The following is a 230,686-nucleotide window of genomic DNA, read 5'->3' on the forward strand; positions in this document are numbered from 1 at the left end:
CGTTCTGCCCGGTCTTGCCCTGGCTTGCGACCAGCGCGCTGCTGGCCGCATCGAGTTCGGCCAGTACGGCGTCGAGCGTTTCGGCCACCACGGCCGGATTGCTGCGGTAGGCCAGCAGCGATTGCTTCTGGCGCTCGAGTTCCTGCAGCAGATCGGATTTCAGATCGGCGCGGCCGGCCACTTCCAGCATGTCGAAGATTGTCGCGAGCGCGACATGGTGCTGCATCGGGTGTTCCTGATGCACGAAGAACTTGAATTTCTCGTACAGGTCTTCCAGCCGCAACAACGTGCGAATCCGCTCGTTGAAAGGGTATTCGTAGACGATCAAAATGACATTCCTCTGAATGTAGGCTGGAAGGCAACTGCGTGATTCTGAACCATGCGGCCCGAAATTACAAACCCTGCATCACTATTGTTACAGACTTAACGCGAGATACCGTTCATGCAATGCCTGCACCTGCGCCCGCAGGGCCTCCAGACCGGCGTCGTTGTCGACGACGTCGTCGGCTTCGGCCAGGCGCCGGGCGCGCGTGACCTGGGTTGCCATGATCGCGCGTACCTCGTCAGCGGAGAGATGGCTGCGCTGCATGACGCGCGCCACCTGCGTGTCTTCGCTGCAGTCGATGGCCAGCACGCGCGTAACGCGGTCGCGCCAGCTGCCCGATTCGATCAGAAGTGGCACGACATAGATCACATAGGCACCCGTGGCCGCCTGGCCGGCTGCCTCGGTTGCGGCGCGGATGCGCGGATGCAGGATGGCTTCCAGTCGCGCGCGCGCGGTGGCATCCGAAAACACGAGGGTGCGCATGCGGGCGCGGTCGAGCGCGCCGTCCGGCTGCGCGAAGTCGGGCCCGAACTCGGCCACGATGGCCGGCATCGCTGCGCCCTGCGGTGCTGTCAGCGCATGCGCGATGACGTCGGTGTCGACGATCGTCGCGCCCAGCGCGGCAAACAGGTCGGCGACCGTGCTCTTGCCGCAGCCGATGCCCCCGGTCAGTCCTACTGAAAACGCCGGCGTCATCCGAACAGGCCCGCCGTGAAGCCGCCCAGCTGCGCGCCGTACAGCATCGTCAGCAGGCCCGCTGCCGCCAGATAGGGGCCGAACGGGATCGCCTTGTCGCGCGCGCGCTTGGCGAACACGATCAGGCTGATGCCGACGATCGCGCCGACGACCGACGACAGCAGGATGATCGTCGGCAGCGCGGTCCAGCCCAGCCACGCGCCCAGGCCGGCGAGCAGCTTGAAGTCGCCGTAGCCCATGCCTTCCTTGCCGGTGGCAAGCTTGAACAGCCAGTACACGGACCACAGCACGAGGTAACCGGCGGCGGCGCCGATGACGGCGTCCTGCAGCGGCACGAAGGTGCCGTTCAGGTTGATGAGCAGGCCCGCCCACAGCAGCGGGTAGGTCAGGTCGTCCGGCAGCAACTGCGTGTCGTAGTCGATGAAGGTCATCGCGATCAGCAGCCACGCAAACAGCAGACTGGCCATGCCCATCGCGCCGCTGCCGAAAGTCCAGACCAGCAAGCCCGAGACGATGGCGGTGAACAGTTCGACAGCCGGATAGCGCGGCGAGATCGGCGTCTTGCACTTGCGGCACTTGCCACCAAGGACCAGGTAGCTGATGACCGGGATGTTTTCCATCGCCGTGATCCGGTGCCCGCAGCACGGGCAGGCGGAGCGGGGCACGGTCAGGTTGAAGCGGTCCGTGTGCGGTGGCGGCTGGCCGCTTTCTTGCGCAACATAGTTGTCGGACTCGCGCTGCATCATCTTCGGGATACGGTAGATGACGACGTTCAGGAAGCTGCCGACCAACAGGCCCAGCAGGGCCGCCACCAGCGTGGGTGCGAGCTGCGCAGGGAGCGCAAACAGAAGGGATTCCAGGGGCATGTCGGTCGTTTCGGGTCGAGTGGCGTGCAGTACGGGCAGGCTGCACGGTAGATTCTGTAGAACAACCTTATTGTAGGGCGTTTCCCCTGTTTGGCGAAGTGCTTTGCCGGTTCCCGCGCACGATTGCGACGCCTCACGCGTCGTGCGTGGCCACGCACCAGACTCGATCGTATTGACGTCCAGTGCCATCGCCGCCGTGCCATCACCCCTATGCCAAGCCCGACATTCAGATTCCTGAACCACGCCAGCTGGTTGCTGCGCACCGACCATGCGCTGTTGCTGGTCGACCCGTGGCTCGAAGGCACCGTGCACAACAATGCCTGTTGCCTGATTGACGACACTACCCGCGACGCGCACGTGATCGACGCACTCAACGCAAGCAGTTTGCCGGTGTTTGTCTGGTGCTCGAGTAGCCGCTCCGAGCACCTGTCGCACTCCTTCGTGCAGCGATTTCGCGCCGAATTTCGCGGCATCGCCACCTTTCTGTGCCGCGAGGGCGACTCGCGCCTGGCCGACACATTGCGGCGTCATCGCCTGGCCATTGCGACATGCCCCGTCGGCGTGCCGCGCGCGCTGGCCCCCGGCCTGCGCCTGACGGCCCGTGCCACCGACGAGGACGAGTCCTATTGCCTGATCGCGTGCGGGCACCGCACGCTGCTGCACCTGGGCGAACGGGTGCTGACCACCGCGTCTGCGTGCCGCCGCGCGGCCGCGCAACTGCGCGCGGGTCAGGTGCGTGTCGATCTGCTGCTGACCAGCTTTGCCGCCCATGCGACGCACGACGAAACAGCGGCCGAGCGCGGCATCGGGCGCATGGCGTGCCAGATCGACGCCTTCCGGCCACGGCTGGTCGTGCCGGTCGCCTCGTTTGCGCACTTCAGCCGCATCGACAATGCGTGGCGCAATCACGGCCGTCCCACGCCACTGGACGTGCTCGAGGCGCCAGCGCTGGCCCCGCTGCGTGGCGTCATCCGGTTCATGCAGCCCGGCGCGCAGTTCGATCTGCTATCTGCAACACCGGCCGCCTTGTGCGCGCAGCACGACGACGCCCTGACGTACTGGATGGCGCGCTGGCGCGGGCGGCCTGCGCCGTTGCCCCGTCCGCCCCAGGCCACGCTGGCCGAGCTGAAAGAGGCGTTCGCTGCTTATCGCGACCGCGTCGGTGTGCAGTTGCACGGCCTGCCCGGGCTGCTGGAATGGCTCGGCATACTGCGCCCGCTGCATCTCGAATTGCCCGACCTGCACCGGACGATCGTGCTGTCGTACCGGCATGGGCTGAGCTCACTGGCGCGCGATGCCCGGGCCGATATCGCAATGTGTTCGGGGACGGCGCTGTACCTGCTGCGCGCCGGGGATGGGTTCGACACGACGGTCGCCGGCGGTTGCTTCCAGAGCATGCGTGCGCAAGGCGTGTCGATGTTCAGGCGTTTCTTCTTGCCCCAGCGTGTATGCCAGCGTGTGCTGGAACAGCAACGGCTATGGATAATCGGCGGCGCGTTGCTGCATGAAACATTAATCTGGGCATGGCGTGCAATACGTGCACAATTGTCGTAAATGCACGGCCTGAATTTGCTGCCCCAGCCAATGACTATCCAAATCCAATGTCGGCGTGATGCCATATCGGTGATTTATTTTCCTCTCATCATATTCAGTGATGGGAGCATTAAAAATGTGCATGGGCTTGTCATTACATCCTGGCCATATGCCACTGGGCAGAAACATGAAAACATTATTGGCTTGATATTATTATTAATTCTTTTCGTCGGATGTGATCAGGCAGAGCGGCATGAGAGAGTGTTTGCCTGTATTAAAAACGACTGTTACAGTGTTTCATTTATGCAACGTGTGAAGTTTTTTGCTGTCACACCCTGAACCCATGTCGGCGTGCCGGCAGGCGTTGCCACAGAAGCGGTCGCCCTCCTCAAGCGCCGATCGATACGCCTTGTACGCCCACACATTACCGCTGGTCATCCCCAACGCCATCCACTGAGACACATTCGTATTGACGACGATTTCGGCGTATCCGTGCGGCAATTACTTCATGCACCACTGTATCTGCACAGGCGCGTAATCCATCCATTGAATTAAAACTCTTGAAATTTCTGAATATTAGAATGTTTCATTTGTAAATATATTAGTGATGCTGGCGCTGATTTCCCTATACGGAAATTAACGCGAAAGGAACACAGCGAATCGGCGTCAATTAACGACGCCAAATGGATAATGCCAATTCCCGCGCCGGGATTTCCAATAGCGTATCAAGGTCAGCATTGTTATCATGCGAGATGCCTGATGCATATATATCCAACGTCAATATGGAGCAAAGACATTATGTCCGATGACCAGCAATCTCCTTCCCGGCGCCGCACGCTCATCAAGACCCTGGTCTTCGTGCCGATGGGTGCGGGCGCTGCAGCGGCGATCCAGCAGAACTTGCCCAACGCAACGGCCGCAGCGCCGGCCGAAGGCAAGCCTGACGCCTACACCCCCAAATTCTTTACCGCGACCGAATGGAAATTCGTCATCGCCGCCGTCGATCGCCTGATCCCGCATGACCAGCACGGCCCTGGCGCCGTCGAACTGGGCGTGCCGGAATTCCTCGACCGCCATATGCAGACGCCATACGCCGCTGGCGCGATCTGGTACATGCAGGGGCCATTCCTCGAAGCCACGTCCGAATTCGGCTACCAGGGCAAGCTGGCGCTCAAGGACATCATCCGCGTGGGCATCAAGGCCGTCGACACGCATTGCGCCAGCAGTTTCTCGGGCAAGGCATTTGCCGACCTCGACCTGCGCATGCAGGAGGCGGTTTTGAAGGGTCTCGAAGAAGGCAAGATCAAGCTGGCCGACATTTCGTCGAAGCTGTTCTTCGCTGACTTCCTCGCCGAAGTGCGCGCCGGCTACTTTGCCGATCCGAGCCACGGCGGCAACAAGAACATGGGCGCATGGAAGATGATCGGCTACCCCGGCATGCGGGGCGATTATCTCGAATGGGTCAAGATTCGCGACAAACCGTATCCGCTCGGACCGGTCGATCTGGCGGGACGGAGAGGATAAGCATGGCAATCGTAAAACCAAAAACAGATGCAGTGATCGTTGGCATGGGCTGGGTTGGCGCCATCATTGCCAAGGAATTGACGGACGCCGGCATGAACGTCGTCGTGCTCGAGCGCGGTCCTGACCGCGACACGCAGCCCGACTTCGCCTACCCGCGCGTGATCGACGAGCTCGAAGGCTCGGTGCACCGCAAGTACCTGCAGTCGCTGGCGCAGGAAACCATCGCCATCCGCCACAACGGCACGACAGCGGCGGTGCCGATGCGCCGCATGGGCTCGTTCAAGCCGGGTACGGGCGTCGGTGGCGCCGGTTCGCACTGGTCGGGCTGCCACTTCCGCGCGCTGCCAGAGGATTTCAAGATCCGCAGCATCATGGAACAGAAGTACGGCAAGAAGATCCTGCCGGCCGGCATGTCGATCCAGGATTTCCCGATCACGTATGAAGATCTGGAACCGCACTTCGATCACTTCGAATACGTGTGCGGCACTTCGGGCAAGGGCGGCATCATCAACGGCGCGCAAGTTGCCGGCGGTAACCCGTACGAAGGTTCGCGCTCGCGCGAATTCCCGCTCGGACCGAACCCTGATTATCTGGGCGCCGAATACTTCTACAAGGCCGCCAACGCGATGGGTTACCACCCATACCCGATCCCGGCCTCGAACGCCTCGGGCACCTATGTCAACCCGTACGGTTGCCAGATGGGACCATGTAACTTCTGCGGTTTCTGCTCCGACTACGGCTGCCTGAACTACTCGAAGGCGAGCCCGAACGCGAACATCCTGCCGGTGCTGCGTGGCCGCAAGGGGTTCGATCTGCGCACGATGGCGCAGGTCATGAAGGTCAACCTGACGCCGGATGGCAAGATGGCCACCGGCGTGAACTACCTCGACGCCCAGGGCCGCGAGACCGAGCAGCCGGCGGACATCGTCATCCTGGCCGCATTCGCGCTCTACAACGTGCACCTGATGCTGCTCTCGGGCATTGGCCCGGCTTACGATCCTGTCACCAAGACCGGTACTGTCGGCAAGAATTACTCGTACCAGAACCTGAACCGCGTCTCGCTGTTCTTCGACGAGACCGTGCATGCCAACCAGTTCATGGGCATTGGCGGCGGCGGCGCCACGTTCGATGACCTGAACGGCAACCGCAACGATCCGACCAAGACCGGCTTCATCGGCGGCGGCATCATCTGGGCGCGCCAGCCGGGCGGCGGTCCCGTGCGCGGCATCGCGACTGCACCGGGCGTACCGGGCTGGGGCAGCGACTGGAAGAAGGGCGCCAAGGACGCGATGCGCCATTCGTTCTACTTCGAAGTGCAGGGCTCCTGCATGTCGTACGACGATGCCTATCTCGACCTCGATCCGAACTACAAGGACGGCTTCGGCCGGCCATTGCTGCGCATGACGTTCGACTGGCACGAGAACGAAATCATCGCGTCGCAATACCTGGTCGGCAAGGCGCAGGACATGTGCCAGGTGCTCAATCCATTGGCCATCAAGGGCGATGCGAAGAAGCCGGGCAGCCACTACAACATCAACCAGTACCAGAGCACGCACACGGTTGGCGGCGCGATCATGGGCGACAACCCGAAGACGTCGGCCCTGAACAAGTACCTGCAGTCGTGGGATGTGCCGAACGTGTTCGCGCCGGGGGCCAACGCGTTCCCGCAGAACAATGGCTACAACCCGACCGGCATGGTCGGCGCGCTGGCGTACTGGTGTGCCAAGGCGATCCGTGAGCAGTACATCAAGAACCCAGGCCCACTGGTCCAGGCATAAGAGGACGAACAGATGACGACAAAAAAACCTGTGAAAAAAGTCCTCCTGACCCTTGGCATCGTTGGCGCTCTGGTGGTTGCCGGCATGTACGGTTACGCCGTCGCGCCGACCGAGACGCGCAAGATCGAACCCGGTCCGCAGCTTGCCGCGGGCGCCAGGCCTGATGCCGGCCTGATCGAGAAGGGGCGCTACGTCGCCACCGCCTCGGACTGTATCGCCTGCCACACGGCACCAAGCGGTAAAGCCTTTGCGGGCGGCCGCGTAATCCAGTCGCCGATCGGCAATATGTACTCGACGAACATCACGCCGGACAAGACGACCGGTATCGGCAACTACACGCTGGACGATTTCGACCGCGCGATCCGCCACGGCATCACGCCAACCGGTGGCACGCTGTATCCGGCGATGCCGTTCCCGTCGTATGCCCGCATGAGCGACGACGACCTGCGCGCGCTGTACGCCTACTTCATGCACGGCGTGGCGCCGGCAAGCGCCGCGAACCGTGAGGCCGACATCCGCTGGCCGCTGTCGATCCGCTGGCCGCTGGGCATCTGGCGCAAGACCTTCGTGCCGGTGCAGGGCCCGATGGACCTGTCGAAGTACGCCGACCAGCGCATTGCGCGTGGCGCCTACCTGGTGCAGAGCCTGGGTCACTGTGGCACCTGCCACACCCCGCGCGCTGCCACGCTCAACGAACTGGCGCTGGACGAGTCCGGTCCCGAGTACCTGGCAGGCGGTCCGCTGATCGACGGCTGGCTCGCGGTGAACCTGCGTGGTGACAAGGTCGACGGCATGGGCAACTGGAGCGAGAAGGATATCGTCGATACCCTCAAGACCGGCCGCAACAGCCATTCCGGCGTGCTCGGCGAGCCGATGCAGGACGTCGTCCTGCACAGCACGCAGAACATGACGGATGACGACCTGAGCGCCATGGCAGGCTACCTCAAGACGCTGCCGGCCACGGGCAACAAGAAAGCCAGCTTCACGGCCAGCACGGCGACGGTCGACGCCATCATGAGCGGCGACGACAGCCAGCGCGGTGTCCAGCTGTACCTGGACAATTGCTCGGCCTGCCACCGTGTCGACGGCAAGGCCTCGGGCAATGTGTTCCCGGCGCTGCCGGGCAACCCGACCGTGCTGCAACAAGACCCGAGCTCGCTGATTCGCGTGATCCTGGCCGGCGCACGCCTGCCTTCGACCAGGACGGCGCCATCGGAACTGGGCATGCCAGGCTTCGCATGGCGTCTGTCGGACGAAGAGACGGCGCACCTGACCACCTTCGTGCGCAATGCCTGGGGTAACAAGGCCGCGCCAGTCGGTGCAGCGGATGTGGCCAAGGTGCGCAAGGCACTGAAGGACCACGAGATCCACGAGATGGACAAGGGCGATACCAAGCACTAAACCTGTGAGGGTAGCGTGACGGCGGCGCCGTCGGTACAGGGTCATTCACGTGATCCGGTGCTGGCGGCGCCGCTTTTTTTGGGGGTGTGCCGGCGGTAAACGATGCTTTCCGATCGGCATGCTGACGTCAGTCGTGTGTCCATCACCCTCGACCTTCCTGTACAGTTTCTGCTGTCAGACAAAAGAGCCCCGCGACGACGGCAGGTTCCACATCGGCACGCGTCGTGTTTCGCTTGAAGGTGTGCACGTGAACAATCACTACGCCAGCGGCCCCATGCGCTGGCAACCGAGGTGCAGCCTGACGGGGCTGCCGGACTATCCATGACGATCGAACTTATTCTGGTGGCAGCCAGGAGCTTCCTGTTTGTATTGGTGACGATGTTGCCAATCCTTAATCCTGCCGCGACTGCGCCGATTTTCCTGAGCCTGACCGAGGGCGCATCGCCGCCGATCCGCACGCTGCTGGCACGTCGCATCGCCCGCAACATGTTCTGGCTGATGGCCGGTTCGATGCTGATCGGTTCGTACGTCCTCGATTTCTTCGGCATCTCGCTACCGATCGTCCGCATTGGCGGTGGCCTGATCCTGGCATCCGTCGCCTGGCGCCTGCTCGGGGCGACGCCTGCCACGCCCGACAGCCGGGCCTCCCTGGCCGAAACCTTCACGCCGGAACACGCCCAGCGGCAAGCCTTTTATCCGCTGACCTTTCCGATCAGCTGTGGGCCGGCCTCGATCGCCGTCGCCATCACGGTCGGTGTGGCCCTGCATGATGTCAAGGTGGTGTTTTCACTGGCGCGCATGGGCGGCGCCTTGCTCGCCCTGGGCCTCATTGGCGTGTTGCTGTACCTGGCGTTCCGCTACGGCGAACATTTCCTGCGCCTGATCGGCGAAGCCGGCACTGCCGTCTTCCTGCGCCTGACTGCGTTCATCCTGCTGTGTCTGGGCGTGCAGATCGTCTGGGACGGGGTGCGCGAACTGGTGCTCGGGCTGATGCCGGTGGCCACCCATCTTGCCGCTTTAATTTGACCTTATGGTCCTGACCTTTGGAGACCATCGATGACCTTCCTTACCACCACACCTGCCCGCATGGCGTTTGCATTATCGGGCTCTCTCTGCTGCAGCGCCGCGTTCGCGCAGGACACGCCGGAGCTCGACTTCTACGGCTCGCTGCGCACCCAGGTCGAATCGGTCCATCCCGACCGTGCCGATTCCTATACCGGCCTGCGCGACGCGTATTCGCGCGTAGGCGTCAGCGGCACCTACCCGATCAATACGGGCCTGGCGCTCGTCGGCCAGGTCGAGCTGCCGGTCGACGTCGCCAATGCCAGACTGCGCGATCCCTACGACCAGGATGAAAACATCCGCATCGCCAGCGTCGGGGTGAAGGGCACGCTCGGCGCGCTCACCTACGGCCAGCAGTGGATGCCTTACTACAACGCCGTGGCGGCGCCGGTGGACATGTTCAGCACTTACTACAGCGGCTATGCGACCTACACCGTGTTCCGGGTGGCCAAAGCGCTGGCGTATGCGACCCCGGCCTACAACGGCCTGTCGTTTGGCGCAGGCTATGCACCCAGCAGCGGCAACCGCCGCTCGACATCGCGCATCGACGACCGGCGCTGGCAGGCGGTGGCGACGTATGTCCGCGGCGACACCCGCCTGGCGGCAGGCGTCGATGACCGGGGCGATGCGGGCTATGGCAAGAACCGCATCTACGGCGTCACGCTGAGCCACCAGGCCGATGCCCTGTACCTCGCGGTGAAGTACGAGGCATTCGAGACGGGCAACCGCCAGCCAGGCGGCTTCTCGACCGATGGCAACCGCGCTATCAATCTGTATGGCCACTATGCGCTGGGCAAGAGCACGATCAAGCTGATGCTTGCGAAGGTGGATAACTACGGCGACGAGATCATCCACCTCGGCATTGATTACGCACTGTCGCGCGACGCCAGGCTGTTTGCCGAGCTGTATCACGAAGCCGAGACGGCGGCGCTGACGACGCGCCGTGGCGGCCTGGCGGACGTGGATGCGGGTGTGCGTGGTGGTCGTGCGCTGGCGGTTGGGCTGCGGTACGACTTCTGAGTGACGGGAGAGGGCGGACGTTGTTCTAAGCGGCCAATGGCCATGGGGATGCGTGTTTGCGGTGTAGCCCTGGTCTGTCTACAGACGAAACAGCGCAAATTGGGCGATAGGTTGTTCTCGTTACTCGGGGCCAAAATAATAGTGTGGTGCAGAAACGACCGGGAAGCCGACCAGCCTTACGGCATGGTAGAGGTTGCTGGTATCCTCGCGGATCACGACCCCTCCTGATTTGCCACTGTGACATCGCTTGATCCTGCAACCATCGTTCTTACGTCGACCATGATGGCGGCGGCGATGACCATCGTGTTGTTTTCCGCGTACCGTAGCTTCCCTGTCGAAGTGCGAGGGTTGGGCCATCAATCGCTAGGCATGTTGTCGCTGACGGTGAGCGGCTTGCTATTCTGCGCGGGGCCATTGATTCCGGAAGGGCTGTTGCTGTTCGTGGCCAATAGCACCATGCTGGGCGCTGCCGGTCTGATGCTGATCGGCACCCAGTTATTCTATGGCCGTAAGCCGAGCTGGTGGTGGTTGGCGCTGGCGTGGGTGGCCGGCATGGGCTGTCTGGTCGGCTGGTATGTGATCACCCAGGACTACGCGTTGCGGGTAGCGGTGTTTTCATTGTTGACGCTATCGTTCTACGTGGCGCAACTGGTGCTGCTGGTGCGCCATGGTGAACGCCACTTCTCCAGCTGGTTCTTCGGCTCGCTGTTGCTGGTGCAGTCCATGGTACTGCTGTTACGGTTCGTCGCGGCGCTCAATGGCGCGGTTGGCACCAGCAATGCCAGCAACAGCACGGTACAGGGCATTTTCCTGTTATCCGCCAACTTCATGACGCTGATGATGGCGGTGGGTTTTATGACCGTCGCCACCCGGCGCCTGCAGGTTGTGATGGAGCACCGCTCCTGCACGGACCCGCTGACCGGGGTGCTGAACCGACGCGGTTTTGCCGCCGCTTACCGCCGCGAGGTGGCGCTCATGAAACGCCACGGCGCGCCCATCTCCCTGCTCAGCATCGACCTCGATTACTTCAAGGCCATCAACGACCAGCACGGTCACGCAGTCGGCGATCAGGTACTGGTGCATGCGGCGCGCACCACCATCTCGGCCCTGCGCGAGATCGATCACGTGGCGCGCTTTGGCGGTGAGGAGTTCATCGTGCTGCTATCGAGAACCACGGCTGAGCGGGCAAAAGCGATGGCGCAACGCATCCATGCGTCGCTGTTCGCAGCGCGCGGCGGCGACGTGCCAGACTACACGGTCAGCATCGGCATTGCCAGCCAGCAGGCACCAGACGAGAGCCTGGAAGCCCTGATGGCGCGCGCTGACGCCGCTCTCTACCGCGCCAAGGCGGCCGGCCGCGACCGCAGCGAGGCGGGCTGAGCATGCTTAAGCCGTCCATATGTTCCCAAACTAAAAAACGAACTTGACGTGCTGGCACGTCTAGCGTGCGCACCGACCGGTTGAATCCAAGGTCGATAGTGGACATACACGAACATGGTCTTGGCACTCATCGCTTGCCACTCTCTGTATGAGTGGCCTGATCTACGTCAGTTGAGGTAGCGCATGAAGAGGGTCACGCATGAACAGGGTCACACGAGCAGGGTCACACGAGCAGGGTCAGGTCTGGCATTCGGACACGAGTTCAACGTACGAAGAGGATCAGGTCTGGCATTCACACGCGAGCTTAACAAAAGTCTATTTACGAAAGCCCTGTCACCGGACTAAGGAAGAGTCCGTGTCCAAATGTCAGACCTGACCCTGGCTACAGACCCTGGCTACACTGGCTACATGAACGGCCTAAGGAAGAGTCCGTGTCCAAATGTCAGACCTGACCCTGACTACCGCAAGTATCATCAAAAGGTGCAAAACAGCCGCGATTCCACTAAGCAGAGCGCCGATAACGAGGTATTTATTAACTTGTTTGTGCATTGCTTCCCTTGTTCTGAGGCTAATTAAAGACCGTTTCTGGACGAATCCGGTCGGTCATAGCTTGGCAGGTTGCCGGGACGGAAAGTCACTGACTGTTTCGACAGGCAGCTGTCGACCCAAACCGGATGGCCAAAGGCTTTGTTGGATAGCTGTTAATTGTGTCCGGTGGGACGACAACCTACGGAGTTTGCCGCTACCCATTCAGCAGCCTTGGCAATCCGATCGGCTGAGTTCTCTTTCGGATTAATTTGGCGCATCGGTTCAATGCCTCCACGAACAACCGGCCCGTTTCCAATCGCATACCGGGACTGCGTTAACACCAGGGTCGAGCCATCCGGCAAAGGATAGGTCGCGTTCGCAGTCGTCATCCCTGACGAGGTGCTGCCAAACGTCTGCACTCTGGCCTCGCCAAGCAGAGCAATCAACAACATTTCCCCTGCACTCGACGTGCGTTTGTCGGTGACGACCGCCAGCGGTCCCTCGTCGAAGCGGCTTAACGGATTTGCCCGGCCTTCACCCGTTCTCTGGCTCATTTCTTGCAGGCCAGCACGATTCATCAGCGCCGTGCGCTTGCCATCGCGGTCGACCCACATCGCGTTGTTGGCATCGCTGAACAATGGATGCATCGCCACGAGGGGCGGCCAGGCATTGCCACCAGTCTGCTCGCTCAGGTCGACCACCAGGGCGCAGGTGTCAATGATATCGGGCGTTGTCTCGGCCTCATCATGGAAGCGTGTCAGGTACGGGCCAATTGCCGTCATGCTGTTGTTGACGGAAGGCGGCGGTGTCCAGCGCAATACTTTGCCTTTGCTTGTTTGCAGCACCAGGAAAGTAGCCGGAGGAAGATCGCTCGATGCTGTTTGAGTGCGCTGTACGGTCAATTCATGGCGTGCAGGGATCAGGAAACTATGCCCGTTCGTGTCGAGGGTCGCTAGGAGACCAGTGATGCGTGTGTACAGCTCTGTTCGGTCGACTTCCAGGGGTTGACCATCCAGGATGGCCAACAGTGCCATCCTGGCCCGGTCAAATTCGGCCTGCTGGCGTGGGTACAGGCCACGGCTTTCGACAAGCGCGACCGTCTTGCTGGCGACTTCACGTGCCAATGAAACAGACATGGTCTCGGCAGGCGCTTCAGCACCGACGGCAGGCGTGAAAAACATCGCGGCCAGTACCGCGATGCCAAATGCGATACGCATGTTGAGATCCGCTTCCAGATGAGGGGAGGATCAAAAGTTTGGCACACTCAACGCGGGAAAGATGCGCACATTTTCACGGGCCTGAAAAGGCTGCTCCTACCTGAGCTCCACGGCGCGTTCACCGTAACGTTTTCCGAAAACCTGCAGACCGCGCCTACACCACCGACCCCAGCTTGAAGATCGGCAAATACATCGCAACCACCAGCCCGCCGATCAGCACGCCGAGAATCACCATGATCAACGGCTCCATCAGCGACGACAGCGCCGCGACAGCCTCGTCGACTTCTTCCTCGAAGAAGTCCGCGACCTTGCCCAGCATGGCGTCGAGCGAGCCGGATTCTTCGCCGATCTGCACCATCTGGATCACCAGGTTCGGGAACACGTCGACATTCTGCATCGACGCCGTCAGGCTCGTGCCGGTGCTGACCTCGTTCTGGATCTTGCGCGTCGCTTCCAGGTAGACGGCATTGCCGGATGCGCCACCGACCGAATCGAGCGCCTCCACCAGCGGCACGCCGGCGGCGAACATGGTGGCCAGCGTGCGCGTCCAGCGCGCGATGGTGGCCTTGCGGATCACGGGGCCGAAGATCGGCAGGCGCAGCAGCAGGCGGTCCATGGCCTGCTGCATCTTCAGCGAGCGGCGCCAGGCCTGGAAGAAGAAGTAGCCGGTGGCGAACATCGAGCCGAAGATCAGGTACCACCAGGTGACGAAGAAGTCCGAGATCGCCATCACCACCAGCGTGGGCGTGGGCAGGTCGGCGCCGAAGCTTTCGAACACCTGCTTGAAAGCCGGCACCACCCAGATCATGATCACGGCGGTGACGATGAACGCAATGGCCAGGATGGCGATCGGGTAGGTCAGCGCCGACTTGATCTTGCCCTTGAGCGCGAGCGTTTTCTCTTTGTAGATCGCCAGGCGCGTGAGCAGGTCTTCCAGGATACCGGCCTGTTCGCCGGCCCCGACCAGGTTGCAGAACAGTGGATCGAAGTACAGCGGGAACTTGCGGAATGCGCGGTTCAGGCTCGTGCCGGTTTCGACGTCGTTGCGCAGGTCCTGGATCAGCTTGGCCATCGACGGGTTGCCGTGGCCCTTGCCGACGATGTCGAACGATTGCAGCAGCGGCACGCCGGCCTTCATCATGGTCGCGAGCTGGCGCGTGAACATGGTCAGGTCCTTGTCGGTGATCTTCTTGCCGCTGCGGTAGACCTTCTTCTTGACCTTGGTGACCATGATGCCCTGGCGGCGCAGCGTCACGTTGACGATCGCTTCGCCGCCGGCGCGCACTTCGCCGCGCACGGTGCGTCCGGTCTTGTCCTTGCCTTCCCACGCGTACACGTTCTCCTTGACCTGTGCGCCGCGGCTCTTGGGGGATAGGGAAGTTGCCATGGGGGTTCCTGTTCAGGGTCTTATTCGTTGGTGCAGCCGAGGACTTCTTCGACGCTGGTCAGGCCTTGCTTGACTTTCATGAGGCCCGAGCGGCGCAGCGAGTTCACGCCTTCCTTCTCGGCCTGGGCCGCGATTTCCATCGCATTGCCGTTGGCGAGGATCAGTGCTTCGATCGCCGGCGAGATCGGCATGATCTGGTAGATGCCGACCCGGCCCTTGTAGCCCGAGCCCAGGCAGCGGTCGCAGCCGACCGGGCCGTACGGCTTCCACGAGTCGTCGATGTCGGTCTCGCGGTAGCCGGCGGCGAGCATCGCTTCGTGGCTCGTCTCGAGCGGCTGCTTGCAGGAGCACAGGCGGCGCGCGAGGCGCTGGGCCGTGATCAGGATGACCGACGAGGCGATGTTGAACGGCGCCACGCCCATGTTCATCAGGCGCGTCAGCGTCGACGGCGCATCGTTCGTGTGCAGCGTCGAGAACACCATGTGGCCGGTCTGCGCGGCCTTGATTGCGATGTCGGCCGTTTCCAGGTCGCGGATCTCGCCGACCATGATGATGTCGGGATCCTGGCGCAAGAAGGACTTCAAGGCAACAGGGAAAGTCAGGCCGGCTTTTTCGTTGACGTTGACCTGGTTCACGCCGGGCAGGTTGATCTCGGCCGGGTCTTCTGCGGTCGAGATATTGATGCCCGGCTTGTTGAGCAGGTTCAGGCAGCTGTACAGCGAGACGGTCTTGCCGGAGCCGGTCGGCCCGGTCACCAGCACCATGCCGTAGGGGCGGGCGATGGCGTCGAGCAGCAGCGCTTTCTGGTCGGGATCGTAGCCGAGCGCGTCGATGCCCATCTGGGCCTGGGTCGCGTCCAGGATACGCATGACGGTCTTTTCGCCGAACAGCGTGGGCAGCGTGCTGACGCGAAAATCGATCGTGCGCGTGGCCGACATGATCAGTCGCATGCGGCCATCCTGCGGCACGCGCTTTTCGGCGATGTCCAGGCGCGCCAGCACCTTGATGCGCGAGACCAGCTTTTCGCGGATTGCCAGCGGCGGCGAGGCGTGGTCGCGCAGCACGCCGTCCACGCGCAGGCGGATGCGGTAGAACTTTTCGAAGGGCTCGAAGTGGATGTCCGATGCGCCCATCGTCACCGCGTCGATCAGGATCTTGTTCAGGAAACGCACGATCGGCGCGTCCTCGACGTCGTTGGCCGCTTCGGGCGGCGCGGCTTCCTTGTCGTCGTCGGCGAACTCGATCGCCGCTTCTTCGCCGGCCAGGTCGCTCAGGTCCTGCTCGGCGCCCTTGGCGATGACCGCCAGCAGGGCCAGCAGGGCGTCGTGCGGCACGATCACCGGTTCGACCGTGGCCTCGCTCTGGAACTTGATCTGGTCCAGCGCCTGGCTGTTGGTGGGGTCGGACAGCGCGACGGACAGCTTGTTGCCGCGCTTGGCCAGCGCGATCACGCGCTGGGCCTGCATCAGCTTGGCGTCGATGGCGCTTGCGGGCAGCACGCCCACCGAAAAGGCCGACAGGTCGAGCAGCGGATAGCCGAAGGTCTCGGCACAAAAGGCGGCCAGCGTGCGCGCCTCGATCGCGCCACTGGCCAGCAGCGCATCAATGAACGCGATCTTTTCCTGCGCGGCCTTCTTGTGCAGCATGTCCGCCTGCACGGCGCTCAGGCGGTTGGCCTGGACGAGCGCGCGCGCAAGGCCCGACAACGGTGTGCCGGTGGTCGGATGAGGGAGGACTGCTGCCATATGAGCCGGGTGTGGGTACCTCAGGAAAGTGACCAGGACGCCAGAGTCACCGGCGGATCAAGGGATGATGCCTATGGGCACTAATTTTGTAAAGGATTTGGTGTGACGTGCAGCAAGACGGGCATGTGGACAATCTGGCATGGATGCCGGATCGTCCACATGGCGCTGCGCGCATCGGCCGCGCTACAGAGTGAGCCGCCTTGGCGGCGATGAAACACTCTTGGTAAAGCCATTACGGTTGTGGTCGCCTTGCAAAGCTGGGTTTTCGCAACACTTCAGCTCGCTAATATTGCATGCGTGTTAGTGCGTGAGCGCCAGGCGCGTGCGGGCGGCTGAGTCCGTCACGCCAGGCGCATGTGCGAGCTTGAACACGGCCAGCGCATCGGTCAGGTGGCCGGTCTGGCCCGTCAGCGATTCGGCCGCAGCTGCCGCTTCCTCGACCAGCGCCGCATTTTGCTGCGTCATCGCGTCGATGCTGCCGATGGCCAGGCCAATATCTTCGATGCCCGCGTTCTGACGCGTACCGGCATCGCGGATCTCGAGCATGATGGTTTGCACCTTGCCCACGGCCTCGACGATCTGCGCCATCGTCACGCCGGCCTGGTCCACCAGCGCGCTGCCGGCGCCGACCTTGGCGACCGAGTCGCCGATCAATTCCTTGATTTCCTTGGCGGCCGCTGCCGAGCGATGCGCCAGCGTGCGCACTTCGCTGGCCACCACGGCAAAGCCGCGGCCCTGCTCACCGGCGCGGGCCGCTTCAACGGCCGCATTCAGGGCCAGGATATTGGTCTGGAACGCGATGCCGTCAATGGTCGCGATGATGTCAACGATCTTTTTCGACGAGGCGCTGATGTCGCCCATCGTCGTGACCACGCCACCGACGACGTCGCCGCCGCGTGAGGCGATCTCGTTGGCCGTGACCACCAGCGCACTGGCTTCGCTTGCGTTGGCAGCGTTCTGGCGCACTTCGCCCGTCAGCTCGGCCATCGCGCGCGTGGTGCGGTCGACGTTCGATGCCTGCGATTCGGTGCGGCTGGCCAGGTCGGCGTTGCCGCTGGCGATCTCGCTGCTGGCGCTCGCGATGGCATCGGCCGAGGCCTTGATGTCGCCCACCAGCGTCGACAGGCGGTTGCGCATTTCCTTCAGCGCGGCCAGCAGGCTGCTACTGTCGCCCGCGTCGGTGTGGATCTCCATCGACAGGTCGCCGGCGGCCACGGCCTGCGCGATCGTGCGCGCATAGGCCGGCTCGCCGCCGAGCTGCTGCCAGATCGTGCGGACCATGAACCACGAGATCGCCACCAGCACCGCGATCACGATCAGGGCCGACAGCACCATCGCGATGACGGTCTGGCGCACGCTGTTCTGGCTGGCTTCGATGCCGGCCGCGAACTGGCGCTGTGCCAGATCGGCCGTCTTGGCCAGGTCGGCATTGAGCGTGGCCAGTGCCTTCTGCATGGCGCCGACGGTGGCCTGCGGGTCACCTTGCTCCATCTCGAGCATGATGCGGGCCGTGGACAGCGCAGGCGTGTAGTAAGCGGTGAATTCGGTGTTCAGGCGTGCGCTCGTGTCTTGTTGGCCGGGGATTTTCCCCAACTGCTCAAGCGCCGTGCGCACCTTGGCGGCCTGGTTGTTGGCCTGGTCGACGAGCGCCTTGTCATTCTCGGTGACGGCATCGGTCAGCATGACGGTGACGGCCCCGATGTCGAGCGACAGGACCTTGACCGCGTCCATCAGCGGATAGTCCACCGACTCGGTGGTGGTGATCGACTTCAGGGCGCCGTTCGCGATGGTCGCGCTGATGCCGGCCCCCAGGCCGAAGATGATGGCGGAAATGATGGGCAATGCCCAGATCCTGCGCTTGATGCTCATGCTTGTCTCCAGATACAACGCCCGCCACGCGGCGCAGAGCCGGTGGCGGGCGTGGTTAGTGCTTGCTTATGGGATGAGGACGACCTTGACGCTCGCATCGACGGCGCTCTTGTCGATGTAGCCGATGGCCTTCGGGTTGGCGGCGACGGCAGCCTTGACGGCGGCGTGGTCGGCGACTTCCTTCGGCATCGTGGCCTTGCCGGTGAATACCAGCTTGGACCACAGGGCCTTGGCCTGGGCCGCGTCCTTGTCCGCGACCTTCTTGTAGAACTCGGCGCGCACCGGGGCGCTGTCGGGCTGGTCGATCGGCGTCATCGACGTCGATTTACCGAGGAAGAACTGGGCGACCTGGTCCTTGGTCAGCGCGCTCTCGGCGGCCTTCGGATTGACGACGACGACGACTTCGGCGAGGGCCGGCAGTGCAGTGAAAGCGGTGCTCAGGCAGGCAGCGATGAGGAATTTTTTCATGGGCGCTCCTTAGAACACGAAGTCGAGCGCGACGGCGCCGACGGTCACAGGACCGGAGAAGCCCGGCTTGACATTGATGAACAGGCCGCTGCCGGTTGGCTTGATGCGGTCGATCTGCACCTTCAGTGCGGCCGACTTGTAGAAGTCCCAGCGCACGCCGATGGTGTCGGTGGTCTGCTCGCCCTGGCCAACGCCCGAGACGGCAATGCGGCTGACGCCAGCGCGCAGCGCCTGCAGGGTCGGGGTGCAGGCGGCCGGGAAGCCGGCCGGGCAGGCGGTCGGCACGGTGTTGTTGATGGTGCTGTCGATCTTCAGTTCCGAGCGCGTGTAGTACGGCAGGAACTTGCCGATGCGGTAGCCACCCATCACGTACCACGACGTCGTGTCGTTGATGTAGGTCTCGGTCTTGCGCTTGGCAAATTCGCTTTGCAGCACGAAGTTGTTCCAGTCGGCGGTCAGGCCGATCGAATTGAACGTGCCCTTGTCGCCCTTGGCTTCCACTTCGCTTGCCAGCGCGGTCAGCTGTGGCAGGCGGTAGCCGGCGCCAGCGGCGCGCAGCGAGCCGACCAGCGTATTGAGCGATGGCAGGTCGTCCAGCGTGACCTTGGTGCGGGCGTGGCCCACGCGCAGCGTGAACGGGCCATTCTCGGCCACCAGGTTCAGCGCCAGGATGTCCTTGCCGCGCACGTGGAAGCTCGTCACCGGCGCCTTGGTGCTGCCGGCTGCGAACTGCGTCGTCAGGCTGGTGTTGCCGAACTCGTGGCGCCAGGTGATGTCGGCGCCGTCGACGCTGTTGAATGGTACTTGCGAATACACTTCCGACGGTGGGCGCAGCATGGTGTTGGCATAGCCGACGTTGCGGTAGTCCGAGATCATGAAGATCGGCAGGCCGACGCGGCCCACGCGCACGCTCAGTTCATCCGAGATGCGGAACTTGGCGAAGGCCCAGCTCAGTTCAGCGCCATAGCCTTCTTCGGCATCCTTGCGCACGAGGCCCTGGGCGGTCAGCGACAGCCAGTCGTTGACGGTGTAGTCGGCTTGCAGGCCGAGGTTCGAGTCGATGCCGGTGCGGAAATCACCCGCGCTGCCACTGGCCTGATTCGGGCGGGCAAATTCGGCGCGGTCGTCATCCGCGTAGGTGGCGGCAGCGGTGCCGAAACCGCTGATTTTGACGGCGTTCTCCTGTGCTTGTGCGACCGACGCGCACAGAGGCAGCGCCAGCAGACTGGCGATCATTGTTTTTTTCATAATAGGGGTGTGCTGAAACGTAGGCTGCTGGAAACGACGGCGCTGACAAGGGCAGCAAGCAGGAGCGCCGGTACATACTGGAATTTATTCTATCCAGACGGCAATATTTACGGCAACAGTTTTATGACATACCGAGAGTATTGGAGATATTTCCGGTTGGAATGTGGCCTGACTGACACACAAGGTAGTCAAAGCACATTCCTTTATTGCAAGTTAATCGACAGGCTTGACGGATGGCGCACTGCAATCCAGATGACCGGGATCGTTTTGCAGGGGGATGCGGCGGCCATCGATCTCCAGATCGGCCAGCACCGGCGGCGCGGCGCGCAAGCGGCCAGCGCGCATGGCGTTGAACACCGGCGTGCAGTCGCCAAGCATGACGGGCAGGCCGGCAGCCAGTTTCCACGCGCCGCGTGCGTCCTGCTGCAAGACGGCGCCGCCATCTGCATCGCCATTACCATCAGCGCCGACCACCACGACCTCGGGCCGGGCGTCGCCGCCCAGGTCGAGCACGAATGCGTCGCACACCGCGTTCTGGCTGCGCATGCATTGCGGCAGGCGCGCCCATTGGGGCGTGCGGCGCCAGTCGGTCTGCGCGAAGCCGGCCGGCAGCGTGGCGCCCGCCGGCCATACCCGCAGTTGCTCGGCCGGGTTCATGACGCCGGTGTCCTGGGCAGGCTGGCGCAGGCGCGCCAGTTCGGTCCGCAGCCAGGCGGCATCCGGGCCGGTCGTGCTGCTCTGCAGCCGGGCCAGTGCAGCGCGGCCGTAACGCGCGCCGTGCTGCCACAGATAGGCCACGTCCAGTTGCCGTAACGTGATCTGGCCGGCATCCAGGCGCGCCAGTTGGCTCGCCACGGCGATGCGGCCCGGATCGCCGAACGGCGAGAGCAGCAGCGCCAGCACGCCGAGCACCGCGAAGGCGGCGGCGATGTTCACGCCGGCCAGCGTGGGCAGCCAGCCGCGCCGCAGGGCCGCTGCCGCATAGCCGCCGGCATAGCAGGCCGCCACCAGCAGGCAGGCGGCGGCGATCACGCGGTCAAGCGACCAGCCATGATCGAGCACGCGCAGCGCGAGGGCATAGGCGGCGAGCAGCGTCAGCGGCACCAGCAGCAGGCTCGCCACGCGCGCCGAGACGGCGATGACACGCGCCGGGCGCTCGCTGCCATCCTGCCAGGCCGCATTGATCAGCACCACGAAACTGGCCGCCGCCGACAGCAGCATCCCGGCGGCGCTGCGCGTGGCCCACAGCGGCTCGAGCCCGGTAAACGGCAGGCTGGCCAGGAAGCCGCCCACCAGCAGCGTGAGCACCGGCAGCGTCCACGACAGCAGCACGTGCACCAGATTGCGGATGCCGCGCACGATGGCCGGCTTGACGTCGGTCAGGTGCAGTGCGCAGGCGAAGGCGAACGCCGTGACGGGAATGGAGAACCAGGCCTTGCGCATGGCCTGGCTCAGGAAGTCGAGCCGGATCAGGTCGAACAGCGATGCGCCCAGTTGCAGCACGAGCCAGGTCGCGCCGACGAACAGGGCGCTGAAGGCGAGCTGCAGGCCGAGGGTCCAGGCCACGTCGAAATACGTGGCATACGCTGCGATGCGCCGGCGCTCGCGCGCGCCGGCAAGCACCAGCGCGTGGGCGATGAAGCAGCCGGTCGCCAGGCACACCGTCAAGGGGCCGGACGGGGTCGGGCGCAGCACATCGACGCCGCCCAGCCGGCGCCAGATGTCATGCACTGCCAGCAGCGCGATCGCGATGGCCGCGCTGGCGACCCAGCCTGCCAGCGTCCGGCGCGGCAGATGCCCAAGGCCGGTGATCAGGATCACCGGCAGCAGCACGCCGAGCATCACCAGCGGCGCGAACAGCAGGGGAGCCGTCGCGGGCCAAAGCGTATCCTGCAGCGCCGTGTAGAGCAGGTACAGCAGCACGCCCTGGGCCAGGCCGATGCCGATGCGTGCGGGGCCGCGCCGGTGCGGTGCCAAGCTAGCTGCCCCGGTAGGTCGAGTACGACCAGGGCGTCATCACCAGCGGCACGTGGTAATTCTGGTCCGTGGCCGCGATGCCGAAGCCCAGCGTGATGCGGTCGAGAAAGCGCGGGGTGGATAAGGCCACGCCGCGCGCCGCGTAATAGTCCCCGGCATGAAACACCAGTTCGTACTGGCCCGGGCGCAGCGCCGCTGCATCGAGTAGTGGCGTGGCGCAGCGGCCGTCGTCGTTCGTCACGTCGGCCTTGAGTAGCGTGCGGCCGGCCGCGTCGATCGCGTACAGCTCGACGGTGATGCCGGCGCCGGGGCAACCGTGCGCGGTGTCGAGTACGTGGGTGGTGAGTTTGCCCATGGGTGTCCTCCCTTTCTAGTGATAGCTCATCATAACGCGCACGAAGTCGGTGACGAAACATGTAGTTCCGCCGAGGCGCGCCGGCCGCATGCATAGAGCAGCAATGCCGCGTGTCGGTATGAGCGCTGAGTTGAATCATGGTAAGCGGGTGTATCATGAGGGATGACAGGCAAATGGCACGTATTGATCGTAGACGACGAGCTGGATTTGCTCGAGAGCGTCGCATGGCTGCTCGAAACTGAAGGCTTTCGGGTGTCAACGCACGACGACCCGCGGCAAGCCGTGGCCGCCATCTGTGACGGGTTGAGCCCGGATCTGGTCATGCTCGACTATCGCATGCCGTGGTTGAACGGCTCGCAGACGCTCAGGCAGATGCGGGAATGCGGGTTGGCGGCGCCTGCAGTACTGGTGTCGGCCATGGCGAGCCTGGCCGCTGAATCGGCCGCCGCCGGCTTCAATGAGGCGTTGTCCAAGCCATTCGAGTTCGACCAGATGGTCCGCCTGATGCGAAGCCTGCTGCCAGGCGGGCGCGCGCCGAGTGCAGGAATGGCCTGATGCATTTTCTGTCCAACGTCAGGCATCCCGATGTCGAGCAGGTGCGCGCCGTGTGGGAACGCTACGTGCAGCACCAGGAGCTGGCGCCGGACACGCTGCGGCCGTACGTGCTCAGAGCGTGGGACCGCGCACGCGCCAGTGGGTGTAATCCTCGCCTCGGCCGCGCCGATCTGCTGGGGGAACACGACACACAGCAGCTGCTCGCAGAGCGTCATGAGCTCATCACGGCAACAGCGCCGTTTCTCGGGGCCTTGTCCAGAGCGGCAGGTGAGAGCCGACACGCGGCGATGCTGGCGGACACTGACGGCCGGCTGCTGTGCCTTGCTGGCGACCCTGAAACCATGGCCGATGAAAACTTCCCGCGGCCGGGCTCCCTGCTCGATGAGGCGCATGCCGGCGCCAACGGCGTTGGCACCGCCATCGCCGAGAACGGCTATGTAGAACTGGTCGGCCCCGAACATTTCATCGAGGGCTTTCATGCCTTCACGTGCCAGGGTGTACCGATCACCGGGCCGCAAGGTCCCATGGGCGTACTGAGCATGTCGGTGCGGACGCTGGCCACGGCCGATCGCGTGCGTGACATCCTGTTCTGCGCCACCGAAGCGGTGGAATGCGATTTGCTGGCCAAGTGGCTCTCCGGCATCAGCGGCCAGGAGTTGGAGCACACGCTGGAACGCCTGCGGCAGGACATGCTGCAACGCCTGACGAGCGCCCGCCTGCGCATGGAGGTCGCGGCGCGCCGGATTGCCGCCGGCGCCGACGTCAGCACCATGGTGCAGACATCCAAGGCGATGAGCGCGCAGTTTGCCCGTCAGGCGCGCACCTGGCGTGTGCTGGCGCTCGAGCACACTGGCCCGGCCCAGCCCGAGCCCTTGGCGCTTGCGGACATCGTGCAGGACCTGCTGGATCTGCTGGCCACCGAAGCGCGGGTGGTCGGGGTGCAGTTCGAGTGGGGCGCCGCCGACCGTGTGACGGTGCTGGACGATCACCAGGCGCTGACGCGCCGCCTGCTCGGTGGCTTCCTGTCGGCCCTGCAGAAGGCAGCGCCTGGCTCGACGCTGATCGTCGACGTCGGGGCGGTTGCGGGGGTCGGGCGCACTGCGCTCAAGGAACGCTTCATCGACGGCCGGGTGCGCCCGGGACCGGTGGTTGAATCGTTGCGAATGACGTAAACAACGACGCACCGGGCATCCATACTGGACTGCTGCACGCATGGCATGGCACGATGTGAGTGGACCAACTCCATCTGGAATGCTGATGCCGACTTCCTACCCACGCGACCTGGCCGGCTACGGCCGCACGCCGCCTCATCCGCAGTGGCCGGGCAGGGCGCGCATTGCGCTGCAGTTCGTGCTCAACTACGAAGAAGGCGCCGAGAACAACGTGCTGCATGGCGATGCGGCGTCCGAAACGTTCCTGTCCGAGATCGTCGGCGCCAGCGCCTTCCCCGCGCGCCACATGAGCATGGAGTCGCTCTACGAATACGGCTCGCGCGCCGGCCTGTGGCGCCTGCTGCGCCTGTTCGAGGACCGCAAGTTGCCGCTGACCGTGTTCGGCGTGGCGCAGGCGCTGGCGCGCCATCCCGAGGCGGTGGCCGCGTTCCAGGAGTTGGGCCATGAGATCGCCTGCCACGGACTGCGCTGGATTTCGTACCAGAACGTCGACGAAGCCACCGAGCGCGCGCACCTGCACGAAGCCGTGGCGATTTTCCGCGACCTGACGGGCGCGCCGCCGCAGGGCTGGTACACGGGGCGCGATTCGCCCAACACGCGCCGCCTCGTGGTCGAGCATGGCGGGTTTGCCTACGACGCCGACCATTACGGCGACGACCTGCCGTTCTGGCAGCAGGTTGACGCGGCCGGCCCGGATGGGGCGGTGCGCTGCACGCCGCACCTGGTGGTGCCGTACACGCTCGACACCAACGACATGCGCTTCGCCTCGGCCGGCGGCTTCAATTCGGGCACGCAGTTCTTCGATTACCTGAAGGACGCGTTCGATGTGCTGTACGCCGAGGGCGATCCGGATGGCCTGAACCAGCCGAAGATGCTGTCGGTCGGCCTGCATTGCCGCCTGGCGGGCCGCCCGGGCCGCACGGCGGCGCTGGCACGCTTTCTCGATTACGTGGGCCGGCACGACAAGGTCTGGGTCACGCGGCGCATCGATATCGCCAATCATTGGAAAATGGTGCATCCTTGCCCCATGTGATGGCGTTGCATTATATGTTTCATGATATGAGCTATATCATTCATTGATTATGGGTTGGTGGGCCGTGAATGGTAGCCTTCCGCCTTTGGCGTTCAGCAATCCACTCACCAAAGACAGGCATGTCAGAACCGATCCGATTCCTCTACCAGGGCCAGGTGCGCGAACTGCGCGACGTGAAGCCCACGCAAACCATCCTGCAGCATCTGCGGGAGGACTTGCGCTGCACCGGCACCAAGGAAGGTTGCGCCGAAGGCGACTGCGGCGCCTGCACCGTCGTGATCGGTTCGCTGGAAGAGGGCGAACTGGCGCTGCGCGCGGTGAACGCCTGCATCCAGTTCACGCCGACGCTCGACGGCAAGGCGCTGTTCACAGTGGAAGACCTGGCGCAGCCCGATGGCGCGCCCCATCCCGTGCAGCAGGCGCTGGTCGAATGCCACGGTTCGCAATGCGGCTTTTGCACGCCGGGATTCGCGATGTCGCTGTTTGGCATGTACCTGAAGCAGGAAGGGCGCACGCCATCGCGCTGCCAGATCAACGATGCGCTGTCCGGCAACCTGTGCCGCTGCACCGGCTACCGCCCGATCATCGATGCTGCGCGCCGCATGGTCGAACTGCCGCCCATCGCCTTCGACCGCGCTGCGCTGGCCGAGCGCCTGCGCACGCTGCAGCGCAGCCACGGCTTCACATACGCCGCGCATGGCCAGCACTTCCATGTGCCGCGCACCGTGGCCGAACTGGCGGCACTGCGCGCTGACCATCCGGCCGCCGTGCTGCTGGCCGGTTCGACCGACGTCGGGCTGTGGGTCACCAAGCACCTGCGCGAACTGGGCGACGTGATCTATCTTGGCCAGGTCGCCGAGCTCAAGACGATGCGCGAGCTTGACGGCATGCTGGAGATCGGCGCCGGAGTCTCGCTGCAGGACGCCTATCAGGCACTGGCCGCGCGCTATCCCGATGAACTCACGGAACTCTGGCAGCGCTTCGCGTCGCTGCCGATCCGCCATGCCGGCACGCTGGGCGGCAACGTGGCCAACGGCTCGCCGATCGGCGACTCGATGCCGTGGATGATTGCGCTGGGCAGCCAGGTGGTCCTGACCAGCAGCGCCGGTACGCGCGTGCTGGCGCTGGACGACTTTTACCTGGGCTACCAGAAGAAGGATCTGCGGCCCGGTGAATTCGTCCAGGCCGTACGCGTGCCGCTGCCGCAATCGCGTCCAGGCCTGCGCTTTCGCACCTATAAACTGGCCAAGCGCTTCGACCAGGACATTTCGGCCGTGTGCGCCGCGTTTGCCATCGTGCTCGACGGCCAGACGATCGTCGACGCCCGCATCGCGTTCGGCGGCATGGCCGCAACACCACAGCGCGCCGCGCAGGCTGAGGCCGCGTTGCTGGGCCAGCCGTGGACCGAAGCCGTGTTGAGCACGGCGATGGCGGCGCTGGGCCGCGACTATGCGCCGCTCACTGACGCGAGGGCTTCGAGCAGCTACCGGATGCGCACCGCGCAGAACCTGCTGCGCCGCTTCTGGCTCGAGACGCGCCTGCACGACCCTCTGCCCGCGCAGGCAGTCAATGCCTTTGCCGGCGCCTGAGGAGACGACCATGAACGACGGCGGCATCAAGAACCTGGACGCCTGGGCCGAAGTCGGGCGCGCGCGCAAGCACGAGTCGAGCGAACTGCACGTGCGCGGCGGCGCCACCTTCACCGACGATATCGCCGAGCTGGCCGGCACGCTGCATGCGGCGTTGGGTTTGTCGACCCGCGCGCATGCGCACATCACTGCCATCGACCTGGCGCCGGTTCGTGCCAGCGCCGGTGTGGTTGCCGTGCTGACCGTGGCCGACATCCCGGGCCTGAACGATTGCGGCCCGATCATCCATGACGATCCGATCCTGGCCGATGGCCTGGTGCAGTATGTCGGCCAGCCGATCTTCATCGTCGTCGCTGACAGCCACGACAATGCACGCCGTGCGGCGCGCCTGGCGCAGGTGACCTACGAGGACCTGCCGGCGATCCTGACCCCGCAGGCGGCGCGCGCTGCGCAATCGTACGTGCTCCCGCCCATGCGCCTGACACGCGGCGATGCCGAAGCCGCATTCGCGCGCGCGCCGCACACGGTCAAGGGCCAGCTGTACGTGGGCGGGCAGGAGCAGTTTTACCTCGAAGGCCAGATCGCGTATGCGATTCCCGGCGAAGACCGCGGCATGCACGTGTACTCGTCGACCCAGCACCCGAGCGAGATGCAGCATGTGATCGCCCATGCACTCGGCCTGCACTCGCACCACGTGACGGTCGAGTGCCGCCGCATGGGCGGGGGCTTCGGCGGCAAGGAATCGCAGTCGGCGCTGTGGGCCGCGGCGGCGGCCATCGCCGCAGTGCGTACGGGCCGCCCCGTCAAGCTGCGCGCCGACCGCGACGACGACATGCTCGTCACCGGCAAGCGCCACTGCTTCCATTACGAGTACGAGGTCGGCTACGACGCCGAAGGTCGTATCCTGGCCGCGCGGGTCGACATGGTCACGCGCGCCGGCTACTCGGCCGATTTGTCCGGCCCCGTGGCCACACGCGCCGTTTGCCACTTCGACAATGCGTATTACCTGTCCGACGTCGACATCCGCGCCGCCTGCGGCAAGACCAACACCCAATCGAACACCGCGTTTCGCGGCTTCGGCGGTCCGCAGGGCGCCATCGCCATCGAATACGTACTCGATGAGATCGCGCGTAACCTGGGCCGCGACGCGCTCGATATCCGGCGCCTGAATTTCTACGGCGCGCAGGATCGCAACGTCACGCCCTACGGCCAGACCATTGTCGACAACGTCATCCCCGAACTGGTGGCCGAACTGGAAGCGGGCAGCGACTACCGCGCGCGCCGCGCGGCCGTGGATGACTACAACCGCACCAGCCCCGTGCTCAAGAAGGGGCTGGCGCTCACGCCGCTCAAGTTCGGCATCGCGTTCAATGTCACGCACCTGAACCAGGCCGGCGCGCTGGTGCATGTTTATGTGGACGGCTCCATCCTCGTCAACCACGGCGGCACCGAGATGGGGCAGGGCATCAACACCAAGGTGATGCAGATCGTGGCGCACGAGCTGGGCGTCGAACTCGGTCGCGTGCGCGCCACCGCGACCAACACCAGCAAGGTCTCGAACACGTCGGCCACCGCCGCTTCGACCGGCGCGGACCTGAACGGCAAGGCTGCGCAGGATGCGGCCGGCAAGATCCGCGCGCGCCTCGCGCAATTCGCCGCGCAGCAGTACGGCGGCGCGGCCAGCGACGTGCGCTTCGCGGCTGGCACCGTGTTCGTCGCCGGTCTGGCGCTGCCGTTCGAGGAACTCGTCGCCAAGGCTTACCTGGCGCGCGTGCAGCTGTGGTCCGATGGTTTCTATGCGACGCCCGGCCTGCACTGGGACCCGAAGACGATGACGGGCCGCCCGTTCTCCTACTTCGCGTACGGCGCGGCGGTGTCCGAAGTGGTGGTCGACACGCTCACGGGCGAATGGAAGCTGCTGCGCGTGGACGCGCTGTACGACGCCGGCCGCTCGCTCAATCCGGCCATCGATATCGGCCAGGTCGAAGGTGCGTTCATTCAGGGCATGGGGTGGCTGACGACCGAGGAATTGTGGTGGAACCCGGCCGGCAAGCTGATGACGCATGCGCCGTCGACCTACAAGATTCCTGCGGTGTCGGACTGCCCGGAGGATTTCCGCATCGCGTTGTTCGACAATGCCAACGTCGAAGACAGCATCCACCGCTCCAAGGCCGTGGGCGAGCCGCCATTGCTGCTGCCGTTCTCGGTCTTCTTCGCGCTGCGCGACGCCATTTCGAGCGTGGGCGGGCACCGGGTCAATCCACCGCTCAATGCCCCCGCAACGAGCGAAGCCATTCTGGATGCGATCGCGTTTGTCGAGGGCGCCGCCGGCGCGCGCGCTTGACGATGGACTGGTTGCGCGCCCAGGGCGATGTGCCGTCCGTGCTGGTCACGGTGGCGGCCGTGAAGGGCTCGGCGCCGCGCGAGCCGGGCGCGAAGATGCTGGTGCGCGCGCACGATTTTGATGACACCATCGGCGGCGGCCATCTCGAACACCGCGCGCTGGAAATTGCGCGCACGATGCTGCAGCTTGGCGAAGCGCGTCGCTTCGAGCGCTTTGCGCTGGGCCCGAGCCTGGGCCAGTGCTGCGGCGGCGTTGCCTGGCTGGCGTTTGAACGTGTCGATGCCGCGCAGGTTGACCTGCTGCGGGCACGCCGCAACGTCGACACCTGGCGCCTCGTTGCGCTGGACGGCGCGTTCGAATGGGCCTTGTTCGACGACGCGGCGCTGCTCGCGGGCACGCCGGACGCGCCAGCGTTCGAACGCGTACCCGAGGCCCAGGTGCTGGAAGGCGAGGGTGGTCGCCGCTGGCTAATCGACCCGGTCCTGGCGCCGCGCGCGCACCTGATGCTGTTTGGCGCCGGCCATGTGGGCGCCGCCATCGTCCGTGCGCTGGCCGAGTTGCCATGCCGCGTGACATGGGTCGACGAACGCGACGCCATGTTCCCGGCATCCATCCCCCCCAACGTGACGATCGAGGCGACCGATACGCCCGAGGCGCTGGTAGACCACGCCGCGCCCGGCACGAGCTTTCTCGTCATGACCCACAGCCACGCGCTCGACCTGCGGCTGTGCCATGCGATCCTGGCCCGCCCCGCGCATCCGGCCACGCCCGACTGGTTCGGCCTGATTGGATCAGGCACCAAACGCAGCCAGTTCGAAGCGCGCCTGCGCGAGCGCGGCATCGACGATGCGCGCCTGGCCAATATGGTCTGCCCGATCGGCCTGCCCGAGATTGCCGGCAAGGCCCCGGCCGTGATTGCGGCGTCGAGTGTGGCGCAATTGCTGGCCGTGTGGGAAGCTGCACATCACCCCGAACCTCAACCGGAATTCCTGTAATGCCCACTGCATCACCCAATGTGCAGGCCTATCGCGCCAGCCTGCTGCACTTTCGCGCCGATCCGGCGTTCGACGACGGCGCCGCGCTGTTGTACGAAGACGGCCTGCTGATCGTCGAAGACGGCCGCATCCAGGCCGCTGGCGACTACGCCGCGCTCGCGCCCACGCTGCCTGCGGGTCTCGAACCCGTCGACTACCGCGGCAAGCTGATCGTCCCCGGCTTCATCGACACGCACCTGCATTACCCGCAGACCGACATGATTGCCTCGCCAGCCCCGGGCCTGCTGCCGTGGCTCGAGACCTATACGTTCCCGACCGAGCGTCGCTACGAAGATCACGAGGATGGCCGCACCACGGCCGACTTCTTCCTCGACGAGCTGCTGCGCTGCGGCACCACCACGGCGATGGTCTACTGCACCGTGCACCCGCAATCGGTCGACGCGTTCTTTGCCGCGAGCGAAGCGCGCAACCTGCGCATGGTGGCCGGCAAGGTGCTCATGGACCGCAACTGCCCCGACTTCCTGCGTGACCTCGAAGGCGAATTGGGCGAGAGCGAAGCGCTGATCAAGCGCTGGCACAAGCGCGGCCGCGCGCTGTATGCGATCACGCCGCGCTTTGCGCCGACGTCGACCGAAGCCCAATTGCGCCTGACGGGCGAACTGGCGGCGGCATACCCGGACACCTTCATTCAGACCCACGTGGCCGAGAACCGTGACGAGTGCAGCTGGGTCGGCGAGCTGTTCCCGCAGGCGCGCAGCTATCTCGACGTGTACGACAGCTATGGCCTGATGCGCCCGCGCGCGATGTTCGGCCACTGCATCTGGCTCGACGACGAAGACATGGCGCGCATGGCGGCCACCGGCTCGGCCGCCGCCGTGTGCCCCACATCGAACCTGTTCCTGGGCAGCGGCCTGTTCGACTTCGAGCGCGCCGACAAGGCCAGCATGCTGCTGTCGCTGGGCACGGACGTGGGCGCCGGCACGTCGTTCTCGCTGCTGCAGACGATGAACGAAGCGTACAAGGTCGCGCGCATGAAGGGCAGTTACCTCACCGCGCTGCGCATGTTTTACCTGGCCACGCTGGGCGCCGCGCGCGCGATGGGACTGGACGACACGATCGGCAGCTTTGCGCCCGGCCTCGAAGCGGACTTCGTGGTGCTTGACCGCGAGGCGACGCCGCTGATGGCGCGCCGCACGAGTCACAGCCACTCGCTCGAAGAGCTGCTGTTCGCGCTGGCGCTGCTGGGTGATGACCGCACGGTGGCCGCGACGTATTCGTATGGTCGGCTGGTGCACGAACGTTGATTTGCCGAGGCACGTAGGGTGGAAGGCTCTGCCTTCCACGCGTTGATCGTCAGCGGCGCCGTTGTCGTGCCGGATGATCTGGCTGCCAACCATCACCGCGTGGACGGCGCAGCCGTCCACCCTACGCATAAGAGTCACGGCGGCGGTCCAAGCTGCAATATTGCCAACCTTGGGCGAAGGCGTTAGAGTCTGACGCTTGCCATCCACCCTGAAAGTCTCACCATGCACAAGTATTTGCCCGGCAGTGCGCTGCTGGCGCTGGCCGTCGTCGCTTCGCCCGTCCTGGCCCGTGCGCCATCGGTCACCGCCAACGAAGCAGCCACCGCGCGCCACTACGCCAGCCTGATCGAGGGCAGCACGCCGCGCCTGTCCGAGCTGACGATGTTCTTCACGCAGATGCCCAAGGGCGGCGATTTGCACCACCATTATTCGGGCGCGATCTATGCCGAGACCTATGTCGATTTCGTCGACAAGCAGGGGTTCTGCATCGACAAGAACACCTACCGCATCGAGACCGACAAGGCGACCATCGCCGCGCAGCGCGCCAAACCGGCGGCTGAACGCACCTGCCTGTCGGGCGCACAAGTCAATGCCGACGAAAACACCTGGCGCGAGCTGGTCAAGCGCTGGTCGAACAAGGATTTCAGCAACCACGTCGCAATCCAGCCGGCGCCGGACCGCCTGTTCTTCGGCACCTTCGGCTACTTCGGCCCGGTGGCCAACGACAACTTGCGCGAAGGCCTGCAAGAGATCAAGGCGCGCGCCATCGCCGAAAATGTCGGCTACATCGAAACGATGTTCCTGCTCTCGCCATTCGTGGCCAACGCCGCCTTCGATACCAGCACCCGCGCCAGCGTGAACGACGACGCGGCGCTGGGCGCCCAGTTGCGCGCCGAGCTGGCGGCGCTGGACGCCAACGCCGCCTACAACACGTCGATCGACAGCTTCGTCGCGCAGATCAACGCTGCATCGGAAGGCATCGACGACGAGCGCTTCACGATGCGCTACCAGAACTACACGCTGCGCCTCCTGGCGCCGTCGCAGGTGTTCTCGGCGATGGTGTCGAGCTTCAAGGCGGCCGCCAAGGGCGGGCGCATCGTCGGCGTGAACATCGTCGGCCAGGAAAGCCTGCACGTGTCGATGCGTGACTACCTGCTGCACATGAAGATGTTCCGCTTCCTCAAGACCGTGTATCCGGACGTCAAGGTGGCCATGCACGCGGGCGAACTGGCGCTGGGCGAAGTGCCGCCGGAAGGCCTGAAGTTCCACATCGACAGCGCCCTGGGCATTGCCGGCGCCGACCGCATCGGCCATGGCCTGGACCTGGCGCATGAAGCCAACGCACCGGCCATCATCAAGACCATGCGCGAGAAGGATATTCCGGTCGAGATCAACCTGACCTCGAACGCATTCATCAGCGGCGTGGCCGGCGCGGATCATCCGATCCACCTGTACCGCAAGTATGGCGTGCCGTATGTGATTTCGACCGACGACGCTGGCGTGACCCGCCACACGCTGTCGCACGAGTACGTGCAATTTGCCAGCCAGTTCAAGCCTTCTTACGCGGAAATCAAGAAGGCGTCGTACAACAGCATCCGCTACGCCTTCCTGCCCGTTGCAGAAAAACAACGCTTAGCGAAACAGCTCGATGGGCGCTACGCCCGATTCGAGGCACAAGTCGCTGCCATGACGCCCCAGACCGCACGCGCGAAATAAAGTGTGTCATCCCCGATCCGGCGCTCGCCGGATCGCCTGCCTGTCATAAACGACCTTCGACTTTTCGGCACTTAGTTAATTCAGAAGTAAGGTTTGTCGTCTTCTCGCTACACAATTCTGTGTTGCACCGCTGGTTCTACTGATTTTTTGCCGAAAAAATTTCACCGTGGAATGCCACGCATATAATTCCGCCATGTCATAAAGCGCGCCAAATGACACGATTTCTGTCGCGTAAGGACAACGCCGACGGGGTGATTTATACGAGAAAGCTCTGAATAGCCAAGCCAAATTGAATTTGTCGGGCTGAAAACGCTGATGCATATTGGCGCAATTCTGCTGTAAATCAAACCACACATCGTGTCATTTTGTTGAAACATTGTACCGATACAATCGCAGCCGCTTGCCGGCTGAATCACTGGCGCGGCACGACGAATACAACAAGCAGTAAAGCAGGGGAGGACGTCCGTCGGACGTCCAACAAACAACTTTGAAGTTCTTTTTGGGGTAATCAATGATCACTCAGCAGCAGATCCGGCTCACCAAGTTGGCGCTGGCTTTGTCAGTTGCGTTGGCGGCGTCGCCGTCGTTCGCACAGAACACCACTTCGGCCGTCGGTGGCCGTATCTCGAACGTCTCGGGTCAGCCGGCTGCCGGCGCGCAAGTGCAGATCCTGCACACCGAGTCGGGTTCTGTCAGCAATGTCGTAACCGACGCTGAAGGCCGCTACGTTGCACGTGGCCTGCGCGTGGGTGGTCCTTACACCATCACTATCACCAAAGACGGCATCACCCAAACCCGCAACAACGTCTTCCTCGACCTGGCGCAGACCGCCGAAGTCGACGCCACCCTGGGCGTGCAGACCGTGACCATCGCCGGTACCGCATCGCGTTCGGAAGTCTTCACGAGCAACAACATGGGTGCGGGCACCGCCATCAGCAACACCCAGCTCCAGACCCAGGCATCGATCCAGCGTAACCTGCAAGACTATGCGCGTGCCGACCCGCGCGTGTCGCAGACCGACAAGGACCGCGGCGAAATCTCGGTCGCCGGCCAGAACTCGCGCTACAACTCGACCACCATCGACGGCGTCGCGATCAATGACACGTTCGGCCTGGAAGCCAATGGCAGCCCGACCGCGCGTCAGCCGATCTCGATCGAAGCGATCCAGTCGGTGCAGGTCAACGTCGCCAACTACGACGTCACCCAGAAGGGCTACACCGGCGCGAACATCAATGCCGTGACCAAGTCGGGTACCAACACCTACAAGGGTGGCGTGTACTACGTGTACCGCAACGACAATCTGTCGGGCGACCGTTACAACCCGATCACCGACGTCTACACCGACGCGCCGAAGTCCAAGGAAACCACCAAGGGTGTCTGGGCATCGGGTCCGCTGATCCAGGACAAGCTGTTCATCTACGCACTGGCCGAAAACTTCGAAAGCTCGCGTTCGAGCCCTGAGTTCGGCGCCATCGGCAGCGGCGCCGGCACCACCGTCGGCATCAGCCAGTCGGCCATCTCGGAAGCCCAGCGCATCGCCCAGCAGACCTACGGCGTCGACATCGGCAGCACTGCCGTGCCGACCGGCTCGATGCTGACCTCGAAAGAGCGCCTGGTGAAGTTCGACTGGAACATCACCGACGAACACCGCGCCAACCTGCGTTACGCCAAGACCGAACAGGGCGAGCCGTTCTACCCGGGCTTCTCGGCCACCGGTGTCGGCCTGTCGTCGAGCTTCTACAACCAGGGCAAGTCGATCGAGACCACCGTCGCCCAGTTGTTCTCGGACTGGACCCCGAACTTCTCGACCGAGCTCAAGTTCTCGAACCGCGATTACGATTCGGTCCCGGTCAACGCGACCCGCACGCCATCGATGGCCCTGCAGTTCAGCGGCGCGCTGCCGGCTGACGCACCAAGCGGCCTGTCGACCGCCAACCGTAACATCAACTTCGGTACCGAGTTCAGCCGTCACAACAACGTGCTGCGCAACAAGACCAAGGACCTGTACGCCGGCGCCAACTGGATCGTGGGCGACCATGAAATGAAGTTCGGTGCCGACTACACCAAGAACGATGTCTACAACGCGTTCCTGCAGGGTATCAACGGCTCGTACACCTACGCCTGCCTGGATTCGGCAGACGCGAACTTCTACAGCTTCGGCGCACTGCCAAGCTGCGCACGCGCAACCAATGCACAAGTGCAGCAAGCCGTGCTGGAGAACTTCCAGAAGGGTCGCCCACTGAGCTACAGCCAGCAGCGCGCGCTGCCAGGCGCGTCGCTGAATGATGCGGTTGCCGAGTTCAGCACCAAGAACACCGGCCTGTTCCTGCAAGACACCTGGACCGTCAACGACCAGCTGACCCTGACCTACGGCGTGCGCTACGACCGTAACGATGTCGGCGGCCGTCCATTGGCTAATATTGCTGCTGCCCAGCCACTGGTGGCCGGCAACCCAGCCACCGGCGTGCGCCAGTCCGGCGGCTTCGGTCTGGACAACACCCGCACCATCGACGGTACCGACCTGATCCAGCCACGCTTCGGCTTCAACTACCGCTTCGACAAGTCGCCACGTCCGACCCAGATCCGCGGCGGCTTCGGCCTGTTCCAGGGCGCGGCAGCCACCGTGTGGATGTCGAACCCGTTCTCGGGCACCGGCGTGGCTACCGCCACGATCAGCTGCTCGGGCACCGGCGCAACCCGCTGCCCGACCACCGGCGGCCTGACCAGCTTCAATCCTGACGCCCAGCCTGCCATTGCCGGCGCAATTCCGGCCGCGGACGTCAACTTCCTGGATCCAAGCTTCCGTCAGCCATCGATCTGGAAAACCAACCTGGCGTTCGACACCGAACTGCCATGGTACGGTCTGGTCTTCGGCGCCGAAGCGCTGTACACCAAGAACAAGAACGGCATCTACTACGAACACCTGAACCTGGGCGCAGCAACGCGCAACGGTTCGGATGGCCGTCCGCTGTTCTGGAACGCAGCCGGCCTGAGCACGGCGTGCTACGGCGTGTCGAACAACACGGCGAACATCATCACCAGCTGCGGCGCGGTCAACCGTTCGCTGAACAACCGCAGCTTCAACAACGTGCTGGTGGCGCGTGATACCGACAAGGGCGACGCGAAAGTGCTGACCATGTCGCTGTCGCAGCCGATGACCAAGGGCTTTGGCTGGTCGGTGGCGTACACCTACACCGATGCGACCGAAGTCTCGCCGCTGACGTCGTCGGTGGCCAACTCGAACTTCAACGGCCGTTCGTCGTTCAACCCGAACGAAGAAGTCGCCGCGACCTCGAGCTACGCCATCAAGAACCGCGTCAATGCGCTGATGAACTTCCAGAAGAAATTCTTCGAAGGCTACAACACGCGTCTGGGCGTCTTCTACGAAGGTCGTGAAGGCCGTCCGTACAGCTGGACGTTCAACAACGACATGAACGGTGACAATCTGGCCGGTAACGACCTGATGTACATCCCGACCGCGTTCGGTTCGAACGAAGTCGCGTTCGCAGGCGACACCGCAACGAACCGTGCCAACGAGCAGCGCTTCTGGGACGTCGTCAATGCGAACAAGGGCCTGAGCAAGGCTGCCGGTGGTGTCGTGAGCCGTAACAACTCGACCGCTGAATGGGTCAACACCTTCGACGTGCGCATCAGCCAGGAAATCCCGGGCATCTTCGCACGCAACAAGGCGACCTTCTCGCTCGACTTCATGAACTTCGGCAACCTGCTGAACAAGAAATGGGGCCGTACCGAAGAGATCAGCTTCCAGGGCTCGGGTGGACAGGCACGCAGCTTCGTTGACGTCGCCGGTATCGATGCACAAGGTCGTTATGTCTACGTCGTGCGTAACGACGTCGAGCGTCAGGACCTGAAGCAAGCCAAGGGCGAGTCGCAGTGGGCAATCCAGGCAACCCTGCGTTACGAATTCTAAGCAGCGCCAATTCGTAGCATGAGGTAGTCAAAGCGGCCGGTGGAAACACCGGCCGTTTTTTCATCAAAAAAGTCATTAGCCCTGCTGCTGTAAGGATTTCCTGCGCACAGGTGGCATGGGATAATGCCTGCTGTTGCGCTTATCCAAGCCCCGTTTTTCGGATGCCGGCGACCCCGGCCCGATTCCATAAAAGGTGTTTTTCATGATCGTCTCGCGTCGCGCAAGCGCTCGTCTTTCCACACTCACCGTTGCGCTGCTGCTGGCCGGCTGCGTGACCGCCCCACAGGGCCCGGTCACCATCAATCTGGTATCGCTCAATGACTTCCACGGCAATCTGGAACCAAGCCGCTACGTGCTCAAGGGCGCCGACGGCAAGGACCAGGTCATGCGCGCCGGCGGCGCCGAAGCCGTGGCTGCGGCCCTGCAGGCCTGGCGCAAGGAAGACAAGGAGTTGCTGCTCGTGTCGACCGGCGATATCGTCGGCGCCAGCCCGGCGCTGTCGTCGCTGTGGGCCGACGAGCCGACGATCGAAGTGATGAACATGCTGAACCTGCGCGCGAGCGCAGTGGGCAACCACGAATTCGACGGTGGCCGCAAGGAACTGCTGCGCCAGCAGAACGGCGGCTGCGATTCGCCGCACCCGACCAAGGCCTGCAAGCTGACCCCGAATTTCGGCGGCGCCAAATTCACGTATCTGGGCGCGAACGTGATCGACAAGGTCACCGGCAAGCCGATCATCCCGGGCTTCACCATCGAAACCGTCAAGGGTATCAAGGTGGGCCTGGTGGGTGTGGTGCTGCGCGATACGCCGAACATGGTCGTCGCGTCGGGCATCGCGGGCTTGCGCTTCGGTGACGAAGCCGAGGCGGTCAACAACGCGCTGCCAGCGATGCGCGCGGCCGGCGCCCAGGTCATCGTGGCCCTCGTGCACCAGGGCGGCCGCACGGTCGAGTCGCCGTTGCAAACCGGTTGCAGCAAGCTGACGGGCGATATCGTCCCGGTCGTCCAGAAGATCGACCCGTCGGTCAAGCTGGTGCTGACCGGGCATTCGCATCAAGGTTATCTGTGCGATGTCGATGGCCGCGTCGTGACCCAGGCCGATACGGCCGGCCACCTGCTCACGCGTGTGTCGATGCAGGTCGAACCAACCACCGGCGCGGTCTCGAACCTGACCGTCGCCAACGTGGTCATGAAGCCGGGCGAGTATCCGGCCGATCCAAAGATCGTCGCGTATGTCGCGCAAGTGAAAGAGCGCAGCGAAGCCGCCTTGACGCGCCCGATCGCGAAGATCGCCGTCGCGCCGCTGCTGCGCAAGAATAACGACGCGGGGGAATCGCCCCTCGGCAACCTGGTTGCCGATGCGGCGCTGGACTCTGCGCGCAGCCTGGGCGCGCAGTTCGCGCTCATGAACAACGGCGGCATCCGGCGCGATCTCGAAGCAGGCGCCGACAAGACCGTCAACTTCGGCCAGGCGCAGGCCGTGCTCCCGTTCGGGAACACGACCGTCGTGATGAATCTGACCGGCGCGCAGATCCGCAACCTGCTCGAGCGCCAGTGGCCCGACGGCCCGAACGTGACGTCCAGCGTCCTGCAAGTCTCGCAAGGCTTCACCTACACGTGGGACGCGAAGCGGCCGGCCGGCAACCGGCTGGTGCCGGGCAGCGTCAAGCTCGATGGCAAGCCGCTCGATGACGGGGCGACGTATCGCCTGGCGCTGAACAACTTCCTGGCCGAAGGCAGCGACGGCTATCCGGAATTCGCACTGGGCACGCAGCGCATCGATACCGGCCTGCGCGACCTGGACGGCTTCATCGCCTACCTGAAAAAACTCGAAGGGCAGGGCGCCGCGCTGACCCCGGCTACCCCGCGCATCGTGCGCCTCAATTAAGTACATCAGGACCATCATGAAAAAACTCGCATGTGTGCTGGCGCTGACCGGCGCTTTTGGATTACTGGGCGCATCGGACGCCGCCGCCTGGGGCCGCGACGGCCACCGCGCTGTCGGCTCGATCGCCGACAAGCTGCTCAAGGGGACCAACGCGCAAAAGCAGATCGCGCTGCTGTTGCAGCCGGGCGAATCGCTGGCGTCGGTCGCGAACTGGGCCGACTGCGTCAAGGGCACGTACTGCGGCCCGCAGACGCCCGAGATGGTGGAATACGTCGAAGGCAACCCGCGCCACAGCGAATACCACTACACCAACGTGCCGTTCCAGCTCGATCACTATCACGAGCATGGCGTGGGCACGAGCGATGTCGACATCGTGCAGACGCTGGAGCAGTGCATCGCCGTCTTGCAGGGCAAGACCGATCCGGCGCTGAACCCGCACAAGTTCACCAAGCGCCAGGCCCTGATCCTGTTGGCGCACTTCGCCGGCGACATCCACCAGCCGCTGCACGTGGGCTCGGCGTTCGTCAGCAAGGACGGCAAGTTCATCGTGCCGAAATCGCGCGACGAGATCGATGATGCGCTCGTGTTCGATTCGCGCGGCGGCAACAACCTGCTGCTCGATGACGAGAAACTGGCAGCCCTGTCGAAAGGGGTGATTCCTGCTGCAGAATCGGGCGATGCGCCAGTCGTCATCAAGGAAGGCGTGCCAAAGGCGCTGACCAAGCCGTTCCACTCGTACTGGGACAGCACGACGGTCGACTACGCATTCCGCCGCATCAAGACGCGCACGCCGGAGCAGTTCGCGGACGTGGCGATCGCCAGCGCGCCGCTGGTCGCAAAAGCCAAAGGCGACGTGGCCACCTGGCCCGTGCAGTGGGTGGAAGACGGCCTGAAGTCGGCCAAGCTGGCATATGCCGACGTGGTGCCGGGCAAGCTGACGCCGCAGACAGGCAAGAAGGGCGAGACCTACTACACCTTCGCGCTCGAAGTGCCGGCCAACTATCCGGTACCGAGCTCCGAAATCGCCAAAACCCAGCTGATCAAGGGCGGGTACAACCTGGCCGCGATGCTGCAGGCGATCTGGCCGTAAGCCCACGGCCTGCAGCGCGCGGATTGTTCGCGCGCGCGGTGCACTTTTGGCACGGCCTCGGATAGAATCCGGTCATCCCCCGACCAGACTCCCGAGGCCCCATGCATGTTCCATTGAAGGCTGCCATCGCAGCAGCCTGCCTGCTCCCCGCATTCCACGCTCACGCACAATCGCCAGCCGGCGCCAGCCTGCCGCTATGGGAATTCGGCCTTGGCGCCGCTGCCCTGAGCACGCCGGCGTATCCCGGCGCCGACGACCGCACCAACCGTATCCTGCCAATCCCGTTCCTGCTCTACCGCGGCGAAGTGCTGCGCGCGGACCAGTCAGGTATCGGTGCGCGTCTGTTCCGCTCGGATCGCCTTGAGTTCGATGTTGGCCTGTCCGGGGCGTTGCCGTCTGATTCCGATGACGTCGAGGCGCGTGCCGGCATGCCGGATCTTGGCGCGCTGTTCGAATTCGGACCACGCCTGAAAATCCGCGTGGCTGACATTGACGCGACGAGCCGCCTGCGCGCTGAGCTGCCGCTGCGCGCCGTGATCGAAGCACGCGGTGGCCTGCGGCGCCAGGGCTGGACGTTCGAGCCGAAGCTGGCCTACGAAACGCGCGGCGAGCGCGGTCTGTGGTCGTTCGAAGCCAATACGTCGGTGGTGTTCGGTGACAAGCGCATCAACCGCTATTTTTATGAAGTCGCGCCGCAGTATGCAACCGCCAGCCGCGACGCCTACAGCGCCGACGCCGGCCTGGTATTGGCGCGCGTGGGCCTGTTCGCCACGCGCCAGCTCAATCCCGACGTGCGCCTGTTCGGCTACGTGCGCTACGAATCGTACGCCGGCAGCGCCAACCGCGACAGCCCGCTGCACCTGAAGAACTCGGGCACATCGGCCGGCATCGGCTTCGCCTGGACGCTGGCACGCTCAAGCCGCCGCGCGGCGGGCTTCGAGCCGGTCGATCCGGTGACGCCGTGACATGACGCCGGCAAGGCCGGCGGCATGGTAAGTGTGTCGGGCACGTCTTACGCTGCAATGCGCTGGACGTTGGCCCGTTTGATTTTCCCGGCCTGGTATAAATCGTATTGCATTTGCAGGCCTGCCCAAAGCCCGGGGCTCGTAGCAAGCGCGGCGGCAAGGCGGTAAGCCATATCCGGCGATACGCCTGCTCCGCCGTTGACAACACGCTGGAGGGTGACACGGCTGACGCCCAGCCGCGCGGCGGCCTCCGTAATCGTCATCTCTCCCAGGTATTCCCGAAGCACCTCTCCCGGATGCGGCGGATTATGCATGCGAGTCATTTTTTCCTGAAAATTAGTGGTAGTCAAGGTAGTCAACGAGAATGGCATCGGTGCCATCGAATGCAAAATCATCCGCCAGTTACCGTTGACCGTCACGGCCCAATGCCCCGTTAAGATCACCTTTCAATGGGTGACGTGCCCACGCCGGCGCGGACAAGTCTTCTGGACGGGTTGCCTGATCAAGGGCGGCCAGTTGAAGGCGCAGTCTCGCTGCATGCAAAGGCTGGATCCCGGCATTGCTTCCGGTCTCAAAGTAGCGTTGCAACCCTTTGTGCCTGAACGTCCTGATCATGCGATTTATTGCATACCGTATCGCTACTAGATACAAACAGACTCAGGTCACACAAGCAGCACAAGCAGGGTCAGGTCTGACATTTGGACACGAACTCAACCACGAGCAGGGTCAGGTCTGGCATTCAGACACGAGCTCGACAAAAGTATATTTATGAAAGCACTTTTCAACGGATTAAGGCAGAGTTCGTGTCCAAATGTCAGACCTGACCCTGGCTGCAAATGTCAGACCTGACCCTGGCTGCTCGCTGCACTGGCTGCACGGTTTGTGAATGACACCATCAGAAATCGTCAAGAAAAAAAGCGGCATGTAAAAAGAGCGGGATACACACCGCTCTTTTACATGCCGCTCTTTTTTCGTCAGGCCGTCACGACGCAGTGTCAGCGTCGCGTGGCGCTGTTTCACCGATTACTTCTGCTTGTAAGAAACACGACCCGATAACCCGATCGTACCGGCGCCGTTCGACAAGTCTTCAGTGCCGCTCAGCGAGCCGCCGCCGGTTGCGTGAAAATAGGTACCGGAGCCGCCGGTGATGGTGAAGGTGCCACCGTTCATGACGTAGGCAGTGCCTGCGCCGGTAGGAACGAACTGGCCACTGTAGTCGGCAAAAATCTGGTCGCCGTTTGGATACAGCAGGATGAACTTGCCGTTGCTGAAGGTGAACGTCGTGCCAGACTGGGCGAAGCAATCACCGCCCACGAACGCGACCGGCGTTCCTTCAGCCGTCTCACCGTGGCCGGCGAGCTTGCCGGCAAGGGTAGACGCACATTGCGGCGCAGGACCCACTTTTTCATTGAATACGCCTTTGACTTCAAGCGCCTTGACCACGTTCGGACCGGCCGAGGCCGAGAACGAAGCGGCCATCAGGACCAGGCTGGACAGGAGGCGTACGGAGACAGTCTTCATTACAATATTTCCTTGGCTGTTAAAAAAATGATATTGCACATACTAAGATAAGAGAAGACATCTTGTTGCGCGCACGATTCCATTTTTTTACATTGTTGCAGCTCTCCCACATGCTGGTTACGAACAGGCCCAGCACGAACAGACGCAAGGACACGGCAGGGTCAGGTCTGACATTCAGACACAGGCTCAACAAAAGTCTATTGATGAACGCCCTTATGAACGGACTAAGCCAGAGTCCGTGTCCAAATGTCTGACCTGACCCCGGCTGTTCTTTGTCAAGGCACCGGCCGGCAACGGCCGGCAGACGATCAACGCGACTTGATGAACGGCTTGCCCAGCGCCTTGGGCGCGACCGACTTGGCCATCAGGCCCGCCAGCACGACCACGGTAACGATGTACGGGATCATCTGGATCAGCGAACCCGGGATGCGGCCCACGACCGGCAGGTCGACGCCTTCGATCTGGATCTGCACTGCGGCAAAGAAGCCGAACATCATGCAACCCAACACCGTGTGCACGGGCCGCCAGTTGCCGAATACCAGCGCCGTCAGTGCCAGGTAACCGGCGCCGGCCGACATGTCGCGCAGGAAGAAGCCGCTCTGGACAATCGACAGGTAGGCGCCCGAGAACGAGCACAGCACGCCGGCGATGATCATTGCCGTGTAGCGCGTGCGCTGGACCGAGATGCCGGCCGCGTCGGCCGCATGCGGGTTTTCGCCACAGGCGCGCAGACGCAGGCCGAAGCGGCTGTAAAACAGCACCCAGTGCACGATCGGGAGGAGGGCAAAGGCCAGGTAAACCAGTACCGAATGCCCGCCAATCAGGCTGCCGTAGACCCAGCCCAGCACCGGCACGTCGGCTACCAGTTCGGTCCCGGGCAGGATGACGCTGGTCAGGCGCGCTTCACCGAGGTCCGGTGTGCGTCCGCCCTGCTGGAAGAAGTACTGGGCGACGACGAACGTCAGTCCGCTCATCGCGATATTGATCGCGATGCCGGCCACGAGCTGGTTGCCCTTTTGCGTGATCGAGACGAAGGCCTGGATCAGCGCCAGCACGACGGAGGCGACGATGCCGGCCGCGATGCCGAGCCACGGGTCCTGGTAGGTGTAGGCAACGCCGGCCGACACGAAGGCCGACGCGAGGATCTTGCCCTCGAGGCCGATGTCGACCACGCCGCTGCGCTCGGCGAACAGGCCGGCCATGGCCGCGAACATCAGCACCGGCGCGTTGCGGATGGTGGAGACGACGATACTGGCGAACTGGAAGTCTTCCATAGCTTATCCCTTGCTTGCGCCGTTGTTGGAGCGTGTTGCGTTGATCAGTTTGAGTAGCGCCGGCGCGTACATGTTTTCCATGGCGCCGCAGAACAGGATGATCAGGCCCTGGATGAAAATGAAGGTCTCTTGCGGGATGTTCGGTTTTTCCAGCGACAAGTCAAAACCGCCCTGGATCAGTGCGCCGAACAGGATCGACGAGAGCAGGATGCCCACCGGATGCTGGCGACCCATCAGCGCAATCGCGATGCCGATGAAGCCCGCACCGGCCGGGAAGTTCAGGCTCAGGTAGTGGGTCGAGCCGAGGATCGAGTTCACTGCCGCCAGGCCCGCCAGGGCGCCCGAGATCAGCATCGCAATGATGATCGTGCGGCTGATGCGCACGCCCGCATAGTGCGCGGCGTGGGCGTTCAGGCCCGTCGCCTGCAGGCGGTAGCCCCAGCTCGAACGCGACACGGCCACCCAGTAGACGACCAGTGCGACCAGGGCCAGAAGGAAGGCCAGGTTCAGCGGCGTGCTCTCGCCGAAGAACGGCAGCCAGTTCGACAGCAGCGGGATCGCGGCAGCGTCGGTAAAGGTTCGGCTGGCCGGGTTCTGGTCACCCTCGGGGATCATGTACTTGACGATGATAAAGTTCATCAGGCCAGCGGCGATGAAGTTGAACATGATGGTCGTGACCACCACGTGGCTGCCGCGCTTGGCCTGCAGGTAGCCGGGCAGGAAGGCCCAGGCCGCGCCGAAGACGGCGCTGGCGACGATCGCCAGCGGAATCAGCAGCCACGGCGAGAGCGTCGCGTCGAACGCCAGCATCGCCAGCGTCAGGCCCAGACCGCCCAGATACATCTGGCCTTCGGCACCGATGTTGAACAGGCCCGCCTTCATCGCGATCGACACGGCCAGGCCGGTAAACACGAAGGTCGACGCATAGAACAGCGTGTACGACAGGCCTTCCGGATTGATGACGGCACTGTTGACGAGGATCTGCAGCGACTCGACCGGGCTTTCGCCCAGCAGGTGGATCACGAGCGCCGCGACCAGCAGGGCAGAGAGCAGATTCAGGACCGGCAGGACGAAGCCCGAGGCCCAGCGTGGGAGTTCAGTGGTTTTCATGATTTGTGCATCCCGCCCATCAACAGGCCAATGCGGGTCGTGTCGAATTCGTCGATCGGCAATTCGCCGGTAATGCGCCCGCCCGACATCACGATGATGCGGTCAGCCAGCGCGCGCACTTCTTCCAGCTCGGTCGAGACCAGCAGGATCGCGACGCCCTCGTCTCGCAGGCGCAGCAGTTGCGTGTGGATGCTCTCGATGGTGCCGATGTCCACGCCGCGCGTGGGCTGGCCCACCAGCAGCAGTTTCGGCGAGCCCGACACTTCGCGCGCGATGACGACCTTCTGCTGGTTGCCGCCCGAGAGCAGGCCGATGCGCACGTTGGGGTCTTTCGGGCGCACGTCGAATGCCTCGAGCAAATGGGCGCAGCGCTTGGCGATCGCGTCGAAATCGAACAGGCCCATGCCCTTGGTAACGCGCTCCTGGTAGCCGAACACGGTGTTCTGCATGACCGAGAAATCCTTGATCACGCCGTCGCGCAGGCGGTCTTCCGGCACGTGGCCGATACCCATGTCACGCAGTTCGGCGGGCAGGCCGTCGGCGTTCGAGCGGCCGGCGAAGGGCAGGGGTTTGCCCTCGAGCGAGACCGTGCCGGAGGTTGGCAGGCGCATGCCCGACAGGATGTGCATCAACTCGCTCTGGCCATTGCCCGATACACCGGCAATGGCGACGATTTCGCCAGCGCGCACCGACAGGGCGATGTCGCCCAGCAGCTGCACGCCGTTTGCGTCCTTCAGTTGCAGGTTCTCGACCTGCAGCACCGGGGCGCCCGGCGCATACGGTTTGCGCGGCAGGTTGCCTTCGATCGGACGGCCGACCATCATGTTGGCCAGCTGCTCCTTGCTGGTGTCGACCGTGGCGACGGCGCCGGCCAGGCGGCCCGCGCGCATCACGGTCACCTGGTCGGTGATGTCCATGATCTCGCCCAGCTTGTGGGTGATCAGGATGATGGTCTTGCCCTGTTCCTTGAACAGCCGCAGGATGTCGAACAGCGATGCGATTTCCTGCGTAGTGAGCACGGCGGTCGGCTCGTCCAGGATCAGGATCTCGGCGCTGCGGTAGATCTGCTTGAGGATTTCAACGCGCTGCTGCGCGCCCACCGACAGGTCAGAAATCACAGCCAGCGGATCGACGTCGAGGTGGTAGCGCGCGCAGATTTCGCGCAGCTTCACCTCAAGCTCGCGGCGTTTCTTCGACAATTTGAAGGCGCCTTCGGCCCCGAGCATCACGTTGTCGAGCACTGTCATGTTCTCGACCAGCATGAAGTGCTGGTGCACCATGCCGATGCCAAGGGCGATGGCTTCCTGGCTCGAGCGGATCTGCTGCTCCTTGCCGTTGATGACGAGCTGCCCGCTGTCGGCATGGTAGTAGCCGTACAGGATGCTCATCAGGGTGGATTTGCCCGCGCCATTTTCGCCGATCACACCATGGATCGAACCCTTGGCGATCGAGAAGCTGACGTCGGCGTTCGCCTGCACCGGCCCGAAGGCCTTGCTCACGTTGCGAAATTCTACGGCTGGCTGCATTGCGATCTGTCGTAAAAAGGAAGTGTGCTTATCATTCAAAAGCGCGCCGGACCGGTAATCAACCGGCGCGGCGCGCTTCGAATGGAATGAAGGTGATCAGACCGGGCAGGAACTGCCGGCGCGGTAATCGATGACCTTGATCTTGCCGTTGATGATGTCCTGGCGTACGGCATTGACGCGCTTTTCGATTTCCGGCGTGACGACCGCGCGGTTATCCTTGTCCAGCACCCAGTCGACGCCGCCTTCTTTCAGGCCCTTGTAGGTGACGCCTGCTTTCCAGGTGCCTTTCTTGACCGCCATGAACGAGTCGTACACGGCCACGTCGACGCGCTTGACCATCGAGGTCAGCATCGTGCCCGGGTGCAGGTAGTTCTGGTTCGAGTCGACGCCCACGGCCAGCTTGCCCTTGGTCTTGGCCATCTGCAGCGCGCCCATGCCGCTGCCGCCGGCCACGGCGAAGACCACGTCCACGCCGCGGTCGAACTGCGCGCGTGCCAGCTCACCACCCTTGGCCGGGTCGTTCCAGGCTGCTGCCGTGGTGCCGACCATGTTCTGGATGATTTCCGCTTTCGGCGTCTGCGCCTTGGCGCCCTGGCCGTAGCCGCAGGCGAACGCGCGGATCAGCGGAATGTCCATGCCGCCGACAAAGCCGAGCTTCTTGGTCTTGGACGCCATGGCCGACGCCACGCCGACCAGGTACGCGCCTTCCTGTTCCTTGAACATCACCGATTCGATGTTCGGGCCTTGCGCCACGCTGTCGATCAGGATGAAGCGCACGTTCGGGAATTCGCGGGCGACTTTTTGCACGGCCTGGGTTTGCGAGAAACCGATGGCGGCGATCAGGTCGACCTTCTTGCGCGCCAGGCCGCGCATGACTTGCTCGGCCTGGGTATCGCTATTGGCCTGCACCTCGAACACCTTCACGCCGGTCTCTTTCGTGAAGCGCTGCAGGCCCTCGAAGGCCGACTGGTTGAACGACTTGTCGAACTTGCCGCCCGCATCGTAGACCATGCCGAATTTCGGCGCGGCGATCGGTGCGGTCGATGGCGCTGCCAACGCGCTGCCGGCAAGGCACATGGCCGCCACGGTGATGCTGAGTTGCTTGAATTTCATGGTTGAGCTCCTGGAATAGCGATATTGTACCCGCCGCATGCCTTGCGATGGGATCGGCTGCGCGATTGTCGCAGCACGGCGCCGTGCAAGTGGTTACGGTTTGTATCTGGGGAGGGTCGTTGGGGCCAGGCCCGCGCCCATCGGGCACAAGCTGTCAAATATGCATCAAGCTGCAAGTTGATGACAAATACGATTTTACTTCCCAATTTATTCACTGGAAATATAAATGCTGACAACTTTCATCAATTATTTTGTGGCGAGGACCAGATCGGGCGCTGCTGCGGTCGTTTCGACGGGTGGCGTGGCATTGGCCACCGCATCGGCCACGGCGGCCGCAGCGGCCGGCGTCACCGGTTGATTGAACTGGCGCGTGAGGAACCCGGCAACCATGGCGTGTGTCGCTTCCAGGTACGGGATGGTCATGTGGTCGGAATCCGGCACCACCTCGTCGGCCACCAGCGCGCCCAGCTTGGCCACCAGCAGGTCGGTGTGGAAGTGGGGCACGACGTCGTCGCTGGCGGCGCGCAGCACGTAGGTGGGGGCCTTGAGCATCGGTGCGTACTTGATCGACTCGAAGCGGTGGCGCAGCATGTATTCAATCGGCATCACGCGAAAGCGCCGCTTGGCAATCGCCAGGATCGAGTCGTACGGCGTAATCAGCACGACCGAATGCGCGGGGCGTTCGCGGGCCACCTGCACCGCGACGCCCGAGCCCAGGCTGCGGCCAACGACGGCAATGCGCTGCGGGTCAACCTGGCCGCGCGTGGCGAGCCAGTCGTAGAGCAGGGCGCCGTCCTCGATCATGTGGATCTCGGCCGGGATGCCTTGCGAGTCGCCATAACCGCGGTAATTCATCGCCAGCACGGTCATGTTGGGGAACAGCTTGCCAGCATCGCGCGCGACCCACGACACTTCTTCGGAGCGCCCGCCGAAATACAGCACGGCCGGGCGCGGGCCGGGAATGACGGGCGTCATCAGCCAGCCGGCCAGGCGCGTGCCGTCTTTGGCGCGCAACACGACAGGGCGGGTGCGGTGGCCGCTCGAACGGGGGCTTTTGACTTCGCGCACGAGCGTCGGATTGAACACCAGACGGCGCTGGTTGGCCGCAACGGCAGCGGTCAGGCCCAGCCATAGCATGCTGGCCAGTCCAGTGAGTCCCGCCGCCATTTTTTTCGAGGTGTCCATGCTTGCAAGTCTACGCCTGCCGTCGAGTTTTGTTCTTAGAGGCATCCTTCTATGCACGTTCCATGACGGTTTGTCAGCCTAAAAAGTTGTTTTATTCCAACATGACTGAGCATGTCTGATTGTAGCGATGCCGGACGGCACGCTTGCGCTGCCAGTTCGGCTTTCCGGTAGGATTGATACATCCGGCCTCGCGCCATCTCCTGGAGTCTTCGTGCATTTTCTTCTGACCTATGATCTGGCCCCCGACTATCTCGAACGCCGCGGCGAATTTCGCGACGCCCACCTGGCGCTGGCGTGGGAAGCCCAGGAGCGTGGCGAGCTGATTCTTGCCGGCGCCATGGCCGAGCCGGCCGACAAGGCTGTTCTGGTGTTCGACTGTGAGACCGCGGAGCTGGTGCAGCTGTTCGCGGCGCGCGACCCCTACGTGCTCAATGGCCTCGTGCGCGCCTTCCACGTGCGCCAGTGGAACACGGTCGTCGGCGACCTGGCGACCAATCCCGTCCGGCCCGGCTGATCCTGTCTGAGATTCGCCTCGGCGCCCAATGAACATCGGGTAAGATTGCCCGCGTTTATCACCGCCGGGGAATGCAATGCAATCTGCTGTGAATCTGTGGCCACTGCTCGGCGTGGTCGTCATCGTGGTCGGGTTTGTGCTGCGCGCCAATCCGGTGCTGGTCGCGGTGGCCGCCTGCGGCGTGACCGGGGTTGCCGCTGCGATGTCCGTCATGACGCTGCTCGAAACGCTCGGCGCTGCCTTCCTCAAGACCCGCAACCTGCCACTCATCCTGCTGCTGCCGCTGGCCGCCATCGGCCTGCTCGAGCGCTTCGGTCTGCGTGACCGTGCCCAGGCAGCCATTGGCAAGGTGCGCTCGGCTACCGCCGGGCGCCTGTTGATCGTCTACCTGTTTGCCCGCGAAAGCACGGCGGCGCTGGGCCTGACCAGCCTGGGCGGCCATCCGACGATGGTGCGCCCGCTGGTCGCGCCGATGGCCGAAGCCGCGGCTGAAGCGCAACACGGTCCGCTGCCGCAGCGCATCCGCTACCGCATCCGGGCGATGTCGGCCGCCACCGACAATATCGGCCTGTTCTTCGGCGAAGACATTTTTGTCGCGTTCGGCGCCATCGTCCTGATGCACACGATCCTGCAGGCCGAAGGCATCGAGGTCAATCCGCTGCATATCGCGCTATGGGGCATCCCGACGGCGATCACGGCGTTCATCATCCACGCCTGGAACCTGCGCCGCCTGGATGCCGAGATTGCCCGCGCCGTGCTGGACGAGAAGGGCGCCGCATGACGCTCTCGATCGATCACATCTACATCCTCGTCGGCCTGCTGCTGGCGGCCGTGGCCATCATGAACCTGGTGGACCGCAGCAATCCGCGCCGGGTTACGACGGCCCTGTTCTGGGGCCTGTACGCGCTGCTGTACCTGGCGGGAGATGCGCTGCCGCTGGCCGCGGTGGGCGCCCTGATGATCGGCATGGCGCTGCTGGCCGGCTTTGGCGGTGTGAAAGCCGGCCAGCCCAGGGCGCTGGCCCCGGAAGCACGCCAGGCCAGCGCTGCGCGGCTGGGCAACCGCCTGTTCATCCCGGCGCTGCTGCTGCCGCTGGTGACCGTCATCGGCGCGACCCTGTTGAAGGATGTGCAGCTGGGCGGCCTGCCGCTGCTTGATCCAGCCCACATCACGATCGTGAGCATGGGTTGCGGCGCGGTCGTGGCATTGATTGCCGCGTGCTGGCTCACGCGCGCCACGCCGCTGCAGGGCGTGCGTGAAGCGCGCCGCCTGGTCGATGCGATGAGCTGGGCGGTCGTGCTGCCGCACATCCTGGCCGTGCTTGGCCTGCTGTTTTCCGAGGCCGGCGTGGGCAAGGCGGTCGCGCACCTGACGACGACCTATATCGGGCTGGACTCGGCATTCATCGCGGTGGCCGTGTACTGCCTCGGCATGGCGCTGTTTACGATCGTGATGGGCAACGGCTTTGCCGCGTTTCCCGTCATGGCCGGCGGCGTCGGGATTCCGGTGCTGGTGGGCGTGTACGGCGCCAACCCGGCCGTGATGGCGGCAATCGGCATGTTCAGCGCGTATTGCGGTACCCTGATGACGCCGATGGCGGCCAACTTCAATATCGTGCCGGCGGCGCTGCTGGAACTGCCCGACAAGAACGCCGTGATCCGGGCCCAGATCCCGAGTGCACTGCCGATCCTGGTGGCGAATATTTTCCTGCTCTACTTTTTGATGAACCTGTGATGATCAAGACTGTTCTTCTGACGGGCTTCGAGCCGTTCAATGGCGCCACCATCAATCCGGCCTGGGAGGCCGTGCGCGCGCTGGAAGGCTGGCAGGGCGAGGGCTTCCAGGTCGAGGTGCGCCAGTTGCCGTGCGTGTTCGGCGACGCCATCGAGGATCTGACGGCGCTGATCGACGAGCTGCATCCGGATGTCGTCATCGCGGTGGGCCAGGCAGGCGGGCGGCCCGATATTTCGGTCGAGCGGGTGGCGATCAATGTCGACGATGCGTCGATTCTCGACAACGGAGGGCAGCAGCCGGTCGATACGGCGATTGCCGCCGACGGCCCGGCCGCGTATTTCTCGACGCTCCCGATCAAGGCGATCGTGCACGCGCTGCGTGCACGGGGGCTGGTGGCGGGGGTCTCGCAGACGGCCGGCACGTTCGTCTGCAACCATGTGTTCTATGGCTTGATGCATCACGCTGCGATGCAGCCGCAGCCGATCAAGGCGGGGTTTATTCACGTGCCGTTTTTGCCCGAGCAGGCGGCCGCGCGACCGGATGCGCCACCGTCGATGGCGCTGGAAGATATCATCGCCGGGGTCAAGCTGGCGGTGGAAGTCACGCTCGGCGTCGACACCGACCTGCGCGAAGCGGGCGGTGCGACGCACTGACAGCGATCAGCGCAGCTTGATCGTGGTGACGGCTTTTTCGTCACGCAGCTCGAACGCTGCATCCTCGAAGCTCGGCGGACCGAAACGGCCGCGGGCATCGCGGCTGAATGCGTACGGCTCTTTCGGGATGCCCAGCACGTTGCGATCGAGCTTGCCGTTGTCATTCTCGTCCTGATACGACAGCACGGCCCACGAACCGGTTGGCACGCCGTCGACCGTGACGACCGTCTCGCCTGCCTTGGCCGGGGCCGAGCCGGAATACGCGCAATCCTTCAGGAAGGTCGTCTTGTCGCACACGGCGACGAGCACCTTGCCCTTGGCCGTGACGCCCTGGACGCGCACTTCGATCGATGCGGCCGAGGCGCTGCCTGCGGCGCAGAATGCTGCGGCGAGTGCTAAAGTACGGAAAGTCGATTGCATGTATTCTCCAATGGTTCAATTGTTGGTGTATCGTGTTTGACCGCCTGCCGCCATGGCTGCGCCAGCGTCGCGCTACCGTGCGCGGCGGTCGCATGTTAGGCTGTCGGCATCCGCTTCCATGCCCGCCATCCCATCAAGGCGCTTACTTCATTATGCTGCTCAACGCGCTCATCGTTATCGCCACCATCGCCTTCATGGAAGTGTTTTCCATCGTCGCGCACAAGTACATCATGCACGGCTTCGGCTGGGGCTGGCATCGCTCGCACCACGAGCCGCGTACCGGCTGGTTCGAAAAGAACGACCTGTACGCCGTCGTCTTTGCCGGCATCGCCATTGCCCTGATCTGGTTCGGCACGCGCGGCTACGGGCGCATCGAATGGATCGGCGCCGGCATGACCGGCTACGGCCTGCTGTATTTCATCGCTCACGATGGCCTGGTGCACCAGCGCTGGCCGTTCCGCTACGTGCCGCGCAGCGGCTACTTCAAGCGCCTGTACCAGGCCCACCGCATGCACCATGCGGTCGAGGGCAAAGAGGGCGCCGTGTCGTTCGGCTTCCTGTACGCGCCGCCCGTCACCAAACTCAAGCAGCAGTTGCAGGCCCAGCAGAACCAGCTGCGGGGTCCGCGCGGCCAGGCCGCTGCCACAGACCACGCCGCGCCGGCAACTCGCGACTAGACCCAAAACGCGAGGCCAGCGCCTGCAGCCCGCCCAGCGCGAGCAGGCGCAGCTTGGTCGCCTTCGACGTGCCGACCCGCTTGTCCCACGCGCGCGGTCCGCGCCGTTTTACTTCCACTCCGATCTGCCGATACACATTGCGCGCCGTGGCAATCGCCCACGCCGAACGCAGCGGCAACGCTGCCAGACCAATTGACGCCGACGCGTAGTATGGCTCCGCATGGTCCACCAGGCGCGCAGCCACTGTCGCCAGCGCGGCCCGGTGGCGCGGCAGCGCGACGAGGTCGGGCTGGATGCCGGCTTCGATCAGCCAGGCGTCCGGCACGTAGCAGCGGCCGATGGCGGCGTCGTCGATGATGTCGCGTGCGATATTCGTCAGCTGGAACGCGAGCCCCAGGTCGCAGGCCCGGTCGAGCACCGCTTCGTCGCGCGCGCCCATGATCGACGCCATCATCAGGCCGACGACGCCGGCCACGTGGTAGCAGTAGCGCAGCGTGTCGTCGATCGTGCGGTAGCGCGCCTCGTTGACGTCCATCGCAAAGCCGGCCAGGTGATCGTACGCATAGCGCGGCGCGATCGCGTGGCCGAGCGCCACTTCCTGGAACGCGGCAAAGGCGGGGTCGCGCATCGGCTCGCCCTCGTAGGCGCGGCGCGTGTTGTCGTACAGCCGGTCGAGTTCGAACGGCGCATTGTGCGTGGCCTGCGCCACCGGGGCGCTGGCAAAGCCCAATTCCTGGCCGTCGACGACGTCGTCACAGTGACGGCACCACGCGTACAGCATCAGCACGGCGCGGCGCGTGGCCGGCGGGAACAGTTTGGCCGCCGCTGCAAAGCTCTTCGACCCGACCTCGATGGTCTGGGTCGCGTGCGCCATCAGGTTCTCGCCGGCCTGCGTCGTCATCGCAGCCCTCCGGCATGCGCTCCCGCGTTGACACCTTCGAGCATCAGGCCGGCCGTGGCCTTGGCCGAACCGATCACGCCCGGTACGCCCGCGCCCGGGTGGGTACCGGCGCCGACCAGGTACAGGTTCGGCAGTTCGGCGTCGCGGTTGTGCGGGCGGAACCAGGCGCTTTGCGTCAGGATCGGCTCGAGCGAGAAGGCCGAGCCCACGTGGGCATTGAGCTCGTCGCGGAAGTCGTTCGGCGTGAAGATGCGGCTCGTGACCAGCTGGCTGCGCAGGCCCGGCATGTAGCGCTTTTCCAGATAGTCGAAGATGCGGTCGCGGTAGCGCGGCCCTTCGACATCCCAGTCGATCGGCGCATTGCCCAGGTGCGGCACTGGCGCCAGCACGTAGTGGCTGCCGCAGCCTGGTGGCGCCAGCGACGGGTCGGTCACGCACGGCGCGTGCAGATACAGCGAAAAGTCGTCGGCCAGCTTGTCGCTCTTGAAGATTTCGGTGATCAGGTCCTTGTAGCGCGCGCCGAAGCAGACCGTGTGGTGCTGCAGCTGCTCATGGTGCTTGTTCAGGCCGAAGTAGATCACGAACAGCGAATTGCTCCAGCGCTTCTTGCGCAGCGCTTCGCCCTGGCTGCTGCCGCGGCCGTGGTTGCTCAGCAGGTTGGCGTAGGTGTGCACGACGTCGGCATTCGACGCGACGGCGTCGGCCGGGAACCAGCGGCCATCTTCCAGCCGCACGCCGCTGGCCAGGTTGCCGACGGTTTCGATGCGTGCCACGGGGGCGTTCAGTTCAAGCTTGCCCCCCATGTCCTGGAACAGGCGCACGAGGCCATTGACGAGCGCACCGGTGCCGCCGCGCGGGAACCAGACGCCCCAGCGCCGTTCCAGCGCGTGGATCAGCGTGTAGATCGAGCTGGTGGCAAATGGATTGCCGCCCACCAGCAGCGAATGGAACGAGAAGGCCTGGCGCAGGTGCTCGTTCTTCACGAAGCGCGAGACCATGCTGTAGACGCTCTTCCATGCTTCGAGGCGCGCCAGTTTCGGGCCGGCGTTGATCATGTCGCGGAACGACAGGAACGGCACGGCGCCCAGCTTCAGGTAACCCTCGTCGAATACGGCTTTCGAATAGGCGAGAAAGCGCTGGTAGCCGGCCACGTCAGCCGGATTGAGGGCATGGATCTGGCGGTCGAGCGCTTCCTGGTCGTTCGCGTAGTCGAAGAAGGTCCCGTCTTCCCAGCACAGGCGGTAGAACGGGGTGACCGGCAGCATCTCGACGTAGTCGCCGATCTTCTTGCCGCACAGCGTGAACAGTTCTTCGATCGCGGTCGGATCCGTGATGACGGTCGGACCGGCGTCGAACGTGAAGCCCTGGTCTTCGTAGACGTAGGCGCGGCCGCCCGGCTTGTCGCGTTTTTCGAGCAGGGTGGTCTGCGTGCCGCCGGCCTGCAGCCGGATGGCCAGGGCCAGGCCACCGAAGCCGGCGCCGATCACGACGGCGCGCTTGGGTTCGATTTTCATCTGGTTCATTCGGGATTCCTGATCTGATGGGGTTGTGTCTTGCGGACGGCGACGAATGCTTCCATGACCGGGACCGGCGGCTTGCCGGTCAACAGGCGCAGCTTGTCGGCGAATGTCAGGCGGCCGGCGTAAAAGCGCGCGATCATCGGCGCGCCGAGGCGGTAAAAGCGTTGCATCACGTGCCAGCGGTGGTCGGGGCTGCCGGCCATGAACAGCATGCGGTTGAGCATGCGGAAAAAGCCCTGGCGCTGCCATTCATCGCGCGCTTCTTTTCGAATCGCCGCAAACAGTGATTGTGCCGCAAACGGCGCTGCGAGGTCGGGCAGGGCCGCGATCCGTTCGGCCAGGCGCACGGCCACCGGGAGCGAATAGCCGGTCGTCTGGTGAAACAGGCCGGCGCGCAGGCCGACGGTGGGCTGGCCGTCCAGCGCATCCCAGAAGCGGTCGAAGTCGCCGGCCAGCACGATCGGCAACGAGCCCTGTTCTTCGCGCAGCACGTCGCGGATCTGCCAGCCGCGCCCGGCGGCGTAGGCGGCGATGTTGGCGCGCAGCCGTTCTGGTTCCCAGACGGCGCTGTCGACGTAATGGGTGTCTTCGATCAGCACGCGGTCGGGGCCGAACGGCAGCAGGTAGACGAAGCGGTAGCCGCCTTGCTGGGCCACGCTCGCATCCATGATCACCGGCTGCGTCAGGCCGTGCGGCGCGTGCAGGCGCACTTCCTGGCCCAGAAAGGTCTGGTAGCCCAGCGCCAGGTGCGGGCTGGCGCTGGGGCCGCGCCCGTCGATGACGGCGTGCGCATGCAGCAGCGTGCCATCGGCCAGGCGCACGCTCGTGGGCGTGACGGCATCGATCCGCACGCCGGTGCGCAGCAGCGGGCCGAGGGCGGCTTCGATCGTGCGCGCGAAATCGGGCGAGGCGATGCTGGCATACCTGCCATTCAAAGCGCGCGCATGCTCGGGAAACACGACGTCGTAGCCCGGCCAGCGGTGCGAGATGAGCGGCGCAATCCAGCGCAGTTGGGCCGCAGTCAGGTCACTGTCGTGGAACGACCAGGTATGGTTGCCGCCCAGATGCCGGCCCTGCTCGAGCAGCAGGATGCGCAGTTCCGGGCGCTCGGTCTGCAGGCGCCAGGCGATCAGGCTGTTGGCCAGGCCGCCGCCGACCAGGATCAGGTCGTGGTCGATGCTATCGCGGCTACTGTTGCTGCGTTCATCCATGGCTGGCCACCGCCGTCGGCAGGTGCAGTGCGGTCTCGATGATGTCGGCCGCGCGCGGTGCGCCACCGGCAACGCGGATCGCGTCGGACAGCGGCGCCATGCGTGCCGCGAAATCCGGTTCGGCCAGCAGCCGGCGCAGCTTGCGCGTCAGGTCGGCCACGCTGCTCATGCGCGGTGAAGCGCGCAGGCCCACGCCGCTGTACTCGACACGCGCGGCGCCGCCCGGGTGGTCGAAGGCAATGGGCAGCGCCAGGATGGGCGTGCGCGCCGCCACTGCTTCCATGATCGTGTTCGCGCCCGCATGCGAGACGATGGCGTCGGCACGTTCCAGCACGGCCAGTTGCGGCACGTACGCGTGCACGCGCGTCGTGCCGATGGCTTCGAGCGAGTGCACCTGCGCGTCATTCAGGCCGCCGCAATGGGCGATCAAGAGGTCGGCATCGAGCTGCTTGCAGGCTTTGGCGATGCGCTTGAAGAGGCTGTAGCGGTCGCTCACCAGGGTGCCGAGCGACGCGTAGATGAACGGGCGCGTGCCGGAGGCTGGCGGCAGGAACGGCGCCAGTTCTTCCGGGCTTAAAGCCGGTGCCACATTGGCCGCATGCAGCGGCCCGACATGGTGGAAGTGCGCCGGCAGTTCGCGCCGTGGGAAATCGAAGCCCGGCACGATCTGCGCGATCTGCGCCAGCGGCGACAGGCACTCGTGCAGCATGCTGCGCGGTGGCAGGCCAAGGCGTTCGGCCTGTGCCGCGATCGCGCGGTGGTGCGGGCCCATCATCCAGTCATACACGCGCGTGCTGCCTTCGACGATCTTGAAGGCGCGCCCGCTGTCTTCGTACACGAACGGCATCACCGGCAACGGGATGCCCGGCTCGCGGTTGACGGGCAGGGCGCACGCGATCGAAATGAACGGCATGCCGATGCTTTCGGCGACCATGCCGCCGGCGGCTTCCATCTGGTCGGCCAGCACGCAGTCGACCTGCAGCGCCTTCAGCGCGGCCGGCAGCTCGCGGCATAGCATCTCGGTGCTGGCGGCCATGTCGAGGATCACGCGGCGCAGGCCCAGCGGGCTGCCGGGATTGGCCACACGTGCGAGCATCGCAGGCAGCGAGCCGGCCGGATGGGTAGCCGCGCCGATGGCGTGAAAGCCGACGCGCGCATCCTTGACATAGGCGGCGGCGTCCGGGCGATGGATGAAGGTGACGCGGTGGCCCCGCGTGACGAGTTCGCGCGCCAGCACCATCAGCGTGTTGAAGTGGCTATACAGGGCCGGAGCCACGACCGCGAAGTGCGCCATGCGAGGGGTGATCAGATCAAAGATTCAATTCGGAGAATTCAGTTCAGGCGCAACTCGGCCAGCTGGGGACTTGGGCGCAGTTCGCGCGGCTTGGCAGGTTCGGCGATGAAGCGCGCGCCCTTGGCTTCCTTGGCGAACAACGCGCCCATGAAGTGCCGCGTGCGGCCCTTGCCGCCGATGGCGGCGGCCAGGCAGCGGTCAGCCTCGATCAGGCAGGCCGACAGGCGGCGCTGCGCTTCGTCGAAGCCGAGCGTGTTGATCAGGGTGGCCTTGCCGATGTCCTTGCCGGTGTCCTTGCCCGTGATCGCGCTGTCGTTGCCGGCGCCGTCCAGGAAGTCATCCTTGATCTGGAATGCCTGACCGGCCGCCAGCGCAAAGGCGCGCAGCTGCTGCGACACGCTGTCGTCGGCGTGGCACATGATCGCGGCCATATCGACGGCAACGCCCAGCAGCAGGCCGGTCTTGAGTTCGTTGGTGGTGGCAATCGCCTCGGGCGAGCGGGCGCCGCCGTGCAGGTCTTCGAACTGGCCGCGCACGAGGCCCTGGTCGCCCACCGTCTGCGCCAGCGTCGCGACCAGGCGCGCGCGGGTGGCTGGCTGAATATCCTGGGATTGCGACAGCACGCCAAAGGCGCGGCTGAGGAGGGCCACTGAGGCCAGGATGGCGACGTCTTCGCCGAACTGGATGTGGATGGCCGGTTTGCCGCGGCGCAGGCTGGCGTCGTCCATGCACGGCAGGTCGTCGAGGATCAACGATGCCGCATGCACCAGTTCGACCGAGCAGGCCACGTCGATCAGGGCAGGCGAGGCGCAGCCGAGGTCGCGCGCCACCAGCATGACCAGCAGCGGACGCATGCGCTTGCCAGCGGACAGGGCCGATGTGCGCATGGCCTTGGCCAGGCTGTCGGACTGGCCGTTCGCGCTCAATAGTTGTTCAATGCGGTCGTCGATCGCCGAGCGCAGCGTGTCGATGTCATCGAACACGGCGTCGTCGAATTTTTTCAGGCGGAGCCCGTCGTAGCGCGGCGTTGCTGTAGTCATACGAGCTCCTCTGGAAAATTGATGGTCTTGATAACTATCATACCGGACCCAAAGTTAAAAAATAATTAATTGGCCTCAATCGTGCGTAGTTTCCTGCCTAGAAATTATACACATGCATGCAAAAAGGCAATACATGGCGGGACAATCACGGTTCGATTGTTCGCGCGGCTGGTGGATCGGGGAACAGGATTTTCAGAAACGCCCGCACCACTGGCGCATCGTCCTGCGCCGGGTAACTGATATACAGGTTGGCCGACGGCGCATGCTCGTTAATTGGCAGGAAGCGCACCCCTGGCCAGCCGATGCGGCTCGTCGTTTCAGGCATCAGGGCCACGCCCAGGCCGGCGCCCACCATCGCCAGCAGCGTCTGCGGCTCGGCCGCTTCCTGGAAAATGGTCGGCTCGAAGCCCGCGTTCACGCAGCATTGCATCAAGTAGCGCGGCTCGGCCGACTGGTCCAGGTGCAGCGTCAGCATCGGCTCGCCGGCGATGTCGAGCAGCGAGATCGCATCGCGGCCCGCCAGCGGATGGCGTGCATTGACCGCCACGCAGAACTGCTCCTTGAAGCACAGCTCCTGGCGCAGGTTGGCGGCTTTCAGCACGTCCGCCTCGATGCGCGGCTCGCGCCAGAAGCCCACGTCGATCTGCTTGTTGCGCAGCGCCTCCCACTGGTCGTTCGGCCCCAGCTCGTGGATCGTCCACGTCACGCGCGGGAAATCCGTCTGGAAGCGTTCGAGCAGGCCAGGGATCGGGCCCCACATCGCCGAGCCGACGATGCCCACGCGCAGCCGGCCCACCTGGCCGCGGTCGATCTGGCGGATCGTGTCGATCGTCATGCGCATCCGGCCCAGCAGGTCGGCCGCCTCGACCATCAGCGCGCGCCCGGCCACGGTCAGCTCGAAGCTGCGCGTGGTGCGGGTAAACAGGCGCACCCCCAGTTCGCTTTCAAGCTTCATGATCTGCTGCGACAGCGGCGGCTGCGAAATGTGCAGACGCTCGGCGGCGCGGCTGAAGCTTTTCTCTTCAGCCACGGCCAGGAAGTACTTCAGTTGTTTCAGGTCGATCGACATGGGCGGCTACGCTGACGACTCAGGCCGCGCGGTGGTTCAGTGCCACGGCCAGGCGCGCGCCGATCAGCGCGTTGTGCTTGACCAGCGCGATATTGGTGGCCAGGCTGCGGCCCTCCGTCAGCTCCTTGATGCGGCCCAGCAGGAACGGCGTGACCTTCTTGCCGGTCACGTTCTGGCTGGCCGCTTCGCCCAGCGCCTGCGTGATGATGGCATCGATTTCGGCGGGCGCCATCGCAGCGTCGGCCGGCACCGGATTGCTCACCACGACGCCGCCGGCCAAGCCAAGCTGCCACTTGGTGCGGATGAACGCCGCCTGGTCTTCGGGCGAATCGATCTGGAAGTCGGCCTGGAAGCCGCTCTCGCGCGTGAAGAAGGCCGGGAAGCCTGGCTGGCCGACGCTGATCACCGGCACGCCATGCGTTTCCAGGTATTCGAGCGTCAGGCCGATGTCGAGGATCGATTTGACGCCGGCGCAGACGACCGCCACGCTGGTCTGCGCCAGTTCCTGCAGGTCGGCCGAAATGTCGAAGCTCGTTTCGGCGCCGCGGTGCACGCCGCCAATGCCGCCGGTGACGAACACTTCGATGCCGGCCAGCTGCGCGCAGATCATCGTCGCGGCGACGGTGGTTGCGCCCAGGCGCGCCTGCGCCAGCACGTAGGCCAGGTCGCGCCGGCTCACTTTCATCGCGTCCGGCGAGGAGCCGAGCAGTTCGAGCTGCTCGTCCGACAGGCCGATGCAGATCTTGCCGGCGATGACGGCGATCGTGGCCGGCACGGCGCCGGCGTCGCGGATGATCTGCTCGACTTCGCGCGCGGTGCGCACGTTCTGCGGGTACGGCATGCCGTGCGAGATGATGGTCGACTCGAGGGCGACGATCGGTTTGCCGGCGGTGCGGGCGGCCGCCACTTCGGGCGAGAGCAGGAGGAAGTTGTGCATGAGTAGTCTCTGGTTAGTCTTTAAGAAGGAGCGGGCTGTCGGCAGGTTCGTCGAGCAGTCCAGGCGCAAGTTGTGGGCAGACGGTCTGCGCGCAGCCGATGGTCATGGCGGACAGGGCCAGGCCGCGGCGGCAGGCCAGATCGAGCAATGTGGCGCCGCTGTACAGGCTCCAGCAGACGGCGGCGGCAAATGCGTCGCCGGCACCGGTGACGTCGACCACGTCAACGGCCGGTGCGGCCAGGCTGCGCAGGCCATCGGGCGTTGTAAACATGACGCCCTGGGCGCCGCGCGTGACGATCACGTCCTGCGCGCCGTCGGTTTGCAGATCAAGGCAGGCGCGCGCGATCGCGGCCTCGCTGTCCATCGCGTGGCCGGCGCGTTCCGCCAGTTCGCCCAGGTTCAGGATCAACAGACGCAGGCCGCGCAGGTCGCGTGGCAGGCGGTTGATCTTCGGTTCGGACACGGCGACGACGACCATCGGCACGCCGCCCGCCAGCGCGTCGCCCAGCAACCCGGCCACGGCATCCTGCGGCAGGTTCAGGTCGGCCACGATTAGGGCGGCGCCCGCGCGCTGCGGCGCACGGCTGGCAAAGAACGCGGGCGTGAGCGCGTCGTTGATCGCCATGTCAGCCAGCGCGACGCGCATTTCGCCATCCTCATCGAGCACCGCCGTGTAGGTGCCGCTGGCCGCGCCGTCAACCAGCAGCACGCTGCGCGTGTCGATGCCCGCTTCGTCGGCATGGGCGAGCAGCGCGCGGCCCGAGGCGTCCGGGCCGACTGCCGTGATGAGGCTCGTCGGGGCGCCCAGGCGCGCGAGGTTCTCGGCAATATTGCGCGCCACGCCGCCGAACGACTCCGTCTGGCGCGCCGGATTCGACGTGCCCAGGGCCAGCGGGCCGAGCGAGCGCAGCTTGCGGTCGAGGTTCGACGCGCCGATGCAGACGACGGGGCGGTGATCCGGCAGCACATAGGCGCGGCCGAGGATGCGGCGTTCGCGCACGAGGGTGGCGATGTAATTGGCCACGGCCGAACGCGACAGACCCAGCCGGGCCGCCAGGTCTTGCTGGGAGATGAACGGGTTGGCGCGGATCAGCTCGTACAACTGGTCTTTTTTGGGCATCGCTCGGCAAATGATTTAAACTTATGTCCAGCAATGCTAGACATTTGTCATGGCGCCGTCAACGTCGGCGTGGGCCTGCTAATTTATCGCGAAAACATATAAATCGGGAAGAAAAAGTGTATTTGCCATACATATCGGCATTCATGCATAGTTATAATATTCAGCTGACCAGATGCCGCCGCGCCTGCGAAGGCCGCGCCAGCCTCATCCCATCTCCCCACATCACCAGACCTCACAAGGAATAACATGTCCAGCAATCTCCCGTTCGACGCCGCCGACATCATCCGCGCCCGCAAGCCGGGCTTCGCACCGCGCGTCGCGCTGATCCTCGGTTCCGGACTGGGTGTGCTGGCCGAACAGATGACGGACGCCGTCTCGATCAGCTACGCCGACCTGCCGGGCTTCCCGATCAGCACCGTGCACGGCCACGCCGGTGAGCTGGTGCTGGGCGAGTTGGCCGGCGTGCCAGTCGCCTGCATGAAGGGCCGCGGCCACTTCTACGAAGGCTATGGCCCGGGCGTGATGACCAACGCCGTGCGTACCCTCAAGCAGATCGGCTGCGAACTGCTGTTCGTGACCAATGCCGCCGGCTCGCTGAACATCGAAGCCGATGCCGGCTCGCTGGTCGCGATCACTGACCACATCAACTTCTTGCCGGGCAGCCCGATGTCGGGCCCGAACGACGAGCGCTTCGGCCCGCGTTTCTTCAGCATGTCCAATGCCTACGATGCCGAGACGCGCGAGCAGGTCAAGGCCGTCGCGAAAGAGAAGGGCATCGTGCTGAACGAAGGCGTGTACCTGGCTGCCGCCGGCCCGCACTTCGAGACCGTCGCCGAAATCCGCGCCTTCAAGACGCTGGGCGCCGATGTCGTCGGCATGTCGCTGATCCCCGAAGTCATCGCGGCGCGCCACTGCGGCCTGAAAGTGACGGCGGTGTCGGCAATCACGAACCTGGCCGAAGGCCTGTCGCCGTTCGCGCTGTCGCACGAGCAGACCCTGAAGTACGCGGCGATCGCGGCCAAGGACATGGTCACGCTGATCCACGCGTATATCGAGCGCCTTGGTTCGACCCCACGCGCAGACGCTTAATCACACTTACCGAAAGCGAGCGATCCAATGTCCCGTGCATTCATCCTCCTGCTGGACTCCTTCGGCCTGGGCGCGCTGCCCGACGCCGACAAATATGGCGACCTTGATGCCAACACCTTCGGCCACATCGCCGAATGGGCCGCGAAAGAAGGCAAGCCGATGGCGCTGCCGAATCTGGAGCGCCTCGGCCTGGGCGCGGCCGGCCACAAGGCCAGCGGCAAATGGGCGCCGGGTTTCAGCCAGCGCGACGGTTTCACCGGCGCCTGGGGCATCGCGCGCGAACAGTCGACCGGCAAGGACACGCAAAGCGGCCACTGGGAAATCGCCGGCGTGCCGGTGCTGTTCGACTGGGGCTACTTTCCGAAGACCGTGCCGTCGTTCCCGAAGGAGCTCACCGACAAGCTGCAGGAACTGACCGGCGTGCCGGGCTGGCTGGCCAACTGCCACGCGTCAGGCACCACCGTCATCAACGACTTCGGCGATGAGCACGTCGCTAGCGGCAAGCCAATCCTGTACACGTCCGCCGACTCGGTGCTGCAGATCGCTGCGCACGAAGAGCACTTCGGCCTGGAGCGCCTGTACGCCGTCTGCGAAGCGGCCTATGAACTGGTCAAGCCGTACAACATCGGCCGCGTGATCGCGCGTCCGTTCACGGGCGCCAACGGCGACTACAAGCGCACGTCGAACCGCCACGACTACGCGGTGCCGCCGGTTGCGCCGACGCTGCTGGATCACGTCAAGGATGCGGGCGGCGACGTCTTCGCGCTTGGCAAGATCAGCGACATCTATGCGGGGCAGGGCGTCACACGCCTGATCAAGGGGCCGGACAATATGGCGCTGTTCGACCGCCTGCTGGAAGTGGCCGACGAAGCGGGCGACAAGTCGCTCACGTTCGTCAACTTCGTCGACTTCGACATGCACTTCGGCCACCGCCGCGACGTCGCCGGCTACGCCAATGCGCTGCACGAGCTGGATGCGCGCCTGCCGGAATTCATGGCCAAGCTGAAGGACGGCGACCTGGTCGTACTCACCGCCGACCACGGGTGCGACCCGACCGCGCCGGGTTCGGACCATACCCGCGAATACATCCCGATGATCTTCTTCGGCCCGAACGTCGCGCCGCAAGAGCTGCCGGTCGCAGACACTTTCTCGGACATCGGCGCCACGCTGGCCAAGCACCTCGGCGTCAAACCACTTTCGAACGGAATCGCACAGCTATGAGCCAGCCGCTGGACTTCAAACGCAACGTCGCCATGGACCTGGACCTTGGCCTGATCAACAGCCTCAAGGTCAATCGCAACGCGGCCGACCGCCGCGCCGCGAGCCTCGCGAACCGCCGCACGGTGAAGAAGGAATACCAGGCTGCATGGCTGGTGCGCGCGATCGAGTGCATGGACCTGACCACGCTGTCGGGCGACGACACGCCAGGCCGTGTCGAGCGCCTGTGCATGAAGGCGATGCGCCCGCTGCGCGCCGACCTGATGCAGGCGCTGGGTCTCGAGACCTTGACCACGGGCGCCGTCTGCGTGTATCACGAAATGATCACGCCGGCCGTCAAGGTCCTGCAGGGTCGCTTGCCGATCGCCGCGGTGTCGACGGCATTCCCGGCTGGCCTGTCGAGCATGGAAACCAAGCTGCGCGAGATCGAACTGTCGGTCGCTGCCGGCGCCACCGAAATCGACATCGTCATCACGCGCCAGCACGTCTTGCTGGGCAACTGGCAGGCGCTGTACGACGAGATGGTGGCGTACCGCCAGGCCTGCGGCGACGCGCACGTCAAAGCCATCCTGGCCACCGGTGACCTGGTCACGCTGGAAAACGTGGCGAAAGCCTCGTGGGTCTGCATGATGGCCGGTGCCGACTTCATCAAGACCTCGACCGGCAAGGAAGGCGTGAACGCCACCATCCCGGTCTCGCTGGTGATGGTGCGTGCGATTCGCGACTACCACGAACTGACCGGTTTCCAGGTCGGCTACAAGCCGGCCGGCGGCGTCTCGACGGCGAAGTCGGCGCTGCAATACCTGACCGTGATGAAGGAAGAACTGGGCAACGACTGGCTGCAGCCGCACCTGTTCCGCATCGGTGCTTCAAGTCTGCTGACCGACATCGAACGTCAGCTCGAGCACTACGTGACCGGGAACTACTCGGCCGCCCATCGTCACGCGCAACCTTAAATCCGGATACGTCATGCCAACAATTAAAGAGATTCTTCAGACCATGGACTACGGCCCCGCTCTCGAGACCACCAAGGAAGCGCAAGCATGGCTGGACGGTCACGAGCGCCGCTTTGGCCTCTTCATCGACAACGCCTGGAGCGACGCCGGTGAAACGTTCGCCACGACCAATCCGGCCGATGGCATCGAACTGGCGCAGGTCACGCAGGCAACGAACGACGATGTCGAACGCGCCGTTGCAGCCGCGCGCCGCGCGCAGCCGGGCTGGGTCGCGCTGGGTGGCCATGGCCGCGCCAAGATCATGTACGCGCTTTCGCGCCTGCTGCAAAAGCATGCGCGCCTGTTCGCTGTGCTCGAAACGCTGGATAACGGCAAGACGATCCGCGAAACGCGCGACGCCGACCTGCCGCTCGTGGCCCGTCATTTCTACCATCACGCCGGCTGGGCGCAGCTGCAGGCCGAAGAATTCGCGGACTACCGCGCCGTCGGTGTCGTCGGCCAGATCGTTCCGTGGAACTTCCCACTGTTGATGCTGGCGTGGAAGATCGCGCCAGCGCTGGCTGCCGGTAACACGGTGGTGTTCAAGCCGGCCGAGTACACGCCGTTGACCGCCTTGCTGTTTGCCGAACTCTGCCAGCGCGCTGGTGTGCCGGCTGGTGTGGTCAATATCGTCACGGGCGACGGCCGTGTGGGCGAGGCCATCGTCAACCACCCCGGTATCGACAAGATCGCGTTCACCGGCTCGACCGAAGTCGGTCGCCTGATCCGCAAATCGACCGCCGGCAGCGGCAAGAAGCTGTCGCTCGAGCTGGGTGGCAAGTCGCCGTTCATCGTGTTCGATGACGCCGATCTGGACGCCGCCGTCGAAGGCCTGGTCGACTCGATCTGGTTCAACCAGGGCCAGGTCTGCTGCGCCGGTTCGCGCCTGCTGGTGCAGGAATCGGTGTACGAGCGCTTCATCAAGAAGGTCAAGGCGCGCATGGAAACCCTGCGCGTCGGTTCGCCACTGGACAAGTCGAACGACATCGGCGCACTGGTCGATCCGGTGCAGCAGCAGCGCATCCACGGCCTGGTCGAATCGGCCCGCGCCGAAGGCTGCGACGTCTGGCAACCGACGGGCGAGCTGTCGACGTCCGGTTCGTGGTACCTGCCAACCCTGATCACGGGCGCGTCGACATCGGCCGCCGTGGCGCAGGCCGAAATCTTCGGGCCGGTGCTGGTGGCGATGAGCTTCCGCACCCCGGCCGAAGCCGTGCAACTGGCCAACAACACCGTCTACGGCCTGGCCGCCTGCGTCTGGAGCGAGTCGATCAGCCTGGCGCTGGACGTCGTCCCGCAGATCAAGGCCGGCGTGGTCTGGATCAACACGGCCAACCAGTTCGATGCAGGCTGCGGTTTCGGCGGCTACAAGGAATCGGGTTATGGCCGCGAAGGCGGCAAGGAAGGCATGTACGAGTACCTGACGCCGCTGTCGGAAGATGCACGGCCTGCTGCGCCGGTGTTTGCTGTCAAGGGCGCTGCGAAGGGCGCCGTGAAAGCGGCGGATGCCGACAGCCCGTTCGCGATCGACCGCACCGCCAAGCTGTACATCGGCGGCAAGCAGGCGCGCCCTGACGGCGCCTACAGCCGCGCGATCAATGGTGCCAACGGCGCGTTCCTGGCCGATATTGGCGAAGGCAGCCGCAAGGACATCCGCAACGCCGTCGAAGCAGCGCACAAGGCGGCCGGCTGGGCCAAGGCCACCGCGCACAACCGCGCGCAGGTGCTGTACTACATCGCCGAAAACCTGGCGATCCGCGCCGACGAATTCGCCGCACGCATCGCGCAGCAGACTGGTTCGACCGACGCCGCGCGCGAAGTGGCAGCCTCGGTCGAGCGCCTGTTCTACTGGGCAGCGTGGGCCGACAAGTACGACGGCCAGGTGCACCAGCCGCCGATGCACGGCATCACCGTGGCGCTGAACGAGCCAGTGGGCGTGATCGGCATCGTGTGCCCGAACGAGAACCCGCTGCTGGGCTTCATCTCGCTGGTCGCCCCGGCGCTGGCGCTGGGCAACCGCGTGGTGGCGGTGCCATCGGAGCAACATCCGCTGTCGGCGATCGACCTGTACCAGGTGCTCGATACGTCGGACCTGCCGGGCGGGGCGCTCAATATCGTCACTGGTTCGGCCGATGAACTGGCGCGCACGCTGGCCTCGCATGGCGAGATCGATGCCGTGTGGCGCCATGACGGTTCTGCCGAGGGGTGTGCCGAAGTCGAGCGCCTGTCGAGCGAGACGCTCAAGCGCACCTGGACCGGCGGCGCGAAAGGGCGCGACTGGTTCGATCCGAAGCAGGCCGGCGGGCGCGTCGTGCTGCAGCATGCGAGCCAGGTGAAGAACGTCTGGATCCCGTACGGCGTCTGACGTCCTGACTCTTCTTCAACCCTTAACTTCTTGACGACGTAGGGTGGGCGGCTATGCCGCCCACGCGGTGATCGGTAGCGGCGCCGCTCTCGTGCGCGGGCTGGCACAAGCCAACCATCACCGCGTGGGCGGGGAACCCGCCCACCCTACAACGTGAAAGCACCAATATGTTCCTCCCCCAAGAAATCATCCGCAAAAAACGCGATGGCGGCATCCTGTCGGCCGAAGAGATCCAGTTCTTTGTCCGCGGCATCCCTGACGGCAGCGTCACCGAAGGCCAGATCGCCGCGCTCGCGATGGCGGTCTACTTCAACGACATGACGATGGATGAACGCGTCGCCTTCACGCTGGCGATGCGCGACTCGGGCCAGGTCATGGAGTGGAAATCACTGGACCTGCCAGGCCCGGTCGTCGACAAGCACTCGACCGGCGGCGTCGGCGACGTCGTCTCGCTGATGCTCGGCCCGATGATCGCGGCCTGCGGTGGCTTCGTGCCGATGATCTCCGGCCGGGGCCTGGGCCACACCGGCGGCACGCTCGACAAGTTCGATGCGATCCCCGGCTACAGCACCGTGCCTGACCCGGACACCTTCCGCCGTGTCGTCAAGGACGTCGGCGTGGCCATCATCGGCCAGACCGCCCAGCTGGCGCCGGCCGACAAGCGCTTCTACAGCATCCGCGACACCACGGCGACCGTCGAATCGGTGGCCATGATCACCGGCTCGATCCTCTCGAAAAAGCTGTCGGCGGGTCTCGATGCCCTGGTGATGGACGTGAAAGTGGGCAGCGGCGCTTTTATGCCGACAGCGGAAAAATCGCTGGAACTGGCCGAATCCATTGTCAGCGTCGGCAATGACGCCGGCACCCGCACGTCGGCCATCCTGACGGGCATGAACGAGTCGCTGTGCCACGCGGCCGGCAATGCGGTCGAAGTGCGCGTCGCCATCGATTACCTGACCGGCAAGGCGCGCCCGGCGCGCCTGCACGAAGTGACGATGGCGCTGTGTGCCGAAATGCTGGTGATTTCGGGCCTGGCAGGCACGGACGCCGAAGCGCGCGCCAAACTGCAAACCGCGCTCGACTCGGGTGAAGCAGCCGAGCGCTTCGCGCGCATGGTCACGGCGCTGGGCGGCCCGGCCGACCTGATGGACAAGCCGGACGCACACCTGGAAACGGCGCCTGTCATCGTGCCGGCACCAGCCCTGCAGGCCGGTTACGCCGTCTCGGTCGACACCCGTGGCCTGGGCCTGGCGGTTGTCGCGCTGGGTGGCGGCCGTGTGCGGCCACAGGACAGCATCGACTTCGCCGTGGGTTTGACGAACCTGGTTGAACTGCGTGACGGGATCGCCGTCGGCCAGCCGCTGGCGATGGTGCATGCACGTTCGGCGGAGGCGGCCGAGCGCGCTGTACGTCAGGTGCAGGCGGCTTACCAGATCGGCGACACGCAGCCCGCTGCCGAGCCAATGATTCACCGCATCGTCCGTCCTTGAAAGAAACACCATGACCTACACAAAACTGATCGATGAAGCGCGCGCCGCGCGCGAGCTGGCGTACGCGCCGTATTCCAACTTCCAGGTGGGGGCAGCGCTGGCGTGCAAGGATGGCCGTATCTTCCGCGGCTGCAATGTGGAAAACGCCGCCTACGGCCTGTGCAATTGTGCCGAGCGCACGGCGTTCTTCAGCGCTATTGCCAACGGCTACAAGCCGGGCGACTTCGCAGCGCTGGCCGTGATCGGCCAGACCGAAGGCCCGATCGCGCCGTGCGGCGCCTGCCGGCAAGTGATCCTGGAATTGGGGGGTAATGAACTGCCGGTGATCCTGACCAACCTGACGGGTGCCATCTTCGAGACCACGGCAGCGGCGCAGTTGCCGAATGCATTCGGGGGCCAGGACCTGCAGTCTTGAAGGAAAGCGTTCATGGCGCGCAGAAACGTCTGCGCGCCGTACTGGCAGCTTCGATCAATCAGCTCTTGTAATCGCCGGGTTGATCACAAAGTGATGATATATACATATCGACTTGGAGCTTGCTATGAAAAAATTGATCGTTCTACTCAGCGGCGTCGTGATCGCGGCAAGTGCCGCAGCCCAGATCACCCCGACCTTGCCTCAGCCCGCCAAGACAGGAACGGCTGACCGGCAAGCGCCGATCACGGGCACCCCGGACAAGCGCGCCAATCCGGCGGCAGAGCCGGAAGACAGCGCGAATTCGGTTTCGACGGATTTCCAGGGCAGCAGCAAGCAGGAAACCACATCGGCCGGCATGGGCCAGCCGAAGAAGCAGACCGAGCGTACGTCGACTACGAGCCGGAACGGATCTGCTACTCAGAACATCGAAGACAAGACCAAGAAGTAATCCAGTGCCGGAACGGCGTCGCGACGCCGTTCCAACCGCATTACAACCTACCATCACCACATCAGATCGTCCGGAATCTTGAAGTCCGCGTACGGATCGTCCTCTTCCACTTCCTGTACTTTCTTCTTGATCTGCACGACGATCGACGCATCGCGCTGGGCGATCTTTTCGCCGATAATGCGCGGCACCAGCTCGAAGCTGCCGTTCATGTGCACGATCACCAGGCGGCCAGCCACCAGGTGCTCGACGATCTGCGACGTCACGTGGATGCGCTCGATCTTGGTGCCGAACGTGAAGTTGTAGGGCACATCACCCTTACCCTTGGGCTGCTTGTTTTTCTGCACCATCTGCGCGATCTGCGCCAGGATGGCTTTTTGCGCGGCGGCCGCATCGCGCTGGGTGTTCAGCTCGCGCGCACGCTCCGCGTTCTTGCGCTGCAGCTCGAGCGCCGCTTCGCGCGCTTCGTTGACCGACTCCACGCCCGTGCGCAGCTCGTGCTTGTGCTGTTTGCTTTTTGCCTGGGTGACCTGTTTGACCTTTTTCTTGTCGACCAGGCCGGCCTTGAGTAACTGCTCTTGCAGCGAAACCATAATGTGCTTTCCCTAAATATGACGGGCCGCCCGATCGTGAAGGCGGCGCAAGGGCGCTAGCATAGCAAACAAGCGCCGAGCCGAGCCAGCATCAGGCGGCGCCCCACGGATCGTAGGTCCCGACCTGCCACAGATGGCCCTCCGGATCGCGGCAGGCGAACGCACGCCCGCCCTGCGGCGCATCGTCGATCGGCTGGGTGATCACCGCGCCGCTGCCGAGCACGCGGGCATGCACGGCGTCGGCATCATCCACGTGGAGCCAGATCGTTTGCGTCAGCAAGCCGCCAGCCTGCGCCGGTGTCGCCAGCAACCGGCCATAGTCATCTTCCGAGTGGGTGCCGATCATGACCATGCCATCGCCCAGTGTGAGCTCGGCGTGGGCCACTTCGCCTTGCCGGCCCGGGATGCAACGCCGTATCGTGAAGCCGAAATTCGTGCACAGCCAGGCGAGCATGGCGGGGGTGTCGTGGTAACGCAGGCAGGGGACGACGGTGGAAGGCATGGCATGCTCCCGGTTCGGTTGGTTGGAACAGCGAAGACAATCCAAAGATGCTTGAAATTTCGACAACGGGCCCACAATGTAAGCATATCGTACCTTCCAACCGGAGACCATCATGAACCCGTCAGACGAAAAAACCTTGCAGGACTTTCTGGGCCAGCTGGTCCAGGCCCGTGGCGTGACGAAAGATCCGCAAGCCGATGCGCTGATCCAGCGCGCGGTGGCCGAGCAACCGGACGCCGCCTACCTGCTGGTGCAGCGCGCGCTGCTGGTCGAGCAGGCGCTGGGCAATGCCAAGGCGCGCATCGCCGAGCTGGAACGTCAGACCACGAAGGGCAGCGGCGGGTTCCTCGACGCGAATACGTGGGGCAATTCGGCGCAAAGCAATCCGTCCACACCAGCGCCAGTGCAAAGCGCAGTGCAGGGTGCGGCAGCACCGGCCCGCAGCGGCGGCTTCCTGGGCGGCGCCGGCGGCGGCATGCTGGGCACGATCGCGGCCACGGCGGCCGGTGTGGCGGCCGGTAGTTTCCTGTTCCATGGCATCGGCAATTTGCTCGATCACAATGGTGCGGGAGCCGGCGCGGAAGGTGGCGCCAATCATCTGCTGGCCGACGCCGGGACGGGCGACGCAAACAGCGGTGGCGCACTGGCCGACCAGGCGGGCATCGGCGCCATCGATGAACCGAACGCGGCCGACGATCCGCTGGCCGACAGCAACCATGGCGATGAGCCGAGCGGGTTCTTCGATGGCGATGGGTCAGACGAGGGCGTGTTCGGCTGATCGGGCCGGCACGCGCAAGCTCAGCCCGTCACGAGCGCCGTGATCCTCGCCGCATCGTCCGGCGTCGCCGGGTTATAGACGACCATCGACAGGTCCGGGCGAGCATCGACCGCAAACGACGAATATTCCAGCGCGAGCCAGCCGGCAACCGGATGGCGCAACTGCTTCGTGCCTTCGCCGTAGGTGCCGACATCCCGGCTTTGCCACAGCGCGTCGAAGTCCGGGCTGCGTTGGCGCAGCTCGCGGACCAGCGGGTCCGACTGGACATCGACGCCGGCGCGCGTCATGTCCGCCCGGAAGGCCGCGACGACGAATCGCGCCACGCTGTCCCAGTCACGCTGGGCGGCGCGCGTGGCGGGGTCACAAAAGATACGGCGCAGGATATTGCGTTGCTCGGGTGTGGCGCTGTCGTAGCCGAACACCGCCGCAGCGGCGCGGTTCCAGGCGACCACATCCCAACTGGCGGTCTTGATGAAGGCCGGGCTGGCCGGTAATGCGTCGAGCACGCGCTGGATGCGGGGAGAGATTGCCGCGTGCGGTGCATGGTGCGGCGCCGGCGGACGCCCCAGCGCCAGCAGGAACAGATGCTCGCGCTCGGCCCCGGTGAGCATCAGTGCCCGCGCGATGCGCCCGGCGACCTCGGCCGACGGGGCGCCGCCCCGGCCCTGTTCCAGCCAGGTGTACCAGGTGGTGCTGATACTGGCGCGCTGCGCGACCTCTTCGCGCCGCAGGCCAGGCGTGCGCCGGCGCGTACTGCCCAGCCCGAGCGCTGCCGGATCGAGGCGGGCGCGGCGGTCTTTCAGGTAGCTGCCCAGCGGATTGTCGCGGCTCGTTGCCCCATCCATCCTGTTACCTCTTATACCCGTATAAAGTCACTACTTTACCCGGATACGCAGCTCGTCGATAGTGGACATCAACCCAACAAGGAGGATGTCATGCATGTATTCATTACCGGTGCGACCGGATTCGTCGGCACTGCCGTGGTACAGGATGTACTCGCCGCTGGCCATACCGTCACCGGCCTGACGCGGTCGGAAGACGGCGCGGCGGCGCTGGCCGCACTTGGCGTGCGGGCGTGGCGCGGCACGCTCGATGATGTGGAGGGACTGCGCGATGCGGTCGCGGCGGCCGATGGCGTGATCCATACCGCGTTCGATCACGACTTTTCACGGTACGCCGCCAACTGCCAGCAGGACCGGCGCGCGATTGAGGCGCTGGGCGCGGCGCTCAAGGGCTCGAATCGTCCGTTGATTGTGACGTCAGGCATGGTGCTCGATGTGCAGGGCCGACCGGCGACCGAGGAGGATGTGACTTTCCCGCTCAGCTCGGCCTATCCGCGCGCATCGGAACATGCCGCCAGCGCACTGGTCGCGCGCGGTGTGAATGCGTCGGTCGTGCGCCTGCCGCCATCCGTGCATGGTGAGGGCGACCATGGCCTGGTGCCGATGATGATCGGTTTCGCGCGCGAAAAACGGGTGGCGGCATTTGTCGACGATGGCGCCAACCGCTGGTCGGCGGTGCATCGTCTGGATGCCGCGCGCGTGTTTCGCCTGGCGCTCGAGCGCGCCGTTCCGGGTGCGCGCTATCACGCCGTGGCCGAGGAGGGCGTGCCGTTCAGCGAGATTGCAGGCGCGATCGGACGCCGGCTGGGCGTGCCGGTGACCGGCATCGCGCGCGCTGCAGCAGCGCAGCACTTTGGCGCGCTGGCGCATTTCGCCGGCATGGACGTGCCGGCAGCGTGCAGCTGGACGCGCGAGGTGCTCGATTGGCATCCACGCCAGGGCACGCTGATGGAGGATGTCGACAGCACGCGTTATTTCCCGGCTTGACTGGAGACGCTCGTCAGACCAGCGTCATCAGTACGCCGGTTGCGGCGGCCAGGGTCACGACCAGCCAGGCCGGCGCGCGCCACGTCACCAGCAGCATGAAGCAGCCCAGCGCCACGACGGCATCACGCAGGTCGAGCACGGCGCTCGTCCAGACCGGGGCGTACAGCGCGGCGCCGAGGATGCCCACGACGGCCGCATTGGCGCCCATGACGGCGTGGCGCAGCGCGCGCTGGCGCTGCAGCCGGGCCCAGAAGGGCAGCGCGCCGTAGACGAGCAGCAGCCCCGGCAAGAACAACCCTACCAGTGCCACGCAGGCGCCGCCGACGGCGGTGGCGCTCATCCCGGCCTGCGCGCCAAGGAATGCGGCGAACGCAAACAGCGGCCCGGGCAGCGCCTGGGCCATCCCATACCCCGACAGGAACGTTTCGCTGCCGATCCAGCCGCTGGCAACGGTTTCGGCCTGCAGCAGCGGCAACACCACGTGCCCGCCACCGAACACGAGCGCGCCTGACCGGTAGAAGGCGTCGAACAGGGCGAGCGGCCGGTACTGCGTGGCAGCGGCGGCGACGGGCAACAGCACGAACAGCAAACCACACAGGACCAGCGCGGCGATGCCACCCGCCACGCTGATCGGAAACGCAAGCGGAGCAGCGCCGTGCGGGCCCTCCCCGCGGCACCAGGCCCAGCCGGCCAGGGCACCGGCCGCGATGGCAATCAACTGGCCACCGGGACCGGCAGCAACGACCACAATTGCGATGGCGGCCAGGGCAATCACCTTGCGTTGCCAGTCGGGCGTCAGCGTACCCGCCATCCCCCACACGGCTTGCGCGACGACGGCGACCGCCACCAGTTTCAGCCCGTGCACCGCGCCAGAGGCCAGCGGGCCGGTCGTGACCGTGGCCCCGAGCGCCCAGGCGAGCATCAGCAGCGCCGATGGCAGGGTAAAACCGAGCCACGCGGCGCAGCCACCCAGTACGCCCCCGCCGCGCAGCACGCCGAGCGCGAAGCCGACCTGGCTCGACGCTGGCCCGGGCAGGAACTGGCACAGTGCGACCAGTTCGCCATAGCGCGCGTCGTCCAGCCAGCGGCGGCGCACGACGAATTCGTTGCGAAAGTAGCCCAGGTGGGCGATCGGGCCGCCGAACGAGCGCAGGCCCAGGATCAGGAAGATCCGGAAGATGGCGAACAGCGAACTGGCGCCTGCGCCATCGGCAGCAGCGTCGGTCGTTGGGGCGGTGTGATCGTGCACGGCTACATCTGCTGGAACAGCGTGCTGTGGTTGCGGCTGACTTCGAGCGCCTCGGGATAGCCGTGCAGCGTCAGCATCTGCCGGCCACGCAGGTCACGCCGCACTTCGGCGATCGCATCGACCCGCACCAGTGTCGAGCGGTGGATGCGCCAGAATTCGTCCGGGTCGAGCGCTTCTTCGAGTTCCTTGAGCGTCTTGCGGATCAGGTGCTGGGCGGTGGCCGTCTGCACCCGCGTGTACTTGTCGTCGGACTGGAAGAACAGCACCTCGGACGTCGCGACCATGCGCAGGCTCGTGCCTGACTGGGCCTGGATCCAGCGCAAATAAGCCGGTTTCGCCGAGGGCGCTGCGCGCCCCAGCAGCTGGTCGCCCAGTTGCGCCAGCCGGGCCAGCTGGGCGCCGATGTCCTGCGGCTTGTGCTCGAGCTGGCGGCGCAGGCGCGCCACCGTGGTATCGAGCCGCGCCAGCGTCACGGGCTTGAGCAGGTAATCGATCGCACCGTGCTCGAATGCTTCGACCGCGTACTGGTCGTAAGCGGTCGCAAACACGATGTGGCAGTCGGCGTACAACTGCCTTGCCGCGTCGATGCCGCCCATGCCCGGCATGCGGATGTCGAGGAACGCGATGTCCGGCTTGTGCTGCGCCGCCAGCGCCACCGCCTCGACGCCGTTGGCGGCTTCGGCGACGATGCGCAGCTCGGGCCACGCCTCGTGCAGGCGCGAGCGCAACTGGTCGCGCATCAGGGCTTCGTCATCGGCAATCAGGGCAGTGGGCATGGAGGAGTGCATCGTAATATCAGCCGTCTTCGGTCATCCGGTAAGGCAGGCGAATCGACACGCAGGCGCCGCCTGTTACCGGTGCTTCGATCACAAGCTCGGCCTCTTTGCCGTACAACAGCGCCAGGCGTTCGCGGATATTCGCCAGGCCCACGCCGCTGCCGGCATGCAGGTTGAAGCCGACGCCGTCGTCCAGAACATCCACATGCAATGTGGCGCCTTCGACCCGCGAGCGCACGATAATCGTGCCGCCCGCGACCTTGGGCTCGAGTCCGTGCTTGATCGCGTTCTCGATCAGCGTCTGCAGCATCATCGGCGGGAACGGCGCGCTGCCCAGAAAATCGGGCACCTCGAAGCGGACCTGGAGCCGTTCCTTCATTCTCGCCTGCATGATGGCGAGATAGGCGCGCGAGAGTTCGACCTGCTTGCCCAGCGTGCCACCGGTGCCGCCTTTGCCCATCGACCCGCGCATCTGCGGCAGTGACGCGCGCAGGTATTCGATCAGGTGGCCGTGCACGCGCGCGGCTTCCTTCGGATCGGTTTCGATCAGCTGGCCGATCAGCGCCAGCGTGTTGAACAGGAAGTGTGGCTCGACCTGGGCCTGGAGCGTGGCCATCTGCGCCTCGGTCAGGCGCCGTTCGAGATTGGCCACGTCGGCCTTGCTCGACGCATCGCGCGCCAGCAGTTCGGCGCGGCGCTTGCCGCCGGCGAGCACCTTGACGCCAAACGAAACCAGGATGAACCAGATCGCCGGTTCGACCAGGTTGACGAACAGGCCGGCGACGAAGCCCAGGAACCAGACCAGGTAGAGCTGGCGCCATTCGATCAGCGCGAGCCAGTCGAAGAAGCGCCACCACAGGGCGCGCGCTTCGCGCATGGCGTCGCGCACGAAGTCGAGTGCGCGGTTGATCTGGACAGCCGCCATGATTTATTCCCCGCTCGTGTGGCGCAGGCGGCGCTGTGGACGGCCAAACACGGCCACGGCGACGAACTTGAGTACCAGCAGGCCAACGAACAGGGCCAGCACGATCGGCACGATGGTGACCAGCGCGGCGAGCGCGATCGCGAGTACCAGCAGCACTGGCCACGGCATGCGGGTCAGGTAGCGTGCACCGGATTTGGCCAGGCGCCAGGTGGTGCGGCCGGCCACTTCGGCGTTACGCAGGATCGACTGGAAGCGGCTGGCGGGCGTATGAATGGTTTTCACGTGCAGTCCTTTCAAAGAGTGATGACCCTACTGTAGGGATGCATCTTGTCCAGGCCAAGGGCGATCCGACGAACGGGGCGATTGCCGGGGCGAGCGGTCGTCAGCGTGGATGAGCGGGGCACGGTTTTGCGTGTCAATACGGCGGCGCTGCACGAAGGATGCTACGGCGCGATGAGCTTGAGCGCTTCCTGGCGCAACACGTCGAGCATGCCTGCCTGCGGCGTGCGTGCACAGGCGGCCACCGTGGCGTCGAGGATCGCTACGACAGGTGGAAAGGCCCGGTTTTCGCCTGAGCGATGAAAGCTGTAGATCAGCATGCCCACGCTTTCATAAAACACGGGCATTTCGCGCAGGCTGCGCTCCGGGAATGTCGCGCTTTGGTACGCCGCATCGACATTGAAGTCGGCGCAGGTCTTGGTGGCGATGGTCGCGCTGTGATCCTTGCGGAATTGGTAGGTAATGAGTCCGCTGGCGGCGTCGGCCGCGCCGGTGATGTCCAACTGCTTTGCCATGCCGAGGGCCAGCGCATCGAGGTCGGCCGAGCGCGACGACTCGCGCACCGTCGCTGCGGCCTTGCGGCCGCGCGTGCCGGGCGTGAGTTCGATCGTGACCGCGCCCTGGACGCCACGCCGAACGAGTGCCTGCGGATAGCTGGCGTCGCTGGCGTAGATGGTGATTTCGCGCCAGGCCGGCACCGTGGCCTGCGCCGCGACCGATTGCGGGGCCAGCCCAAGAACCCCAAGCGCCAGGGCCGAACACGCTGCGATGGTTTTCATGGGAGGCCTTTGCATCGTCGTCAGGACGCCTTGCGGTCGTTCCAGTAATCGCGCAGCAGGCCGTAGAACACGGTGTCGGCGTATTCGCCGTGCACGCGCCAGCGCTGCGGCATGAAGCCTTCCTTGCGAAAACCGAGTTTTTCCAGCACGTGGGCGGATGCATCGTTGCGCGGGTCGATGTCGGCCTCGACCCGGTTGATGCCGACCTCGTTGAAGCCGTGATCGAGCACGGCTTCGATCGCTTCGCTGGCGTAGCCATTGCCCCAGTGGCCGCTGGCGATGGCGTAGCCCAGTTCGCAGCGGTTGTACTGGTTGTAGAAGTGGTGCAGGGCGACGGTGCCGATCACTTCGCGGCTGCCCGCCAGCTCGATGGCAAAGCGCAGTTCGGTCTCGTCACGGTAGGCTTCGAGGGCGCGCGCGATGGCGGTGTCGGCCATCGAGATGTCGGTCCACGGCTCGGCGCTCCAGTAGCGCACGACGGTGGGATCGGAAAAAATGGCATACAGGGCCCGTGCATCGGTGGCGGCCAGCGGGCGCAGCATCAGGCGTTGGGTGGTCAGTACAGGGGTGCTATAAGTCGACATGGGTTTGCATTGTCATAGTTGTAAGCGTTAGCATACCATCGACTCGGGGCGTGCAGACAAGCGCCGCGCGCTTTACTGTCACTGTCTATCGTCACCATCTACCGTCGCCATCGAGGCAGGAGATCCGTCATGCACCAGGCCAGGCCCAGCAGCATGTCATCCTTCTGGATGCCATTCACGAACAACCGCGACTTCAAACGCGCCCCGCGCCTGCTGGTCTCGGCCGAAGGCATGTACTACCGCGATGTCGACGGCAATCAGGTGCTCGACGGCGCCGCCGGCCTGTGGTGTGTGCCGTGCGGGCACGGCCAGCCAAGGATCGCGGCGGCGATTGCGCAGATGGCCGGCCAGCTCGACTTCGCGCCCACGTTCCAGATGGGGCATCCGGCCGCGTTCGAGCTGGCCGAACGGCTGATCGATTTCAGCGGGGGCCGTTTCTCCCATGTGTTTTATACCAACTCCGGTTCGGAAGCGGTCGACACCGCACTCAAGATCGCGCTGGCCTACCACCGGCTGCGCGGCGAAGGCGGGCGCACGCGCCTGATCGGCCGCGAGCGCGGCTACCACGGCGTGGGCTTCGGCGGGCTGTCGGTCGGCGGCATCGGCGCCAATCGCAAGGCGTTCGGCCCGCTGCTGCCGGGTGTCGACCATCTGCGCCACACGCACGACCCCGAGCGCAATGCCTTCGCGCGCGGCGAGCCCGACCACGGCGCCGAGCTGGCCGACGACCTCGAACGCATGCTGCTGCTGCACGATCCGTCGACGATCGCCGCCGTGATCGTCGAACCGGTGGCCGGTTCGACCGGCGTGCTGATTCCGCCCAAGGGCTATCTGGCGCGGCTGCGCGCGATCTGCGACCGGCACGGCATCCTGCTCATCTTCGACGAAGTCATCACGGGCTTTGGCCGCCTGACCACGCCGTTTGCGGGCGACTGGTTTGGCGTCGAACCCGACATGATGACGACCGCGAAAGGCATCACCAACGGCGCCGTGCCGATGGGCGCCGTGTTTTCCAAGGGCTTCATCCACGATGCGTTCATGGAGGCGCCGCCCGGCATCGAGCTGTTTCACGGCTATACCTATTCGGGCCACCCGCTGGCGTGCGCCGCGGCGCTGGCCACGCTCGACGTGTTTGCCGAGCAGGGCGTACTGGCCAATGCGGCAGCCATCCAGCCGTATTTCGACGAAGCGCTGCAATCGCTGCGCGGCCTGCCGCACGTGATCGACCTGCGCTCGCTCGGCATCATTGCCGGCATTGAGCTGGCCCCGATCCCGGGCCAGCCGGGCGCGCGCGGCTATGCGGCCCTCAAGGCGGCGTTCGCCGCCGGGCTGTTGATCCGCACGACGGGCGACATCATCGCGCTCTCGCCGCCGCTGGTCATGGAGCGCCAGCATGTGGATGAATTGTTCGGCAAGCTGGCGGACGTGTTGAAAGGGCTTGCGTGATCAACGCGTTCACGCGGGCCGGGTCGCCCCTGTCTGTCATCGTCCTGGGATTGCTGATGCTTGGCGCCTGTGCGCAGGAGCAGCACCCGCTAGATCGCCAGCTGTCGCAACTGCGTCCCGATGCCGTCGTGCTGCTGGCGGGGCTGGACTGGCCCGCCGGGACGTTGCTATGTCCGATGACACCCTACCAAAGCACACTATCTGCCGAGGGGCCGGTTGCGAAGCGCGTGAATGGCTACTTGAAGCGCACGCAATTTACTGGCGATGAAGACCATTGGTCGCTGGTCGTCGTCAAGCCGGCGCAAGCTGGCGACGACGGTATCGAGCATCTGAGATTCAAGCGCGGGACCTATGACGTCGTGACAGAGCCCGCAAGGGTCGCCGAAGCCGTGAAGGCGCAGGCAGCGGCGTTCACGCTGCAGGATTGTGTGCCGGTGGAGCAGGCCCGTGTACTGGTGGCTCGCGACCGGTCGCAACGTACCTTCATCAGCTTTGGCACATCCTGAACACGGCGCTTGTAAAACGCCGTCAACCTGGCGTCTCGCTGAAGTTTTTTAGAAAGTCCAGCAACACCTGCCCCGCGATATCGGCATCGTCCGCCGTCATCGTCTCGAGCGGATTGTGACTGATCCCGCCGTTGCCGCAGCGGACGAACAGCATCGCCACGTCGGTCAATTCTGCCATGCGCATGGCGTCGTGGCCGGCGCCGGATGGCAGGTCGAAATGGGGCAGGCCGGCCCGTTCCACCGCGGCGCCAAGCTGCGCCATCAGGCGCGGCGCGCATGGTACGGCATCGATCTCCAGCAGCTTGACCAGCCGCTCGCCGATGCCGCGCGCGGCGCAGATGGCGCTGATGCCGGCCAGGATATCGGCCACTGCGGCCAGGCGCACCGCATCGTCGGCGGCGCGGATATCGAGCGACAGGCGGCACGCGCCGGGAATCACGTTGACCGAGCCACCCGGTACCTCGAGCTGGCCAACCGTGCCGACCAGCGCCGCGCCATGGCGGCAGCGCGCTTCCACCAGCAGCACGATCTCGGCGGCGGCGGCGGCCGCATCGCGCCGCATGTCCATCGGCGTAGTGCCGGCGTGGCTGGCCACGCCGCGCAGTTCGACGATATAGCGCGAGCTGCCGGCAATCGCGCTCACCACGCCCAGCGGCAGGCCACGTTCGAGCAGCACCGGGCCTTGTTCGATGTGGATTTCGACAAAGCCGAGCAGTAGCGCAGGATCGCGTGCGATGCTGGCGATAGCCGAATGGTCGTGGCCAGCCTGCGCCAGCGCGTCCCCGAGCGTAACGCCCTCGCTGTCGACGGCGCTTAATAAACCCATGTCGAAGCTGCCCGCAATGGCGCTGCTGCCCAGGAACGTGCTGCGGAAACGCACGCCTTCTTCTTCGGCAAACGCGATCACTTCCAGGTCGTACGGCAGGCGCTGGCCGCGCGCGTGCAGGTCGGCGACGACGGCGATCGGCAGCAGGATGCCCAGGCGCCCGTCGTACTTGCCGCCATCGCGCACGGTGTCGTAGTGCGAACCGGTCGCCAGGGTTTTTGCGCCTGGCTGCGCGGCGGCGTAGCGGCCGACGACGTTGCCCACCGCGTCGATGTGGACCGTCATGCCGGCCGCGCGCATCCAGCCGGCGATGCACGCGGCGGTGCGCTGGTGGGCCGGCGTCATGTAGGCGCAGGTCAGGTTCGTCTCAACGTCGCTGATGGCGCCGAGCGCTTCGCACCAGTCCATCACGCGCGCGCCAAGTGACGGCGTCACACCCAGCAGCGCGTTCAGCCGGATCTCGGCGATGCGGTGCACCTGGCGCAGCGCCTCGCGCAGCTCGTCGCCGCGCGCATTGCCGATGCGCCGCTCGAAGGTGGCGATGATGGCCTGGCGCGACAGGCCCTGGCCGGTCGGCCCCTTGACCGCGAGGATGAACGGAAAGCCGAAGCGGCCGTTGTAGTCGGCATTGAGCGCATGCAGCTGCGCGTACTCGTGCGGGGTGCAGCGGTCCAGCCCCGAGCTGGCTTGTTCGCTCGTCGATTCAGCGGTCAGGGCACCGGCAATCGCCGCCTTGCCGGCCAGTTCCGGGTGGGCGCGCAGCAGCGCCAGTTGTTCGTCGATGCTGGCCGTGTCCACCACCGACTGCAAGGCGCGCTTGAGCGCGGCCAGGCTGGCGAACGGGCGCGCGGGTGCCGCGCGCGCCGCGATCCAGGGCGAATGTTCATAGATGCCGCGCAGGGCCTCGACAAAGCCGGCGGCCTCGCATGCGTTCAGCGTTGCGATCGTGGTCATGTGCGCTCCATGGTGGTCAAGCGATCGATCATACGGTCTCGCGGTGGCCCCGCCCATATCGGCCGGCGGATGGCTGCCAGCAGCCTGCGCATATAGACTAGCCCTGTACCAGGGCGCGCGCGGCGCTGCTGACCTGGTCGCGCAGCCATTTGTGCTCGGTCGACTGGTGCACGCGCTGGTGCCACAACTGGTAGAAGCGCATCGGCGGAAACTTCACCGGCACCGTGAAGCTTTTCAAAGGCAGCGTCTTCTCAAAGGCGCGGATGAACTGACGGCCGGTGGTCAGGACCAGGTCACTCTGCGTGAGCATGTACGGGATCACGCCGAAGTAGGGCGACTCCACCGCCACGCGGCGCTGCAGGCCCAGGCGCTCGAGATGCGCGTCGATCACGCCGTGGTACCCGGGCAGCATCTGGGTCGGGGCGACGTGGGGCAGCTCGAGATAATCCTCGAGCGTCATCGCGTCCGGCGCCGTGCGCCGCGCATACGGGCTGTCGGCGCGCATCGTGCAGATGATCGGGTCTTCGAACAGCTTCGAGATGTGCAGGTGCGCCGGCGGCTCGTCCCAGTTCGCGATCACCAGGTCCATGTCGCCGTCCGAGAGCATGCGCAGGTAATCCTGGCCCGGCCCCAGCGCGTGAATCACGACCTTGCTGCCGGGCGAACCACGGCGCAGCAGCGCCACCACGTTGGGCAGGAAGCGCGCATCGAGGTAATCGGGCGCGGCGATGTGGAAAGTGCGCGTAGCGTCTTCAGGCAGGAAGGGCGCCTTGCGCACGAACAGGCTCTCGGCTTCGTCGAGAATGCGCTTGGCCGGCTTGAGCAGACCTTCGCCGTGCTGCGTCGGCACCATGCCGCGCGCGCCGCGCACGAGGATCGGATCGCCCGTCAGTTCGCGCAGCTTGCGCAGCGAGGCCGAAATCGAGGGCTGCGGCTGATTGAGTTTGAGCGCCACACGCGAGACGTTTTTCTCCACCAGCAGCAGGTAGAGGATGCGGATCAGGTGCAGGTCGAGGTTGCGGGGAAGGCTGGACATGGCCGTGAAGTCTTCGTTGTATATCGAGTCGGATATGTCGAATATACGCCGATTTTGTTGTTGCAGAAATGGAAATCGGCGTATCGTCAAGCCGTCGGTCGCCATGGTTGCACTGGCGCGCGCGCGTAGTTCCCCCTGAATCTGCGACCCTGAAGGACGCCCATGTTCGACCCCGGATACCTGGCCCCCTACGTTCTCGAATGGCTCAATCTGCTGGTGCGCTGGCTGCACATCATCACTGGCATTGCCTGGATCGGCGCATCGTTCTACTTCGTCTGGCTCGACAACACGATCAAGCCGCCGGCGCCCGGTTCGGACCTCGAGCGCAAGGGCGTCGCCGGCGAGCTGTGGGCCGTGCACGGCGGCGGCTTCTACAACCCGCAAAAATACCTGGTCGCGCCTGCCGAACTGCCAAAGGAGCTGCACTGGTTCAAGTGGGAAGCCTATTCCACGTGGCTGTCGGGCTTTGCGCTCTTGAGCATCGTGTATTACATGAACGCGAAAGCGATGATGATCGACCGCAGCGTGGCCGATCTGTCGAGCGGGCAGGCGATCGGCATCGGCATCGGCAGCCTGGTCGTGGGCTGGATCGTCTACGACCTGCTGTGCCGCTCACCGCTGGTGCAGCGCCAGCTGGCGTTTGGTGCGACGGTCTTCCTGTTTTTGGTTGGCAGCAGCTGGGCGCTCACGCACCTGCTCAGTGGCCGTGCGGCCTACCTGCATGTGGGTGCGATGATCGGCACGATCATGGTCGCGAACGTCGCGATGCTGATCATTCCCGGCCAGCGCAAGATGGTGAATGCCATGCTGGCGGGGCAGAAGCCTGACCCGGTCCACGGCATCAGGGCCAAGCAGCGCAGCGTCCACAATAATTACTTCACGCTGCCGGTGCTGTTCATCATGATCAGCAACCACTACGCGATGACCTACAACCACCCGCATGCTTGGGCGGTGCTGGGTGTGATCATGCTGGCCGGCGTGTTGATCCGCCACTTCTTCAACCTGCGCCACAAGGGCCGTATCGAATGGCGGTACCCGGTGGCTGGGGCCGCGCTGCTGCTGGGTCTTGGCGTGCTGCTGGCACCAGCCCGGCCGGTGCGCATCGAACCGGCAGCAACCGCTGGCGCCACCGACGCCGCCCGCTTTGCCGAGGTCCGCACGATCATGGGGGCGCGCTGCGTCTCGTGCCATGCAGCGCAACCGACGCAGCCCGGGTTTGCGGCCGCGCCGCTGGGCGTCATGCTCGAAACGCCGGAACAGATCGGCCAGCACGCTGCGCGCATCTACCAGCAGACGGTGCAAACCAGGGCCATGCCACTGGCGAATCTGACCCACATGACCGATGCCGAACGCGCCGTGGTTCAAGCCTGGTTCGAGTCCGGCGCCAAAACAGGAAACACGCCATGAACGCATTGCAGACACGCCTGACCGACTGGATCGACGCCCACTTCGATGACGAAGTAGGCTTTCTGCAGGCCGTCGTGCGGATCCCCACCGATACGCCGCCGGGCAACAACGCGCCGCACGCCGAGGCCGTGGCCGACATGCTGGAGTGCGCCGGCTGGCCGGTCGAGCGGCACGCGGTGCCAGCGCAGCAGGTGATTGACTATGGCCTGCAAAGCATCACGAACCTGATCGTGCGCCGGCCGTACGGCGCAGACGGGCCGACGCTGGCGCTCAATGCGCACGGCGACGTCGTGCCGCCGGGCGAGGGCTGGACCCATCCACCATATGGCGCCGTCATCGAAGACGGTTACCTGTACGGGCGCGCGGCAGCGGTATCGAAAAGCGATTTCGCCACTTATGTGTTCGCGGTGCGCGCGCTCGAAGCCCTGGGCACGTCGCTGCGTGGCGGCGTCGAGCTGCACTTTACTTATGACGAAGAATTCGGCGGGCTGCTGGGGCCCGGCTGGCTGCTGGAACAGGGACTGACGCAGCCCGACTACGTGATCGCCGCCGGTTTTGGCTACAGCATCATCACCGCGCACAACGCCTGCCTGCAGCTGGAAGTGACGGTGCACGGCAAGGCCGGCCACGGCGCGATGCCTGAAACTGCGGTCGATGCGCTGCAGGCAGCCACGCGGGTATTGAATGCGATCTACGGCGACCTGCCACGCCTCAAGACCATCAAGTCGGGCGTGCCCGGCATCGATTCGCCGACGATGCTCGTCGGGCGCATCGACGGCGGCACGAATACCAATGTGGTGCCGGGCAAGGTGGTGCTGAAGCTCGACCGGCGCATGATTCCCGAAGAAGATCCGGTCGCCGTTGAAGCGCAGGTGCGCGCGCTGATTACCGACGCTGTGGTTGGCTTGCCCGGCATCCGGCTCGAGATCCGGCGCCTGCTGCTGTCGCAGGCGCTGCGCCCGCTGCCCGGCGCGCAACCACTGGTCGAGAGCCTGCGCCGCAATGCGCACACCGTGCTGGGCGAGGCGATTCCCGCTGTCGGCACGCCGCTGTATGCGGATGCGCGCCTGTACGGCGAGCGCGGTATTCCGGCCGTCCTGTATGGGGCCGGGCCGCGCACGGTCACGGAAGCGAATGCGAAGAAGGCCGACGAGCGGCTAGCGCTGGAAGACTTGCGCAGCGCCACCAAGGTGGTGGCGCTGACGCTGCTGGACATGCTGGGCGCGCCGTGAACGGTCAAGGCCGCCCGGCTGCCCCGGCCTGGCCCAGCGCTTCCGCCATCCGCACGAGCTTGACGAACTCGGCGCGATAACCGTCCGGATCGGCGCCCCGTGCGTCGTTCGCCAGCGTGGCGATGTCAGCGTAGCTATAGTCACTCACCTGCGGCTCGCCGCGCAGGCGCTGGCCAAACGCGGCCACCGCCACGGCGAAGCGCTGGTCGGCCGGCGCGGCGGCCAGCGTGGCGTCCGCCGTTGCCGGGCGCACCGGCTGCTCGGCCAGGCGGCTCTTGCTCTCGCCCGGCAGCTTGTAGCGCGCCCGCACGAACGCCAGTTCGTCATTCTTGCCCGCAGGTGCGGCTTTCTTGCCGGCGCCATAACGCAGCGGGTCAACCAGTTTGGCAGCGCCCGCTGCCGGCGTGATCTCGTAGATCGCGGTCACCGTGTGGCCGGCGCCCATGTCGCCCGCATCGACCTTGTCGTCCTTGAAGTCCTGGCGCGCCAGCAAGCGCGTTTCGTAGCCGATCAGGCGGTAGGCCGCCACGCGGGCCGGGTTGAACTCGACCTGCATCTTGACGTCGTTCGCGATCGGGAACATGGTCGAGCCAAGTTCGCCCTGCAGCGCCTTGCGCGCTTCCAGCAGCGAGTCGATGTAGGCGGCATTGCCATTGCCCGACTGGGTCAGGCGCTGGATCAGCGCATCGTTCAGGTTACCGTCGCCGACGCCAAAAATCGATAGGTAGACGCCGCTCTTGCGCTTGTCGGCGATGAAGGTTTCGAGCTGGCGCGGGTCCCTCACGCCGATATTGAAGTCGCCGTCAGTGGCAAGGATGATGCGGTTGACGGCTTTCGCATCGAAGTGGCGTTGGGCCATGGCGTAGGCGCGCTCCAGGCCATCGCGGCCGGCCGTACCGCCGGCCGCTTGCAACGCATCGATGGCGTCCAGGATCTTCTGCTTGTCATTGCCCGTCGTCGGCTCGAGCGCCACCGTCGTGCCATTGGCATAGGTGACGATCGCCACCCGGTCCTGTTCGCGCAGGCCATGTGCGAACAGGCGAAAGCCCTGCTTGAGCAGCGGCAGGCGGTCCTGCGGGGCCATCGAGCCGGACACGTCGACCAGCAGCACGACGTTCATCGGCGGCCGTTCGGCGCGCTGCAGATCGTAGCCGCGCACGGCCACGTGCAGCAGCTGGTTGTCCGCATTCCACGGGCTGGGCATGACGCTCGTGGTCAGCGCGAATGGCTGGCTGGCCTTGTTCGGTGCGGCATAGGCGTAGGGGAAGTAGTTCACCATTTCCTCGACGCGCACGGCGGCCGGTGGCGGCAGCCTGCCGGCGCTCAGCTGGCGCCGCACGTACGCATACGATGCGGTATCGACGTCGCTGCTGAAGGTGGAGATGGGTTGTTCTTCGACCAGCACCGCGCGGTTGGCCTGGGCGTCGGGGAAGCGGTCGGCGCCAGGTGCGTACTGTGGCATCGGATAAGGCATCGTGGCGACGCGGCGCTGGAAGGACGTCGGCGGCACGCCGGTGTAGCCTGAATATGAGGAGATCGCGCTGCCGGTCATCTCGACCCGTGTCCCGGGTGCTGGCGGCGGAGGTGGCGCTGCGGCGCTATCCACTTGCAGCTGCTGCGGGGCGCTGCAGGCGGCCAGCAGCATGGTCGCTGCAATGAGGGACAAGGCGGGCAGGGTGGCGGCGCGCGAGCGTGGCATGGCAGGACCTCATGACGTGGTTGTTGTCATAAGGTGCACCAGCCGCGCGCCGCCGGCAATCGTGCTTACATCCTGTAATGCCTATGCAGACAGGGTATGCGCAGCGGTTGCCGGCGTGTGGATTACTTCTGCTTGAGCGAGCGCTCGAACAGCTGATAGATCCGGCGGTACTGGTCGTACCACGCTTCCGGCTGCACGTAGCCGTGGCGCTCGAGCGGGTAGCTCGCCATTTCCCAGTGGTCCTTCTTCATCTCGATCAGGCGCTGCGCCATGCGCACCGAGTCCTGATACAGCACGTTATCGTCGATCATGCCGTGCGAGATCAGCAAGTGGCCCTTGAGGTTCTGCGCGTACTCGATCGGCGACGATTTTTTATACGCTTCCGGGTCGATGTCCGGCGTGTTGAGGATGTTGGCCGTGTACTCGTGGTTGTAGCTGGTCCAGTCGGTGACTGGGCGCAGCGCGGCGCCGGCCTTGAACACGTCCGGTGCGCGCATCAGCGCCATGAAGGTCATGAAGCCGCCGTAGCTGCCGCCATACACGCCGATATTGTTGGCGTCGCCCTGCTGCTGGCCGACCAGGTATTTCACGCCGTCGAGGTAGTCGTCCAGTTCCGGGTGGCCCATCTGGCGGTAGATCGCGGTGCGCCATTTGGCGCCATAGCCTTTCGAGGCGCGGTAATCCATGTCCAGCACGATGTACCCCTGCTGCACCAGCAGGTTATGGAACATCTGCTCGCGGAAGTAGACCGGATAACGCTTGCTGACGTTCTGCAGGTAGCCGGCGCCATGCACGAACATCACGACCGGATAGGTCTTGCCGGCTTCGAGCTGCGCAGGCCGATACAGCTTGGCGTGCACCGGATCGCCGCCGGCGCTCGATGGCACGGCCACGTATTGCGGCTCGATCCACTCGCGCGCCTTGAAGTCGGGCGTGCGGGTGTCGGTCAGTTTGGTGGCGGCGCCGCCCGATACGGGCACGGTCGCGATCTGGATCGGCGTGTAGCTCGACGACCAGTGCACCAGCAGCTTGTTCTGGTCCGGCGACAGGTTGAAGCGTTCGACGCCGTCGAGCTTCGTCACTTCGCGCACCGCGCCGCCCTTGGCGCTCACGGCGCAGACTTCGTAGTCGCCCGGCGCTTCGTGGTTGCACAGCATGTAGGCGGTGCTGCCATCCGCGCTCCAGCGCACGTCGCTGGCTTCCCATTTGCCCGAGGTCAGCGCGCGTGGCGCGGCCGATCCCATGGTGTCCTGCGTGTACAGGTGCGAGTAGCCCGATTCTTCCGACAGGTACCACAGCGTGCGGTTGTCCGGCAGCCAGCCGAATTCGGCGTTGTCGTAATTGACCCAGGCGCCGTCGGTCACGCGGTTCAGGGGTTTGAGCTTGGCGTCACGCAGGTCGACGCTGGCGATCCAGCGGTCCTTGTTGTCGACCGAGCGCAGCATCACGGCCACGTTGGCGCCGTTGCTGCTCCAGTCGATTGCATTGCGGCCACCCGAGACGACCACCGGCCGGTTGCCCTTGAGCGGATCCTTCTTGGCGGCGGCGCGCAGCGCGGCCAGCGGATCGACGGTAATGCCGGGCAGGGTGTCGAAGCCGATGTCCTTGACGGTATTCGTGCGCAGGTCGACCAGTTTCAGCGAATGCGCCGGTGGCATGTTGCGGCCCACGCGCGTGCGCACGTCTTCGGTCTCTTCGTAGCCCGATTCGTTCACGTAGCGCGGCATCTTGCCCACGCGGCCCTTGTCGGCGCTCTTGGCGGCGGTGACGACCAGCAGCCAGCGGCCATCCGGCGACAGCGAACTTGCCTCCAGCGTGACCTTGTCGCCCAGGTAGACAGGCGTTGGCGCCATCGAGGCATCGACCCGGCGCAGTTCGTCGTTGCGGGCGCGCAGCGCGTCGCGGTCATCCTTCTGGCGCTTGAGGTGCTCGATCAGGCGCAGCTCGGTCGCGCGGTAGGCGTCGTCTTCCGGTGCATTCGGATCCTTCGCGGCGCGCGGCAGCGCGGCCGGGCCGGTGACCCGGGTGACGCGGTCCCACACATACCAGTCGGTGCCGATGCGGTACTGCACCGAGCGCTCGTCGGCCGCGTACTGCGCGTTGCCGATGCGGGTCGCACCGCGCGTGACCTGCACCAGCTGGCCCGATTTCAGGTCGCGCTCGAACAGGTCGTTGTTGCGGATGACCAGCATGCGCGTGTTGTTGCGGTTGTAGACCACGTCGGCGCTGTCGATCTTCGTCAGCTCGGCGTCGCTCACCATCTGCGCCTTGCCGGCGTTCGCGCCGGCCTGGAACGTGTCACGCACGGGCGAGCCGGTGCGCTTCTGCTTGTAGTACACCTGCTTGCTGTCCCAGCTGAACCAGGCGTCTTCCACCGGCGTGCCGATCCAGTCGGGATGGCTCATGGCCTGGTCGAGGGTGATGGGTGTCGGTGCTGCTGCTGCCGGCAGTGCGAACGATGCCAGCGAGGCCGCGAACGAGGCCGCAAAGAGGGTGAGTGCAGGTGTGCGCATGGGTATGTGGTAAGTGAAAGAAGGGCTTTCTGGCCAGAAATGCGAATGCATTCTAGCGCAGCCACTTGCCACGGCGCGCGGATTGGGGAAGGTTTTTTTACTATAAATACATACGCCGGCAGTATGTCAATACGGCCGGCACTCGGTAAAACAGGCGGATTATTCTGCCTTGACTGGGCGTGTGCCCTGTTGCTTACATTGCCTTGAACGGGCCTTTTGGCGGACGTGGCAGGTACATCGAGACGCGGGCGGCAACGGTCAGCACGGCCAGGGCGATGGTCAGGTATTCGAGTGGATGCATGATTAACCCCGCACCGATGGCGCGTAACCGCCGTGGGCGATGTACAGGTCTTGCGAGAAACTACGGATGGCGGCGATGGCCGCTGCGAAGAAATTGGTTTGCTGGATAGCTGCAGTCATGTTGCGCTCCTGGTTAAATACTGTCATGTTGCGTTGCAGTATAAGAGTCTTCGAGTCATAAGAAAACTTTTCATTCGTGATTCCCGCGATTCACGAAACGAATAATTGTTTTGTTGCTCATTGGAAAGATATGCGCTTGACGCATATCTCGACAGTGGATACACGCATAAGAAGGGCAAGGATTCGATGCAATGTGGCAACAAGGTACGATTCTTGCATGCAAAAACGGCATGAAACCGCGAGACACAACAACCCCACATTTGCGCATTGTTGTCGTGCTGTCCGCAACGGCACCCGGCACCGACCCCGACGCGGCCCAGGCAGCGCAGACCCGGCGCAGCACCGCGCTGCGCATTGGCCTGCTCGAATCGGGCTACGATCTGGTCGCATCGCTGCCGGCCGACGTGTTCCTGCCCGAGCGCATCGCGCAGTTGCAGCCCGACCTGATCATCCTTGACAGCGAGTCCGACGCGCGCGACGTGCTCGAACACATCGTGATCGCCACCCGCGACGCGCGCCGGCCCATCGTGCTGTTCACCGAAGACGACGCCCCGGCCAGCATGGATGCCGCACTGGAAGCGGGCGTGTCGGCGTACATCGTGGCCGGCCTGCAGGCCGAACGCGTCAAGCCGGTGCTCGACGTCGCGCTGGCGCGCTTCCGGCGCGAGCAACGGCTGCTCGACGAATTAAGCGATACCCGCCAGAAGCTCGCCGAGCGCAAGGTGCTCGACCGCGCCAAGGGCATGTTGATGACGCGCTATCAACTGACCGAAGACCAGGCCTACCAGCGCCTGCGCAGCCTGGCCATGAACAAGAACATGAAGCTGGTCGACGTCGCGCAGCGCCTGATCGACGTGGAAGACCTGCTGGGCTGAGCGCCCTGCACCTAACAAGAACACCAGGATATCTATGACATTGGCAGGCAAGGGCGCATGGATCGCCGGTACCGACCGTCCCGAGATCGAGACCATTCGCATCGGCTTCATGCCGCTGGCCGACTGCGCGCCTTTGGTGATGGCGTCGGTGCTGGGCTTCGATGAACTGCACGGCGTGCGCTTTGCACTGAGCCGCGAACAATCCTGGACCGGCATGCGCGAGCACCTGGTGGGCGGGCAGCTAGATGCGGCGCAGGCGCTGTACGGCATGGTGTATGGCATTCAGAACGGCATCGGCACCGGCCAGTGCGACATGGCCGTCTTGATGAACCTGAACCAGAATGGCCAGAACATCACGCTTTCGCGCACCTGGGCCGACGCAGCAGCAGAACCGGGCGGGCTGGCGCGCCTGATGCAGGCCGGGCAGCGCCTGACGCTGGCACACACCTTCCCGACCGGGAACCACGCGATGTTCCTGTATTACTGGCTGGCCGCGCAGGGCGTCAATCCGATAAAGGACTGCCAGGTGGTGACCGTGCCGCCGGGGCAGATGGCGGCCAGCCTGGCAGCCGGTCATATGGATGGCTTCTGCGCGGGCGAGCCGTGGGGTCAGCGCGCGCTGCGCGACGGCGTGGGCGTCCAGGCCGCGTCGAGTGAACAGGTATGGCCGAACCATCCCGGCAAGGCGCTGGGCACGCGCGCTGCCTTTGCCGCGACCCACCCGAATGCCTGCCGCGCGATGATCGCTGCGCTGCTGCAGGCCGCGCGCTGGCTCGACGCCTCGCGCGCCAACCGCGAAGCGGCGGCCGAGGTGCTGGCCAGTCCTGCGTATGTCAATGCCAGCCGCGAGACGCTGCAGTATTGCCTGGCCGGCGCGGACGAAGGCGCGGCCTGGCATGGCCACAACGGTCTGCGTTTCTACGCGGACGGCGAGGCCAATTTCCCGTGGCTGTCCGACGGCATGTGGTTCATGACACAGCACCGCCGCTGGGGCTTGCTCCGCACCGATCCCGGTTACCTGGCGCTGGCGCAGCAGGTCAACCGCATCGACCTGTATCGCGAAGCGGCCGAGCGCACCGGCACGCCGCTGCCTGCTGCGACGCTGCGCACGTCCACGCTGATGGATGGCCGGGTCTGGGATGGCAGCGATCCGCACGCTTTCGCTCAAGATCTCGCACCGGCTTGACGCCGGTGGTGGTGCACGCCAGTGCATCATCTTGGGGAATGGTGCACCGCAATGCAGCATTCGTGATGCGCCCCTTGCCGGCCCCGCCCTGAACCGCGCGTGGCACGCCTCTTGCTGATACAGAGACAGGATCAATGACGATCTCCTTCATATAACGCCAGCCCAACGACGGGCCGGCACCAGGACAACGGCGTCCGCAGCTTCTGCCCCAGGCAGCAGCGCGGACGCCTTTTTGTTTTCCAAGGACGAAAATCATGACCGGCAAAGCAGACAACATCAACCTCTTCTCGTTCCAGGGCGCGCCGATGCGCGCCTTCCACCTGACCTGGGTGGCCTTCTTCATTTGCTTCTTCGCGTGGTTCGCCTGCGCGCCGCTGATGCCCGTCATCAAAGGCGAGTTCGGCCTCTCGATGGAGCAGATCGCCAACATCAATATCGCGGCGGTGGCGATCACGATTTTTGTCCGCCTGCTGGTTGGCCCCCTGTGCGACCGCTACGGCCCGCGCAAGACCTATACGGGCCTGCTGCTGATCGGCGCCATTCCCGTGCTGGGCGTGGCCATGGCGCAGAGCTACGAAACATTCCTGCTGGCGCGCCTCGGCATCGGGGCGGTCGGCGCCAGCTTCGTCATCACCCAGTACCACACGTCGGTGATGTTTTCGCCGAAGGTGGTCGGCACCGCCAACGCGGCCGCTGCCGGCTGGGGCAATGCCGGCGGCGGCGCAGCGCAGGCGCTGATGCCGCTGCTGCTCACGGCCGTCGTGATGCTGGGCGTGAGCCAGTCGATGAGCTGGCGCGTGGCGCTGGTGGTCCCGGGCGTCATGATGATCATCATGGCCTTTGTGTACTGGCGCTACACGCAGGATTGCCCGGCCGGTAATTACGACGACCTGCGCAAGACCGGCAACCTGCCGGCCAGCGCAGGCAAGGGCGGCTGGGCCAGTTTCACCGAAGGCTGCCGCAACTACCGCGCCTGGCTGCTGTTCGTCACCTACGGCGCCTGCTTCGGCATCGAGATCTTCATCCACAACATCGCCGCCGTCTACTACGTCGATCATTTCGACCTGACCCTGGGCCAGGCCGGCATGGCGGCTGGCAGCTTCGGCCTGCTGGCGCTGTTCGCCCGCGCGCTGGGCGGCTGGCTGTCGGACCGCGCAGCGCGCGGTGGCGACGTCAATCGCCGCGTGACCATCCTGTTCGTCCTGATGATCGGTGAAGCGCTGGGCCTGTTGTGGTTCGCGCAGGCCGACGGCGTCGTGTTCGCCGTGGTGGCCATGCTGGTGTTCGGCCTGTTCACGCACATGGCTTGCGGCGCGACCTATGCGCTGGTGCCGTTCGTGGCGCCCAAGGCGCTGGGCGGCGTGGCTGGCATCGTCGGCGCCGGGGGCAATGTGGGCGCCGTCGCCGCCGGCTTCCTGATGAAGGGTACGGGTGACATCCAGAGCACGCTCACGATCCTGAGCGGCCTGGTGGTGGTGGCCAGCCTGTGCGCGCTTGGCGCGCGCTTCGGCAGCACGTCCCGCATCCCGTCCAGCACCCCGTCCGCAACCGTTGCAGCATAAAGGAGAACGTCATGCATATCGTCGTCATCGGCCACGGAATGGTGGGCCACAAATTCCTCGAAACGCTTGCAGCGGGCAGCATGCAGGACCCGTCCACACCGCTGCGGGTCACGGTGCTGGGCGAAGAGCCGCGCCCTGCCTACGACCGCGTGCACCTGTCGGAATTCTTTGCCGGTAAAAGCGCGGACGATCTGTCGCTGGTCGCGCCGGGCTACTTCGAGCGCGCCGAGTTGGCCGAGCGCGTCGTGCTGCGCCTGAACGCGAAGGTGGTTGCCATCGACCGCACTGCGCAATCGGTGCTGCTGGGCGACGGCAGCACTGTCTCCTACGATCGCCTGGTGCTGGCCACCGGCTCGTACCCGTTCGTGCCGCCCGTGCCGGGGGCCGAGCGCAAGGACTGCTTTGTGTACCGCACGATCGAAGACCTCGAGAAGATGAAGGAATGCGCCGCCCGCGGCGACGGCACGCGCCAGCGCATCGGCGTCGTCATCGGCGGCGGCCTGCTGGGCCTGGAGTGCGCCAAGGCGCTGCGCGACCTGGGCCTGCAGGCGCACGTCGTCGAATTCGCGCCGCGCCTGATGGCGGTGCAGGTCGACGATGCAGGCGCGCGCGTGCTGCGCACCCGCATCGAAGAACTGGGTGTCGGCGTCCACACCGGCAAGAACACGCTGGCCATCGTCGATGGTGACGCCACGACCCACCGCATGCAGTTCGCCGACGGCACGAGTCTGGACACCGACATGATCGTGTTCTCGGCCGGCATCCGCCCGCGCGACGAACTGGCACGCCAGGCCGGCCTTGAGCTGGGCGCGCGTGGCGGCATCGCCATCGATGGCCAGTGCCTGACGTCCGACCCGCACATCTACGCGATCGGCGAATGCGCGCTGTGGAGCGGCCAGCTGTTTGGCCTGGTGGCACCGGGCTACGACATGGCGCGTACGGCCGCGCGCCATGTGCTGGGCGCCGAATGCGGCTTTGCGGGCGCCGACATGAGCACGAAGCTCAAGCTGATGGGCGTGGACGTGGCCAGCCTGGGCGACGCGCATGGCACCACGCCAGGCAGCCGCAGTTATCAGTTCCTCGATGAGCGGCGCCAGACCTACCGCAAGATCGTCGTCTCGAGCTGCGGCAAGTATCTGCTCGGCGGCGTGCTGGTGGGCGACGCCGCATCCTACGGCGCGCTGCTGCAGACAATGCTGAACAAGATCGAGCTGCCCGAAGCGCCGGAATACCTGATCCTGCCCGAAAGCGGCAACACCGTGCGGCCTGCGCTGGGCGTGGACAAGCTGCCAGCGACCGCGCAGGTCTGCTCGTGCAACGACATCTCGAAGGGCGCGCTGTGCGAGGCGGTGGCCGGCGGCGCGACCACGATCGGCGCGCTGAAAAGCTGCACGACGGCCGGTACGGCCTGCGGCGGCTGCGTGCCGCTGGTGACGCAGGTGCTGAACGCGGAACTGAAAAAACTGGGCGTGGCCGTCAACAACCACCTGTGCGAGCACTTTGCGTACTCGCGCCAGGAGCTGTACCACCTGGTGCGCGTGGAAGGCATCAAGGAATTCGGCGAACTGCTGGCGCGCCACGGGAAGGGCCTGGGCTGCGACGTCTGCAAGCCGACCGCCGCGAACATCCTGGCCTCGGTGTGGAACGATTTCGTCCTCAAGCCGAAGCACGCCAGCCTGCAGGATTCAAACGACTACTTCCTCGGCAACATCCAGAAGGATGGCACCTATTCGGTCGTGCCGCGCATGCCGGGCGGCGAAGTGACGGCCGACGGCCTGATCGCGGTGGGCATGGTGGCCAAGAAGTACGGCCTGTACACCAAGATCACGGGCGGCCAGCGGGTCGACCTGTTCGGCGCGCGCGTGGACCAGCTGCCGGCGATCTGGGAAGAGCTGATCGACGCCGGCTTCGAGTCGGGCCATGCCTACGGCAAGTCGCTGCGCACGGTGAAATCGTGCGTCGGCTCGACCTGGTGCCGCTTTGGCGTGGGCGACAGCGTGGGCTTTGCCATCGAACTGGAAAACCGCTACAAGGGCTTGCGCGCACCGCACAAGATCAAGTTCGGGGTCTCGGGCTGCACCCGCGAATGCGCCGAGGCGCAGGGCAAGGATGTGGGCCTGATCGCCACCGACAAGGGCTGGAACCTGTACGTGTGCGGCAACGGCGGCATGAAGCCGCGCCACGCGGAGCTGATCGCATCGAACCTGACCGAAGCCGAAGTGGTGCGCCTGACCGACCGCTTCCTGATGTTCTACGTGCGCACGGCCGAACGCCTGCAGCGCACGTCGACCTGGCGCGAAAACCTCGAAGGGGGCCTCGAGTATCTGCGCCAGGTGGTGGTCGAGGACAGCCTGGGCATCGGCGACGAACTCGAAGCGCAGATGCAGCACGTGGTCGACACCTATGCCTGCGAATGGAAGGAGGCGATCACCAATCCGGCCGTGCGCAGCCGCTTCCGCCACTTCGTCAACAGCGCGGAACCGGACAGCAACGTGGTGTTCGTGCCCGAGCGCGGCCAGGTGCGCCCGGCCACGTTCGATGAACGCCGCCGCACGATTCCCATCGCCGTGGCTTGAGGAGAATGACCATGCATCGTGACCCCCAACTTGCCAACTGGACGGCGGTCTGCCGGCTCGACGAGATCGTCCCCGACACCGGCGTGTGCGCGCTGCTCAACGGGCGCCAGGTGGCCGTGTTCCGCATCGGCGACCTTGAGCCGCGCGTGTTCGCCATCGATAACTACGATCCCAATTCGCAGGCCGCCGTGCTCTCGCGCGGGCTGGTGGGCAGCATCGGCGAGCGCATCGTCGTGGCCTCGCCCATCTACAAGCAGCACTTCGACCTGGCCAGCGGCGAATGCCTGGAAGCGCCGGCGCAGTCGGTGGCAAGCTATCCGGCCCGGATCGATGGCGCCGTCGTCTGGGTCGCCGCATGAATACGACGCACAGGCCCGCGCTGGTGGTGGTCGGCAACGGCATGGCCGGGATGCGCACGGTCGAAGAAGTGCTCGCGCTGGCCCCTGGCATGTACGACATCACCGTGTTCGGCGCCGAGCCGCACGTGAACTACAACCGCATCATGCTTTCGCCCGTGCTGGCGGGCGACAAGACGCAGGACGACATCGTGCTGCATCCGCGCGCGTGGTACGCCGAGCATGGCATCACGCTGCACACGGGCGACCCGGTCGTGGCCATCGACCGCCGCCGCCGTATCGTACGCTCGCAGTCGGGCGTCGAAGTGGCATATGACCGCCTGCTGCTGGCCACCGGTTCGCAGCCATTCATCGTGCCGGTGCCGGGCGCGGACCTGCCGGGCGTGGTGGGCTTTCGCGACCTGATTGACGTCGACACCATGCTGCAGGCGGCGCGCGACGGCCGGCACGCGGTGGTGATCGGCGGTGGCCTGCTCGGACTGGAAGCGGCCAATGGCCTGCTGCGGCGCGGGATGGACGTGACGGTCGTGCACCTGACCGGCAGCCTGCTGAACCAGCAGCTCGATGGCGACGCGTCGCTGCTGCTCAAGGGCGCGCTCGAGCGGCGCGGCTTGCGCATCCTGCTGGGCGTGCAGACCGAGGCCATTCTGGGTGACGGCAAGGTCGCATCGGTGCGCCTCTCGAACGGCGTCACGCTCCCGGCCGACCTGGTGGTGATGGCGGCCGGTGTGCGACCCAACGTGGCGCTGGCGCGCGCGGCCGGCCTGCATGTCGAGCGCGCGATCGTTGTCGACGACACGCTGCAAAGCTACGACCCGCGCGTGTATGCGGTGGGCGAATGTGTCCAGCACCGGCGCGCCACCTTCGGCCTGGTCGCGCCGATCTGGGAACAGGCGCGCGTCTGCGCGGCGCACCTGGCCGGCTTCGGGCACCGGCGCTATGTGCAGCAGGCCGTGGCCACCAAACTCAAGGTGACGGGGATCGATCTGTACTCGGCCGGGGACATCGTCGGCGGTCCGGGCACGCAAGACCTGGTGCTGCGCGACCGCCGCTCCGGCATGTACAAGCGCCTGGTCCTCGACGGCAATCGCCTCACGGGCGCCGTGCTGTATGGCGACGTGGCCGACGGCCCCTGGTATTTCGACCTGATCGGGCGCGGCGTCGACATCTCGGCGCTGCGCGATCGCCTGTTGTTCGGCCCTGCGTTGTGCGACGCGCAGGCCGCCTAGAAAGAGACCCCATGACCATTCCGATCCACGCTGTGCGTACCACCTGTCCCTACTGCGGCGTCGGCTGCGGCGTGAAGGCGACCGCGCTGCCCGGTGGCGGCGCGACGATCGAAGGTGACATCGACCATGCAGCGAACCGCGGCCGCCTGTGCGTGAAAGGCTCGGCGCTGGGCGAGACGCTCGATCTGGATGGGCGCCTGCTGCATCCGGCCGTGCGGAAGAAAGGGGCGCTGGTGCGCGCCAGCTGGGACGAGGCGCTGGATACCGTAGCAGACGGCTTCGCGCGCATCATCGCCGAGCACGGGCCAGACGCGGTGGCGCTGTACGTGTCGGGCCAGATCCTGACCGAGGATTACTACGTCGCCAACAAGTTCATGAAAGGGTATGTCGGCAGCGCCAATATCGACACCAATTCGCGTCTGTGCATGTCGTCCGCCGTGGCTGGTCACAAGCGCGCCTTTGGCGAAGACGTGGTGCCGGGCTGTTACGAGGACTTCGAGCTGGCCGATGTGATCGTGCTGGTCGGCTCGAACGCGGCCTGGTGCCACCCGACGCTGTTCCAGCGCATCGTGCGCGCCAAGGAAGCGCGGCCCGACATGCAGATCGTCGTGCTCGACCCGCGCCGCACGGCCACCTGCGAGCTGGCGGACCTGCACCTGGCGTTGAAGCCTGGCAGCGACGTGGCGCTGTTCAACGGGCTGCTGGCGCACCTGGCGCGCAGCGATGCGTTCGATGCGGACTACGTCGCAGCGCACACGACTGGCCTGGAGACGGCGCTCGATGTCGCCAACGCAGGCGACGACGTGGCGCGCATCTGCGGCCTCGATCCGAATGACTTGCACGCGTTCTACGACCTGTTCGCCCGCACCGATAGGGTCGTCACCGCATTTTCGATGGGCGTGAACCAGTCCAGCAGCGGCACCGACAAGGTCAACGCGATCATCAACTGCCACCTGGCCACCGGCCGCATCGGCCGTCCCGGCATGGGCCCGTTTTCGCTGACCGGCCAGCCCAATGCAATGGGCGGGCGCGAAGTGGGCGGCCTGGCCAATATGCTGGCGGCGCACCTGGACCTCGACAACGCCGGGCACCGCGACGCCGTACGCACGTTCTGGGATGCGCCACGCATCGCCGACAAGCCCGGCCTGAAAGCCGTGGACCTGTTCCGCGCGATCGAAGGGGGCAGTGTGAAAGCGGTGTGGATCATGGCGACCAATCCGGTCGTGAGCATGCCGGACGCCGACCAGGTGCGGCGCGCCCTGGCCGCCTGCGAACTGGTGGTGGTGTCGGACGTCATGGCCAGCACCGACCTGGCGCCGTATGCGCATGTGGCGCTGCCGGCGCTGGCATGGGGCGAGAAGGATGGCACGGTCACCAATTCCGAACGCTGCATCTCGCGCCAGCGCGCCTTTTTGCCGGCGCCGGGCGAGGCAAGGGCCGACTGGCGCGCGCTGTGCGATGTCGCGCAGCGCATGGGGTATGCCGGGTTCGACTTCGACAGCGCGCATGCGATCTTCGACGAACACGCGCGCCTGTCGGCCTGGAAGAATGACGACGATGGCTACCGCCGCGCATTCCGGCTCGATCCGCTGGTGGGCATGCGCCGCGCCGCCTATGACGCGCTGCAACCGGTGCAGTGGCCGGTGAACGCGGCGGGGGAGGGCACAGCGCGCCTGTTTGGCAGCGGCGGCTTTTCGTACCCGGATGGCAAGGCGCGCTTCATCGCGACGGGCGTGCGCGCACCGGCCAATGCGCCTTGCAGTGAATTCCCGCTGGTGCTCAACACGGGACGCCTGCGCGACCAGTGGCACACGATGACGCGTACCGGCAAGTCGCCGCGCCTGGCCGGCCATGCGACCGAGCCGTTCGTCGACCTGCATCCGCACGATGCGCTGCTGGCCGGCGTGCGCGAGGGCGAGCTGGCCCGCATCAGCTCACGCTGGGGCGCGATGGTCGCGCGCGTGGCGCACGGCGGCGGTATCGCGCGCGGCGCTGCGTTCGTACCGATTCACTGGAACGGGCAGACCGCGTCCGATGCGCGGGTGGGGGCGCTGGTCAATCCGGCAGTCGACCCGGTCTCGGGCGAGCCGGAATTCAAGCACACGCCCGTACGGATCGAGCCGTTCGGCGTGGCCTGGTATGGCTTCATCATGAGCCGACATGATCTGAGCCTTGAGGCAGTCGCGCACTGGACGCGGGTGCGCGGCAGCGGCTTCATTCGCTATGAGCTGGCCGGGCGCGCACCGGTCACGCTCGACATGGCGCGTGCGTTGCTGGGTACTGGAGAAGCGGCGGATGCAGACGCCGACTGGATCGAGTACCAGGACCAGTCGGCAGGCATGCTGCGCGCGGCGCTGCTGGTCGACGGGCGCCTCGAAGCCTGCCTGTTCGTGGCGCGCGTGCCCGATCTGCCGGCACGCGCGTGGCTGGGCGGACTGTTCGCCGCACCCGAACTGGGGCCGCGCGAGCGGGCCACGCTGCTGGCCGGCCGCGCCGTGCAAGCCGGCCCCGATCCCGGGCCGACGGTCTGCTCGTGTTTCGGCGTTGGCCGCAACACGATCTGCGCCGCAATCCGGGCCGGGGACTTGCAGACGCCCGGGCAGGTGACGGCCTGCCTGAAGGCGGGCGGCAACTGCGGCTCATGCATCCCCGAGATCAAGTCGCTGCTGCACGAGGTGCGCTTCGCCGCTGCCGCCGCCGCGTGATCAGCCCGGTGGCGTTTTCGGGACGGGTTTGGACGTGAGCAGACTGGCCACCACCGACCCCGCCAGAATCACCCCGACCACCCCCAGCGCGATGCCGGTCGGGATCTTGTAGATATCGAGCAGCAGCATCTTGATGCCGATGAAGATCAGGATCCCCGCCAGGCCATATTTGAGCAGGTGGAACCGGTCCGCCATGTCGGCCAGCAGGAAGTACATCGCGCGCAGGCCGAGAATGGCGAACACGTTCGACGTGAACACGATGAACGGGTCGCTCGTGACGGCGAAGATCGCCGGAATCGAATCGACCGCGAAGATCACGTCCGTGATCTCGACCATGATCAGCACCACGAACATCGGCGTTGCAAAGCGCAGGCCGTCGCGCATGATGAAGAACTTTTCGCCATGGTATTCGTCGGTGATCCGCATGTGGCCGCGCAGCCATTTCAGCACCTTGTTGTCGGCCAGGTCGGGTTCGCTGTCGGCCGAGATCAGCATCTGGATACCGGTGTAGAGCAGGAATAGCCCGAAGATGTAGAGGATCCAGTGGAACTGGGCCAGCAGGAGCGCGCCCAGATAAATCAGGATCGCGCGCAGCACGATGGCGCCCAGCACCCCATACAGCAGCACGCGCTTCTGGTATTGCGGCGGCACGCCGAAAAAGCTGAAGAGGGTGATCCAGACGAACACATTGTCGACCGCCAGCGATTTTTCGATCAGGTAGCCGGTGAGGTATTCAAGCGACTTTGCCTTGGCCACGACCGGGCCGGCAATGCCTTCGAGATACCAGTAGAACCAGCCACCGAAGGCCAGCGCCACCGAGATCCAGATCAGCGACCAGATGGCCGCTTCTTTCGTGCTGACCTTGTGATCGCCCGACGTCTTGAGGCCGAAGAAATCGATGGCCAGCATGACGACGACGAACGCGGTGAAGGAGAGATAGAGGGTAGGTGTGCCGACCGATTCGAGCATGTTGACTCCGTGGAGTGGCAATGGACGCTGGGCGCGCGTGCTGACTGGCACGCGCTGTCATTACAGCATGAATTTTATGGGCATGCCGCACGCATGGGGGCTCTTGACGCGCGCTTGTGGTGACGGTGGCGGAAGGAGGACTTGATCGTAAAATAAGCTCGTTAGTGTTACCTGTAAGGTACTCTACCGCTGCGTCACGATTGGTTGGGGAGAGCAACGTAACGCGCGGATGACGTAAAGTCTACCGGGCTGACCTCATAAAAATCTAACGTCCCAAATTCTACGCGAGCAATATGAGCAAACTATTACGCTTTCTTTTCGGTTCGCGTCCGCCAACGGTAGCAGGGATGCGCAAGGAGTTGAAAACAGCATCGATTGCTCAATTGGTCGATTTATCGCGTGACTATCACGGATTCATTCGGGAGGACGTACTGGTTCGTGCGGCCGAGCTTCGCTCGCCGGAGCTGCTTGAGGCGATTCTGGAGCGATTGAACGACTGGGTTCCACAAGTGCGTCAAGCGGCGCGTACGGCGCTCCTGGCGCTGGTGCCGGTTCTCCCGCCAGCCGCAATCCTGAAAACGCTGCCTGTCATTGATCGGTTGCGACTCGCAAAGCGCGAGAATCATGTCACCTGGATTGAACAGTACTACGCCATCGTTGTCGATGTCGTGGGCGCCGATGCCCTGGTTGTCGAGGCCGTAACGGGGACTGGCGAAGTGGCGCGCTCGTGCTTCAATATTGCCAGCACGAATTCCCTGCTCGACGCAGGCCAGCTGGCGCAGCGCGTGCTCGAGAATGGGGCCGACTTCGTCACGTCGCTTGCGGCTTGGCGTTTGGTAGCCGGGCTAAAAGTAAACGAGCTGAGAACGCTGGCAAACATCGGGCTGGCAAGTCCCTTCGGCGCAGTTCGCACGGCTGCCCTGCGCGAGTCCTTGAATTCTGCTGGCGAACAGGCCGACGCTTTAGCCGAGCAGGCCCTATTGGATCCGCAAAGTTCGGTGCGCGAAGTAGCGATGTGGCACTTGAAAGAAAGAGGCTATCCGGTTGCGCAGTTTTATGCCGACCGCCTTGCTCATGACGTTCTGACGATGCGCAGGACACGTATTTGCCTGGCCTCACTGGCTGCATGCGGCACGCGCGACCATGTCGCGATCATCAAACGGTTCGCCGCCATGCCGCACGCCCGGACGCAGGCTGCTGCTGTCATGTCATGGGCCCGTCTGGCTCCCGATGCACGTGACGACATCTTGCGATTTGCGCTGGCCAGCCAATTTGCCAGGGTTCGGCAACTGGCTCTTGTGTTCATCGAAGACTTCGGCGCATACATCCCTCTGGACGAAGCGGTGGCCCTGGCAGAAGAAAAATCTGACCACACACTTGCTCTTTCACTGGCACGACGGGAGCCCTGGACGTGGCTTACAACCATCCTCAAAATGGCAAATAGCCAGATGGATTCACTGCACAAGGCGCATCTGATCCGCGAACTGCAAAAATGGCTGGCGGCGTCCACAAATATTTATACCAAACCGACGGCTGCACAGGTGAGAGTCTTGACTTCTCCAGATGCCCCGCGCGTGCTCAATGACCTCGTCGGCAAAGATGTCTTTTGTGCGAATGGCGCATTCCGTCAAATATTCGAACTGCATGGTCTCAGGTGGTGAGAAATCATGTCGTTGAACAAACAACTCTGCATCAGGTTGAGAGGCTCGGCTCGTTCAAACGCCGTCGCATGAGAAATGGAGATAGGGCAAAGTGTCGAATCTAAGCCCGGACTGTGGGCGCGACTCGTGCAAGGCTGAGGCCGTGTCCAAATGTCAGACCTGACCCCAGCTTTTCTTCCTCAGTTGGTCGTGCCACGTGTAAAGAAGATTGTGAAGAAAGCCGTTGTCAGCCGCTCCCGGTTCTTCATTGAGCGCCTGATTCGTCAGCCGAGAAAACGTCGTCTGCCGGCATGGCGCCGGCAGACGATATCGGCGCCAGGCGCCGGATCAGCGCAGCGTGCGTGCGAAGAACTCGTCGGTGCGGCTGTTGGCCAGCGTGGCCGCGTCATGGTCGTAGTGACCGCCGCCTGGCCGGGCAAATGCGTGGTCGCAACCCGGGTAGACATGGATCTCGGCGTCGGTGCTGTCGGCGAATGCTGCCTTGATCTTCTCTTGCGCGTCCGGACCAATGTATTCGTCGGCGCCGGCCAGGTGGTAGAGGAACGGCGCGCCGATGTTCTTTGCTTCGGACAGGTAGTTGTCGGTGCCGCCGCCGTAGTAGGCCGCGAACGCATCGCCATCGGTGCGCGCTGCGCTCAGGTAGGTCATCAGGCCGCCCAGGCAGTAGCCGGTAACGCCGACCTTGCCGGTGCTGCCTTCCATCGTGCGCGCTGCGCTGATGGTGGCGGCGATGTCCTGCACGCCGTGGTCGAAATCGTAGCTCTTGTACAGTGCAAACGCGCGCGCGACGTCCGCTTCATTCGCTTCCGACAAATCCACGCCCGGCTCTTCGCGCCAGAACAGGTCGGGAGCGACGGCGATATAGCCCTTGGCGGCGTAGTTGTCGGCGATGCTGCGGATGCCGGCGTTCACGCCAAAGATTTCCTGCAGCACGATGATGACCGGGTAGGTACCGACGACGTCGGGACGGGCCACGTAGCAATCGAAACCGCGTTCGGCGGTGGTGACGGTGAGTGTTTCGGACATGGAATTCCTTTAGGTTGACGGGGAGTGTGCCGGCCGGCTTGCGTGGGCGGCCGTAGCGAGACATATGATAAGACGAATGGGACCGATGCTGCCACCAGCACGATTGCAGCGCAGACTTCAGCCCTGGAGACTGACGCCCATTTGCCGGCAATAGTGAGCGAGGCGTTCGGGCAGATCCGCCGGACACACGCCACACGCCCGGTTGCCCGGCACGGCATAGTCGATGAAGGTCGGGTAGGGCAGGGCAAGCTCGGCCATAATCGAGCGAAACTCATCAAGCGTCTTGCCGGCGCCGAGTCGCAGGTTGCGCTGTTTTTCCTGGGCAATTGAGGAAACATGGCGCTGCTGGTAATCGTGGGCGGGATAGACCAGCGTCTCATCCGGCAGCGCGAACAGTTTTTCAGTCACGCTGCGATACAGCGCATCGGCATCCCCGTTCTGGAAATCGGTGCGACCGCAGCCGTCGATCAGCAGGGCATCGCCGGTAAAGACCCGTTCGCCCAGCAGATAGGAAAAATGTCCATCGGTATGGCCGGGCGTATGCAGCGGCTGCAGGGATATGCCGCCGACCTCGAACGGACGGCCTTCCTCGATTGCGACATCGGCGCAGGGCAGGTTGTCGAACGCGGGCGCGGCGATCTTGCTGCCGGTGGCGTTGCGCAATGCCAGCGCTGCGGTGATGTGGTCGGCATGAATATGGGTGTCGAGCGTGAAGGCCAGTGTCAGCCCCAGATCGTGCAGGACGCCAAGGTCGCGCTCCATACTCACGATCACGGGGTCGATCAGGATGGCCTGGCCGGTCTGCGGATCACCCAGCAGATAGGTATAGGTGCTCGACAGCGGTTCGAAAAGTTGCTTGAAAATCATGGTACCTCCGGTGAGCGGTGGATCAGGACCCGCGCCGTTCGATGAATTCAAAGATGCCCATGCCAGCCAGCATGGCGGCGCAGAAAATGAGCGGCTGTACTGCGCCCGTCGCGAGCGAAGCCAGCGCCGGACCAGGACAGAAACCGGCCAGTCCCCAGCCGGCGCCGAAGGCGAGGCTCCCCAGTACCAGCCGGCGGTCGATCCGGGTGGCGGTCGGCAGCTGCATGGGCTCGCCCAGCAGCGATTGCCGGCGCCTGGCAGCGACCCGGAACGCGGGCAATGCCACCAGGATCGCACCGGCCATGACCAGCGCCAGCGACGGGTCCCAGCGGCCGGCCAGGTCGAGAAAACCCAGGACCTTGGCCGGGTTGGTCATGCCGGATACGATCAGGCCGATGCCAAACACGAGCCCGGTAATCAATGCCATCAGGATGTTCATATGTTCTCCTCAAGCCAGTAGATGGCGCACGATGAACACGGTGGCAAAACCCGCGCCCATGAACGCGAGCGTCGCCGCCAGCGAACGGGCCGAGCCGCGTGCCAGCCCGCACACGCCATGGCCGCTGGTGCAGCCGGCGCCGTAGCGGGTGCCGATGCCGACGAGCAGGCCGGCGGCGATCAGGGTGCCCGTGCCGGCATCGATGCGCATGGCGGGCAACGGGGCGGCCAGCATGTACACGAGCGGCGCGGCGATCAGGCCGAGCAGAAACGCGATGCGCCAGCCAAGCTCGACCGGGGCCGGGCGCAGCAGTCCGCCGAGGATGCCGCTGATGCCGGCGATGCGGCCATTGAACAGCACGAACATGGCGGCCGCGAGGCCGATCAGCACGCCGCCGCCCAGCGCGGTCCAGGGTGTGAAGTCAGTCCAGTTTACGGTCATCGCTGCCTCCCGGTTGTGCACAGAATTGCTGGTACAGGACCTGCAGCACGGCGCTGGCCGCGTTGCTGGCCAGGCTGTAATAGATTTGCTTACCGTCGCGCCGGGTCGTGACCAGGCGCTCTTCCCGCAGCACGCCCAGTTGTTGCGAGAGGGTGGGCTGGGCAATGCCCGACGCCGCTGCCAGCTCGCTGACGCAGTATTCGGCCTGGGTCAGCTGGCACAGCAGCAATAGCCGGTCCGGGTTGGCCAGCGTCTTGAGCAACGCGCAGGCGCGCACGGCGGCGGCTTGCATCTCTAGCAGGTTCAAAGGTTCTGGATGATGGTTCATGGTATCGCTTTCGTCAGACTCTATTGAAACACACTATATCGAAAAACAAAATATATTTTAGTATATTGATGAGTCTGTCACCCTGGTTTGGCCGGTGCCAACGCGTGTGCCCGGCACGCGGTAGAATTTCAGGGCATTGTGGTCGTCATGCCGTCGTTCAACGTCTTCATGGCCCACCACGACCATTGCCATATTCTGAAAGAACCGTACATGAGTCATTTCGAGCACCTCCGCAGTCACGCCATTCCTGCACTCCAGGCCACGATGGAAGAGTATGTCGCGCCAGCATCCGGCGCGCGCCACATCCACCTGACCACCAGCGGCGCCGACATGGCGTTCCTGGTAGGCTTTCCCACCGTGCCCGACGCCAGCGATGGCCGCGCGCACATCCTCGAACACCTGGCGCTGTGCGGCTCGCAGCGCTATCCGGTGCGCGATCCGTTCTTTGCCATGCTGCGCCGCTCCACCGCGACCTTCATGAATGCGTTCACCTATGCCGACCGCACCGTGTATCCGTTCGTCAGCACCGACGAAAACGATTTCTACAACCTGCTCGACGTGTACCTCGACGCCGCCTTCTTCCCGAAGCTCGACTACCTGAACTTCCTGCAAGAGGGCTGGCGCTATACGCTCACCGATGGCGTGCTCGGTTACCAGGGCGTGGTCTTCAATGAAATGAAGGGTGCGTTCGCCGACCCGGGCCACGCGCTGTACAAGGGCCTGACCTCGACGATCCTGACCGGCACCACCTACGAGGTCGATTCGGGTGGCGATCCGCTGGCCATCCCCGAGCTCACGCACCAGATGCTCAAGGACTTCCACGCCAGCCATTACCATCCGTCGCAGGCGGTCTTCATGACGGCCGGGCCATTGCCTGCTGCTGCGGTCCAGGCCCGCATTGCCGAGCGCGTGCTGGCGCGCCAGATCGATGCCTCCGCGCGGCGCGTGCCGCAACTGGCCAGCGCTTTCGCGGCGCCGCAGCGCAATACCGTGCGCATTCCGTCGCAGCAGGGCCGCGACAACGAATTCGGGCTGCAAATGACGTGGCTGATGGGCGAGTCGGCGATCCCGAAAGTGGCGTTCGAAGCGAGCCTGCTGTCGGCCGGCCTGCTGGGCGACGCCGCGGCACCGCTGATGAAGGCGATGGAGACGGCGGGTTATGGCCGCCCGTCGGGCTTCAATGGCCATGACGACAGCGCCCGCCAGATGTTGTTCCACGTCGGCATGGAGGGCCTCACCGAGGCCCAGGCGCCGCTGGCCGAAGCGCTGATCTGGTCCACGCTGGAGCAGGTGGCCGAGCAGGGCGTGGAGCATGCCACGCTGCAGGCCGCGCTGCGCGACCTCAAGTACCAGCAGCGCAATACGCGCAGCGGCAGCATGCCGAACGTGCTCGAACGCCTGCTGGTGGCGCTGCCGGTCGCGATGCGCGACGGCGACGTCGTCACCGCGTTCGACAGCGATGCGATCCTGCAGGCGATGGAAAGCGATATCGCCGATCCGGCTTACTTCAAGGCGCTCGTGCGTAACCTGTTGACCTCGCCTGGCCGCTTGGTCTCGACCATCGTGCCGGACGCCGCCTATTTTTCTGACCGTGACGCCGTGGAAAGCGCGCGTCTGGCGCAGGCCTCGGCCCAGCTGACCGACGCCGACCGCGCGCGCATTGCGGCCGATACCGTAGCCCTCGAAGCGCACCAGAAAACAGCCTTCGATTCGCAGGTGCTGCCGCGCATCCGGCCCGGCGACGTGAGCACGCAGCCGCGCGCCTTGCCCGCGTTTGCACCGACCGCGAACGACATCCATGCGTTCAGCATCGGTTCGAACGGCATTTCGTCCGCCAGCATCGTGTATGACGTGTCGGCCATCCCGGCCGCCGACTGGCCATGGCTGGCGCTGTACACGCAGCTGCGCGACGATCTCGGCCTGGATGGCCAGGACTACGCCGATGCCGGCGCCTGGCGTCAGCGCATGGTGCCGTCGTTCGGCTTCGATCTGCAGCCGTTTCAGCTGCCGGACGGCGCGCTGCGCATCGACCTGACGGTATCGGCCAACGCCCTGCGCGAAGAGCATGCCAATATCGTCGCGGTGCTCGACGCCTATATGGCCCGACCACGTTTCGACGAGGCCGTGCGCCTGCGTTATCTGCTCGAGCGCAAGGTGGAAAACACGCTGGACGACCTGGCGCAGGCCGGCAGCCACTATGCGTCCATGGCCGTGAGCGCGCCGCTGGCACAGGTGCGGCGCTTCCAGGACGCCATTGCCGGACCGACGGCGCTGGCATTCAACGCGCGCCTGAAAACCCTGGCCGCAACGCCGGAAGGTGTGGCGCAGGTGGCGGCCGAACTGGCGCGCATCCACGCCGCCATCGTGGCACAGCGCCCGAGCATCCTGTGCGCCGGCAGTGGCGACGATGGCCATGACCTGGCGCGCCTGCTGGCGGCGGCGTGGCCAACGTCCGGCGCCACCACGGGTGCAGCTGCGGCGCCTGGCGAGTTTGCAGAAGCCGCGCCACAAGCCCCGGCGAACGTCGCGCTGCACGCGGCAGGCCAGGTCAATCACTGCAATATCGCCTGGGCAGTGCCGATGTCGCACGACGATGACGCCGGCGCCCTGAGCGTGGCTGCCGAGCTGTTTACCAACCAGGTGCTGCACACGGCGCTGCGCGAAGCGGGTGGCGCGTATGGCGGCAGCGCCTCGTATGCAGGTGATTCCGGTGTGTTCTCGATGGCCTCGTTCCGCGACCCGCGCCTGGCGGCTACCTACCGTGATTTCGATGCGGCAGTCGACACCATCCTGGCGTCCGACTACAGCGACGAGCAGGTCGAAGAAGCCATCATCGGCGTCATCAAGAAGCTCGACAAGCCGGAAGCACCGTGGGATGCGGTACGCCTGGGCTGGCGCATGTACCGGCGCGGCACCGACATGGCCACGCGCGAGCGTTTCCGCCAGGGTGTGCTCGGCTGTACGCAGGCGCAGGTGAAGGCGGTCGTGCAGAAGTACCTGAAGAACGGCACGGCGAGCCGCGCGGCGTTCGCCGGCAATACCGAGCAGGATCTGGGCGGCCTGGCCGTGGTGGATCTGTCGGTGCTGGCCGGCGCTTGATGGCGGTTTGCCGATGGCAGGCGGCTGCCATCGATAGCTGCTGGTAATACTGATTCCCTATTAAAATAGTTTAAATACTATATTTAATAGGGAATTTCTTTTTTGTATATTCGGCAGGTGCAATGCCTGCTGTCGGATTCAGTTAGCCTGAATTTTTTTTCGCTATTCCGATGCATTGACGGCACGCAGAATCCAATCGGGAGGTCCTGCATATCATCCAATGGTATTGCGCATACGCGCGGGATGTTTTGAAGCTTTTCTCAATTAAATATCTGCACGGATAATGTAAGTGGGATACGCCATGAAACTGTTTGAACCATTGGATATTCTGCCGGATATCGCGCATGTAATCGATCATGACGCCAGATCGCCATCTGGCGCCGTTCAGTCTTGTAAAACCAGGACGCCGCGTATCAGTCTCAAGCAATGGAACATGTTTCACGCTGTAATTGATTTCGATGGTTTCGATGGCGCCGCCGATCAATTGCACGTAACCCAGTCGACCGTCAGCCATGCCGTTGCCAAGCTGCAAGAGCAACTGGGCGTCGCGCTACTGGAACTGAAAGGGCGCAAAGCGCAGATCACCGCCGCTGGCCAATGTTTACTGGAAAGGTCGCGCGAATTGGTCAGGCAGGCCAACGCGCTCGAGGTGCTGGCCGACACGCTGCGCCATGGCTGCGGTCCGGACATCCGCGTGGCGATGGACCCCGGCTTTCCATCCGACCTGCTGATCCAGGCCGTGCGGCAGTGCTCGCCGTCACTGCACGACCTGCGCCTGAGCGTCAGCGAAGTCACGCCCGACGGCGCGCGGCGCGTGCTGCATGCGGGCGAGGCCGACATCGTCATCGGCGCGCAGCCGGTGCCGGGCTTTGCCGCCAGTTTTCTGTTCGAGGTCGAGCATATCGCTGTGGCGCATCCCGCCCATCCGCTGTTTTTGGGCAAGCGAAACATCACGCATCATGAGCTCAACACGCATTCTCAAATCGTCATCGCCCCGGCGCAACAGGGTGGCGGCGCCGGCATGGGCGAGGCGGTGCTGCCTCATCCCGGTTCCTGGCGTGTGTGCAATCCTGAGCGGGCCATCGGTATCCTGCGGCAGGGTGTGGGCTATGCGTGGCTGCCCAGGTTCCAGGTACAACAGGCGCTCGACGCCCGGCATCTGCGCGCCTTGCCGCTGGCGGGCGCGCGCCATCACGGCACACGCTTGTACCTGATGTGCGCACAGTCGGTGGCGGCGGGGTCGGTGGCCAGGCAATTTGCCGATGCGCTGCATGCTTGCAGCGCGCGCTGCCGCCAGGCAGATACGGGCCAGGCATGAAACGCGCTCTGCAGCCAATGGCCACGCCGCTGTCGCGGCGCAGCAGAGAGGGCACGGAGTCCTCGGCGCTGCTCGCGGTCCGGCACGTGCTGCGCAACGGCTGGCTGATCGCAGCCGTGGGGTGCGCGATCGCGATCTTCGCCATTGCCGTTGCACTCAGTGTGAAGCCGGCCTACGAATCGAACATCCTGATCCAGATCACGCGCAACGCGCCGCCATCGGCCGACGTGCAGACAGAAACCCCGGCCATTACCGAAATCGAGATCCTGCGTTCGCGCTCGATCCTGGCGCGGGTCGTGACTGCCCTGCACCTCGATATCGCTGTCGAGCCGACCCTGTTTCCCGTGGTGGGCGCCTTCATCGCACGCAGCAATCCAGGGTTGTCGGAGCCCGGCCTGTTCGGCGTCGGCGGCTATGTATGGGGAAACGAGCAGGTGCGGGTGGACATCTTCAATGTGCCTGATGCGCTGCTGGACCAGCCCTTCAATCTGGTCGTCAGCGGCCCGGATAGCTATACGCTCAGCCAGCAAGAGGCCGGCATACGGTTGCACGGCAAGGTTGGCCAGCGGCTGCACGCCAGGTTGCTTGCGGGGCCGCTGGACATCCTGGTCGCTCAAATTCACGCCAGACCGGGCGCGGCGTTCACACTGTATCGAAGTCGCCAGGGGCAGGCGGTGGACAGGCTGCAACGGTCATTGGCGATCGCCGAAAAGGGACGGCTGTCGAATGTGATCGGCGTGTCGCTGCAGGGCGCCAGGCCCGAGCTGGTCAGCCGGATCCTCAATGAAATCGGCGACCAGTATATCCAGCAGCAGACCACCCAAAAAAACGACGAGGTGAAGAACCAGCTGGTGTTCTACGACCAGCAAGTCGCGCAAGCGCAACGCCGCATTCATGAACTCGATGCCAGGCTTGACGAACTCCTGCAACAGCACGGCGCATCCGACCTGAGCGAGGACGCACGTATCCTGGCCCAGCAATCGCTGGTGCTGCAGGCCGAGCTCACGGCAAAGGAGCAGCAGAAAATCGCTTTGTCGGGCCGCGTTGGCGAACGGCATCCCGATATGCTGGTCGTGACGCGGCACATCGCCTCGATCCGCGGTGACCTGGCCGATATCGAGGCCAGGCGCAAGGGCTTTGGCGCAGCCCAGCAAGAAATACTGGCGGTCAATCGTGACAAGCTGGCGCACAGCCAGATGAGTTTTGAACTGCTCAATACGCGCCACAAGCTCGATGCATTGATGCTGTCCAATCACGTCAACGTGCGCGTCGTCGACCGGGCCCAGATACCGTTGCAGTCAGTCACGCTCGGCTTGCCGGTCATGCTCGTGCTGGCTTGTCTGCTGGGGTTGGCAGGCGGTGTCGGCGCCTCGGTATTGAAAAATGCACTCGTGCGGCGCAAGCACCGGGGCGGGGCGGCCTGGGCCGTGCGGCGGCTCGCGATCGGTACGCAGGCGCCGCTGGACGAAGGCAATATTGGCCCGCAAGACGCTGTGCCGCCCACTGCTGAGCAAGGCGAGGGCGCCGTCAGCACCGCCAGACGTGAGGCGCCAGCGGCTCCAGGACACGGTGAAGCGTCAGCCGACGCCGCCAGGGGCGGGGCACCGACGACGACCGTGCAGGAGTGAGCTGGCCTGCAAATGCTTTTGCCGTCTGAACCGCGCAGTCGTCGCGCCCACGGCAACCCGGTGTGCACGTTTCTACTCCTGCGTCCTACTCCACTCCGCCATCGTGAGTGTATTTCGGTCGATATTTTCTAATGGATTGATCGCTGAAGAAACCAATCATAAAAATGCATCTGATGACGGAGGTGAGACGGCAGATGCATCGATATTTTCAACGTTTTCTTACTCGCCAATTTGCTAAAGTAAACACCGGTTTAAAGGCGGCCTAAACGAATATCGAGTGTGTCGATAACATCGTCATTCTGAGCCGTGCATGTACCTGTCGAACGTTTTTCAGATAAAAACGGAGGGCGTGATGGCGATAAAGAATTTTAATGATGTTGAATCCGTGTTGCCGCCTGAAGTAATGCTCCCGCTTCTCGAAACGTTTTTATTGGCATTGCTGGTCAGCTTGTTCATTTGCATGCTCAATATCCTCACCGAGCGTTGGCATGGCAGGTTTTCATTTGATATCGATGTCAATGGTGTCCAGAAAGTTCACAAGAACATGGTTTCACGCACTGGTGGCGTGGCCATGGTGGCGGGCGTACTGGCAGTCCCGGCGTATGGCGGTCTGGTGGGCTATCCGCTAGCGCTGCAAACCGAAACAAACGCGCTCATTTTGCTGCTGTTGCTGGCAGCACTGCCAGCTTTTTTGGCCGGCATCGTCGAAGACCTGACCAAGCAAGTGTCGGTCCGTCTCCGGCTGTGCGCCATCCTGACCAGCGCCGTGCTCGCCGCCTGGCTGGTGGAAGCGCATCTGCCGCGCCTGGATATCTGGGCGCTCGACGGCGTCCTGCACTGGCTTCCCGTGTCGTTTGCCGTGACCGCGTTTGCAGTGGCCGGTGTCTCCAATGCCATCAATATCGTCGACGGTTTCAACGGCGTCGCCGGTGGCACGATTGTCGTCATTCTTGCCGGCGCAGGTTTTCTGGCATGGCAGGCTGGGGATCCCATCGTCACCCTGCTGGCCTTGGCCGGGATAGGTGCCACCATCGGCTTCCTGCTGCTCAATTACCCGACCGGCCGCCTGTTCATGGGCGACGGTGGCGCGTATTTCATCGGCTTCTGGGCGGCAGAAGTGGCAGTGCTGACGATTGTGCGCAATCCCGGCATCAACGCGTGGCAGATTCTCGCCATCTACGCGTACCCGGTGATCGAGGTCCTGTTCAGCATGTATCGCCGAAAGTTTCTGCACAGCGCCCTGGTCGGTGCGCCGGACCGCCTGCATCTGCACTCGCTGTTCTACCGCCGCGTTGCCTGCAACAAGATCCGCGTCGTCCGCTACACATGGCGCCGCAATGCGGGCGTGGCCTGCTTCGTCACCGCCTGGCTCAGCGCCGCGACGATTGCTGCCGTGCTGCTCGGCGATACCGTGCCTGCTGCAGTGGCGCTGGTCCTGGCCCAGATGGTGATCTACGTGGCGGTCTACATGCGCCTCGTGCGGGGCCATTGGGGGCGCTGCCGCCGCCCCGCCGTCATTCTCGGTCTTCGGCCACAGCCCAGAAGCAGGGCGGTCTGACCGATGCGGCCTCGCGCACACCCAGCACATCCATCCCATTTGCCACCCCTGACAGGAACCGGTCCATGCCCAACTTCGACAATATCCAGAAGGCGCTGCGCGCGCATCCCCAGCGGTGGCTGATCACCGGTTGCGCGGGCTTCATCGGTTCCAATCTGCTTGAAACGCTGTTAAAGCTCGACCAGACCGTCGTTGGCCTGGACAATCTGTCGACCGGCTTTCAGCGCAACCTGGATGAAGTGCGCAGTCTTGTAACCGCCAGCCAATGGCAGCGCTTCACGTTCCTGCATGGGGATATCCGCGATCCGCACATGTGCCGGCAGGCCGTCGCCAACGTCGACAAGGTGCTACACCAGGCTGCGCTGGGTTCGGTGCCACGCTCGATTGCAGACCCGCTCGCCACCAACGACGCCAATATCAACGGCTTTCTTCACATGCTGGTGGCGGCGCGCGATGCGCAGGTGACATCGTTCGTGTATGCGGCATCCAGTTCGACCTATGGCGATCACCCCGATCTGCCCAAGGTGGAAGAGCGCATCGGCAAGCCGCTGTCACCCTATGCGCTGACAAAGTACGTCAATGAGCTGTATGCGGACGTGTTTTTCCGTTGCTATGGACTGCGCACCGTGGGGCTGCGTTACTTCAACGTGTTCGGCAAGCGCCAAGATCCAAACGGCGCCTACGCCGCCGTGATCCCGACATGGATCGCAGCGATGATGGCAGGTCGCCAGGTGCAGATCCATGGCGACGGCAACACGAGCCGCGACTTCTGCTATGTCGAGAATGCAGTGCAAGCGAACCTGCTGGCGGCGATGGCGCCGGTTGAGGCAGGCAGTGCGGTCTACAACGTGGCCGTGAACGAGGCAACGACGCTGAACCAGTTGTTCGCCTCTCTAAAAACTATTCTCACCACGCAGGGTGTAACGGCAATCATGGAACCGTGTCACACCGCGTTTCGCGCTGGCGATGTGCGCCATTCGCGGGCGGATGTGAGCAAGGCCGTGCGTGAACTCGGGTATGCGCCGGCTTACCGCATCGATGCCGGCCTCAAGGCGGCTGTGCCGTGGTATCGCAAGCACCTTGGCAATCCCATGCCGGGTGCGGGCGCTGTTGCCAGCGAATTTGCCGGCATGGTTGGGGACGAGTTTGTCAGCACGGTTGCGGATGAAGTCGCCGGCACTGTTGCGGACCACGTTACCAGCACTGTTGCCAGCACTTGCGCCAGCACCGGCGCCAGTGATAAAGCCACGGCAGGCGCGGTGTAAACCATGCTCACGCCTGCCAAGCATCTGCCGCAGGCGCTGACGATGTCGCCCAGCCGCGACGCGGAGGGCAAGTGAGTCTGCTCGATACGCTCGGCGCACGGTGCCGCATCGCCGATCCGCAGCATCTCGCGATTTTCCGCGGGCTGCTGACTGTGGCGCTGTTCACTCTGCTCGGCAAGCTGATGAGCGCGGCGAAGGAAATGGCCGTCGCCTACCGTTACGGCCTTGCCGCCGAGGTGGATGCTTACCAGTTCGTGTACAACCTTGTGTCCTGGCCACTCGGCATCTGGGCCAGCGTGCTGACTGCAGTGCTCGTGCCGCTGGTGGCGCGCATGCGCGTGTCCAGTCCGCAGGCGATCCCGCGTTTTCGCGCCGAACTGGCCGGTTTTACGCTAGTGCTGGGCATGGCGCTGGCGCTGCTCGGGTGGCTGGGCATCGGCGCCTTGTTGCGGTTCGACCGAAGCGGCTTGCCGGCGCACTCGGCGCAGCTCGCCGCGACGGCGCTTCCCGGCCTGATCCTCATGCTGCCCCTGGGCCTGCTGGTCGCGCTGCTATCGACGTGGCTGCTTGCAGCGCAGCGCCACGTCAACACTTTGCTCGAATGCGTGCCAACGCTGTTCATTGCAGCCGCAGTCCTGCTATTTGCTGGCGGCGGTATCAACCCCCTTGTCTGGGGCACGATTGCTGGCTGCGCCTGCCACCTGCTGACGCTCCTGGCGCCGATGTCGAGGCACCGCGAACTCGAAGCGCCTGTCTTCACCAGAGACTCTGCTCAGTGGCAATGGTTCTGGCAAGGCTTCGGCATCATGCTCGCTGGTCAGGCCTTGATGAGCTTTACCGTGATCATCGATCAGTTCTATGCGGTTGGCCTCGGCACTGGGGCGCTCGCCACGCTGGGCTACGCAAATCGGGTGTTGTCGCTGATTCTCGGCCTGGCAGCCATCGCCGTCTCGCGCGCCACGCTGCCGGTGTTCTCGCAGGTCAGCGCCGATGCTGAAGGGGAGGTCTACCGCGTCGCCGTGTCGTGGGCGCGCCTGATGTTCGCCGGTGGGGTCGCCGTCATGCTGTTGAGCTATCTCGCCGCGCCGTGGGTGATACGGCTCCTGTTCGAGCGGGGCCAGTTCGGTGCCACCGACACGGCGCAGGTCGCCGCGGTATTGCGCTACGGCTTGCCGCAGTTGCCCTTCTATTTTGCGTCGATGGTGCTGGTGAGCTACGCCCTCAGCCAACGCCGCTACGGCTTGATTGCCTGGTCCGGCGTCATCGGCTGTGGCGGTAAGGTACTTGGCAACCTGTTGTTGGTGCCACGTCTTGGCGTCAATGGCATCGCGCTGGCGACGATGGCGGTGTACGGTCTCAACGCGCTGTTCTTCTGGCTGGCGCTGCGGCGCCGGCCGCCACCACGGCGCCCTGCGCCGTGTCTCTAAACGATGGAGCGCATCCAGTGAAGATCCTGTTGCTGATGCATAGCTTGTCCGCCGGGGGCGCAGAGCGCGCCGCGTGCACACTGGCCAACTTCTGGGCGGGCAAGGGGAGCGAGGTGACCATCGTCACGCTGGCGCCGGTCAGCGCCGATTTTTATCCGCTCGATCGCAGGGTCGGGCGCATTTCACTCGATCTGGCCGGGGCCAGTCGCCATGCGCTCCATGGCCTGTGGCAGAACACAAGGCGTGTGATGGCGTTGCGGCGCTTGTTGCGCAGTCTGCGGCCAGACATCGCGCTCGCAATGATGAGCACGCCAAATGTGCTGCTGGCCCTTGCCAGCCTGTGGTTGCCAGCGTTGCAGACGATCGGTTCCGAGCGTTGCTATCCGCCGCACGCAACGCTCGGCCGCCTGTGGCACGTTCTGCGCCGCACGCTGTACGGCAGGCTGTCGGCCATGGTGGCGTTGACGGGCGAGTGCGCGCACTGGATCGAAACGCGAACGTCGGCGTCATGGGTGGTCGTCATTCCCAATGCCATCGCCTGGCCACTGCCGGACAATCCGCCGCGGCGCAGTCTTCCCAGACTGTGCCAGCCGCAGCGCAAGCGTTTGCTCGCCGTCGGGCGCCTCGACCCCGTGAAAAACTTCGATGCACTGATCGTCGCGTTCGCGCGCCTGGCGGGTGCTTTTCCAGAGTGGGATCTGGTCATTCTTGGGGAGGGCCCCGAGCGTGCCCGGCTGGCAGCGACGATCGGGCGCATGGGACTGGTGCAGCGCGTGGCCATGCCAGGGATGGCCGGCAATGTCGCGTACTGGTATGGCCAGGCCGATCTCTTTGCGTTGACCTCGCTTTCCGAAGGCTTTCCCAACGTCCTGGCCGAAGCGATGGCCCATGGCGTGCCTGCGGTCAGCGTCGATTGCAATACAGGGCCGCGGGACATCATCCGGCACGGTATCGACGGTCTGCTGGTCCCGCCAGATGATATCGCCGCCCTGAGCGAGGCATTGTCACGCGTGATGGGAGATGCGGCATTGCGCGGGCAGTTGGCGATCAATGCGACGCAGGCGAGGGAGCGCTTTTCGGTCGAGAAGATCGGGCAGATGTGGGAAACATTGTTCCTGTCGCTGTGCGGCAGTCGGGCACTGGCCCATGCAGGTGGCCACAAAGTCAGCCATGCAGGCACTCACAAAGTCAGCCATGCAGGCAACCACGAAGTCACCCATACAGCCAGCCGGTTGGTTGCAACGGAAGACCCTGCCCATGAACCATGACCTCGCCGCCGGCAACGAAGCGAGGCTGCCCAATTGGCATGGGTCACGAACACCGCCACGCACTGACCACCGGTTTTTCGTCAGATACCACACGCTGTTGATGGCGGTTGCGCTTGGCGCCATGTACGCCAATCTGCCCGTTTATTTATATGTCCTCGATACGCGATTATTGCCGAAGTTTATTTACTTCGGTATTTTTGCATTCATTGCGCCGCTGATGGCCATACGGTGGCAAGCGCTTGGCGATTACCTGGTGTCGCCATTCGCGTTGTGGGCATTATTATTATTTTCTTTGAATATGATCCACTTGGCTGGTTTTCCTGCCAGCGCGGACGTTGGAGGGGCAGCGTTCTTGGATATGCATGCCGAAGCCAGGCGCTCCCTGATCACGACGCGCGCACAATATATTCTGTTCGCCCTGTTCCTGGGATTCGTTGCTTATATCTCCCCGGCGAGAATGTATTTGCGGATCATGTTCGTCCTGATGGCCGTCGTGCCATGCGCCGTCATCGTCGATTTTGCCAACCCCGGATTGTTGTATCCGGTTGATTTGACTGGTGCAGTGCTTGGGCGGGCGGCAGCCATGTTCATCAATCCGAACCTGGCCGGGGAAGCCATCCTGCACATCGTCGTACTCGGCTTTGCCGTACTCGATCGCCGCTATCGGATGCCCCTGTTTTTATTGGCCGGGATCACCATCCTGACCACATTTTCCCGCGCCGCAATCATTGCGTGGATGGTATTGCTGGGGCTCTTTATTTACAAGCGAACATTACCTAAATCCGCTGTGATATCACTGTCAATTGCAATCGGTATTCTTCTCGTCTTTATCGGCAGCTTTGAAAGTTATATATCTTCCAGAGAGGAATTTGAAGACGCAGCCACTAATATTCTGTCGAGGCTCAACTTCTTCTCCAGCTTTACCTTCGATGATGATAGCTCGGAAGAGCGGGCAGGTGTGATTGAGGCTGGTTGGGAGTTATTTCTTCAAAACCCTTTATTTGGTTCAGGTGCTGGTGCCACGCATTTTTGGCGGCACCGGGGAAGCACGCATAACCAGCTTCTTCTTTTAGCGGCCGAATACGGCGTCATGGGGATTTTATTATGGGGATGGATGCTCATCATGCTCTGTAAAAGCAGGTTTTTCAGCGATCCGGGGTTGCGGTATGCGATGGCATTCCTGTTCGCGTTCATGTCGATGTTCACCCATCAGATGCTCGATGCCGCCTCGTACTGGCTGGCCACGTTCGCGCTGGTATGCGCCACGCCGGGCAGTGCACCGGCCGGCTCATTGACGCCTGGGCCCTGGCCCAGGCAACGCCTGGCGCGCCAGCGCTGAAAAAAACGCCGTCCAGTGTGTCATGACCCAAGCGGCCCGGCCTGCATCACATCCCGCGTGCTTGCACGCACAAACGGTAGCGACGACGCACTCTTCGTACTCAATTATGGCTTTCGCAAAATTTGTCATTTCGCTCGATTTCGAGCTGTTCTGGGGCGTCGCCGATACGCAGACGATTGCTGGCTACGGGCGCAATGTGCTGGGCGAATGGCAGGCCGTGCCCCGTATGCTGGCCTTGTTCGCGCGCTACGGTGTGCGCGTGACCTGGGCAACGGTCGGGATGATCATGTGCCGCAACTACGATGACTGGCGCGCCACCCGGCCGGCGCTCTTGCCGGACTATGCACGCCGCGCGCTGTCACCGTATGGCATGGACCAGTTCGTACGCAGCTATCCGCGGCTGTTCTTTGCGCGGCCACTGGTCGAGCAAATCCTGGCGGCGCAGGGGCAAGAACTGGGGACACACACCTATGGGCATTTCTATTGCAATGAAGCGGGCGCATCTCCGGCGCAATTTGCGGCGGACCTGGCATGCGCGCAATCGGTGGCTGCCGGCATGGGTGCCAGCTTGCGTAGCGCGGTACTGCCACGCAATCAGATTGTCGCGGCTTTCCTTCCCATCCTGTCCAAGGCGGCGATTCAGGTTTATCGCGGCAATGCGCGGCACCCGTTATACCGCCATGGCGATGCAGTGGTTGGCGGCATTGCCGGTCGCGCAGCACGCTTTGCCGATGCCTGCCTGCCGCTGAGCGGCAAGCGCACCGTACGCCCGCAGTCGCATGGCGCACTGGTGAATGTGCCGGGGAGCCAGTTTCTCTACCCGTGGTCGCGGCGGCACCGTGCGTTGTTGCCCCTGCGCCTGCGTCGCCTGAAACAGGGGATGGCGCTGGCAGCGCGTGAGGGCAGTACATTTCATCTGTGGTGGCATCCGCACAATTTTGGCGTGAACCTGGATGAGAATCTGGCGCAGCTCGAAGTATTGCTGCGCCACTACCAGCGCCTGGCCGACACCCATGGCATGCAAAGCCATTGCATGGCCGACTTTGCCTCGACATCAGCATCGGCCTCCGCCTCCGCCTCTGCCTCTGCCTCCGCAACTGCCTTTACTTCGCCCGCCGTGCCGGGCACACGGGATCCGTCATGACGCGCCATGTCCTGCATGTCATCACCGGCCTGGCGGTGGGGGGCGCCGAGATGGCGCTGTACCGGCTCATCCTCGCGTTTCGCGATAGCCCGTACCGCCACACGGTCATTGCCCTCAGCCCAGGCGGCGGCATGTATTCGCGGTTTGTCGCGTCCGGCATCACGCTGATCGTGCTCGATGTGCGGCGCGCGCCCGTCAGCGACCTCGTGCGCCTGATCCGCCTGATGCGCACGATGCGTCCCGATATCGTCCAGACCTGGCTCTATCACGCCGATTTTCTCGGCGGCCTGGCAGCCCGGCTCGCCGGCAACCGCAATGTCATCTGGGGCGTTCGCACCACCGATGTCGACGGCGGCTGTGCGCGCAGCACAGCGCTCGTGCGCTATCTGTGCGCCTCGTTGTCGCGCTGGGTGCCGCACACCATTGTGTGCGTGGCCGAGGCGGCGCGCCGTTCCCATTCCCTGCTTGGCTACGATGCCAACCGTATGGTGGTCGTGGGCAATGGCTTCGATCTGTCGGCATTCACGCCTGGCCATGACGAGCGCGCAGCGCTGCGGGCACGCTGCGGCTTCGCGGTTGACGACATCGTGCTCGGTACGCTGGGGCGTTTCAACCTCGACAAGGACTATGCCAACTTCGTCAAGGCCGCCGGCCAACTTGCCAGCCGTTACCCGCGGCTGCGCTTCCTGATGATCGGCAAGAACCTGGATGCAGACAATGCCGAACTGTTGCGCTGGATCGCTGCCACGGGTTACATGGAGCGCTTCGTCTTGCTGGGCGAACGCGCCGATATTGCCATCTGTCTGTCCGCCATGGACATTTTTTGCCTGTCCTCGCGCACCGAGGCTTTTCCTAATGTAGTGGGCGAGGCGATGGCGATGGGGTTGCCGTGCGTGGCAACCGATGTTGGCGACGTCGCCGTCCTGATGGCGGACACGGGCGTGCTGGTGCCCCGGGCCAACGCCGACGCGCTCGCGCAGGGCGTGGCGGGACTGGTAGCGCTGGACCCCGCGCATCGCAGGCAAATGGGGCAGCAGGCCAGGGCGCGGATCGGCGCCGGCTTCACGATGGGGTGCGTGCGGGCGAGCTTCGAGCGCATTTATGAAGGCGTCATTGCGAGAGGGGAACTCTGATGTGCGGATTCACTGGATTTCTGGCTGCAGCGCCTTCACCGGCAACTGATCAAATCGGCTGGCTCAGGCGCATGACCGATGCGATCTACCATCGTGGCCCCGACGACGCCGGCTACTGGTCCGACGGCGAGCATGGCATCGCCCTTGGCCACCGGCGCCTGGCTATCATCGACCTGTCCCCGGCCGGTCAGCAACCGATGCGCTCCTGCTCGAACCGCTTCGTGCTTGTCTTCAACGGCGAAATCTATAACCACCTGGCCATGCGCAACGAGCTCGAGGCGAGTGCTGGTGTGTGCGGGTGGCGCGGTCGTTCCGATACCGAAACGCTGCTTGCCGGTTTCGATGCGTGGGGCATTGCGGCCACGGTCGAACGCGCCATCGGCATGTTCGCCTTTGCCGTCTGGGACCGGCAGACGGGCGTGCTGACGCTGGGGCGCGACCGGGTCGGCGAAAAGCCCCTGTATTACGGCTGGCAGGGCAGGGGAGACGATGCGGTATTCCTGTTCGGCTCCGAACTCAAGGCACTGCGCGCGCATCCGGCCTGTGCTGCCGATATCGATCGCGCGGCGCTGTGCCTGCAACTGCGGCACAGTTATGTGCCGGCGCCGCATTCGATCTATCGCGGCATCGCCAAGCTGCCGCCGGGCTGCCTGCTCACCGTCTCGGCGGGGCGCCCGGAACCGGTGCTGCACACGTATTGGTCGGCAGCACAGCAATACACGGCGGGCGCGGCCATGCCGTTTGCGGGCACGCCAGCGCAAGCCGTCGATGCGCTCGACACCTTGCTCAGGGCCGCCGTCGGCGCGCAGATGATGGCTGACGTCCCGCTGGGTGCGTTTCTGTCCGGCGGCGTTGACTCGTCGACGATCGTCGCGCTGATGCAGGCTTGTTCAACGCGGCCGGTGCAGACATTTTCAATCGGGTTTCACGAGCAGGGCTTCGACGAGGCGCCCCATGCAAAAGCCGTGGCCCGTCATCTCGGCACCGATCACACCGAGCTGTACGTGACAGCCGCGCAGGCACAGTCCGTGATTCCACGGCTGCCGTCGATGTACGACGAGCCGTTCTCCGACTCGTCCCAGATTCCCACGTTCCTGGTATCCCAGCTGGCGCGCCGGCACGTCACGGTGTCGCTGTCGGGCGACGCCGGTGACGAACTGTTTTGCGGCTACACCCGCTATGGTTTCGCCGCGCACCTGTGGAGGTCGATCAGCGCGGCGCCGTTGCCAGTACGCCGGCTCGCCGCACGGGGCATCACGCGGATGCCGGTGGCTTCCTGGAACCGGCTGGCGCGCACGCTGAGGCCGTGTCTGCCGCGCGCCATGCGCTTTGCCAACACGGGCGACAAGCTGCACAAAGGCGCGCGCATCATGGCCAGCGCGTCGCTCGACGCGGTGTACCTCGGCCTTGTGTCGCACTGGGACGATCCGGCCGCACTCGTGATCGGTGGCCATGAGCCACCTACCTTGCTGCGCGGCGCCGCGCCGGTGCTGGCCGGGCTCGGTGGTGTCGAACGCATGATGGCGCTCGACACGCTGACCTATTTGCCTGACGACATCCTGGTCAAGGTTGACCGGGCAGCCATGAGCGTGTCGCTGGAAACGCGGGTGCCGTTTCTGGATCACCGCGTGATCGAATTCGCCGCACGGTTGCCGCTGGCGCTGAAACTGCGCGACGGCGTGGGCAAGTGGGCGCTGCGGCAGGTGTTGTATCGCTACGTGCCGCAAGCACTCATCGAGCGGCCCAAGATGGGCTTTGGCGTGCCCATCGGCGACTGGCTGCGGGGCCCGCTGCGCGACTGGGCCGAAACCTTGCTGGCCGAGTCGCGGCTGCGCAGTGAAGGCTTCTTCGAGCCTGCGCTGCTGCGCACCCGCTGGCACGAGCACCTGGATGGCCGCCGCAACTGGCAATACCACTTGTGGGATGTCCTGATGTTCCAGTCGTGGCTCGAACAGCAGACCGGGCCGCGCCGTGAAGCGCATGACGCCGCGCTGCACTGCCCGGCGCCGCCGGCTGTCGCGGCCCCATGCCCACTGACGACATGACCCTCGTGCATCGCGTCCGATCTTCCTGAGGATGAACATCATGAACAAGAAAATCGTTATTTCGGTCAATACCGCCTGGAATATCCACAATTTTCGCTCCGGCCTGGTCAAGGCCCTGATCGCGCAAGGCTATGACGTCATGGTCATGGCGCCAGCCGATGCCTATGCGCACCGGCTGGCATCGCTCGGCTGTCGTTTCAAGACCGTTTCAATGGACAATAACGGCACCAGCCCCAGTCGCGACTTGTCGCTGCTCGTCAAGTATTGGCGAGTCTTGCAATCGGTGCGCCCGCTGGCCTACCTGGGCTACACGATCAAGCCGAACATCTATGGATCGATTGCCGCGCACCGGCTCGGTATTCCGGTCATCAACAATATCGCGGGTCTTGGCGCGACCTTCATCAACAACTCCCCCTTAACGTATCTCGTCAAACAGCTCTACCGCTGCTCGCTCAGGCATTCGAACCGGGTGTTCTTCCAGAATGCCGATGATTGCAAGCTGTTCGTCGACGCGGGCCTGGCGCGGCCCGACGTGGCCGAAGTCCTGCCTGGTTCCGGGATCGACTTGCAGCAATTCCAGCCGGATCCCGTGCAGCTACCCGCAGCGGAGGCGTTTTGTTTCTTGCTGGTGGCCAGGATGCTTCGCGACAAGGGTATTGAGGAATACGCCGCCGCAGCGCGCATCGTGCGTCAGCAATTGCCAGGGGTACGGTTCCAGCTGCTGGGGCCGGTCGATGCGCACAATCCGAACTCGATCCCGGTTGAGCGGATCGCGGGCTGGAAAACCAGCGGACTGATCGAGTACCTGAAAGAGACCGACGACGTCAGGCCCTACCTGGCGCGTGCCGATTGCGTCGTGTTGCCGTCGTACCGCGAGGGCGTGCCGCATACGTTGCTCGAGGCGGCGGCGATGGCACGTCCGATCATTGCCACGAATGTGGCCGGCTGCAAGGATATCGTGGAGCATCAGGCCAATGGCTTGCTATGCAATGTAAAAGATGCGGCCGACCTGGCCGACAAGATGATCCGGATGGTCGGCCTGACGCAGGCGCAGCGCCTGGCCATGGGCCAGGCGGGCAGGACCAAGGTCGTCGCGCAATTCGATGAAAACGTCGTGATTGCGCGCTACCTGAGCGCGCTGCGGCAGATCGAAGCCAATGGGCACGCACACGCCGTGCAGGGCCTCGAAACAACGGCGCAAGTCTGACATGGCGCTGCGCTTACTGACCGGCGACGCCGTACTGGCCCAGATCGGCGCGCAGACGTTCGTCACGGCGTGGCGGGCACTGCATGCTGCCTGCCCCTGGGCCACTGCCTGCCAGCATCCCGATTTTGTGTTGCCGTGGTACGGCTTGTACGCGGAGCTGTTCGTGCCCGTTGTCGTCCTGCAGGAAACCGACGACGGCGCGCTGGTCGGCCTGTTGCCGCTGGCTCTGAACGACAAGGGCCAGCGCCTCACCGGTGCCGGCGAATGCCATGCCGAATACCAGGGCTGGCTGCAGCCCCCGGATGCCGGCACATCGTTCATCACGGGAGCGCTGCGGGCCATCCGCGAACACCTTCCGCGCGCCGATCTCGCGTTGCGTTACTTGCCGGCCGGCACGCCGCTGTCCTGGCTCGATGCGTGGCGCGACGGTGCATCCGATGCACGACGGTGGGTGACGCTGCGGTCCGTGCGCCGGCCACTGATGCAGATCGACCCGGTCGCGATGCACCGGCAGCGCAACAAGAAAAATCACCGGCAAAATAGCAATCGCCTGGGCCGGCTGGGCGCAGTGCGGTTCGAGCAGGTCGTCGAGCATGCCCATTTCTTGCGGGTCATCGATGCCATTTGCGACCAGTACGACTTCAGGCAGGCGGCGCTGTATCGCGCGAGGCCGTTCACGCTCGACGCGGCAAAAAAGCGTTTTTACATCGCGCTGCACCGGCAAGGGCTGCTGCACGTCACGATCCTGACGGTGGACGGCGCCATTGCTGCATCCCACATCGGCCTCTTGAGCGCGGGCCGGGCCGTGCATCTCGGGATCAATACCTATCACCCGGCCACATCTGCCCACTCCCCAGGCAATTTGCTCCTGGCCATGCTGGGCGTGCATCTCGCGGCGCAGCAGATGCCGTTGCTCGACCTGGCGCCGGGCGGCGACGGGTACAAGGAGCATTTTGCGACGGCGCACGATCACGTCTCGACACTGACGATCCACCGCGATCTGCGCAGCTTCCTGCTGACGGCGGCGCGCCAGCGCCTGATCGATGCGGCCAGAGCACTGGCGAGCCGGGCCGGTTGGCGTCACCATGACGTACTCGCCATCGTGCATGGCATTCGGCCGCAGCGCTGGGCAAGTCTCGCCGCCGGGTGGCTGCGGCGCCGCGCACGCCCTGCAGTCGTCTCTCGCACCCTTCGATCCGCGTCTTTCTGCGGGGCCGCAGGGGCGCTGCTGCCATCCCGCGACAGCTTGCCTGACGTGCTGCAATTTGACGCCAACGATGCGGCATCGGGTTACTGCGAATTCTTGAACACCGTCATGAAGCGGATGGAACGATCCGACCATTTCTATAGCCTCGTCCATGGCGACCGGCTGGGCCTGTTTTGCTGGGCGAAAGGGGGGACGGGGGGCGCAGGCATGGTCCTGTCCGGTTTATACGTGCATCGGAAATGCATGCAGCCCGATCTGGTCGAGGCATTCATCGCAGGCGTCGTGCAGGACATCCGCCACCGCGATCCGCAATCGGCGATTCACTACCAGGGCAGCCTGAGCGCTGAACTGGACAACAACCTGGCGCGCTGTGGTTTCAGCCCGGCCAACCTGCAACAGGAGCAACCGGCATGCATGCAAGCGCATTGATCCCCCCGCCCGACAGCGTCACGTGTCACGTCGGGCAATTGCCCGCCGACGTCGAAGAAGCCCTGGTGACGACCTATGCGTCGCTGCATTCGTCACTGGCGTTTTTCAAGGTGTTCCGGTCGATCGAGAATGCCAGTTGCTATCTGGCTCACAGCGCCGGCGCGCCCAGCACTGTCTTGCTGTTTACGTTCAACGGTCGCCGGATCGACGTCATCAACGAAATGATCGAGGTCCCCCAGGCCGAGATGGCGCGCTTCGTGACATATGTTTTCGCGCATTTTCCGCAGATTGACGTCATCAGTTTCAAGGCCGTCAAGACTGCCGCCGGCGAACTCGGATTTCCGGTGCAACAGTACCCGGCCAAGGGCAGCTATGTCGTCACGCTGCCCGCTACGCCCGATGCCTACAAGGCGCGCATCGGCAAGTCCACGCGCGCCAGCATCAACCAGGGCATCAATGGCATCCGGCGCCACTTTCCGTCGTTCGAGTCGCGCTTTTTCGTCAACGACGATATCGACGAAGACCATATCCGGGCAATCGTCGCGTTGAGCGAACAAAAGATCAATGCCGGCGACGCCGTGTTTTTCTACGATGTGGCGCGTCTTGCCCGGTTGGCCAGGCTGTGCGGATTCGTGCACGTGATCCTGATCGACGGCCGCATCTGCGCCGGCTCCGTCAATTACCAGGTTGGCGCCAGCTTCTTCGGCGACGCCATGGGGTACGACCCCCAGTATGAAAAATTCGGGCTTGGCAAGTTGTGCGTCTTCCTGACGATCTGCGAAAGCATCGTGCGCGGCGGAACCCGGTTCTATCTGGGTGGCGGCGTGTTCGCTTTCAAGGAACGCTTGCTGGGCGTGCCGTTTTACATGGACGAAGTGCATCTCTATCGTTCGCCCATAAAACTGCTGCGCAACATCGATCATGCGATCGGCGCCACAATCGCTGCGGCCATGCGGTCGGTCAAGCAACGGCTGCACCAGCACAAGCGGGCGACCTGGGCGCGACTCGTGTTCAAGACGTTTTACCTGTTACAGCGCCGCAAGTGATGCTTTGCCAGCATGGTGACCAGATGAAGAGCCTGTCAACAAGGCGGCGCAACTTGCTGCTGCGTGGCGCCGCCTTGGGCGCGGCGGCGGCATTGTTGCCAGCACCGGTTGGCGATGCAACAGGAGGCCAGCCCAGGCGTACTCAGGTGGGCGGCATCAAGGCCGCCATGGTACCGCCAGCCATCGTCAGTCTGGCCGACTACGGCGGTTTGCCCGGGGCACGGACGGCAGCGCTGGTCGGGGCGTTTCGCCAGGCACTCGATGATCTGGCAGTGCAGGGCGGCGGCACGCTGCTGGTGCCGCGCGGCGTTTATGATTTTGGACGCTGCACCGACGCCGCCACGTTCGTCCTGTGCCGCAATGCGCGCGACATTGCCATCTCGGCGTACGGCGCCCTGTTTACGGTCACGACAGACGCCAACGTCATGCCCAACCTGTTTTACTTTTTCAATTTTCAAAACATCACGATTGCCGGCGCCAGCTTCGCCGATGCAGGATTCGACCCGCGGCCCGACTGGCGCGGCATGGTGTGCGTGGGCATCCAGGCGGACCGGCCGAGCCACGGCTTCACGCTGGTTGACTGCTACGCCGAACGGGTCGTGAGTCTGCTCTCGTCGCATAACAACGCCGCCACGCGGCGCTTGCTTTCCAACATTCGTGTACACGGCGAAGTGCGCTACGCGTATTACGGCGTCAACGCCAGTTTCATCAGGGAGAACGCCGATATCGACCTGGTATGTCACAACGTGCGGCGGGCCGTCATCGCGTCGGCGCTGCGCAATGCCGACATCCGGGTAATGGTGTCCAGTACCGCCCAGTGGCCCGGTAGCAATGGGCTCATCGCACTGATTTGCGGCGGCGCGAGCGTGGGCAATGTAAAAAACGTACGGATTGCGCTCGAGGCCTCGGGCGAGGGCAACTACGGCAGCCATGTGCACCTTTATCACCAGGGCGATGAACCGGACGGCGCGATCCGCAACATCGACGCCACGGTCCATGTCGCCCATGCTGCTCCCGCCACGACACTGTTTCTGTTTGACCACGAAACCCGTTTCGTCAAGGCGACCACGTCCCGGGTATGGGACCGTATCGCGCTGCACGGCACGATTGCCGGCGACTTCGACGGCCGCGTCGTCGCCAATCCATCGGCCAGCGCCACGCCCGGCACGGTCTGCCTGGATCGTCACCTGGCGCAGTACGCGCATTCCGGGCATATGCCGTTGGTGGTGCAATGAAACCTGGAGGCGACGGTCGACGATGCGATTACTGATCTACATTCACTCGCTGGAAAATGGCGGCGCCGAGCGGGTGGTCGCCAATCTGGCCAACCACTGGGCGTCGCTCGGCTGGGCCGTCACGGTGGTGACCGTTGCCCCGCAGGCGCGTGATTTTTACGTGCTCGATGCCGGCGTCGGGCGCCGCTGCCTTGATCTGGCTGGCCAGGGCGGCGGCTTGCTGGCCGGGTTCGTGCGCACGGCCCGGCGCGCGCGTGCGCTGCGCCGGGTGTTGCGCGAGGTGCAGCCCGCTGTGGCCTTGTCCGCCATGCACACGGCCAATGTCGTGCTGGCGCTGGCGGCGCGCGGGCTGTCTGGCGTGCGGACGGTCGGCTCCGAGCATAACTTCCCGCCCAAGGCGCCGATGGGCGTGATCTGGGAAACGTTGCGGCGTCATGCCTACGGCCACTTGCACGCGGTCGTCGCGCTGACGCACGAATGCGCGCACTGGCTGGAGCGCCATTCCCGTGCCCGGCGCATTCCCGTGATCCCGAACCCTGTCGTTTGGCCGTTGGCGCAGCATGCGCCGCATGTGAGTCCCGCGACCTCGTGCGCGCCCGGCCGCCAGATCCTGCTGGGGGTTGGCCGGCTTAGCGAAGAAAAAAACTTCACGACCCTGATTGCCATCTTTGCCCGGCTGGCAACCGCGCACCCGGACTGGGATCTCGTCATTCTGGGCGAGGGCGCGCAGCGTGCTGCACTGGCTGCGCAGGTGCAGGCCAGCGGGCTGGGGCAGCGCGTGTTCTTGCCCGGCAGTGTCGGCAATATGGGCGACTGGTACGCGCGGGCCAGTCTCTACGCCATGAGTTCGCATTTCGAGGGCTTCCCCAACACGCTGGTCGAAGCCATGGCGTACGGCTTGCCGGCAGTGAGCTTCAATTGCGACACCGGCCCCCGGGACATCATCCGCCACGGGATCGATGGTGTGCTGGTGGCGCCTGGCGACGTCGACGGCATGGCGTCGGCACTCGATACCCTGATGCGTGACGGGCGCGCGCGGGCAAGATTCGCACAGCGCGCCGTCGATGCACGGGAGCGGTTCTCGATGGGAAAAATATCGCACATGTGGGAAGCCATCTTCATGCCGTCAACGTGTACGCACGGCGTCGAGGTTGACGTTGTTGCAGAATGAACCAAGCATTGTCATCACGACCCACAAGCAGTAACCCCCGCCTGTTGTTTTACCAACCTCAACGTTTCTCTACCAGCCTCAAGCACGCGCAGGCTGCGTCACGCTTTTAAAAAATTCCCAATTTGCAATTGATTAGAACAATGTTGCAACGTTTCAATTTTCCCAAAGAAAAATATTTCGGGAACTAATTGAGCCGAAGCATCTCCAACGCCAGTGTTTGAATTTTTAAGAAGCATTTTTCTGACACACATCAGACGTTGGCGCTGAATTTCTGCTAGCCCACTACATCCATTTGGGCTGGCAGGAACCAAAAGCGGTGACTTTTTCTCAAAGAAATTATTTTTTATTTCTTGGAACCAATCGCTTTGAGGAAACTCAAACGGTTTCATGATTTTAGGAATGAGGAGATGCCATGATCGATAGCACATCGTTGTAGTCACAGCACGCCCAGCAGGGGATGTCTGTGTGCGCTTTCTCGCGTCATGTCATGGGAAGACCAATCAGTCTTCTCGTCGCCAGTTATCCACCATAGCGTTTTGCCGCGCTCCCCGCCGCTAGCTGATCGCCAGTCGATACAGCTAGTCCATTTCAGCAGGTCCTGCGGATATCCCTGCCACTCCGATGCGAGCGGCAGCGGGATCGTCACGCTCTTCGTCTGCGGATGCTTCCCGCCACTTGCGCTGCAAGCGGCGACTGGATCGTCACGGGCCGGTTGTTGGATTTTTATATAAAGCGATTATCAAATGTCACAGATTCATATCAATTCCGTTCCTTCCGTCCGTCGCCCAATCGGGCTCGCACTGCTGTGCGCCGGGCTTCTTTCCAGCCCGGTGCTGATGTCGGCTGCCGTCGCTGCGCCTGTGGCGCTGGCCTCAATCACGGCGGGCCCGACGACAGCCAGCAGCGACGGCACCAATCTCAGCATCCGCATTCGTTACGCCGGCACGCCGGCCTGGGTGCGCGTGTACATCGATAACGATGCCATCACCACGACCGGCTATGCATTCAACGGCGTCGGCGCCGGTTACATGATCGAGAATGGCCGCCTGTACCGCTACAGTGGCAGAAACGGCTCCTGGGCCTGGACCTTCGTCAAGACCGTGCCGTATGCATCGGCCAATAGCCTGGCGACGATGACGGTGACTCGTGCCGAGCTCGGCGGCGCGGACAACATCAGCCTCATTACCCAGACCGATCCACCAGCGCAACTCTCGCCGATCCTGCGCCTGTCGATCACCAAGACGACGCCGACGCCAACCCCAACCCCAACGCCAACGCCAACGCCAACGCCAACGCCAACGCCGACGCCGACGCCGACGCCGACGCCGACGCCAACGCCAACGCCAACGCCAACGCCAACGCCGACCCCGACACCAACGCCAACCCCAACGCCGACCCCAACGCCATCCCCGGGCACCACGGTGCCAGTGAACTACACCGCCAGCACGGCCGTCATCACCAACCCGGAGCGCGGCTTTTATCGCCACGTTGGCTGCGAGACGCCGCTGAGCCAGTCGCAACTGACGAGCTTCCGCACGTCGGGCGGTGAATCGCTGATGCTGTGCGTGTTCTATCTGCGCAGCTTCGTCAACGCACCGATCAGCCAGTCCACGCTCAATCTGTTCCAGCAACAGATGGATACGGTGCGCAAGGCTGGCCTGAAAGCCATCGTCCGCTTCGCCTACAACGACAACAACTCACCGGTGGATGCGACCCCGGCGATGGTCAACACCCACCTGACGCAGCTGGCACCGTACCTGACGGCCAACAAGGACATCATCGCCGTCGTGCAGGCCGGCCTGATCGGTGCGTGGGGCGAGTGGGGCAACACCAACAACTATGGCGACAGCTACAACATGACCGCCAAAAACATTGCTGACCGCAAATCTGTGGTCGACAAGCTGCTGCAAGTGGTGCCTGCTGAACGCATGGTGCAGTTGCGCATGCCGCTGTTCAAGACCAAGTTGTACACCCCAACCGCCTTGACCGCGAGCGAGGCCTACAACGGTTCGGCCAAGGCGCGCCTGGGCCACCACAACGATTGCTTCCTGTCCAATGCATCGGACTACGGCACCTACATCAATCCATCGGTGGAGTTCCCGTACCTGGCGGCGGAAACGAACTACGTCGCATCGGGCGGCGAGACCTGCAACTATGCGCCGCCACGCAGCGATTGCCCGACTGCCCTTGCCGAAATGGGTCGCTTCCACTGGTCGTACCTGAACCTGGACTACAACACGACGGTGCTGAACAACTGGAAAACGCAGGGTTGCTTCACCCAGGTCAAGCAAAAGCTGGGCTACCGCTTCGTGCTCAAGAGCGGTGCGTTCTCGCGCACGGCGAAACCGGGTGGCGGCTTCGTCGTCAACCTGCAGCTGCAGAACGAGGGCTGGTCGGCGCCATTCAACAGCCGCGACGTGGAACTCGTGTTCCGTAACACGGCGAGCGGAGCAACCCATCGCGTCAAGCTGGCAACCGACCCGCGCCATTGGCTGTCGAACCAGACCGTGACGATCAACCAGACCGTGGCGCTGCCGGCCAATATGGCGGCCGGTTCGTACTCGGTGCTGCTGAACCTGCCGGATCCACAGGCGTCGCTGCGCGATCGTCCCGAGTATGCGATCCAGCTGGCCAACAGCAACACGTGGGAAGCGTCGACCGGGTTCAACAATCTGCAGCATACGGTTGGCGTCGCGCCGTGAGCGTTGCAGCGACCTTGATGTAAAGGTACAGGCGTTGAAAAAGCCGGCTGGTTCACCCAGCCGGCCTTCAGATGCCCGTACTCAGCGATTGACTTCCGTGAATGCGGCGTCTTGCACATCGTCGGGGCCGGCCTGCGGTGGTGCCTGATCAGTGGCATGTTGTTCCAGACTGGCCACAGCGTCCTGCAATGCCTCGGCGCGTCCTTCGATCATCGTCCGGTCGCCGGCGTCGAGCGCCGCTTGCACCTCGCCGATCAGCGCTTCGACCTTGCGTACGGCATCAGCGTCAGCTGTCGCCGCCAGGCTACTGATCGTCTTGCGCGCGGCATGCAGTTGCGCTTCGCCCTTGTTGCGCGCTTCGGCCAGGAGCCGTAGCGCGTGGTCGGCCTCGGCGTGTTGCTCGGCGTCCAGCACCATGGCGCTGATCTCGCTTTCCGTCAGGCCTGAATTGGCCTTGATTTCGATGCGATTCTCCTTGCCGGTGGCCTTGTCCCTGGCGCCGACATGCAGGATGCCGTTGGCGTCGATATCGAAACTGACGTCGATCTGCGGCGTGCCGCGCGGTGCTGGCGCAATGCCTTCGAGGTTGAATTCGCCAAGGGCCTTGTTGCCTGCGGCAATCTCGCGCTCGCCCTGGAACACCTTGATCGTCACGGCCGCCTGGTCATCGTCGGCCGTTGAAAACACCTGGCTGAAGCGGGTTGGAATGGTGGTGTTCTTGGCGATCATCTTCGTCATCACGCCACCCATCGTCTCGATCCCGAGGGACAGCGGTGTGACGTCCAGCAACAGCACGTCCTTGCGCTCGCCGGACAGCACCGCACCCTGGATGGCTGCGCCGACGGCCACTGCTTCATCCGGATTGACGTCCTTGCGCGGCTCCTTGCCAAAGAATTCGCTGACTTTCTGCTGTACCTTCGGCATGCGGGTCATGCCACCGACCAGGATAATGTCGTCGATCTGGCCGACCGTCACGCCGGCATCCTTGATGGCGATCCGGCAGGGCGCGATCGTCGCTTCGATAAGGTCTTCCACCAGCGCTTCGAGCCGTGCCCGCGTCAGCGTCATCGACAGGTGCACCGGCGCGCCGTTGGCCATGGCGATATACGGTTCATTGAGGTCGGTCTGCTGCGTCGACGACAGCTCGATCTTGGCACGTTCGGCCGATGCCTTGATGCGCTGCAGAGCGATCGGGTCTTTTTTCAGATCGATTCCGTGCTGGCGTTTGAAGTCCCCGATGATATGGTCGATGATGCGCTGGTCAAAATCTTCGCCACCCAGGAAGGTATCGCCATTCGTCGACAGGACCTCGAATTGCTGATCGCCTTCCACGGCCGCGATGTCGATGATCGAGACGTCGAACGTGCCGCCGCCCAGGTCGTAGACGACGATCTTGCGGTCGCCTTTCTGGTTCTTGTCCAGGCCGAAGGCCAGTGCCGCGGCAGTCGGTTCATTGATGATGCGTTTGACGTCCAGCCCCGCAATGCGGCCCGCATCCTTGGTGGCCTGGCGCTGCGCATCGTTGAAATAGGCCGGCACGGTGATGACGGCATCGGTCACGGTCTCGCCCAGATAGTCTTCGGCGGTTTTTTTCATCTTGCGCAGGATCTCCGCCGAGATCTGCTGCGGTGCCAGCTTTTTGTCGAGCACAGCGATCCACGCATCGCCATTGTCCGCCTTGACGATGGTAAATGGCATCAGGCCGATGTCTTTCTGGACTTCTTTCTCGTCAAATTTTCGGCCGATCAGGCGCTTGACCGCAAACAGCGTGTTTCTCGGATTGGTCACGGCCTGCCGCTTGGCGGCCGCGCCAACCAGGATCTCGCCGTCGTTCTGATAGGCGATGATCGACGGCGTAGTGCGCGTGCCTTCTGCATTGTCGAGCACCTTGGGCTGGCCGTTTTCCATGATGGCCACGCAGGAGTTGGTCGTACCGAGATCGATGCCAATGATTTTGCTCATGACGCTATGCCTTTTCGTGAAAGTGCGAAGGGAGTGTTCAAGTGCTTGTGCGTTGTGCAGGCGCGGGTTGCTGACAGCCTTGCCGGCGGCGCGCCAGCAGCAGCGCGCTGGCGCACGCGCCCAGTTGCGCGAGCGTTGAATCTGCCCGGCTGACAAGAAGAATCGGCACGCGTGCACCGAGCACGATGCCGGCCATCTGGGCCTGGCCCAGAAACGCAAGCTGCCTGGCCAGCATGGCGCCTGCCTGGGCATCCGGCATCAGCAGGATGTCTGCGTGGCCGGCAACGGGCGAGACGATGCCTTTGACAAGGGCGGCCTGCGCCGAGACAGCGTCATCGAATGCCAGCGGACCGTCCACCAGCGCACCGGTGATCTGGTGCCGTTCTGCCATCTTGCACAGGGCTGCCGCATCGACGGTCGCCTGCATCGCGGCGATGACCGTTTCTGTGGCGCACAGAATTGCCACGCGTGGAATCTCGCTGCCCAGTGCGCGTACCAGGTCAACCGCGTTTTGCGCGATGTCGCGTTTGGCGTCGAGATCGGGGGCCAGGTTCATGATGGCGTCGGTGATGAACAGCGGGCGCGCATAGCCCGGCGCATCGATGATGTAGACATGGCTCGGGCGCTGTGCGCTGGCAAGCGGCGCCGATGCCGCCCGGATTGCGTGTATCAGGTCGGCGCTGCGCAGGGCGCTGCTCATGACGGCCTCGACCTGACCACTCGCCGCCATCGCCATTGCCGCGGCGATCGCAGCAGCGCTGTGCGCCGTATCGACAACCTCGATGCCGTCGAGATCGAACCGGCTATCGGTAGCAGCTGCATGAATCCGGTGCGCCGGTCCCACCAGCACCGGCGTGATCAGGCCCAGCATCGCCGCTTCACAGGCAGCTTTCAGCGTCGGCGGGTCGACCGGATGGATGACCGCCACGCGCAGCGGCGCCATGCCTGCCGTCAGTGCGATGAGTTTGCGGAAATTGTCGCCAACCCCTCTGTCTTCATGCGCGGAGAGCCGGAGGCGGCGATTCCCGATCTTTTCATGCGGTGCGATCACGGTGGCAGTGCCGGCGATGACGGTTTCGCTGCGCTGGTTGACCACGCTGCAGCGCAGGCGAACGCTCTGGTGGACCGGGTCGAGCGCTTCGACATGGACCGTGACGTCCACCTTGTCGCCCACTGCGACGGGCGCCAGAAAGTCGAGCGACTGGTGCAATAAAATGGTGCCCGCGCCGGGCAGTTGTCGGTCCAGTACGGTAGAAATCAGCGCGCCGCCCCACATGCCATGGGTGACGCTCTGCCGGTATTGCGCATTGGCGGGCGCGCTGGCGTCCGGCCCGGCCGGATCGACCTCGCCTGACAGCGTGGCGAGGCCGTCGAGGTCATGCTGGGTCAGGGTCCGGGTCAAGGTGGCCTTGTCGCCAGTCCGGATTTCCGCGAACGGATGGTTGCCGGGTTCGGGCATCAGAGGCCACCCTGTACTGGCTGGCGGCGCACCGGCATCCCTGCGCCGGCGCCGGTGATGTCGGTGCGATTGTCCATCAGGCGTAGACCATGCGATCGACGACGTTGTTGACGCCCTGGCCGCACCAGGCGGCATGGCAGGCCAGCTTGCGATCGGTCCAGTTCGACACAACGCCGCTGAGCGTCACCTCGGAACCATGCACGGCAACGTTGATCCGGGTGGCTTCCTGGTGGGCATGGCGCTTCAGTGACGCGTCGATCTGGTCCTTGATAACGGCCGTGGACACATGCGGCTTGATCGCAATCTGGTTCGTCACGCCCGTCACGCCCATCAGGTGCTGCACGCACTGGATAGCGGCGTCGCGCTGAAAGCGCCATGTGACTTCGCCGGACAGGGTCACATGCCCATTTTCCACCGTCACCTGGAGGTCCTTGTCGGGCACGGTGGTCGTCCAGAGCAGGGCGTTCTGCACCGTGCGTGCAATGTCCACATCGTCACGCCGGCTCGTGCCGGGCAAGTCGACTTCCAGGGCGACCGTCAGCGCCTGTACGCCACCGACCTGGCGCGCCACGCGCTCGGCATCCCATTTTTCAGCGAAGCTCGGGACGTGGCCGCTGAGCGTGACGATCCCGTCCTTGACCTCGACACCAATGTCGGCGGCATTGATGGAAGGATCCCAGTCGAGTTCGGCCAGGACATCTTGTTGTAATTGCAGATCGGTTTTCATGAATGGCTCTCGTTGTCTGTGAGTGAAACCACAGCTTGCGCGCAACATGCCGGCGACTCGGTGTGTCTTCGCGCTTAAGACCCTGGCGCCAGAACATGGCGATTGCGTGCCACCTGCGTGCCACCTGCTTGGCCGGTCACGTCAATGTGCGAAGACACACTGAGTCATCGCGGGAGGTGGCGCAGGATGCCTGGGGTCGGGCCTGGCGCCGCGCCCTGAACACCAATCCGGAGTTGCCATGATTCTCAAGACACGTGCTGACGCAGCCACCACAATGGTGGCCGATGCCGCTCCCATCCCTGGCGCCGCCGGCAACTTTGTCGAACTCGATGCGATTGATTTCTCGTTCGGCGAGCGCAAGGTCCTGTGCGGCCTGTCCCTCGCCATCTCTCGCGGCAAGGTGCTTGTTGTCATGGGTGGTTCGGGGTCCGGCAAGACCACCATCTTGCGCTTGATTGGTGGCATGCTGACGCCGCAGGCTGGGCGTGTCCTGATCAACGGCACCGTACTTGACACGGATGACACCGGACTGCTGTACGCCATGCGGCGCCAGATGGGCATGTTGTTCCAGCATAGCGCGTTATTCACCGATCTGACTGCCTTCGACAACATCGCATTCCCATTGCGGGAACAGACGAATCTGCCCGAAAGCATGATTCGCGATCTCGTGCTGATGAAACTGGAAGTGGTCGGCCTGCGCAATGCCGCTGGCCTCAAGCCGGGCGAGATGTCTGGCGGCATGGAGCGTCGGGTGGCGCTGGCGCGTGCAACGGCGCTTGATCCGCCCCTGGTGCTGTACGACGAACCGTTTGCCGGGCTCGACCCGATTGCAAAAGGTGTCATCGCCAGGCTGATCCGCACGCTGAACGACACGCTGGGATTGACGTCGATCATCGTGACGCAGGATGTGGAGGCTGCGCTGACACTGGCTGATGCGCTTTGTTTTCTGGCCGAAGGCAAGATTGTTGCGCATGGCACGCCAGCGCAGATCCGGGCATCCACGCAGCCGTATGTCGTGCGCTTTCTCAACGCAAGCGTGGATGAGCCGGTCGTGTTCGATGACCAGGGTAGTGCGCTGGCACAGGATTTCGGACTGGCGCCGTCACCGGCGTAGCCAGACGCACTTTGCCGTGTGCGAGACACGCTGAGGTCGTACCCGGGCGCGCTCGATGTGCGCTAAGCGGCAGGGTGCTCTGTGTGCCGGCTCAGTGCGAAAGCATGACAGCGATTTGCTGCTGGGTGACGAGGGTGCGCGTAACCCCGCCGAACGCCCACTCGCGCAGGCGGCTGTGGCCGTAGGCGCCGGCCACGACCGGGTCGCACGTATGGTCGAGCGCGATGGTGCCCGGCTGTGGCGGGTTGCCGGAGGCCGGCAGCGGTACCGGCTGGGCGCCGACTGCGACACCCACCAAACGGGCATCGAAGCGCTCGCCCAGCCTGGCTGACAGGTGGAGCAATGCAGTATGAGGCTGGCCCAATTGCAGGTGGACGAGGATGGCAGGTAGCTCATGTGATCTCCGGTGCAGGCGCATTGCATGGCAGTGGAGCCGGGGCCTGTCTGCACAGGTGGACGGGACAGTGAGTGGCGGTGAGTGGCAGGCTGGTCTAGGCGAAAGCGAACACTGCCTGTCTCTCTTCGGCCTCGAGCGCCGCAACTTGCGGCGGCGTATGTCGGCGTTCATCGCCGCAGAAGTGAAACGGCGGCAAACCTCCGCTGGTCTGCCACGCGCTTTTCATGGTGACCGGCGCCGATGCGAGTTCGGGCAGCAATGCCGCAGTGGCGTGGCAAACGACGTCGTAGCATTCACAAACATGGTTGAGCAGGGCTGTCCGACTGTGGATCGTGACATGGCCGCGGCGCCAGCTGATGGCGCCGATTTGCTGCAGCCAGCGGGCGGCATCGGTGACGCCCTCCCGGCGCACGCCAATGGTGACGCCGATTTCTTCCTGCGTGATATCCATTTCGTTGCAGGACGAGCGGTCCAGCATTTGCAGCAGGTAACGACACAGCCGTTGTTTGGTGGTGTGGTGGCTGTTGCATGTCGCCAGCTGCGAAACCTGGGTCAGGCGTACCTGCGTGTAGCGCAGCAGCAGGCGTAGCAGGGGACCCTTGTGATAGAACTCTTCCATCAGGCGCGGCGCCCCAAGCCGGAAAGCGTAACCCGGCGCCTGGACCAGCGCGCGCCCGGCCGAGCGTTCGCTGCCCATAAACAGCGATACCCCAAGCATGCCTTCGTTGCCGATGCGGGTGATTTCGGACGTCCCGCCATTTTCAAGCAGGTAGTCGATCGAGATCGTTGCTGTGATCGGGAAGTAAGCGTATGGCATTTTCCCATTGGCTTGATATAGGACGTCGCCGTGGGCCAGCGAGATCAGCTCTAGGAAGGGCGACAGGCGGTGAAACTCGCTGCGATCCAGTTCGGCTAACAGGCGGTTTCTAAGAGGATCCAGTGGATTGAGCATGGTGCAAGTTCTTTCTGGTGACGCAGGTTTCGCAGGTGTTTGTGCAATGCTTGTTGGGTCCGGGCTTGCCATGCTGGCCATGGTGAAAGAAGGCCTGTGCCGATGGTCGCGAGTGTACGTGGACGATAAATCACAAACGATGATCCACATCAAAAGGGCCAGTTCGAATGCCGCAAAGCCCCCATTGCACCTTCTTTTGACCGGGGTGGGCATCCCATGCCGGCGGAGCCTCTGTGCGGAGCCACGCTTAAAAGTCTGGCACTGACTGTTATGGTTGGGCTCTGCCGCCAAAGACATCCGTAACATTGCTGTCGTTCCATTCACGCCATCTGACGTAGTGCCGCCACCATGACCGAGACCAGTATTGATACCGCGCCCCTCAGGGATACGCCTGCCAGTCCGGCAGCGGCAACGCCGCCCGCGCAAGCTGCCCGCTTCGGTGCCTGGACATCGAGGCTGGCCATCGGCGGGCTGCTGCTGACGGTCGCCGCGGCCGGCATCGGTACATGGTATGTCCTGCGCCCGACGGGACCTGGCCCGGGGTTTGTCAGCGGCAATGGCCGCATCGAAGCGACCGAGATCGACGTGGCCACGAAACTGGCTGGCCGGGTCGACAGCATTGCGGTGCACGAGGGCGACTTCGTGCAAGCCGGCCAGATACTGGCAACGATGCGCGACGATACCTTGCTGGCCCAGCGCGATGAAGCCCGGGCCCGCGAGCAACAAGCGACCGACAATGTCGCCGGCATGCAGGCCCAGGTCGCCATGCGTGAGAGCGACGCGGTCGCCACACGCGCCGTGGCGACCCAGCGTGCCAGCGAACTCGATGCAGCGGGCCGCCGCCTGGCCCGCTCGGAAACGCTGGCACGGGCCGGGGCGGCGTCGATCCAGGAACTCGACGATGACCGCGCGCGCATGCATGGCGCGGAAGCGGCGCTGGCGGCGGCAACCGCCCAGGCGGTGGCCGCCAGGGCTGCCATCACGGCAGCTCAGGCGCAAGTCGTGGGCGCGCGCTCGGCCGTTGTCGCCGCGCAGGCCACCACGGCGCGGATCGACGTGGACCTGGCCGACAGCGCCTTGCGTGCGCCCAGCGCCGGCCGGGTGCAGTACCGGGTGGCCGAAGCCGGCGAAGTGCTGCCCGCTGGCGGCAAGGTGCTCAACCTGATCGATGTCAGCGACGTCTATCTCACCTTTTTCCTGCCCGAGGAAGCAGCGGGCCGGATCGCCATTGGCAGCGAGGTGCGGCTGATCCTGGATGCAGCCCCGGGGTATGTATTGCCAGCGACGATTTCGTTCGTGGCGAGCGCGGCCCAGTTCACGCCCAAAACCGTGGAGACCGCCAGCGAGCGGCAAAAGCTGATGTTTCGCGTCAAGGCGCAACTCGGCCGCCAGCTGCTGCGTCAACACATGCAACAGGTCAAGACCGGCGTGCCCGGCGTCGCCTGGGTACGCCTGGACGCTGCTGCGCCATGGCCGGCCGAGCTGGCCTTGAGCGTGTCCCGATGATGCCCGCAAGATCGGGGCCGCCGGTCGTTTGTCTGGCCGGCGTCAGCCTCCGTTTCGGCAAGACCGTGGCGCTCGACCACGTCGACCTGACGCTGCCAGCCGGCTGCATGATCGGCCTGATTGGCCCGGACGGCGTGGGCAAATCGAGCCTGATGTCGCTCATTGCCGGCGCTCGCGCCGTGCAGGAGGGCGTGGTGACGGTGTTGCAAGGCGATATGGCGCGCAAGGCGCATCGCGACGCTGTCTGCCCCCGTATCGCGTACATGCCGCAGGGGCTGGGCAAGAACCTGTATCCGACCCTGTCAGTGGAAGAGAACCTGCAGTTTTTTGCGCGCCTGTTCGGGCATGACAGGGCAGAGCGGCGCCGCCGCATCGATGCTCTCACGACCAGCACCGGCCTGGCGCCATTTCTGCGCCGCCCGGCCGGCAAATTGTCGGGAGGAATGAAGCAGAAGCTCGGTTTGTGCTGCGCCCTGATCCATGACCCCGACCTGCTGATCCTCGACGAACCCACGACCGGCGTCGACCCGCTGGCACGCGCCCAGTTCTGGACGCTGATCGCGTCCATCCGGACCTCGCGGCCCGGCATGAGCGTGCTGGTTGCCACTGCCTATATGGAAGAAGCCGAGCGCTTCGACCTGCTCGTTGCGATGGATGCGGGCCGGGTACTGGCCCACGGGACACCGGCCGCATTGCGCGCCGCCAGTCGCAGCCAGACACTGGAAGACGCGTTCATCGCCTTGCTGCCGGAAGACCGCCGGCGTGGCCACCAGCCGGTGGTGATCACGCCGCTTGCGCCGCAGACGGGCACGGGCCGCGGTGAGTCGCTGGCCATCGAGGCGCGTGGGCTGTCGATGCGCTTCGGCGATTTCACGGCCGTCGACCGGGTCAGCTTCCAGATCCGGCGCGGCGAGATATTCGGCTTTCTCGGTTCGAACGGCTGCGGTAAATCGACGACGATGAAGATGCTCACCGGTCTGCTGCCAGTCAGCGAAGGCACGGCCTTGCTGTTCGGTAAGCCGATGGCGGCGAACGATCTGGCGGCGCGGCAGCAGGTCGGCTACATGTCACAGGCGTTCTCGCTCTACACCGAGCTGACCGTGCGGCAGAATCTGGTGCTGCACGCGCGCCTGTTCGGGATGGCGCCCGAACGTATCGACAGCCGCATCGCGGAGCTGGCCGGGCGCTTCGACCTGACGGCAGTCATGGACGCGTTGCCCGACGCGCTGCCCCTTGGCGTGCGCCAGCGCCTGTCGCTGGCAGTGGCCATCGTGCACGCGCCGCAACTGCTCATCCTCGACGAACCGACCTCCGGTGTCGATCCGATTGCCCGGGACAATTTCTGGCGCCTCATGATCGAGCTGGCGCGCCGCGATGGCGTGACCATCTTCATCTCGACCCATTTCATGAACGAGGCCGCGCGTTGCGACCGCCTGTCGCTGATGCACGCGGGCCGGGTGCTGGTGACGGCGGCGCCCGCCGACCTGCTGCGCGAGCGCGGCACGGCCACACTGGAAGAGGCGTTCATCAGCTATCTGGTGGAAGCCGGCGGCGGCATCGACGCGGCAGAACCGGCCAGCGCCGCGCCTGCGTCTGCACCTGCACCTGCACCTGCACCTGCACCTGCAGCGCCACCCGCAACACACCGGCACCCCTTCAGCCTGAATCGCGCACTGAGCTATATGTGGCGCGAAGCGCTCGAACTGCGCCATGATCCGGTGCGCGCCACACTGGCGCTGGGCGGGTCGCTGCTGTTGCTGTTTGTCATCGGCTACGGCATCAGCCTGGATGTCGAGGACCTCAATTTTGCAGTGCTGGATCGCGATCAGACCGGCCTGTCGCGCAACTACGTACTCAATCTGGCCGGTTCGCGCTACTTCATTGAGCGGCCGCCGCTTGCCGATTACGCCGAACTCGATGCCCGCATGCGCAGCGGCGAACTGGCGCTGGCGCTGGAAATCCCCCCTGGCTTCGCGCGCCGCGCCGCCCGCGGGGCGCCGGTCAGTGTCTCGGCCTGGGTGGACGGGGCCATGCCGCAGCGTGGCGAGACGGCCGAGGGCTACGTGTTCGGCATGCACCAGTTGTGGCTCGCCGAGCAGGCCCGCATGCGGCTCGGTGGCGTCCCTGCCCAGGCCGTGAACATCGCGACGCGCTATCGCTACAACCCGGATGTCAAAAGCCTGCCAGCGATGGTGCCTGCCGTGATTCCGCTGCTGTTGCTGATGCTGCCGGCCATGCTGGCAGCGCTCTCGGTGGTGCGCGAAAAAGAAATGGGCTCAATCCTCAACCTGTACGTGACGCCGGTGACGCGCACTGAATTCTTGCTTGGCAAGCAGGCGCCCTATGTGCTGCTGGGAATGCTGAACTTTTTGCTCATGACACTGCTTGCCGTCACCGTGTTCGGGGTGCCGATCAAGGGCAGTTTTCCAAGCCTGGCGCTGGCGGCGTTTCTCTACGTGCTGTGCGCGACCGGCATCGGCCTGCTGGCGTCGACCTTCACCCGCAGCCAGATCGCCGCAATTTTCCTGACGCTCATCGGCACCATGATCCCTACCATCCAGTTCGCGGGTCTGCTCAATCCAGTCAATTCGATGGAAGGCCTGGGGCGCGTCATCGGCAACGTGTACCCGGCCGCCCACATGCTCTCGATCAGCCGCGGTATCTTCAACAAGGCGCTGGGCTGGCACGACCTGCGCGGCGAGTATCTCGCCCTGCTGCTTGCCGTGCCGGTCATCCTGGGCATGAGTATTTTGCTGCTCAAGAAACAGGAGCACTGAGCATGCCATTCCCGATGCCCCGGTCGGCACGCTTGTCCGCCGTTTATCGGCTCGGTATCAAGGAGCTGTGGAGCCTGCTGCGCGATCCGGTGATGCTGCTGCTGATCGTGTACACCTTCAGTGCCTCGGTCTACGTGGCGGCGACTGCCCAACCCGACACCCTGCACATGGCCGCCATCGCGATCGCCGACGAAGATGCATCTGCGCTGTCAGCCCGGATCGTTGCCGCATTCGCACCGCCCCGGTTCACGACGCCGGCCCTGGTCAATGCCGCTGCCGCCGATGCCGGTCTCGACCGCGGGGCCTACACCTTTTCCCTGGACATCCCTCCCAATTTTCAGCGCGATGTTCTGGCCGGCCGCGCCACCGAGGTGCAACTGAACGTGGACGCCACACGCATGAGCCAGGCATTCAGCGGCAGCGGGTACATCCAGCAGATCGCCGCCGCTGAAATCGCCGAGTTCGTTCAGCACTACCGTGGCGACAGCGTGACGCCCGTGGCACTGGTGACGCGGGCGCGGTTCAACCCCACGCTGTCGCAAGCCTGGTTCGGCAGCGTGATGGAAGTGATCAACAATGTGACGATGCTGTCGGTGATTCTCACCGGCGCAGCGCTGATTCGGGAACGCGAACACGGCACGATCGAGCACTTGCTGGTCATGCCCGTGACGCCGGGCGACATCATGCTGGCGAAAGTCTGGTCGATGGGGCTGGTGGTATTGGTGGCGGCGGCGCTGTCACTGACCTTCATCGTGCGCGGCGCACTGCACGTCCCCGTGCAGGGCTCGGTAACATTGTTCCTGGCGGGCGCCGCGCTGCATCTGTTTGCCACGACGGCGATGGGCATCCTGATGGCCACGCTCGCGCGCAGCATGCCCCAGTTCGGCATGCTGGTGATTCTGGTTCTGTTGCCGCTGCAAATGCTCTCGGGCGGCGTGACGCCGCGCGAGAGCATGCCGCCAGCGGTGCAGCATCTGATGCAACTGGCGCCAACGACGCACTTCGTGTCGATTGGCCAGTCGATCCTCTACCGCGGGGCGGGCATCGACATCGTCTGGCCGCAGTTCCTGGCACTGATTGCGATTGCGACGGTATTGTTCAGCATGTCGATGCTGTTGTTTCGCAGGAGCGTGGCGCAGATGGGCTGATAAGCAGCCGGTTGGCGGGGCTGACGGTGCTGCATTTGTCGGTGGCGGCCGGCGCCTGAACGTCGGCGGCACGGCACTGGTGTAGACTGGCAACTTGTGGTTGATCGGCCGCATCAGACCATCTTTCAGACCAGGACAGCACACGATGAACAGTTTTGCCTCATGGCAGGCACGGGCGGCGGAATACAGCGCCACCAGCAAGCGTGACACCGTGTTGTTTCTGGCGTATGAAGCGGCGTCGGCATCTGAGGCCAGTGCCGCAGGTTTTGAATTGATGGGAACGACCTGGGACGCCAATGGCATCGAGGTCAAGGCGTATAAAGCCAAGCCGCCGGGCATGCCGGAATTCGGGTGTGTCATTTGCGGTAAAAATTCGCAGTACTACCATGGCGTGTATTGCTGCGGAAGGAAACGGGTTCTGATGCTATGAACGCTGCAATCGCAGCATGACGACAATCGCAACGTGACGCGGCGCGGTATCGCGCAAGACGACCACTGATCCAGGCATGGACAAATGAAAAGCCAGACCGGCTGACGCCTCGTCTGGCTTTTTGTTGTCTGGTCGGGGTGAGAGGATTCGAACCTCCGGCCTCTACGTCCCGAACGTAGCGCTCTACCGGGCTAAGCTACACCCCGACGGTTCGGGGTGTACGTACAACCACCCCGGGATGGTCGTAATATAAAATCGCTTAGTGGTTCCTGTCAACGGCAAAGCTGCTCAGTTGCAGCAGGCTGTTCTTGAACAGGCTGTCGGGCAAACCGGCAATCGCTTCCGATGCCCGGCGCGCTGCCTGTTCGGCTTGCGCCCGCGTGTAATCGAGCGCGCCGCTCGACGTCACGGCGGCCAGCACGGCGTCGAATTGTGCTTCGTCGCCTTGCTCGATGCAGCTGCGCACCAGTTCGCGCTGCTCTGGCGTGCCGTGTTCCATCAGCCAGATCAGGGGTAGGGTCGGTTTGCCTTCGCGCAGATCGTCCCCCAGATTTTTGCCGATCTCGGCGGCGTCGCCAGCGTAGTCGAGCACGTCGTCGATCAGCTGGAACGCGGTGCCCAGCGAGCGGCCGTACTCGCCGGCGGCGGCGATCTGGGCGTCGTTCGCGCCGGCGATCAGCGCGCCCAATTCAGCAGCGGCTTCGAACAGCTTGGCGGTCTTGGAGCGGATCACGAGCAGGTAGCTCGCTTCGGTCACGTCCGGGTCGTGCATGTTCAGCAGTTGCAGCACTTCGCCTTCGGCAATCACGTTGGTGGCGTCGGACAGGATCTGCATGATGCGCATGCTGTCGAGGCCCACCATCATCTGGAACGCGCGCGAGTAGAGGAAGTCGCCGACCAGTACCGAGGCGGCGTTGCCGAACAGCGCGTTGGCGGTCTGGCGGCCGCGGCGCATCGACGATTCGTCGACGACGTCGTCATGCAGCAGCGTTGCAGTGTGGATGAATTCGACGACGGCGGCCAGCTCGTGGTGTGCGGTGCCCCGGTAGCCATAGGCATTGGCCAGCAGCAGCACCAGTACTGGACGGATGCGCTTGCCGCCGGCACTGATGATGTACTCGGCGATCTGGTTGACCAGCGTGACTTCGGAATGCAGCCGCTGGCGGATCACCGTGTTGACGGCCTCCATATCGGGCGCGATCGACTGGACGATGGTGTTCTGTTGGGCGTGTTGGGTAGCGGCTGACAAGGCTGACCTGCGTGAGCGTTGGGTTAACTATAAGAGTGAGGCGATTATACGTCATGGGAGGGCGAACCGTCGGGCTGAGAGGGGTACGCTTGCAAGAGAGCGGGCGATGCAGCCATGGATGCCGCCCGATGCCGTGAAGCGATCGCCGAATGGTTTTGACGCACTGCACCGACTTATGTATAATCCTCTGTTCCCCGGCTTAAGATTAGTCCTGCGTGTCAAGCGCAGGTCGACGCGCCGAGGGGTTCTTTTAACATTTGATGAGGTTTCAAATCATGTACGCGGTCATAAAAACCGGTGGCAAGCAATACAAAGTTGTCGCTGGTGAAAAACTTAAAGTAGAACAGATACCGGCAGACATTGGTTCCGAACTCACGATCGATCAGGTCCTCGCCCTTGGCGAAGGCGAAAGCATCAAGTTTGGTGCTCCGCTGGTCGAAGGTGCAACGGTGCTGGTGAAAGTGGTTTCGCAGGGTCGCCACGACAAAGTGCGTATCTTCAAGATGCGTCGTCGTAAGCACTACCAGAAGCGTATGGGCCATCGCCAAAACTTCACCGAAATCCAGATCGTTTCGATCAACGGCTAATCCCCGTTTCCGGTCCCCAGCAACGTCATCCAGGAGTAAATAAATGGCACACAAAAAAGGCGGCGGTACTACCCGCAACGGCCGTGACTCAGAAAGCAAGCGCCTCGGCGTGAAGATCTACGGCGGCCAGGCAGTCAATGCCGGCGGCATCATCATTCGTCAGCGCGGCACCCCAGTGCGCGCCGGCACCAATGTCGGTACGGGCAAGGATCACACCCTGTTCGCGCTGGTCACTGGCACCGTCAAGTTCGTCAAGCAAGGCGTCGGCTCGAAGCAGTTCGTGACCGTCGTTGCTAACGAAGCAGCGGAAGCAGTCGCAGCGTAATAACGCACTCGCGCCGCTTCCGAGCGGCGCTTCTTTGCAAGGCGCAAGCCTTCCATCGAAAGGCTCTGCCCACGGTAGGGCCTTTTTTAGTTTTTAAGCGGTCACAATCATGAAGTTTATCGACGAAGCAAAAATTGAAGTCATCGGAGGCGACGGCGGCAACGGATGCGCCTCGTTCCGGCGCGAAAAGTTCCGCCCATTTGGCGGTCCCGACGGCGGCGATGGCGGCACGGGTAGCTCGATCTTTGTGGTTGCCGACCGCAACGTCAACACGCTGGTCGACTTTCGCTATTCGAAAGTCCACACCGGCAAGCACGGCGAACCGGGCCGCGGCTCGGATTGCTATGGCAAGGGCGCCGAAGACATCTATATGCGCATGCCGGTTGGCACGCTCATCATCGACGATGTCAATGGCGAAATCATTGCCGACCTGACCGAACATGGCCAGACCGAACTGCTCGCCAAAGGCGGCGAGGGCGGCTGGGGCAATATCCACTTTAAAAGTTCGACTAACCGCGCCCCGCGTCAAAAGACCGAAGGCAAGGAAGGCGAGCGTCGCACGTTGCGCCTGGAACTGAAAGTTCTGGCGGACGTGGGCCTGCTGGGCATGCCGAACGCCGGTAAATCGACCTTCATTACCGCCGTCTCGAACGCGCGCCCGAAGATTGCCGATTACCCGTTCACCACCTTGCACCCGAACCTGGGCGTGGTGCGCGTGTCGCACGAAAAGAGCTTCGTCGTGGCCGACATTCCGGGCCTGATCGAAGGCGCCGCTGAAGGTGCGGGCCTGGGTCACCAGTTCCTGCGTCACCTGGCGCGTACCGGCTTGCTGCTGCACATTGTCGACCTGTCGTCGTTCGAAGCGAACATCGATCCGGTCAAGGAAGCCAAGGCCCTGATCAAGGAACTCGAAAAGTACGACGAAGAGCTGCTGAACAAGCCGCGCTGGCTCGTGCTCAACAAGCTCGACGTGCTGGACGAAGCCGAGCGCAAGAAGCGCGTCAAGGACATGATCAAGCGCCTGGCCTGGAAGGGCCCGGTGTTCGAGATTTCGGCGCTGAACCGCGAAGGTTGCCAGGAACTGATCAATGCGATCTACCTGCACTTGGAAGAAAAGCGTCATGCCGAGCACCGCGCCGAAGAAACCGCGATGACCGAAGAAGCGCGCGGGATTTCGTCGATCGATCCGGACGATCCACGCTTCAAGATCCTCGAAGACTGACCCTTGGCCGGCGACGCTTCTCAGACCCTGATCTGGTCGCGCGCTTGGCTGCGTGGCCAGTTGCTTCAGCTGGTCGCGACCGTCAGCTCGCTGGCCTCGCTGGCGGCATTGCTCGATCCCGACCGTATTGCGTCGGCGATGGGCCTGTTTTTGGTTGGCGTAAATGGCTACAGCCAGTTCTACGCCATCTATGTGGGCGTCCGCCTCGCTACCGCGGGGTTGGCGCTGTTGGCGGCCAGGCACGGCGATCAGCCGATCCTGGGCGACTTGACTGCCCTGTTCCTCCTGGCCCAGCCGGCCGGCCGCCTCGCCGCGGCTTTCGCAATCGGCTTGCCCACGGGGGTCTTATTCGCTGTCTGCGTGGTTGAACTGCTGGCAGGACTTTCCCTGCTCGCATTGCGACCGCGGGGAAAATTCCTGTCGCCATGAACTCCGCTCTCCAACAAGCTTCCCGCATCATCGTCAAGGTCGGCTCCTCCCTCGTTACCGACGAGGGCAGGGGGCTGGACCATACCGCCATTGCGCGCTGGGCGTCCCAGATTGCCGCACTGCGCGCTCTTGGCAAGGACGTGGTCCTGGTCAGCTCGGGCGCCATTGCCGAAGGCATGCTGCGCCTGGGCTTCACGAAGCGCCCCACCGACATCCACGAACTGCAGGCGTGCGCCGCCTGTGGCCAGATGGGCCTGGCCCAAATCTATGAAACGAGCTTTCGCGCGCACGGCGTGCAAACGGCCCAGGTGCTGCTCACGCATGCCGACCTGGCCGACCGCGAACGCTACCTGAACGCGCGCTCGACGCTGACCACCTTGCTGCGCCTGAAGGTGGTGCCGATCATCAATGAGAACGATACCGTCGTTACCGACGAGATCAAGTTCGGCGACAACGACACCCTGGGTGCGCTGGTCGCCAACCTGATCGAGGCCGATGCGCTCGTCATCCTGACGGACCAGCCCGGCTTGTACTCGGCCGACCCGCGCAAGAACCCGGATGCGCGCCTGATCGCGCACGCCCAGGCCGGCGACGTGGCACTGGAAAGCATGGCGGGCGGCGCCGGCAGCAGCATCGGCAGTGGCGGCATGCTGACCAAGGTGCTGGCGGCCAAGCGCGCCGCGCGCTCCGGCGCGCATACCGTGATCGCCTGGGGTCGCGAGCCGGATGTCCTCACGCGTCTGGCGGGTGGCGAAGCGATCGGCACGCAGTTGCTGGCCCCGACCGGCCGCCTGACGGCGCGCCGGCAGTGGATGGTCGACCATCTGCATACGAGCGGCGAAGTCGTCATCGACGCCGGTGCCGCAGCCAAGCTCACGCGCGAGGGCAAGTCGCTCTTGCCGATCGGCGTCATCGCTGTAAAAGGCGAGTTCGGCCGTGGCCAGGTGGTCACCTGCGTGGACGAAGCGGGCAAGCCGCTGGCGCGCGGATTGACCAATTATGCGAGCAGCGAAGTGCGGCGCATCATGCGTCATTCGTCGACCGAGATCGAGCGCATCCTGGGCTTCGTCGAAGGGCCTGAGCTCATCCATCGCGACAATATGGTCTTGCTGTAGACAGCGAGCACTAACCAACCGGCTGTTGCGCCAATCTGACGCAAAAGCGGGTTTGTCTCCCAATTCGTCCAAAAATATTGCCGCATAGATTCAAGCGTTACGCTTGGGGATACACTGCGCTTAAGCGCGTCATGCGTATATTCAGGATGTTCACCATGAACTTAAGTCGCAAATTACCACTGGGTTTTGCCGCCGTCACGCTGCTCGTCGCCTGCGCGGGCTTCTTCGGCATGGCGCAGATGAACAGCTCGGTCGATACCTACCGCCAGGCGGTTGCAACCGAAAGCCAGGCGCAGCAGGTGCAGGCCTTGCTGTCCCATTTCCGCAAGCAGGTCCAGGAGTGGAAGAACACGCTGTTGCGTGGGAAACAGGACAGCGAACGCGTCAAGTACTGGAACGCGTTCCAGAAGAACGAGACGGAAGTCGCGCAACAGGTCAAGGCCTTGCTGGACGCCATGCCGGAAGGCGAGGTACGCACGCTGGTGGCGCAGTTCGGCGCGGCGCACGCGACCATGGGCGCGGACTTCCGGCGCGGCTACCAGGATTTCGAAGCGGCCGGTTTCGATGCCGCCGCCGGCGATATCGCGGTCAAGGGCAAGGACCGTGCCCCGGCCGAACTGCTGGTGCAGGCCGAGGAAAAGATGTCAGCCGTCAGCCTTGCCAGCGTGGCACAGGCCGATGCGGTCGGCAAGCGGGCCACGCTGCTCAGCTATGGCCTGATGCTGCTGGGCGCCGTGGTGGCCGTCATTGCCGGTGTCCTGGTGTCGCGTTCGATCACGCGGCCGCTCGATGAGGCGGTCGAAGCAGCGCGCAGCGTCGCGGCGGGCGACCTGCGTACCGCGATCACGGTGCGCAGCAACGATGAAACGGGGCAGCTCTTGATGGCGTTGAAGGAGATGTCGGCCAGCCTGCAGCGCATCGTGCTCGAAGTGCGTGGTGGGGCCGAGACCATTGCGGTGGCGTCCGGCGAAATCGCGCAGGGCAACCTTGACCTGTCGGCGCGTACCGAGCGTCAGGCCGGCGCGCTGGAAGAGACGGCGTCGTCGATGGAAGAATTGACCTCGACCGTCATCCAGAATGCCGATAATGCGCGCCAGGCCAGCGTGCTGGCCGTGTCGGCCTGCGATGTGGCGGTCAAGGGCGGCAAGGTCGTCGAGCAGGTGGTGGGCACGATGGCGTCGATCAGCGCGTCGTCGCGCAAGATCACCGACATCATCGGCGTCATCGACGGCATTGCGTTCCAGACCAATATCCTGGCCCTCAACGCGGCGGTCGAAGCGGCGCGCGCTGGCGAGCAGGGCCGTGGCTTTGCCGTCGTGGCTGGCGAAGTGCGCACCCTCGCGCAGCGTTCGGCGACAGCGGCAAAAGAAATCAAGGACCTGATCGGCGAATCGGTGGCCTGTGTGGAAACGGGCGACCGGCTGGCCGGCGAAGCGGGCGTGACGATGGGCGAGATCCTGGCCAGCGTGCGCGGCGTGATGGACATCATCACCGAGATCAGCGCCGCCAGCAGCGAGCAGAGCCAGGGCATCTCGCAGGTCAACCAGGCCGTCACTGAAATGGATGTCACGACCCAGCAGAATGCGGCGCTGGTCGAGCAGGCCGCCGCCGCAGCGCAGTCGCTGCGCGAGCAGACGGTGGCGCTGACGGAAGTGGTCAGCGTGTTCAAGGTCGAAGAGCCGAGCGGCGCCGTGGCACCGCCCCGTACCAAACTGGCACTGGCTGCTTGACACGAACCGGGCGCGCGGTAAGATGCCCGCGCGCCCGTAGTGCCGGGATGGGCCCGGCAACCGGTGGCGCACCTTGTGAGCCACCATCCGATGACGCCACTTTCACCTTCCGCCGTGGTCCAGGCGCAGCTCGACGCCTACAATGCCAAAGACCTCGATGCACTGATGGCCACCTATGCGCCGGATGCGGCGCAGTTCGCGCTGCATGGCGACCTGCTGGCGCGCGGCCACGAACAGATCCGGCCGCGCTACGAACAGCGTTTCTTGGAACCGGATCTGCAGGCCCGGCTGCTGTCGCGCACGGTATTGGGCAACTTCGTCACCGACCTCGAGATCGTGACCCGCAATTTTCCGGACGGGCAGGGCACGGTCGAGATGCTGTGCGTCTACGAAGTGGTGGACGGGCACATCGTGCGCGCCTCGTTCGCGACTGGCGAGATCCGGATTTAACTTGCCGCAGGGATTGCGGCCTCGGCTGCCGTGGCCGCAGCAACAGCAGCTGGCTCGAGTACACCAGCTGGTGCCGGTGTCTTGTCCCTGAACTCGCACAGGTCGGCAATCAGGCAGTTCCAGCATTTCGGCTTGCGTGCCACGCAGGTGTAGCGCCCGTGCAGGATCAGCCAGTGGTGGGCGTCGTGCAGGAATTCCTTCGGCACGAACTTCAGCAGCTTTTGTTCGACGATGTCGACATTCTTGCCCGGCGCGATCTTCGTGCGGTTCGAGACGCGGAAGATGTGCGTGTCGACCGCCATCGTCGGTTCGCCAAAGGCCGTGTTGAGCACGACGTTCGCTGTCTTGCGGCCCACGCCCGGCAAGGCCTCGAGCGCTTCGCGCACGGGTGGCACTTCGCCGCCATGCTGCTCGACCAGAATCTGGCAGGTGGCGATCACGTTCTTGGCCTTCGTGTTGTACAGGCCAATGGTCGCGATATAGGTCTTGAGCTCATCGATGCCCAGGTCGAGGATCGCCTGCGGCGTGTTCGCCACCGGGAACAAGCGGCGCATGGCCTTGTTCACGCCAACGTCGGTCGACTGGGCCGACAGCAGGACCGCGATCAGCAATTCGAACGGCGTCGAAAATTCGAGCTCGGTGGTGGGCGTCGGGTTGGCGGCGCGAAAGCGCGTAAAAATTTCGTGGCGTTTGGCGGAATTCATGCAGGTCAGGTCGGGTCGGTATTGCCGGCGGCCTTCAGGCGCGCGCGTTCCATGGCGGCGGCGATGATCGCGCGCTTGCGCTCTTTTTCGGCCAGCTCTTCGGGGGTATTGGTCGCTTCGGCAGTGACTTCACGCATTTTCTGGACGGCCTTGGCGGCCAGCCGCGCGTCGTTCTCGTCGCGTTCGCGGCGCAGGCGCGCTTCGCGGAAGTCGTGGCGGCTGCGCGCCGCATCGGCGGCCGGCTGGCTCCAGGCATCCCAGCCGGTGCGCTCGCCCGTGACCGGCACCATCGCGATGCAATCGACCGGGCAGGGCGCCACGCACAGGTCGCAGCCGGTGCACAGGCTCGGCAGGATCGTGTGCATCTGCTTGGCTGCGCCCAGGATCGCATCGACGGGACACGCCTGGATGCACAGCGTGCAACCAATACACAGTGCCTCGTCGATGAAGGCCACCGGACGTGGACGCTCGAGCCCGTTGGCCGGATTGATCGGAATCACGGTGCGGCCTGTGGCAGCGGCCAGGCGGCGCACGCCTTCCATGCCGCCGGGCGGGCACTGGTTGATGTCGGCTTCGCCGCTGGCGATCGCTTCCGCATACGGACGGCACGCGGGATAGCCGCACTTGGTGCACTGGGTCTGCGGCAGCAGGTCTTCGAGCTGGTCGGCGAGGGGTTTGGTCACGGTGTGGCGGATCTGGTAAAGCCGACATTATCCGCCAAAATGCCGGGCGCTGCGGTGAAACCCGGCGCGCCGGCATGGCGTGGAAACGGGTAGAGCACGTGCGTGGTCAATCGAACAGAGGTGTGGACCGTAACCTGCTGTACTATAAACCGATCCACCGACGAGGACTGACATGAACGAATTGATCGCCCCGTTGCTGTTTGCTGCCATTTTCTCCGCAGGCGACAACCTGCACACGCGCAACACCAAGGACACTCATGCCACGGCGCCGCCCGAGCAGACCGAGGTGCTGGCGCTGCCGTCCCTGTACCGCAGCGTGGAATCCAGCGGCGAGTTGCGCCGTGGCGAGCGCTTACCTGCACGCTATCAGGCGGCCCAGTACGTGGTCGAGGACTGGCGCAAGCTGCGCCTGACCAAGCCACCGCGCGGGCATCAGTGGGTGCAGGCCGATCGCAGCTTCGCGCTGGTGGCCATCGCCACCGGCCGGGTGGAGCAGGTGGTGCTGGGGCGCTGAGCGTCTCGGCAGCACAAAAAAAATGCCATGGCGCTTGCCATGGCATTGTTCATTCAGCGGTCGCTTATTTGTTGTCGCGGATGAATTCGGTGATCTTCGGACACACGATCTCGCGCCAGCGACGGCCCGAGAAGATGCCGTAGTGGCCGGCTTTCTCGACGACAAACGCGTGTTTCATCTCTGCCGGCACGCCACTGCACAGATCATGCGCAGCGCTGGTCTGGCCGATGCCCGAAATATCGTCCAGCTCGCCTTCGACGGTGAGCAGTGCCACCGTTTTGATGTCCTGCGGGCGCACCAGGTTGCCGCCGACGTTCCACGTGCCTTTTGGCAGGCTGAAGTCCTGGAACACGGTCTTGATCGTGTCGAGGTAGTACTCGGCCGGCATGTCGAGCACGGCGTTGTATTCGTCGTAGAACTGGCGGTGCGATTCGGCCGAATCGTCGTCGCCCTGCACCAGGTGCTGGTAGAACTCGCGGTGGCTCTGGGCATGGCGGCCCGGGTTCATCGCGATGAAGCCGGCGTGCTGCAGGAAGCCCGGATAGACCTTGCGGCCGAAGCCCGGGTAGTTGCCCGGCACGGAATAAATCACGGTGTTCTCGAACCACGAGAACGGCTTTTCGACCGCCAGGTCATTGACGGCGGTGGGCGATTTGCGCGGATCGATCGGGCCGCCCATCATCGTCATCGTCTTCGGCAGCTTGGCGTCGTTCTCGCTTGCCATCAGCGCGATCGCGGCCAGTACCGGCACGGTCGGCTGGCACACGGAAATCACGTGCACGTCCGGGCCCAGATGACGGATGAAGTCCTGGACATAGAAGATGTAATTGTCGAGGTGGAACGGGCCATCGGACAGCGGCACCATGCGCGCGTCGGTCCAGTCGGTGACGAACACGTCATGGTCGACCAGCAGCGCCTTGACCGTATCGCGCAGTAGCGTGGCATGGTGGCCGGACAGCGGCGCGACGAGCAGCACGGTCGGCTGGGCGAGGGCGGCGATCCCGGCGTCGGGCAAGTCCTTCTTGAAGTGCAGCAGGCTGCAGAAGGGCTTTTCGAGCACGATTTCTTCGACGATGCCGACTTCTTCGCCCTTGATCGTGGTGGTCTTCAAGCCGAATGCCGGCTTCTGGTATTCCTTGCCCAGGCGATACATCAGCTCGTATCCGGCAGCGATCCGCTGCGAAAACGGGGTATGTGCAAATGGCGAGACGGGATTGGAAAACATCTTCGACGACGCCTCAGCCCACTGCATGAGTGGGGTCAGGAAGGAGCGTTGCATTTCGTGCAATTGGTAAAGCATAAATAAATCCTTCTATTAACTGCGCGCGCCGCAAAAGATTTGCGTTGAAGCTTCAACGATTATAGGGGATTTGCTTTTGGCTTGTGGAAACCTGAGCGGACCTGACGCTGAAGCATGCTGCACTTGTAGCATATTTACCCGTGCGCGCTTCGTTGGGCATCCCACATAAAACAAAACGCCCCGCGATGCGGGGCGTTTTAACGGGACATTGTCGTTGCGATGTTACTGAACGACTGTGACCGGCTGTTTAGTCGAAGACTGGCGTCTCGACGCCCAGGATCTTGTGCAGCTTTGGCGACGTGGTCGTGTACTGCATGTGGATCTTCTTGTCCGGGAAGATGTAGGGCGCAGCGCCGAACGCAGCCAGTGCCGCTTCGTGGAAGCCCGACAGGATCAGCTTTTTCTTGCCCGGATAGGTGTTGATGTCGCCGACCGCGAAGATGCCCGGGACATTCGTCTCGAACTTCTCGGTGTCGACCACTTTGAGCTGCTTGCGCTCGATGTCCAGGCCCCATTCGGCGATCGGGCCCAGCTTTGGCGACAGGCCGAAGAACACCAGCAGCATGTCCAGCGGGACGCGGCGGGTGACGCCGTCGGCGCCCGTGACCTTCACTTCGGTCAGCTTGCCGTCTTTTTCATCGAAGCCGGTGACCTGGCCGGTGATCAGCTGCATTTCGTATTCGTCGCACAGTGCCTTCATCTTGGCGACCGAGCTCGGCGCCGCGCGGAAGTCGTCACGGCGGTGCACCAGCACCACGGACTCTGCCTTGCCGACGAAGTTCAGTGCCCAGTCGAGCGCCGAGTCGCCGCCGCCGCAGATGACGATGTTCTTGCCGTCGAAACGTGCCGGATCCTTGACACGGTAGAACAGCTGTTCGTTTTCGAACTTGTCGATCGCGTCGACCTTGATCGTGCGCGCCTGGAACGAACCGACGCCGGCAGCGATGAAGATGGTCTTGGTGATGAACTGGGTACCGGTCGACGTCTCGACATTGAACCGGTTGTCTTCACGGCGCTGCACGCCGGTGACTTCCTGGCCCAGGTGGAACGTTGGCTCGAACGGCTCGATCTGCTTGAGCAGGTTGTCGGTCAGTTCCTGGCCCGTGCAGACCGGCACGGCCGGAATGTCATAGATCGGTTTGTCCGGGTACAGTTCCACGCACTGGCCGCCGACAGCTGGCAGCGAATCGATGACGTGGGCCTTGATTTCGAGCAGGCCCAGTTCGAAGACCTGGAACAGGCCGACCGGACCGGCGCCGATGATGACGGCATCGGTCTCGATGGCGCCGGCGAACGAACTGTTGGGAGCGATGCTGCCCGCTTCGTGGGTGGCACTGATAGTCATGCGCTTAAATCCTGTGATGTTTGAATGGTGAGGCGAGGGCGGCCGGAGCCGCCACGCATAACGCCCCCGGGACCGGCGCCGGCGCACAAGGGCCGGCGCAACGGCGACCTGACCGCCCGATCAGCGAACCAGTTGGTCGAGTTTGTCCGTGACGTCTTTCCACTTGTCAGCCTCTGGCAGGGCGGCTTTCGTCTTGGTAATCGACGGCCAGAAGCGCGACAGATCGGCATTGATCTTGATGAACTGCTGTTGATCGCCGGGCACGTCTTCTTCGGCAAAGATTGCATTCACGGGGCACTCGGCGACGCACACGGCGCAGTCGATGCACTCGTCGGGATCGATGGCGAGGAAATTCGGGCCTTCCCGGAAACAATCTACCGGGCATACATCGACGCAGTCGGTGTAACGACAGCTGATGCACGATTCGGTGACAACGTGGGTCATAACAGTCCTATCAGTTGGTGGGGTGTCGCATTGCCGGGCGCACGAGGGCCGGCCGGACAAGACAAAGCACTGTATTTTAGGGCAATTCGGGTTTTCTCACAAACTCGCTTATATACACAATGGACATAAGCAAATGACGAGCGGTACCGCACGGGCGTGCGGTTCGCGCACGCGTGCGGGCGTCAGGCAGCCTGGCGCAACTGTACCAGCAGATTATGCCATTCGCTGCCGCCGATGGCGGTGCGTGTGCTGATGCTCACGCTCATGCTCACGCGCGCAGTGACGCGTCGGCTTCCAGGTCGGCTGGGGAAGTGGGCAGTGTGGGCAGTGTGGGCAGGTTGAGGCCGACCGGACCGGCGTTGCCGGGTTGGGTAGGCCAGCGGGCAACGACGCAGGTAGTGTCTTTGTATTCGGGCAATTGCATGGTGCCGCAGCAGGCGTGCCGGTCTTGCCTGGCGCCAGGGGCATCGCACACGCAGGCCGCCAGCGGCGCGCCGGGCAGGTACACGTCTTCGGTTGCGCCGGCGGGCGATTTGCCGGTCTCGACCACTTCGCGCCGGCTGAACTGGTTGCGGATGAAACCGCCATACGATTCGGGCTTGCCGTCAGCCGCGACCACCTGCAGCATGCCGTTGACGACGTCGGCGAACGTGGCGGCGGTATCGGGCGCGCCGATCAGGGCGCGCAGCAGCACGCCGCCCAGGTAGGCCGCCACCCGGTGCAGCACGGCCGCGTCGTCTTCGCGCTCGGGGTTGCGTTCATGGGCGAACAGATCGGCCAGCACGTCGTACACGGCCCCCGTAAACACTTGGGAAATGGCGTGCACCTGGGTGCCCACCTGGCTCAGGCGCAGGTCGTTGTCGGCATTGCGCAAGCCGTTGCGGTTGCCCAGCGCCAGCCCGAACTGCTCGGCGACGTCGGTGAGGAAGGATTTGTCGTGCAGATTGGCCTTGGTCTGGGCGACGATGGCTTCGCACTGGTCGAACTGCGACAAGGCCAGAAAGACGGCAGTGAGGTCGCCGAACGATTCGTGCAGGCCGCCCGTCTGGGGCGGGGCGTCGGCCTGCAGCCAGCGTGGCTTGATGCCGTCGAGGATCGCGTGGGCAGTCTCGTGCGAGACGATATCGAACGAGCGACAGGTAAACACGCGCTCGGCGCTGCCAGCAGGGACGAAATCGCCAAACTTCAGGCAGCCCTGGGTGCGGCTGTAGAACGCGTTCATGATATCGGGCAGGCCGTGCGGGAAGACGCGCAGCGGGCTGCTGTCGATACTGCTGTTCCATTGCCATGGCAGCGGCATGGCGACGCTGGCCGCTGCCAGCACGCGCTGGTACATGGTCAGGGTCTGGCGCACCACGGCATAGGTGTGCACGGCGTCGAACTGGGGTGTGTCGGCCTGGGTGACGAAGTCGCCAGAGGGGTTCGGTTCGACCTGGTCGATGCCGGGCACGCCGGGCGCGATGCGGGCGTCGCGCGGGCCGGCCAGCACGGCGCCAGGCAGATACGCCGTGCGGGTGCCGATGACGCCCACTGACGGGTCTTGCTTCCACATCAGCACGCGGGCGCCGAAGGCTTGCGGCAGTGGCTCGGCATCGACGGGCGGGCCGGGATCGGGTTCGGCGGTGGCGGCAGCGCCGTCGACCAGGCGCGCCATGCGGCCAGGTTGACGGGCCCGTGCACCGTGCGGCGCCTCGTGGGGTTGCTGGGGGTGCATTTCCATGACGGCTCCTCGCGTAATGACGGCGTTCGCTTCATGGTCGCCCGCCATGACGGGCACGCTTTGCGACGCGTCAATTGCGGCGTCACGAATGCATCAGTTCTAGCGAACTCTGGCATACGACCGCGTCAACTGGCATCATGGCGGATTGTTCGCAATATTTAGGAAGGAATGTCCCGATGGCGGAAATCAGCATCGTCCAGCAACACACCCTGAGCCCGGCTGCGGCGCGCACGGCGGCCGAGCAAGTGGCGCAGCGTATTGCGACCGAATATGGACTGGCATGCCAGTGGGATGGCGACGTGCTGCGCTTCGAGCGCAGTGGCGTGGAGGGGGCATTGACGCTGGAAGACCAGCAGGCGGCGATGCGGATCAACCTGGGATTCTTGATGGGCGCCTTCGCGCCGGCCATCGAGGCCAAGGTGGCGGAGAAGATGCGCAAGACCTTCGCCGCCTAGTACACTACTACAGCGATGCCTTGAATCAGCCTTTCAGCTCTTCGATCAGATCGATGTATTGCTGCTGGGCTTCTTCTTGCGACGTGCCGGCCAGACCGGCCCAGGCGTCGAACTTGGCGCGTGCCACGAAATCGGTCATGCCCGGACGCTCGCCGGTCGCGTCGCCGCTCGAACCCTGCTTGTACAGCGCATAGATCTTCAGCAAGGTCATATTGTCCGGACGCTCCGACAGATTCTTCGAATCGAGCTGGGCCTGGGTGAATTGTTCTTGGACGCTCATGGAAACTCCTGTGATGGTGGGTTGCGGTCTTGTCGCTCGGACAAGGCGGCAGGCATCTTAGCGCAGGAGGCGGGGACGACCCGGGGATTGCGACGTACTTTAGAGGGGAAGTTCAAATGCGCTGGAGCGCCTGCCATACGCCGCCCGAGGGGCGGTGCATGGCAGTGAAGCGATGCTGCGGCTTAGACAGCCAGCAGGTCGACGTCGAAGATCAGGGTGGCGTTTGGCGGAATGACACCGCCGGCGCCGCGCGCGCCATAGCCCAGGGCTGCAGGGATGGTCAGGCGACGCGAGCCGCCGATTTTCATGCCTTGCACGCCTTCGTCCCAGCCGCGGATGACCTGGCCGGCGCCGAGTGCGAACTCGAACGGATCGCCACGGTCTTTGCTCGAATCGAACTTGGCGCCGAGGCTGCCGTCGTCGTTGCGCAGCCAGCCGGTGTAGTGCACGGTGACGTGCTGGCCAGCCTTGGCTTCGTCGCCGGTGCCGGTGACGAGTTCTTCGTATTGCAGGCCAGAATCGGTAGTGATGGTGGACATGGTCTTCCTTGTTGTTCAGATTGAATGACGATTGTAGTGCATGGGTCGGGAAACCGCCATTGTCCGGGCCAGCCGTGCGCCCGTTGCAGCCCGGCGCGCTCCCGTAGAATGTGCGCTTGACCTTCCCAACTGGAGTAGCCATGCCGCATGCCGACAGCGCGACCGTGATTCCGAGGACCGCCCCGATGAAGGGCGTCCTGCTTGCCTGGCGGCGCGCGCTGCGCTCGCAGTTCAGTGGGCGCATGCTGCTGCTCTCGCTGGTCCCGTTGCTGCTGTCGCTCTCGCTGTGGGGCGTGGCGATGTGGCTGGGCCTGCAGCCGCTGCTCGACTGGCTGCACGGGCTGTTTACCGACTACGGCGGCTTTGATGCGAGTAACAGCATGCTGGGCATGCTCGGTCTGGGTATGCTCAAGGTCATGGTTGTGCCGTTGCTGGCGATTGCCTTGCTGCTGCCTCTGATGATTGCCTCGAGCCTGCTGTTCATGGGTATCGTGGCGATGCCGGCCATCGAGCGTCATGTAAGCGGCCGTCACTTCCCCGCGCTGGACAAGAAAGAGGGCGGCTCGTTCGTCGGCAGCCTGGCCATCAACGTCGGTAGTACGGCCGTGTTCGCGCTGCTGTGGCTCTTCACGCTGCCGCTGTATGCCATACCGCCGCTGGCCTGGCTGGTGCAGGCCGGCCTGTGGGCCTGGGTCACGTCGCGCGTGATGAGTTACGACGCACTGGCCGCGCACGCCAGCGGGGCCGAGCGCCAGGTGCTGATGCGCACCTGCCGTCCGGCGCTGCTGACGATCGGCCTGGTCTCGGGCCTGGCCGGCGCGCTGCCCGGCATCGCGTGGATGGGCGGGGCGGTGATCTCGGTCGTGCTGTTTCCGGTGCTGGCGCTCGTGTCACTGTGGCTGTACATCATGCTTTTTCTGTTTGCCGGGCTCTGGTTCCAGTATTACTGCCTGCAGGCACTGGCAGAGCTACGCGCGCAGCACCTTCCAGCACATCCCGGCGCCGGCGCTTCCATTTAAATCAGCGGTGCGCTGTGCACCGGCACGATGTCGGGCGCGTTAACTGCCAGCGTCAACCGTGCGTACGACGCTTGATGCGTTGCTGCCAACAGTCGTGACGCACGGGCATCGCTTGCGGTCATGCCATTTAACCAACCCGTTGTTTTTTTGCGAAAATATTCCGGTATAGGCCGATTTGTTAAACGGTATCTCGCGTCTATCTTATTGATGTGGTGGAATATTACCTATGGACGGGGCAATCTGGAGTGGGATTGCACTGCTGAAATTTGTGAACTAACAGACACCACAATCACTCGAACGGACCAGCAGCAATAGATGGCGAGCAGGTTGGCGGGGGGTTGCAAGCGTTTTGATTCGGACCGGTTAAGCCATCATGGAAAGTATTCGTCGCCTCGTGCGACCAAACAATGTATTCGGCAAGCGCGCCGCCACCTCGCGGAGCGAGCCGACCATGGACGGCGCAGTTGCCGCGCCAGTCGTCGCCGCAGCCGGTGCTGCAGCGTCGGGGGCGTCCGCGTCCCCGTCCGCCCCGGATTCAGCGGGTGGCGTTCCCCTGCACGATGCCTTCCCGCACCTGGCCGACAACGGTCATGGCGGCGGCGCTGGCGGCGACCCGTCCGGCGGGCCGGATGGGTCGCCGCCAGCGCCGCGCAAGAGCCGCTGGAAGCTCTGGCTGGCGCTGATTGGCTTGCTGCTGATCGCTGCCGCGGCCGCCTGGGCCGTGACGGAAACCCGCACCTCGCGCCTGCAGTCGAAAATCTTCGCCGACATGGCCAGCGAACTCACGTTCCGCATGGCCAATGGCCCAAGCGATTCGATCCGCTTCCCGGCTGCCAGCCCGTACGACACCCGGCTCGGCTATGCAGGCCTGCCGAAATACCTCGAACGCCTGCAGACGCGCGATTACGCGATCGCGTCGCAGGCGCGCATCTCGCCGCAGATGGTCAAGATGGCCGATCTCGGCCTGTACGCCACCTACCACGAGAAAACCAAGGTCGGCCTCGAGATCCTCGATTGCCGCGCCCAGCCCCTGTTCACGTCGCGCTTCCCCGAGCGCTTCTACGATAAATTCGACGCCGCGCCGTCGCTGCTGGTACAAAGCCTGCTGTTCATCGAAAACCGCGAACTGCTCGACGCGAGCCACCCGCGCCGCAATCCGGCCGTCGAATGGGACCGCTTCTCGAAAGCGGTGTTCGACAAGACGCTGGCCAGTGTCGGCCTGGGCGGCGACGGCCGCGTGGCCGGCGGCAGCACGCTGGCCACGCAGATCGAAAAATACCGCCACTCGGCCGAAGGTCGTACCGGCTCGCTGACCGACAAGATCATCCAGATGGCCTCGGCCACGCTGCGCGCCTACCAGGACGGCGAAGACACCACGGGTTCGCGCCGCCAGGTCGTGCTCGACTACCTGAACACGGTGCCGCTGTCGGCCAAGCCGGGTTACGGCGAAGTCAACGGCATCGGCGACGGCATGTGGGTCTGGTACGGCCGCGATTTCGCCAAGGTCAACGCGATGCTCAAGGGCCCGATGACGAGCCCGGACGCCGTGATGGCCTACAAGGAGGCGCTGTCGCTGATGATCGCCCAGCGCCGCCCGGCGTATTACCTGGGCGCCGGCGAGAGCGACCTGGAAACCCTGACCAACAGCCACCTGCGCGTGCTGTCGCAGCAGGGCGTGATTTCGCCGCAACTGCGCGACGCGGCCCTGAGCGCCAACCTGAAGCCGGCACTGCACACGGGCGTGGCGCCGCCACCGGCGGATGCGTTCGTCTCGCGCAAGGCGGCCAATGCAGTGCGCAACCACGTGGGTTACCTGATCGGCGACTCGCGCCTGTACAACGTCGACCGCCTCGATCTGTCGGTAGTCTCGACCCTCGACGGCAATGCCCAGCAAGCCGTCACGACTGCGCTGCGCAAGCTGTCCGACGCCGAACACGCGAAACAAGCCGGCCTGACCGGCAAGGGCATGCTCGGCAATGGCGATCCGGCGCAAGTGGTCTACAGCTTCACGCTGATGGAGCGGGGCGAGCACGTCAACTACCTGCGCGTGCAGACCGATAACTACGACCAGCCACTGGACATCAACGAAGGCGCCAAGCTCGACCTGGGTTCGACGGCCAAGCTGCGCACGCTGGTGACGTACCTCGACATCGTCGACCAGCTGCACAAGCGCTTTGGCGCGATGGACAAGATCGGCCTGATGGGCGTCGAAGTGGATGCAAAAGACCGCATGTCGCAGTGGGGCCTCGACTACTTCCGCACGCTGCCTGACGGCGCCGACCGCAGCCTCAAGCCCATGCTCGACGCCGCCATGGCGCGCAAGTACTCGGCCAACCCGGGCGAGCGCTTCTTTACCGGTGGCGGCCTGCACACGTTCGGCAACTTCAGCAAGCTCGACGACAGCCGCATCATGGACGTGAACCAGGCGCTGCGCAGCTCGACCAACCTCGTGTTCGTGCGCATGATGCGCGACGTCGTGCGTTACTACATGTTCCAGTTGCCGGGCTCGTCCGCGCAACTGCTGGCCGACGCCGACGATCCGCGCCGCGCCGCCTATCTGGCGCGCTTTGCCGACAACGAAGGCAAGGTCTTCATGGCCAAGTTCTGGAACAAGTACAAGGGAAAGACGCCGCAGGAAGTCGAGACGCTGCTGTTCTCCGGCGTGCGCCCGCTGGCTTCCAAGCTCGCTGCCGCTCACCGCACCGTGGTGCCGAACGCCACCCTGGCGCAGTTTGGCGCGTTCATCGATGCGTCGGTCCCGGCCAGCAACGAGATCGACCCCGACCGTATTCCGAAACTCTACGAGACCTATGACCCACGGAACATGTCGCTGGCTGACCGCGGCTACGTGTCATCGGTGCACCCGCTCGAACTGTGGCTGGTGAGCTATCTGCGCACCCATCCAAAAGCGACCTGGTCCGAAGTGACGGCCGCCAGCGTCAAGGAGCGCCAGGAAGTCTACCAATGGCTGTTCAAGACGCACCGCAAGCACGCGCAGGACAACCGCATTGCCGGCCTGCTCGAAGTCGAAGCGTTCCTGAAGATCCACGCGCAGTGGAAGAAAATGGGCTACCCGTTCGACTCGCTCGTGCCGTCGTACGCGACCACACTGGGCGCCTCGGCCGACCGGCCGGCCGCGCTGGCCGAGATGATGGGCATCATCGTCAATGGCGGCGTGCGCAAACCGATTGAGCGCATCGATTCGCTGCACTTTGCCAAGGCCACGCCGTATGAAACGCTCGTGCGCCGCAACAAGGGCGGCGGCAAGGAACAAGTGCTGGCGCCCGAAGTCGCGCGCGCCGTGGCCGACGCCATCCAGGGCGTCGTCTCGGACGGCACCGCCAAGCGCGTCAAGACCGCGTTCGTGCAATCGGACGGCAGCATCATCGCCGTGGCCGGCAAGACCGGTACCGGCGACCAGCGCTTCGATGTATATGCCCGTGGCGGTCGCCTGGTCGAGTCGCGCTACGTGAACCGGTCGGCGACGTTCGTGTTCAACATCGGCGAACGTTTCTACGGCAGCATGACCGCGTATGTGCATGGGCCGCAGTCCGAAAACTATGACTTCACCAGCGCGCTGCCGGTGCAGCTGCTCGTCACGCTCGCGCCGAGCCTGATGCCGATGATCGAACCGCCGGTCGCGCCGGTTCCCGTGCCGGGCCAGGCCGTCGCCGCCGCGCCGCGGCAGTGCGTGCGTTGAGGCCAGGGCAGGATCTTCCGGGCGCGCCGGTCAAGGGGCTGCGCGCCCGCCTGCAGAACTTCAGCATCGTTTCGCTGCGCGATCTGGTCGTGGCCACCGGCCCGACGATCCTGATGGTCGCGGCGGCCGTGGTGCTCGCTTACTGGTGGGTCGACCCGGCGCCGCCGCGCACGCTCCGGCTCGCTACGGGCCAGGAAAATTCCGCGTACGAGCAATTCGGCAAGCAATACGCCAGCGTGCTGGCGCGCGACGACATCAAGGTCACGCTGCAGGGCACGCTTGGCTCGCAGGACAATCTGCAGCAGTTGCTGGCCGGGCAGGCCGATGTCGCGTTCGTGCAAAGCGGCTCGACCGACGACAAGGTTGGCAACGCGGACAGCGTCGAGCGGCGCGGCCTGGTCTCGCTGGGCAGCCTGTTTACCGAACCGGTGTGGCTGTTTGTGCGCGACGAAGCGAATGTCACGCGGCTGCCCGATCTGCGCGGCAAGCGCATCAACCTGGGACCGGAAGGCACCGGCGTGCCGCGCCTGGTGCGCCAGCTGCTTGACGCCAACAATATCGTGCCGGGCGCATTGACGATCAGCGACCTGGCCAATACGCCGGCGACGGTCGAATTGCTGGCCGGACGCATCGACGGCCTGGTCTTCAGCTCGGCGCCGGAAGCGCCGCTGATCCAGATGCTGCTGCAAACGCCGGGGATTCGCCTGTTCGATTTTTCGCAGGCCGAGGCCTATACGCGGCGCCTGCCGTTCCTGACCCACGTGGTGCTGCCGCGCGGGATCGTCGATCTGGGCCGCAATATCCCGAACCAGGATTACCACCTGATCGCGCCGACCGCCACGCTCGTCGCGCGCGAGGAAATCCATCCTGCGCTGGTGGGCCTGCTGGTCAAGGCGGCGACCGAGATCCACAGCGGCGCCGGCTGGTTCCAGCAGCAGGGCCAGTTCCCGTCCCCGAAGTACACGGAAATCCCGGTCGCGCCCGAAGCGGCGCGCTACTACCGCGACGGCCCGCCGTTCATGCAACGTTATCTGCGGTTCTGGCTGGCCAACCTGGCCGAGCGGCTGTGGGTCGTGGTGGTGGCGCTGACGGCGCTGCTGATTCCGTTGTCCAAGATCGTGCCGCCGATTTACGTCTGGCGCGTGCGCTCGCGCGTGTACCGCTGGTACGGTGAGCTGCGCGCCATCGAACAGTCGCTGGAGGAAAGCGGGGCCGATGCCACCGAGGCCGTGCGCAAGGAATTGCTGAGCCGCCTGGATGGGCTGGAAGACCGCGTCAACCATATCTCGGTGCCGCTCGCCTATGCGGACGAGCTGTACCGTCTGCGCAGTCACATTCACCTGGTGCGCGAGCGGGTGCGCGGCATGCGCGAGGAGCAGACAGCGCAGCCGTTGGCTTGATCATTTCTCTTTGAAATTGGTCGGGGAATCCCATTACACTGGCGTCCCCAGTCATCTCTTCGAAGGCCGTCATGATCCGCCGTACGCTTCCCGCCCTTGTTTTCGGCTTCTGCCTTGCCGCTGGCCTGGCCAGCCCGTCTGCCGCGATTGCCGCGGACAGTGCCAAGGACAGCAAGCGCCCGACGCGCGAAGCCTATACCAAGTACGAATACCGGATCCCGATGCGTGACGGCGTGCAGTTGTTCACGGTCGTCTACGTGCCGAAGGACAGCACGCGCAGCTACCCGTTCCTGATGCAGCGCACCCCGTACAGCGCCGGCGTGCGCGCCGAAGGCGAACTGCGCTATGGCGTGGACTGGCTGCCTGAATCGCTGGGCCCATCGCGCGAATTCGAGGACGCCGGCTACATCTTCGTGAGTCAGGACGTGCGCGGCCGTTACATGTCCGAAGGGACATGGCAGGAAATGACGCCTCACGGCAAGGGCAAGCTGGCAAAAGGCGAGGGCCGCGAGAGCGACGACATGTACGATACGGTGGCCTGGCTGCTCAAGAACATCCCCAACAACAATGGCAAGGTCGGCATCTGGGGCATCAGCTACCCGGGCTTCTACGCCGCCGCCAGCGTCATCGATTCGCACCCGGCGATCAAGGCCGCCTCGCCACAGGCGCCGATTGCCGACCTGTACATGGGCGACGATTCATACCACGGCGGCGCCTTCAAGCTGGCCGCCAACTTCGACTTTTACGCGGCCTTCACGGCGGCCCCGAACCCGACCCCGCTGCCGAAAACCGGCAGCGAATTCGATTACGGCGTGGCCGACGGCTACGATTATTTTCTGAAGCACCGCACGCTGGCGAATATCGCCGCGACAATGACCGACACGCAGCGCGAGCTGTTCATGCCGAACATCGAGCACGATACCTATGACAGCTTCTGGAAAGAGCGCGCCATCGGCCCGCATCTGAAGAACGTCAAGGCCGCCGTGCTGACGGTGGGCGGCTGGTTCGATGCGGAAGACGCCGCCGGCCCGTTCATCGTGCACCGCGCGCTGGAAGCGCAGAACAAGGGCGGCAACCATGCCCTCGTGGTGGGTCCATGGGTGCACGGCGGCTGGGCGCGCGGCGACGGCGCCCGGCTTGGCCACGTCAAGTTCGACGCGAAAACAAGCGAATGGTTCCGGCGCGAGGTCCAGTTCCCGTTCTTCGAGCAGCACCTGAAGGGCGTCAAGCCGGGCAAGACGCTGGCGCCGGTGACCGTGTTCGAGACGGGGTCGAATGTCTGGCGCCAGTACGACGCCTGGCCACCAAAACCGGCAAAGGCGCGCACGCTGTACTTCGGCGCGAATGGCGCACTGCGCTGGCAGCAGCCGGCCGCGACGATGAGCACGACCACGGGTGCCGGTTTCGACGAATACGTGGCCGACCCGGCGCGCCCGGTGCCTTACATCGGCTACCCGGCGCTGGGTGTACCGCGCGAATACATGGTGTCGGACCAGCGCTTCGCCGCCACGCGGCCCGACGTGCTGGTGTACCAGAGCGCCGTGCTGGAAGAAGACGTGACGGTCGCCGGGCCGGTGACGCCGAAGCTGTTCGTGTCGACAAGCGGGACCGACGCCGACTGGGTCGTCAAGCTGATCGATGTCTACCCGGCCAGCTTCCCGACCCCGGCAGGGGAGCGGGGCAGCGATGTCGGCCCGCCCGCGGTGAGCCTGGGTGGCTTCCAGCAACTGGTACGCGGCAACCCGCTGCGCGGCAAGTTCCGCAACAGCTATGAAAAGCCCGAGCCATTCGTGCCGGGCAAGGTCGAGCCCATCAAGTACGAACTGGGTCAGGTGAACCACACCTTCCGGCGCGGTCACCGGATCATGGTGCAGGTGCAGAGCTCATGGTTCCCGCTGATCGACCTGAATCCGCAAACGTTCATGCGCATTCCCGACGCCAAGCCGGGCGACTTCAAAAAAGCGACCCAGCGCGTGTACCACGCGCCAGGAACGGCGTCCGGGCTGGAACTGATGGTGCTGCCGAACCCGGGTAGCGCCAACTAGGTCAGGCGCCGATCCACGGCAGGCCGGCCGTGCACCAGCCGCCGATCGTCTTGCGGTGGCCGTCACCATCGCGATCGCCTTCGAACCCTTCCAGGATGTCGAAGGCATTTGCATAGCCCAGTTCGGTCGCCACGCGCGCACCATGACGCGAGCGTACGCCCGAGCGGCACAGGAACAGCAGCACGTCGTCCTTGCCCGCCACCTGTTCGAGCTGGGCGCCGAAGTCGGGATTGGGCGCGCCACCCGGATAGGTGGCCCATTGCACGGCCAGATGCTGCGCCTGGCCGATCGCGACGCGGCCCACCCAGTCGCGTTCGGCGTTGGTACGCACATCGACCAGCTTGACGTCCGGGCCGCTCTGGAGCAGGTCAAACGCTTCCTGAGGCGTGACTGCACCAGCGTAGGGCTGGTCAGCGCCACGCTGGCGCGCCGTCGTGAGAATCTGTTCTTTGGTCATGTTGGTGATGTCCATTCATCGTTGATCGTGATCAATGCACCATCCTGGAGCGCAGCGTGGTGCGCCCAATTGGTGCAAGCACGTAGAATTGCTCATTAATGGTGCAAATTAGCATAAAGGTAAATCTTGCCACATGCCCCCGGTTGAGGCGATTTTATGGGTAAACTAACCCATTGCCCAAGAACGATTTGCGCATAGCCTCATGCACTGAAGTTGGCATCGTCGTTGACACCCAGTTGGCACATTTCGTGCTTCATCATGATGCAAGTTGTCGGTTCGCATAGACTGACATCCTTTTTTCAATTAGGAGATTCCGAATGGCAAAGTCCGCCGCAGATGTAATGCAAATGGTCAAAGACAACGAAGTCAAATTCGTTGATTTACGCTTCGCCGATACCCGCGGCAAGGAACAACACGTCACGGTCCCGGTGTCGCACTTCGACCTGGACAAGTTCGAATCCGGCCATGCCTTCGACGGTTCGTCGATCGCCGGCTGGAAAGGTATTGAAGCGTCGGACATGCTCCTGATCCCGGATGCAAACACCGCCAATATCGACCCGTTCATGGAAGAGACCACGCTGTTCATGCAGTGCGACGTCGTCGAGCCATCGGACGGCAAGGGCTACGACCGCGATCCGCGCTCGATCGCCAAGCGCGCTGAAGCCTATCTGAAATCGTCGGGCATCGGCGACACCGCCTACTTCGGCCCAGAGCCAGAGTTCTTCATCTTCGACGCCGTGCGCTGGAAGCTGGACATGTCGGGTTGCTTCGTCAAGATCGATTCCGAAGAAGCATCGTGGTCGACCGACAAGGAATTCGAAGGCGGCAACAGCGGTCACCGTCCAGGCGTGAAGGGCGGCTATTTCCCAGTGCCACCAGTCGACTCGTTCCAGGACATGCGTTCGGAAATGTGCCTGATTCTCGAATCGATGGGCATCCCGGTCGAAGTGCACCACCACGAAGTGGCCGGCGCCGGCCAGAATGAAATCGGCACCAAGTTCTCGACCCTGATCGAGCGCGCCGACTGGACCCAGAACATGAAATACGTGATCTGGAACGTGGCCCACAGCTACGGCAAGACCGCGACCTTCATGCCAAAGCCAATGGCTGGCGACAACGGTTCGGGCATGCACGTGCACCAGTCGATCTGGAAAGACGGCAAGAACCTGTTCGCAGGCGACGGCTATGCAGGCCTGTCGGACACGGCGCTGTTCTACATCGGCGGCATCATCAAGCACGCCCGCGCCCTGAACGCGATCACCAATCCAGGCACCAACTCGTACAAGCGCCTGGTGCCAGGCTTCGAAGCCCCGGTCAAGCTGGCGTATTCGGCCCGTAACCGTTCGGCCTCGATCCGCATCCCGCACGTGGCGAACCCGAAAGGCCGCCGCATCGAGACGCGTTTCCCGGATCCACTGGCCAACGTCTACCTGTGCTTCGCAGCACTGATGATGGCCGGTCTGGATGGTATCCAGAACAAGATTCACCCGGGCGAAGCGGCAACCAAAGACCTGTACCATCTGCCGCCTGAAGAAGACAAGCTGATCCCGACGGTGTGCGCATCGCTGGAAGAAGCACTGGACGCACTGAACGAAGACCGCGAGTTCCTGACCCGTGGCGGCGTGTTCAGCGACAGCATGATCGATGCCTACATCGACCTGAAGATGCAGGAAGTCCAGCGCATGCGCATGACCCCGCACCCAGCCGAATTCGACATGTACTACTCGTCGTAATCGGTCCATCCAGGCTGGCGCGGATGTGCATCGCGCCAGACTGGCGGGTAGAACAAACGCGGGGAAAGCCATGCTTTCCCCGCGTTTTTTGTTGCTTGGGGTTTATATTCCTTGGGGTATAGTCGGGCGCATCTACAATAGCGTGCCCTTGCGACCAACCGGGATGGGAATGACAAATAGTATGTTTCAGGCCAGCGTGGCCGTTTTTACCGCTGTGTTTGCCTCAGTGCTGCTGTGCGCCAGTGCGCACGCGCAAATCTACCGTTGTACCGATGCCAATGGCCGGCCGCTGTACACCGACACCAAGGTCGGCAAGTGCCAGCTGATCGACACCGGCTACAGCGCTCCGCCGGCAGCCTCGGCCCCGATTCCTGCACCGCGCTCGGCGGGCGGCGGGGGCGGGTCATCCGCGTCGAATTCCGCCCCGACGGCGGCCCCGAGCGCGGCCCAATCGAACTTCCCACGCGTGGACAATGTGCTGCAGCGCGCCCGCGACGACGAGCGGCGCGAGATCCTGGGCGATGAACTGCGCCTGGAAGAACGCAAGCTCGCCGACCTCAAGCGCGTCTTCAACAACGGCGAGCCGGAACGCCAGGGCAACGAGCGCAACTACGCCAAGTACCAGGAGCGCGTGGCGTCCATGCGCGACGAAATCAACCGTAGCGAACGCAATATCGAAGCGCTCAGGCGCGAGATCGGCAATATCAGATGACCCTGCCTCCAATGGCGCCGCCCGTGTACGACCCGGGCAACCCGGCGCGTTTCGCCGGCCTGGACTTGCTGGCCTCGGCCGTGATGATGACCGGACCCGATGGCGAAGTGGTGTATGCCAACGCTGCCGCCGAAAACCTGATGGAGCTGTCGTTCAAGTCGCTGCAGCGCCATCGCCTGCCCGAACTGTTTACCAATGGCGCCGAGATTGGCGTCCTGATCACGCAGGCGCTGGTGCACCAGTACGCCGACCTGCGCCAGGACCTGACGCTGCAGAGGAGCGGGCGCGAACCGCTGCACGTCAACAGCATCGTCAGCGCGCTGGGCGATGGCACGGCGTTGATCGAGCTGCGCGAGAACGTGCAGCAGCTAAAGCTCGACCGCGAAGAGCGCCTGATGGACCAGAGCCAGGCCAACAAGGAACTGATCCGCAACCTGGCGCACGAGATCAAGAATCCGCTGGGCGGCATCCGCGGCGCAGCGCAATTGCTCGAACTCGAGCTGCCGCCGCACCACCTGCTGGAGCTGCAGGAATACACGCAGGTGATCATCAAGGAAGCCGACCGCCTGCAAACGCTGGTCGACCGCCTGCTGGCGCCGCACCGCAAGCCGCACATCGTCGGCGACGTCAATATCCACGAAGTGTGCGAGCGCGTGCGCAGCCTGATCCTGGCCGAATTCCCGCAGGGGCTGTCGATCCGGCGCGATTACGATGCGTCGATTCCCGAGTTTCGCGGCGATATGGAGCAGCTGATCCAGGTGGTGCTGAACATCGCCCACAATGCCGCCCAGGCCGTCGCCGGGCGCATTGCGCAGGGCGATGCCGAGATCGTTTTGCGCACCCGGGTGGCGCGCCAGGTCACGCTGGCCAAGGTCCGCTACGGGCTGGCATTAGACTTGCATATCATCGACAATGGACCGGGCATCGCGCCCGATATCCGCGACCGCATTTTCTATCCGCTCGTATCCGGGCGTGACGGCGGGAGTGGCCTCGGGCTGACGCTGGCGCAAACGTTTGTGCAGCAACACCTGGGTGTGATCGAGTGCGAAAGCCGGCCTGGACTGACGGATTTCCGGATCCTGCTGCCCCTGCCATAAGCGGGAGAAAGCGGACCGCACCGGCCAGTCCTTTATTGAATCCATGTTGCGGGAAGCACGAAACCATGAAACCAATCTGGATTGTCGACGACGATGCATCGATTCGCTGGGTCCTTGAAAAGGCCCTGGCACGCGAAAGTCTGGAGACCCGCAGCTTCGCCAATGCGCGCGAAGCGATGACCGCCTTTGAAACCGACACGCCGCAAGTGCTGGTGTCGGATATCCGCATGCCGGGCGAATCCGGCATCGACCTGCTGCAAGCCGTCAAGGAACGCCATCCGGGCCTGCCGGTCATCATCATCACCGCGTTCTCGGACCTCGACTCGGCGGTGTCCTCGTTCCAGGGCGGCGCCTTTGACTATCTGGCCAAGCCATTCGACATCGACAAGGCCGTCTCGCTGATCCGGCGTGCGTTAGAGGAGAGTCTGCGCGAAGCGAGCGTCGAAGCGCCTCCGGCCGAAACCCCTGAAATCCTCGGCCATGCGCCAGCGATGCAGGAAGTGTTTCGCGCCATCGGCCGCCTGTCGCAGTCGAATGTCACCGTGCTGATCACGGGCGAATCGGGCACCGGCAAGGAGCTCGTGGCGCGCGCGCTGCACAAGCACAGCCCGCGCGCGCAGCAACCGTTCATCGCGCTCAACACGGCGGCGATCCCGAAGGACCTGCTCGAATCCGAACTGTTCGGTCACGAGCGTGGCGCGTTCACCGGAGCGCAGGCGATGCGGCGCGGCCGCTTCGAGCAGGCCGAGGACGGCACGCTGTTTCTCGACGAAATCGGCGACATGCCGTTCGACCTGCAGACGCGCCTGCTGCGCGTGCTGTCCGATGGTCACTTCTACCGCGTGGGCGGCCACCAGCCGGTCAAGGCCAATGTGCGCGTGATTGCGGCCACCCACCAGAACCTCGAGCAGCGCGTGCGCGACGGCTTGTTCCGCGAAGACTTGTACCACCGCCTGAACGTGATCCGCCTGCGCCTGCCGTCGCTGCGCGAACGCAACGAAGACATTCCTGTTCTTACGCGCCACTTCCTGGTGCAAAGTGCGCACCAATTGGGGGTGGAACCCAAGCGCATGAGCGAGCAGGCAATGCGCTTCTTGTCGGGTCTCGAGCTGCCGGGCAATGTGCGCCAGCTGGAAAACCTGTGCAACTGGATCACTGTGATGGCCCCTGGCCAGACCGTGGAGGTCAAGGATCTGCCGCGCGACCTGACCCAGGGTTCGGCGCCGCTGACAGGCAGCAGCGTGCCGAACGTGGTGCCGCTGTCCGACGGCATCGTCAGCACCGGTGCACAGCCAATGGCATCCGGCGGTGGCGTCGTGCTGCAGACAGCCGGCGCGCAGTCGCCCGAAGGCTGGTTGGGGCTGCTCGAACTGCAGGCGGCCGGCATGCTCAGCGCAGGGCAGATGGACGTGATGGATATCCTGGGCCGCCAGTTTGAATCGGCCCTGATCCGCACGGCCCTCAAGCACACGCACGGGCGCAAGAATGACGCGGCCATGCGGCTCGGGATCGGGCGCAACACCATCACGCGCAAGATCGTGGAACTGGGGATCGACGGCGCGCGCGAAGAGTAGGCTTTTAGATGGCAGGGTGTTGGTGTAAAGTCCTGCATCGGCGCGCTGCGCCCGTTTTATTTTCTACTCAATGCTGATCAATTGCGTCGCCTACCAGGAAGGCAAGAAGCTGTCCGATATCCCGGTCGAGGATATCAGCGAATACATCAAGCTGGAGGACACCTTTGTCTGGGTCGCATTGCGCGACCCGGACCCTGCCGACATCGCGCTGATGCAGGAAGAATTCGGCCTGCACGAACTGGCGGTGGAAGACGCGCTGCGCGGCCATCAGCGGCCCAAGCTCGAAGAATATGGCGACTCGCTGTTCGTCGTCGTGCAGATCGTCGAACTGGTGGGTGACGAGATGTCCGTCGGCCAGTTGTCCGTCTTCGCCGGCCCCAATTACGTGCTGTCGGTGCGGCGTGACGCCAACCAGGGTTTTCTCGGCGTGCGGGCGCGCGCCGAGCGCGAACCGCACCAGCTCAGGAAAGGCGCAGGCTTCGTGCTGTACGCGCTGGTCGACGCCGTCGTCGACCGTTACTTCCCCGTGGTCGACACGCTCGAATCCGAGCTCGAATCGATCGAAGACCACATCTTTTCCATGCAGGGCAAGCAGCGCGACAATGTCGAGCGCCTGTATGACCTGAAACGCAAGGCGCAGACGCTGCGCCACGCGGTGGTGCCGCTGATGGACGCGCTGGGACGCCTCTACGGCGGGCGCGTGCCGGCCGTGGTGGACGAGACCCAGGAATACTTCCGCGACGTGCACGACCACCTGCACCGCATCGCCGGCCGCCTGGACGCCGTGCGCGACACGATCAACACCGCGATCCAGGTGACGCTGTCGATGGTGGCGATCGAAGAAAACGAAGTGAGCAAGAAGCTGGCGTCATATGCGGCGATCTTCGCGGTGTTTACCGCGTTCGCCGGCGTGTGGGGCATGAACTTCGAATTCATGCCGGAGCTGAAATGGAAGTATGGTTACCCGTTCGCGATCTTTACGATGGTGTGCGTGTGCGGCTACCTGTATCGCAAGTTCAAGCGGGTAGGGTGGTTATAGGGGCTGGCGCTTGCCAGCCGTGGCGGCTGCGCCGCCGGACGCCACGATCACCAGCACGATCGCCAGCCACTGCAGGCTGGTCAGGCGTTCTCCGAGCCAGATGAAGCCGGCCAGCGCCGCGATGGCCGGTCCGCTGCTGACCAGGATGCCAAACACCCGCTGCGGCAGGCGCCGCAGCGCCATCATCTCGAGCGAGTAGGGCAGGGCGGACGACAGCAGCGCCACCGCCACGCCGCCCGCCAGCATGGCTGGCGTGAACAGCGCCATGCCCGCATGCGCCACGCCGAATGGCACCGCGAACACGCTGGCCGCCAGCAAGCCCCAGGCCACGGCCTGGCCACTGTTCAGGGTCGAGACGCGCTTGCCGAACACGATGTACATCGCCCAGCAGAACGCGGCCGCCAGCGCATACGCGATGCCGGCCGGGTCGAGCTGCGTCGCGCCGGCCACCGGCAGCAGCAGCCACAGGCCGAATCCCGCGCACACCACCCACACAAAATCGCGCGCATGACGCGACGACAGCACAACGACTGCCAGCGGCCCCGTGACCTCGATCGCCACCGCGATCCCGAGCGGAATGCGCTCGAACGCGCGGTAGATGCACAGGTTCATTGCGCCCAGCATCAGGCCGTACACGAGCAGGTTACCCACGTCGGCGCGCGCCGGGCGCCCAAAGCGCCATGGCCGCACGATGGCCAGCAGGATCAGCGCCGCCAGGCCCACGCGCAGCGCGGTGACGCCTTCGCTGCCGACGGCCGGAAACAGGCCCTTGGCCCAGGCCGCGCCTGCATTGACCGACACCATCGAGGCCAGGATCGCCAGACCCGGGCCCCATGCGGCATGCCGGCCCGCCGCGTTCAACGTGGCGCCATGGCCAATGCCACCGCCTCGGCCACGCGGATGCCGTCGACAGCCGCCGACATGATGCCGCCTGCGTAACCGGCGCCTTCGCCGGCAGGGAACAGGCCGCGCGTGTTCAGGCTTTGCAGGTCGTCGTTGTTGCGCCGGATGCGGATCGGCGACGAGGTGCGCGTCTCCACGCCCGTCAGCACGGCGTCTTCCTTGTAGTAGCCCTTGATCTGCTTGTCGAAGGCGACGAACGCCTCGCGCATCGCAACGATGGCGTAGTCGGGCAGCGACGTGGCCAGGTCGGTCAGGTGCACGGCCGGCAGGAACGACGGCGTGACCGAACCGAGTGACGTGGACGGCCGGCCTGCCACGAAGTCGCCCATCAGCTGGCCCGGTGCGTCGTAGGTCGAGCCGCCCAGTACGAATGCACGCGATTCGAGCTCGCGCTGGAAGGCGATGCCGGCCAGCGGGTGGCCCGGGAAATCCTCGGGCGTGATGCCGACCACGATGGCGCTGTTGGCATTGCGCTCGTTGCGCGAATACTGGCTCATGCCGTTGGTGACGACGCGGCCTTCTTCGCTCGACGCGGCCACCACGGTGCCGCCCGGGCACATGCAGAAGCTGTAGACCGAACGGCCGTTGGACGCGTGGTGCACGATCTTGTAGTCGGCCGCGCCCAGCAGTTTGTTGCCGGCGTTCGGACCGAAGCGGCAGACGTCGATCAGCGATTGCGGGTGCTCGACCCGGAAGCCGATCGAGAATGGCTTGGCTTCGATGTAGACGCCGCGTTCGTACAGCATCTCGAAGGTGTCGCGCGCGCTGTGGCCGATGGCGATCGTCAGGTGGCGGGTAGGGATTTCTTCACCGCTGGCCAGGCGCACGCCAACGACCTGGCGCACGCCGCCGGTTTCTTCGATCAGGACATCCTGCATGCGCGTGTCGAAGCGCATTTCGCCGCCCAGGTTGATGATCTCGGCGCGCATCTGCTCGACCATCTTGACCAGGCGGAAGGTGCCGATGTGCGGCTTGCTGACGTACATGATCTCTTCGGGTGCGCCGAACTTGACGAACTCGGTGAGCACCTTGCGGCCGTGGTGGTTGCTGTCCTTGATCTGGCTGTAGAGCTTGCCGTCCGAGAAGGTGCCGGCGCCGCCTTCACCGAACTGCACGTTCGACTCGGTATCGAGCTTGCGCTTGCGCCAGAAACCGAAGGTGTCGACGGTGCGCTCGCGCACGACCTTGCCGCGCTCGAGCACGATCGGGTTCAGGCCCATCTGCGCCAGGATCAGCGCAACGAACAGCCCGCACGGACCGGTGCCGACGACGACCGGGCGCGGGGTGCCCGGGGCAGGCTTGGCGGCGTTGACGAACTTGTACTCGACGTCTGGGGCGGGCATCACGTGCGGGTCGCGCAGCTTTGCCAGCACGGCCTTGTCGTCGGCAACGGTCGCGTCGATCGAGTAGATCAGAACGATGGCGGATTTCTTGCGCGCGTCATAGCTGCGCTTGTAGACGGCAAAGTCGAGCAGTTCGGCGTCAGCGATGCCAAGGCGGGCCAGGATGGCGTCGCGCAGGGCGGCGTCCGGATGGTTCAGGGGGAGTTTGAGTTCGTTAATACGCAGCATGGGAGTGGTTGCTAGTGAGGCAACAAAAGTAGGGCGGCAAAAGCCGTTATTTTACCCCGGCCCAAAGGTGCCTGACGGTATGTCGATTAAAAAAACGAATAGTCTTTAAATTGTAAATACATAGCATGTGTGATCTTTGAAGATTGTCACAGTCAAAGCGCGGTGGTCGTCTCCATCCGTGCCGTTTTACAACGACTTTTGTGGAACTATCGCAACGTCGAGCCGCAGAAATCCATAAAAAAATCCTGCCGCGCGCACGTCGAAAAGTGCACTGCACCAGGGAGTTTTCTGAGCTGTTTTGGTGAATGAACGCACCACGCGCGCACGCTGTCTCGCACCCACAACATTGTGCGAACGAAAATAACGAAATGCACACGCATATGCATAAAAAGTTGTTGACGCCACAACGTCCTATGCATGAACGTAGATAAGCGTTCATTTTCTTTACGAAGGAAAAATGGCATGAACGTACTTACAGGGTAATGTGGGTGTACAGGGAGGGGCGCTACCGCGATCGGTGCTGGTGCGACCAACAACAGGACTGCCATGAGCGGTCCGGCAAAAAAGAGAAAGCAAATCACATGTTGAAGAAAACTGTATTAGTTCACGCATTGAGCCTGGCCTTTGGCGGCGCAGTCATCGGCATGGCCGCCATGTCGCCAGCAATGGCGCAGTCGAATGCATCGGGTAGTGTCTTCGGTACCGTCGTTCCAGGCAGCAACGTGCAGGTTCTCATCGAGAATACCGACATCGGTATCCGCCGCACCCTGACCCCGGATGCACAGGGCCGTTTCGTCGCCAGCTCGCTGCCGAGCGGCACGTACCGCGTGTCCCAGTTGCGTGACGGCGCCGTCATCGGCTCGGTCAACGTCGAGACCGGCATTGGCCGCAATGGCGAAGCCATCTTCGCCGCCGCCGCACCGGTCGGCGGCGCCCAGGTCGTCCAGGTGACCGGCACCCGCGCCACCATCGACACCAGCAGCTCCGGCAGCAGCGCGACCTTCAGCGCGCGCCAGCTCGCCGCGCTGCCGATCGCCCGCAGCGTCGAAGCCATCATCCAGCTTGCGCCCAACACCACCACCGCCGACTCGCGCTTCGCAGGTGGCGCGTCGTTCGGTGGCGGCGCAGCATCCGAGAACTCGTACTACATCAACGGTTTCCCTGTGACCAACCCGCTGACCGGCCTGGGCGCTGCCCAGCTGCCATTCGGCGCGATCGGTGAAGCGCAAGTGCTGACCGGCGGCTTTGGCTCCGAGTTCGGCCGTTCGATCGGCGGCGTGGTCAATATCGTCACCAAGAGCGGCACCAATACCTGGGAAGCCGGCGGCATCGCGACCTGGGAACCGAAATCGCTGCGCGCCAAACCGCACGATATCTATTACGCCAACACGGGCACCCCGAACAACACGGGCACCGACGGCACGCTGCGCCTGGCGCGCGCCGAAAACACGCTGGATCGCAAGGTGTATGGCGCCTACGTCGGCGGCCCGATCATCAAGGACAAGCTGTTCTTCTTTGCTTCGGCCGAACAAACCGATGTCGAGGAAGGTGTGGTCAACACCTTCCGCATCGCCACCAACAGCGGCAACGTGGGCTGGCGCGAGCGTGACACCAAGATCGAACGCTATATGGCCAAGCTCGACTGGAACATCACCGACAACCACCGCCTTGAATTCACCACGCTGGGCGACACGCCGGAAGTGAACAGTTCGGACAGCGGCTTCAATTACGCAACCCGCACCCGCAGCGGCGTTGTCAACTCGAGCTCGCGCCGCATCAACGTCGACAGCAACGGCGCCAAGATCAACACCCTGCGCTATGTCGGCAACCTGACCGACGACCTGACCGTGACCGCCCTGTATGGCCGTTCGAAGTCGCCGCACGAAAACTACTTCACCGGCTACAACCCGGACCTGTACCAGACTTCGGCGTCGCTCGACGCACGTGCCCCTGGCCTCAGCTACCCCAACCCGCAAAACATCAGCGGCAACATTCTGGCGCCTGGCTCGGAAGACATCGTCGATTCGGGTCGTTTTGATGTCGAATGGCGCCTTGGCGCGCACACGCTGCGCGGCGGCTTCGACCAGACCAAGGTCGAGTCGGTTGCTGCCGGCGAATTCCGCGCCGGTGGCGGCCTGTGGACCTACTTCCGCGCCGGCACGCCGTCGGCGCAGATCGAAGGACCGAACGGCGTGCTGATCCCGTCACCAGCGAGCACCGGTACCGCGCTGGGCAACCAGGGCTACTACGTGACCCGCGATCTGTTCTCGACAGTCACGAATTCGTTCGGCGAACAAAGCGCGTGGTACCTGGAAGACCGCTATCAGGCGACCGATAACCTGCTGCTGACCTTTGGCGTGCGTAATGAGTCGTTCAAGAACCAGAACGATTCAAAGACCACCTTCCTGGAAATGAAGAACCAGTACCAGCCGCGCCTGGCCGCAGTCTGGGACGTCAATGGCGACGCCAGCTTCAAGGTGTACGCGACCATGGGTCGCTACTCGGTGCCGATCCCGACCCATATCTCGGTGCGTGGCGCTGGCCGCTCGACCTACACCGCGCAGTACTACGGCTACACCGGCGTCGACGCCAACGGTGCGCCGACCGGCCTGACGCAGCTGAGCGAGCCGCTGTCGAACAACAACGAATATGGTCAGGACAAAGTTGTCGAGACCCTGGCAGCGCGCAATATGGAACCGACCTACCAGGACGAAATTACGTTCGGCTTCGAAAAAGCCTGGTCGCCATCGCTGAACTTCGGTGCCAAGGCAATCCACCGCAAGCTGCAGTCGACCATCGATGACTTCTGCGACGTGCGTCCGTTCCAGCGTTTCGCCGCAGCCAACGGGATCGCGATCACCAACCCGCTGTTTGGCAACAGCTGCCAGACCTTCAATCCGGGTGAAGACAACGACTTCCTGGTCGACTTCTCCGGCGACGCATCGAACCTCACGCCCGTCAGTCTGACTGCGGCGGACATGGGCTTCGACAAGCCGAAGCGGACCTACTCGTCGGTCGAAGCCTTCCTGGAACACCCGTTCCGCAGCGGCTGGTACGGCAAGGTGAGCTATGTGTGGTCGCGCAACAAGGGCAATACCGAAGGCCAGGTGCGTTCGGATAATGGCCAGGCGGACGTCGCCGTGACGTCGTCGTGGGATTACCCCGAGCTGATGGAAGGCGCCTACGGCTATCTGCCGAACCACCGCAAGCACCAGGTCAAGGCGTTCGGCTTTTATCAGTTCAACGATGAGATCACCGTCGGTGGCAATGCGCTGATCGCGTCGGGCCGTCCGCGCAGCTGCATCGGCAGCGCCGCCAGCCCGGGCAATTCGCCGAACTACCCGAACCAGACGTTCTATTGCGGTGGCCTGCAGCGTTCGCAAAACGTCCTGACCCCGCGCGGTTCGGTTGGCAGCCTGCCCTGGACCCACCGTTGGGACATGAACGTGGCCTACAAGCCGAACTTCATCAAGGGACTGCAGCTGCGCGTCGATGTGTTCAATGTGTTCAACAGCCAGTCGGTGGCCAGCGTCACCGAGGCGTACAACAACGGCGTCAATGTCAGCAGCCTGTACCAGACGCCGCTGTCGCTGACTGCACCGCGTTATGCCCGTTTCTCGGTGATGTACGATCGCAAGTTTTGATCCAGTCGTTTTCAGGACAAACGCCAAACCGCCCTCCGGGGCGGTTTTTTATTGGGTTGCTTAAATACATTGTGTTGTATTTATCCAACTTTTGCGTTCACGCCCAATAATGGTGCATCGAAATAAAAACGGCGATTGCCACAGGTCAAATTCACCGCAATGCGCATCATCGTCAAAAAATTTTGATGATAAAAAGATCGTAAATACAAGATGTTGCACATCTTTAGCATTCGAATCACAGTTCCGCGGGATGCACCAGTTTGATATTGCGCCGCACCACCATTGCACTTTCCCGACTTTCAAAAAAATAAAGTGTTGTATTTCACACTCTGCATTATTGGTGCTCGGTTGACACTATTCTTGACGCCATGTTTTTATAGCTCCACTTGAATAACGTTTGGTTTCATCCAGGCACTTATTTAGGCTGATCGTCCCCAGTCAGACGTATGCATGAAAAATACTGCCGTCCAGAATGCGATAAACGGTCTACCTATTCCGGCTCGATAACACGATTCCGATGTTTTGCCGGCCCAGGCGACCGGCAGGCACGAGCCTGCAGAATAGGCACTGAGCATTCTGGTGCGCCATCACCGATAAGAAAGTACGAGGAGAATCACCCATGATGTTGAAACTGAAGTCGATGCCCTTCGCGATTGCCTGCGCAATTGCCAGTGGCGCCTTGACCTGCGCAGCGCCGGCGTTTGCCCAGGCCCAGCAGGGCAGCACCGAACCAGCCGCGCAGCGCGTGGTCGTGACGGGTTCGCTGATCAGCCGCACCAACACCGAAACGCCGACCCCGGTCCAGGTGCTGACCGCAGCCGACATCCAGAAGAGCGGCAAGACCTCGGTTGCCGAGCTGCTGACCGACCTGGCCGCCAACGGCGCCGGTACCCTGGGCACCGGCTTTGCCGGCGCATTCGCCAATGGCGCATCGGGCATCTCGCTGCGCGGCCTGACCGTGGGCGCGACCCTGGTGCTGATCGACGGCCACCGCATGGCCCCGTATCCGCTGTCGGACGACTCCCAGCGTTCGTTCGTCGACGTGTCGTCGATCCCGTTCGACGCGATCGAGAGCATCGAGATCCTGAAAAGCGGCGCTTCGTCGCTGTACGGCTCGGACGCCATCGCCGGCGTCATCAACATCAAGCTCAAGAAAAACCTGAACGGCACCCGCCTGTCGGCCGAAGTCGGCGACACGCAGCATGGTGGCGGCAAGACCAAGCGCGCCTCGATCAGCACCGGCATCGGTGACCTCGACAACGACGGCTACAACGCCTTCATCACGGCCGAATACCGCAAGCAGAACGCGATCAAGGTCGTCGACCGCGAACAGTATGGCTACGCGAACCGCGACTGGCGCGCACGTGGTGGTAACGACCTGACCCTGGGCGTGCCGACCAACATCAACAACTTCCTGACCCCGGCCAGCAGCCCGTTCCTGTACAACGCGTCGAACCCGAACAACCCGGCTGGCGTCACCAACGTCAATAACCCGGCGAACTACCAGTTCCTCGACCCGACGAACTGCAACTTCACCAAATACCGCGCCGGCGGCTGCTCGGTGCGCGATGAACAGTCGAACATCCAGCCAGAGACCGAAAACGTCAACCTGATGATCGGCATGACGAAAAAGCTGAGCGAAGACTGGGAAGTGCGCTTCAACGGCTCCATGTTCCAGCGCGAAAGCACCAACAACCGCAATGCCGCCCCGGCAGCATTCAGCCCGACCAGCTTCAACGGCACCACGACCCTGGTCAATGGCGTGCTGACTTCGCGCGTGGGCGCCATCCCGAACACGACCTTTGCCGCTGGTGCACCGGTCGGCGCCAATATCACCAATCAGCTGGGCGCACCGGCCCGCCTGTACGGCTACATCCCGGATGTCGGCGCCGCCCTGACCACCAACAACAAGACCACCGCGACCCGCTTCGCAGCTGACCTCGTCGGTAGCGCCTATGGCTGGGACGTGAACGCTGCCATCGGTGGCACCCGCGTCAAGAGCGACCTGAACTACAGCGGCTACGTCAACCGTACCAACCTGTACACCCTGCTGCGCAATGGCACGTTCAATGTGCTGGGCAACAATGTGCCGGGCGTCGTGGATGCCGTCTCGCCGCGTTTCAGCAACGAGATCGAATCGACGCTGAACTACGCCGACCTGATCGGCTCGCGTGAACTGCTGTCGAATTTCGGCGCCGGCCCTCTGGCCTTCGCAGCCGGTGTTCACTGGCATGAGCGCAAGCAGAATGCGCCTCCGTCGAGCCTGACGCTCAACGGCGCGGTCGCCAATACGGCAGCGTTCACCATTGGTGACGAGACCAACAGCGCGGTGTTCGCCGAGCTGCAGGCCACGCCGATCAAGAACCTGGAAATCGGCCTGTCCGGCCGTTATGACCACTACGACACCTACGGCAATTCGTTCACGCCGTCGGCCAACTTCAAGTGGGCGCCGATCCAGCAGTTCGGTCTGCGCGGTACGTTCGCACGCGGTTTCCGCGCGCCGAACCCGGCCGAAGTCGGCAATGCCGGTTCGTTCTTCACGTTCAACGCAATCCGCGATCCGATCCTGTGCGCCAATGGCAGCCAGACCACGGCCGGCAACGTGCCATCGGCTTGCTCGTTCAGCCCGCCATACGTCCAGACCACCAATCCTGATCTGCAGCCAGAGAAGTCGAAGTCGTTCACGGCCGGTATCATCGTCGAGCCAATGCGCGGCCTGAACATGACCCTGGACTACTACAAGATCCAGATCAAGAACCTGGTCGTCACGCAAGCAGGTAACGATCCAAGCTTCACGCCAACCTGGGTCCGCGGTCCTGCCAACACGATCGACATCGCCACCGGTGTGGGCAACAACACGGTGCCTGGCATCCCGGTCGCTGGTCCGATCCTGTACGGCCTGTCGCCTTACATCAATGCCGGCAGCACCGAAACCCACGGCATCGAAGCGGACATCCGTTACCGCTGGCGCCTCGCCAACGACCTGGGCACTGTCAGCGCGAACCTGAGCGCAGCCCACGTCTTTGGTTATGTGACCGAACTGGGCAGCGATTCGTACCAGCTGGCCGGCACGCAAGGTCCATCGTCGGTTGGCGGCGCAACGGGTAACCCGAAAGACCGTGCGCAGTTCACCCTCGGCTACAACCGTGGCCCGCTGGACGTGACCGCCACCGTGAACTACACGAGCGGCTTCTCGACCTTCGACCCGGCACTGGGCGCGACCGACTGCGCATCGACTGCAGCCGACGTTGGTGGCCGTACCTACTTCCAGGGTCTGGTCCAGCCAATTGGCTACTGCAACGTGTCGTCGTTCACCGTCACCAACCTGAACCTGTCGTACAAGGTCACGGATAACCTGACGATCCGCGGCGCGATCCTGAACCTGTTCGACAAGGAAGCACCATACGACGTCGCCACCTACGGCAACGCCGGTGCACAAACGTCGTACAACGCTTCGCTGCACCAGCCAGGCGCAGTGGGCCGCTTCTTCAGCCTGGGCGCGAACTACACGTTCTAAGCCTGTCGCTGTATAAAAAAACCCCGCCGGCAGCGATGCCGGCGGGGTTTTTTCATGCGCTCTCTATCTACTCAGATGGCGTCCCAAGCCCCCGCCAGCACGGCAAGCGCGGCCAGCCCGGCCGTCTCGGTACGCAGCACGCGCGGTCCCATCGACAGCGACAGGGCGCCGGCGGCAACGGCCGCCGCCTCTTCGTGCGGCGTGAGCCCGCCTTCCGGACCGATCAGGAGCGTGACCGCTTGCGGCGCATTCGCACGTGCCCAACCGGCCAGCGATTCGCTCGCGCGCGGACTGAGCAGGATACGGGTCGTGCCCGCGCTCGCCGCCAGCCACGGTTGCACGTCCATCATCGGCAGCAGCTGCGCCAGCCGGTTGCGCCCGCATTGCTCGGAGGCTGCCACGATCACGCCGTGCCAGTGTGCCTGGCGCTTCTCGAGCCGCTCGCCGGACAGGCGCACGACGCTGCGCGCCGCTGCCAGCGGCTGGATCGCGGCCACGCCCAATTCCACCGCCTTTTCAATGATCCAGTCCATTTTCGAGCCTTCCGGCAAGCCTTGGGCCAGCGTCACGGAATAGGGCGCTTCAGCCTCGATCGCCTCGTGCGCGTCGATGACGGCGGTGGCGCGCCGCTTGCCGGTCTCGACCAGCGTGGCGCGGTATTGACCGCCTTCGCCATTGAACAGCGTCAGCACGGCCCCGGGCTGCAGGCGCACGACATGCAGGTGATGCGCGACGGCTTCAGGCAGCTCGACGGTGCTGCCATTGACGAGCGGCTGGGGACAATAAAAACGCGGCATGGCACTCCTGAAATCGGTATGGACAGGGCTGCATTTTAAATCCTTGCTACGGCGGTCTGGTAAAATAACGGGCTACGGCCAGCCGCAGGCCACCAGCTTTCCAATCCCTGATCCCCGATCTCCATGAAATCTACGCAAACCACCACCCTGATGGCCAACGCGATCCGCGCGCTGGCGATGGACGCTGTTCAGCAAGCCAACTCGGGCCACCCGGGCATGCCAATGGGCATGGCCGAGATCGCCGTTGCGCTGTGGGACAAGCACTACCGTCATAATCCGGCCAATCCGGGCTGGATGAACCGCGACCGCTTCCTGCTGTCGAACGGCCATGGCTCGATGCTGCATTACGCGCTGCTGCACCTGGCAGGGTACGACCTGACGATGGACGATCTGCGCGCCTTCCGCCAGATGCATTCCAAGACGCCGGGTCACCCAGAAGTGGGCATCACCCCGGGCGTGGAAACCACCACCGGCCCGCTGGGCCAGGGCATCGCCAACTCGGTCGGCATGGCGCTGGCTGAATGGCTGCTGGGCTACGAATTCAACCGTCCGGGCTACGACGTGGTGGATCACTACACCTACGCGTTCCTGGGCGATGGCTGCCTGATGGAAGGCATCTCGCACGAAGTGGCGTCGCTGGCCGGCACCCTCAAGCTCAACAAGCTGATCTGGCTGTACGACGACAACGGCATCTCCATCGACGGCAAGGTCGAAGGCTGGTTCACCGATGACACGCAAAAGCGCTTTGAAGCCTATGGCTGGAACGTGATCCCGAAGGTCGACGGCCACAGCGTGAAAGACATCGATGCGGCCATCGAGCAGGCCAAGACGTCCGACCGTCCAACGCTGATCTGCTGCAAGACGATCATCGGCAAGGGCGCACCGAACCTGGAAGGTGGCGACAAGGTCCACGGCGCACCGCTGGGCGACAAGGAAATTGCCGCCGTGCGCCAGCACCTGGTCTGGGATCCGATCCCGTTCGACATTCCTGCCGAACTGTACGAAGCATGGGACGCGAAAGAGCGCGGCGCCCAGGTCGAAGGCGAGTGGAACACGATGTTCGCGGCCTACCGCGGCGCGCACCCCGAGCTGGCGAGCGAATTCGAGCGCCGCATGAAGGGCGAGCTGTCGGGTGAATTCACCAAGGCGCTGGACGCCGCGATCGCGAGCTGCATCGAGAAGCAGGAAACCATCGCCACCCGCAAGGCCTCGCAAAATGCGATCCAGGCGCTGGCCGCGAGCCTGCCAGAATTCCTGGGCGGCTCGGCCGACCTGACCGGCTCGAACCTGACCAACTGGAAAGAATCGGTCGCCGTGCGTTCGGGCATTGCCGGCAACCATATCAACTACGGTGTGCGCGAATTCGGCATGGCCGCGATCCAGAACGGCGTGGCGCTGCATGGCGGTTTCATCCCGTTCGGCGCAACGTTCCTGACCTTCTCGGACTACAGCCGCAACGCGCTGCGCATGGCCTCGCTGATGAAGATCCGTTCGATCTCGGTGTTCACGCACGATTCGATCGGTCTGGGCGAAGACGGTCCGACGCACCAGTCGGTCGAGCACGTCTCGTCGCTGCGCCTGATCCCGGGCCTGGACAACTGGCGTCCATGCGACACGGTCGAATCGGCCGTGGCATGGGGCGCAGCAGTCCAGCGCAAGGATGGCCCGACGACGCTGATCTTCTCGCGCCAGAACCTGCCGTTCATGGCCCGCGACACCCAGCAGGTGACCGACGTCGCCAAGGGCGGCTATGTGCTGCGCGACACGCCGGACGCCAAGGTCATCCTCATCGCCACCGGCTCGGAAGTCGAACTGGCCGTGAAGGCCTTCGACGCACTGGCTGCTGAAGGGATCGCCGCGCGCGTCGTCTCGATGCCGTCGACCGACGTGTTCGACCGCCAGGACGCCGCCTATAAAGCCAGCGTGCTGACCCGCGGCACGCCGCGCGTGGCCATCGAAGCCGGCATCACCGCCTTCTGGTACAAGTACGTGGGCCTTGAAGGCGCCGTGGTCGGTATCGACACCTTCGGCGAATCGGCGCCGGCGCCAGTGCTGTTCAAGCACTTCGGCTTCACCGTCGAGAACGTGGTTGCCAAGGCCAAACAAGTTATCGCAGCGTAAGCATTCGCCAGAAAACGGACTGTCCCGAAGGGATGGTCCGTTTTACTATGTTCGTTACGAAAAAGTTTTTTTTCTACTAGGAGCCAAGCATGACGATCAAAGTTGCAATCAATGGTTATGGCCGTATCGGCCGCAATATCCTGCGCGCATTCTACGAAGGCGGCAAGAAACAGGATATCCAGATCGTGGCGATCAATGACCTCGGCAATGCCGAGTCGAACGCCCACCTGACCCGCTACGACACGGCCCACGGCAAGTTCCCTGGCACCGTCACGGTCGAAGGCGACAACATGATCGTGAACGGCGATCCAATCCGCGTGTTCGCGCAGCGCAACCCTGCGGAAATCCCATGGGGCGAGCTGGGCGTCGATGTCGTGCTCGAGTGCACCGGCTTCTTCACCACCAAAGAAAAGGCATCGGCCCACATCAAGGGCGGCGCCAAGAAAGTCATCATCTCGGCCCCGGGCGGCAAGGATGTCGACGCAACCATCGTGTTCGGCGTGAACCAGGACGTGCTCAAGAGCTCGGACACCGTGATTTCGAACGCATCGTGCACCACCAACTGCCTGGCCCCGCTGGTCAAGCCACTGCATGACGCCATCGGCCTGGAAACCGGCCTGATGACCACCGTGCACTCGTACACCAATGACCAGGTGCTGACCGACGTGATGCACGAAGACCTGCGCCGTGCCCGCTCGGCCACGCAGTCGATGATCCCGACCAAGACTGGCGCTGCTGCTGCAGTCGGCCTGGTGTTGCCGGAACTGAACGGCAAGCTGGACGGCTTCGCGATCCGCGTGCCGACCATCAACGTGTCGATCGTCGACCTGACCTTCATCGCCAAGCGCGACACCACCGTCGATGAAATCAACGAGATCATGAAGACGGCCGCCGACGGCGCACTGAACGGTATCCTGACGTACCAGACCGAGCCACTGGTGTCGGTCGACTTCAACCACAACCCGGCGTCGTCGAACTTTGACGCGACCCTGACCAAAGTGTCGGGCCGCCTGGTGAAAGTGACGTCGTGGTACGACAACGAGTGGGGTTTCTCGAACCGCATGCTCGACACCACCGTCGCGCTGATGAACGCCAAGTAATCTGCTGGCGCTTCACTGAAAACCCGGTTGCTGCCAGCAACCGGGTTTTTTTTCGCCTGTCGCAGCCCGAGGGTGCCGAATTTGTGCGCGATGCGCCGTACGGTTGGGCGCATGCTGCCCCCGTTCGGCAATGCACTCGTTTGGTGCCGTTTGGCCACTACGGATAACAGAAGCGGCGTGTCATGAACCATGCTGCATGGATCGCACCTGTCTGCACCCTTAATGGTCGAAATTGGGCCTTTTTGGTGTGACCGGGGAATCCTGTCCAGCGTGACGACCGATCCTGATAATTTGGCTTAAGATGAAATAGGTAATATAGATATTACGATTTCATCGATTTATTCGAATAAAAATTGGTGTTTGAAAAAAGCAACACATCGTTGGCAAAATGAATTTTATTTATATTAATCATTTTCTTTCTTGATTCCATCTGCGAAACTTATTGCGTGTATGTACGTGTCATGCACGAGTATCTCTAATAAATATAAACGCAGAAAGAGGGAATCGATGAAGCCGCCTGTCCTGAAACACAGCGTCATTTTGGTCGCCATGGCCATTGCGACGTCCCCTTACGCGTCGGCGCAAAACGCCGGCAGCGAGGGTGCCCAGACCGTGTACGTCACGGGTTCGAACCTGAAGCGCACCGAGAAGGAGGGCACCCAGCCTATCCAGGTCATCACGGCGAAGGATATTCGCGAAACCGGCGCCGCCACGGTCACCGAGCTGATCCGTCTGGTGCCGTCGATGGGTTCGGACGTGAATCTCGACACCAATGACGGCGGGTTTTCCCGTGGCGTGTCGACCGCTTCCCTGCGCGGGCTGTCGTCCAGTTCCACGCTGATCCTGCTGAACGGCCGTCGCATGACGCCGGTCGCCTATGCCGATCCGAACGATGGCAACTCGACCCTGTACGATCTCAATGCGATTCCGCTGGCCGCGCTCGAACGCGTCGAGATCCTGCGCGATGGCGCCTCGGCCGTGTACGGGTCGGATGCGATTGGCGGCGTGATCAACTTCATTACCCGCTCGAACTACAAGGGCGCCGAACTCTCCGCGCGCGTCAGCGCCAACGATGATAACGAATTCAAGCGCAAGGGCGTCAACGTGGTTGCCGGCACGGGCGACCTGGACACCGATGGCTACAACGTGTTCTTCACGGCCGACCTGTCCGACCGTGACCGCGTGCTGCGCGAAAACGTCAAGGACATCGAATTCGATCAGTACCGCCGCCTGTCGAAGCGCTACGCCACGCCCTATGGCAGCACGATTTCAGGCGCGCCCGCGTTCTACCGCGAAACCGCGCCGGGCTCTGGCCAGTTCACTGCGACCCGCGCCAACGCCGCCGACCGCCTGCGCCTGAGCACGAACTGCGATCCGGCGCGCCAGTTGACCGGCTCGACGGCCATGGGCCTGGCCGCGACCAGCGTGTTCGTGGACCGCACGTTCTGTAACTACGACACCAACCAGAACCTGGAAGGCACGGGCGAGGGCAAGGATGCCAGTCTCTTGAGCCGCGGCACGATCAAGCTGGGCCCGAACGTGCGCGCCTTCGTCGAGGGCGCCTACGCCCGCACCGAGCGCCTGTACACGGCCAATCCGATCACGATCAATACCACGCCGGTGACCAACTTCACGGCGACCGGCGTGGCACCGAGCTACCAGACGATCCTGCCGGCCGGCCACCCCGACAACCCGTTCCCGAATGCGCGCGCCTCGGTGGCCTACCGCTTCGAGAACGCCCCGCGGGGCACCGAGACGATCAATGAACAGGGACGCCTGCTCACGGGCCTGCAAGGTTCGCATTTCAACTGGGACTGGGAAGTGGGCCTGCTCTACAACGAAGCACGCCGCAAGGACAGCTACGAGGGCCGCCTGTACCTGCCGGTGCTGCGCCAGTTGAACGCCGGCGCCACGCTGGCGCAGCTCTCGGCCAACCCGGATCTGTTCCGCAGGACCCAGAGCGACGACAAATCGTCGATCACGCATTTCGATGTCAAGGCCAATACCCAGTTCGGCCAGCTGGGCGGCGGCGCGATCGGCGTCGCGGTGGGCGCCGAAGCGCGCCGTGAAAAATTGCAGATGGATCCTGGCGAGTTGCTGGCAACCGGTCAGATCTATGGCCTGGCCAACACCATCATCGATGGCGAGCGTGACGTCAAGTCGGCCTTCGTCGAAGTGCGCACCCCGTTCTTCAAGAATTTCGAGATGGACTTTGCCGGTCGCTGGGACAAGTATCCGGGCATCAAGACCAACTTCGTGCCGAAGGTGGGTGCCAAATGGACGGCGACCAACAGCCTTGCGTTCCGTGGCAGCTACTCCGAAGGCTTCCGGGCGCCGGCGTTGTCACAGGTGACGCCAGGGGGCGCGCAATTCTTCCTCACCAACCTGTATGACCCACGCCGCTGCGAAAGCGATGAAGTGACGCCAAAACCCAACGCGACCGAAGTCGATTGCCGCAAGTCGGCCTCCGGCACCGGTGGCGCCAACCCGAACCTCAAGCCGGAAGAATCGAAGAGCTATACCTTCGGCATCCTGTTCTCGCCAACCCCGAACTTCGATATCGGCCTGGATTTCTTCAAGATCCGCAAGGAAGGCGAGGTGGCACTCGGTTCGGCGTTTGACGCGCTGCGCGACGAGGACACCAATCCCGACCTGATCGTGCGCGATCAGACGCCGGCCAACTTCATCACCGATGCTGCCGGCAACCCGATCCCGGGCACCGGCCCGCTGCTGACGGTGCGCCAGCCGTGGCTGAACAAGGGTTCGGTGGAAGTGCAGGGCATTGATATTGACGTTGCCTTCCGCAAGAATCTGGGCGACTGGGGCAATTTCAGCGCCAAGCTCACGTCGGCTTACCTGCACTCGTACACGCTGCAGCAAGAGCCGGGCGACCCGGAACACAATCTGGTTGGCTACAATGCCGGTCTGGTTGACTGGAACCTGAGTAGTGGCATTGACTTGCCGCGCTGGAAAACGAGTCTGTCTGCCTCGCTGACCCGCGGTGCGCATGCCTTCAGTGCCAACGTCAACTACACCGGCCCGGTTTCGCTGCTGCGCAAGTACGACAACCAGACCACCTACGAGACGGCGTTCTGCCACTACCAGCCAGCCACCAGCCCAAGTGCGCCCAGTGCCAGCATCACCGTACCGGGTTATCTTGCTGAGTTCCCGGACTGCAAGGTCAAGGAGTGGGTGCGGTTCGGCGTAGGCTACACCTACACTGGCATCCAGAACCTGTCGCTGACGTTCAACGTCCAGAACCTGTTCGACAAGGCGGCGCCGTTCGACCCGCGCTATGGCGCCACGGCCGGTGCGCCACTGGCCGGCTACAACGAGGGATTGCATAATCCGTACGGCCGCTACTTTACCGCGTCGGCCCGTTACAGCTTCTAGGCATCCACGACGATCCTTACCCGGCCTGGCCTGGCGGGTAAGAAAAAGGGCCGGAACCGCATGCGGTTCCGGCCCTTGTCCGTTGTGGCCTCAGCGGCTACCGGTCAGCGCTGGTCCGGCCACGGCGTCAGGATCTCGGCGCCATTCTTCGTTACCACCAGCATGTGTTCCCACTGCGCCGACAGCGAGCCGTCGCGCGTCATCACGGTCCAGCCATCGTCGAGCTGGATCACGTCGTCTTCACCCATATTGATCATCGGTTCGACCGTGAAGGTCATGCCTTCCTTGAGCAGCAGGCCCGTGTTCTTGCGGCCATAGTGCAGCACCTGCGGTTCTTCGTGGTAGACGCGGCCGATGCCGTGGCCGCAGTAGTCGCGCACGACCGAGAAGCCGGCGCCTTCGGCCAGCGTCTGGATCGCGTGGCCGACGTCGCCCAGGCGCGCGCCCGGGCCGACGGCGCGAATGCCCGCCATCATGGCGTCATAGGTGACCTCCACCAGCTTCTTCGCTTCGGGTGACGGCGTGCCGGCAAAATACATGCGGCTCGTGTCGCCATGCCAGCCATCCTTGATCACGGTCACGTCGATATTGACGATGTCGCCGTCCTTGAGGATGTCCTTCTCGCTCGGGATGCCGTGGCAGACCACGCCGTTGATCGACGTGCACAGGGTTTTCGGGAAGCCGTGGTAACCGATATTGGCCGGCGTGGCCTTCTGTACCTTGCGGATGTAGTCGTGGCAGCGGCGGTCGAGTTCTTCGGTGGAGACGCCGGGCACGACGAATTCCTTGATCATGTCCAGCACTTCGGCAGCCATGCGGCCGGCCACACGCATCTTGGCGATGTCTTTGTCGTTCTTGAGTTTGATGGTCATACGGGGAGGGAGTGACGCGGCAGCGCCGCAGGCAAACCGCCATGATACAGCGTAGTCGCAAGGCGGGCAGGGCAGGGATGTAAAAATGCCCGCCAGGCTGGGCCGGGCGGGCATTCGGTCAGGACTTCAGGACAGGGTCTTGCGACCCCGCACCATTAGAAGTTCTGGGTGTAGCGGACGTAGAAGAAGCGGTCCAGCGACAGGTCGGCGTCAATGGACGAAGCCGAAGCCTGGGTGTTGTACGTCATACGCGGTGATTTGTCGAAGACGTTGTTGATACCGACCAGGAAGCGGCCATCCCACGAGGTCTTGTAGCCGACGCTCACGTCATGGATAGTGACCGAACCCAGTTTGTTGGCACCGGTGCCGAAGGTTGCTTCGAAGTCAGGCATGTTGCACTCGATGCCTTCTGCACGATCCCAGCACTGGTCTTTCACAGGGCTGTAGTAACGGAAGCCCCACGAAGCGTTCCAGTTGCCCAGTGCCCAGTCCAGGTTGGTGTTCGACTTCACGCGGTTGTAGAAGTACTCGCCGGCGTAGTTGTTCCACTCCGACTCGGCACCGCTGCGGGTGCGGAACTTGTCGACGTACGACGTTTCGTTACGGACGGCGAACTGGCCGTAAGCGGTGCGTGGCAGACGATACGAGATCGACATGTCCAGACCTTCGGTTTCCATCTCGCCCAGGTTGGCGTTGCCGCGCGACAGGGTCGTGATTTGGCCGGTGGTCGGGTCACGCTTGATCACGGAGCAGAAGTTCGAGCTGTTGTTGACGTAGCACTCGTTGGCAACGTAGGTCGCGCTGATCGGGGTGATGCGGTTCTCGATCGAGATGTTGTACCAGTCCAGGCCAACGGTGAGCCCCGGCACGAACGATGGGCTGTACACGAAACCGACGGTCTTGGTGGTCGCGGTTTCCGGTTCCAGGAACGCATTGCCGGCGCCAGTGTTGAACGCCACCAGCGACTGGGTGCCGTTGGTGCTGGTGATCGGGGTGCCGGCCTGCAGCAGCTGACGGTAGTTGGCGTTGGTGCCTGCGGCGGCGCAACGTGCCTGGACTGCTGGATCGCTCGCGGCTTCGCCGAAACGAGTGTCGCATGGGTCCAGGAAGGTGTCGAACGACTGCGAACCACCGCCGAAGGTGTCGCCCAGTGCTGGTGCACGGAAGCCTTCAGCCCAGGTACCGCGGAACAGCACGTCCTTGACCGGCTTGTACATGAAGCTGGCTTTGCTGTTGTTGGTCACGCCGAAGTTGCTGTAGTCCGAGTGGCGGGTGGCCAGGTTAAAGCTCAGCAGTTCTGCGAATGGCTGGTCTTTCAGGACCGGGATTTGCAGCTCGGCATACGCTTCACGCACGGTGTATCGACCGTAGGTTGGGTTGCCTGCCAGGTCGGTCGAATAGCCCGATTGCTCGAACTGGCCTGGAACTTCCTGGCCCTTGACTTCGCGGTGTTCGATACCGACGGCCAGGCCCAGTGCGCCGGCTGGCAGTTGGAACAGTTCGCCTGCCAGATCGGCGGTGGCGCTGTTGACGGTCGAGCCGTAGGTCGACTGGCCGGTCGAGTTGATGTAGGCCAGCGCTTCAGGCGTCGATGCCGATGGGCCACCCAGGATGTCGAAAGGGGTGCAGGTCGACAGGCCGACTGGGTTGGCTGCGGTACCGCACTGAACGACGCCATTGGCGTTCATGAACGACGGGCCGAGAGCGCGCTTCAGGTTCAGCAGGTTGATGTTGCCGGTGCCGAATTGCGAACCAGACACTTTGCTATGGTTATAGCCAGCGCTCCAGTTCCACGCCAGATCCTTGACCATGAATTCACCCTCGAGGGTGGCATCGATGTGCAGGGTGCGGCTTTCGGTTTCAGTGCGGCGTGGCAGTTCGATGGTACGACGCTGGAAGAACAGATCCTGGCCCAGGCCAGCGCCGGCAACCGAATTGCCGTACGGGTTGAAGTAGCTGTCCTTGTCGATGTAGACAGGGTAGTTCGCCTGCGAGGTCGACTGCAGCGGGTAGCCGGCGATCTGCTGTTGCGAAGTACGCTGCGAATACATCGCAGTGGTTTTCAGGCGCATGTCTTTCGGCAGTGCGACTTCACCTTTGACGAACAGGGTGTCGAGCTTGCTTGGGATCAGCAAGTCCATGTCCTGGGTCGAGTTGTACTTGTCGTCGTTGTTGCCGGTGTAAGCGTGATAGCTGTTCGGGTCGCGCGAGTTCGCGCCGACGCCCTGGCCGTCATAGCTGCCGGTGTGGTTCAGGTAGCGGTTGAAACCGCCAGCTGCGGCGCTCGTGAGCGAGCCACCGGTCAGCGGGTTCACTGCGGTGATGCGGCCCCATGGGCCAGCGCCCAGGCCGTCGAACGGGTGATCCGGACCGTATTGGGTCGAGGTGATCGCGCGTGCTTGCGTGCCGACACGACCCGATTCGGTGTGCGACAGGCCGAACATCAGCGACGCTTTTTCATCGCCGGCACCGTAGCTCAGCGAGAAGTCCTTGTTCTTGCCGTCGTTCTTTTCGTTCTGACCAGTGTAGAGGGACAGCTGGCCACCCTGCATGTTCTTTTTCAGGATGATGTTGATCACGCCTGCGATTGCATCCGAACCGTAGATCGACGAAGCGCCATCCTTCAGGATTTCCATGCGTTCGATCATCGACGATGGAATGGTCGACAAGTCGGTGTAGCCATCGACCGACTGGGTCCAGCGCTTGCCGTCGACCAGCACCAGCAGGCGGTTCGCGCCCAGGTTACGCAGGCTGACATACTGACCACCGATTTCGCTGTTCGAAGTCAGCGAACCCGAGCGGGAGAAGTCAGGCGCACCGGCCGACGACAGGTTGTTCAGGATCTCGCCGACGGTCACCAGACCGGTCTTCTGGATCTGTTCCTGGCTCATGATCTGGATCGGCTGTGCCGTCTCCAGGTCAACTTGGCGAATACGCGAACCGGTCACTTCGACGCGCTGTGGCGCAGCGACTTCCTGCGCGATCGCAGCGGTCATGCCAAGGGTCATACCGCCGAGGCAGATAGCGCGGACCGAACGGGACAAGAGTGTTTCCATCATGTTGCAGAACTCCTAGGGTGTATGCGCGGCGGGACCTGGGTAAGGACCTGCCACCGAAAAATGTCGCGGAGCGACTCGCTGAAAAACGCCAACTAATTTGGTTAAACGACTTTTCAAGTCAGCAATAAAACCATTCGGGGTACTTCACTGTCAATGCATACACACCGGAAGGGGAAGAATGTGACAGTTTTGTTGCAGAAATGTGTATTTACGGATTTTCAATGCCACATGTAATTGACTGTGCGGTTACTTGCTGATCTAAGTTTGGCTGAATGCAAAAAAGCCCGCCCGGCTTGCGCCGGTCGGGCTTTTCGCGCAATTAAATTGCGGTTTGTGTGGTTAGTACTTAGAACGCCTGGTTGTAGCGCACGTAGACGAAGCGATCGATCGGCAATTCCGGGCTCACCGACGACGACGACGAGTTGCCGCCGGTCGCCGAGCCTGCGCTGTAGTTGATGACCGGTTTCTTGTCGAAGATATTGTTCGCGCCGAGCAGCAGCTTGGCGTTCCATGGCAGTGCGTAGCCGATCGACAGGTCGCCGTACCACATCTCCTTGGCGCGGGTGTAGCCCGTGCCCCAGCTGGTCTTGGCGGTCGGGTCCGAGCATTCGCCTGGCAGGGTCAGCGAGAAGCAACGGTTTTTCTGGCTGCTGTAGAAGCGGGCCGTGAAGGTTGCGCTCCAGTTGCCCATGTTCCAGTCGAGCGACGTGTTCGACTTGACGCGGAACGTGTCGTATTCGCCGGCGTATTCGACCCATTCCGAATCCGGGGTCGACTGCTGCTTGTACGTGTCGGTGTAGGTCGTTTCGCTGCGGATGCCGAACTGGCCCCAGGCCGTGCGTGGCAGGCGGTAGTTGATTGCCACGTCGACGCCTTCGGTCTCGACCTTGCCACGGTTGGTGTTGCCGATCTGCAGATCGATGACCTGGCCGCTGGCGTCACGCGTGATCAGCGAGCAGAAGTTTTCCACGTTGTACAGGAAGCACTCTTCGATCGTGTCGGTGGCCGACACGCCGGTGATCAGGTTGTCGATCTTGATGTTGAACCAGTCGACCGAGACCGACAGGCCCGGCACGCTCGACGGACTCAGGACCAGGCCCAGCGTGCGGGTTTTGGCGGTCTCGGGCAGCAGGAAGCTGTTGCCGGCGCCGGTCGTGAACGGGAAGGGGGTCTGGCCGCCGGTGGCCGGCACGTTCGCGCCCGTCTGGTTTTTCTGGCGGAAGCCGGCAGGCACGCCGCGCGCCGCGCAGCGCTGGGCCACGGTCGGGTTGACGGCCGCTTCCCCGACGACACTGTCGCAGGCGTCGAGGTAGCTGGCGAAGGTCTGCGAGCCGCCGCCGAAGGTGTCGCCCAGGGTTGGCGCGCGGAAGCCTTCGGCGTAGGTGCCGCGCGTGAGCAGGTCACGCACCGGTTTCCACATGAAGCTGGCCTTGCTGTTGGTGGTCGAGCCGAAGTTCGAGTAGTCCGAGTAGCGCGAGGCCAGATTCAGGCTGAGCAGTTCGGCAAATGGCACGTCCTTGAGCAGCGGGATGTTCGCTTCCAGGTAGGCTTCGCGCACCGTGTAGCGGCCGTAGGTCGGATTGCCGGCCAGGCTCGACGAGTAGCCCGAGCGTTCGAACTGGCCCGGCACGTCGTCGCCGCGCACTTCGCGGTGCTCGATGCCGCCGGCGATGCCGACGGCGCCGGCTGGCAGCGTGAACAGTTCACCGCTGAGGTCCGCGGTGGCGCTGTTGACGACCGAGCTGTAGGTCGCCTGGGCGGTCGACATCACGTATTCGAGCGCTTCCGGGGTCGACGCCGACGGGCCGCCCAGGATGTTCCACGGGGTGCATTCGCCCAGGCCGATCGGCGCAGCGGCGGTGCCGCACTGAACGACGCCTGCGGCATTGCGGAACGACGGGCCGAGGGCGCGCTTGAGGTTAATGAGGTTCAGGTCGCCATAGCCGGTCACCTGGCCGTCGACCTTGCTGTGGTTGTAGCCCACGCTCCAGTTCCACGGCAGCGTGCGCAGCGAAAACTCGCCTTCGAGCGAGGCGTCAATGTGCAGGCTGCGGTTGCTGTTGTCGGTCACGCGCGGTACTTCGATCGTGCGGCGGTAGAAGAACAGGTCCTGGCCATTGCCGGCGCCGGCCACGGCGTTGCCGTACGGGTTGTAGTAGCTGTCCTTGTCGACATACACGGGGAATTTCGACTGCGAGGTCGAGCTCAGCGGATAGCCGGCGACCGTGCGCGACGATTTGCGGTCGGCGTACATCGCGGTGGTCTTGAAGCGCATATTGGCCGGCAGTTCGACTTCGCCCTTGACGAAGAGCGACGTCAGCTTGCTTGGCGTCAAAAAGTGCATCTGGCTGGTCGAGTTGAACAGGTCGGCCGGCGCATTGGCAAAGGTGTGGTAGTTGGCCGGATTGCGCGAATCCTGGCCTACGCCATCGCCCAGCGGACCGCCGGTGTGGTTCAGCACGCGGTCAAAGCCGGTGACGGCGCCGGTCGGGCTGACCTGGCGAATGCGGCCCCACGGGCCGCTGCCCAGCGCCGAATTCGGCCGCGTCGGGCCGTTCGTGGTGGCGGTGATGTCGCGCGTGCGCGCCCAGACGCCGCCCTGGTCGGTATGGGTCAGGCCGAACAGCAGCGACGCCTTGTCGTCGCCGGCGCCGTAGGTGACCGAGTAATCCTTGGTCTTGCCGTCGTTCTCTTCGTTCTGGCCGTGGTACACGCTGACCTGGCCGCCCTGCATGGTTTTCTTCAGGATGATGTTGACCACGCCCGAGATCGCATCCGAACCGTAGATCGACGAGGCGCCATCCTTCAGGATTTCAACGCGCTCGATCAGTGCCGACGGAATGGTCGACATGTCGGTATAGCCGCTGACCGACTGGGTCCAGCGCTTGCCATCGACCAGCACCAGCAGGCGCTGCGCGCCCAGGTTGCGCATGTCGAGGAACTGGCCGCCCTGTTCGCGGCTCGCGCCCAGCGACGACCCGCGCGAGAAGGCTGGTACACCGGCCGACGACATGCTGTTGATGATGTCACCCACGGTCACCAGGCCGCTCTTCTGGATCTGTTCCTGGCTCATCACCTGGACCGGCTGCGCCGTTTCCAGGTCGACCTGGCGAATGCGGGAACCCGTCACCTCGACGCGTTGCAAGGTCTCTTGTGCGATGGCGGTCATCGACGTCAGCGCCAGCGTCACGGCGAGTGCGATCTTGGTACGTTGTTGCATGTGCTCTCCATCCTGAGCCCCGTGCTGCGGGGCAGTCTTATGATTGATCGGCGAACTGAGGTGTGTTCAACAAATGGCAATACTTTTTGTTGGACGTACATACCCCTCAGGTATCAAACCATTCGGTATTGACGGGTGTCAATATGTCAGGAGAGCATTTCTGTTGCAAATACAACAGTTAACAAAAAGAAATTAATTGACTAAAAAGTCAGCAGTTTGCGTGTGCTTTTGGGGTGCAATCAATACTGCTTCTGGATGGAGGTAGTGCAGAGAAAAATCATGCGCACCAGGGTGGTGCGCATGGAATCAATCGGTAAAACAGGCGTGCCACAGGCGCAGTACGCTATCGGGATGGGAGCCCACCTGGGCCGGATCGACCCGGGTCTTGTCGTGCCCCTGCAGCCGCACGCTGTGCTGCAGCTTGCGCATCGCGCGATACGCGGCGGCGACCTGGCTGGCCAGGGCCGCGTCGATCAGGCCCAGCTCGCCGCACAGGTGCAGCAGGGCGATGTTGCCGACGTTGGCGGTCAGCTGCGGGTAGGTGTGTGCGTGGCGCAGCACCAGGTATTGCACGATGAACTCGATGTCGATCATGCCGCCCGCATCCTGCTTGAGGTCGAACTGGGTGCTGCGGTTCAGGTTCGCGTCATGCATGCGCGCGCGCATCTGCACGACCTCGTTCTTCAGTACTGCTGCCTGGTCAGAGCGGTCCTTGCGCAGTACCTGTTCGCGGATCGCCTCGAAGCGCGCGCCGATGGCGGCGTCGCCGGCGCAAAAGCGCGCCCGCGTCAGTGCCTGATGTTCCCAGACCCAGGCCGCCTCGCTCTGGTAGCGCTCGAAGGCGGCGATGGACGACACCAGCATGCCGCTGGCACCGTCCGGACGCAGGGCGATGTCGATGTCGAACAGGATCCCGGCCGGCGTGGGCGCCGTCATCCAGGTGATGAAGCGCTGGGCCAGCCGGGCGTACAGGGGCGGCGCGTCGCCGTCGTCGTCCTCGTACAGGAAGATCACATCCAGGTCGGACACATAGCCCAGCTCCTTGCCGCCCAGCTTGCCGTAGGCGATGACGGCAAAGCGCGGTACCTCGCGGTGGCGGCCATTGACCGCGCGCCAGGCGTGCGTGACCACCGCGCCGACGATCGTATCGGCCAGCGCCGACAGGTGGTCGGCCAGGTGCTCGACCGACAGTTCGCCGGCCAGGTCCAGCGCCAGCAGGCGAAACAGTTGCGCATGGTGCGTCTCGCGCAGGATGTCGAGCTGGCGCTCGGTGTCGCCGGCAGCGTCGGTCAGCTGCGTATCCAGGGTGGCCGCCAGTTGCGGCAGCGCTTCGGCGCCGGCGTTGCGGTCGTCCAGCAACTCGTCGAGCAGGATCGGGTGCTGGGTCAGGAACGTCGCGGCCCAGCCGCTGGCATTGATCATGCGGATCACGCGCTCGAGCGTGTGCGGGTATTCGGTCAGCAGCGCCAGATAGGCCGAGCGGCGCGCGATGGCCTCGAACAGGTCGAGCAGGCGCCCCAGCGTGGCGGCGTGGCTGCCCATGCCGGCATCCTTCACGACGGTGGCGATCAGGGGCAGGGCGGCCTCGACCAGCGCCAGCAGGCGCACGCGGCTGAAGTCGGGCAGGCTGGCCAGGCGCGCGCCCTGCAGCGTGGTGGTCAGACGGCCGGCGGCGGCGCGCGTGTCGTTGAAGCCCAGCCCGGCAAGGCGCTCAGTCAGCGCGTCGAGGTTGTCCAGGTCGTCGACCAGCGCCGGCGCGTCGGGATCCTGGTCGGGCGCTTCCTTGTCGGCAAAGATGGCGTCGAACTGCTGCGCGACGTAGGTGCGCTGCTCTTCCAGCAGCGCGAGCAGCGTGGCTTCATCGGGGCAGCCCATCATGCGCGCCACGGTCAGGCGGTCGTCGTCGCTCGCCGGCAGCGTGTGGGTCTGGGCGTCTTCGAGGTATTGCAGGCGGTGTTCGAGGTTGCGCAGGAAGGTGTAGGCAGCCAGCAGGCGTTCGACGGTGTCGACCGTCAATAGCTCACGCTCGGCCAGCAGCAGCAGCGTCTTGCGCGTGGAGCGCTCGCGCAGCGCCGGATCGCGCCCGCCACGGATCAGCTGGAAGACTTGCGCCAAAAACTCGATCTCGCGGATGCCGCCCCGGCCCAGCTTGACGTTGTGGCTGCGCTCGGGATGCAGGCGCTCCTGGCGTTTGACCTCGGCGCGGATCTGGGCGTGCATCGTGCGGATCGCGTCGATCACGCCGAAGTCCAGGTAGCGCCGGAAGATGAACGGCTGCACGATCGCGTCCAGCGCCGCGATGTCGTCCGGCTCGCCCGTGACGGCGCGCGCCTTGACCCACGCATAGCGCTCCCATTCGCGGCCCTGGACGATCAGGTATTCCTCGACCATGCCGAAGCTGGCCGCCAGCGGGCCCGACTTGCCGTTGGGGCGCAGCGCCATGTCCACCCGGAACACGAAGCCGTCCTCGATCACTTCGGACAAGGCCGCGCTCAGGCGGCGCCCGAGACGGATGAAGAATTCGTGGTTCGACAACTGGCGCTGGCCGGCTACGGCGGCCGTGTCCCCGTCTTCCGGGTACACGAAGATCAGGTCGATATCCGACGACACATTGAGTTCGCCGCCACCCTGCTTGCCCATGGCCAGCACGATCAGGTGCTGCGGGCGGCCCGAATCCTCGCCCACCGGCATCCCGTGCACCGCGACCAGCTCGGCCATCAGGCTGGCCACATGGGTCTGGATCGCGAAGTCGGCAAAGGCTGTCATTGCGGTGACGACTTCATCGAGGTCGGCCTGGCCGCCGAGATCGCGCGCAACGATGGTCGAGATCAACAGGTTGCGCACCCGGCGCATCGCGCGCTCGAGTGGCAATCCTTTGGCCAGTTCACCCTCCAGCAGCGCGCGGAAATCGGCGTCGGCCAGCGATACGGCGGACAGGCTGGCGAGCTGCTCTGCACGCTCGGGCGCGGCGCCCAGCCAGCGCGCGACGAAACGCGACGCGGTGACAGGAACGGTGGCTGGGACAGGCTGTGGTGCAGGGGAAACTTCGGTCATCGTTGATCCTGGGAAACGCGATGGATGGCCGTTTCAATAGGCCATTAGTCGGGGCCGGCAGGCAGTCGATGCGTTAAAATGACCTGCTAACAGGCCGTCGCTGCTGCCCGGGTCAGCACCGATGGTAAGGTAGACGCCGCAACGCACGCAAGCGACCTGTTTTTTTGAGCTGTACATTTTTCGGCGAGCCTTTGTTATTAGCACCTTGATGCACAACCCGGATCCGCAGGCGACGTCCGCGTCCCGGCCGCTGGCCGTACGCTGGCGCCGGTTACGCGCGTGCTATCGCTTCGCGAACCTGGCCTCGCACCATGTGCTGGGCTTTGCCGTCAAGCTGCTGCTGATCGTGTATTTCGCGCTGGCCGTGCTGTTCCTGGTGCTGCGCTATGCCATCCTTCCCAACATCGATCTGTACAAGAGCGACATCGAGCGCGTGGCCGGCAATGCGCTCGGCAGCCGCGTCACGATCTCACAGCTGGCGGCGTCCTGGCATGGCATGCGCCCGGCGTTGTCGCTGCGCGACGTGCGCCTGCATGACCGCCGGGGCCGGCAAGTGCTGGCCTTGCCACAAGTCAACGCGACGGTCGGCTGGTGGAGCATCGCCGCGCTCGAACCCCGGTTTGCATCGCTCGAAATCATCGGCCCGCGCCTTGCCGTGCGGCGCGGCCGCGACGGCGTGCTGGTCGTGGCCGGCGTGCGGCTCGAGCAGCAGCAGGGCAATGGCGCCGGCGCCGACTGGCTGCTGCGCCAGCGCGAAATCGTCATCCGCAATGGCCGCGTCGACTGGGTCGACGAACTGCGCGGCACGCCGCCGCTGGCGCTGCAGGGCGTCACGCTGGCGCTGCTCAACCGCTGGGGTGCGCACCACCTGGCGCTGACGGCGACGCCGCCGGCGCGGCTGGGCGGCCCGGTCGACATCCGTGCGCGCTTCCGGCACCGCTTCGGCCAGCAGCCGTCCGACGTCACTCGCTGGAAGGGCGAGCTGTACGCCGACCTGCGCGACGTCGATCTGGGCGCGTGGAAACGCTTCGTTGATTATCCGATCCAGCTCGAACGGGGCCGTGGCTCGCTGCGCACCTGGATCAACGTCGACCAGGCCCGCCTGGCGGGTTTCACCGCCGACCTGGCACTGGCCGGTGTGAACGCGCGCCTGGGCCCGGACATCGCGCCGCTGCAACTGGCGCGCGTGTCGGGGCGTCTGAGCGCGCGCGAAACGCTATTGAGTGGCAAGGGTGACGGCAAGCCCACCTTCGGCGCGAACGGCCACGCGATGCGGCTCGACGGTTTCACGGTGGTGGCGCGCGATGGCCGCGCCTTGCCGCCGGCCACACTCGAACAGACCTGGCGACCTGCTGCGAACGGCAAGCCCGAGCAAGGCACGCTGCGCGCGCAGGGCCTCGATATCGGCGCACTGGCGGCGCTGGCCCAGTACCTGCCGATCTCGCCCGTGCAGCGCGGCTTGCTGGCCGATTACGCGCCGCGCGGCGTGTTGCAGGATGTCCGCGTCGAATGGGATGGGCGCTATCCCGGCGTGACGGGCTGGCGGATCCGCGGCGACGTCGCCGGGCTGGCGCTCAAAGCCCAGGCCGCGCGCCCGGGACGGGCCGCCACACCCGGTTTCGAGAACCTGAGCGGGCGCATCGACGCCAACGAGCGCGCCGGCAGCGTCAAACTCGATTCGCAGCAATTTGCCCTGAATATGCCGGCCTGGTTCGCCGAACCGCGCATGCCGTTCGACCGGTTGGTGCTGGATGCGCGCTGGCAGTTTGACGCGGGCCGGCAGCTGCAGGTCGATATCGACGACCTGGACTTTGCGCAGGGCGCGTTCAAGGGCTCGGTCTCGGGCCGCCACATCATGCCGCTCACGCCCGGTCACGGGCCAGGGACGGCCGACTTCACCGGCAGCCTCGACGGTTTCCCGATCAACAGGATCGGCGCCTTCTTGCCGCTGGCCACGCCACACGGCCTGCACGACTGGCTGGTGGGCGCGCTGCAGGGCGGCCAGCTGCACGACACCACGCTGCGCCTGCGCGGCGACCTCGCGCAGTTTCCTTTCAAGACAGCCGATACGGGCGAATTTCGCGTCGCCGGCCGCCTGGCCGGTGCGCGGCTCGAATACGCACCTGGCCATCGCCATCCGGACGGTACGCCGCTATGGCCGCTGGCCGAAGCGATCGACGGGCGCATCGTGTTCGACCGCGCGCGCATGGAAATCAACGGCAAGACGCTGCGCACGCTGGGCGTGGCGCTGTCGAACGTCAAGGCCGTGATCCCCGACCTCGGTGCGCATGACAAGATGATGCTGGAAATCGATGGCGCCGGCGCCGGGCCGCTGCAGGAATTTTTGCGCTACGTGGCCGCCACGCCGGTACTGGGCTGGATCGGCCACTTTACCGAAGACACGCAGGGCACCGGCAACGCAAAGCTCGACCTGAAGCTGCGCCTGCCGCTGTCGCACATGAACGAAGCGAAAGTGCAGGGCAGTCTGCAGTTGCAGGGCAACGACGTGGTGCTGTTCCCCGAACTGCCGGCGCTGCAGAATGCCCATGGCAAGATTGCGTTCCACGACCATGGCTTTGGCCTGGAAGGCGTCGGCGCCGATTTCCTGGGTGCGCCGCTGGCAGTGGGCGGCGGCACGACGCCCGAGGGCAGCACGCGCGTGACGCTGGCCGGCACGCTGTCGGCCGAAGGCATGCGCCGCACGGCGCCAGCGCCGGCGCTGGGGCGCCTGGCCGAACGCCTGTCGGGCAGCACGCCGTATCGGGGCGAGATTGTCGTCAAGGCCGGGCATCGCACGATCACGATCGATTCAGCGCTGGCCGGACTGGGCATCGAACTGCCGGCGCCGCTGAACAAGGTGCAGGACGCGAACTTGCCGCTGCACTTCGTGCTCGAGGGCGAGCCGACCGTCGAGGGCCTGGCGCGCGACGTCATCCGCGTCGGCGTGGGGCAGAGCCTGGCCGCGCGGTACGAACGCGAAAAGCAGGGCAAGGGCGCCTGGCGCGTGACCCATGGCGGCATTGGCGTCAACGTGCCGGCGCCGCGCCCGGACCAGGGCCTGATGGTGCACCTGGACATGAAGGCGCTGAACGTCGACCACTGGCTGGCGGCGGGCCGCGCCATTGCCGGCATGGACGTAAAATCGACTTCCCCGGCAGCGGACGCACCCCCCGCCAGCAGCGCCGATGTCACCCAGTACGTGCTGCCGGCCGTGGTGGCCGGCCGCGTCAGCGAACTGACGGTCGGCGAGCGACGCGTGGCCGACGTGGTCATTGGCGCTACCCATGTGGGCGACACGTGGCGCGCCAACCTGCACTCGCGCCAGGCCAGTGGCTATCTGACCTGGGCCGAAACGCCCAGCGGCCTGGGCAAGGTCACGGCGCGCTTGGCGTCGCTTGTGATCCCCGAATCGGCCGAGGCCGAGGTCAAGGACCTGCTCGAGTCGAACAAGGGCGCCACGGCCAGCATTCCGTCGCTCGACATCGTGGCCGAGCGCTTCGAGCTCTTCAACAAGAATCTGGGACGCCTGGAACTGAATGCCAGCAATGTGCGCGCACTGGCCGGGCGCGAGTGGCGCATCGACCGCCTTGCTTTGAACAATCCCGATGGCAAGCTGAACGCATCGGGCCGCTGGCTGACCAAGGATGGCAAGAGCAATACCAGCCTGAATTTCGCGCTCGACATGGACAATGCCGGGCGCCTGCTCGACCGCGTGGGCTTCCCGGAGACAATCGGGCGCGGCAACGGCTACCTGCGCGGCGATATCTCGTGGGCCGGCCTGCCGTATGCGATGGACATCCCGAGCCTGTCGGGCCAGATCGAGATGAATGTGGAGTCGGGCCAGTTCCTGAAGCAGGACCCGGGCGCAGCCAAGTTATTGGGTGTACTCAGCCTGCAAGCGCTGCCGCGCCTGCTCAAGCTCGACTTCCATGACGTGTTTTCCGATGGCCTGGCGTTCGATGGGATCACGGCCAACGCGCTGATCACACGCGGCGTGGCGCGCACCGATAACCTCAGGATGCATGGCGTGGCGGCCACCGTGCTGATGAACGGTACGGCCGATATCGCCAACGAGTCGACCAATCTGCGCGTGGTCGTGATCCCGGAATTCAATCTGGGCACCGGCCCGCTCGTGTACGGCCTGGCCGTCAACCCGGTGCTGGGCCTGGGCGGCTATCTGGCCCAGCTGTTCCTGCGCGCACCGGTGATGAAGGCGCTGACTTACCAGATGCAGGTGACAGGGCCGTGGAAATCGCCGACCATTACCAAAATCCCCAACGGACCTGACAATATCCCTGTCAGCACGCCAGCCGCCCCCACCGCCAGCAAGGAATGACATGACGACCGTAGCCGCGATCCAGATGGTTTCCACTCCTAATCTTGAAGACAACCTGGTCACCGTACGCCGCCTCGTGGCCGAAGCGGCCGGGAAGGGCGCCACGCTCGTGGCCTTGCCCGAGTACTGGCCGATCATGGGCATGACCGATGTCGACAAGGTGGCGCTGGCCGAAGACCCGGGCGCCGGCCCGATCCAGGCATGCATGGCCGAACTGGCGCGCGAGCACGGCATCTGGCTGGTGGGCGGCACGCTGCCGATCGTCTCGCCGAGCGCGGGCAAGGTGCTCAACACCACGCTCGTGTACGACCCGCAGGGCGTGTCGATGAGCCGCTACGACAAGATCCACCTGTTCGGCTTCAACAAGGGCACCGAATCGTACGACGAGGCCCGTACCATCGTGCCGGGCGATACGGTGGGCGTGTTCGATGCGCCGTTCGGCCGCGTCGGATTGTCGGTGTGCTACGACCTGCGCTTTCCCGAGCTGTACCGCGCGATGGGCGAATGCGCACTGATCATCGTGCCGGCCGCCTTTACCTACACCACCGGCCGCGCGCACTGGGAAGTGCTGCTGCGCGCGCGCGCCATCGAGAACCAGTGCTATGTGCTGGCCGCGGCCCAGGGCGGCATGCATGTGAATGGCCGCCGCACCTGGGGCCACAGCATGCTGGTCGACCCGTGGGGCGAGGTCAAGGCGGTGCTGCCGGAAGGCGAGGGCGTGATTGCGGGCGAGCTCGATCCCGTCTTCCTGCTGGGAGTGCGCGACAGCCTGCCGGCGCTGCGGCACCGGAAGATGTAAAACCGGCGTCGCCTGTACCGGGCGCAGCGATGCGAATAAACGGGATATGGCACAATGCCCGCTCCAACCGAACGCATGAATCGACCCACAATGACGCCATTCGAACCGAACCTGTCCTCCATCGCTGTTGCCCGCGACGTCCTCCTGACGCCATTCGGCCTGGACGAAGACAAGCTGCTGCGCGCGCTGGGGACGATGTTCACGCACAAGGTCGACTATGCCGACCTGTACTTCCAGTTCACCAAGAGCGAAGGCTGGAGCCTCGAAGAAGGCATCGTCAAGAGCGGCAGCTTCTCGATTGACCAGGGCGTTGGCGTGCGCGCCGTGTCGGGTGAAAAGACGGCGTTTGCGTATTCCGACGAGATTTCCGAACAGGCGCTGCTGGACGCCGCCGCTGCCACGCGCACGATCGGGCGCCAGGGCGCCGGGCGCATCAAGATCGCGCGCAGCACCCAGCACAGCGGCGGACGCTCGCTGTACCTGCCCAACGATCCGCTGGCCTCGCTCGATGCGACGGCCAAGGTGACGCTGCTCGAGCGCGTCGAAAAGATGGCGCGCGCGAAAGACCCGCGTGTGGTGCAGGTGATGGCGGGCCTGGCCGGCGAATACGATGTCGTCCTGGTACTGCGCAGCGACGGCGTGCTGGCGGCCGATATCCGGCCGCTGGTGCGCGTGTCGGTCACTGTCATCGCCGAGCAGAACGGGCGGCGTGAAGTCGGTTCGTCCGGCGGCGGCGGGCGCTTCGACTATGGCTACTTTACCGACGAGGTGCTGGATCGCTATGCGACCGATGCCGTCAAGGCAGCCTGCGTGAACCTGGAAGCACGGCCGGCACCGGCCGGTCCGATGACGATCGTGCTGGGCCCGGGCTGGCCCGGCGTGCTGCTGCACGAAGCGGTCGGCCATGGCCTCGAGGGCGACTTCAACCGCAAGGGTTCGTCATCGTATGCCGGCATGATCGGCGAGCGCGTGGCGGCCAAGGGCGTCACCATCGTCGATGACGGCACGCTGCAGGACCGCCGCGGCTCGCTCAATGTCGACGACGAAGGCAATCCGACCCAGTGCACGACGCTGATCGAGGACGGCATCCTGAAAGGCTATATCCAGGACACGATGAACGCGCGCCTGATGAAGATGCCCGTCACCGGCAACGCGCGCCGCGAATCGTTCGCGCATCTGCCGATGCCGCGCATGACCAATACTTATATGCTCGCCGGCGACAAGGACCCGCAGGAAATCCTGGCCTCGGTCAAGAACGGCCTGTATGCGGTGAACTTCGGCGGCGGCCAGGTCGACATCACGAACGGCAAGTTCGTGTTTTCCGCCAGCGAGGCGTACATGATCGAAGACGGCAAGGTGACGTACCCGGTGAAGGGCGCCACGCTGATCGGCAATGGTCCTGAGGTCATGAACCGCATCTCGATGATCGGCAACGACATGCGCCTGGATTCGGGCGTGGGCGTGTGCGGCAAGGAAGGCCAGAGCGTGCCGGTGGGCGTGGGCCAGCCGACCCTGCGCATCGATGGCGTGACGGTCGGCGGCACGGCTTGAGCCTGTAGTGCTGTGGTATCCGGTAACAAGCTGTCTGTACAAGCCGTCATCGACGGATAAAGGGCTTGCCAAGTTTTGCGGGTTGTTGCTATAGTCAATTGACCAAACACGGACGACATCATGCGCCACGCTTTCTTTACCCGCTTTTTTTACTTTAGCCATTCCAGCCTCAGGCGGTGGAACAGCAGCGGGTACGCGCAGTAAAAGTCCCGGCAGCATCCAGACAAACCGCCAGCAATGGCGGTTTTTTTATTTTCAGACGGTATAAAACCAACTCAACCGAGCACGAAAGAGAGTCCAGCATGCCCCGCACCGACGACCTACGCATCCGTGAAATGAAAGAATTGACGCCACCCTCGCACCTGATCCGCGAGTACCCCGTCACCCCGGCGGCCGAGCAGACCGCGGCCGGCGCGCGCGTCGACCTGCACCGCATCCTGCACGGCCAGGACGACCGCCTGATGGTGGTGATCGGGCCATGCTCGATCCACGACCCGAAGGCCGCGATCGAGTACGCGCGCCGGCTGGTCGAACAGCGCCGCCGCTTTGCCGGTGAACTCGAGATCGTGATGCGGGTCTACTTTGAAAAGCCCCGCACGACGGTGGGCTGGAAAGGCCTGATCAACGACCCGTATATGGACAACAGCTTCCGCATCAATGATGGCCTGCGCATGGCGCGCGAGCTGCTGCGCGACATCAACGAGATGGGCCTGCCGGCCGGCACCGAATTCCTCGACGTGATCAGCCCGCAGTACATCGCTGACCTGATCAGCTGGGGCGCCATCGGCGCGCGCACGACCGAGTCGCAGGTGCACCGCGAGCTGGCGTCCGGCCTGTCGTGCCCGGTCGGTTTCAAGAACGGCACCGACGGCAATATCAAGATCGCGACCGAGGCGATCAAGGCCGCGTCACAGCCGCACCACTTTTTATCGGTGACCAAGGGCGGCCACTCGGCCATCGTGTCGACCTCGGGCAACGAGGATTGCCACATCATCCTGCGTGGCGGCAAAGCGCCGAACTACGACGCCGCCAGCGTCGACGAAGCCTGCCGCCAGATCGCCGCGCTGGGCCTGGCCAGCCGCCTGATGATCGACGCGTCGCATGCCAACAGTTCCAAGAAGCCCGAGAACCAGGTGCCCGTGTGCGCCGATATCGCCACGCAGATCGCGGCCGGCGACGATCGTATCGTGGGCGTGATGATCGAATCGAACCTGGTGGGTGGGCGTCAGGATCTGGTGCCGGGCAAGGAGCTGACGTATGGCCAGTCGGTAACCGATGGCTGCATCGACTGGGACAGCAGCCTGCAGGTGCTGGACGGTCTGGCAGCGGCGGTGCGCCAGCGCCGCCTGCGCCAGGAGTAATCAAGCACGCATAAAAAAACGGCGCACCGAGGTGCGCCGTTATTCTATCTGCTCGCCGGGATCAGAACTTGGCGGTCAGGTTCAGGAAGATATGACGGCCCATCGCGTCATACACCTGTGGGTAGGTATTGCCGTTGCCGAAGACCGCAGCGACCACGCCCGACAGCGGTGGATCCTTGTCCAGCGCGTTGTTCATGCCGGCGCGCAGGGTGAAGTTACGGTTGATCTGCCAGCTGCCGACCAGATCCAGGTAGTTGCGTGCGCCAAGGCTTGCATCTGCTGGTTCCGATTCGGTGTCCAGATCGACACCGCGTACATAGCGCCAGGTCGCGCCCAGTTCCACGCCATTCCACGGGGTGCCCCAGACAGCGCGCACCTTGTGACGCCATTTTGGCAGCGGCACGCCGCAGGTAGGACCGTGCAGGCCGGCGCAGTCACGCGTATCGCCGCCCGGCAAGTCCTGCTGCTTGAACTCTTTCAGGTAGGTACCCATCAACGACAGGTTCAGGCTGCCCCAGGCGCCCAGCTTGGTGTTCCAGTTCGCGCCCAGGTCAACGCCCTTGGTCGACGCCATGCCCAGGTTCTGGTTGGTGGCGACGATCTGCGCGGTTTCCAGCGCCCACAGGGTACCCAGACGGTCACGCGTGATCAGCGAGCAGAACGTCGGGTCGCCCGTTGCCAGGCAGCTCTCGAGGCTGGTCGTTGCCGGCAAGCCGCCGATGATGCCATTGACCTTCATGTCGAAAGCGTCGATGGTGACCGACGTGTTGCGCGTCGGGGTCAGCACCAGGCCCAGCGTGTACGAGTCGGATTCCTCCGGCGCCAGGTTCGTGTTGCCGCCGGTGATCTGGTTGTACTGCTGGGCTGGCGAATCGACGATGTTGCCGTACTGGGCAGCCGTGACGCCGGTGCGTGCGCACTGGGCCAGGGAAGCGGTCGGGGTCTCGCCCGCGCATGGGTCGGACGACATGTCGTACAGGCCCAGGCCGGCCGGCGTGTACAGTTCGACCACGTTGGCGGCGCGTGCGGCGCGCTGATAGCTGAAGCGGAACTTCGCTTCCTTGATCGGTGCCCATTCGATGCCTGCACCATACGAGCTGGTCTTCTGGCCGGTCGAATAATCCGATTTGCGATAGCTGGCGGTGACGTTGAGCTGATCAGCGAACGGCTGCTTCTGCAGGATCGGGATACGGGTTTCGGCGTAATAGTCACGCACGCTGAACTGGCCGCTCACGTTCTTGGTCGGGCCGCCCTGGCCAGCCAGATCGCCCGATTCGAAGGCTGCATCGTTGTCCAGCGACAGTTTTTCGGTGCGGTGTTCCCAGCCGAGCGCCAGGCCGATGCCTTCGGTGCTGGTAGGGAGCTTCAGACCGTATTCGCCCAGGTCGGTCGACAGGTTGACGCCTTGCACGGTTTGCGACGTGCTGCCGCGCTGGAAGCCCGGGGTTTGCAGGTAGGTCAGTGCTTCCTTGGTGATGCCGCCGAGGCTCCAGATATTGTAGGGCACGCAGTTCGGATCGATGCCGTTCAGCGTGCTGCGGCAGACCGGTGCGCCGTTGGCGCCGGGGACGACGTCCAGTGCCCGCGCGCTGCGCGCCACCGAGAAGTCGTTGAAGTAGGTTTCGGCGTAGCGGACCTTGCCCACCTGCGCGAAGACGTCGTACTTCCAGTTGCCGACATCGCCCTTGACGCCGACCACGCCGCGGTAGGACGTGTGGTTCAGGTCGTCGCGGCGGCCACCGCCTTCGACGTTGCGGCGGAAGATGACCAGATCGGCCGTGTCGCCCGGCGCGTTCAGGCCCAGCGTCTGGCGCCAGGCATTCGACAGCAGCGGGTTCTCGAAGGTGATTGCATTGGCGCCGGAAGCGTCGAGGCCGAACAGGCCGGACGGCGCGATCTGGGCGACAGTGCTGTCATCGTGGAAGCTGGCTTCGCCGTAGACGCGGGTCTTGTCGTTGATGTCGTAGTGCGTGAACGAGCTGAACGTATAGCGCTCGGACGGACGGCGGAAATAGTTCAGCGGACCGAAGTTGTAGGCATCGTTTGCGCCGATATAAGGACGCACGCCGCCGTTCGCATCGGCCACGGTGAAGCTGCGCGTGCCCACCAGGAAGCGACCCGGGAAGCTGGTGCCGGAGCCGCCGCAGTTGAACGTGTCGCCCGTGGTGGAGCCGCCCAGCGAGCACGCCGTGAAGTCACGCTCCGATTGCAGCAGCGGGTCTTCCTTCTTGTAGCCCAGGAACACCACGGCATTGCCGCGGCCGTCGGCGAAGTTGCCACCCATCGTCAGGCTGATGTCCTTGACCTTGGCGTCGGCGCTCTTGTCGCCCGGCAGCGCAAAATTGCGGCGCGTGGCGGCATCGGCCGCAGGCCCGCCGTTTTGCTGGTGGTTGTAGAACTGGTAGTTGCTGTCGATCTGGACGCCCTGGAAGTTGTCGTCCATGATGAAGTTGACCACGCCGGCCACGGCGTCGGAGCCGTAGATGGCGCCGGCGCCGCCCGTCAGCACTTCGACGCGCTTGACCAGGCCCACCGGGATCTGGTTCAGGTCGGCGGCCGGATTGCGCGGGCTGCCTGCTGGCAGGCGGCGACCATTGACCAGCACCAGGGTGCGATCGGCGCCGAAGTTGCGCAGGTTGACAGTCGCGGTGCCGGTCGAGCCGTTCGAGACCGAGCCACCCTGGTCGGCGAAGACCTGGGGCAGGTTGTTCAGCAGGCTCTCGACCGAACGCACACCTTCGAGCTTGATGTCCTTGGCGTTGACGACGGTAACCGGGCTGATGCTTTCCAGGTTGGCCGTGGCGATGCGTGAACCGGTCACTTCCACGCGCTGAGGTTCGCCTGTGGCAGGCGCCGTGTCCTGGGCGTGGGCCGCCGAGAACGCGACGACCATGCCGCCTGCACAGATCAGTCGAACCGATCGAGATAACACTGTTTCAACCATCATGTCGATTTTCCCAGGTAAGACCTGCAGAGCGGATGTCGCCTGCAGTAATGTCATTGGATTGCCACCGCGAATAGCAGCGTCGAATTTTTACTACCTGGCAATAAAAACATTTCCAGTAAGGTAGTGTCAACGTATAAAGTCTTTACGAATCAAAAATACAACTGCGCAACGACTAGTCTGTACAAGTATGCATTTTGGTGCTAGTCATGATTCCGACATGAAAAATAATATGTGGAATATATGAAGGAAAATATAGTTTGTTCGGTATTTAATGCGGTGATATAGCATGTGATTGGCAGATATTGCCGTTTATGCGTATGTATGCAGAACCACCGACAACACGCTGTTGTTGCCGTTTTCATGTCACAAACGTCAGTACGTTGGATAACCCATGTCTATCACCCCATGACATCCTGCCTCTGTCAGCCCACGCCGATATGCGCTATCGTGTCGGGTTCGCAACGCCTGTATCGGGTTGGTGAATTTCGCGGGGAATGGCACGTTTGCCTGGTCCCGGTTCGGGAGTGTCATGCTTGCTTATATCGTCCGGCGCCTGTGGCAAATGTTGCCGACCATGGCGGGCGTCGTGCTGCTGGTGTTCGTGCTGTTCAACTGGGTCGGTGGCGATCCGGCCTATCTGCTGGCCGGCAAGATGGCCGATGCGAACGCCATCGAGAACATCCGGCGCCAGCTGGGCACTGACCAGCCATACCCGGTGCAGCTGTGGATCTTCATCCAGCAAATCCTCACGTTCGACTTCGGCAATGCCTGGAGCACGGGCGAACCGGTGGCGCAGATCATCACCAGCCGCCTGGGGCCATCGCTCACTGTCCTGATTCCGCTCACGGTGCTCGAAGTGTTCTTCGGCATTGCGCTGGCGCTGGGCATCGCCTTCGTGCGCGGCTCGCTGACCGACCGCGCCGTGATGATTGCCTGCACGGTGGGCATGTCGATCTCGATCCTCGTGTATATCTCGGTGTTCCAGTACGTGTTTGCTTACCAGCTGGGCCTGTTTCCCGTGCAGGGCTGGGGCAGTAGCCTGGGCGAGAATCTGCTGCACTACGCGCTGCTGCCGATCATCATTGGTCTGGCCGTTTCGATCGCGCCGACGCTGCGCCTGTACCGCAGCTTCGTGCTCGACGAAGTGGGGCAGGACTACGTGCGCACGGCGCGCGCCAAGGGCTTGAGCGAGCGCCGCATCGTCTGGGTACACGTGCTGCGCAATGCCGCCATTCCCATCATCACGCACGTGATGGCGAACCTGCCGGCGCTGCTGATCGGGGCGTTTCTTCTCGAACGTTTCTTCGGCATCCCCGGCATCGGGCGCGAAGTCATTCTTGCCGTTGAACGCAGCGACTTCCCGGTGATCAAGGCGATCACGGTCTACGTGGCCGCGGCGACGATGGTGTTCAACCTGCTGGCCGACCTGCTGTACCGCGCCGTCGATCCGCGCGTGCAATTCCGATGATGACGATGCAGACATCCGACGATTCAGCCGGCCTGTGGACGCTGGCCTGGCGCCGCCTGCGGGCGGACCGCGTGGCGATGGCAGCGCTTGCCGTCGTGGCCGGCTTCCTGCTGCTGGTGCTGCTCTCGAGCACAGGCCTGGTGGCCGCCGACTGGGAAGAGGAAGTGGCCGTCAATTACGCGCCGCCGAGCTTTGTCGGCGCCGATGCGACGGCGCGCGCTCTGGCGCAGGCGCAACTGCCACGCGCCACGCCGCCGAATGCGTTCGATCCGCTCGCGGCCGAACTGGCAGCGTTGCAGGCCCAGGTGGCGGCAACGCATCCGCCGGTGGCCAAGCGCACGACGCTGCTGTTTGGCGCCGATAAATGGGGCCACGACATCGTCAGGAAAACGATCAAGGGCGGTGAGACGTCGATCGTCGTCGGCCTGGTCGCGGCGCTCTTGGCTGTCACGCTGGGCACGCTGTTTGGCGCCGTTGCCGGGTTCTTCGGTGGCTGGGTCGACGACCTGTTCAACTGGTTCTACAGCATCTTCACGTCGATTCCATCGATCCTGATGATCCTGACCGTGGCCGCCGTGCTGCAGCAAAAGGGCGTGACGACCATCGTACTGATCCTGGGCCTGACCGGCTGGACGGGACCGTTTCGCCTGATGCGCGCCGAGTACATCAAGCACAGCGCGCGCGAATACGTGATGGCGGCCAATGCCATCGGCGCGTCGAACTGGCAGCGCATGTTCGGGCATATCCTGCCGAACGTGTCGCACGTGGCGCTGGTGCAGATGTCGATCCTCGTGGTCGGCTTCATCAAGGCCGAAGTGATCCTGTCGTTCCTGGGCTTCGGCGTGCCGGTAGGCACCGTCTCGTGGGGCAGCATGCTCAACGAAGCGCAGAATGAACTCATCCTCGGCAAGTGGTGGCAACTGGCGGCCGCTGCCGGCGCCATGGCGGTGCTGGTCACCAGTTTTTCGCTGTTTGCCGACGCCTTGCGCGATGCGCTCGACCCCAAGATCAAATGACCCACGAAACCATGCCTTTGCTGAGCGTGCGCGACCTGCGCATCGCGTTCCGGGTCGACAAGCACCGCACCAGCGCCGCGCTGAAAGGCGTCTCGTTCGATGTGCCGGACAACAGCACGGTGGCGCTGGTGGGCGAATCGGGCAGCGGCAAGTCGGTCAGTTCGCTGGCCGTGATGGGGCTGCTGCCGCCCGAGACGACGATCGTCGATCCGGCCTCGCGCATCGCGTTCGCGGGCCGCGAGCTGCTGGGCCTGCCGCTGGCCGCGCGGCGCGCCTTGTGCGGCAAAGATATCGCGATGATTTTTCAGGAGCCGATGTCCTCGCTCAATCCGGTGTTTACGGTGGGGTTCCAGATCGGCGAAGTGCTGCGCCAGCACTTGGGCATGGACAAGCGCGCGGCGCGTGCGCGCACGCTCGAGTTGCTGGCTGAAGTGGGCATTCCCGATCCGGCGCGCAAGATCGATGCCTACCCGGGCCACCTGTCAGGCGGCCAGCAGCAGCGCGTGATGATCGCGATGGCCATTGCCTGCGAGCCCCGATTGCTGATCGCCGACGAGCCGACCACGGCGCTCGACGTGACGATCCAGAAACAGATCATGGACCTGATCGCGCGCCTGCAGCGCGAGCGGCGCATGGCCGTGCTGTTCATCACGCACGACCTGGGGCTGGTGGGCGAGATCGCCGATCGTGTCATCGTGATGCGCCACGGCGAGGTGCGCGAGGAGGGCGCCGCCCCGCAGGTGTTCGGCGCGCCGCAGGACGCCTATACCCGGGCCCTGCTGCATTGCCGGCCATCCCTTGATGCGCGTCCGCTGCGCCTGCCGGTGATCGACGATTACCTGGCGGGGCGCGTGCTGCCTGGCGCGCAGTTGCCGCAGCGCGTACGCGGCACGAACCCCGACGATGCGCCGCTGCTGGTGGTGAAAAACCTGGCGAAGAGCTTCTGGACGCGCGAGGGCCTGTTCGGCAAGCGCGAATTCAAGGCGGTGAAGGATGTGTCGTTCACGCTGGCGCGCGGCAAGACGCTGGGCGTGGTCGGTGAATCGGGCTCGGGCAAGACGACGGTGGGCCTGACGCTGTTGCGGCTGCACCGCGCGACGGGCGGCTCGGCGCTGTTCGAAGGGCGCGATCTGGTGGCCATGTCCGACCGCGAATTCCAGCCCTACAAGCAGCGCATCCAGATCATTTTCCAGAATCCGTATGCCTCGCTCAATCCGCGCTTCACGGTCGGCCAGATCCTGCTCGAACCGATGCGCATCCACGGAATCGGCGCGCACGAGGCCGAGCGCGCTGCGCTGGCGCGCACCCTGCTGGGGCGCGTCGGCTTGCCGGACGCGGCCTACGGGCGCTATCCCCATGAATTCTCGGGCGGGCAGCGCCAGCGCATCGCGATCGCGCGCTGCCTGACGATGCGGCCCGAGATCCTCGTCTGCGACGAATCCGTCTCGGCACTGGACGTGTCGGTCCAGGCCCAGGTGCTGAACCTGCTGCAGGATTTGCAGGACGAATTTGGCCTGAGCTATATCTTCATTTCGCATGACCTGTCGGTGGTGAAGTACATCTCCGACCAGGTCATGGTGATGCAGAACGGCGGCGTGGTGGAGGTAGCCGATGCCGATGTGCTGTACCGCAACCCGCAGCATCCGTACACGAAGTCGCTGCTGGCGGCGATTCCGCGCGGGGTGTAACTACGGGTCGTTGTCGATGCCGCAAAAGACCGTTGCGAATATGCCAAACAGGCTGCCGAAACAGGTCGCATTCCTGTGGTGCGACTGCAATTCACGTACACTGTGAAGATGCCCCAGTTAGTCGAACTCATTCAAGTCTATGGCGTGCTGATCGTGTTCGGCATTGTTCTCGTCGAGCAGTTTGGCTTGCCCATTCCCGCCTACCCGATCCTGATCGTGGCCGGCGCGCTGTCGGTCGAGGCCGACGTCAGCTGGCAGCTCGTCTGGCTGGCCGCGATCACCGCCTGCCTGATCTGCGATGTGTTCTGGTTCCGCGCCGGGCGCTTCTATGGCAAGCGCATCCTGCGGCTGCTGTGCAAGATTTCCCTGTCCCCCGATTCATGCGTCAACCAGACCGAAGACCGCTTCAGCCGGTTCGGCGTCAAGTCGCTGCTGGTATCCAAGTTTGTCCCCGGCTTCAATACCATCGCCGCGCCGTTGTCGGGCGCGATGGGCGTGGCCCCGAAGCCCTTCCTGCTGTACGCCGTCACTGGCGCGGCGCTGTGGAGCGGCGTTGGCATTCTGCTGGGCGCCTGGTTCCACGACAGCGTCGACGACGTTCTCGATCTCCTGTCGACGATGGGCAGCACGGCGCTGGTCGTTGTCGCCAGCGCACTGGGCCTGTTTATCGCCTTCAAGTATGCCGAGCGGCGCCGGCACCGTTCGCGCAGTGGCGCCGAGCGCATCGAGATGGCCGAATTGCTGGCGCTGATCGACAGCGGCGAACAACCGGTGCTCATCGATGCGCGTAGCCTGACGGCGCAGGATCTCGAAGCGCCTATTCCCGGCGCGCTCATTTTCCGCGCGTGCGAGCCGGGCAAATTAATGGCGTCGCTCGACCGCGAGCGCCAGATTGTGGTCTACTGCAGTTGTCCCGATGACGTGACGGCCGCCCAGGTCGCACACCAGTTCGCTGCCAACGGCTTTCGCCGCGTGCGCGCGCTCAAGGGCGGGCTCGATGCCTGGAACGGGCGTGGTGATACCCCGTCCTCGCTCGATCCGGCGCCCTGCTGATCGGGGCTGCGCGCAGCAGCGCGTGCGGCGTAGTGCAATTACGGTGATCAAGCCTGTTTTCACGTGAGTAAGCCCTGACACATACCATTGTCTGTAGCAAAACTACAGATAGTTCTTGTCTTGGAGGCAAAATATTTAGTAAGCTTGCGGCTTCGCCTCCACTGTGCTCGCAATGACCGCTTCCATGTCCCTGTCCATGAACGAGATTTCCCACCTGCATGCTGGCGGCCCCCGCCTGCTGGCCGATATCGGCGGCACCAATTGTCGTTTCGCGATCGAGCGTGGTCCCGGGCAGCTCGAGGGCGTCGAGATTCTGCCGTGCGCGGCCTATGCGACGCTGGGCGATGCGATGCGCACCTATCTGGCCGGTTCGACCGTCCAGGCGCTGACGGCCAGCCCGATCCGGCATGCGGCGCTGGCGATTGCCAATCCGGTCACGGGTGACTATGTGCGCATGACCAACCACCACTGGGAATTTTCGACCGAGGCATTGCGGATCGAATGCGGCTTCGAGATCCTGCTGGTGGTGAATGACTTTTCGGCACTGGCCCGTTCGCTGCCGCATCTGGGCGAGCACAAGCGCCAGGTTGGCGGTGGCGTGCCCCAGCCGGACACGGCGCTGGGCCTGATCGGCGCCGGCACCGGCCTGGGCGTGTCGGGCCTGATCCCGTGCGCCAGCTCGTGGACGGCATTGCGTAGCGAAGGCGGGCACGTGAGCTTCGCGCCGATCAACGATGACGAAATCGCGATCCTGCAATTTGCCTGGCGCGAATACGACCATGTCTCGTTCGAGCGTTTCCTGTCCGGCGCCGGCGTCGAACTCATCTACCGCGCGCTGGCCGATCGCGCGGGCAGCCCTAACGAGCGTCTCAGCGCCGCCGAGATTTCGCGCCGCGCGCTGTCGGGCGAATGCCCGCTGTGTGACGACGTGCTCGAGGCATTCTGCGGCATGCTCGGCACCGTGGCCGGCAACCTGGCCGTCACGCTCGGCGCGCAGGGTGGTATCTATATTGGTGGCGGCATCGTTCCGCGCCTGGGTGCGCGCTTTGACCGCTCGTCGTTCCGCCGCCGCTTCGAACAAAAAGGGCGCTTCGTCCATTACCTGACGGCCGTGCCGACCTACGTCATCACCGCTGAATACCCGGCTTTTGTTGGTGTGTCTGCGATTTTGTCGGAAAAACTGTCAGACTGACGCTACTAGCTACCCGCCGCGTGGATGGTCGCTTGTCCACTACGCGGTTTTATCGGGTACAATGGCCGCCAGTTGCAAGAAACGTCGTCGTCCCTCCGCGTGCCGCACAGGCCGCTCCCCGGCGCCTCCCGAACATGGCGAGTGCGCCGATGCGCCGCGTTTCCCAACGAGCATCAACACTCAGAGGCAGGTTGCCCGCGACGGGTTCCTTGCCCTTCGTGTAATAGACTGTCCGGCGCATCAGCCCCGGACCCACGGATTCCAGTATCAGGCAGCAGATCGCAAACAGCAGGCTAGCCGCCCATGCGCCGGCGCCGCTCGTTGCGTGGTCGCCGGACGCTAACCGTGTTTGCCCTGATTCTGTTGCGCGGATTCTGTTTCTGCTACCGCTACTGTTTGTGGATTGACGACATCGCACTATGAATACTGACGAGGCCAAGCGCGTCCTCGAAACCGCCTTGCTGTGCGCCCGCGAGCCAATGTCGATCCACGGCATGAAAAAGCTGTTCGCCGACGTCGATGCGAGCGGTCGCAGCCAGGGCGCCGGCGTTGGCGCCGATACGATCAAGATTTTGCTGGAAGAACTCCGCCAGGACTGGGATGGCCGCGGCATCGAGATCGTCAGCCTGGCCTCGGGCTGGCGTTTCCAGAGCCGTCCCGAAATGAAGCCGTATCTCGACCGGCTGTCGCCCGAGAAGCCGCCGAAGTATTCGCGGGCGACGCTGGAAACGCTGGCCATCATTGCCTATCGCCAGCCGGTCACGCGCGGCGATATCGAAGAAATTCGCGGCGTGGCGGTCAATTCGCAGACGATCAAGATGCTCGAAGACCGCGGCTGGATCGACGTGCTCGGCCACCGTGAAGTCGTAGGGCGCCCGGCGCTGCTGGGCACGACGCGCCAGTTCCTGGATGACCTGGGCCTGGCGTCGCTGTCGCAACTGCCGCCGCTGCAGGCGTTGGCCGAGGGGCCGGATGCACGCAGCCTGGAAGCACTGGAAGCAGCACTGAACGACAATTTTGAGAAGGCGGACGCCGGCGCGCCCGTCTTACATCCGGACACTTCACCGATTGAAGTGTCGATACCAGACCTGACAGACGACGGAATTGCCGAGGCGGGTCAGCACAATAAAGATACGAATGATGAACCCAACTGAACCAACCGAAAACAAGCCTGTCGACGCAGCCGAGACCGCCGTCGCCAAGCCAAAGCGCCGCACCAAGGCCATGATTGCCGCCGAGGCTGCTGCTGCCGGGTCCGCGCCGGTCGACGCCGCCGTGGAAGCGCCGGTCAAGGCAAAGCGCACGCGCAAGGTCGCCGTCGCCAGTGAATCCGGCGCCGCCGCGCCAGTCGCTGCCGAGTTGGCTGGTGATGCACCAGCTGCCGACGCGCCAGCCGCGAAAGTGCGTAAACCACGCGCGATGAAGGCCGCGAAAGAAGTCCAGGCCGCCAAGGAAGAGCTGGCCGCAGCGCCGGCCGCCGACGGCGCCGAGGCTGCACCTGCACCGAAGCCGCGCGGTCCCCGTCAGATGCGCGAAAAGCGCGCCGAACGCGAAGCGCTCGAGCAGCTGGCAGCCCCTGCCGTTGCTGCGGCGGACGCTGCGCCAGAAGGCGACGCGCCGGCTGAAGGTGCTGGCGCCGAGGCTGCTGCTGCCGTCGACGGCGCGCCACAAGGCCGCGGCCGTGGCCAGCAAAAGCCGGGCATGCGCAACCAGCAGAGCAATCGTCCGGTGCAGGGCGCCGGTCGCCAGGGCCAACCGGTCAAGCAGATCGGCCGTAATGGCAAGCCGGGCAAGCCCGGCGGCAAACCGCAGCCAATGGACGAGGCCGACAATGTGTTCTCGTTCGTCACGTCGGACGATTTCGACGCCAACGACGGCGCCCGCCGCAATGCGCCGGTCAAGGCCGTGCGCCGCGACCTGACTGCCGACGACGACGCGCCGAAGCTGCACAAGGTGCTGGCCGAAGCGGGCCTGGGTTCGCGCCGCGACATGGAAGACCTGATCGTTGCCGGCCGCGTGTCGGTCAATGGCGAGCCGGCCCACATCGGCCAGCGCATCCTGCCGACCGATGCCGTGCGCATCAACGGCAAGCTGATCCAGCGCCGCGTGAGCAGCAAGCCACCGCGCGTGCTGGTGTACCACAAACCGGCCGGCGAAATCGTCAGCCATGACGATCCGGAAGGCCGTCCATCGGTGTTCGATCGTCTGCCGTCGATGAAGGCAGGCAAGTGGCTGGCCGTTGGCCGCCTCGACTTCAATACCGAAGGCCTGCTGCTGTTCACCACGTCGGGTGACCTGGCCAACCGCCTGATGCACCCGCGTTATAATATCGACCGTGAATACGCGGTGCGCACGCTGGGCGAGCTTGAGGAAGGCATGCGCCAGAAGCTGCTGGCCGGCGTCGACCTCGACGACGGCAAGGCGGCATTCTCCAAAATCCAGAACGGCGGCGGCGAAGGCATCAACCGCTGGTACCGCGTGGTCATCGGCGAAGGCCGTAACCGCGAAGTGCGCCGCATGTTCGAGGCGGTCGGCCTGACCGTCTCGCGCCTGATCCGTACCCGTTACGGCGCGATGACCCTGCCAAGTGGCCTCAAGCGCGGTCGCTGGGAAGAATTCGAAGAAAACGATGTCCGTTCGCTGATGACGGCCTTCGGTGTCGAGAAAAAAGCGGCACCGGAGAAAAACGCCAAGTCGGGCGGCAAGCCGGGCAAGGGTCCGCGTCCGAATGGTGCGCGTGACAGCGAGCGCGGTAATGAGCGTGGCGGTGAGCGTGGCAACGAACGTGGCAACACTCGCGGTCCTGAGCGCGGCAACGTGCGCAGCGCCGGCGGCGACGATGAGCGTGGCAACGACCGCAGCGATGGCAACCGCATCGACCGCGCCGACGCCAATCGCAATGTCGATCCGTTCGGTCCGCAGGCAACGCGCGTGGGCAGCACCCGCGGCCAGGGTATCCTGAATGGTCCGGTGCCTGGCAACAAGCCAGCCGGCGGCCGTCCGGGTGGCCAGGGTGGCGGCAAGGGCCGCGGCGCCGGTTTCGGCGGCGGGCAGGGCGGCAAGACGGGTGGCGCTGGCGCCAGCAGCCGTCCACGCCAGCCCGATCCGTTGCAGACCACGTTCGGTTTTGCCAACACCGGCGGCGGCGCACGCCGTGGCGGTGCGGGTGGCGGCCAGGGTCCGCGTGGCGGCGCCGAGCATGCGGCACCACGCCGCGGCCGTCGCGGCTAAGCCCAATTCAGTGCGGACTGCCGATGGCAGTCTGCTAACTGTTGTATAGCTGCTCATTTTGGCGTGCGGATTGCGAGGCACGCCGAAAAGCAGTATAATTTGCAGCCTAATCGAAGACCTTCCCGACGTGTTGTTCAGCGTGCATCCGGTGTAAGCGTCATATTTTGATTGGGGTGTAATGACAAAAAGATGGGCAGATGCCCATTTTTTTTTTTGGTAAATCGTTTTAGAAGCCCTGGAGAAGTGCCGTGCAGCAGTTTGATTTAATCGCCACGACAGTCAGTGGTCTCGGTTATGAACTCGTCGACGTGGAACGAGGCGACCGCGGGATCCTGCGTGTGTATATCGATTTTCCGGCTGCCGACGCGGACGAAAAGGGCCCGATCACGGTCGAGGATTGCGCCAAGGTGAGTCACCAGCTGTCGCATGTCTTCACCGTGGAAAACGTCGATTACGAACGACTCGAAATTTCGTCGCCGGGCCTCGATCGCCCGGTACGAACCCTCGCCGATTTCGCGCGCTTTGCCGGCCTTGAGTGCACGGTCAAGCTGCGTGTCGCGGTGCCGGGCAGTGATAACCGCAAGACGTTCACCGGTATCCTGCGCGGCGTCGAGAACGACAAGGTCGGCTTGGAATTTGACAGTAAAGATGGCCCGGCGTTGATGGAATTTACGCTGGCCGAATTGGATAAGGCACGTTTAGTGCCGCAGGTGGATTTTAGGAGTCGCAAAGCATGAGTCGCGAAATTTTGTTACTGGTGGATGCGCTTGCGCGCGAAAAGAACGTCGACAAGGAAGTCGTTTTCGGAGCGCTCGAGTTCGCGCTGGCACAGGCCACGAAGAAGCGTTATGAAGGCGAAGTCGACATTCGCGTGTCAATCGACCGTGACACCGGCGAATTCGAGACTTTCCGCCGCTGGCACGTCGTTCCCGACGAAGCCGGCCTGCAGCTGCCTGACCAGGAAATCCTGCACTTTGAAGCCAAAGAGCAGATCTCGGACATTGAAGTCGACGAATACATCGAAGAGCCGATTGAATCGGTCGACTTCGGTCGTCGCTTTGCCCAGGACACCAAGCAGGTCGTGCTGCAGCGCGTGCGCGATGCCGAACGCGAGCAGATCCTGCAAGACTTCCTGGAACGTGGCGATTCGCTCGTCACCGGCACCATCAAGCGCATGGAACGCGGCGACGCGATTGTCGAATCGGGCAAGATCGAAGCACGCCTGCCGCGTGACCAGATGATCCCGAAAGAGAACCTGCGTATCGGCGACCGTGTGCGCGCTTTCATCCTGCGTGTGGACCGCAATATGCGTGGCCCGCAGGTGATCCTGTCGCGCACCGCGCCTGATTTCATCATGAAGCTGTTCGAACTCGAAGTACCAGAGATCGAGCAGGGCCTGCTGCAGATTAAGTCCGCTGCCCGCGATGCCGGCGTGCGCGCCAAGATCGCCGTGTTCACGGCCGACAAGCGCATCGACCCGATCGGTACCTGCGTCGGGATGCGCGGTTCGCGCGTCCAGGCCGTGACCGGCGAACTGGGTGGCGAGCGTGTCGACATCGTGCTGTGGTCCGACGACCCGGCGCAGTTCGTCATTGGCGCCCTGGCGCCGGCGAATGTCTCGTCGATCGTGGTCGACGAAGAAAAGCACGCGATGGATGTCGTCGTGGACGAAGAAAACCTGGCCATCGCGATCGGCCGTTCGGGCCAGAACGTGCGCCTGGCGTCCGAGCTGACCGGCTGGAAGATCAACATCATGACGGCCGAGGAATCGGCCAACAAGGTGGAGCAGGAATCGGCGGCCATCCGCGCGCTGTTCATGCAAAAACTGGACGTCGACCAGGAAGTGGCCGACATCCTGGTGGAAGAAGGCTTCTCGAGCCTGGAAGAAATCGCGTATGTGCCAATTTCCGAAATGCTGGAAATTGAATCGTTCGACGAAGACACTGTCAACGAACTCCGTACCCGTGCACGCGATGCGCTGGTCACCGAGGCGATTGCTTCCGAAGAAGGCCTCGAAGGCATGGAAGAAGCTCTGGTCAATCTGGAAGGCATGGACCGTACCGTTGCCGGCAAGCTTGGCCTGGCTGGTATCAAGACGGTCGACGCATTCGCGGCACTGGCCTATGACGAGTTTGGCGCCATCCTGGCGCTGCCGTCGGAACGTGCCCGCGACCTGATCAAGAGTGAATTTAATGATGTGACCGACGACGAGATGAAGCTGGTCGATGGCAAGTACGACGACCGGGCGAAAGCACTGCAGGCGAAAGCCTGGAGCCTGGCTGAAACGGCCAAAGCTTGAGCAAATCTTTATCATCTGTCGCGACACATAGAAAAGAGGACTGAATGGCGAGTAACAACGTAGCCCAATTTGCCACCGAGCTGAAGATGCCTGCAGACCTGCTGCTGACGCAGCTGCGCTCGGCCGGCGTCGAAAAAAGTTCGACGTCAGATCCGTTGTCGAAAGATGATAAGGACAAGCTGCTGAACCATCTGCGTCGTACCCACGGCGCGAGCGACACCGGTGAAAAGAAAAAGATCACGGTAACGCGCAAGGAAACCAGCGAAATCAAGCAAGCTGATTCGTCGGGCAAATCGCGCACCATCCAGGTCGAAGTCCGCAAGAAGCGCACCTTCGTGCAGCGCGACGACCTGGTCACGACCAAAGCACCTGAAGAGCCAGTCGTCGACGTTGCTGAACAAGCACGTCGCGAAGAGGAAGCAGCGCGCCAGAACGAAGCGATCGCCCGCCAAGAGGCTGATCTGCGCGAGAAGCAAGAGCGCCTGATCAAACTCGAAGCCGAAGAAAAGGCGCAAGCCCAGGCAGCGCAAGAGCAGGCCAAGCGCGATGCGGCCGAACAAGCCAAGCGCGACGCCGCCGAGAAATCGGCTGCTGCTGCCGTGGCTGCCGGTGCTGCCAAGGAAGCTGCTGCCGGCGCGAAAGAAGCCGCTGCCGGTGCTGCTGCTGACGAGTCGGCCAAGCGCGCCGCTGAAGAAGTCAAGGCCCGCAATGAAGCGGCAAGCAAGGAAGCGGCCGAACGCGTTGCCGCTACCGAGCGCGCCCGCAAGGCCGTGGCCGATGAAGTCGCGCAGATCAAGCTGATGATGAGTCAGCCGCGCCGCGTCATCAAGGCACCTGAGCCAGCACCGAAGCCGGTCGTCGCACCAGCGGCCCCAGCCGGTACGCTGCACAAGCCTGCCGACAAGAAGCCTGGCGAAGTCAAGAAAGACGACGCCAAGAAGCCTGGCGACAAGAAGTCGATCAAGTCGGCCAATGTGTCGTCGACCTGGTCGGATGACGCTAAAAAGCGTGGCGGCCCGAGCGTGAAAACGCGCGGCGGCGCAGGCAGCAGCACCGGTGGCCGTGACGGCTGGCGTGCTGGTGGCGGCCGTGGTGGTCGTCGTGGTCATGATGACCGCGAGACCAACTTCCAGGCGCCAACCGAAGCGATCGTGCGCGATGTGCACGTGCCGGAAACCATCACCGTGGCCGAACTGGCCCACAAGATGGCGATCAAGGCATCGGAAGTCATCAAGCAACTGATGAAGCTGGGCCAGATGTGCACGATGAACCAGGTGCTCGATCAGGAAACCGCGATGATCCTGGTGGAAGAGATGGGCCACAAGGCCTTTGCTGCCGCCGAGGATGATCCAGAGGCACTGCTGGCCGACAACGGCGAGCACGCCGAGTTCGAATCGACCTCGCGCGCACCGGTTGTCACCGTCATGGGTCACGTCGACCATGGTAAGACGTCGCTGCTGGATTACATCCGTCGCGCCAAGGTCGCTTCGGGCGAAGCCGGTGGTATTACCCAGCACATCGGTGCATACCACGTGGATACCCCACGCGGCATGATCACCTTCCTTGACACCCCGGGTCACGAGGCGTTCACCGCCATGCGTGCCCGTGGTGCCAAGGCGACCGACATCGTCATCCTGGTGGTGGCGGCGGACGACGGCGTGATGCCGCAAACCAAAGAGGCAATTGCTCACGCAAAAGCCGCTGGTGTACCGCTGGTCGTGGCGATCAACAAGATCGACAAGCCGGGTGCCAACACCGACCGCGTCACGCAAGAGCTGGTCGCTGAAGGCGTCGTGCCTGAAGAATACGGTGGCGAGTCGCCATTCGTGCCAGTGTCGGCAAAAATCGGTACCGGTATCGACGACCTGCTGGAGCAAGTGCTGCTGCAGGCCGAAGTGCTGGAACTGAAAGCACCGACCGAAGCGCCGGCCCGTGGCCTGGTGGTCGAAGCCCGTCTGGACAAGGGCCGCGGCCCGGTCGCAACGATCCTGGTGCAGTCGGGTACCTTGAAGCGCGGCGACGTCGTGCTGGCGGGTTCGTCGTTCGGTCGTGTTCGTGCCATGTTGGACGAAAACGGCAAGGCCGTCACCTCGGCTGGCCCATCGATCCCGGTCGAAATCCAGGGTCTGACCGAAGTGCCGACCGCTGGCGAAGAAGTCATGGTCATGGCCGACGAGCGCAAGGCGCGTGAAATCGCCCTGTTCCGTCAAGGTAAGTTCCGTGACGTGAAGCTGGCCAAGCAGCAAGCCGCGAAGCTCGAGAACATGTTCGAGCAAATGGCCGAAGGCGAAATCAAGAACCTGCCGCTCATCGTCAAGACCGATGTGCAGGGTTCGCAAGAGGCACTGGTCGGTTCGCTGCAGAAGCTGTCGACCTCGGAAGTGCGGGTCCAGATCGTGCACGCAGCGGTCGGCGGCATCACCGAGTCGGACGTCAACCTGGCAACCGCGTCGAAGGCAGTCATCATTGGCTTTAACGCCCGTGCCGATGCCCAGGCGCGCAAGCTGGCCGAGTCGAACGGCGTAGACATTCGTTACTACAGCATCATTTACGATGCCATCGACGAAGTCCGTACCGCTCTGTCGGGCATGCTGGCGCCAGAAAAGCGCGAGACCATCACCGGTCAGGTCGAGATTCGCCAGGTCATCCTGGTCTCGAAAGTCGGCGCGATTGCCGGTTGCTTGGTCACCGATGGTGTCGTCAAGCGTTCGTCGTCGGTCCGTCTGCTGCGCAACAACATTGTGCTGTGGACTGGCGAGATCGATTCGCTCAAGCGCTTCAAGGACGACGCAAAAGAAGTGCGCGCCGGTCTCGAGTGCGGCCTGTCGCTCAAGGGTCAGAACGAAATCCAGGTCGGCGACGTCCTGGAAGTGTTCGAAGTCACCGAAGTGGCACGTACGCTGTAAGCGACACGTTGGCGTAACATGGGGGCCAGGACGCTTCGCGGCAACGTCGCGAAGGGCCTGGCCCTTTTATTTTTGGCTCTCTGATTTTCCAGAAAAAGATGCAGCAACATCATGGCTAAACACAGCAAAAGCATTCCCAAGCGCGGCCTGCGCGTGGCCGACCAGATCCAGAAGGATCTGTCGGAACTCATCGCCTTCGAACTGAAGGACCCTCGTGTCGGCATGGTCACGATCAGCGAAGTACAACTGACCCCCGACTACGCCCACGCCAAGGTGTACTTCACCCTGCTCAAGGATGGCGTGGAAGAAGTCAAGCAGACGCAGGAAGGCCTGAACAAGGCGTCCGGCTACCTGCGCAATATGCTGGGCAAGCGCCTGCACATCCACACGCTGCCGGCGCTGCACTTCGTGCATGACACGTCGACCGTGCGCGGCCTGCAGATGTCGGCCCTGATCGACCAGGCCAATGCAACGCGCTCGAAGGATGACCCGGAATCGAACCCGGCCCCTGAGGTGGACGTCGACCTGGACCAGGCGCAGGATCTGGACCAGGCGCAGGATCAGGATCAGGATCAGGACAGCGATGCTGGTGACGACGCCGACAAGGCGAACAAAGCGTGAACGGTCGGCCCGCCAAAAAACCGCGCGACCTGGTCAATGGCGTGCTGTTGCTCGACAAGCCGGTGGGCTTCTCGTCGAATGACGCGCTGATCAAGGCCAAGCGCGTGCTCAACGCGAAGAAGGCCGGCCACACCGGCACGCTCGACCCGTTTGCCACTGGCCTCTTGCCACTGTGCTTTGGCGAAGCGACCAAGTTTTCGCAGGATTTGCTGGAGTCGGACAAGACCTATCTGGCCACGGTCCATCTGGGCATCACGACGACCACCGGCGACACCGAAGGCGAGGCCGTCGAGACGAAACCGGTCGATGTGACGCTGGACCAGATCGAAGCCGCACTGGCCCGCTACCGTGGCCCGATCCTGCAGACGCCGCCGATGTACTCGGCGCTCAAGCGCGACGGCAAGGCGCTGTACGAATACGCGCGTGAAGGCATCGTGCTCGAGCGCGAAGCGCGCCCGGTGACGATCCATTCGCTGACGCTGGTTGCGTACGACGCGCCGTTCCTGAAGATCGCTGTTACCTGCAGCAAGGGCACGTATGTGCGCGTGCTGGGCGAAGACATCGGCGCCGCGCTTGGTTGCGGCGCGCACCTGAACGCACTGCGCCGCACCGAAGTCGGGCCGTTGACGATCGAGGGCATGATCACGCTGGACGATCTGCTGGCGCACCCGGACCCGTTGTCGCTGCTGCAGCCGGTCGACGCCTTGCTGTCGAGTTTCCCGGCCCTTGAACTGACGCCCGAGTTGGCGCGCCGTTTCCTGCAAGGCCAGCGCCTGGCGCTCGGCAAGGAAGACATCGTCGTGCCCGAGCAGCAGGGCAGGGTGCGCATCTATCATGCTGGCAGCCTGCTGGGCACCGGGATTCTCGGTGAGTATGCGATCCTGGCGCCCGAACGCCTGATCTCGACCGCGCCGCAGGGTTGATGTCACGCGGCAGTCATCAACGGGCGCTACCCTTGCAGGCAGCGCCCCGTCTGCCCAATGACCGGGCAAGCTCTTGAAATACCTCGCTATTTCCAGCCACCCCGGTTAGAGCGGTACTTTACCTGCTATACTAGTCGGTTTCCGAAATCAGCAAGTGCGCGGCAACTTCGCGGCACCATCGCGGCAACATCGTCGCAGTACCGCAGCAGCATCGCGGTACAGCGCAGCAGATACTCGGCAGATCGTACACTTCCGTACAACGCAACTTCTCAGAGACCATGTCAAACACCAAACGCGCGATTCGTAATATCGCAATCATCGCCCACGTTGACCACGGCAAAACCACCCTGGTGGACATGCTGCTGCGTCAATCCGGTACGTTCCGTGAAAATCAGCAGGTGGAAACCCGCGTGATGGACTCGAACGACCTCGAAAAAGAACGCGGCATCACCATTCTGTCGAAGAACTGCGCTGTCGAGTACGAAGGTACCCACATCAATATCGTCGACACCCCAGGCCACGCCGACTTCGGCGGCGAAGTCGAGCGCGTGCTGTCGATGGTTGACTCCGTGCTGCTGCTGGTCGATGCGCAAGAAGGCCCGATGCCACAGACCCGCTTCGTGACCCGCAAGGCACTGGCCCTGGGCCTGAAGCCAATCGTCGTCGTCAACAAGGTCGACCGTCCAGGCGCGCGCGCCGAATGGGCCATCAACCAGACGTTCGAACTGTTCGACAAGCTCGGCGCAACCGACGAGCAGCTGGACTTCCCGGTCGTCTACGCATCGGGCCTGAACGGCTATGCCGGTCTGACCGAAGATGTCCGCGAAGGCGACATGAAGCCGCTGTTTGAAGCAATCCTGCAACACGTGCCAGTCCGTGACGACAATCCGGATGGTCCGCTGCAGATGCAAGTGACCTCGCTCGACTACTCGTCGTACGTCGGCAAGATCGGCATTGGCCGTATCTCGCGCGGCCGCATCAAGGCTGGCCAGGATGTCATCGTCCTGAACGGTCCTGGTTCGACCCCGATCAAGGGCCGCATCAACCAGGTCCTGAACTTCAAGGGCCTGGAGCGCGTGCTGGTCGATGAAGCCGTCGCCGGCGACATCGTCCTGATCAACGGTATCGAAGAAA

At 64.0% G+C, this 230,686-nt stretch carries 175 protein-coding genes, 1 tRNA gene and 3 pseudogenes (2 of these 179 cut by a window edge); 107 read left to right on the forward strand and 72 right to left on the reverse strand.

What is annotated here, in order from left to right; translation table 11 throughout:
* The 3 genes from zapD to AC1MGT_RS16215 all read right to left on the reverse strand — a co-directional run.
* Nucleotides 1–328: the beginning of a cell division protein ZapD gene (gene zapD, locus AC1MGT_RS16205; protein WP_183557256.1), read on the reverse strand. 428 nt of this gene lie to the left of the window's left edge; the window shows 328 of its 756 coding nt (coding positions 1–328); the start codon lies at nt 326–328; the stop codon falls past the left edge of the window.
* Nucleotides 329–415: 87 nt separating this feature from the next.
* A complete protein-coding gene (coaE, locus tag AC1MGT_RS16210; RefSeq protein ID WP_499501026.1) occupies nt 416–1,021 on the reverse strand; it encodes a dephospho-CoA kinase in 606 nt (201 codons plus the stop codon).
* Entirely contained in the window at nt 1,018–1,887 is an 870-nt protein-coding gene (locus AC1MGT_RS16215; RefSeq protein WP_499501027.1) for a prepilin peptidase, read from the reverse strand. Before AC1MGT_RS16215 ends, coaE begins: the two co-directional genes overlap by 4 nt.
* Nucleotides 1,888–2,097: 210 nt before the next feature.
* Here AC1MGT_RS16215 and AC1MGT_RS16220 point away from each other — a divergent pair, with 210 nt between their 5' ends.
* From AC1MGT_RS16220 to AC1MGT_RS16250, 7 genes are all read left to right on the forward strand, one after another.
* Nucleotides 2,098–3,441 carry a hypothetical protein gene (locus AC1MGT_RS16220; protein ID WP_499501028.1) on the forward strand — a complete coding sequence of 448 codons (1,344 nt, stop codon included), beginning with the start codon at nt 2,098–2,100 and terminating at the stop codon, nt 3,439–3,441.
* A 777-nt stretch (nt 3,442–4,218) separates the two neighbouring features.
* Nucleotides 4,219–4,944: a gluconate 2-dehydrogenase subunit 3 family protein gene (locus tag AC1MGT_RS16225; protein ID WP_499501029.1), complete on the forward strand. Its 726-nt coding sequence runs from the start codon at nt 4,219–4,221 to the stop codon at nt 4,942–4,944.
* A gap of 2 nt (nt 4,945–4,946) precedes the next feature.
* The gene (locus AC1MGT_RS16230; protein WP_499501030.1) at nt 4,947–6,722 is read left to right on the forward strand and encodes a GMC family oxidoreductase; all 1,776 of its coding nucleotides are present in this window, start codon (nt 4,947–4,949) and stop codon (nt 6,720–6,722) included.
* Nucleotides 6,723–6,734: 12 nt separating this feature from the next.
* Nucleotides 6,735–8,123: a c-type cytochrome gene (locus tag AC1MGT_RS16235; RefSeq protein ID WP_499501031.1), complete on the forward strand. Its 1,389-nt coding sequence runs from the start codon at nt 6,735–6,737 to the stop codon at nt 8,121–8,123.
* A gap of 321 nt (nt 8,124–8,444) precedes the next feature.
* The gene (locus AC1MGT_RS16240; protein WP_499501032.1) at nt 8,445–9,149 is read left to right on the forward strand and encodes a MarC family protein; all 705 of its coding nucleotides are present in this window, start codon (nt 8,445–8,447) and stop codon (nt 9,147–9,149) included.
* Between the two features lie 30 nt (nt 9,150–9,179).
* Nucleotides 9,180–10,205, forward strand: coding sequence for a porin (locus AC1MGT_RS16245; RefSeq protein WP_499501033.1), 1,026 nt, complete (start codon nt 9,180–9,182; stop codon nt 10,203–10,205).
* A 294-nt stretch (nt 10,206–10,499) separates the two neighbouring features.
* On the forward strand, nt 10,500–11,585 hold the full coding sequence (locus AC1MGT_RS16250) for a GGDEF domain-containing protein (RefSeq protein WP_499501034.1): 1,086 nt from the start codon (nt 10,500–10,502) through the stop codon (nt 11,583–11,585).
* 701 nt (nt 11,586–12,286) lie between these two features.
* Here AC1MGT_RS16250 and AC1MGT_RS16255 read toward each other — a convergent pair.
* The 8 genes from AC1MGT_RS16255 to uraH form a co-directional block, all read right to left on the reverse strand.
* Complete coding sequence (locus AC1MGT_RS16255) at nt 12,287–13,330, reverse strand: S41 family peptidase (RefSeq protein WP_499501035.1); 1,044 nt, start codon at nt 13,328–13,330, stop codon at nt 12,287–12,289.
* Between the two features lie 154 nt (nt 13,331–13,484).
* Nucleotides 13,485–14,717: a type II secretion system F family protein gene (locus AC1MGT_RS16260; protein ID WP_183557297.1), complete on the reverse strand. Its 1,233-nt coding sequence runs from the start codon at nt 14,715–14,717 to the stop codon at nt 13,485–13,487.
* Nucleotides 14,718–14,737: 20 nt separating this feature from the next.
* Nucleotides 14,738–16,462, reverse strand: a complete 1,725-nt coding sequence (gene pilB, locus AC1MGT_RS16265) for a type IV-A pilus assembly ATPase PilB (RefSeq protein WP_499501036.1) — start codon at nt 16,460–16,462, stop codon at nt 14,738–14,740.
* Between the two features lie 300 nt (nt 16,463–16,762).
* Complete coding sequence (locus AC1MGT_RS16270) at nt 16,763–18,331, reverse strand: methyl-accepting chemotaxis protein (protein WP_499501037.1); 1,569 nt, start codon at nt 18,329–18,331, stop codon at nt 16,763–16,765.
* 66 nt (nt 18,332–18,397) lie between these two features.
* Nucleotides 18,398–18,799 (reverse strand): hypothetical protein, encoded by a 402-nt coding sequence (locus AC1MGT_RS16275; protein ID WP_499501038.1) that lies wholly within the window; start codon nt 18,797–18,799, stop codon nt 18,398–18,400.
* A 9-nt stretch (nt 18,800–18,808) separates the two neighbouring features.
* Nucleotides 18,809–20,047, reverse strand: coding sequence for a porin (locus AC1MGT_RS16280; protein WP_499501039.1), 1,239 nt, complete (start codon nt 20,045–20,047; stop codon nt 18,809–18,811).
* 213 nt (nt 20,048–20,260) lie between these two features.
* Nucleotides 20,261–22,024, reverse strand: a complete 1,764-nt coding sequence (locus AC1MGT_RS16285) for a DUF4153 domain-containing protein (RefSeq protein ID WP_499501040.1) — start codon at nt 22,022–22,024, stop codon at nt 20,261–20,263.
* Nucleotide 22,025: 1 nt separating this feature from the next.
* Complete coding sequence (gene uraH, locus AC1MGT_RS16290) at nt 22,026–22,379, reverse strand: hydroxyisourate hydrolase (protein WP_499501041.1); 354 nt, start codon at nt 22,377–22,379, stop codon at nt 22,026–22,028.
* Nucleotides 22,380–22,562: 183 nt separating this feature from the next.
* Here uraH and AC1MGT_RS16295 point away from each other — a divergent pair, with 183 nt between their 5' ends.
* The 12 genes from AC1MGT_RS16295 (at nt 22,563) to AC1MGT_RS16350 (ending at nt 40,961) form a co-directional block, all read left to right on the forward strand.
* Nucleotides 22,563–22,934, forward strand: coding sequence for a response regulator (locus AC1MGT_RS16295; protein WP_499501042.1), 372 nt, complete (start codon nt 22,563–22,565; stop codon nt 22,932–22,934).
* Complete coding sequence (locus AC1MGT_RS16300; protein WP_499501043.1) at nt 22,934–24,106, forward strand: hypothetical protein; 1,173 nt, start codon at nt 22,934–22,936, stop codon at nt 24,104–24,106. Before AC1MGT_RS16295 ends, AC1MGT_RS16300 begins: the two co-directional genes overlap by 1 nt.
* A gap of 85 nt (nt 24,107–24,191) precedes the next feature.
* A complete protein-coding gene (puuE, locus tag AC1MGT_RS16305) occupies nt 24,192–25,139 on the forward strand; it encodes an allantoinase PuuE (protein WP_499501044.1) in 948 nt (315 codons plus the stop codon).
* A gap of 119 nt (nt 25,140–25,258) precedes the next feature.
* Nucleotides 25,259–26,728, forward strand: a complete 1,470-nt coding sequence (xdhA, locus tag AC1MGT_RS16310; protein ID WP_499501045.1) for a xanthine dehydrogenase small subunit — start codon at nt 25,259–25,261, stop codon at nt 26,726–26,728.
* Nucleotides 26,729–26,738: 10 nt separating this feature from the next.
* Nucleotides 26,739–29,072 carry a xanthine dehydrogenase molybdopterin binding subunit gene (xdhB, locus tag AC1MGT_RS16315; RefSeq protein ID WP_499501047.1) on the forward strand — a complete coding sequence of 778 codons (2,334 nt, stop codon included), beginning with the start codon at nt 26,739–26,741 and terminating at the stop codon, nt 29,070–29,072.
* A 2-nt stretch (nt 29,073–29,074) separates the two neighbouring features.
* The gene (gene xdhC, locus AC1MGT_RS16320) at nt 29,075–30,067 is read left to right on the forward strand and encodes a xanthine dehydrogenase accessory protein XdhC (RefSeq protein ID WP_499504301.1); all 993 of its coding nucleotides are present in this window, start codon (nt 29,075–29,077) and stop codon (nt 30,065–30,067) included.
* Nucleotides 30,067–31,371, forward strand: coding sequence for a guanine deaminase (gene guaD / locus AC1MGT_RS16325; RefSeq protein ID WP_499501048.1), 1,305 nt, complete (start codon nt 30,067–30,069; stop codon nt 31,369–31,371). The genes xdhC and guaD overlap by 1 nt, the downstream gene beginning before the upstream one ends.
* Before the next feature lie 222 nt (nt 31,372–31,593).
* Nucleotides 31,594–33,087 carry an adenosine deaminase gene (locus tag AC1MGT_RS16330; protein ID WP_499501049.1) on the forward strand — a complete coding sequence of 498 codons (1,494 nt, stop codon included), beginning with the start codon at nt 31,594–31,596 and terminating at the stop codon, nt 33,085–33,087.
* Between the two features lie 511 nt (nt 33,088–33,598).
* Nucleotides 33,599–37,018: a TonB-dependent receptor gene (locus AC1MGT_RS16335; RefSeq protein ID WP_332533604.1), complete on the forward strand. Its 3,420-nt coding sequence runs from the start codon at nt 33,599–33,601 to the stop codon at nt 37,016–37,018.
* A 202-nt stretch (nt 37,019–37,220) separates the two neighbouring features.
* Nucleotides 37,221–38,906, forward strand: a complete 1,686-nt coding sequence (locus AC1MGT_RS16340) for a bifunctional metallophosphatase/5'-nucleotidase (protein ID WP_499501050.1) — start codon at nt 37,221–37,223, stop codon at nt 38,904–38,906.
* Between the two features lie 16 nt (nt 38,907–38,922).
* Nucleotides 38,923–39,996 (forward strand): S1/P1 nuclease, encoded by a 1,074-nt coding sequence (locus AC1MGT_RS16345; protein ID WP_499501051.1) that lies wholly within the window; start codon nt 38,923–38,925, stop codon nt 39,994–39,996.
* A 101-nt stretch (nt 39,997–40,097) separates the two neighbouring features.
* On the forward strand, nt 40,098–40,961 hold the full coding sequence (locus AC1MGT_RS16350) for a MipA/OmpV family protein (protein WP_499501052.1): 864 nt from the start codon (nt 40,098–40,100) through the stop codon (nt 40,959–40,961).
* A 47-nt stretch (nt 40,962–41,008) separates the two neighbouring features.
* On the opposite strand, the gene AC1MGT_RS16355 is transcribed toward AC1MGT_RS16350, so the two are convergent.
* The 8 genes and pseudogenes from AC1MGT_RS16355 to AC1MGT_RS16390 form a co-directional block, all read right to left on the reverse strand.
* Entirely contained in the window at nt 41,009–41,284 is a 276-nt protein-coding gene (locus AC1MGT_RS16355) for a HigA family addiction module antitoxin (RefSeq protein ID WP_499504302.1), read from the reverse strand.
* Nucleotides 41,285–41,297: 13 nt separating this feature from the next.
* Nucleotides 41,298–41,576 (reverse strand): annotated as a pseudogene (locus AC1MGT_RS16360) (type II toxin-antitoxin system RelE/ParE family toxin).
* Nucleotides 41,577–41,984: 408 nt separating this feature from the next.
* Nucleotides 41,985–42,482, reverse strand: a complete 498-nt coding sequence (locus tag AC1MGT_RS16365) for a hypothetical protein (protein WP_499501053.1) — start codon at nt 42,480–42,482, stop codon at nt 41,985–41,987.
* 308 nt (nt 42,483–42,790) lie between these two features.
* Nucleotides 42,791–43,756 carry an ABC transporter permease gene (locus AC1MGT_RS16370; RefSeq protein ID WP_499501054.1) on the reverse strand — a complete coding sequence of 322 codons (966 nt, stop codon included), beginning with the start codon at nt 43,754–43,756 and terminating at the stop codon, nt 42,791–42,793.
* A 3-nt stretch (nt 43,757–43,759) separates the two neighbouring features.
* Nucleotides 43,760–44,866, reverse strand: coding sequence for an ABC transporter permease (locus tag AC1MGT_RS16375; protein WP_499501055.1), 1,107 nt, complete (start codon nt 44,864–44,866; stop codon nt 43,760–43,762).
* Nucleotides 44,863–46,392 (reverse strand): ABC transporter ATP-binding protein, encoded by a 1,530-nt coding sequence (locus AC1MGT_RS16380; protein WP_499501056.1) that lies wholly within the window; start codon nt 46,390–46,392, stop codon nt 44,863–44,865. The genes AC1MGT_RS16375 and AC1MGT_RS16380 overlap by 4 nt, the downstream gene beginning before the upstream one ends.
* Nucleotides 46,393–46,488: 96 nt before the next feature.
* Nucleotides 46,489–47,505, reverse strand: coding sequence for a BMP family lipoprotein (locus AC1MGT_RS16385; protein ID WP_499501057.1), 1,017 nt, complete (start codon nt 47,503–47,505; stop codon nt 46,489–46,491).
* A 246-nt stretch (nt 47,506–47,751) separates the two neighbouring features.
* Nucleotides 47,752–48,690: an alpha/beta hydrolase gene (locus AC1MGT_RS16390; RefSeq protein WP_499501058.1), complete on the reverse strand. Its 939-nt coding sequence runs from the start codon at nt 48,688–48,690 to the stop codon at nt 47,752–47,754.
* Between the two features lie 211 nt (nt 48,691–48,901).
* Here AC1MGT_RS16390 and AC1MGT_RS16395 point away from each other — a divergent pair, with 211 nt between their 5' ends.
* From AC1MGT_RS16395 to pcp, 4 genes are all read left to right on the forward strand, one after another.
* Nucleotides 48,902–49,204 (forward strand): YciI-like protein, encoded by a 303-nt coding sequence (locus tag AC1MGT_RS16395; RefSeq protein WP_183557384.1) that lies wholly within the window; start codon nt 48,902–48,904, stop codon nt 49,202–49,204.
* Nucleotides 49,205–49,280: 76 nt separating this feature from the next.
* The gene (locus AC1MGT_RS16400; RefSeq protein ID WP_499501059.1) at nt 49,281–49,985 is read left to right on the forward strand and encodes a DUF969 domain-containing protein; all 705 of its coding nucleotides are present in this window, start codon (nt 49,281–49,283) and stop codon (nt 49,983–49,985) included.
* The gene (locus AC1MGT_RS16405) at nt 49,982–50,938 is read left to right on the forward strand and encodes a DUF979 domain-containing protein (RefSeq protein ID WP_499501060.1); all 957 of its coding nucleotides are present in this window, start codon (nt 49,982–49,984) and stop codon (nt 50,936–50,938) included. Before AC1MGT_RS16400 ends, AC1MGT_RS16405 begins: the two co-directional genes overlap by 4 nt.
* Nucleotides 50,939–50,940: 2 nt before the next feature.
* A complete protein-coding gene (pcp, locus tag AC1MGT_RS16410) occupies nt 50,941–51,591 on the forward strand; it encodes a pyroglutamyl-peptidase I (RefSeq protein ID WP_499504303.1) in 651 nt (216 codons plus the stop codon).
* A 6-nt stretch (nt 51,592–51,597) separates the two neighbouring features.
* On the opposite strand, the gene AC1MGT_RS16415 is transcribed toward pcp, so the two are convergent.
* Nucleotides 51,598–52,011, reverse strand: coding sequence for a DUF2141 domain-containing protein (locus tag AC1MGT_RS16415; protein WP_183557394.1), 414 nt, complete (start codon nt 52,009–52,011; stop codon nt 51,598–51,600).
* A gap of 152 nt (nt 52,012–52,163) precedes the next feature.
* On the opposite strand from AC1MGT_RS16415, the gene AC1MGT_RS16420 reads away from it, so the two are divergent.
* Nucleotides 52,164–52,688 carry a sterol desaturase family protein gene (locus AC1MGT_RS16420; RefSeq protein WP_499501061.1) on the forward strand — a complete coding sequence of 175 codons (525 nt, stop codon included), beginning with the start codon at nt 52,164–52,166 and terminating at the stop codon, nt 52,686–52,688.
* On the opposite strand, the gene crtB is transcribed toward AC1MGT_RS16420, so the two are convergent.
* The 8 genes from crtB to AC1MGT_RS16460 form a co-directional block, all read right to left on the reverse strand.
* The gene (crtB, locus tag AC1MGT_RS16425; protein ID WP_499501062.1) at nt 52,594–53,589 is read right to left on the reverse strand and encodes a 15-cis-phytoene synthase CrtB; all 996 of its coding nucleotides are present in this window, start codon (nt 53,587–53,589) and stop codon (nt 52,594–52,596) included. The two genes, AC1MGT_RS16420 and crtB, sit on opposite strands and share 95 nt — an antisense overlap.
* Nucleotides 53,586–55,112, reverse strand: a complete 1,527-nt coding sequence (locus AC1MGT_RS16430) for a phytoene desaturase (protein WP_258836460.1) — start codon at nt 55,110–55,112, stop codon at nt 53,586–53,588. Before AC1MGT_RS16430 ends, crtB begins: the two co-directional genes overlap by 4 nt.
* Nucleotides 55,109–56,320 (reverse strand): lycopene beta-cyclase CrtY, encoded by a 1,212-nt coding sequence (crtY, locus tag AC1MGT_RS16435; RefSeq protein ID WP_499501063.1) that lies wholly within the window; start codon nt 56,318–56,320, stop codon nt 55,109–55,111. The genes AC1MGT_RS16430 and crtY overlap by 4 nt, the downstream gene beginning before the upstream one ends.
* Nucleotides 56,313–57,614, reverse strand: coding sequence for a glycosyltransferase (locus AC1MGT_RS16440; RefSeq protein ID WP_499501064.1), 1,302 nt, complete (start codon nt 57,612–57,614; stop codon nt 56,313–56,315). The genes crtY and AC1MGT_RS16440 overlap by 8 nt, the downstream gene beginning before the upstream one ends.
* A 38-nt stretch (nt 57,615–57,652) precedes the next feature.
* Nucleotides 57,653–58,654, reverse strand: a complete 1,002-nt coding sequence (locus AC1MGT_RS16445; protein WP_499501065.1) for a polyprenyl synthetase family protein — start codon at nt 58,652–58,654, stop codon at nt 57,653–57,655.
* 145 nt (nt 58,655–58,799) lie between these two features.
* Nucleotides 58,800–59,723, reverse strand: coding sequence for a LysR family transcriptional regulator (locus AC1MGT_RS16450; RefSeq protein ID WP_499501066.1), 924 nt, complete (start codon nt 59,721–59,723; stop codon nt 58,800–58,802).
* 19 nt (nt 59,724–59,742) lie between these two features.
* On the reverse strand, nt 59,743–60,660 hold the full coding sequence (locus AC1MGT_RS16455; protein ID WP_499501067.1) for a pseudouridine-5'-phosphate glycosidase: 918 nt from the start codon (nt 60,658–60,660) through the stop codon (nt 59,743–59,745).
* 13 nt (nt 60,661–60,673) lie between these two features.
* On the reverse strand, nt 60,674–61,780 hold the full coding sequence (locus AC1MGT_RS16460; RefSeq protein ID WP_499501068.1) for a carbohydrate kinase: 1,107 nt from the start codon (nt 61,778–61,780) through the stop codon (nt 60,674–60,676).
* A 246-nt stretch (nt 61,781–62,026) separates the two neighbouring features.
* On the opposite strand from AC1MGT_RS16460, the gene xapA reads away from it, so the two are divergent.
* From xapA to AC1MGT_RS16495, 7 genes are all read left to right on the forward strand, one after another.
* Nucleotides 62,027–62,869 carry a xanthosine phosphorylase gene (xapA, locus tag AC1MGT_RS16465; protein WP_258836453.1) on the forward strand — a complete coding sequence of 281 codons (843 nt, stop codon included), beginning with the start codon at nt 62,027–62,029 and terminating at the stop codon, nt 62,867–62,869.
* A gap of 27 nt (nt 62,870–62,896) precedes the next feature.
* Nucleotides 62,897–64,090 carry a phosphopentomutase gene (locus AC1MGT_RS16470; protein WP_499501069.1) on the forward strand — a complete coding sequence of 398 codons (1,194 nt, stop codon included), beginning with the start codon at nt 62,897–62,899 and terminating at the stop codon, nt 64,088–64,090.
* The gene (deoC, locus tag AC1MGT_RS16475; RefSeq protein ID WP_499501070.1) at nt 64,087–65,043 is read left to right on the forward strand and encodes a deoxyribose-phosphate aldolase; all 957 of its coding nucleotides are present in this window, start codon (nt 64,087–64,089) and stop codon (nt 65,041–65,043) included. Before AC1MGT_RS16470 ends, deoC begins: the two co-directional genes overlap by 4 nt.
* 13 nt (nt 65,044–65,056) lie before the next feature.
* Complete coding sequence (locus tag AC1MGT_RS16480) at nt 65,057–67,447, forward strand: aldehyde dehydrogenase family protein (protein WP_499501071.1); 2,391 nt, start codon at nt 65,057–65,059, stop codon at nt 67,445–67,447.
* Nucleotides 67,448–67,614: 167 nt separating this feature from the next.
* Nucleotides 67,615–68,937, forward strand: a complete 1,323-nt coding sequence (gene deoA, locus AC1MGT_RS16485) for a thymidine phosphorylase (RefSeq protein WP_499501072.1) — start codon at nt 67,615–67,617, stop codon at nt 68,935–68,937.
* Nucleotides 68,938–68,947: 10 nt separating this feature from the next.
* Entirely contained in the window at nt 68,948–69,352 is a 405-nt protein-coding gene (locus AC1MGT_RS16490; RefSeq protein WP_332530163.1) for a cytidine deaminase, read from the forward strand.
* A 124-nt stretch (nt 69,353–69,476) separates the two neighbouring features.
* Nucleotides 69,477–69,800: a hypothetical protein gene (locus tag AC1MGT_RS16495; protein ID WP_499501073.1), complete on the forward strand. Its 324-nt coding sequence runs from the start codon at nt 69,477–69,479 to the stop codon at nt 69,798–69,800.
* Between the two features lie 53 nt (nt 69,801–69,853).
* On the opposite strand, the gene AC1MGT_RS16500 is transcribed toward AC1MGT_RS16495, so the two are convergent.
* Together AC1MGT_RS16500 and AC1MGT_RS16505 are read right to left on the reverse strand one after the other, a co-directional pair.
* Nucleotides 69,854–70,390, reverse strand: coding sequence for a DUF2058 domain-containing protein (locus tag AC1MGT_RS16500; RefSeq protein WP_183557442.1), 537 nt, complete (start codon nt 70,388–70,390; stop codon nt 69,854–69,856).
* Nucleotides 70,391–70,481: 91 nt separating this feature from the next.
* Complete coding sequence (locus tag AC1MGT_RS16505; protein WP_499501074.1) at nt 70,482–70,892, reverse strand: VOC family protein; 411 nt, start codon at nt 70,890–70,892, stop codon at nt 70,482–70,484.
* A gap of 112 nt (nt 70,893–71,004) precedes the next feature.
* Here AC1MGT_RS16505 and AC1MGT_RS16510 point away from each other — a divergent pair, with 112 nt between their 5' ends.
* Nucleotides 71,005–71,670, forward strand: coding sequence for a DUF2076 domain-containing protein (locus tag AC1MGT_RS16510; RefSeq protein ID WP_499501076.1), 666 nt, complete (start codon nt 71,005–71,007; stop codon nt 71,668–71,670).
* A 20-nt stretch (nt 71,671–71,690) separates the two neighbouring features.
* Here AC1MGT_RS16510 and AC1MGT_RS16515 read toward each other — a convergent pair whose 3' ends face one another.
* The gene (locus AC1MGT_RS16515) at nt 71,691–72,515 is read right to left on the reverse strand and encodes a helix-turn-helix transcriptional regulator (RefSeq protein ID WP_499501078.1); all 825 of its coding nucleotides are present in this window, start codon (nt 72,513–72,515) and stop codon (nt 71,691–71,693) included.
* Nucleotides 72,516–72,605: 90 nt separating this feature from the next.
* Here AC1MGT_RS16515 and AC1MGT_RS16520 point away from each other — a divergent pair, with 90 nt between their 5' ends.
* Nucleotides 72,606–73,499, forward strand: coding sequence for an SDR family oxidoreductase (locus tag AC1MGT_RS16520; protein ID WP_499501080.1), 894 nt, complete (start codon nt 72,606–72,608; stop codon nt 73,497–73,499).
* 13 nt (nt 73,500–73,512) lie between these two features.
* On the opposite strand, the gene chrA is transcribed toward AC1MGT_RS16520, so the two are convergent.
* The 6 genes from chrA to AC1MGT_RS16550 form a co-directional block, all read right to left on the reverse strand.
* Nucleotides 73,513–74,748: a chromate efflux transporter gene (gene chrA / locus AC1MGT_RS16525; protein ID WP_499501081.1), complete on the reverse strand. Its 1,236-nt coding sequence runs from the start codon at nt 74,746–74,748 to the stop codon at nt 73,513–73,515.
* A 2-nt stretch (nt 74,749–74,750) separates the two neighbouring features.
* Entirely contained in the window at nt 74,751–75,524 is a 774-nt protein-coding gene (locus AC1MGT_RS16530; RefSeq protein ID WP_499501083.1) for a LytR/AlgR family response regulator transcription factor, read from the reverse strand.
* Between the two features lie 19 nt (nt 75,525–75,543).
* A complete protein-coding gene (locus AC1MGT_RS16535) occupies nt 75,544–76,449 on the reverse strand; it encodes a sensor histidine kinase (RefSeq protein ID WP_499501085.1) in 906 nt (301 codons plus the stop codon).
* A 3-nt stretch (nt 76,450–76,452) separates the two neighbouring features.
* Nucleotides 76,453–76,731 (reverse strand): hypothetical protein, encoded by a 279-nt coding sequence (locus tag AC1MGT_RS16540; protein ID WP_332530174.1) that lies wholly within the window; start codon nt 76,729–76,731, stop codon nt 76,453–76,455.
* A 161-nt stretch (nt 76,732–76,892) separates the two neighbouring features.
* The gene (locus AC1MGT_RS16545; RefSeq protein ID WP_499501087.1) at nt 76,893–77,507 is read right to left on the reverse strand and encodes a TonB family protein; all 615 of its coding nucleotides are present in this window, start codon (nt 77,505–77,507) and stop codon (nt 76,893–76,895) included.
* Nucleotides 77,508–77,527: 20 nt separating this feature from the next.
* Nucleotides 77,528–78,091, reverse strand: a complete 564-nt coding sequence (locus tag AC1MGT_RS16550; protein WP_183557469.1) for a GNAT family N-acetyltransferase — start codon at nt 78,089–78,091, stop codon at nt 77,528–77,530.
* Between the two features lie 129 nt (nt 78,092–78,220).
* Here AC1MGT_RS16550 and aptA point away from each other — a divergent pair, with 129 nt between their 5' ends.
* Together aptA and AC1MGT_RS16560 are read left to right on the forward strand one after the other, a co-directional pair.
* A complete protein-coding gene (gene aptA, locus AC1MGT_RS16555) occupies nt 78,221–79,537 on the forward strand; it encodes an omega-aminotransferase AptA (protein ID WP_499501089.1) in 1,317 nt (438 codons plus the stop codon).
* Complete coding sequence (locus AC1MGT_RS16560) at nt 79,534–80,043, forward strand: hypothetical protein (RefSeq protein ID WP_499501090.1); 510 nt, start codon at nt 79,534–79,536, stop codon at nt 80,041–80,043. The genes aptA and AC1MGT_RS16560 overlap by 4 nt, the downstream gene beginning before the upstream one ends.
* Nucleotides 80,044–80,065: 22 nt before the next feature.
* On the opposite strand, the gene AC1MGT_RS16565 is transcribed toward AC1MGT_RS16560, so the two are convergent.
* On the reverse strand, nt 80,066–81,823 hold the full coding sequence (locus AC1MGT_RS16565; protein ID WP_499501092.1) for an allantoate amidohydrolase: 1,758 nt from the start codon (nt 81,821–81,823) through the stop codon (nt 80,066–80,068).
* A gap of 97 nt (nt 81,824–81,920) precedes the next feature.
* Nucleotides 81,921–82,859, reverse strand: a complete 939-nt coding sequence (locus AC1MGT_RS16570) for a LysR substrate-binding domain-containing protein (protein WP_499501093.1) — start codon at nt 82,857–82,859, stop codon at nt 81,921–81,923.
* 162 nt (nt 82,860–83,021) lie between these two features.
* Between AC1MGT_RS16570 and AC1MGT_RS16575 the strand changes: the two genes are divergently transcribed.
* Together AC1MGT_RS16575 and AC1MGT_RS16580 are read left to right on the forward strand one after the other, a co-directional pair.
* Nucleotides 83,022–84,266, forward strand: coding sequence for a urate hydroxylase PuuD (locus AC1MGT_RS16575; protein WP_499501094.1), 1,245 nt, complete (start codon nt 83,022–83,024; stop codon nt 84,264–84,266).
* Nucleotides 84,263–85,498: a M20/M25/M40 family metallo-hydrolase gene (locus AC1MGT_RS16580; protein ID WP_499501095.1), complete on the forward strand. Its 1,236-nt coding sequence runs from the start codon at nt 84,263–84,265 to the stop codon at nt 85,496–85,498. The genes AC1MGT_RS16575 and AC1MGT_RS16580 overlap by 4 nt, the downstream gene beginning before the upstream one ends.
* A gap of 4 nt (nt 85,499–85,502) precedes the next feature.
* On the opposite strand, the gene AC1MGT_RS16585 is transcribed toward AC1MGT_RS16580, so the two are convergent.
* The gene (locus AC1MGT_RS16585) at nt 85,503–87,197 is read right to left on the reverse strand and encodes a vWA domain-containing protein (RefSeq protein ID WP_499501096.1); all 1,695 of its coding nucleotides are present in this window, start codon (nt 87,195–87,197) and stop codon (nt 85,503–85,505) included.
* Nucleotides 87,198–87,319: 122 nt separating this feature from the next.
* Nucleotides 87,320–89,710, reverse strand: coding sequence for a S9 family peptidase (locus AC1MGT_RS16590; RefSeq protein ID WP_499501097.1), 2,391 nt, complete (start codon nt 89,708–89,710; stop codon nt 87,320–87,322).
* 650 nt (nt 89,711–90,360) lie between these two features.
* Here AC1MGT_RS16590 and AC1MGT_RS16595 point away from each other — a divergent pair.
* The 7 genes from AC1MGT_RS16595 to AC1MGT_RS16625 all read left to right on the forward strand — a co-directional run bounded on the left by AC1MGT_RS16595 (nt 90,361) and on the right by AC1MGT_RS16625 (nt 100,619).
* The gene (locus AC1MGT_RS16595) at nt 90,361–91,005 is read left to right on the forward strand and encodes an ANTAR domain-containing response regulator (protein WP_332530185.1); all 645 of its coding nucleotides are present in this window, start codon (nt 90,361–90,363) and stop codon (nt 91,003–91,005) included.
* A gap of 34 nt (nt 91,006–91,039) precedes the next feature.
* Entirely contained in the window at nt 91,040–92,191 is a 1,152-nt protein-coding gene (locus AC1MGT_RS16600; protein WP_499501098.1) for a CmpA/NrtA family ABC transporter substrate-binding protein, read from the forward strand.
* A 254-nt stretch (nt 92,192–92,445) separates the two neighbouring features.
* A complete protein-coding gene (locus AC1MGT_RS16605; protein WP_499501099.1) occupies nt 92,446–93,753 on the forward strand; it encodes an MFS transporter in 1,308 nt (435 codons plus the stop codon).
* An 11-nt stretch (nt 93,754–93,764) separates the two neighbouring features.
* Nucleotides 93,765–96,329, forward strand: coding sequence for a nitrite reductase large subunit NirB (gene nirB / locus AC1MGT_RS16610; RefSeq protein WP_499501100.1), 2,565 nt, complete (start codon nt 93,765–93,767; stop codon nt 96,327–96,329).
* Between the two features lie 11 nt (nt 96,330–96,340).
* Complete coding sequence (nirD, locus tag AC1MGT_RS16615) at nt 96,341–96,688, forward strand: nitrite reductase small subunit NirD (RefSeq protein WP_499501101.1); 348 nt, start codon at nt 96,341–96,343, stop codon at nt 96,686–96,688.
* Nucleotides 96,685–97,914, forward strand: coding sequence for an NAD(P)/FAD-dependent oxidoreductase (locus AC1MGT_RS16620; RefSeq protein ID WP_499501102.1), 1,230 nt, complete (start codon nt 96,685–96,687; stop codon nt 97,912–97,914). The genes nirD and AC1MGT_RS16620 overlap by 4 nt, the downstream gene beginning before the upstream one ends.
* An 11-nt stretch (nt 97,915–97,925) precedes the next feature.
* Nucleotides 97,926–100,619, forward strand: a complete 2,694-nt coding sequence (locus tag AC1MGT_RS16625; RefSeq protein WP_499501103.1) for a molybdopterin-dependent oxidoreductase — start codon at nt 97,926–97,928, stop codon at nt 100,617–100,619.
* Here AC1MGT_RS16625 and AC1MGT_RS16630 read toward each other — a convergent pair whose 3' ends face one another.
* Nucleotides 100,620–101,588, reverse strand: a complete 969-nt coding sequence (locus AC1MGT_RS16630) for a TerC family protein (protein ID WP_499501104.1) — start codon at nt 101,586–101,588, stop codon at nt 100,620–100,622. It abuts the gene before it with no gap.
* A 293-nt stretch (nt 101,589–101,881) separates the two neighbouring features.
* On the opposite strand from AC1MGT_RS16630, the gene AC1MGT_RS16635 reads away from it, so the two are divergent.
* A complete protein-coding gene (locus AC1MGT_RS16635) occupies nt 101,882–103,249 on the forward strand; it encodes a hypothetical protein (protein ID WP_499501105.1) in 1,368 nt (455 codons plus the stop codon).
* A gap of 327 nt (nt 103,250–103,576) precedes the next feature.
* Here AC1MGT_RS16635 and AC1MGT_RS16640 read toward each other — a convergent pair whose 3' ends face one another.
* The 5 genes from AC1MGT_RS16640 to AC1MGT_RS16660 form a co-directional block, all read right to left on the reverse strand.
* Entirely contained in the window at nt 103,577–104,275 is a 699-nt protein-coding gene (locus AC1MGT_RS16640; protein WP_258836416.1) for a dienelactone hydrolase family protein, read from the reverse strand.
* Nucleotides 104,276–104,392: 117 nt separating this feature from the next.
* A complete protein-coding gene (locus AC1MGT_RS16645; RefSeq protein ID WP_499501106.1) occupies nt 104,393–105,142 on the reverse strand; it encodes an MBL fold metallo-hydrolase in 750 nt (249 codons plus the stop codon).
* Between the two features lie 22 nt (nt 105,143–105,164).
* Complete coding sequence (locus AC1MGT_RS16650) at nt 105,165–105,581, reverse strand: YeeE/YedE family protein (RefSeq protein ID WP_499501107.1); 417 nt, start codon at nt 105,579–105,581, stop codon at nt 105,165–105,167.
* Nucleotides 105,582–105,590: 9 nt separating this feature from the next.
* Entirely contained in the window at nt 105,591–106,022 is a 432-nt protein-coding gene (locus AC1MGT_RS16655; protein WP_499501108.1) for a YeeE/YedE family protein, read from the reverse strand.
* The gene (locus AC1MGT_RS16660; protein ID WP_499501109.1) at nt 106,003–106,350 is read right to left on the reverse strand and encodes an ArsR/SmtB family transcription factor; all 348 of its coding nucleotides are present in this window, start codon (nt 106,348–106,350) and stop codon (nt 106,003–106,005) included. Before AC1MGT_RS16660 ends, AC1MGT_RS16655 begins: the two co-directional genes overlap by 20 nt.
* A 210-nt stretch (nt 106,351–106,560) precedes the next feature.
* On the opposite strand from AC1MGT_RS16660, the gene AC1MGT_RS16665 reads away from it, so the two are divergent.
* From AC1MGT_RS16665 to AC1MGT_RS16740, 16 genes and pseudogenes are all read left to right on the forward strand, one after another.
* Nucleotides 106,561–109,449 (forward strand): insulinase family protein, encoded by a 2,889-nt coding sequence (locus AC1MGT_RS16665; protein ID WP_499501110.1) that lies wholly within the window; start codon nt 106,561–106,563, stop codon nt 109,447–109,449.
* A gap of 301 nt (nt 109,450–109,750) precedes the next feature.
* Nucleotides 109,751–110,767: a LysR family transcriptional regulator gene (locus tag AC1MGT_RS16670; RefSeq protein WP_499501111.1), complete on the forward strand. Its 1,017-nt coding sequence runs from the start codon at nt 109,751–109,753 to the stop codon at nt 110,765–110,767.
* A gap of 17 nt (nt 110,768–110,784) precedes the next feature.
* Nucleotides 110,785–112,395, forward strand: coding sequence for a GNVR domain-containing protein (locus AC1MGT_RS16675; protein WP_499501112.1), 1,611 nt, complete (start codon nt 110,785–110,787; stop codon nt 112,393–112,395).
* Between the two features lie 310 nt (nt 112,396–112,705).
* Entirely contained in the window at nt 112,706–113,953 is a 1,248-nt protein-coding gene (locus tag AC1MGT_RS16680) for an MraY family glycosyltransferase (RefSeq protein ID WP_499501113.1), read from the forward strand.
* A gap of 65 nt (nt 113,954–114,018) precedes the next feature.
* A pseudogene (locus AC1MGT_RS16685) lies at nt 114,019–115,035 on the forward strand (SDR family oxidoreductase); the annotation flags it as partial.
* A gap of 254 nt (nt 115,036–115,289) precedes the next feature.
* Nucleotides 115,290–116,645: a murein biosynthesis integral membrane protein MurJ gene (gene murJ, locus AC1MGT_RS16690; protein WP_499501114.1), complete on the forward strand. Its 1,356-nt coding sequence runs from the start codon at nt 115,290–115,292 to the stop codon at nt 116,643–116,645.
* 17 nt (nt 116,646–116,662) lie between these two features.
* Entirely contained in the window at nt 116,663–117,913 is a 1,251-nt protein-coding gene (locus AC1MGT_RS16695; RefSeq protein WP_499501115.1) for a glycosyltransferase family 4 protein, read from the forward strand.
* Nucleotides 117,903–119,252: an O-antigen ligase family protein gene (locus AC1MGT_RS16700; RefSeq protein WP_499501116.1), complete on the forward strand. Its 1,350-nt coding sequence runs from the start codon at nt 117,903–117,905 to the stop codon at nt 119,250–119,252. Before AC1MGT_RS16695 ends, AC1MGT_RS16700 begins: the two co-directional genes overlap by 11 nt.
* 22 nt (nt 119,253–119,274) lie before the next feature.
* Entirely contained in the window at nt 119,275–120,396 is a 1,122-nt protein-coding gene (locus AC1MGT_RS16705) for a polysaccharide deacetylase family protein (protein ID WP_499501117.1), read from the forward strand.
* Nucleotides 120,393–121,529 (forward strand): glycosyltransferase family 4 protein, encoded by a 1,137-nt coding sequence (locus AC1MGT_RS16710; protein WP_499501118.1) that lies wholly within the window; start codon nt 120,393–120,395, stop codon nt 121,527–121,529. The genes AC1MGT_RS16705 and AC1MGT_RS16710 overlap by 4 nt, the downstream gene beginning before the upstream one ends.
* The gene (gene asnB, locus AC1MGT_RS16715; protein ID WP_499501119.1) at nt 121,529–123,574 is read left to right on the forward strand and encodes an asparagine synthase (glutamine-hydrolyzing); all 2,046 of its coding nucleotides are present in this window, start codon (nt 121,529–121,531) and stop codon (nt 123,572–123,574) included. The genes AC1MGT_RS16710 and asnB overlap by 1 nt, the downstream gene beginning before the upstream one ends.
* A 40-nt stretch (nt 123,575–123,614) precedes the next feature.
* Entirely contained in the window at nt 123,615–124,781 is a 1,167-nt protein-coding gene (locus AC1MGT_RS16720; protein ID WP_499501120.1) for a glycosyltransferase family 4 protein, read from the forward strand.
* A gap of 1 nt (nt 124,782) precedes the next feature.
* Nucleotides 124,783–126,417 (forward strand): GNAT family N-acetyltransferase, encoded by a 1,635-nt coding sequence (locus AC1MGT_RS16725; protein ID WP_499501121.1) that lies wholly within the window; start codon nt 124,783–124,785, stop codon nt 126,415–126,417.
* Nucleotides 126,399–127,463: a GNAT family N-acetyltransferase gene (locus tag AC1MGT_RS16730; protein ID WP_499501122.1), complete on the forward strand. Its 1,065-nt coding sequence runs from the start codon at nt 126,399–126,401 to the stop codon at nt 127,461–127,463. Before AC1MGT_RS16725 ends, AC1MGT_RS16730 begins: the two co-directional genes overlap by 19 nt.
* Before the next feature lie 23 nt (nt 127,464–127,486).
* Nucleotides 127,487–128,698 carry a hypothetical protein gene (locus tag AC1MGT_RS16735; protein WP_499501123.1) on the forward strand — a complete coding sequence of 404 codons (1,212 nt, stop codon included), beginning with the start codon at nt 127,487–127,489 and terminating at the stop codon, nt 128,696–128,698.
* A 22-nt stretch (nt 128,699–128,720) separates the two neighbouring features.
* Complete coding sequence (locus AC1MGT_RS16740; RefSeq protein WP_499501124.1) at nt 128,721–129,869, forward strand: glycosyltransferase family 4 protein; 1,149 nt, start codon at nt 128,721–128,723, stop codon at nt 129,867–129,869.
* Nucleotides 129,870–129,967: 98 nt separating this feature from the next.
* On the opposite strand, the gene AC1MGT_RS16745 is transcribed toward AC1MGT_RS16740, so the two are convergent.
* Entirely contained in the window at nt 129,968–130,258 is a 291-nt protein-coding gene (locus tag AC1MGT_RS16745; protein WP_499501125.1) for a hypothetical protein, read from the reverse strand.
* Nucleotides 130,259–130,612: 354 nt separating this feature from the next.
* Here AC1MGT_RS16745 and AC1MGT_RS16750 point away from each other — a divergent pair, with 354 nt between their 5' ends.
* Nucleotides 130,613–132,571, forward strand: coding sequence for a DUF4832 domain-containing protein (locus AC1MGT_RS16750; RefSeq protein WP_499501126.1), 1,959 nt, complete (start codon nt 130,613–130,615; stop codon nt 132,569–132,571).
* An 81-nt stretch (nt 132,572–132,652) separates the two neighbouring features.
* Here AC1MGT_RS16750 and dnaK read toward each other — a convergent pair whose 3' ends face one another.
* From dnaK to AC1MGT_RS16765, 3 genes are all read right to left on the reverse strand, one after another.
* Nucleotides 132,653–134,533 carry a molecular chaperone DnaK gene (dnaK, locus tag AC1MGT_RS16755; protein WP_499501127.1) on the reverse strand — a complete coding sequence of 627 codons (1,881 nt, stop codon included), beginning with the start codon at nt 134,531–134,533 and terminating at the stop codon, nt 132,653–132,655.
* 37 nt (nt 134,534–134,570) lie between these two features.
* Entirely contained in the window at nt 134,571–135,992 is a 1,422-nt protein-coding gene (locus tag AC1MGT_RS16760) for a bifunctional enoyl-CoA hydratase/phosphate acetyltransferase (RefSeq protein ID WP_499501128.1), read from the reverse strand.
* 76 nt (nt 135,993–136,068) lie between these two features.
* Complete coding sequence (locus AC1MGT_RS16765; protein ID WP_499501129.1) at nt 136,069–136,719, reverse strand: BON domain-containing protein; 651 nt, start codon at nt 136,717–136,719, stop codon at nt 136,069–136,071.
* Nucleotides 136,720–136,993: 274 nt separating this feature from the next.
* Between AC1MGT_RS16765 and AC1MGT_RS16770 the strand changes: the two genes are divergently transcribed.
* Nucleotides 136,994–137,833, forward strand: a complete 840-nt coding sequence (locus AC1MGT_RS16770; RefSeq protein WP_499501130.1) for an ABC transporter ATP-binding protein — start codon at nt 136,994–136,996, stop codon at nt 137,831–137,833.
* Nucleotides 137,834–137,924: 91 nt separating this feature from the next.
* Here the strand turns inward: AC1MGT_RS16770 and AC1MGT_RS16775 are convergent, their stop codons facing one another.
* Together AC1MGT_RS16775 and AC1MGT_RS16780 are read right to left on the reverse strand one after the other, a co-directional pair.
* The gene (locus tag AC1MGT_RS16775) at nt 137,925–138,176 is read right to left on the reverse strand and encodes a hypothetical protein (RefSeq protein WP_499501131.1); all 252 of its coding nucleotides are present in this window, start codon (nt 138,174–138,176) and stop codon (nt 137,925–137,927) included.
* A 148-nt stretch (nt 138,177–138,324) separates the two neighbouring features.
* Nucleotides 138,325–139,182 (reverse strand): Crp/Fnr family transcriptional regulator, encoded by an 858-nt coding sequence (locus tag AC1MGT_RS16780; protein WP_499501132.1) that lies wholly within the window; start codon nt 139,180–139,182, stop codon nt 138,325–138,327.
* 348 nt (nt 139,183–139,530) lie between these two features.
* Between AC1MGT_RS16780 and AC1MGT_RS16785 the strand changes: the two genes are divergently transcribed.
* From AC1MGT_RS16785 to AC1MGT_RS16800, 4 genes are all read left to right on the forward strand, one after another.
* A complete protein-coding gene (locus AC1MGT_RS16785; protein ID WP_499501133.1) occupies nt 139,531–140,688 on the forward strand; it encodes an HlyD family secretion protein in 1,158 nt (385 codons plus the stop codon).
* Entirely contained in the window at nt 140,685–143,465 is a 2,781-nt protein-coding gene (gene rbbA / locus AC1MGT_RS16790) for a ribosome-associated ATPase/putative transporter RbbA (protein WP_499501134.1), read from the forward strand. Before AC1MGT_RS16785 ends, rbbA begins: the two co-directional genes overlap by 4 nt.
* 2 nt (nt 143,466–143,467) lie before the next feature.
* Nucleotides 143,468–144,613, forward strand: coding sequence for an ABC transporter permease (locus tag AC1MGT_RS16795; protein ID WP_499501135.1), 1,146 nt, complete (start codon nt 143,468–143,470; stop codon nt 144,611–144,613).
* A 145-nt stretch (nt 144,614–144,758) separates the two neighbouring features.
* Nucleotides 144,759–145,043 (forward strand): hypothetical protein, encoded by a 285-nt coding sequence (locus tag AC1MGT_RS16800; protein ID WP_499501136.1) that lies wholly within the window; start codon nt 144,759–144,761, stop codon nt 145,041–145,043.
* A 129-nt stretch (nt 145,044–145,172) separates the two neighbouring features.
* On the opposite strand, the gene AC1MGT_RS16805 is transcribed toward AC1MGT_RS16800, so the two are convergent.
* Both AC1MGT_RS16805 and ispB read right to left on the reverse strand, forming a co-directional pair.
* Nucleotides 145,173–145,249, reverse strand: a tRNA-Pro gene (locus AC1MGT_RS16805).
* A gap of 53 nt (nt 145,250–145,302) precedes the next feature.
* Nucleotides 145,303–146,292, reverse strand: coding sequence for an octaprenyl diphosphate synthase (gene ispB / locus AC1MGT_RS16810; protein ID WP_332530217.1), 990 nt, complete (start codon nt 146,290–146,292; stop codon nt 145,303–145,305).
* Nucleotides 146,293–146,567: 275 nt separating this feature from the next.
* Between ispB and rplU the strand changes: the two genes are divergently transcribed.
* The 7 genes from rplU (at nt 146,568) to AC1MGT_RS16845 (ending at nt 152,150) form a co-directional block, all read left to right on the forward strand.
* Entirely contained in the window at nt 146,568–146,879 is a 312-nt protein-coding gene (rplU, locus tag AC1MGT_RS16815; RefSeq protein WP_183549341.1) for a 50S ribosomal protein L21, read from the forward strand.
* A 43-nt stretch (nt 146,880–146,922) separates the two neighbouring features.
* The gene (gene rpmA / locus AC1MGT_RS16820) at nt 146,923–147,204 is read left to right on the forward strand and encodes a 50S ribosomal protein L27 (RefSeq protein ID WP_332530218.1); all 282 of its coding nucleotides are present in this window, start codon (nt 146,923–146,925) and stop codon (nt 147,202–147,204) included.
* Nucleotides 147,205–147,313: 109 nt separating this feature from the next.
* The gene (gene cgtA, locus AC1MGT_RS16825) at nt 147,314–148,426 is read left to right on the forward strand and encodes an Obg family GTPase CgtA (protein WP_183549345.1); all 1,113 of its coding nucleotides are present in this window, start codon (nt 147,314–147,316) and stop codon (nt 148,424–148,426) included.
* Between the two features lie 3 nt (nt 148,427–148,429).
* On the forward strand, nt 148,430–148,855 hold the full coding sequence (locus AC1MGT_RS16830; protein ID WP_499501137.1) for a hypothetical protein: 426 nt from the start codon (nt 148,430–148,432) through the stop codon (nt 148,853–148,855).
* Nucleotides 148,852–149,970, forward strand: a complete 1,119-nt coding sequence (gene proB / locus AC1MGT_RS16835; protein WP_183549347.1) for a glutamate 5-kinase — start codon at nt 148,852–148,854, stop codon at nt 149,968–149,970. The genes AC1MGT_RS16830 and proB overlap by 4 nt, the downstream gene beginning before the upstream one ends.
* Nucleotides 149,971–150,125: 155 nt before the next feature.
* Nucleotides 150,126–151,700 (forward strand): methyl-accepting chemotaxis protein, encoded by a 1,575-nt coding sequence (locus tag AC1MGT_RS16840; RefSeq protein ID WP_499501138.1) that lies wholly within the window; start codon nt 150,126–150,128, stop codon nt 151,698–151,700.
* A 90-nt stretch (nt 151,701–151,790) separates the two neighbouring features.
* On the forward strand, nt 151,791–152,150 hold the full coding sequence (locus AC1MGT_RS16845; protein ID WP_499501139.1) for a nuclear transport factor 2 family protein: 360 nt from the start codon (nt 151,791–151,793) through the stop codon (nt 152,148–152,150).
* On the opposite strand, the gene nth is transcribed toward AC1MGT_RS16845, so the two are convergent.
* Nucleotides 152,147–152,854, reverse strand: a complete 708-nt coding sequence (gene nth / locus AC1MGT_RS16850; protein ID WP_499501140.1) for an endonuclease III — start codon at nt 152,852–152,854, stop codon at nt 152,147–152,149. The two genes, AC1MGT_RS16845 and nth, sit on opposite strands and share 4 nt — an antisense overlap.
* A 5-nt stretch (nt 152,855–152,859) precedes the next feature.
* On the reverse strand, nt 152,860–153,537 hold the full coding sequence (gene rsxB, locus AC1MGT_RS16855; RefSeq protein WP_499501141.1) for an electron transport complex subunit RsxB: 678 nt from the start codon (nt 153,535–153,537) through the stop codon (nt 152,860–152,862).
* A 172-nt stretch (nt 153,538–153,709) separates the two neighbouring features.
* On the opposite strand from rsxB, the gene AC1MGT_RS16860 reads away from it, so the two are divergent.
* Nucleotides 153,710–154,051, forward strand: a complete 342-nt coding sequence (locus AC1MGT_RS16860; RefSeq protein WP_499501142.1) for an RcnB family protein — start codon at nt 153,710–153,712, stop codon at nt 154,049–154,051.
* A gap of 64 nt (nt 154,052–154,115) precedes the next feature.
* On the opposite strand, the gene AC1MGT_RS16865 is transcribed toward AC1MGT_RS16860, so the two are convergent.
* The 4 genes from AC1MGT_RS16865 to AC1MGT_RS16880 all read right to left on the reverse strand — a co-directional run bounded on the left by AC1MGT_RS16865 (nt 154,116) and on the right by AC1MGT_RS16880 (nt 158,860).
* Nucleotides 154,116–155,351 (reverse strand): polyhydroxyalkanoate depolymerase, encoded by a 1,236-nt coding sequence (locus AC1MGT_RS16865; protein ID WP_499501143.1) that lies wholly within the window; start codon nt 155,349–155,351, stop codon nt 154,116–154,118.
* Between the two features lie 247 nt (nt 155,352–155,598).
* Nucleotides 155,599–156,696: an NAD(P)/FAD-dependent oxidoreductase gene (locus AC1MGT_RS16870; RefSeq protein WP_258836386.1), complete on the reverse strand. Its 1,098-nt coding sequence runs from the start codon at nt 156,694–156,696 to the stop codon at nt 155,599–155,601.
* Between the two features lie 120 nt (nt 156,697–156,816).
* Entirely contained in the window at nt 156,817–157,140 is a 324-nt protein-coding gene (gene fdxA, locus AC1MGT_RS16875; RefSeq protein WP_183549368.1) for a ferredoxin FdxA, read from the reverse strand.
* A 268-nt stretch (nt 157,141–157,408) separates the two neighbouring features.
* The gene (locus AC1MGT_RS16880; protein ID WP_499501144.1) at nt 157,409–158,860 is read right to left on the reverse strand and encodes a hypothetical protein; all 1,452 of its coding nucleotides are present in this window, start codon (nt 158,858–158,860) and stop codon (nt 157,409–157,411) included.
* Between the two features lie 176 nt (nt 158,861–159,036).
* Here AC1MGT_RS16880 and AC1MGT_RS16885 point away from each other — a divergent pair, with 176 nt between their 5' ends.
* On the forward strand, nt 159,037–159,315 hold the full coding sequence (locus AC1MGT_RS16885; RefSeq protein WP_183549374.1) for a polyhydroxyalkanoic acid system family protein: 279 nt from the start codon (nt 159,037–159,039) through the stop codon (nt 159,313–159,315).
* A gap of 25 nt (nt 159,316–159,340) precedes the next feature.
* Here AC1MGT_RS16885 and AC1MGT_RS16890 read toward each other — a convergent pair whose 3' ends face one another.
* Nucleotides 159,341–159,595 (reverse strand): acyl-CoA-binding protein, encoded by a 255-nt coding sequence (locus AC1MGT_RS16890; protein ID WP_183549378.1) that lies wholly within the window; start codon nt 159,593–159,595, stop codon nt 159,341–159,343.
* A 182-nt stretch (nt 159,596–159,777) separates the two neighbouring features.
* On the reverse strand, nt 159,778–160,134 hold the full coding sequence (locus AC1MGT_RS16895) for an FKBP-type peptidyl-prolyl cis-trans isomerase (RefSeq protein WP_183549381.1): 357 nt from the start codon (nt 160,132–160,134) through the stop codon (nt 159,778–159,780).
* A gap of 140 nt (nt 160,135–160,274) precedes the next feature.
* On the opposite strand from AC1MGT_RS16895, the gene AC1MGT_RS16900 reads away from it, so the two are divergent.
* From AC1MGT_RS16900 to AC1MGT_RS16915, 4 genes are all read left to right on the forward strand, one after another.
* Nucleotides 160,275–161,153, forward strand: coding sequence for an EI24 domain-containing protein (locus AC1MGT_RS16900; protein WP_499501145.1), 879 nt, complete (start codon nt 160,275–160,277; stop codon nt 161,151–161,153).
* Nucleotides 161,154–161,526: 373 nt separating this feature from the next.
* Nucleotides 161,527–164,853 (forward strand): transglycosylase domain-containing protein, encoded by a 3,327-nt coding sequence (locus AC1MGT_RS16905; RefSeq protein ID WP_499501146.1) that lies wholly within the window; start codon nt 161,527–161,529, stop codon nt 164,851–164,853.
* The gene (locus AC1MGT_RS16910) at nt 164,850–166,253 is read left to right on the forward strand and encodes a TAXI family TRAP transporter solute-binding subunit (RefSeq protein ID WP_499501147.1); all 1,404 of its coding nucleotides are present in this window, start codon (nt 164,850–164,852) and stop codon (nt 166,251–166,253) included. The genes AC1MGT_RS16905 and AC1MGT_RS16910 overlap by 4 nt, the downstream gene beginning before the upstream one ends.
* Nucleotides 166,254–166,324: 71 nt before the next feature.
* The gene (locus AC1MGT_RS16915) at nt 166,325–168,298 is read left to right on the forward strand and encodes a CocE/NonD family hydrolase (RefSeq protein WP_499501148.1); all 1,974 of its coding nucleotides are present in this window, start codon (nt 166,325–166,327) and stop codon (nt 168,296–168,298) included.
* A 1-nt stretch (nt 168,299) separates the two neighbouring features.
* Here AC1MGT_RS16915 and AC1MGT_RS16920 read toward each other — a convergent pair whose 3' ends face one another.
* Nucleotides 168,300–168,755: a rhodanese-like domain-containing protein gene (locus AC1MGT_RS16920; protein ID WP_499501149.1), complete on the reverse strand. Its 456-nt coding sequence runs from the start codon at nt 168,753–168,755 to the stop codon at nt 168,300–168,302.
* Nucleotides 168,756–169,072: 317 nt separating this feature from the next.
* Between AC1MGT_RS16920 and glnA the strand changes: the two genes are divergently transcribed.
* The 5 genes from glnA to corA all read left to right on the forward strand — a co-directional run bounded on the left by glnA (nt 169,073) and on the right by corA (nt 174,910).
* Nucleotides 169,073–170,488 (forward strand): type I glutamate--ammonia ligase, encoded by a 1,416-nt coding sequence (glnA, locus tag AC1MGT_RS16925; RefSeq protein WP_183549392.1) that lies wholly within the window; start codon nt 169,073–169,075, stop codon nt 170,486–170,488.
* A 169-nt stretch (nt 170,489–170,657) separates the two neighbouring features.
* Nucleotides 170,658–171,200 (forward strand): DUF4124 domain-containing protein, encoded by a 543-nt coding sequence (locus AC1MGT_RS16930; protein WP_499501150.1) that lies wholly within the window; start codon nt 170,658–170,660, stop codon nt 171,198–171,200.
* Complete coding sequence (glnL, locus tag AC1MGT_RS16935; RefSeq protein WP_343024625.1) at nt 171,197–172,297, forward strand: nitrogen regulation protein NR(II); 1,101 nt, start codon at nt 171,197–171,199, stop codon at nt 172,295–172,297. The genes AC1MGT_RS16930 and glnL overlap by 4 nt, the downstream gene beginning before the upstream one ends.
* A 65-nt stretch (nt 172,298–172,362) precedes the next feature.
* The gene (ntrC, locus tag AC1MGT_RS16940) at nt 172,363–173,871 is read left to right on the forward strand and encodes a nitrogen regulation protein NR(I) (protein ID WP_499501151.1); all 1,509 of its coding nucleotides are present in this window, start codon (nt 172,363–172,365) and stop codon (nt 173,869–173,871) included.
* 70 nt (nt 173,872–173,941) lie between these two features.
* Nucleotides 173,942–174,910, forward strand: coding sequence for a magnesium/cobalt transporter CorA (gene corA / locus AC1MGT_RS16945; protein WP_499501152.1), 969 nt, complete (start codon nt 173,942–173,944; stop codon nt 174,908–174,910).
* Here the strand turns inward: corA and AC1MGT_RS16950 are convergent.
* Nucleotides 174,905–175,714, reverse strand: coding sequence for an EamA family transporter (locus AC1MGT_RS16950; protein ID WP_499504304.1), 810 nt, complete (start codon nt 175,712–175,714; stop codon nt 174,905–174,907). The genes corA and AC1MGT_RS16950 overlap by 6 nt on opposite strands.
* 53 nt (nt 175,715–175,767) lie before the next feature.
* Nucleotides 175,768–177,384, reverse strand: a complete 1,617-nt coding sequence (locus AC1MGT_RS16955; protein WP_183549403.1) for an NAD(P)/FAD-dependent oxidoreductase — start codon at nt 177,382–177,384, stop codon at nt 175,768–175,770.
* Between the two features lie 581 nt (nt 177,385–177,965).
* Here AC1MGT_RS16955 and AC1MGT_RS16960 point away from each other — a divergent pair.
* Both AC1MGT_RS16960 and AC1MGT_RS16965 read left to right on the forward strand, forming a co-directional pair.
* On the forward strand, nt 177,966–181,028 hold the full coding sequence (locus AC1MGT_RS16960; protein ID WP_499501153.1) for a TonB-dependent receptor: 3,063 nt from the start codon (nt 177,966–177,968) through the stop codon (nt 181,026–181,028).
* Between the two features lie 619 nt (nt 181,029–181,647).
* The gene (locus AC1MGT_RS16965; RefSeq protein ID WP_499501154.1) at nt 181,648–184,545 is read left to right on the forward strand and encodes a TonB-dependent receptor; all 2,898 of its coding nucleotides are present in this window, start codon (nt 181,648–181,650) and stop codon (nt 184,543–184,545) included.
* A gap of 71 nt (nt 184,546–184,616) precedes the next feature.
* Here AC1MGT_RS16965 and AC1MGT_RS16970 read toward each other — a convergent pair whose 3' ends face one another.
* A complete protein-coding gene (locus AC1MGT_RS16970) occupies nt 184,617–185,342 on the reverse strand; it encodes a 16S rRNA (uracil(1498)-N(3))-methyltransferase (protein ID WP_499501155.1) in 726 nt (241 codons plus the stop codon).
* A gap of 123 nt (nt 185,343–185,465) precedes the next feature.
* Between AC1MGT_RS16970 and tkt the strand changes: the two genes are divergently transcribed.
* The 3 genes from tkt (at nt 185,466) to AC1MGT_RS16985 (ending at nt 191,956) form a co-directional block, all read left to right on the forward strand.
* Nucleotides 185,466–187,463, forward strand: coding sequence for a transketolase (gene tkt / locus AC1MGT_RS16975; protein WP_499501156.1), 1,998 nt, complete (start codon nt 185,466–185,468; stop codon nt 187,461–187,463).
* 89 nt (nt 187,464–187,552) lie between these two features.
* A complete protein-coding gene (gene gap, locus AC1MGT_RS16980) occupies nt 187,553–188,563 on the forward strand; it encodes a type I glyceraldehyde-3-phosphate dehydrogenase (protein ID WP_258836371.1) in 1,011 nt (336 codons plus the stop codon).
* A gap of 507 nt (nt 188,564–189,070) precedes the next feature.
* A complete protein-coding gene (locus tag AC1MGT_RS16985; protein ID WP_499501157.1) occupies nt 189,071–191,956 on the forward strand; it encodes a TonB-dependent receptor domain-containing protein in 2,886 nt (961 codons plus the stop codon).
* Nucleotides 191,957–192,060: 104 nt separating this feature from the next.
* Here the strand turns inward: AC1MGT_RS16985 and map are convergent, their stop codons facing one another.
* The 4 genes from map to glnE form a co-directional block, all read right to left on the reverse strand.
* Nucleotides 192,061–192,828, reverse strand: a complete 768-nt coding sequence (gene map, locus AC1MGT_RS16990) for a type I methionyl aminopeptidase (RefSeq protein ID WP_499501158.1) — start codon at nt 192,826–192,828, stop codon at nt 192,061–192,063.
* Nucleotides 192,829–192,983: 155 nt separating this feature from the next.
* On the reverse strand, nt 192,984–195,824 hold the full coding sequence (locus tag AC1MGT_RS16995; protein WP_499501159.1) for a TonB-dependent receptor domain-containing protein: 2,841 nt from the start codon (nt 195,822–195,824) through the stop codon (nt 192,984–192,986).
* Between the two features lie 409 nt (nt 195,825–196,233).
* Nucleotides 196,234–199,107: a TonB-dependent receptor domain-containing protein gene (locus AC1MGT_RS17000; protein WP_499501160.1), complete on the reverse strand. Its 2,874-nt coding sequence runs from the start codon at nt 199,105–199,107 to the stop codon at nt 196,234–196,236.
* Nucleotides 199,108–199,413: 306 nt separating this feature from the next.
* Nucleotides 199,414–202,161: a bifunctional [glutamate--ammonia ligase]-adenylyl-L-tyrosine phosphorylase/[glutamate--ammonia-ligase] adenylyltransferase gene (gene glnE, locus AC1MGT_RS17005; RefSeq protein WP_499501161.1), complete on the reverse strand. Its 2,748-nt coding sequence runs from the start codon at nt 202,159–202,161 to the stop codon at nt 199,414–199,416.
* 208 nt (nt 202,162–202,369) lie between these two features.
* On the opposite strand from glnE, the gene AC1MGT_RS17010 reads away from it, so the two are divergent.
* From AC1MGT_RS17010 to aroG, 4 genes are all read left to right on the forward strand, one after another.
* The gene (locus tag AC1MGT_RS17010; protein WP_499501162.1) at nt 202,370–206,497 is read left to right on the forward strand and encodes a YhdP family protein; all 4,128 of its coding nucleotides are present in this window, start codon (nt 202,370–202,372) and stop codon (nt 206,495–206,497) included.
* A gap of 1 nt (nt 206,498) precedes the next feature.
* Nucleotides 206,499–207,296 carry a carbon-nitrogen hydrolase family protein gene (locus AC1MGT_RS17015; protein WP_499501163.1) on the forward strand — a complete coding sequence of 266 codons (798 nt, stop codon included), beginning with the start codon at nt 206,499–206,501 and terminating at the stop codon, nt 207,294–207,296.
* A 90-nt stretch (nt 207,297–207,386) separates the two neighbouring features.
* On the forward strand, nt 207,387–208,847 hold the full coding sequence (gene tldD / locus AC1MGT_RS17020) for a metalloprotease TldD (RefSeq protein WP_258836361.1): 1,461 nt from the start codon (nt 207,387–207,389) through the stop codon (nt 208,845–208,847).
* Between the two features lie 302 nt (nt 208,848–209,149).
* Nucleotides 209,150–210,208 carry a 3-deoxy-7-phosphoheptulonate synthase AroG gene (gene aroG / locus AC1MGT_RS17025; protein WP_258836360.1) on the forward strand — a complete coding sequence of 353 codons (1,059 nt, stop codon included), beginning with the start codon at nt 209,150–209,152 and terminating at the stop codon, nt 210,206–210,208.
* 61 nt (nt 210,209–210,269) lie between these two features.
* Here aroG and AC1MGT_RS17030 read toward each other — a convergent pair whose 3' ends face one another.
* The gene (locus AC1MGT_RS17030) at nt 210,270–213,101 is read right to left on the reverse strand and encodes a TonB-dependent receptor domain-containing protein (protein WP_499501164.1); all 2,832 of its coding nucleotides are present in this window, start codon (nt 213,099–213,101) and stop codon (nt 210,270–210,272) included.
* Nucleotides 213,102–213,684: 583 nt separating this feature from the next.
* On the opposite strand from AC1MGT_RS17030, the gene AC1MGT_RS17035 reads away from it, so the two are divergent.
* The 13 genes and pseudogenes from AC1MGT_RS17035 to typA all read left to right on the forward strand — a co-directional run.
* The gene (locus AC1MGT_RS17035; RefSeq protein ID WP_499501165.1) at nt 213,685–214,623 is read left to right on the forward strand and encodes an ABC transporter permease; all 939 of its coding nucleotides are present in this window, start codon (nt 213,685–213,687) and stop codon (nt 214,621–214,623) included.
* The gene (locus AC1MGT_RS17040) at nt 214,623–215,639 is read left to right on the forward strand and encodes an ABC transporter permease (protein WP_499504305.1); all 1,017 of its coding nucleotides are present in this window, start codon (nt 214,623–214,625) and stop codon (nt 215,637–215,639) included. The genes AC1MGT_RS17035 and AC1MGT_RS17040 overlap by 1 nt, the downstream gene beginning before the upstream one ends.
* Nucleotides 215,636–217,327: an ABC transporter ATP-binding protein gene (locus AC1MGT_RS17045; protein WP_499501166.1), complete on the forward strand. Its 1,692-nt coding sequence runs from the start codon at nt 215,636–215,638 to the stop codon at nt 217,325–217,327. The genes AC1MGT_RS17040 and AC1MGT_RS17045 overlap by 4 nt, the downstream gene beginning before the upstream one ends.
* 108 nt (nt 217,328–217,435) lie before the next feature.
* Nucleotides 217,436–218,380: a VTT domain-containing protein gene (locus AC1MGT_RS17050; RefSeq protein ID WP_499501167.1), complete on the forward strand. Its 945-nt coding sequence runs from the start codon at nt 217,436–217,438 to the stop codon at nt 218,378–218,380.
* A gap of 184 nt (nt 218,381–218,564) precedes the next feature.
* Nucleotides 218,565–219,572, forward strand: a complete 1,008-nt coding sequence (locus tag AC1MGT_RS17055) for a glucokinase (protein WP_499501168.1) — start codon at nt 218,565–218,567, stop codon at nt 219,570–219,572.
* A gap of 419 nt (nt 219,573–219,991) precedes the next feature.
* Nucleotides 219,992–220,726 carry an SMC-Scp complex subunit ScpB gene (gene scpB, locus AC1MGT_RS17060; protein ID WP_499501169.1) on the forward strand — a complete coding sequence of 245 codons (735 nt, stop codon included), beginning with the start codon at nt 219,992–219,994 and terminating at the stop codon, nt 220,724–220,726.
* The gene (gene rluB, locus AC1MGT_RS17065; protein WP_499504306.1) at nt 220,713–222,803 is read left to right on the forward strand and encodes a 23S rRNA pseudouridine(2605) synthase RluB; all 2,091 of its coding nucleotides are present in this window, start codon (nt 220,713–220,715) and stop codon (nt 222,801–222,803) included. The genes scpB and rluB overlap by 14 nt, the downstream gene beginning before the upstream one ends.
* A gap of 248 nt (nt 222,804–223,051) precedes the next feature.
* The gene (gene rimP, locus AC1MGT_RS17070; protein ID WP_183549472.1) at nt 223,052–223,540 is read left to right on the forward strand and encodes a ribosome maturation factor RimP; all 489 of its coding nucleotides are present in this window, start codon (nt 223,052–223,054) and stop codon (nt 223,538–223,540) included.
* Nucleotides 223,537–225,102 carry a transcription termination factor NusA gene (nusA, locus tag AC1MGT_RS17075; RefSeq protein ID WP_183549475.1) on the forward strand — a complete coding sequence of 522 codons (1,566 nt, stop codon included), beginning with the start codon at nt 223,537–223,539 and terminating at the stop codon, nt 225,100–225,102. Before rimP ends, nusA begins: the two co-directional genes overlap by 4 nt.
* A 44-nt stretch (nt 225,103–225,146) precedes the next feature.
* Entirely contained in the window at nt 225,147–228,008 is a 2,862-nt protein-coding gene (gene infB / locus AC1MGT_RS17080; protein WP_499501170.1) for a translation initiation factor IF-2, read from the forward strand.
* 111 nt (nt 228,009–228,119) lie between these two features.
* A pseudogene (gene rbfA / locus AC1MGT_RS17085) lies at nt 228,120–228,494 on the forward strand (30S ribosome-binding factor RbfA); the annotation flags it as partial.
* 131 nt (nt 228,495–228,625) lie between these two features.
* Nucleotides 228,626–229,552 carry a tRNA pseudouridine(55) synthase TruB gene (truB, locus tag AC1MGT_RS17090; RefSeq protein ID WP_499501171.1) on the forward strand — a complete coding sequence of 309 codons (927 nt, stop codon included), beginning with the start codon at nt 228,626–228,628 and terminating at the stop codon, nt 229,550–229,552.
* A 278-nt stretch (nt 229,553–229,830) separates the two neighbouring features.
* Nucleotides 229,831–230,686: the beginning of a translational GTPase TypA gene (gene typA, locus AC1MGT_RS17095; protein WP_482897671.1), read on the forward strand. The gene runs 977 nt beyond the window's last position; the window shows 856 of its 1,833 coding nt (coding positions 1–856); it begins with the start codon at nt 229,831–229,833; the stop codon falls past the right edge of the window.

It is taken from the genome of Telluria sp. BA11, assembly GCF_056680305.1.

Bases quoted from the DNA above. Each gene is read 5' to 3' on its own strand.
- scpB (WP_499501169.1), top strand. From the start codon at position 219,992: ATGAATACTGACGAGGCCAAGCGCGTCCTCGAAACCGCCTTGCTGTGC.
- AC1MGT_RS16280 (WP_499501039.1), bottom strand. From the start codon at position 20,047: ATGAAAAAAACAATGATCGCCAGTCTGCTGGCGCTGCCTCTGTGCGCG.
- AC1MGT_RS17000 (WP_499501160.1), bottom strand. From the start codon at position 199,107: ATGCAACAACGTACCAAGATCGCACTCGCCGTGACGCTGGCGCTGACG.
- AC1MGT_RS16655 (WP_499501108.1), bottom strand. From the start codon at position 106,022: ATGACCGTAAACTGGACTGACTTCACACCCTGGACCGCGCTGGGCGGC.
- AC1MGT_RS16300 (WP_499501043.1), top strand. From the start codon at position 22,934: ATGCATTTTCTGTCCAACGTCAGGCATCCCGATGTCGAGCAGGTGCGC.
- glnE (WP_499501161.1), bottom strand. From the start codon at position 202,161: ATGACCGAAGTTTCCCCTGCACCACAGCCTGTCCCAGCCACCGTTCCT.
- AC1MGT_RS17010 (WP_499501162.1), top strand. From the start codon at position 202,370: ATGCACAACCCGGATCCGCAGGCGACGTCCGCGTCCCGGCCGCTGGCC.
- AC1MGT_RS17055 (WP_499501168.1), top strand. From the start codon at position 218,565: ATGTCCCTGTCCATGAACGAGATTTCCCACCTGCATGCTGGCGGCCCC.
- AC1MGT_RS16355 (WP_499504302.1), bottom strand. From the start codon at position 41,284: ATGACTCGCATGCATAATCCGCCGCATCCGGGAGAGGTGCTTCGGGAA.
- AC1MGT_RS16245 (WP_499501033.1), top strand. From the start codon at position 9,180: ATGACCTTCCTTACCACCACACCTGCCCGCATGGCGTTTGCATTATCG.
- AC1MGT_RS16770 (WP_499501130.1), top strand. From the start codon at position 136,994: ATGGTGGCCGATGCCGCTCCCATCCCTGGCGCCGCCGGCAACTTTGTC.
- AC1MGT_RS16915 (WP_499501148.1), top strand. From the start codon at position 166,325: ATGATCCGCCGTACGCTTCCCGCCCTTGTTTTCGGCTTCTGCCTTGCC.
- AC1MGT_RS16460 (WP_499501068.1), bottom strand. From the start codon at position 61,780: ATGCCCAAAAAAGACCAGTTGTACGAGCTGATCCGCGCCAACCCGTTC.
- AC1MGT_RS17050 (WP_499501167.1), top strand. From the start codon at position 217,436: ATGCCCCAGTTAGTCGAACTCATTCAAGTCTATGGCGTGCTGATCGTG.
- AC1MGT_RS16590 (WP_499501097.1), bottom strand. From the start codon at position 89,710: ATGCGCACACCTGCACTCACCCTCTTTGCGGCCTCGTTCGCGGCCTCG.
- AC1MGT_RS17030 (WP_499501164.1), bottom strand. From the start codon at position 213,101: ATGGTCGTCGCGTTCTCGGCGGCCCACGCCCAGGACACGGCGCCTGCC.
- AC1MGT_RS16965 (WP_499501154.1), top strand. From the start codon at position 181,648: ATGATGTTGAAACTGAAGTCGATGCCCTTCGCGATTGCCTGCGCAATT.
- AC1MGT_RS16420 (WP_499501061.1), top strand. From the start codon at position 52,164: ATGCTGCTCAACGCGCTCATCGTTATCGCCACCATCGCCTTCATGGAA.
- dnaK (WP_499501127.1), bottom strand. From the start codon at position 134,533: ATGAGCAAAATCATTGGCATCGATCTCGGTACGACCAACTCCTGCGTG.
- deoC (WP_499501070.1), top strand. From the start codon at position 64,087: ATGAGCCAGCCGCTGGACTTCAAACGCAACGTCGCCATGGACCTGGAC.
- AC1MGT_RS16270 (WP_499501037.1), bottom strand. From the start codon at position 18,331: ATGAGCATCAAGCGCAGGATCTGGGCATTGCCCATCATTTCCGCCATC.
- asnB (WP_499501119.1), top strand. From the start codon at position 121,529: ATGTGCGGATTCACTGGATTTCTGGCTGCAGCGCCTTCACCGGCAACT.
- AC1MGT_RS16565 (WP_499501092.1), bottom strand. From the start codon at position 81,823: ATGACCACGATCGCAACGCTGAACGCATGCGAGGCCGCCGGCTTTGTC.
- map (WP_499501158.1), bottom strand. From the start codon at position 192,828: ATGACCATCAAACTCAAGAACGACAAAGACATCGCCAAGATGCGTGTG.
- ntrC (WP_499501151.1), top strand. From the start codon at position 172,363: ATGAAACCAATCTGGATTGTCGACGACGATGCATCGATTCGCTGGGTC.
- AC1MGT_RS16745 (WP_499501125.1), bottom strand. From the start codon at position 130,258: ATGAAACCGTTTGAGTTTCCTCAAAGCGATTGGTTCCAAGAAATAAAA.
- AC1MGT_RS16350 (WP_499501052.1), top strand. From the start codon at position 40,098: ATGCATGTTCCATTGAAGGCTGCCATCGCAGCAGCCTGCCTGCTCCCC.
- AC1MGT_RS16505 (WP_499501074.1), bottom strand. From the start codon at position 70,892: ATGCCTTCCACCGTCGTCCCCTGCCTGCGTTACCACGACACCCCCGCC.
- AC1MGT_RS16520 (WP_499501080.1), top strand. From the start codon at position 72,606: ATGCATGTATTCATTACCGGTGCGACCGGATTCGTCGGCACTGCCGTG.
- AC1MGT_RS16550 (WP_183557469.1), bottom strand. From the start codon at position 78,091: ATGTCGACTTATAGCACCCCTGTACTGACCACCCAACGCCTGATGCTG.
- AC1MGT_RS16340 (WP_499501050.1), top strand. From the start codon at position 37,221: ATGATCGTCTCGCGTCGCGCAAGCGCTCGTCTTTCCACACTCACCGTT.
- crtB (WP_499501062.1), bottom strand. From the start codon at position 53,589: ATGACGACGCAGGCCGGCGAGAACCTGATGGCGCACGCGACCCAGACC.
- AC1MGT_RS16920 (WP_499501149.1), bottom strand. From the start codon at position 168,755: ATGACCAAAGAACAGATTCTCACGACGGCGCGCCAGCGTGGCGCTGAC.
- AC1MGT_RS16670 (WP_499501111.1), top strand. From the start codon at position 109,751: ATGAAACTGTTTGAACCATTGGATATTCTGCCGGATATCGCGCATGTA.
- AC1MGT_RS17040 (WP_499504305.1), top strand. From the start codon at position 214,623: ATGACGATGCAGACATCCGACGATTCAGCCGGCCTGTGGACGCTGGCC.
- glnL (WP_343024625.1), top strand. From the start codon at position 171,197: ATGACCCTGCCTCCAATGGCGCCGCCCGTGTACGACCCGGGCAACCCG.
- AC1MGT_RS16545 (WP_499501087.1), bottom strand. From the start codon at position 77,507: ATGAAAACCATCGCAGCGTGTTCGGCCCTGGCGCTTGGGGTTCTTGGG.
- tldD (WP_258836361.1), top strand. From the start codon at position 207,387: ATGACGCCATTCGAACCGAACCTGTCCTCCATCGCTGTTGCCCGCGAC.
- AC1MGT_RS16725 (WP_499501121.1), top strand. From the start codon at position 124,783: ATGGCGCTGCGCTTACTGACCGGCGACGCCGTACTGGCCCAGATCGGC.
- coaE (WP_499501026.1), bottom strand. From the start codon at position 1,021: ATGACGCCGGCGTTTTCAGTAGGACTGACCGGGGGCATCGGCTGCGGC.
- AC1MGT_RS16955 (WP_183549403.1), bottom strand. From the start codon at position 177,384: ATGCTGCGTATTAACGAACTCAAACTCCCCCTGAACCATCCGGACGCC.
- AC1MGT_RS16735 (WP_499501123.1), top strand. From the start codon at position 127,487: ATGAAGAGCCTGTCAACAAGGCGGCGCAACTTGCTGCTGCGTGGCGCC.
- proB (WP_183549347.1), top strand. From the start codon at position 148,852: ATGAACTCCGCTCTCCAACAAGCTTCCCGCATCATCGTCAAGGTCGGC.
- AC1MGT_RS16510 (WP_499501076.1), top strand. From the start codon at position 71,005: ATGAACCCGTCAGACGAAAAAACCTTGCAGGACTTTCTGGGCCAGCTG.
- AC1MGT_RS16580 (WP_499501095.1), top strand. From the start codon at position 84,263: ATGAACGCATTGCAGACACGCCTGACCGACTGGATCGACGCCCACTTC.
- AC1MGT_RS16985 (WP_499501157.1), top strand. From the start codon at position 189,071: ATGAAGCCGCCTGTCCTGAAACACAGCGTCATTTTGGTCGCCATGGCC.
- AC1MGT_RS16275 (WP_499501038.1), bottom strand. From the start codon at position 18,799: ATGAAAAAATTCCTCATCGCTGCCTGCCTGAGCACCGCTTTCACTGCA.
- nth (WP_499501140.1), bottom strand. From the start codon at position 152,854: ATGAATTCCGCCAAACGCCACGAAATTTTTACGCGCTTTCGCGCCGCC.
- AC1MGT_RS16645 (WP_499501106.1), bottom strand. From the start codon at position 105,142: ATGATTTTCAAGCAACTTTTCGAACCGCTGTCGAGCACCTATACCTAT.
- nirB (WP_499501100.1), top strand. From the start codon at position 93,765: ATGCATATCGTCGTCATCGGCCACGGAATGGTGGGCCACAAATTCCTC.
- tkt (WP_499501156.1), top strand. From the start codon at position 185,466: ATGAAATCTACGCAAACCACCACCCTGATGGCCAACGCGATCCGCGCG.
- AC1MGT_RS16950 (WP_499504304.1), bottom strand. From the start codon at position 175,714: ATGGTGTCGGTCAATGCAGGCGCGGCCTGGGCCAAGGGCCTGTTTCCG.
- guaD (WP_499501048.1), top strand. From the start codon at position 30,067: ATGCCCACTGCATCACCCAATGTGCAGGCCTATCGCGCCAGCCTGCTG.
- nirD (WP_499501101.1), top strand. From the start codon at position 96,341: ATGCATCGTGACCCCCAACTTGCCAACTGGACGGCGGTCTGCCGGCTC.
- AC1MGT_RS16640 (WP_258836416.1), bottom strand. From the start codon at position 104,275: ATGTCCGAAACACTCACCGTCACCACCGCCGAACGCGGTTTCGATTGC.
- AC1MGT_RS16450 (WP_499501066.1), bottom strand. From the start codon at position 59,723: ATGTCGATCGACCTGAAACAACTGAAGTACTTCCTGGCCGTGGCTGAA.
- AC1MGT_RS16480 (WP_499501071.1), top strand. From the start codon at position 65,057: ATGCCAACAATTAAAGAGATTCTTCAGACCATGGACTACGGCCCCGCT.
- AC1MGT_RS16455 (WP_499501067.1), bottom strand. From the start codon at position 60,660: ATGCACAACTTCCTCCTGCTCTCGCCCGAAGTGGCGGCCGCCCGCACC.
- AC1MGT_RS16385 (WP_499501057.1), bottom strand. From the start codon at position 47,505: ATGAAATTCAAGCAACTCAGCATCACCGTGGCGGCCATGTGCCTTGCC.
- fdxA (WP_183549368.1), bottom strand. From the start codon at position 157,140: ATGACCCACGTTGTCACCGAATCGTGCATCAGCTGTCGTTACACCGAC.
- AC1MGT_RS16625 (WP_499501103.1), top strand. From the start codon at position 97,926: ATGACCATTCCGATCCACGCTGTGCGTACCACCTGTCCCTACTGCGGC.
- AC1MGT_RS16250 (WP_499501034.1), top strand. From the start codon at position 10,500: ATGACCATCGTGTTGTTTTCCGCGTACCGTAGCTTCCCTGTCGAAGTG.
- AC1MGT_RS16750 (WP_499501126.1), top strand. From the start codon at position 130,613: ATGTCACAGATTCATATCAATTCCGTTCCTTCCGTCCGTCGCCCAATC.
- AC1MGT_RS16495 (WP_499501073.1), top strand. From the start codon at position 69,477: ATGAAAAAATTGATCGTTCTACTCAGCGGCGTCGTGATCGCGGCAAGT.
- AC1MGT_RS16575 (WP_499501094.1), top strand. From the start codon at position 83,022: ATGTTCGACCCCGGATACCTGGCCCCCTACGTTCTCGAATGGCTCAAT.
- AC1MGT_RS16230 (WP_499501030.1), top strand. From the start codon at position 4,947: ATGGCAATCGTAAAACCAAAAACAGATGCAGTGATCGTTGGCATGGGC.
- AC1MGT_RS16215 (WP_499501027.1), bottom strand. From the start codon at position 1,887: ATGCCCCTGGAATCCCTTCTGTTTGCGCTCCCTGCGCAGCTCGCACCC.
- AC1MGT_RS16620 (WP_499501102.1), top strand. From the start codon at position 96,685: ATGAATACGACGCACAGGCCCGCGCTGGTGGTGGTCGGCAACGGCATG.
- AC1MGT_RS16885 (WP_183549374.1), top strand. From the start codon at position 159,037: ATGGCGGAAATCAGCATCGTCCAGCAACACACCCTGAGCCCGGCTGCG.
- AC1MGT_RS16705 (WP_499501117.1), top strand. From the start codon at position 119,275: ATGACCCAAGCGGCCCGGCCTGCATCACATCCCGCGTGCTTGCACGCA.
- rpmA (WP_332530218.1), top strand. From the start codon at position 146,923: ATGGCACACAAAAAAGGCGGCGGTACTACCCGCAACGGCCGTGACTCA.
- uraH (WP_499501041.1), bottom strand. From the start codon at position 22,379: ATGGGCAAACTCACCACCCACGTACTCGACACCGCGCACGGTTGCCCC.
- AC1MGT_RS16365 (WP_499501053.1), bottom strand. From the start codon at position 42,482: ATGAAGACTGTCTCCGTACGCCTCCTGTCCAGCCTGGTCCTGATGGCC.
- AC1MGT_RS16680 (WP_499501113.1), top strand. From the start codon at position 112,706: ATGTACCTGTCGAACGTTTTTCAGATAAAAACGGAGGGCGTGATGGCG.
- AC1MGT_RS16840 (WP_499501138.1), top strand. From the start codon at position 150,126: ATGAACTTAAGTCGCAAATTACCACTGGGTTTTGCCGCCGTCACGCTG.
- AC1MGT_RS16660 (WP_499501109.1), bottom strand. From the start codon at position 106,350: ATGAACCATCATCCAGAACCTTTGAACCTGCTAGAGATGCAAGCCGCC.
- AC1MGT_RS16370 (WP_499501054.1), bottom strand. From the start codon at position 43,756: ATGGAAGACTTCCAGTTCGCCAGTATCGTCGTCTCCACCATCCGCAAC.
- AC1MGT_RS16700 (WP_499501116.1), top strand. From the start codon at position 117,903: ATGAACCATGACCTCGCCGCCGGCAACGAAGCGAGGCTGCCCAATTGG.
- AC1MGT_RS16335 (WP_332533604.1), top strand. From the start codon at position 33,599: ATGATCACTCAGCAGCAGATCCGGCTCACCAAGTTGGCGCTGGCTTTG.
- AC1MGT_RS17045 (WP_499501166.1), top strand. From the start codon at position 215,636: ATGACCCACGAAACCATGCCTTTGCTGAGCGTGCGCGACCTGCGCATC.
- AC1MGT_RS16730 (WP_499501122.1), top strand. From the start codon at position 126,399: ATGCATGCAAGCGCATTGATCCCCCCGCCCGACAGCGTCACGTGTCAC.
- AC1MGT_RS16470 (WP_499501069.1), top strand. From the start codon at position 62,897: ATGTCCCGTGCATTCATCCTCCTGCTGGACTCCTTCGGCCTGGGCGCG.
- AC1MGT_RS16710 (WP_499501118.1), top strand. From the start codon at position 120,393: ATGACGCGCCATGTCCTGCATGTCATCACCGGCCTGGCGGTGGGGGGC.
- AC1MGT_RS16390 (WP_499501058.1), bottom strand. From the start codon at position 48,690: ATGGACACCTCGAAAAAAATGGCGGCGGGACTCACTGGACTGGCCAGC.
- AC1MGT_RS16600 (WP_499501098.1), top strand. From the start codon at position 91,040: ATGACATTGGCAGGCAAGGGCGCATGGATCGCCGGTACCGACCGTCCC.
- AC1MGT_RS16760 (WP_499501128.1), bottom strand. From the start codon at position 135,992: ATGCCCGAACCCGGCAACCATCCGTTCGCGGAAATCCGGACTGGCGAC.
- AC1MGT_RS16330 (WP_499501049.1), top strand. From the start codon at position 31,594: ATGCACAAGTATTTGCCCGGCAGTGCGCTGCTGGCGCTGGCCGTCGTC.
- rluB (WP_499504306.1), top strand. From the start codon at position 220,713: ATGAACCCAACTGAACCAACCGAAAACAAGCCTGTCGACGCAGCCGAG.
- deoA (WP_499501072.1), top strand. From the start codon at position 67,615: ATGTTCCTCCCCCAAGAAATCATCCGCAAAAAACGCGATGGCGGCATC.
- aptA (WP_499501089.1), top strand. From the start codon at position 78,221: ATGCACCAGGCCAGGCCCAGCAGCATGTCATCCTTCTGGATGCCATTC.
- pilB (WP_499501036.1), bottom strand. From the start codon at position 16,462: ATGGCAGCAGTCCTCCCTCATCCGACCACCGGCACACCGTTGTCGGGC.
- AC1MGT_RS16905 (WP_499501146.1), top strand. From the start codon at position 161,527: ATGGAAAGTATTCGTCGCCTCGTGCGACCAAACAATGTATTCGGCAAG.
- AC1MGT_RS16490 (WP_332530163.1), top strand. From the start codon at position 68,948: ATGACCTACACAAAACTGATCGATGAAGCGCGCGCCGCGCGCGAGCTG.
- AC1MGT_RS16535 (WP_499501085.1), bottom strand. From the start codon at position 76,449: ATGGCGGCTGTCCAGATCAACCGCGCACTCGACTTCGTGCGCGACGCC.
- xdhA (WP_499501045.1), top strand. From the start codon at position 25,259: ATGTCAGAACCGATCCGATTCCTCTACCAGGGCCAGGTGCGCGAACTG.
- AC1MGT_RS16515 (WP_499501078.1), bottom strand. From the start codon at position 72,515: ATGGATGGGGCAACGAGCCGCGACAATCCGCTGGGCAGCTACCTGAAA.
- AC1MGT_RS16255 (WP_499501035.1), bottom strand. From the start codon at position 13,330: ATGCGTATCGCATTTGGCATCGCGGTACTGGCCGCGATGTTTTTCACG.
- AC1MGT_RS16870 (WP_258836386.1), bottom strand. From the start codon at position 156,696: ATGACTATCAGTGCCACCCACGAAGCGGGCAGCATCGCTCCCAACAGT.
- AC1MGT_RS16375 (WP_499501055.1), bottom strand. From the start codon at position 44,866: ATGAAAACCACTGAACTCCCACGCTGGGCCTCGGGCTTCGTCCTGCCG.
- crtY (WP_499501063.1), bottom strand. From the start codon at position 56,320: ATGGATGAACGCAGCAACAGTAGCCGCGATAGCATCGACCACGACCTG.
- AC1MGT_RS16440 (WP_499501064.1), bottom strand. From the start codon at position 57,614: ATGGCGCACTTCGCGGTCGTGGCTCCGGCCCTGTATAGCCACTTCAAC.
- AC1MGT_RS16895 (WP_183549381.1), bottom strand. From the start codon at position 160,134: ATGTCCACCATCACTACCGATTCTGGCCTGCAATACGAAGAACTCGTC.
- xdhB (WP_499501047.1), top strand. From the start codon at position 26,739: ATGAACGACGGCGGCATCAAGAACCTGGACGCCTGGGCCGAAGTCGGG.
- AC1MGT_RS16405 (WP_499501060.1), top strand. From the start codon at position 49,982: ATGACGCTCTCGATCGATCACATCTACATCCTCGTCGGCCTGCTGCTG.
- AC1MGT_RS16665 (WP_499501110.1), top strand. From the start codon at position 106,561: ATGAGTCATTTCGAGCACCTCCGCAGTCACGCCATTCCTGCACTCCAG.
- nusA (WP_183549475.1), top strand. From the start codon at position 223,537: ATGAGTCGCGAAATTTTGTTACTGGTGGATGCGCTTGCGCGCGAAAAG.
- AC1MGT_RS16795 (WP_499501135.1), top strand. From the start codon at position 143,468: ATGCCATTCCCGATGCCCCGGTCGGCACGCTTGTCCGCCGTTTATCGG.
- AC1MGT_RS16585 (WP_499501096.1), bottom strand. From the start codon at position 87,197: ATGCCACGCTCGCGCGCCGCCACCCTGCCCGCCTTGTCCCTCATTGCA.
- AC1MGT_RS16960 (WP_499501153.1), top strand. From the start codon at position 177,966: ATGTTGAAGAAAACTGTATTAGTTCACGCATTGAGCCTGGCCTTTGGC.
- AC1MGT_RS16890 (WP_183549378.1), bottom strand. From the start codon at position 159,595: ATGAGCGTCCAAGAACAATTCACCCAGGCCCAGCTCGATTCGAAGAAT.
- AC1MGT_RS16445 (WP_499501065.1), bottom strand. From the start codon at position 58,654: ATGACTACAGCAACGCCGCGCTACGACGGGCTCCGCCTGAAAAAATTC.
- AC1MGT_RS16900 (WP_499501145.1), top strand. From the start codon at position 160,275: ATGCCGCATGCCGACAGCGCGACCGTGATTCCGAGGACCGCCCCGATG.
- xdhC (WP_499504301.1), top strand. From the start codon at position 29,075: ATGGACTGGTTGCGCGCCCAGGGCGATGTGCCGTCCGTGCTGGTCACG.
- AC1MGT_RS16995 (WP_499501159.1), bottom strand. From the start codon at position 195,824: ATGACCGCTGCGATCGCGCAGGAAGTCGCTGCGCCACAGCGCGTCGAA.
- AC1MGT_RS17015 (WP_499501163.1), top strand. From the start codon at position 206,499: ATGACGACCGTAGCCGCGATCCAGATGGTTTCCACTCCTAATCTTGAA.
- AC1MGT_RS16865 (WP_499501143.1), bottom strand. From the start codon at position 155,351: ATGCTTTACCAATTGCACGAAATGCAACGCTCCTTCCTGACCCCACTC.
- AC1MGT_RS16605 (WP_499501099.1), top strand. From the start codon at position 92,446: ATGACCGGCAAAGCAGACAACATCAACCTCTTCTCGTTCCAGGGCGCG.
- AC1MGT_RS16260 (WP_183557297.1), bottom strand. From the start codon at position 14,717: ATGGCAACTTCCCTATCCCCCAAGAGCCGCGGCGCACAGGTCAAGGAG.
- AC1MGT_RS16225 (WP_499501029.1), top strand. From the start codon at position 4,219: ATGTCCGATGACCAGCAATCTCCTTCCCGGCGCCGCACGCTCATCAAG.
- AC1MGT_RS16235 (WP_499501031.1), top strand. From the start codon at position 6,735: ATGACGACAAAAAAACCTGTGAAAAAAGTCCTCCTGACCCTTGGCATC.
- AC1MGT_RS16740 (WP_499501124.1), top strand. From the start codon at position 128,721: ATGCGATTACTGATCTACATTCACTCGCTGGAAAATGGCGGCGCCGAG.
- AC1MGT_RS16430 (WP_258836460.1), bottom strand. From the start codon at position 55,112: ATGAACCAGATGAAAATCGAACCCAAGCGCGCCGTCGTGATCGGCGCC.
- gap (WP_258836371.1), top strand. From the start codon at position 187,553: ATGACGATCAAAGTTGCAATCAATGGTTATGGCCGTATCGGCCGCAAT.
- AC1MGT_RS16530 (WP_499501083.1), bottom strand. From the start codon at position 75,524: ATGCCCACTGCCCTGATTGCCGATGACGAAGCCCTGATGCGCGACCAG.
- AC1MGT_RS16570 (WP_499501093.1), bottom strand. From the start codon at position 82,859: ATGTCCAGCCTTCCCCGCAACCTCGACCTGCACCTGATCCGCATCCTC.
- glnA (WP_183549392.1), top strand. From the start codon at position 169,073: ATGGCAAAGTCCGCCGCAGATGTAATGCAAATGGTCAAAGACAACGAA.
- AC1MGT_RS16970 (WP_499501155.1), bottom strand. From the start codon at position 185,342: ATGCCGCGTTTTTATTGTCCCCAGCCGCTCGTCAATGGCAGCACCGTC.
- corA (WP_499501152.1), top strand. From the start codon at position 173,942: ATGCTGATCAATTGCGTCGCCTACCAGGAAGGCAAGAAGCTGTCCGAT.
- AC1MGT_RS16860 (WP_499501142.1), top strand. From the start codon at position 153,710: ATGAACGAATTGATCGCCCCGTTGCTGTTTGCTGCCATTTTCTCCGCA.
- AC1MGT_RS16720 (WP_499501120.1), top strand. From the start codon at position 123,615: ATGAACAAGAAAATCGTTATTTCGGTCAATACCGCCTGGAATATCCAC.
- AC1MGT_RS16845 (WP_499501139.1), top strand. From the start codon at position 151,791: ATGACGCCACTTTCACCTTCCGCCGTGGTCCAGGCGCAGCTCGACGCC.
- AC1MGT_RS16675 (WP_499501112.1), top strand. From the start codon at position 110,785: ATGGCCACGCCGCTGTCGCGGCGCAGCAGAGAGGGCACGGAGTCCTCG.
- AC1MGT_RS16880 (WP_499501144.1), bottom strand. From the start codon at position 158,860: ATGGAAATGCACCCCCAGCAACCCCACGAGGCGCCGCACGGTGCACGG.
- cgtA (WP_183549345.1), top strand. From the start codon at position 147,314: ATGAAGTTTATCGACGAAGCAAAAATTGAAGTCATCGGAGGCGACGGC.
- AC1MGT_RS16930 (WP_499501150.1), top strand. From the start codon at position 170,658: ATGACAAATAGTATGTTTCAGGCCAGCGTGGCCGTTTTTACCGCTGTG.
- AC1MGT_RS16635 (WP_499501105.1), top strand. From the start codon at position 101,882: ATGAGCAAACTATTACGCTTTCTTTTCGGTTCGCGTCCGCCAACGGTA.
- AC1MGT_RS16400 (WP_499501059.1), top strand. From the start codon at position 49,281: ATGCAATCTGCTGTGAATCTGTGGCCACTGCTCGGCGTGGTCGTCATC.
- AC1MGT_RS16785 (WP_499501133.1), top strand. From the start codon at position 139,531: ATGACCGAGACCAGTATTGATACCGCGCCCCTCAGGGATACGCCTGCC.
- infB (WP_499501170.1), top strand. From the start codon at position 225,147: ATGGCGAGTAACAACGTAGCCCAATTTGCCACCGAGCTGAAGATGCCT.
- AC1MGT_RS16240 (WP_499501032.1), top strand. From the start codon at position 8,445: ATGACGATCGAACTTATTCTGGTGGCAGCCAGGAGCTTCCTGTTTGTA.
- AC1MGT_RS16650 (WP_499501107.1), bottom strand. From the start codon at position 105,581: ATGAACATCCTGATGGCATTGATTACCGGGCTCGTGTTTGGCATCGGC.
- AC1MGT_RS16595 (WP_332530185.1), top strand. From the start codon at position 90,361: ATGAAACCGCGAGACACAACAACCCCACATTTGCGCATTGTTGTCGTG.
- puuE (WP_499501044.1), top strand. From the start codon at position 24,192: ATGCCGACTTCCTACCCACGCGACCTGGCCGGCTACGGCCGCACGCCG.
- xapA (WP_258836453.1), top strand. From the start codon at position 62,027: ATGTCCAGCAATCTCCCGTTCGACGCCGCCGACATCATCCGCGCCCGC.
- AC1MGT_RS17035 (WP_499501165.1), top strand. From the start codon at position 213,685: ATGCTTGCTTATATCGTCCGGCGCCTGTGGCAAATGTTGCCGACCATG.
- AC1MGT_RS16800 (WP_499501136.1), top strand. From the start codon at position 144,759: ATGAACAGTTTTGCCTCATGGCAGGCACGGGCGGCGGAATACAGCGCC.
- AC1MGT_RS16220 (WP_499501028.1), top strand. From the start codon at position 2,098: ATGCCAAGCCCGACATTCAGATTCCTGAACCACGCCAGCTGGTTGCTG.
- aroG (WP_258836360.1), top strand. From the start codon at position 209,150: ATGCCCCGCACCGACGACCTACGCATCCGTGAAATGAAAGAATTGACG.
- AC1MGT_RS16380 (WP_499501056.1), bottom strand. From the start codon at position 46,392: ATGCAGCCAGCCGTAGAATTTCGCAACGTGAGCAAGGCCTTCGGGCCG.
- AC1MGT_RS16630 (WP_499501104.1), bottom strand. From the start codon at position 101,588: ATGCTCGAATCGGTCGGCACACCTACCCTCTATCTCTCCTTCACCGCG.
- rbbA (WP_499501134.1), top strand. From the start codon at position 140,685: ATGATGCCCGCAAGATCGGGGCCGCCGGTCGTTTGTCTGGCCGGCGTC.
- AC1MGT_RS16415 (WP_183557394.1), bottom strand. From the start codon at position 52,011: ATGCAATCGACTTTCCGTACTTTAGCACTCGCCGCAGCATTCTGCGCC.
- AC1MGT_RS16780 (WP_499501132.1), bottom strand. From the start codon at position 139,182: ATGCTCAATCCACTGGATCCTCTTAGAAACCGCCTGTTAGCCGAACTG.
- rplU (WP_183549341.1), top strand. From the start codon at position 146,568: ATGTACGCGGTCATAAAAACCGGTGGCAAGCAATACAAAGTTGTCGCT.
- AC1MGT_RS16500 (WP_183557442.1), bottom strand. From the start codon at position 70,390: ATGGTTTCGCTGCAAGAGCAGTTACTCAAGGCCGGCCTGGTCGACAAG.
- AC1MGT_RS16345 (WP_499501051.1), top strand. From the start codon at position 38,923: ATGAAAAAACTCGCATGTGTGCTGGCGCTGACCGGCGCTTTTGGATTA.
- AC1MGT_RS16765 (WP_499501129.1), bottom strand. From the start codon at position 136,719: ATGAAAACCGATCTGCAATTACAACAAGATGTCCTGGCCGAACTCGAC.